The 226,771-nt window shown below is 46.4% G+C and carries 246 protein-coding genes and 4 pseudogenes (2 of these 250 cut by a window edge); 73 read left to right on the top strand and 177 right to left on the bottom strand.

The genetic code is table 11. From position 1 onward, the window contains the following. Positions 1-809, top strand: the 3' portion of a protein-coding gene (locus tag ICW23_RS08980) for an arsenic transporter (RefSeq protein WP_016937718.1). Its footprint begins 523 nt before the window's first position; the window shows 809 of its 1,332 coding nt (coding positions 524-1,332); the start codon falls outside the window, past its left edge; the stop codon is at positions 807-809. Positions 810-857: 48 nt separating this feature from the next. On the opposite strand, the gene ICW23_RS08975 is transcribed toward ICW23_RS08980, so the two are convergent. From ICW23_RS08975 to ICW23_RS08965, 3 genes are all read right to left on the bottom strand, one after another. Beyond that, positions 858-1,532: a hypothetical protein gene (locus ICW23_RS08975; RefSeq protein WP_047475828.1), complete on the bottom strand. Its 675-nt coding sequence runs from the start codon at positions 1,530-1,532 to the stop codon at positions 858-860. A gap of 41 nt (positions 1,533-1,573) precedes the next feature. After that, the gene (locus ICW23_RS08970) at positions 1,574-2,446 is read right to left on the bottom strand and encodes a spore coat protein (RefSeq protein WP_188154366.1); all 873 of its coding nucleotides are present in this window, start codon (positions 2,444-2,446) and stop codon (positions 1,574-1,576) included. Positions 2,447-2,567: 121 nt separating this feature from the next. Next, positions 2,568-3,662: a CotH kinase family protein gene (locus ICW23_RS08965; protein ID WP_188154365.1), complete on the bottom strand. Its 1,095-nt coding sequence runs from the start codon at positions 3,660-3,662 to the stop codon at positions 2,568-2,570. A 140-nt stretch (positions 3,663-3,802) separates the two neighbouring features. On the opposite strand from ICW23_RS08965, the gene ICW23_RS08960 reads away from it, so the two are divergent. The 3 genes from ICW23_RS08960 to ICW23_RS19220 all read left to right on the top strand — a co-directional run bounded on the left by ICW23_RS08960 (position 3,803) and on the right by ICW23_RS19220 (position 5,679). After that, the gene (locus tag ICW23_RS08960) at positions 3,803-4,387 is read left to right on the top strand and encodes a CotG/ExsB N-terminal domain-containing protein (RefSeq protein ID WP_188154364.1); all 585 of its coding nucleotides are present in this window, start codon (positions 3,803-3,805) and stop codon (positions 4,385-4,387) included. 172 nt (positions 4,388-4,559) lie between these two features. Next, positions 4,560-5,180, top strand: a complete 621-nt coding sequence (locus ICW23_RS08955) for a flavin reductase family protein (RefSeq protein ID WP_188154363.1) — start codon at positions 4,560-4,562, stop codon at positions 5,178-5,180. 328 nt (positions 5,181-5,508) lie between these two features. Next, positions 5,509-5,679, top strand: coding sequence for a hypothetical protein (locus tag ICW23_RS19220; protein WP_395941060.1), 171 nt, complete (start codon positions 5,509-5,511; stop codon positions 5,677-5,679). Between the two features lie 11 nt (positions 5,680-5,690). Here ICW23_RS19220 and ggt read toward each other — a convergent pair whose 3' ends face one another. After that, positions 5,691-7,268 (bottom strand): gamma-glutamyltransferase, encoded by a 1,578-nt coding sequence (ggt, locus tag ICW23_RS08945; protein WP_188154362.1) that lies wholly within the window; start codon positions 7,266-7,268, stop codon positions 5,691-5,693. A 207-nt stretch (positions 7,269-7,475) separates the two neighbouring features. Here ggt and chrS point away from each other — a divergent pair, with 207 nt between their 5' ends. Genes chrS through chrA form a run of 3 tightly spaced genes read left to right on the top strand, consistent with a single transcriptional unit; the run spans position 7,476 to position 9,089 of the window. Further along, positions 7,476-7,952: a chromate efflux transcriptional regulator ChrS gene (gene chrS / locus ICW23_RS08940; RefSeq protein ID WP_016937711.1), complete on the top strand. Its 477-nt coding sequence runs from the start codon at positions 7,476-7,478 to the stop codon at positions 7,950-7,952. A 13-nt stretch (positions 7,953-7,965) separates the two neighbouring features. Continuing rightward, complete coding sequence (chrB, locus tag ICW23_RS08935; RefSeq protein ID WP_188154361.1) at positions 7,966-8,556, top strand: chromate efflux transporter subunit ChrB; 591 nt, start codon at positions 7,966-7,968, stop codon at positions 8,554-8,556. Then, positions 8,553-9,089, top strand: a complete 537-nt coding sequence (chrA, locus tag ICW23_RS08930; protein WP_047475836.1) for a chromate efflux transporter ChrA — start codon at positions 8,553-8,555, stop codon at positions 9,087-9,089. The genes chrB and chrA overlap by 4 nt, the downstream gene beginning before the upstream one ends. A gap of 26 nt (positions 9,090-9,115) precedes the next feature. Here the strand turns inward: chrA and ICW23_RS08925 are convergent, their stop codons facing one another. Together ICW23_RS08925 and ICW23_RS08920 are read right to left on the bottom strand one after the other, a co-directional pair. Beyond that, the gene (locus ICW23_RS08925) at positions 9,116-9,337 is read right to left on the bottom strand and encodes a hypothetical protein (RefSeq protein WP_188154360.1); all 222 of its coding nucleotides are present in this window, start codon (positions 9,335-9,337) and stop codon (positions 9,116-9,118) included. Continuing rightward, entirely contained in the window at positions 9,334-9,879 is a 546-nt protein-coding gene (locus ICW23_RS08920) for a flavodoxin family protein (protein WP_188154359.1), read from the bottom strand. The genes ICW23_RS08925 and ICW23_RS08920 overlap by 4 nt, the downstream gene beginning before the upstream one ends. 122 nt (positions 9,880-10,001) lie before the next feature. Between ICW23_RS08920 and ICW23_RS08915 the strand changes: the two genes are divergently transcribed. Beyond that, positions 10,002-10,883 carry a LysR family transcriptional regulator gene (locus ICW23_RS08915; protein WP_045926388.1) on the top strand — a complete coding sequence of 294 codons (882 nt, stop codon included), beginning with the start codon at positions 10,002-10,004 and terminating at the stop codon, positions 10,881-10,883. Between the two features lie 87 nt (positions 10,884-10,970). On the opposite strand, the gene ICW23_RS08910 is transcribed toward ICW23_RS08915, so the two are convergent. From ICW23_RS08910 to ICW23_RS08845, 14 genes are all read right to left on the bottom strand, one after another. Continuing rightward, positions 10,971-11,687 (bottom strand): endonuclease V, encoded by a 717-nt coding sequence (locus tag ICW23_RS08910; RefSeq protein WP_188154358.1) that lies wholly within the window; start codon positions 11,685-11,687, stop codon positions 10,971-10,973. A gap of 113 nt (positions 11,688-11,800) precedes the next feature. Continuing rightward, positions 11,801-12,454 carry a hypothetical protein gene (locus ICW23_RS08905; protein ID WP_188154357.1) on the bottom strand — a complete coding sequence of 218 codons (654 nt, stop codon included), beginning with the start codon at positions 12,452-12,454 and terminating at the stop codon, positions 11,801-11,803. A 75-nt stretch (positions 12,455-12,529) separates the two neighbouring features. Then, complete coding sequence (locus tag ICW23_RS08900) at positions 12,530-13,081, bottom strand: hypothetical protein (RefSeq protein ID WP_099745189.1); 552 nt, start codon at positions 13,079-13,081, stop codon at positions 12,530-12,532. A gap of 29 nt (positions 13,082-13,110) precedes the next feature. Further along, on the bottom strand, positions 13,111-13,476 hold the full coding sequence (locus tag ICW23_RS08895) for a hypothetical protein (protein WP_016937702.1): 366 nt from the start codon (positions 13,474-13,476) through the stop codon (positions 13,111-13,113). A 104-nt stretch (positions 13,477-13,580) separates the two neighbouring features. Continuing rightward, the gene (locus tag ICW23_RS08890; protein WP_016937701.1) at positions 13,581-14,093 is read right to left on the bottom strand and encodes a hypothetical protein; all 513 of its coding nucleotides are present in this window, start codon (positions 14,091-14,093) and stop codon (positions 13,581-13,583) included. Between the two features lie 443 nt (positions 14,094-14,536). Further along, positions 14,537-15,088, bottom strand: a complete 552-nt coding sequence (locus ICW23_RS08885; RefSeq protein WP_016937700.1) for an SUKH-4 family immunity protein — start codon at positions 15,086-15,088, stop codon at positions 14,537-14,539. Between the two features lie 4 nt (positions 15,089-15,092). Then, complete coding sequence (locus ICW23_RS08880; protein WP_016937699.1) at positions 15,093-16,994, bottom strand: T7SS effector LXG polymorphic toxin; 1,902 nt, start codon at positions 16,992-16,994, stop codon at positions 15,093-15,095. 19 nt (positions 16,995-17,013) lie between these two features. Beyond that, entirely contained in the window at positions 17,014-17,274 is a 261-nt protein-coding gene (locus ICW23_RS08875) for a YwqI/YxiC family protein (protein WP_016937698.1), read from the bottom strand. Then, entirely contained in the window at positions 17,274-17,708 is a 435-nt protein-coding gene (locus ICW23_RS08870) for a YwqH-like family protein (RefSeq protein ID WP_188154356.1), read from the bottom strand. The genes ICW23_RS08875 and ICW23_RS08870 overlap by 1 nt, the downstream gene beginning before the upstream one ends. Before the next feature lie 306 nt (positions 17,709-18,014). Then, complete coding sequence (locus ICW23_RS08865; protein ID WP_188154355.1) at positions 18,015-19,340, bottom strand: UDP-glucose dehydrogenase family protein; 1,326 nt, start codon at positions 19,338-19,340, stop codon at positions 18,015-18,017. Positions 19,341-19,538: 198 nt separating this feature from the next. Continuing rightward, positions 19,539-20,303: a tyrosine-protein phosphatase gene (locus tag ICW23_RS08860; protein WP_188154354.1), complete on the bottom strand. Its 765-nt coding sequence runs from the start codon at positions 20,301-20,303 to the stop codon at positions 19,539-19,541. 48 nt (positions 20,304-20,351) lie between these two features. Next, positions 20,352-20,993 carry a CpsD/CapB family tyrosine-protein kinase gene (locus ICW23_RS08855; RefSeq protein ID WP_188154530.1) on the bottom strand — a complete coding sequence of 214 codons (642 nt, stop codon included), beginning with the start codon at positions 20,991-20,993 and terminating at the stop codon, positions 20,352-20,354. 34 nt (positions 20,994-21,027) lie between these two features. Continuing rightward, the gene (gene tkmA / locus ICW23_RS08850; RefSeq protein ID WP_016937692.1) at positions 21,028-21,774 is read right to left on the bottom strand and encodes a protein-tyrosine kinase activator TkmA; all 747 of its coding nucleotides are present in this window, start codon (positions 21,772-21,774) and stop codon (positions 21,028-21,030) included. Between the two features lie 215 nt (positions 21,775-21,989). Further along, on the bottom strand, positions 21,990-22,133 hold the full coding sequence (locus ICW23_RS08845; RefSeq protein ID WP_014471134.1) for a YwzD family small protein: 144 nt from the start codon (positions 22,131-22,133) through the stop codon (positions 21,990-21,992). A gap of 203 nt (positions 22,134-22,336) precedes the next feature. On the opposite strand from ICW23_RS08845, the gene ICW23_RS08840 reads away from it, so the two are divergent. After that, positions 22,337-23,947, top strand: coding sequence for an SWIM zinc finger family protein (locus tag ICW23_RS08840; protein WP_188154353.1), 1,611 nt, complete (start codon positions 22,337-22,339; stop codon positions 23,945-23,947). Further along, a complete protein-coding gene (locus ICW23_RS08835) occupies positions 23,934-26,708 on the top strand; it encodes a DEAD/DEAH box helicase (protein WP_188154352.1) in 2,775 nt (924 codons plus the stop codon). The genes ICW23_RS08840 and ICW23_RS08835 overlap by 14 nt, the downstream gene beginning before the upstream one ends. Before the next feature lie 115 nt (positions 26,709-26,823). On the opposite strand, the gene ICW23_RS08830 is transcribed toward ICW23_RS08835, so the two are convergent. From ICW23_RS08830 to ICW23_RS08815, 4 genes are all read right to left on the bottom strand, one after another. Then, positions 26,824-27,681 carry a Cof-type HAD-IIB family hydrolase gene (locus tag ICW23_RS08830; protein WP_049627556.1) on the bottom strand — a complete coding sequence of 286 codons (858 nt, stop codon included), beginning with the start codon at positions 27,679-27,681 and terminating at the stop codon, positions 26,824-26,826. Next, on the bottom strand, positions 27,678-28,460 hold the full coding sequence (locus ICW23_RS08825; protein WP_045926380.1) for a transcriptional regulator GlcR: 783 nt from the start codon (positions 28,458-28,460) through the stop codon (positions 27,678-27,680). The genes ICW23_RS08830 and ICW23_RS08825 overlap by 4 nt, the downstream gene beginning before the upstream one ends. Positions 28,461-28,670: 210 nt before the next feature. After that, on the bottom strand, positions 28,671-29,012 hold the full coding sequence (gene ssb / locus ICW23_RS08820; RefSeq protein WP_045926379.1) for a single-stranded DNA-binding protein: 342 nt from the start codon (positions 29,010-29,012) through the stop codon (positions 28,671-28,673). A 96-nt stretch (positions 29,013-29,108) separates the two neighbouring features. Continuing rightward, complete coding sequence (locus tag ICW23_RS08815) at positions 29,109-29,462, bottom strand: hypothetical protein (protein WP_060964082.1); 354 nt, start codon at positions 29,460-29,462, stop codon at positions 29,109-29,111. Positions 29,463-29,634: 172 nt separating this feature from the next. Between ICW23_RS08815 and ICW23_RS08810 the strand changes: the two genes are divergently transcribed. After that, on the top strand, positions 29,635-30,045 hold the full coding sequence (locus ICW23_RS08810; RefSeq protein ID WP_016937685.1) for a YwpF-like family protein: 411 nt from the start codon (positions 29,635-29,637) through the stop codon (positions 30,043-30,045). 46 nt (positions 30,046-30,091) lie between these two features. Here the strand turns inward: ICW23_RS08810 and mscL are convergent, their stop codons facing one another. Beyond that, entirely contained in the window at positions 30,092-30,487 is a 396-nt protein-coding gene (gene mscL / locus ICW23_RS08805) for a large conductance mechanosensitive channel protein MscL (RefSeq protein WP_049627557.1), read from the bottom strand. Positions 30,488-30,543: 56 nt separating this feature from the next. Beyond that, positions 30,544-30,969 carry a 3-hydroxyacyl-ACP dehydratase FabZ gene (gene fabZ, locus ICW23_RS08800; protein WP_003151242.1) on the bottom strand — a complete coding sequence of 142 codons (426 nt, stop codon included), beginning with the start codon at positions 30,967-30,969 and terminating at the stop codon, positions 30,544-30,546. Between the two features lie 195 nt (positions 30,970-31,164). On the opposite strand from fabZ, the gene ICW23_RS08795 reads away from it, so the two are divergent. Further along, positions 31,165-32,229 (top strand): tetratricopeptide repeat protein, encoded by a 1,065-nt coding sequence (locus tag ICW23_RS08795; RefSeq protein ID WP_064777929.1) that lies wholly within the window; start codon positions 31,165-31,167, stop codon positions 32,227-32,229. 21 nt (positions 32,230-32,250) lie between these two features. Here ICW23_RS08795 and ICW23_RS08790 read toward each other — a convergent pair whose 3' ends face one another. The 4 genes from ICW23_RS08790 to spoIIID form a co-directional block, all read right to left on the bottom strand. Beyond that, a complete protein-coding gene (locus tag ICW23_RS08790; RefSeq protein WP_029575297.1) occupies positions 32,251-33,072 on the bottom strand; it encodes a flagellar hook-basal body protein in 822 nt (273 codons plus the stop codon). Positions 33,073-33,096: 24 nt separating this feature from the next. Further along, on the bottom strand, positions 33,097-33,894 hold the full coding sequence (locus tag ICW23_RS08785) for a flagellar hook-basal body complex protein FlhO (RefSeq protein WP_047475848.1): 798 nt from the start codon (positions 33,892-33,894) through the stop codon (positions 33,097-33,099). A 159-nt stretch (positions 33,895-34,053) separates the two neighbouring features. Further along, positions 34,054-35,055 carry a cell shape-determining protein Mbl gene (gene mbl / locus ICW23_RS08780; protein WP_016937680.1) on the bottom strand — a complete coding sequence of 334 codons (1,002 nt, stop codon included), beginning with the start codon at positions 35,053-35,055 and terminating at the stop codon, positions 34,054-34,056. Positions 35,056-35,234: 179 nt separating this feature from the next. Continuing rightward, the gene (spoIIID, locus tag ICW23_RS08775; protein WP_003151236.1) at positions 35,235-35,516 is read right to left on the bottom strand and encodes a sporulation transcriptional regulator SpoIIID; all 282 of its coding nucleotides are present in this window, start codon (positions 35,514-35,516) and stop codon (positions 35,235-35,237) included. A 332-nt stretch (positions 35,517-35,848) separates the two neighbouring features. Between spoIIID and ICW23_RS08770 the strand changes: the two genes are divergently transcribed. Both ICW23_RS08770 and ICW23_RS08765 read left to right on the top strand, forming a co-directional pair. After that, a complete protein-coding gene (locus tag ICW23_RS08770; protein WP_188154351.1) occupies positions 35,849-36,262 on the top strand; it encodes a MarR family winged helix-turn-helix transcriptional regulator in 414 nt (137 codons plus the stop codon). A 24-nt stretch (positions 36,263-36,286) separates the two neighbouring features. Continuing rightward, entirely contained in the window at positions 36,287-37,483 is a 1,197-nt protein-coding gene (locus ICW23_RS08765) for an MFS transporter (RefSeq protein ID WP_045926376.1), read from the top strand. Positions 37,484-37,518: 35 nt separating this feature from the next. On the opposite strand, the gene ICW23_RS08760 is transcribed toward ICW23_RS08765, so the two are convergent. From ICW23_RS08760 to ICW23_RS08750, 3 genes are all read right to left on the bottom strand, one after another. Further along, positions 37,519-38,973, bottom strand: coding sequence for an NCS1 family nucleobase:cation symporter-1 (locus ICW23_RS08760; RefSeq protein WP_188154350.1), 1,455 nt, complete (start codon positions 38,971-38,973; stop codon positions 37,519-37,521). Between the two features lie 165 nt (positions 38,974-39,138). Then, a complete protein-coding gene (locus ICW23_RS08755; RefSeq protein WP_188154349.1) occupies positions 39,139-40,503 on the bottom strand; it encodes an MFS transporter in 1,365 nt (454 codons plus the stop codon). Further along, the gene (locus tag ICW23_RS08750; RefSeq protein ID WP_016937675.1) at positions 40,500-41,066 is read right to left on the bottom strand and encodes an isochorismatase family protein; all 567 of its coding nucleotides are present in this window, start codon (positions 41,064-41,066) and stop codon (positions 40,500-40,502) included. Before ICW23_RS08750 ends, ICW23_RS08755 begins: the two co-directional genes overlap by 4 nt. 252 nt (positions 41,067-41,318) lie before the next feature. On the opposite strand from ICW23_RS08750, the gene ICW23_RS08745 reads away from it, so the two are divergent. Beyond that, the gene (locus ICW23_RS08745) at positions 41,319-42,530 is read left to right on the top strand and encodes an ammonium transporter (RefSeq protein WP_016937674.1); all 1,212 of its coding nucleotides are present in this window, start codon (positions 41,319-41,321) and stop codon (positions 42,528-42,530) included. Positions 42,531-42,547: 17 nt separating this feature from the next. Beyond that, positions 42,548-42,898: a P-II family nitrogen regulator gene (locus ICW23_RS08740; RefSeq protein WP_003151222.1), complete on the top strand. Its 351-nt coding sequence runs from the start codon at positions 42,548-42,550 to the stop codon at positions 42,896-42,898. A gap of 54 nt (positions 42,899-42,952) precedes the next feature. On the opposite strand, the gene ftsW is transcribed toward ICW23_RS08740, so the two are convergent. Then, the gene (ftsW, locus tag ICW23_RS08735; RefSeq protein WP_045926372.1) at positions 42,953-44,107 is read right to left on the bottom strand and encodes a putative lipid II flippase FtsW; all 1,155 of its coding nucleotides are present in this window, start codon (positions 44,105-44,107) and stop codon (positions 42,953-42,955) included. Positions 44,108-44,271: 164 nt separating this feature from the next. Here ftsW and ICW23_RS08730 point away from each other — a divergent pair, with 164 nt between their 5' ends. Next, positions 44,272-44,847 carry an undecaprenyl-diphosphatase gene (locus tag ICW23_RS08730; protein WP_047475852.1) on the top strand — a complete coding sequence of 192 codons (576 nt, stop codon included), beginning with the start codon at positions 44,272-44,274 and terminating at the stop codon, positions 44,845-44,847. A gap of 246 nt (positions 44,848-45,093) precedes the next feature. Further along, positions 45,094-45,462: a hypothetical protein gene (locus tag ICW23_RS08725; protein ID WP_016937671.1), complete on the top strand. Its 369-nt coding sequence runs from the start codon at positions 45,094-45,096 to the stop codon at positions 45,460-45,462. Here the strand turns inward: ICW23_RS08725 and ICW23_RS08720 are convergent. Together ICW23_RS08720 and spoIIQ are read right to left on the bottom strand one after the other, a co-directional pair. Beyond that, a complete protein-coding gene (locus ICW23_RS08720) occupies positions 45,434-45,913 on the bottom strand; it encodes a VanZ family protein (protein WP_188154348.1) in 480 nt (159 codons plus the stop codon). The genes ICW23_RS08725 and ICW23_RS08720 overlap by 29 nt on opposite strands. A 91-nt stretch (positions 45,914-46,004) precedes the next feature. Beyond that, positions 46,005-46,874 carry a stage II sporulation protein SpoIIQ gene (gene spoIIQ, locus ICW23_RS08715; RefSeq protein ID WP_016937669.1) on the bottom strand — a complete coding sequence of 290 codons (870 nt, stop codon included), beginning with the start codon at positions 46,872-46,874 and terminating at the stop codon, positions 46,005-46,007. A 138-nt stretch (positions 46,875-47,012) separates the two neighbouring features. Here spoIIQ and ICW23_RS08710 point away from each other — a divergent pair, with 138 nt between their 5' ends. Both ICW23_RS08710 and ICW23_RS08705 read left to right on the top strand, forming a co-directional pair. Beyond that, a complete protein-coding gene (locus tag ICW23_RS08710) occupies positions 47,013-47,504 on the top strand; it encodes a GNAT family N-acetyltransferase (RefSeq protein WP_095241277.1) in 492 nt (163 codons plus the stop codon). Next, positions 47,501-47,950, top strand: a complete 450-nt coding sequence (locus ICW23_RS08705) for a DUF5362 family protein (RefSeq protein ID WP_188154347.1) — start codon at positions 47,501-47,503, stop codon at positions 47,948-47,950. Before ICW23_RS08710 ends, ICW23_RS08705 begins: the two co-directional genes overlap by 4 nt. 31 nt (positions 47,951-47,981) lie before the next feature. Here ICW23_RS08705 and ICW23_RS08700 read toward each other — a convergent pair whose 3' ends face one another. Continuing rightward, complete coding sequence (locus ICW23_RS08700) at positions 47,982-48,419, bottom strand: DUF5392 family protein (protein WP_016937666.1); 438 nt, start codon at positions 48,417-48,419, stop codon at positions 47,982-47,984. Between the two features lie 220 nt (positions 48,420-48,639). Between ICW23_RS08700 and cls (ICW23_RS08695) the strand changes: the two genes are divergently transcribed. From cls (ICW23_RS08695) to xynA, 3 genes are all read left to right on the top strand, one after another. Beyond that, the gene (gene cls / locus ICW23_RS08695; RefSeq protein WP_016937665.1) at positions 48,640-50,088 is read left to right on the top strand and encodes a cardiolipin synthase; all 1,449 of its coding nucleotides are present in this window, start codon (positions 48,640-48,642) and stop codon (positions 50,086-50,088) included. Between the two features lie 137 nt (positions 50,089-50,225). Next, the gene (locus ICW23_RS08690; protein ID WP_060964070.1) at positions 50,226-50,612 is read left to right on the top strand and encodes a DUF5362 family protein; all 387 of its coding nucleotides are present in this window, start codon (positions 50,226-50,228) and stop codon (positions 50,610-50,612) included. A gap of 399 nt (positions 50,613-51,011) precedes the next feature. Next, the gene (xynA, locus tag ICW23_RS08685; RefSeq protein ID WP_016937663.1) at positions 51,012-51,653 is read left to right on the top strand and encodes an endo-1,4-beta-xylanase XynA; all 642 of its coding nucleotides are present in this window, start codon (positions 51,012-51,014) and stop codon (positions 51,651-51,653) included. 145 nt (positions 51,654-51,798) lie between these two features. On the opposite strand, the gene ICW23_RS19100 is transcribed toward xynA, so the two are convergent. The 17 genes from ICW23_RS19100 to ICW23_RS08605 form a co-directional block, all read right to left on the bottom strand. After that, complete coding sequence (locus ICW23_RS19100) at positions 51,799-51,930, bottom strand: hypothetical protein (RefSeq protein ID WP_262481954.1); 132 nt, start codon at positions 51,928-51,930, stop codon at positions 51,799-51,801. Positions 51,931-51,951: 21 nt separating this feature from the next. Continuing rightward, positions 51,952-52,356 carry an Rrf2 family transcriptional regulator gene (locus tag ICW23_RS08680; protein ID WP_099744606.1) on the bottom strand — a complete coding sequence of 135 codons (405 nt, stop codon included), beginning with the start codon at positions 52,354-52,356 and terminating at the stop codon, positions 51,952-51,954. A gap of 140 nt (positions 52,357-52,496) precedes the next feature. Then, positions 52,497-54,206, bottom strand: coding sequence for an urease subunit alpha (gene ureC, locus ICW23_RS08675; RefSeq protein ID WP_016937661.1), 1,710 nt, complete (start codon positions 54,204-54,206; stop codon positions 52,497-52,499). Then, positions 54,203-54,577 carry an urease subunit beta gene (gene ureB / locus ICW23_RS08670; protein ID WP_016937660.1) on the bottom strand — a complete coding sequence of 125 codons (375 nt, stop codon included), beginning with the start codon at positions 54,575-54,577 and terminating at the stop codon, positions 54,203-54,205. The genes ureC and ureB overlap by 4 nt, the downstream gene beginning before the upstream one ends. Further along, the gene (gene ureA, locus ICW23_RS08665; RefSeq protein ID WP_016937659.1) at positions 54,574-54,891 is read right to left on the bottom strand and encodes an urease subunit gamma; all 318 of its coding nucleotides are present in this window, start codon (positions 54,889-54,891) and stop codon (positions 54,574-54,576) included. The genes ureB and ureA overlap by 4 nt, the downstream gene beginning before the upstream one ends. A gap of 351 nt (positions 54,892-55,242) precedes the next feature. Next, positions 55,243-55,431 carry a CsbD family protein gene (locus ICW23_RS08660; RefSeq protein ID WP_016937658.1) on the bottom strand — a complete coding sequence of 63 codons (189 nt, stop codon included), beginning with the start codon at positions 55,429-55,431 and terminating at the stop codon, positions 55,243-55,245. A gap of 73 nt (positions 55,432-55,504) precedes the next feature. Next, on the bottom strand, positions 55,505-55,984 hold the full coding sequence (locus tag ICW23_RS08655; RefSeq protein ID WP_016937657.1) for a hypothetical protein: 480 nt from the start codon (positions 55,982-55,984) through the stop codon (positions 55,505-55,507). 121 nt (positions 55,985-56,105) lie between these two features. After that, positions 56,106-57,236 carry a response regulator aspartate phosphatase gene (locus ICW23_RS08650; protein WP_016937656.1) on the bottom strand — a complete coding sequence of 377 codons (1,131 nt, stop codon included), beginning with the start codon at positions 57,234-57,236 and terminating at the stop codon, positions 56,106-56,108. Between the two features lie 189 nt (positions 57,237-57,425). After that, the gene (gene moaA, locus ICW23_RS08645; RefSeq protein ID WP_016937655.1) at positions 57,426-58,451 is read right to left on the bottom strand and encodes a GTP 3',8-cyclase MoaA; all 1,026 of its coding nucleotides are present in this window, start codon (positions 58,449-58,451) and stop codon (positions 57,426-57,428) included. 17 nt (positions 58,452-58,468) lie between these two features. Next, positions 58,469-59,257 (bottom strand): formate dehydrogenase accessory sulfurtransferase FdhD, encoded by a 789-nt coding sequence (gene fdhD / locus ICW23_RS08640; RefSeq protein WP_099744607.1) that lies wholly within the window; start codon positions 59,255-59,257, stop codon positions 58,469-58,471. Positions 59,258-59,351: 94 nt separating this feature from the next. Beyond that, positions 59,352-59,516: a hypothetical protein gene (locus ICW23_RS08635; RefSeq protein WP_007407587.1), complete on the bottom strand. Its 165-nt coding sequence runs from the start codon at positions 59,514-59,516 to the stop codon at positions 59,352-59,354. Positions 59,517-59,601: 85 nt separating this feature from the next. Then, complete coding sequence (locus ICW23_RS08630) at positions 59,602-60,282, bottom strand: VWA domain-containing protein (protein ID WP_016937653.1); 681 nt, start codon at positions 60,280-60,282, stop codon at positions 59,602-59,604. A 308-nt stretch (positions 60,283-60,590) separates the two neighbouring features. After that, the gene (locus ICW23_RS08625) at positions 60,591-61,277 is read right to left on the bottom strand and encodes a vWA domain-containing protein (RefSeq protein ID WP_045927230.1); all 687 of its coding nucleotides are present in this window, start codon (positions 61,275-61,277) and stop codon (positions 60,591-60,593) included. Positions 61,278-61,541: 264 nt separating this feature from the next. Further along, entirely contained in the window at positions 61,542-62,573 is a 1,032-nt protein-coding gene (gene spoIID, locus ICW23_RS08620) for a stage II sporulation protein D (RefSeq protein WP_188154346.1), read from the bottom strand. A 202-nt stretch (positions 62,574-62,775) separates the two neighbouring features. Further along, positions 62,776-64,086 carry a UDP-N-acetylglucosamine 1-carboxyvinyltransferase gene (gene murA, locus ICW23_RS08615; RefSeq protein WP_016937650.1) on the bottom strand — a complete coding sequence of 437 codons (1,311 nt, stop codon included), beginning with the start codon at positions 64,084-64,086 and terminating at the stop codon, positions 62,776-62,778. Positions 64,087-64,119: 33 nt separating this feature from the next. Next, positions 64,120-64,860 carry a YwmB family TATA-box binding protein gene (locus ICW23_RS08610; RefSeq protein ID WP_095241200.1) on the bottom strand — a complete coding sequence of 247 codons (741 nt, stop codon included), beginning with the start codon at positions 64,858-64,860 and terminating at the stop codon, positions 64,120-64,122. 141 nt (positions 64,861-65,001) lie between these two features. Beyond that, positions 65,002-65,232, bottom strand: coding sequence for a DUF1146 family protein (locus ICW23_RS08605; RefSeq protein WP_007614366.1), 231 nt, complete (start codon positions 65,230-65,232; stop codon positions 65,002-65,004). A 172-nt stretch (positions 65,233-65,404) separates the two neighbouring features. On the opposite strand from ICW23_RS08605, the gene ICW23_RS08600 reads away from it, so the two are divergent. Further along, positions 65,405-65,875: a hypothetical protein gene (locus tag ICW23_RS08600; RefSeq protein ID WP_045927227.1), complete on the top strand. Its 471-nt coding sequence runs from the start codon at positions 65,405-65,407 to the stop codon at positions 65,873-65,875. A 44-nt stretch (positions 65,876-65,919) separates the two neighbouring features. Here the strand turns inward: ICW23_RS08600 and ICW23_RS08595 are convergent, their stop codons facing one another. The 18 genes from ICW23_RS08595 to spoIIR form a co-directional block, all read right to left on the bottom strand. Then, positions 65,920-66,318: a F0F1 ATP synthase subunit epsilon gene (locus ICW23_RS08595; RefSeq protein ID WP_013353907.1), complete on the bottom strand. Its 399-nt coding sequence runs from the start codon at positions 66,316-66,318 to the stop codon at positions 65,920-65,922. A gap of 23 nt (positions 66,319-66,341) precedes the next feature. After that, positions 66,342-67,763, bottom strand: coding sequence for a F0F1 ATP synthase subunit beta (gene atpD / locus ICW23_RS08590; protein ID WP_016937646.1), 1,422 nt, complete (start codon positions 67,761-67,763; stop codon positions 66,342-66,344). Positions 67,764-67,788: 25 nt separating this feature from the next. Beyond that, complete coding sequence (atpG, locus tag ICW23_RS08585) at positions 67,789-68,652, bottom strand: ATP synthase F1 subunit gamma (protein WP_003151172.1); 864 nt, start codon at positions 68,650-68,652, stop codon at positions 67,789-67,791. 75 nt (positions 68,653-68,727) lie between these two features. Further along, the gene (gene atpA / locus ICW23_RS08580) at positions 68,728-70,236 is read right to left on the bottom strand and encodes a F0F1 ATP synthase subunit alpha (protein WP_016937645.1); all 1,509 of its coding nucleotides are present in this window, start codon (positions 70,234-70,236) and stop codon (positions 68,728-68,730) included. A 16-nt stretch (positions 70,237-70,252) separates the two neighbouring features. After that, positions 70,253-70,798 carry a F0F1 ATP synthase subunit delta gene (locus ICW23_RS08575; RefSeq protein ID WP_003151169.1) on the bottom strand — a complete coding sequence of 182 codons (546 nt, stop codon included), beginning with the start codon at positions 70,796-70,798 and terminating at the stop codon, positions 70,253-70,255. Further along, positions 70,795-71,307 carry a F0F1 ATP synthase subunit B gene (atpF, locus tag ICW23_RS08570; RefSeq protein WP_016937644.1) on the bottom strand — a complete coding sequence of 171 codons (513 nt, stop codon included), beginning with the start codon at positions 71,305-71,307 and terminating at the stop codon, positions 70,795-70,797. The genes ICW23_RS08575 and atpF overlap by 4 nt, the downstream gene beginning before the upstream one ends. A 141-nt stretch (positions 71,308-71,448) precedes the next feature. Next, entirely contained in the window at positions 71,449-71,661 is a 213-nt protein-coding gene (atpE, locus tag ICW23_RS08565) for a F0F1 ATP synthase subunit C (RefSeq protein WP_003151167.1), read from the bottom strand. 46 nt (positions 71,662-71,707) lie between these two features. Further along, positions 71,708-72,442, bottom strand: coding sequence for a F0F1 ATP synthase subunit A (gene atpB, locus ICW23_RS08560; RefSeq protein WP_016937643.1), 735 nt, complete (start codon positions 72,440-72,442; stop codon positions 71,708-71,710). 7 nt (positions 72,443-72,449) lie between these two features. Next, complete coding sequence (gene atpI / locus ICW23_RS08555; protein WP_013353910.1) at positions 72,450-72,833, bottom strand: ATP synthase subunit I; 384 nt, start codon at positions 72,831-72,833, stop codon at positions 72,450-72,452. 419 nt (positions 72,834-73,252) lie between these two features. Next, positions 73,253-73,882 carry a uracil phosphoribosyltransferase gene (gene upp, locus ICW23_RS08550; RefSeq protein ID WP_016937640.1) on the bottom strand — a complete coding sequence of 210 codons (630 nt, stop codon included), beginning with the start codon at positions 73,880-73,882 and terminating at the stop codon, positions 73,253-73,255. A 134-nt stretch (positions 73,883-74,016) separates the two neighbouring features. Continuing rightward, positions 74,017-75,264 (bottom strand): serine hydroxymethyltransferase, encoded by a 1,248-nt coding sequence (glyA, locus tag ICW23_RS08545; protein ID WP_016937639.1) that lies wholly within the window; start codon positions 75,262-75,264, stop codon positions 74,017-74,019. Between the two features lie 147 nt (positions 75,265-75,411). Continuing rightward, positions 75,412-75,954, bottom strand: coding sequence for a TIGR01440 family protein (locus tag ICW23_RS08540; RefSeq protein ID WP_016937638.1), 543 nt, complete (start codon positions 75,952-75,954; stop codon positions 75,412-75,414). Positions 75,955-75,967: 13 nt separating this feature from the next. Beyond that, positions 75,968-76,417 carry a ribose 5-phosphate isomerase B gene (gene rpiB, locus ICW23_RS08535; RefSeq protein WP_016937637.1) on the bottom strand — a complete coding sequence of 150 codons (450 nt, stop codon included), beginning with the start codon at positions 76,415-76,417 and terminating at the stop codon, positions 75,968-75,970. A 131-nt stretch (positions 76,418-76,548) separates the two neighbouring features. Then, entirely contained in the window at positions 76,549-77,004 is a 456-nt protein-coding gene (locus ICW23_RS08530) for a low molecular weight protein arginine phosphatase (protein ID WP_099744611.1), read from the bottom strand. 73 nt (positions 77,005-77,077) lie between these two features. Further along, positions 77,078-77,635 carry a manganese efflux pump MntP gene (locus tag ICW23_RS08525; protein ID WP_016937635.1) on the bottom strand — a complete coding sequence of 186 codons (558 nt, stop codon included), beginning with the start codon at positions 77,633-77,635 and terminating at the stop codon, positions 77,078-77,080. Positions 77,636-77,704: 69 nt separating this feature from the next. Then, positions 77,705-78,745, bottom strand: coding sequence for an L-threonylcarbamoyladenylate synthase (locus ICW23_RS08520; RefSeq protein ID WP_188154345.1), 1,041 nt, complete (start codon positions 78,743-78,745; stop codon positions 77,705-77,707). A 156-nt stretch (positions 78,746-78,901) separates the two neighbouring features. After that, positions 78,902-79,345 carry a GNAT family N-acetyltransferase gene (locus tag ICW23_RS08515; RefSeq protein WP_029575296.1) on the bottom strand — a complete coding sequence of 148 codons (444 nt, stop codon included), beginning with the start codon at positions 79,343-79,345 and terminating at the stop codon, positions 78,902-78,904. A gap of 72 nt (positions 79,346-79,417) precedes the next feature. Beyond that, on the bottom strand, positions 79,418-80,098 hold the full coding sequence (gene spoIIR / locus ICW23_RS08510) for a stage II sporulation protein R (protein ID WP_188154344.1): 681 nt from the start codon (positions 80,096-80,098) through the stop codon (positions 79,418-79,420). Positions 80,099-80,258: 160 nt separating this feature from the next. Here spoIIR and ICW23_RS08505 point away from each other — a divergent pair, with 160 nt between their 5' ends. After that, positions 80,259-80,633: a UPF0715 family protein gene (locus ICW23_RS08505; RefSeq protein WP_047475867.1), complete on the top strand. Its 375-nt coding sequence runs from the start codon at positions 80,259-80,261 to the stop codon at positions 80,631-80,633. Here ICW23_RS08505 and ICW23_RS08500 read toward each other — a convergent pair. From ICW23_RS08500 to prfA, 3 genes are all read right to left on the bottom strand, one after another. Further along, positions 80,620-80,898, bottom strand: coding sequence for a DUF5316 family protein (locus ICW23_RS08500; RefSeq protein ID WP_188154343.1), 279 nt, complete (start codon positions 80,896-80,898; stop codon positions 80,620-80,622). The two genes, ICW23_RS08505 and ICW23_RS08500, sit on opposite strands and share 14 nt — an antisense overlap. A gap of 70 nt (positions 80,899-80,968) precedes the next feature. After that, positions 80,969-81,829, bottom strand: a complete 861-nt coding sequence (gene prmC, locus ICW23_RS08495) for a peptide chain release factor N(5)-glutamine methyltransferase (RefSeq protein WP_188154342.1) — start codon at positions 81,827-81,829, stop codon at positions 80,969-80,971. A 1-nt stretch (position 81,830) separates the two neighbouring features. Further along, a complete protein-coding gene (gene prfA, locus ICW23_RS08490; RefSeq protein ID WP_029575294.1) occupies positions 81,831-82,901 on the bottom strand; it encodes a peptide chain release factor 1 in 1,071 nt (356 codons plus the stop codon). A gap of 111 nt (positions 82,902-83,012) precedes the next feature. Between prfA and gloA2 the strand changes: the two genes are divergently transcribed. Next, on the top strand, positions 83,013-83,396 hold the full coding sequence (gene gloA2 / locus ICW23_RS08485) for an SMU1112c/YaeR family gloxylase I-like metalloprotein (RefSeq protein ID WP_188154341.1): 384 nt from the start codon (positions 83,013-83,015) through the stop codon (positions 83,394-83,396). A gap of 111 nt (positions 83,397-83,507) precedes the next feature. Continuing rightward, positions 83,508-84,071: a chromosome-anchoring protein RacA gene (gene racA, locus ICW23_RS08480; RefSeq protein WP_016937626.1), complete on the top strand. Its 564-nt coding sequence runs from the start codon at positions 83,508-83,510 to the stop codon at positions 84,069-84,071. Between the two features lie 33 nt (positions 84,072-84,104). Here racA and ICW23_RS08475 read toward each other — a convergent pair whose 3' ends face one another. The 11 genes and pseudogenes from ICW23_RS08475 to spo0F form a co-directional block, all read right to left on the bottom strand. After that, on the bottom strand, positions 84,105-85,061 hold the full coding sequence (locus tag ICW23_RS08475; protein ID WP_049627577.1) for an AEC family transporter: 957 nt from the start codon (positions 85,059-85,061) through the stop codon (positions 84,105-84,107). A gap of 85 nt (positions 85,062-85,146) precedes the next feature. Next, the gene (malS, locus tag ICW23_RS08470) at positions 85,147-86,844 is read right to left on the bottom strand and encodes an oxaloacetate-decarboxylating malate dehydrogenase (RefSeq protein ID WP_016937624.1); all 1,698 of its coding nucleotides are present in this window, start codon (positions 86,842-86,844) and stop codon (positions 85,147-85,149) included. Positions 86,845-87,120: 276 nt separating this feature from the next. After that, a complete protein-coding gene (locus ICW23_RS08465; RefSeq protein WP_016937623.1) occupies positions 87,121-87,711 on the bottom strand; it encodes a thymidine kinase in 591 nt (196 codons plus the stop codon). Positions 87,712-87,794: 83 nt separating this feature from the next. Then, positions 87,795-87,995 (bottom strand): 50S ribosomal protein L31, encoded by a 201-nt coding sequence (gene rpmE / locus ICW23_RS08460; RefSeq protein ID WP_003151132.1) that lies wholly within the window; start codon positions 87,993-87,995, stop codon positions 87,795-87,797. Positions 87,996-88,117: 122 nt separating this feature from the next. Further along, positions 88,118-89,404 carry a transcription termination factor Rho gene (gene rho, locus ICW23_RS08455; protein WP_003151107.1) on the bottom strand — a complete coding sequence of 429 codons (1,287 nt, stop codon included), beginning with the start codon at positions 89,402-89,404 and terminating at the stop codon, positions 88,118-88,120. A gap of 66 nt (positions 89,405-89,470) precedes the next feature. Then, positions 89,471-89,610 (bottom strand): annotated as a pseudogene (locus ICW23_RS18945) (hypothetical protein); the annotation flags it as partial. A 201-nt stretch (positions 89,611-89,811) separates the two neighbouring features. Then, positions 89,812-90,777, bottom strand: a complete 966-nt coding sequence (gene glpX, locus ICW23_RS08450) for a class II fructose-bisphosphatase (protein WP_016937621.1) — start codon at positions 90,775-90,777, stop codon at positions 89,812-89,814. Between the two features lie 33 nt (positions 90,778-90,810). Further along, entirely contained in the window at positions 90,811-92,100 is a 1,290-nt protein-coding gene (locus ICW23_RS08445; RefSeq protein ID WP_016937620.1) for a UDP-N-acetylglucosamine 1-carboxyvinyltransferase, read from the bottom strand. A gap of 292 nt (positions 92,101-92,392) precedes the next feature. Next, positions 92,393-93,031: a fructose-6-phosphate aldolase gene (fsa, locus tag ICW23_RS08440; protein ID WP_016937619.1), complete on the bottom strand. Its 639-nt coding sequence runs from the start codon at positions 93,029-93,031 to the stop codon at positions 92,393-92,395. Positions 93,032-93,149: 118 nt separating this feature from the next. Continuing rightward, positions 93,150-94,007, bottom strand: coding sequence for a class II fructose-bisphosphate aldolase (locus tag ICW23_RS08435; protein WP_016937618.1), 858 nt, complete (start codon positions 94,005-94,007; stop codon positions 93,150-93,152). A gap of 176 nt (positions 94,008-94,183) precedes the next feature. After that, positions 94,184-94,558, bottom strand: coding sequence for a sporulation initiation phosphotransferase Spo0F (spo0F, locus tag ICW23_RS08430; RefSeq protein ID WP_095241197.1), 375 nt, complete (start codon positions 94,556-94,558; stop codon positions 94,184-94,186). A 164-nt stretch (positions 94,559-94,722) separates the two neighbouring features. On the opposite strand from spo0F, the gene ICW23_RS08425 reads away from it, so the two are divergent. Then, complete coding sequence (locus ICW23_RS08425; protein ID WP_016937616.1) at positions 94,723-95,244, top strand: DUF2529 domain-containing protein; 522 nt, start codon at positions 94,723-94,725, stop codon at positions 95,242-95,244. 47 nt (positions 95,245-95,291) lie between these two features. On the opposite strand, the gene pyrG is transcribed toward ICW23_RS08425, so the two are convergent. From pyrG to ICW23_RS08410, 3 genes are all read right to left on the bottom strand, one after another. Next, positions 95,292-96,899 (bottom strand): glutamine hydrolyzing CTP synthase, encoded by a 1,608-nt coding sequence (pyrG, locus tag ICW23_RS08420; protein WP_016937615.1) that lies wholly within the window; start codon positions 96,897-96,899, stop codon positions 95,292-95,294. 240 nt (positions 96,900-97,139) lie between these two features. Beyond that, positions 97,140-97,670 (bottom strand): DNA-directed RNA polymerase subunit delta, encoded by a 531-nt coding sequence (gene rpoE / locus ICW23_RS08415; RefSeq protein ID WP_016937614.1) that lies wholly within the window; start codon positions 97,668-97,670, stop codon positions 97,140-97,142. A gap of 227 nt (positions 97,671-97,897) precedes the next feature. Beyond that, entirely contained in the window at positions 97,898-99,973 is a 2,076-nt protein-coding gene (locus ICW23_RS08410) for a (Fe-S)-binding protein (protein WP_188154340.1), read from the bottom strand. A 138-nt stretch (positions 99,974-100,111) separates the two neighbouring features. Here ICW23_RS08410 and cls (ICW23_RS08405) point away from each other — a divergent pair, with 138 nt between their 5' ends. The 3 genes from cls (ICW23_RS08405) (at position 100,112) to ICW23_RS08395 (ending at position 102,627) form a co-directional block, all read left to right on the top strand. Further along, positions 100,112-101,311: a cardiolipin synthase gene (cls, locus tag ICW23_RS08405; protein ID WP_016937612.1), complete on the top strand. Its 1,200-nt coding sequence runs from the start codon at positions 100,112-100,114 to the stop codon at positions 101,309-101,311. 12 nt (positions 101,312-101,323) lie between these two features. Beyond that, a complete protein-coding gene (gene uvsE / locus ICW23_RS08400) occupies positions 101,324-102,286 on the top strand; it encodes a UV DNA damage repair endonuclease UvsE (RefSeq protein WP_188154339.1) in 963 nt (320 codons plus the stop codon). A gap of 68 nt (positions 102,287-102,354) precedes the next feature. Beyond that, a complete protein-coding gene (locus ICW23_RS08395; protein ID WP_188154338.1) occupies positions 102,355-102,627 on the top strand; it encodes a hypothetical protein in 273 nt (90 codons plus the stop codon). Between the two features lie 68 nt (positions 102,628-102,695). Here ICW23_RS08395 and ICW23_RS08390 read toward each other — a convergent pair whose 3' ends face one another. The 8 genes from ICW23_RS08390 to ICW23_RS08355 all read right to left on the bottom strand — a co-directional run bounded on the left by ICW23_RS08390 (position 102,696) and on the right by ICW23_RS08355 (position 113,912). Beyond that, on the bottom strand, positions 102,696-104,420 hold the full coding sequence (locus tag ICW23_RS08390; protein WP_188154337.1) for an ABC transporter ATP-binding protein: 1,725 nt from the start codon (positions 104,418-104,420) through the stop codon (positions 102,696-102,698). 80 nt (positions 104,421-104,500) lie between these two features. After that, positions 104,501-106,003 (bottom strand): cardiolipin synthase, encoded by a 1,503-nt coding sequence (cls, locus tag ICW23_RS08385; protein ID WP_016937608.1) that lies wholly within the window; start codon positions 106,001-106,003, stop codon positions 104,501-104,503. Between the two features lie 94 nt (positions 106,004-106,097). Then, entirely contained in the window at positions 106,098-106,727 is a 630-nt protein-coding gene (locus ICW23_RS08380; RefSeq protein ID WP_016937607.1) for a YitT family protein, read from the bottom strand. A gap of 138 nt (positions 106,728-106,865) precedes the next feature. Beyond that, positions 106,866-107,537 carry a respiratory nitrate reductase subunit gamma gene (narI, locus tag ICW23_RS08375; protein ID WP_188154336.1) on the bottom strand — a complete coding sequence of 224 codons (672 nt, stop codon included), beginning with the start codon at positions 107,535-107,537 and terminating at the stop codon, positions 106,866-106,868. Then, positions 107,534-108,091 (bottom strand): nitrate reductase molybdenum cofactor assembly chaperone, encoded by a 558-nt coding sequence (gene narJ / locus ICW23_RS08370; protein ID WP_188154335.1) that lies wholly within the window; start codon positions 108,089-108,091, stop codon positions 107,534-107,536. Before narJ ends, narI begins: the two co-directional genes overlap by 4 nt. A gap of 25 nt (positions 108,092-108,116) precedes the next feature. Further along, complete coding sequence (gene narH, locus ICW23_RS08365; protein ID WP_188154334.1) at positions 108,117-109,580, bottom strand: nitrate reductase subunit beta; 1,464 nt, start codon at positions 109,578-109,580, stop codon at positions 108,117-108,119. Then, entirely contained in the window at positions 109,570-113,256 is a 3,687-nt protein-coding gene (locus ICW23_RS08360; protein WP_188154333.1) for a nitrate reductase subunit alpha, read from the bottom strand. Before ICW23_RS08360 ends, narH begins: the two co-directional genes overlap by 11 nt. A gap of 179 nt (positions 113,257-113,435) precedes the next feature. Then, positions 113,436-113,912, bottom strand: coding sequence for a cyclic nucleotide-binding domain-containing protein (locus ICW23_RS08355; protein WP_099743947.1), 477 nt, complete (start codon positions 113,910-113,912; stop codon positions 113,436-113,438). Positions 113,913-114,055: 143 nt separating this feature from the next. Between ICW23_RS08355 and ICW23_RS08350 the strand changes: the two genes are divergently transcribed. Next, positions 114,056-114,775 (top strand): YwiC-like family protein, encoded by a 720-nt coding sequence (locus tag ICW23_RS08350; protein WP_188154332.1) that lies wholly within the window; start codon positions 114,056-114,058, stop codon positions 114,773-114,775. 30 nt (positions 114,776-114,805) lie between these two features. Here the strand turns inward: ICW23_RS08350 and fnr are convergent, their stop codons facing one another. The 4 genes from fnr to ICW23_RS08330 form a co-directional block, all read right to left on the bottom strand. Continuing rightward, the gene (gene fnr, locus ICW23_RS08345) at positions 114,806-115,522 is read right to left on the bottom strand and encodes a fumarate/nitrate reduction transcriptional regulator Fnr (RefSeq protein WP_016937599.1); all 717 of its coding nucleotides are present in this window, start codon (positions 115,520-115,522) and stop codon (positions 114,806-114,808) included. Between the two features lie 97 nt (positions 115,523-115,619). After that, positions 115,620-116,810: a nitrate transporter NarK gene (gene narK, locus ICW23_RS08340; protein WP_188154331.1), complete on the bottom strand. Its 1,191-nt coding sequence runs from the start codon at positions 116,808-116,810 to the stop codon at positions 115,620-115,622. A 133-nt stretch (positions 116,811-116,943) separates the two neighbouring features. Beyond that, on the bottom strand, positions 116,944-118,614 hold the full coding sequence (argS, locus tag ICW23_RS08335) for an arginine--tRNA ligase (RefSeq protein WP_016937597.1): 1,671 nt from the start codon (positions 118,612-118,614) through the stop codon (positions 116,944-116,946). Then, complete coding sequence (locus ICW23_RS08330; RefSeq protein WP_045926590.1) at positions 118,611-119,039, bottom strand: YwiB family protein; 429 nt, start codon at positions 119,037-119,039, stop codon at positions 118,611-118,613. Before ICW23_RS08330 ends, argS begins: the two co-directional genes overlap by 4 nt. 153 nt (positions 119,040-119,192) lie before the next feature. Here ICW23_RS08330 and ICW23_RS08325 point away from each other — a divergent pair. Beyond that, a pseudogene (locus ICW23_RS08325) lies at positions 119,193-119,576 on the top strand (bacteriocin biosynthesis protein AlbG); the annotation flags it as partial. 9 nt (positions 119,577-119,585) lie between these two features. On the opposite strand, the gene ICW23_RS08320 reads toward ICW23_RS08325, so the two are convergent. Further along, positions 119,586-120,962 carry a YncE family protein gene (locus ICW23_RS08320; protein WP_095241185.1) on the bottom strand — a complete coding sequence of 459 codons (1,377 nt, stop codon included), beginning with the start codon at positions 120,960-120,962 and terminating at the stop codon, positions 119,586-119,588. A 39-nt stretch (positions 120,963-121,001) separates the two neighbouring features. Then, positions 121,002-122,357 (bottom strand): YncE family protein, encoded by a 1,356-nt coding sequence (locus tag ICW23_RS08315; protein ID WP_188154330.1) that lies wholly within the window; start codon positions 122,355-122,357, stop codon positions 121,002-121,004. A 230-nt stretch (positions 122,358-122,587) separates the two neighbouring features. On the opposite strand from ICW23_RS08315, the gene ICW23_RS08310 reads away from it, so the two are divergent. Both ICW23_RS08310 and ICW23_RS08305 read left to right on the top strand, forming a co-directional pair. After that, the gene (locus tag ICW23_RS08310; RefSeq protein WP_188154329.1) at positions 122,588-123,733 is read left to right on the top strand and encodes a tetratricopeptide repeat protein; all 1,146 of its coding nucleotides are present in this window, start codon (positions 122,588-122,590) and stop codon (positions 123,731-123,733) included. Continuing rightward, positions 123,717-123,836 (top strand): PhrC/PhrF family phosphatase-inhibitory pheromone, encoded by a 120-nt coding sequence (locus ICW23_RS08305; protein WP_115996635.1) that lies wholly within the window; start codon positions 123,717-123,719, stop codon positions 123,834-123,836. Before ICW23_RS08310 ends, ICW23_RS08305 begins: the two co-directional genes overlap by 17 nt. 133 nt (positions 123,837-123,969) lie before the next feature. On the opposite strand, the gene speB is transcribed toward ICW23_RS08305, so the two are convergent. Continuing rightward, on the bottom strand, positions 123,970-124,842 hold the full coding sequence (speB, locus tag ICW23_RS08300; protein WP_016937592.1) for an agmatinase: 873 nt from the start codon (positions 124,840-124,842) through the stop codon (positions 123,970-123,972). A gap of 59 nt (positions 124,843-124,901) precedes the next feature. Beyond that, positions 124,902-125,732, bottom strand: a complete 831-nt coding sequence (gene speE, locus ICW23_RS08295) for a spermidine synthase (protein ID WP_013353957.1) — start codon at positions 125,730-125,732, stop codon at positions 124,902-124,904. A gap of 199 nt (positions 125,733-125,931) precedes the next feature. Between speE and ICW23_RS08290 the strand changes: the two genes are divergently transcribed. After that, a complete protein-coding gene (locus ICW23_RS08290; RefSeq protein ID WP_188154328.1) occupies positions 125,932-128,004 on the top strand; it encodes a transglycosylase domain-containing protein in 2,073 nt (690 codons plus the stop codon). Between the two features lie 24 nt (positions 128,005-128,028). On the opposite strand, the gene ICW23_RS08285 is transcribed toward ICW23_RS08290, so the two are convergent. The 3 genes from ICW23_RS08285 to ICW23_RS08275 form a co-directional block, all read right to left on the bottom strand. Further along, positions 128,029-128,460, bottom strand: coding sequence for a hypothetical protein (locus ICW23_RS08285; RefSeq protein WP_188154327.1), 432 nt, complete (start codon positions 128,458-128,460; stop codon positions 128,029-128,031). Positions 128,461-128,602: 142 nt separating this feature from the next. Further along, complete coding sequence (locus ICW23_RS08280; protein WP_016937589.1) at positions 128,603-129,121, bottom strand: YwhD family protein; 519 nt, start codon at positions 129,119-129,121, stop codon at positions 128,603-128,605. A gap of 12 nt (positions 129,122-129,133) precedes the next feature. Continuing rightward, a complete protein-coding gene (locus ICW23_RS08275; protein WP_003151043.1) occupies positions 129,134-129,793 on the bottom strand; it encodes a site-2 protease family protein in 660 nt (219 codons plus the stop codon). A 104-nt stretch (positions 129,794-129,897) separates the two neighbouring features. Between ICW23_RS08275 and ICW23_RS08270 the strand changes: the two genes are divergently transcribed. Beyond that, positions 129,898-130,086 carry a 2-hydroxymuconate tautomerase gene (locus ICW23_RS08270; protein WP_003151042.1) on the top strand — a complete coding sequence of 63 codons (189 nt, stop codon included), beginning with the start codon at positions 129,898-129,900 and terminating at the stop codon, positions 130,084-130,086. A 38-nt stretch (positions 130,087-130,124) separates the two neighbouring features. Here ICW23_RS08270 and ICW23_RS08265 read toward each other — a convergent pair whose 3' ends face one another. Then, the gene (locus ICW23_RS08265) at positions 130,125-130,544 is read right to left on the bottom strand and encodes a MarR family transcriptional regulator (RefSeq protein WP_003151040.1); all 420 of its coding nucleotides are present in this window, start codon (positions 130,542-130,544) and stop codon (positions 130,125-130,127) included. A 366-nt stretch (positions 130,545-130,910) separates the two neighbouring features. Here ICW23_RS08265 and ICW23_RS08260 point away from each other — a divergent pair, with 366 nt between their 5' ends. Beyond that, a complete protein-coding gene (locus ICW23_RS08260; protein WP_016937587.1) occupies positions 130,911-132,290 on the top strand; it encodes an APC family permease in 1,380 nt (459 codons plus the stop codon). A 63-nt stretch (positions 132,291-132,353) separates the two neighbouring features. Here the strand turns inward: ICW23_RS08260 and ICW23_RS08255 are convergent, their stop codons facing one another. From ICW23_RS08255 to ICW23_RS08245, 3 genes are all read right to left on the bottom strand, one after another. After that, positions 132,354-132,854 (bottom strand): YwgA family protein, encoded by a 501-nt coding sequence (locus ICW23_RS08255; RefSeq protein ID WP_007407653.1) that lies wholly within the window; start codon positions 132,852-132,854, stop codon positions 132,354-132,356. A 39-nt stretch (positions 132,855-132,893) separates the two neighbouring features. Further along, a complete protein-coding gene (locus ICW23_RS08250; protein ID WP_016937586.1) occupies positions 132,894-134,195 on the bottom strand; it encodes an HD domain-containing protein in 1,302 nt (433 codons plus the stop codon). A gap of 159 nt (positions 134,196-134,354) precedes the next feature. Beyond that, positions 134,355-134,579, bottom strand: a complete 225-nt coding sequence (locus tag ICW23_RS08245; RefSeq protein ID WP_003151034.1) for a YuzB family protein — start codon at positions 134,577-134,579, stop codon at positions 134,355-134,357. Positions 134,580-134,781: 202 nt separating this feature from the next. Between ICW23_RS08245 and ICW23_RS08240 the strand changes: the two genes are divergently transcribed. The 5 genes from ICW23_RS08240 (at position 134,782) to ICW23_RS08220 (ending at position 138,653) form a co-directional block, all read left to right on the top strand. Further along, positions 134,782-135,555: an RsfA family transcriptional regulator gene (locus ICW23_RS08240; protein ID WP_016937584.1), complete on the top strand. Its 774-nt coding sequence runs from the start codon at positions 134,782-134,784 to the stop codon at positions 135,553-135,555. A 260-nt stretch (positions 135,556-135,815) separates the two neighbouring features. Further along, a complete protein-coding gene (locus ICW23_RS08235) occupies positions 135,816-136,130 on the top strand; it encodes a PadR family transcriptional regulator (protein ID WP_188154326.1) in 315 nt (104 codons plus the stop codon). Beyond that, complete coding sequence (locus ICW23_RS08230; RefSeq protein ID WP_095241180.1) at positions 136,131-136,685, top strand: HAAS signaling domain-containing protein; 555 nt, start codon at positions 136,131-136,133, stop codon at positions 136,683-136,685. A gap of 97 nt (positions 136,686-136,782) precedes the next feature. Next, positions 136,783-137,703 (top strand): ABC transporter ATP-binding protein, encoded by a 921-nt coding sequence (locus ICW23_RS08225; RefSeq protein ID WP_188154325.1) that lies wholly within the window; start codon positions 136,783-136,785, stop codon positions 137,701-137,703. Next, positions 137,700-138,653, top strand: coding sequence for an ABC transporter permease (locus tag ICW23_RS08220; protein ID WP_188154324.1), 954 nt, complete (start codon positions 137,700-137,702; stop codon positions 138,651-138,653). The genes ICW23_RS08225 and ICW23_RS08220 overlap by 4 nt, the downstream gene beginning before the upstream one ends. Here ICW23_RS08220 and ICW23_RS08215 read toward each other — a convergent pair. From ICW23_RS08215 to cysL, 6 genes are all read right to left on the bottom strand, one after another. Then, on the bottom strand, positions 138,643-139,479 hold the full coding sequence (locus ICW23_RS08215; protein WP_188154323.1) for a hypothetical protein: 837 nt from the start codon (positions 139,477-139,479) through the stop codon (positions 138,643-138,645). The two genes, ICW23_RS08220 and ICW23_RS08215, sit on opposite strands and share 11 nt — an antisense overlap. Next, positions 139,470-140,267, bottom strand: a complete 798-nt coding sequence (locus ICW23_RS08210) for a hypothetical protein (protein WP_188154322.1) — start codon at positions 140,265-140,267, stop codon at positions 139,470-139,472. Before ICW23_RS08210 ends, ICW23_RS08215 begins: the two co-directional genes overlap by 10 nt. Then, entirely contained in the window at positions 140,236-141,159 is a 924-nt protein-coding gene (locus tag ICW23_RS08205) for a DUF6895 family protein (protein WP_016937576.1), read from the bottom strand. Before ICW23_RS08205 ends, ICW23_RS08210 begins: the two co-directional genes overlap by 32 nt. Before the next feature lie 46 nt (positions 141,160-141,205). Next, positions 141,206-141,385: a hypothetical protein gene (locus ICW23_RS08200; protein WP_016937575.1), complete on the bottom strand. Its 180-nt coding sequence runs from the start codon at positions 141,383-141,385 to the stop codon at positions 141,206-141,208. 152 nt (positions 141,386-141,537) lie between these two features. Next, positions 141,538-142,401 carry an octanoyl-[GcvH]:protein N-octanoyltransferase gene (gene lipL / locus ICW23_RS08195; RefSeq protein WP_045926605.1) on the bottom strand — a complete coding sequence of 288 codons (864 nt, stop codon included), beginning with the start codon at positions 142,399-142,401 and terminating at the stop codon, positions 141,538-141,540. Positions 142,402-142,456: 55 nt separating this feature from the next. Beyond that, on the bottom strand, positions 142,457-143,347 hold the full coding sequence (gene cysL / locus ICW23_RS08190) for a cysJI operon transcriptional regulator CysL (protein ID WP_016937573.1): 891 nt from the start codon (positions 143,345-143,347) through the stop codon (positions 142,457-142,459). A gap of 115 nt (positions 143,348-143,462) precedes the next feature. Here cysL and ICW23_RS08185 point away from each other — a divergent pair, with 115 nt between their 5' ends. Beyond that, positions 143,463-144,440 (top strand): YeiH family protein, encoded by a 978-nt coding sequence (locus ICW23_RS08185; RefSeq protein WP_188154321.1) that lies wholly within the window; start codon positions 143,463-143,465, stop codon positions 144,438-144,440. Positions 144,441-144,478: 38 nt separating this feature from the next. Here ICW23_RS08185 and pta read toward each other — a convergent pair whose 3' ends face one another. Further along, complete coding sequence (pta, locus tag ICW23_RS08180; protein WP_188154320.1) at positions 144,479-145,450, bottom strand: phosphate acetyltransferase; 972 nt, start codon at positions 145,448-145,450, stop codon at positions 144,479-144,481. A 256-nt stretch (positions 145,451-145,706) separates the two neighbouring features. On the opposite strand from pta, the gene hemQ reads away from it, so the two are divergent. From hemQ to bacG, 3 genes are all read left to right on the top strand, one after another. Next, a complete protein-coding gene (hemQ, locus tag ICW23_RS08175) occupies positions 145,707-146,468 on the top strand; it encodes a hydrogen peroxide-dependent heme synthase (protein ID WP_188154319.1) in 762 nt (253 codons plus the stop codon). Between the two features lie 144 nt (positions 146,469-146,612). Then, positions 146,613-146,810: a helix-turn-helix transcriptional regulator gene (locus ICW23_RS08170; RefSeq protein ID WP_316936460.1), complete on the top strand. Its 198-nt coding sequence runs from the start codon at positions 146,613-146,615 to the stop codon at positions 146,808-146,810. Between the two features lie 597 nt (positions 146,811-147,407). Next, positions 147,408-148,187: an NADPH-dependent reductase BacG gene (gene bacG / locus ICW23_RS08165; protein ID WP_188154318.1), complete on the top strand. Its 780-nt coding sequence runs from the start codon at positions 147,408-147,410 to the stop codon at positions 148,185-148,187. 43 nt (positions 148,188-148,230) lie between these two features. On the opposite strand, the gene ICW23_RS08160 is transcribed toward bacG, so the two are convergent. Then, a complete protein-coding gene (locus tag ICW23_RS08160) occupies positions 148,231-149,469 on the bottom strand; it encodes an MFS transporter (protein ID WP_188154317.1) in 1,239 nt (412 codons plus the stop codon). A 220-nt stretch (positions 149,470-149,689) separates the two neighbouring features. Between ICW23_RS08160 and ICW23_RS08155 the strand changes: the two genes are divergently transcribed. Continuing rightward, positions 149,690-150,892, top strand: a complete 1,203-nt coding sequence (locus tag ICW23_RS08155) for a multidrug effflux MFS transporter (protein WP_047475904.1) — start codon at positions 149,690-149,692, stop codon at positions 150,890-150,892. Positions 150,893-150,924: 32 nt separating this feature from the next. Here ICW23_RS08155 and ICW23_RS08150 read toward each other — a convergent pair whose 3' ends face one another. The 20 genes from ICW23_RS08150 to ICW23_RS08055 form a co-directional block, all read right to left on the bottom strand. Then, positions 150,925-152,343 (bottom strand): amino acid permease, encoded by a 1,419-nt coding sequence (locus ICW23_RS08150; RefSeq protein WP_047475905.1) that lies wholly within the window; start codon positions 152,341-152,343, stop codon positions 150,925-150,927. An 11-nt stretch (positions 152,344-152,354) separates the two neighbouring features. After that, positions 152,355-154,049, bottom strand: coding sequence for a M20 family metallopeptidase (locus ICW23_RS08145; RefSeq protein WP_188154316.1), 1,695 nt, complete (start codon positions 154,047-154,049; stop codon positions 152,355-152,357). 70 nt (positions 154,050-154,119) lie between these two features. Further along, positions 154,120-155,667 carry an L-glutamate gamma-semialdehyde dehydrogenase gene (pruA, locus tag ICW23_RS08140; protein WP_188154315.1) on the bottom strand — a complete coding sequence of 516 codons (1,548 nt, stop codon included), beginning with the start codon at positions 155,665-155,667 and terminating at the stop codon, positions 154,120-154,122. 182 nt (positions 155,668-155,849) lie between these two features. After that, a complete protein-coding gene (locus ICW23_RS08135) occupies positions 155,850-157,136 on the bottom strand; it encodes a Glu/Leu/Phe/Val family dehydrogenase (RefSeq protein ID WP_045925783.1) in 1,287 nt (428 codons plus the stop codon). Positions 157,137-157,368: 232 nt separating this feature from the next. Then, a complete protein-coding gene (locus ICW23_RS08130) occupies positions 157,369-158,304 on the bottom strand; it encodes a sensor histidine kinase (protein ID WP_049627599.1) in 936 nt (311 codons plus the stop codon). A gap of 1 nt (position 158,305) precedes the next feature. Continuing rightward, on the bottom strand, positions 158,306-159,004 hold the full coding sequence (locus ICW23_RS08125) for a response regulator transcription factor (RefSeq protein WP_045925782.1): 699 nt from the start codon (positions 159,002-159,004) through the stop codon (positions 158,306-158,308). Positions 159,005-159,206: 202 nt separating this feature from the next. Continuing rightward, positions 159,207-159,404: a DUF4097 family beta strand repeat-containing protein gene (locus ICW23_RS08120; RefSeq protein ID WP_395941062.1), complete on the bottom strand. Its 198-nt coding sequence runs from the start codon at positions 159,402-159,404 to the stop codon at positions 159,207-159,209. Between the two features lie 176 nt (positions 159,405-159,580). Continuing rightward, a complete protein-coding gene (locus tag ICW23_RS08115) occupies positions 159,581-160,285 on the bottom strand; it encodes an ABC transporter permease (protein WP_049627601.1) in 705 nt (234 codons plus the stop codon). Positions 160,286-160,350: 65 nt separating this feature from the next. Next, positions 160,351-161,277 (bottom strand): ABC transporter ATP-binding protein, encoded by a 927-nt coding sequence (locus ICW23_RS08110; protein ID WP_049627602.1) that lies wholly within the window; start codon positions 161,275-161,277, stop codon positions 160,351-160,353. 319 nt (positions 161,278-161,596) lie between these two features. Continuing rightward, positions 161,597-162,052: a dTDP-4-dehydrorhamnose 3,5-epimerase family protein gene (locus ICW23_RS08105; protein ID WP_029575291.1), complete on the bottom strand. Its 456-nt coding sequence runs from the start codon at positions 162,050-162,052 to the stop codon at positions 161,597-161,599. After that, positions 162,049-162,897, bottom strand: coding sequence for a dTDP-4-dehydrorhamnose reductase (rfbD, locus tag ICW23_RS08100; protein ID WP_016937552.1), 849 nt, complete (start codon positions 162,895-162,897; stop codon positions 162,049-162,051). The genes ICW23_RS08105 and rfbD overlap by 4 nt, the downstream gene beginning before the upstream one ends. 20 nt (positions 162,898-162,917) lie before the next feature. After that, complete coding sequence (rfbB, locus tag ICW23_RS08095; protein WP_016937551.1) at positions 162,918-163,865, bottom strand: dTDP-glucose 4,6-dehydratase; 948 nt, start codon at positions 163,863-163,865, stop codon at positions 162,918-162,920. A 2-nt stretch (positions 163,866-163,867) separates the two neighbouring features. After that, positions 163,868-164,605 (bottom strand): sugar phosphate nucleotidyltransferase, encoded by a 738-nt coding sequence (locus ICW23_RS08090; protein ID WP_016937550.1) that lies wholly within the window; start codon positions 164,603-164,605, stop codon positions 163,868-163,870. Between the two features lie 27 nt (positions 164,606-164,632). Continuing rightward, a complete protein-coding gene (locus tag ICW23_RS08085) occupies positions 164,633-165,637 on the bottom strand; it encodes a PseG/SpsG family protein (RefSeq protein WP_049627604.1) in 1,005 nt (334 codons plus the stop codon). A 1-nt stretch (position 165,638) separates the two neighbouring features. Further along, positions 165,639-166,379: a cytidylyltransferase domain-containing protein gene (locus ICW23_RS08080; protein ID WP_188154314.1), complete on the bottom strand. Its 741-nt coding sequence runs from the start codon at positions 166,377-166,379 to the stop codon at positions 165,639-165,641. Next, positions 166,372-167,493 carry an N-acetylneuraminate synthase family protein gene (locus ICW23_RS08075; protein ID WP_188154313.1) on the bottom strand — a complete coding sequence of 374 codons (1,122 nt, stop codon included), beginning with the start codon at positions 167,491-167,493 and terminating at the stop codon, positions 166,372-166,374. Before ICW23_RS08075 ends, ICW23_RS08080 begins: the two co-directional genes overlap by 8 nt. Continuing rightward, entirely contained in the window at positions 167,493-168,356 is an 864-nt protein-coding gene (locus tag ICW23_RS08070) for a GNAT family N-acetyltransferase (RefSeq protein WP_016937546.1), read from the bottom strand. Before ICW23_RS08070 ends, ICW23_RS08075 begins: the two co-directional genes overlap by 1 nt. Then, on the bottom strand, positions 168,357-169,526 hold the full coding sequence (locus ICW23_RS08065; protein WP_016937545.1) for a DegT/DnrJ/EryC1/StrS family aminotransferase: 1,170 nt from the start codon (positions 169,524-169,526) through the stop codon (positions 168,357-168,359). A 22-nt stretch (positions 169,527-169,548) separates the two neighbouring features. Beyond that, complete coding sequence (locus tag ICW23_RS08060; RefSeq protein ID WP_188154312.1) at positions 169,549-170,973, bottom strand: capsular polysaccharide export protein, LipB/KpsS family; 1,425 nt, start codon at positions 170,971-170,973, stop codon at positions 169,549-169,551. Between the two features lie 4 nt (positions 170,974-170,977). Further along, entirely contained in the window at positions 170,978-171,748 is a 771-nt protein-coding gene (locus ICW23_RS08055; protein ID WP_188154311.1) for a glycosyltransferase family 2 protein, read from the bottom strand. A gap of 278 nt (positions 171,749-172,026) precedes the next feature. On the opposite strand from ICW23_RS08055, the gene gerQ reads away from it, so the two are divergent. Beyond that, a complete protein-coding gene (gerQ, locus tag ICW23_RS08050) occupies positions 172,027-172,569 on the top strand; it encodes a spore coat protein GerQ (RefSeq protein WP_060963983.1) in 543 nt (180 codons plus the stop codon). A gap of 46 nt (positions 172,570-172,615) precedes the next feature. On the opposite strand, the gene ICW23_RS08045 is transcribed toward gerQ, so the two are convergent. The 8 genes from ICW23_RS08045 to ICW23_RS08010 all read right to left on the bottom strand — a co-directional run bounded on the left by ICW23_RS08045 (position 172,616) and on the right by ICW23_RS08010 (position 177,997). After that, entirely contained in the window at positions 172,616-172,987 is a 372-nt protein-coding gene (locus ICW23_RS08045; RefSeq protein ID WP_003150969.1) for a DUF423 domain-containing protein, read from the bottom strand. A 62-nt stretch (positions 172,988-173,049) separates the two neighbouring features. Beyond that, positions 173,050-174,369, bottom strand: coding sequence for a purine/pyrimidine permease (locus tag ICW23_RS08040; protein WP_188154310.1), 1,320 nt, complete (start codon positions 174,367-174,369; stop codon positions 173,050-173,052). Positions 174,370-174,387: 18 nt separating this feature from the next. Beyond that, a complete protein-coding gene (locus tag ICW23_RS08035; RefSeq protein WP_029575290.1) occupies positions 174,388-174,810 on the bottom strand; it encodes a YwdI family protein in 423 nt (140 codons plus the stop codon). Between the two features lie 58 nt (positions 174,811-174,868). Further along, positions 174,869-175,552 carry a uracil-DNA glycosylase gene (locus tag ICW23_RS08030; RefSeq protein WP_188154309.1) on the bottom strand — a complete coding sequence of 228 codons (684 nt, stop codon included), beginning with the start codon at positions 175,550-175,552 and terminating at the stop codon, positions 174,869-174,871. A 15-nt stretch (positions 175,553-175,567) separates the two neighbouring features. Continuing rightward, the gene (locus ICW23_RS08025; protein ID WP_095241165.1) at positions 175,568-176,374 is read right to left on the bottom strand and encodes a glycosyltransferase family 2 protein; all 807 of its coding nucleotides are present in this window, start codon (positions 176,372-176,374) and stop codon (positions 175,568-175,570) included. An 84-nt stretch (positions 176,375-176,458) separates the two neighbouring features. Beyond that, positions 176,459-176,986, bottom strand: a complete 528-nt coding sequence (locus ICW23_RS08020) for a hypothetical protein (RefSeq protein ID WP_188154308.1) — start codon at positions 176,984-176,986, stop codon at positions 176,459-176,461. A gap of 44 nt (positions 176,987-177,030) precedes the next feature. Next, positions 177,031-177,666 (bottom strand): permease prefix domain 1-containing protein, encoded by a 636-nt coding sequence (locus tag ICW23_RS08015; RefSeq protein ID WP_188154307.1) that lies wholly within the window; start codon positions 177,664-177,666, stop codon positions 177,031-177,033. After that, positions 177,659-177,997 (bottom strand): PadR family transcriptional regulator, encoded by a 339-nt coding sequence (locus ICW23_RS08010; protein ID WP_045925769.1) that lies wholly within the window; start codon positions 177,995-177,997, stop codon positions 177,659-177,661. The genes ICW23_RS08015 and ICW23_RS08010 overlap by 8 nt, the downstream gene beginning before the upstream one ends. Before the next feature lie 149 nt (positions 177,998-178,146). On the opposite strand from ICW23_RS08010, the gene ICW23_RS08005 reads away from it, so the two are divergent. Beyond that, a complete protein-coding gene (locus tag ICW23_RS08005) occupies positions 178,147-178,959 on the top strand; it encodes a bifunctional hydroxymethylpyrimidine kinase/phosphomethylpyrimidine kinase (RefSeq protein WP_016937537.1) in 813 nt (270 codons plus the stop codon). Between the two features lie 30 nt (positions 178,960-178,989). On the opposite strand, the gene ICW23_RS08000 is transcribed toward ICW23_RS08005, so the two are convergent. From ICW23_RS08000 to ICW23_RS07980, 5 genes are all read right to left on the bottom strand, one after another. Further along, positions 178,990-179,214 (bottom strand): hypothetical protein, encoded by a 225-nt coding sequence (locus ICW23_RS08000; protein ID WP_032864818.1) that lies wholly within the window; start codon positions 179,212-179,214, stop codon positions 178,990-178,992. Positions 179,215-179,328: 114 nt separating this feature from the next. Then, a complete protein-coding gene (locus tag ICW23_RS07995; protein WP_188154306.1) occupies positions 179,329-180,768 on the bottom strand; it encodes a sucrose-6-phosphate hydrolase in 1,440 nt (479 codons plus the stop codon). Beyond that, positions 180,765-182,147 carry a sucrose-specific PTS transporter subunit IIBC gene (locus ICW23_RS07990; protein ID WP_188154305.1) on the bottom strand — a complete coding sequence of 461 codons (1,383 nt, stop codon included), beginning with the start codon at positions 182,145-182,147 and terminating at the stop codon, positions 180,765-180,767. The genes ICW23_RS07995 and ICW23_RS07990 overlap by 4 nt, the downstream gene beginning before the upstream one ends. Positions 182,148-182,364: 217 nt before the next feature. Further along, the gene (locus ICW23_RS07985) at positions 182,365-183,195 is read right to left on the bottom strand and encodes a PRD domain-containing protein (protein WP_188154304.1); all 831 of its coding nucleotides are present in this window, start codon (positions 183,193-183,195) and stop codon (positions 182,365-182,367) included. A 23-nt stretch (positions 183,196-183,218) separates the two neighbouring features. Continuing rightward, entirely contained in the window at positions 183,219-183,533 is a 315-nt protein-coding gene (locus tag ICW23_RS07980; protein ID WP_045925764.1) for a hypothetical protein, read from the bottom strand. 523 nt (positions 183,534-184,056) lie between these two features. Between ICW23_RS07980 and ICW23_RS07975 the strand changes: the two genes are divergently transcribed. Then, positions 184,057-186,468, top strand: a complete 2,412-nt coding sequence (locus tag ICW23_RS07975; RefSeq protein ID WP_188154303.1) for a S8 family peptidase — start codon at positions 184,057-184,059, stop codon at positions 186,466-186,468. A 40-nt stretch (positions 186,469-186,508) separates the two neighbouring features. Here the strand turns inward: ICW23_RS07975 and ICW23_RS07970 are convergent, their stop codons facing one another. After that, positions 186,509-187,510, bottom strand: a complete 1,002-nt coding sequence (locus tag ICW23_RS07970) for an LLM class flavin-dependent oxidoreductase (protein WP_049627614.1) — start codon at positions 187,508-187,510, stop codon at positions 186,509-186,511. Positions 187,511-187,860: 350 nt separating this feature from the next. Between ICW23_RS07970 and ICW23_RS07965 the strand changes: the two genes are divergently transcribed. The 4 genes from ICW23_RS07965 to ICW23_RS07950 all read left to right on the top strand — a co-directional run bounded on the left by ICW23_RS07965 (position 187,861) and on the right by ICW23_RS07950 (position 190,382). Beyond that, positions 187,861-188,790: a helix-turn-helix transcriptional regulator gene (locus ICW23_RS07965; protein WP_016937529.1), complete on the top strand. Its 930-nt coding sequence runs from the start codon at positions 187,861-187,863 to the stop codon at positions 188,788-188,790. A gap of 76 nt (positions 188,791-188,866) precedes the next feature. Further along, positions 188,867-189,667, top strand: a complete 801-nt coding sequence (locus ICW23_RS07960) for an SDR family oxidoreductase (protein ID WP_045925761.1) — start codon at positions 188,867-188,869, stop codon at positions 189,665-189,667. 24 nt (positions 189,668-189,691) lie between these two features. Continuing rightward, positions 189,692-190,108 (top strand): YybH family protein, encoded by a 417-nt coding sequence (locus ICW23_RS07955; RefSeq protein ID WP_016937527.1) that lies wholly within the window; start codon positions 189,692-189,694, stop codon positions 190,106-190,108. After that, positions 190,095-190,382, top strand: coding sequence for a Dabb family protein (locus ICW23_RS07950; protein WP_016937526.1), 288 nt, complete (start codon positions 190,095-190,097; stop codon positions 190,380-190,382). The genes ICW23_RS07955 and ICW23_RS07950 overlap by 14 nt, the downstream gene beginning before the upstream one ends. 334 nt (positions 190,383-190,716) lie before the next feature. On the opposite strand, the gene nfsA is transcribed toward ICW23_RS07950, so the two are convergent. From nfsA to ICW23_RS07935, 3 genes are all read right to left on the bottom strand, one after another. Continuing rightward, positions 190,717-191,466, bottom strand: coding sequence for an oxygen-insensitive NADPH nitroreductase (gene nfsA, locus ICW23_RS07945; RefSeq protein ID WP_021494748.1), 750 nt, complete (start codon positions 191,464-191,466; stop codon positions 190,717-190,719). Positions 191,467-191,569: 103 nt separating this feature from the next. Next, positions 191,570-192,757, bottom strand: coding sequence for an FtsW/RodA/SpoVE family cell cycle protein (locus ICW23_RS07940; RefSeq protein WP_064779121.1), 1,188 nt, complete (start codon positions 192,755-192,757; stop codon positions 191,570-191,572). A 193-nt stretch (positions 192,758-192,950) separates the two neighbouring features. After that, positions 192,951-193,409, bottom strand: coding sequence for a GNAT family N-acetyltransferase (locus ICW23_RS07935; RefSeq protein ID WP_188154302.1), 459 nt, complete (start codon positions 193,407-193,409; stop codon positions 192,951-192,953). Between the two features lie 291 nt (positions 193,410-193,700). Here ICW23_RS07935 and ywcE point away from each other — a divergent pair, with 291 nt between their 5' ends. Beyond that, the gene (ywcE, locus tag ICW23_RS07930; RefSeq protein WP_016937522.1) at positions 193,701-193,961 is read left to right on the top strand and encodes a spore morphogenesis/germination protein YwcE; all 261 of its coding nucleotides are present in this window, start codon (positions 193,701-193,703) and stop codon (positions 193,959-193,961) included. Between the two features lie 43 nt (positions 193,962-194,004). Here ywcE and qoxD read toward each other — a convergent pair whose 3' ends face one another. The 4 genes from qoxD to qoxA are packed head-to-tail and all read right to left on the bottom strand — an operon-like array spanning position 194,005 to position 197,946. Next, positions 194,005-194,373 carry a cytochrome aa3 quinol oxidase subunit IV gene (gene qoxD / locus ICW23_RS07925; RefSeq protein WP_045925758.1) on the bottom strand — a complete coding sequence of 123 codons (369 nt, stop codon included), beginning with the start codon at positions 194,371-194,373 and terminating at the stop codon, positions 194,005-194,007. Position 194,374: 1 nt separating this feature from the next. Next, a complete protein-coding gene (gene qoxC, locus ICW23_RS07920; RefSeq protein ID WP_003150930.1) occupies positions 194,375-194,989 on the bottom strand; it encodes a cytochrome aa3 quinol oxidase subunit III in 615 nt (204 codons plus the stop codon). 14 nt (positions 194,990-195,003) lie between these two features. Beyond that, positions 195,004-196,953 carry a cytochrome aa3 quinol oxidase subunit I gene (qoxB, locus tag ICW23_RS07915; protein WP_016937520.1) on the bottom strand — a complete coding sequence of 650 codons (1,950 nt, stop codon included), beginning with the start codon at positions 196,951-196,953 and terminating at the stop codon, positions 195,004-195,006. A 27-nt stretch (positions 196,954-196,980) separates the two neighbouring features. Then, the gene (gene qoxA / locus ICW23_RS07910) at positions 196,981-197,946 is read right to left on the bottom strand and encodes a cytochrome aa3 quinol oxidase subunit II (protein ID WP_095241275.1); all 966 of its coding nucleotides are present in this window, start codon (positions 197,944-197,946) and stop codon (positions 196,981-196,983) included. A 504-nt stretch (positions 197,947-198,450) separates the two neighbouring features. Here qoxA and ICW23_RS07905 point away from each other — a divergent pair. Next, positions 198,451-198,696: a GlsB/YeaQ/YmgE family stress response membrane protein gene (locus ICW23_RS07905; RefSeq protein WP_014419187.1), complete on the top strand. Its 246-nt coding sequence runs from the start codon at positions 198,451-198,453 to the stop codon at positions 198,694-198,696. A gap of 16 nt (positions 198,697-198,712) precedes the next feature. On the opposite strand, the gene galT is transcribed toward ICW23_RS07905, so the two are convergent. The 4 genes from galT to ICW23_RS07885 all read right to left on the bottom strand — a co-directional run bounded on the left by galT (position 198,713) and on the right by ICW23_RS07885 (position 202,569). Then, a complete protein-coding gene (gene galT / locus ICW23_RS07900; protein ID WP_188154301.1) occupies positions 198,713-200,254 on the bottom strand; it encodes a UDP-glucose--hexose-1-phosphate uridylyltransferase in 1,542 nt (513 codons plus the stop codon). Continuing rightward, entirely contained in the window at positions 200,244-201,428 is a 1,185-nt protein-coding gene (locus tag ICW23_RS07895) for a galactokinase (protein WP_188154300.1), read from the bottom strand. Before ICW23_RS07895 ends, galT begins: the two co-directional genes overlap by 11 nt. A 51-nt stretch (positions 201,429-201,479) precedes the next feature. Then, positions 201,480-201,866 (bottom strand): GtrA family protein, encoded by a 387-nt coding sequence (locus ICW23_RS07890; RefSeq protein ID WP_032864817.1) that lies wholly within the window; start codon positions 201,864-201,866, stop codon positions 201,480-201,482. Positions 201,867-201,945: 79 nt separating this feature from the next. Beyond that, entirely contained in the window at positions 201,946-202,569 is a 624-nt protein-coding gene (locus ICW23_RS07885) for a TetR/AcrR family transcriptional regulator (protein WP_049627618.1), read from the bottom strand. Positions 202,570-202,904: 335 nt separating this feature from the next. Here ICW23_RS07885 and ICW23_RS07880 point away from each other — a divergent pair, with 335 nt between their 5' ends. The 3 genes and pseudogenes from ICW23_RS07880 (at position 202,905) to ICW23_RS07870 (ending at position 204,603) form a co-directional block, all read left to right on the top strand. After that, the gene (locus ICW23_RS07880) at positions 202,905-203,066 is read left to right on the top strand and encodes an anti-repressor SinI family protein (protein WP_016937514.1); all 162 of its coding nucleotides are present in this window, start codon (positions 202,905-202,907) and stop codon (positions 203,064-203,066) included. Positions 203,067-203,258: 192 nt separating this feature from the next. Continuing rightward, the gene (locus ICW23_RS07875) at positions 203,259-203,939 is read left to right on the top strand and encodes a class I SAM-dependent methyltransferase (RefSeq protein WP_188154299.1); all 681 of its coding nucleotides are present in this window, start codon (positions 203,259-203,261) and stop codon (positions 203,937-203,939) included. Then, positions 203,939-204,603, top strand: a pseudogene (locus tag ICW23_RS07870) (glycosyltransferase family protein). Before ICW23_RS07875 ends, ICW23_RS07870 begins: the two are co-directional and overlap by 1 nt. 22 nt (positions 204,604-204,625) lie before the next feature. Here the strand turns inward: ICW23_RS07870 and ICW23_RS07865 are convergent. The 6 genes and pseudogenes from ICW23_RS07865 to cidR form a co-directional block, all read right to left on the bottom strand. After that, positions 204,626-205,228 (bottom strand): DsbA family oxidoreductase, encoded by a 603-nt coding sequence (locus ICW23_RS07865; RefSeq protein WP_188154298.1) that lies wholly within the window; start codon positions 205,226-205,228, stop codon positions 204,626-204,628. A gap of 84 nt (positions 205,229-205,312) precedes the next feature. Then, complete coding sequence (gene efeB, locus ICW23_RS07860; protein WP_188154297.1) at positions 205,313-206,569, bottom strand: iron uptake transporter deferrochelatase/peroxidase subunit; 1,257 nt, start codon at positions 206,567-206,569, stop codon at positions 205,313-205,315. A gap of 18 nt (positions 206,570-206,587) precedes the next feature. Next, positions 206,588-206,911, bottom strand: a pseudogene (locus ICW23_RS07855) (Efem/EfeO family lipoprotein); the annotation flags it as partial. A 72-nt stretch (positions 206,912-206,983) separates the two neighbouring features. Further along, complete coding sequence (gene thiE, locus ICW23_RS07850; protein WP_099744989.1) at positions 206,984-207,658, bottom strand: thiamine phosphate synthase; 675 nt, start codon at positions 207,656-207,658, stop codon at positions 206,984-206,986. Then, positions 207,655-208,473, bottom strand: coding sequence for a hydroxyethylthiazole kinase (thiM, locus tag ICW23_RS07845; protein WP_188154296.1), 819 nt, complete (start codon positions 208,471-208,473; stop codon positions 207,655-207,657). The genes thiE and thiM overlap by 4 nt, the downstream gene beginning before the upstream one ends. 2 nt (positions 208,474-208,475) lie before the next feature. Continuing rightward, positions 208,476-209,384, bottom strand: coding sequence for a cidABC operon transcriptional activator CidR (cidR, locus tag ICW23_RS07840; protein ID WP_045925509.1), 909 nt, complete (start codon positions 209,382-209,384; stop codon positions 208,476-208,478). 106 nt (positions 209,385-209,490) lie between these two features. On the opposite strand from cidR, the gene ICW23_RS07835 reads away from it, so the two are divergent. The 5 genes from ICW23_RS07835 to ICW23_RS07815 all read left to right on the top strand — a co-directional run bounded on the left by ICW23_RS07835 (position 209,491) and on the right by ICW23_RS07815 (position 212,634). Further along, a complete protein-coding gene (locus tag ICW23_RS07835) occupies positions 209,491-209,877 on the top strand; it encodes a CidA/LrgA family holin-like protein (protein WP_016937505.1) in 387 nt (128 codons plus the stop codon). Further along, a complete protein-coding gene (locus ICW23_RS07830) occupies positions 209,859-210,539 on the top strand; it encodes a CidB/LrgB family autolysis modulator (RefSeq protein ID WP_012118753.1) in 681 nt (226 codons plus the stop codon). The genes ICW23_RS07835 and ICW23_RS07830 overlap by 19 nt, the downstream gene beginning before the upstream one ends. A 125-nt stretch (positions 210,540-210,664) precedes the next feature. Continuing rightward, a complete protein-coding gene (locus ICW23_RS07825; RefSeq protein WP_016937504.1) occupies positions 210,665-210,859 on the top strand; it encodes a YwbE family protein in 195 nt (64 codons plus the stop codon). Positions 210,860-210,986: 127 nt separating this feature from the next. After that, a complete protein-coding gene (locus tag ICW23_RS07820) occupies positions 210,987-211,745 on the top strand; it encodes a MerR family transcriptional regulator (RefSeq protein WP_188154528.1) in 759 nt (252 codons plus the stop codon). Positions 211,746-211,791: 46 nt separating this feature from the next. After that, entirely contained in the window at positions 211,792-212,634 is an 843-nt protein-coding gene (locus ICW23_RS07815; RefSeq protein ID WP_223152280.1) for a DUF2268 domain-containing putative Zn-dependent protease, read from the top strand. Between the two features lie 81 nt (positions 212,635-212,715). On the opposite strand, the gene ICW23_RS07810 is transcribed toward ICW23_RS07815, so the two are convergent. After that, positions 212,716-213,903: a class I SAM-dependent rRNA methyltransferase gene (locus tag ICW23_RS07810; RefSeq protein ID WP_188154294.1), complete on the bottom strand. Its 1,188-nt coding sequence runs from the start codon at positions 213,901-213,903 to the stop codon at positions 212,716-212,718. Positions 213,904-213,987: 84 nt separating this feature from the next. On the opposite strand from ICW23_RS07810, the gene ICW23_RS07805 reads away from it, so the two are divergent. Further along, the gene (locus ICW23_RS07805) at positions 213,988-214,371 is read left to right on the top strand and encodes a glyoxalase GlxA (RefSeq protein ID WP_032875731.1); all 384 of its coding nucleotides are present in this window, start codon (positions 213,988-213,990) and stop codon (positions 214,369-214,371) included. Positions 214,372-214,399: 28 nt separating this feature from the next. Here the strand turns inward: ICW23_RS07805 and celB are convergent, their stop codons facing one another. Continuing rightward, entirely contained in the window at positions 214,400-215,734 is a 1,335-nt protein-coding gene (celB, locus tag ICW23_RS07800; protein WP_188154293.1) for a PTS cellobiose transporter subunit IIC, read from the bottom strand. 162 nt (positions 215,735-215,896) lie between these two features. On the opposite strand from celB, the gene ICW23_RS07795 reads away from it, so the two are divergent. After that, on the top strand, positions 215,897-217,645 hold the full coding sequence (locus tag ICW23_RS07795) for a S8 family peptidase (RefSeq protein ID WP_188154292.1): 1,749 nt from the start codon (positions 215,897-215,899) through the stop codon (positions 217,643-217,645). A 53-nt stretch (positions 217,646-217,698) separates the two neighbouring features. On the opposite strand, the gene ICW23_RS07790 is transcribed toward ICW23_RS07795, so the two are convergent. From ICW23_RS07790 to ICW23_RS07780, 3 genes are all read right to left on the bottom strand, one after another. Next, entirely contained in the window at positions 217,699-218,559 is an 861-nt protein-coding gene (locus ICW23_RS07790) for a glycosyltransferase family 8 protein (protein ID WP_016937499.1), read from the bottom strand. A 278-nt stretch (positions 218,560-218,837) separates the two neighbouring features. Then, positions 218,838-219,470: a GTP pyrophosphokinase YwaC gene (gene ywaC, locus ICW23_RS07785; RefSeq protein WP_007407732.1), complete on the bottom strand. Its 633-nt coding sequence runs from the start codon at positions 219,468-219,470 to the stop codon at positions 218,838-218,840. A 122-nt stretch (positions 219,471-219,592) separates the two neighbouring features. Then, positions 219,593-220,534 (bottom strand): 1,4-dihydroxy-2-naphthoate polyprenyltransferase, encoded by a 942-nt coding sequence (locus ICW23_RS07780; protein ID WP_016937498.1) that lies wholly within the window; start codon positions 220,532-220,534, stop codon positions 219,593-219,595. 443 nt (positions 220,535-220,977) lie between these two features. On the opposite strand from ICW23_RS07780, the gene ICW23_RS07775 reads away from it, so the two are divergent. The 6 genes from ICW23_RS07775 (at position 220,978) to ICW23_RS07750 (ending at position 226,541) form a co-directional block, all read left to right on the top strand. Next, the gene (locus tag ICW23_RS07775; RefSeq protein WP_013354059.1) at positions 220,978-221,127 is read left to right on the top strand and encodes a teichoic acid D-Ala incorporation-associated protein DltX; all 150 of its coding nucleotides are present in this window, start codon (positions 220,978-220,980) and stop codon (positions 221,125-221,127) included. A gap of 15 nt (positions 221,128-221,142) precedes the next feature. Beyond that, positions 221,143-222,654: a D-alanine--poly(phosphoribitol) ligase subunit DltA gene (gene dltA, locus ICW23_RS07770; protein ID WP_064779131.1), complete on the top strand. Its 1,512-nt coding sequence runs from the start codon at positions 221,143-221,145 to the stop codon at positions 222,652-222,654. After that, a complete protein-coding gene (gene dltB / locus ICW23_RS07765) occupies positions 222,651-223,832 on the top strand; it encodes a D-alanyl-lipoteichoic acid biosynthesis protein DltB (protein WP_016937495.1) in 1,182 nt (393 codons plus the stop codon). Before dltA ends, dltB begins: the two co-directional genes overlap by 4 nt. Before the next feature lie 16 nt (positions 223,833-223,848). After that, positions 223,849-224,085 carry a D-alanine--poly(phosphoribitol) ligase subunit 2 gene (gene dltC / locus ICW23_RS07760; RefSeq protein WP_003150875.1) on the top strand — a complete coding sequence of 79 codons (237 nt, stop codon included), beginning with the start codon at positions 223,849-223,851 and terminating at the stop codon, positions 224,083-224,085. After that, positions 224,086-225,264, top strand: coding sequence for a D-alanyl-lipoteichoic acid biosynthesis protein DltD (gene dltD / locus ICW23_RS07755; RefSeq protein ID WP_188154291.1), 1,179 nt, complete (start codon positions 224,086-224,088; stop codon positions 225,262-225,264). A 185-nt stretch (positions 225,265-225,449) separates the two neighbouring features. Then, positions 225,450-226,541 carry a branched-chain amino acid aminotransferase gene (locus tag ICW23_RS07750; RefSeq protein ID WP_029575286.1) on the top strand — a complete coding sequence of 364 codons (1,092 nt, stop codon included), beginning with the start codon at positions 225,450-225,452 and terminating at the stop codon, positions 226,539-226,541. 40 nt (positions 226,542-226,581) lie between these two features. Here the strand turns inward: ICW23_RS07750 and licH are convergent, their stop codons facing one another. Then, positions 226,582-226,771, bottom strand: the 3' end of a protein-coding gene (gene licH / locus ICW23_RS07745) for a 6-phospho-beta-glucosidase LicH (protein WP_047475960.1). It continues 1,139 nt past the right edge of the window; the window shows 190 of its 1,329 coding nt (coding positions 1,140-1,329); the start codon falls outside the window, past its right edge — the gene reads right to left on this strand; its stop codon occupies positions 226,582-226,584.

Raw genomic sequence — 226,771 nt, 5'->3', positions numbered from 1 at the left:
ATATGATGTTTATCCCCGGCACGCTGGGGCTCGTGTTTATGGCCTTTCTGCTGTTTGCTGTTTTTTACCGCCGCTTGCCGAAACAGCTCCCCGATATTCCGGTTCATTTTGATTCACTGGAACACAAAAGATATCATCCGCTTCAGCCTCCGCCAGATCAGGCCCAAAACAGCCGTACGAAAATCATGTTTTGTGTTTTAGCGTTTGTATTGTTAGTGCGGGTCAGTCTGTTTGCCGCTTCATACAGCGGCATATCCGTTTCACTTGTGGCAGTCATCAGTTCAGTCATCCTGCTTGCCTGGAGATGGTTTCATTTAAAAATGAGTCCGGCAGACTTATTAAGGAAAGCGCCCTGGCATATCTTTGTTTTTGCCTTCACGATGTACATTATCATCTACGGACTGCATAATATCGGACTGACCGCATGGCTTGTTCAGTATATTGAGCCTTATGTCTCACAGAGCATTGCCCACGCGGCTTCTATTATGGGTATTGCTACATCCGTCCTCTCTAATTTGTTTAATAACCATCCTGCCCTAATGATCAGCACCTTGACATTAACTGAAATGTCAATTGACCCATTAACCGTAAAAATCATTTATTTAGCTAATATTATCGGCAGTGATATCGGATCATTGCTTCTGCCGATCGGGACATTAGCCACGCTGATCTGGATGCATATCATCAGACAGCACGGCGAAAAAGTCTCTTGGTCAGAATATATCAAAACGACCATTGTCGTTGTCCCTCTCACCGTTGTATTTACCATTACCGTTTTATATGTTTGGATCAGCTGGATATATCTTTAGCTCCGATGAAAAAAACTGCCTGCTGTATAAGAGAGGCAGTTTTATTATTTATGGGAGGTGCATGGTTTTTAAATGATTCAATTTCCAAAAGACCGTATCTCCGTCCGCATTGGTCAATTCAAGAATGTTATCTGAGACGTCCTGTAACAGCCCCACTTTATTCGGTATATCTCCTAAATCCAGAATAATCAATTTGCCGGTATATTTTTTTAATTGCTCCTCAAAATTCCGGACAAGGGGCACACTGGCGGGAACGACCGGCAGTTCTGAGCTGTTTAATGTATACGGCGTCTGCTCATCGGAATAAGGTGTCAGCCATTTTAAATGATGCATTGAGATGAAAAGCGTCTTATAAACCGGAGAGAAGAAAACAAAATAATCGTTTAAAACACTTGTTACATAGCCATGAATGGACCGGTCTCCCGTAACGAATATTTCTGTAAATCTGCCTTTTATATGCTGGAGGGTATTCCGGTAAGAAAATGAATGTTCCTGTTTTTCAGGATGCGGACTTTCTTCTCTTGTGTGCGGCCCTTTATTCTCATCGTCCGGCACAGTCAAAGTCATCCGCTGCAGATGCAGCAGCGGGATATAAAGAAACGTCCGGCCGTCATGGATCACAATGATATCATGACCGATATCCAAAAGAGTTCCTGAAAATGTTGTATTTCCCGATATCTCAATATCGACTTGTTTATCCAGAAATCTGCTTAACCCAGCCATTTCATCCTCCCCTCTCCCTCGTTTTCGGACAATCTTTCCGGTCATTTACGGCCGTGTTTCCACCGGTAATCTATTGTTCTTAATACAGTGGCGTAGCTATAAGATTCATCTTTTTCCCGTTTTGAGGATCGTACGGACTTTGATGATCTTTTCGATTTTTTAGAGGAAGTATGCTGCTCTTCATGTGATGCTTCTTCAGCGCACTCTTTCTCACCTTTATTCTCGTCTTGATTCTCGTCTTTTTTAGCCGCTCCTTTTGCCCCTGCGCTGATACTCTTGATATGAAAAGGGTAGATCCGCAGCACTTCTTTATCTTTCACAAGAGTATAGTGGCCGTCGGAATTATCCACAAGTATACCTTCAACGGCTTCAGGACCTCCGCGGTTGATGGAAACCCATTTGTGTATCAGGCGTTTAAATATGCCGTGAAAATCATCAGCCATTTCAAATTCCGGGCGCTCCTCCTCTTGGCCGTCCTCTTCTTGTTCGGCGCTGATGCTTTTGACATGGTCGGCATTAAAATAGACGATTCCGTCATCGTCCGTTTCCAGCACGAGAAAATCATCCCCTGTTTCGTGAAGCTTTCCTCTTTTCGATTCCGGACCCCCCTGATTCAATTGCACCGTGCGATTGGTCATCCTGCTGATCAAGTCTTGAAAATCATCAGCTCTCTCGCATTCTGCCGGCTCAACCGGCGATAAGGTCTCACTCGTATTTTCCGTAACGCTTTTCACGTGCTTCCATTGATAGTAAACGATTTTATTATCAACCTGAAGAGCGATATAATCCGATTGGATGTCTGCCAATCTTCCTGTCTTGGACTCCGGGCCTCCCCGATAGACAGTAATCACTTTTCCTTCCATCGCATGCAGAAAGTTGTCATCAGACCGATGCCGATTCGTATTGCGTTTCATCTATTGTCCTCCTAGTCATATTTCTCATTAATTTCAAACATAATGCATATATACGTATCCCGATTCTTTTCGGGAACTGGTTCACCAGCCTATTTGTAAAAAATCTTTCTTCCTCCCCAAATCAGATATTCCACTGCTCTAACTCGCTGCTGATGAAAGCAGACCGTTCCTTAATGTATTCGCAAATCACATCAGGCTCCCGGTCAAAGCGATCAAGCTCATCTTTTTTATAAGGGTCCTTCGCGACATGCGGCCTGATCTGCTCATACAGCGACATGACCTTCGGCTTCATATGTTCAATGGTAAACCGGGTCTGAAGCGTCTCTTCCAAAAGCCGTTTGTACGCTTTGCGGAAATACGGTTCATCCAGAAGTCTTGCGGTCAAGGTATTAAATCCTTGTATTCTGACATAATCAGCCTCCATCCGGTCACCGTGAATATCTCGTCCCCACGTCGCATCGTAATCCCACGGAATGACTTCAAAAAGTCCCGTTTCATGGCTGCGGTACAAGGCGTAATTATGAACAAACCCATCGTAGTTTGAGGTAAACACGATGCCCGCAAGCCACCGCAAATACTTATCCGCGTCCAAGTGTTTGACAATCTCCCCCTTGAACTCTGACTTCGGCACGGTATTAATTTTATAAATCATATCCTGCAGATAAAAATCGTCTTCTTTCGTTCCCGTTTTCTTTTCATAGCCAAGTTCGAGCGATGTTTTCGTGTCCCGCTCCAAATCACTGACGAGGGAGAAATTTGCATCATCATCCACCGCGTAAAAAACAGCGCCGTCAGCCAGGTTCCGTTTCGCCAGATAATATTCATCTACTGACTCCAGCTCAAGGTACACACCCTCATATTTGCCGTTGATCTGCAAGGATACGAAATTCGCCTTTGGCGACAGCGTTCCAAGCTCCGCGAAGAAATCGAGAGACAGCTTATTCCGCATCATCGACGGATCTTTGTACTCGGCGTTTAAATGTATTTCTTTAGCCCTGCGAAATGTTTTCGGCGAATAAAAAGTGACGTGATACGATTTTTTCTTAAAGTCTCTTATATGAGAGCCGCGGTACGCCAGATCAATGTCAAGGCGTTTTTGATTCACTCTCAGCACCGCGGGCACCGGATCATCATCCCAAATGTCTTTTTTCAGCTCCAACAAGTCCTTCGGGTGAATAAACAGCTGATATAAAGGCAATGCTGATTGGTCTTTCACCTGAAAACCTCCTTGTATTAATTTAGGCTGTGCTTTTTCGATAAAACTCAGCGGAACACACATACACTTTTTTTATCCATGCGTACTATGTGGTAGTAAGGATCGCATCCTTAAAACATATATCAAGAGGAGGTTTCAAAATGGGCCACTATTCCCATTCTGATATCGAAGAAGCAGTAAAGTCCGCAAGCACCGAGGGATTAAAAGATTATTTGTACCAAGAACCAAAGAGCAGTAAGAAAAGAAAGTCCCGCAAAAATAAAAAATCTCGCAGCCACAAGAAATCACGTTCTCACAAAAAATCTCGCAGCCATAAAAAATCATGCCGCTCTCACAAAAAATCTCGCAGCCATAAAAAATCACGTTCTCACAAAAAATCCCGCAGCCATAAAAAATCACGTTCTCACAAAAAATCCCGCAGCCATAAAAAATCACGTTCTCACAAAAAATCCCGCAGCCGTAAAAAATCGTGCCGTTCTCACAAAAAATCCCGCAGTCAGAAAAAATCGCGTTCTCACAAAAAATCTCGCAGTCAGAAAAAATCGCGTTCTCACAAAAAATCTCGCAGTCAGAAAAAATCGTGCCGCCGCAAGAAAAAACGCACTCAGAAAAAACCTTACCGTTCTCATAAAAAACAAAGCCATAAAAAAGACGATTACTGCACCAAAACAGAGTACTGGAAAGACGGAAATGTCTGGGTTGTAAAGAAAAACTATAAGAAGTAATCCCCCAACAACCTAATATCACTTGTAAATAGGCTGCCGGCTAAACGGAAGCCTTTTTCCTCAAACAGATATATGCCACGAAATAAGATATGCATCCGGGTTTCTTTTGTTGTGCTTCCGAATTTTCTTTCGGTATAATCAGGTCATACGAAAAAGAAAGGCGGCTGACATGATGCATATCTTACGAGCAGACGAATTGAACGCGAAAGATACCTACAAATTGCTTTCGGGCACAGTAGTTCCCCGGCCGATTGCATTTGTCACTACGCGTTCATCTATCAACGGCGCCGTAAACGCGGCGCCCTTCAGTTTTTATAACGTTGTCTCCGCAGATCCGCCGCTTCTTGCCATTTCTGTAAACCGCGCGGAGGGACAGCAGAAAGACACTGCGAGAAACATAATCGCTCATCGGGAATTCGTCGTGCATGTCAGTGATGAGTCCATCATTGAAGACATTAACAAAACGGCGGCAAGGCTTGGCCCTGATGTCAGCGAGCTTGACTTGACAGACCTTTCCGTAACAGACAGCACCTGGATCAGCGTTCCCGGTATAAAAGAAGCGAAGGTCAGGTTTGAATGTATACTCGAACGCCACCTTCCGTTCCAGAATGACGGAGGGGAAACGACGACAGATCTCATCATCGGCAGAGTCGTTTGTTTTCATTTGAATGATCAAGTATATGATGCCGATAAGGGCTACATACGGACCGATGAACTGCAGCCTGCGGCGAGGCTCGCGGGGAATGAATACGCCAGACTCGGGAAGACATTTACACTTGTCCGCCCGACCTGAAACAGGAGCCAATATAATAGAAGAAACTAGTCAAAAAGACCCCTTTTAAAAGGGGTCTTTTTTTATCTGTTGACCGTTTAACTCAGTCTAATGTCTTATAAAAGATTGAAACTTACAAGGTCCTAAACGAATGACAAGTGTTTAGGGGGCAAACGATGGATTTCATTCAGTTACTGATTTTTTCAGCCGTATTTATTTTGCTCAGCTTTATGTTTCAAGTATTTTCCGTCAAAGTTCTCCATTTGCCAAGCCTGTTAAAAAGCAGAAGCCGATAAACGGCACACATCGATTAATCGAAATCATACTGCTTATTTCAGGCATCGCAGCGGTGTCATTAATCAATGAAATGTACGTATTTGCGGGAGTTGTTTCCATGCTTTTCTGCTGCAGCGGCTTAATGGAGCGGCGGCACCGGCGGGAGAAAAAGCAATATGTGTACGATTCGTTTTACGCGGGGCTATCTGCCGCACTCGGCGTACTTATTTTTTTCATCCGTTAACGGATCATGCTCTATACCCCTGCGGCCGCACCGTCGCCGCGCGGGTCGGCCCCGCCTTGGAGAAAACCTTCGTCATCAATGACGATCGCTGCAGCATGTCCCATGATCCGGTCAAAATCGCTAACCGTCTCGACGCGGTGGCCGCTTTGCTTTAATGCTTCTCTCGTTTCACGGCTGATCCGGCTTTCGACCCTCAGCCCTTCATACGCCTCTCCCCATGTCCGCCCCCACACCCAGCGCGGCTCACTGACCGCCTGCTGCGGGTCCATGTTGTAATCAATAATGCGTGTAATCAGCGCCGTCTGAGTTTGCGGCTGGCCTTCTCCTCCCTGGGTGCCGTACAGGATGTGCGGCTTCCCTTCTTTACAGGCCATCGCCGGCATGAGGGTGTGGAAGGTCCGTTTGCCGGGTTCGAGCGTATTGACATGAGATTCATCCAGCGAAAAAAATGACCCGCGGTTTTGCAGCAGAATGCCCGTCTCCCCCGCCGTAACGGCTGACCCGAACTCAAAATAAAGGCTCTGTATAAAGGAAACGGCATTTCCTTCCGCATCTCTGACGGCGGCATAAGCAGTGTCGCTTCCGACCGGACGGCTTACCGCCGGCGCAGCCGTGTAACCGATTTCTTCCGCCAGCTGCTTTGCATATTGTTTATCAAGTAACCGATCCAGCGGAATATGAGAAAACGCCGGATCAGTCAGCACTTCATTCCGATGCTGAAAACTCTTTTTCAGCGCTTCGATCAGCAAATGATAATATTCAAAGGAGCCGTGTTCGATCTTAGAAAAATCATAGTTTTCCAATATATTAAGCGTCATTAAGCCTGTAAACCCCTGTGAATTCGGGGGAGCCTGATAGATGCGGTACCCGCGGTAATCGGAGGATACCGGGTCCGTCCACTCGCCGCGATGGGCTTTAAAGTCATCAAGCGTCAGACGGCCGCCGTTGTTTTGCAGAAATGATGTGATGCTTTGGGCGATATCCCCTTCGTAAAAAGCGCTCCTGCCTTTTTCGGCAAGCTGCTCCAAGCTGGCCGCCAGATCCTTCTGGACAAACCGCTCGCCAGGCATGGGCGCTTTTTTGTTTCTCGTAAAAATGGCTGAGGTATAAGGTGTTGAGGCTAAAAGAGCGAGATTTCGTTCTGTGTGGGCGCACTGGTCGGCGGACACCGGGAATCCGTCTGCCGCATAATCAAGGGCGGGCTTCAGCACCTCAGCGAGCGAAAGACGCCCGTACGCCGAAAGCACGGCATCCCAGCTGTCCGCCATTCCCGGAACGGTAATGGCGCTTTCTGTCCCTCGCATCGGTATCGCTTCTCTGCCTCGATACAAGTCTCTCGTCACATGTTTTCCTGAGCGGCCGCTCCCGTTGTAAGCTTTGATTCGCCCCGTTTCTTGATGGTATGTAAGCCAAAATGAATCTCCGCCAAGCCCCGTCATATGCGGATACACGACTGCCAGGCAGGCGCTGACCGCCACCGCTGCATCAAACGCGTTTCCCCCCTTTTCAAGAATGCCGGCCCCCGCCTGGGAAGCAAGATAATGCGGACTGACGACCATTTGTTTCGTTCCGATGGTAGAAGTATTCATGGCAAGCCCCTTTACAAATTTTCTCAAGTATAAAAAGCGGCACCGACGGCATCCACCTTTCTGAGAGAAAATCTCACACACTATTTTCTTTCCGATAATAAAAAATCAATATTTATTACGTAACGAAAACAATTAAAAAATTTATCCTTCATACCGTAAGATTTCATGATACAATAATGTCTACCAGATGAAGGAAGGTGAAGCCGATTGGAACATGAGTACAGCATTCCGAACCTTGTACTTGATGAAACGGATAAACATATTCTCTCGATTTTGCACGAGGAAGGGAGGATTTCCTATACAGACTTAGGAAAGCGGGTTAATCTGTCGCGTGTGGCGGTTCAGCACCGCATCCAGCATTTAATGGATGCCGGCGTAATTGAAAAATTCACCGCTGTCATCAACCCGGCGAAAATCGGCCGCCATGTGTCCGTGTTTTTTAATGTGGAAGTGGAGCCGCAGTATTTGGAGGAAACAGCGTTAAAGCTTGAAAAGGAGCCGGCCGTGACAAGCCTTTATCACATGACCGGACCGAGCAAGCTGCATATGCACGGCATTTTCGCAAATGATCAGGAGATGGAAGAGTTTTTGACAAAACGGCTTTATACGCAAAAAGGCGTCGTCAGCGTCGATTGCCAAATGCTGATTAAACGGTATAAAAGCAGAATGGGCATGAAGCTGTAAGGAGGACACGGCAATGAAAAACCCCTTTTGGGACATTACGGCGGCAATGGTGCGAACAGGCATTCTCGGATTCGGCGGCGGCCCTTCCGTGATTCCGCTGATCCGCCATGAAGCGGTCAATAAATATAAATGGATTGATGATGATGAATTCGGAGAAATATTAGCAATCGCTAATGCACTTCCCGGACCGATTGCCACGAAAATGGCCGCGTATCTGGGCTTCAAGCTGAAAGGCACGTTAGGCGCAATCTTGGCAACCCTCGCCCACATTCTGCCTACATGCCTTGCGATGGTAGGCTTGTTTGCCGCTGTAAATGTGTTAAGCCACTCAGCGGTTGTTGCCGGCATGATTGGCGCCGTCACGCCGGTTATCGCCGTCATGCTCGGCATCATGGCGTACGAGTTTGGCCAAAAAGCGCTAAAAGGTTTCGGCTGGGTCACCGGCATCCTGTTTTTTATCATCGCTTTTATCGGCCTGCAAACGCTGCAGATCAATCCCGGCTTTGTCATTATTATTTTCTTAGCATACGGCGCGTTTCATTTTAAATTAAAAGACAAAATCACAAATAAACGTTCAAAAGATAAAGGAATGTCGGCTTCATGATGATGATCTATTTATTTATGGCGTTTTTTATTGCAAATGTACTCGGATATGGCGGCGGCCCTGCGTCTATTCCGCTCATGTTTGAAGAAGTCGTCAACAGATACAGCTGGCTCTCAAACGACCAATTCTCAAACATGCTCGCCCTTGCGAACGCATTACCCGGCCCGATCGCCACTAAAATCGCCGCGTATGTAGGCTACAGCGCAGGCGGATGGCCCGGCTTCCTGATTGCGCTGATCGCAACCGTCGTACCGTCAGCGCTCGCATTGATCGTGCTGCTTCGCATCATTCAGCGCTTCCGCCAATCACCCGTCATCAAAGGCATGACGCTGTCCGTCCAGCCCGTCATCGCCGTCATGATGCTCATTCTTACATGGCAAATCGGCGCAGACGGCATCAAAGCGATCGGCTGGATTCAATCACTAGTCATTGCGGGGATTTCTCTCCTTGCCCTGACAAAATTCAAGCTGCATCCGGCCTTTCTGATTATCGCGGCATTTTTGTATGGAGGCCTTGTGGTTCCTCATATGTAGAAAAAAGCACCTGGACAGGTGCTTTTTTATTTTGGCCCGGAAATGCCGTTTGATATGACAGCTGTTTCTTCTCCTGCATCACTCTTGATGATGTGCTTGACTTGCAGCGTGGTTCCTGCCATTCTCACAGATTGCTTCAACTGAGGCGAATCGGTTTCAACCTGTATCCAAACAGGAGGCTGGACCTTCCAAAATAAAAACAATGCAAGAATCAGCATGCCAGCAATGACCGACAGCGAAAACTTCATAACGCATCGCTTCTTTTCAGTAAGCTGCTCGCAGCGTTCAGCGCCTGATGATCATGAAGAATATCACCGGGACGATTGCCTTCTCCCAGCACATAGCCTTTAAAGGGCATCCCCATAAAATGAAAAATATGTTCAAATTGCTGAATCAGCGGCAGCCCTTTTAGTTTAGGATTGTCTCCGCCCACTGCTGTTACATAGGCCTGCTTCGCTGACATTTGCTGTTTAAAATCAGGAAATCTCGGATCTCTCAACGTCTGTGACCAGCGATCAATAAACAGCTTTAATGTCCCTGACATGCCAAACCAATAAATTGGGGTGGCAAAGACGAGAATATCGCACGGCAATATCCGTTCAATAATAGAATCGCAGTCATCTTGAACAGGACGAAAGCCGCCTTGGGCGTGACGCAGATCTTCAATTGGCCGGATCCGATATTTCCGCAAATGAATGTGCTCCGCATCGAATTCTTGAACAGCTTTATCCGCAAGAATATCCGTATTTCCGCCAGACCGAGTTCCGCCATTAATAACCGCAATTTTCATGATGCATCCGCTCCTTTGTTTACGAATGATTTTCTTCATCATATAATGGATTCATCAATCAATACAGATGATTATTTCGATTATTCCAATCGATAAAATCGATTTAGAAAGGGCGAGATCAAATGGAATTGAAGCAGCTGATCACCTTTATTACCGCAGCAGAACATGTAAACTTCACCCTAACCGCCAAGATGCTTAACTATGCACAATCAAGCGTTACCTCTCAGATCAAATCACTTGAAGAAGAAATCGGGACTCCTTTATTTGAACGGCTCGGCAAGCGGCTTATCCTGACAGAAGCCGGCAAAACATTCAAATCCTATGCGGAGAAGATTATTGCGTTAACAGAAGAAGCAAAAATGGCCGCAAATCAAGTAAGAGAAACAACCGGAACCTTGAAAATCGGGGCGACGGAAAGCCAGTGCACATATCGACTTCCGCCTATCATAAAAGAATTTAAACAGGCTTTTCCGCAAGTAAAGCTCATATTCAAACCGTATATTTCCAACGAACAAGCGAAAGAACAGCTTTTACAGGGCCAGCTTGATATCACCTTCATTTTAGATGTGAACCGAACGGAAGACGCACTGCACGTTGAATCTTTGATTCAGGATGAGATCAAAATGGTAGCCGCCAATGACCATCCTTTTCCAGCAGACTCACCAGTAACATTGAAGGATCTTCAAAACGAAACCCTTCTGCTGACAGAGGACGGCTGCTCATACCGCACGCTCTTTGAGGACACTTTACAAGACGCCGGAGTCTACCCTAATAAATTAGAATTTGTCAGCATAGAAGCCATCAAACAATGCGTGATGGCCGGACTTGGAATTGGACTATTGCCTGAAATGACAGTAAAAGACGATATTGCCGAAGGACGGATGAAAGAGCTCAACTGGCAGAATGAATGCCCTGTTTTTACTCAACTGGCATGGCATAAGGACAAGTGGATGTCTGCACCATTAAAGGCTTTTATCGATTTGACGCGAAAAACATTCAAATAGAAACCTTATCCGCAAGGACGACAAGGTTTTTAATAAAGCAGACACCAGGCATACAAAAAAACACTTGGCGGCTTAGAGCCCCAAGTGTTACACGTGATTTTTCCGATAAAACGTTCGCAAGACATGTGTTTCAAGGTCAGCCAGACGGACAGGGATCGGCAGTCTGCTTTCATGATTGATCAAACTCATCGTGATCTGATAGCTGCTTTCTAAATCAATGTCATTTCCGCAAGACAAAAAGATAGGCTTCACATCCCGCCGCGTCCGCAGCGCCCGGCCATATACTTCGCCGTCAATGATAATATCTGTGTATGCGCCGACTTCATTTTCAGGCATCTCGAAATCGCAGCCTTTGATTTTGAGATAGGTTTTCGCAATCCCGATCGTCGGCTTCCCCAGAAAAAAAGCCGCATGGGTGGCAACGCCCATATGATTGTAATGCAGATACCCGTTGCCATCAAACAAGAAGACATCCGGCTCCGTCTCCAGCTTTTTCGCCGCCTCGATGATCAAAGGCAGCTCGCGAAACGCAAGAAAACCGGACACATACGGCACGCTGATTTTCCCCATACTGTGCACCTTTTCAATGACTTCTTTCGTATCAGCGTCAATGACGATGATACTGCACACCCCGTACGGTTCCCCGTCCTGCTCCCAATAAGCGAGGTCGACGCCTGCGCAGGTGTTGACGGAGTTTGGATGGATGACAGGGGATAGGTTGATTTTATGTATAAGGGATTGTTGTATTTGAATAAAATCCGCTTCATCTTTTAGATGAAAATCGTGAATTTGATGTATTTTCATTTCACTTGTTTTCCTCTCTTCGCGCCCAATCTTCCTGTGTTTCGATCTAGCGAAGACTCCTTCAGCAAATTATGCTTCATTGAAAAAAAGCAGATAGTATCATCTGCTTTTTGTTAATATTCATTTTTCATTTCTTTCATAAAAATATAATCCAATTGTGTAATTAATTCTTTAAGTTCAGTACACATCATATCTTCTAGAGGATTTTCCCAATCTTCGTTTTTTATCAGTTCAATGCCATAACTTCCAGTGGGATCCCCTTCTGGGTACCATCCTACGTCAAGCAGCAAATTTTTTGTCTTATGAGAAATCTGCAGGAGATCTTGATTAAAGTCAAATAACCAAGCATCATCATTTTCCTCTAAAGTTTTAGGATCAGTATCTTTTAATGTAATATAATCAACAGTCCAACCCGCCGGTATCTTAAGCCTTAAGAAATTGGGAACATGTTGGTTTAGCGGCTGCAAACCCTCTAAAACCCCGCTTCCCACAGTCCAGATTTGATATTCTAACTCTTCTAATAATTGTTCTATCTCATCAAAAGATTCATCTTCATAAATCTTATCTGTTTTTAAACCCGTTACTATGACATGGTATTGATCATTTTCATAAATTACCTTAATAAAGGCCTTTCGTTTTTCATTTTGCAGTATTAGTAATTCACATTTTTCTTGCATCCTTCTTTCTGAACTTAAATTGTTCAGTACTACAGACCAGCCATCACAGATTTTTAATGGCAGCAATTGAGAAATATGGTCTCTGTCCATCCAGTTTCTCCTTGTACTCCACATTGTTATACTATCTATAAATAAACTTGCCGATGACAACACGGCAAGTTTTAACTACAGCAATTCTAATACATCAGTAAACAAGGCATCTCCTAATGTTAATCTTCTGTTGAAAGGCTGGATATGTGGCAATTCACTCCACTCATACACAGTATCATAGTAATCATACAAATAACTGAGTTCAATAAATCCTTTCTCATGCATTATTTTATTAATATAGTTGGTCCCCTGAATCAATTCTAAAGATTCAGCGGTCCCAACAACCTCATAAGCCCCATCGATTAATTCATGTCTAAGGGAATAACTATAATCTAGTACATAAACAGGAACCAATTTAGATACTTTCATATTAATTTGCTGTTCTAAATGAAAACCATTTTCCCCAGAAAGATCTTGCAAATGAATATCAATTTCTCCAGAAGGATTGTTTAAATCCCTAACTTCAATTTTTTTCAAACCTTTTATTTGAGTAAATTCATCAGGTACTTTTATTTTCTCTGCGCATTTGCTCTTGTACCATTCGTCTAACTCCCTATTCACAAATAGACGATGAAGCAATTCACCGATTTCAGGGTATTCATTAATAAATCTGATTCCATGTTTCATTTGTAACTATTTCATCCATTATTATTTAACTACTTCCACCAAGTAGTTGTTACTTGTTTTAAATGATATTCAATATATAAAATCACTTTTTTATAATCATCTGATGAAAATTCTTTAATAGGATCTTCCCAATCATTATCTTTGACTAGCAAAACCAGATAGTTACCTTCAGGAGAAATGTCAGGAACCCAGCCTAAATCAAGCGTTATTGAGGATTGTTCATGATAAAGCTGCAACAAACTGTCTGTGAACAAAAACCAGGAATCATCATTCGGTTCTAAAGTTCTTGGATCTATTTCAACAAAATGATTATAATTCACTTTCCAACCTTGTGTTATTCTTAAGGGATGTATATTAGCTTTTGGAACATCTAATTTAATATGTTTTCTTTCCATGAGAACCTCTGTTTAGTAACTATTAATTTCCTAAGCTTTATTTTTTATAAGGTTCAATGCTATAACTTCCGGTTCAATCTCCTTCTGGGTACACCCCAAATAAACTAATCATTCATATCTTTAGGGGGTATAAAAGCGACTAATTGACCTTCAGGATATATACCTTTCCACCCACAAGGCCATCCGCCTGTTTTATACACTTGAAACATTTTCTCAAAAAGATTGTCTTTATTACCGTTTACCAGACGATTGATTGCACATTTATACAGATCTGACTCTACTTCTTCAGCAATATCCCAAAAATCCATAGGAATGAAATCTTCAGAATAGTTATCATCAGAATTGAAAATATTCGACAATTCTTCATCTAATGTTTTTAAGTGATCATCACTTAAAATTATACCCAATAACTGTCCGCTTTCATTTGATTTTACATCTTGCCAAACTACTTCAACTTCATCAGTATCTTGAGACCATGCTAATTGTTGCGCTATCTCAAAATCTTCTATAAGTGTAATATCAGACAAATTCCGATTATTATTCTTAAATAATTCTCCGTGCTTAATAAAGTCAATTACCTCTTCCACTAAATCGCTATATTTACCGTAACTACTCATTTATTTAACCACCTTTCCCATAATTCCTCTGTAGCCCCCTCCTCTTTGCAAAAAAGAAGGCTTTTTGTTTTACCCTCCCCTCTTTAGTTTCATACCTATAAAAAACCTGAAAAGCGTAAAACCACTCCAAGTAGGAGTTCTATAGTTTTTTAGTAACTCCAAGGTTAAGGTTTCTCTCCAGTTTTCATAAAAAGCAAAAACTAAAAAGCAGGTACAGTATAATACCTGCTTTTTACAACAAATTTATGCTCAGGAAATTTTTATTTCAAATGACGCTCCAATTATTATCCATTACATAAATTGCATAAGTTAAAGGACTATCAGTTAAACTCATACGCTAAATCCAGAAGCAATCATCTACTTTAACTATATGAGATGAAATAATATCCTTTGTTAAGACATCTTTCTCTGATCAGGTCTCAACGCATCAAAATGAAAATTCATTATTCATATAAACTTTCTATTTCAATACCCCAGAAGCTCCCTTCATTTATACAATTTGAGTCTACTCTTTTCAGTTCTTCTTTCAACCATTCAATTACATATTCAGGAATATCATTGTCGATAAAAGCATCTTCTCCATTAATTTGAATAGCTTTGTCAATCATTTCTGAGAAAAGCAGTATACTTTCTGCAAATTGATTTATTGAAGAGTTAATAAATACTTCTTTATATTCATTACCATTATCTAAATAAACAATTCTCTCGTTATTTTCTATAATACAAATTGGATCTCCGGAACCAGTAGAACCTAACAACCAATATTTTCGAAACGCTTCCGACACATCAAAGATACTTGTAATTGGTTTAAATGATGTTTGAAAAGAAGTGAAATCCAAATATGGCGGAGGGGTTTCAGGTAAACCTCCTAAAGAAATAAATTTTTTAAATTCCTCCGAAAAAGGAGTCTCTACTAAGTCATCATATGGAAACTTTAATATCGGACCATTTTTATTAACATCCCAACTTCGATTAAATTCTTCGGGTAATAACATCGTGTCACCTTCCTGATTCTTTTCTGAATGTTTCTAGTCTATTCGCAATTTGATCGTCTACCCCAGTAATTCCCCATTCTTTCTCAACATTATGAATACCACCATACCCAGGGTGAAGACTTTTAGGTAAAGCCGCGGCCTGGCCTCCTTCTCCAATATGATGATGTCTCATTGGGTCTTTTAAGTAATCTGCATACTGTGGAAAATGTTTTATAAATTGTTCATCAACAACTGGGACTCTTCCTCTTTTAATCTTAGCAGTATTTTCAACACTCCAAAACTCAGGATTACTTTTTAGCAGCGTGTTAAAAAACTTTTTCGCATTTCTCTCCCAGCCAGCAGCATTTGTCCCAGATTTCCCCTTCCCCTTAAAATTCATCTCTACTACAAGCCTAGGATCAATTAAATACTTATTATCGTAGTTTGATAGTTCTCTGCCTTTATATCCTCTAATTCGATCGTATTTTCCGTCATTATTCCATTTACCCGCCATCTTCACAATCCCAAGATCCTTAACAGCCGTCTTTTCCACATCTACACGTACTGTCGGGATTCCGAATGTGAAGCCATCCGGAGTTACAGGGCGTTCTGCGTACACGCGGACATTTGTTGGGACTTTGAATTGTTTTACTTTTTCTAGTGTCTTGTTAGCTGTTTGAACTTTTGAATGGGTTGCAAGCGGGATGCCTGTGTTTACATGTTTCGCCAATGCGCCGGCACCAACCAAACTCAACGCCGCTTCCAGCGCACCCGTTTTCCGCTTCTCCTCAGACACTTTGTTTCCGAACATATCTCTGCCTGTGACGGCTTCTGAAAAACCGTTTGAGGCGACGAGGCCGTATGCGCCCATTTCTGTCATTTTGAGAATGTCTAAGGATTTTCCGGTTTTATAGACGTCTAAAGCGTGTTCTGCGGCCATGACGGTTTTTCCGGTTTTGTAGATGGCTTTTCCGCCTTTGAAAGCGCGGCCCGCCCAGCCGACGACCGGTATGAATCCGGCGGCGGCCATCGCTCCCGCTGTGACGCGTTCGGCGGTGGAGAGTTTTTCTCCGGTCACCGGATCAACGCCTTCGGCTGCTCTTTTATAATCATAATAGCCAGTGACTTCTCCGGTAAAGTTGCAGATACCGTCCCATGTTTTCTCGTACCATGGTTTATTGGCTTCTTTTTCAGCCTTTTCCTGAAGCCGTCTTGCTTCGGCCTGCTGGGCTTTTGCATCAATATAGTCCGTTCCCTGCTTTTCTGCTTCAATGACGCTTTTGTAGATTTCATTGCTGTGGAAGGCTTTTTTGTCATAGTACATAGGGGATGCGCTTTTCCCGTTGCTGGTGGCTTGCATGAGAACGGAATATTTGCTGAGAACCGCGTTGTCCAGAGATTCTAAATTTTGATATTCAGTGGTCAGGGATTCATCAAGCTTATCGACTGCCGTGATCGTGTCACGTCTGGTTTTCTGGGCATCGCCCATCTTATCTGCGTAATCATCAAGCGTATACGTGTCGAGATGAATAATATCGCTGATGCCTGACAAGATGGAGTCGATTTCGGCTTTATGGGCGGAGACAATCTCTGAAGCTTTCAAGTCCGCGTTGGGCAGCTCATGCTCCAAAAACGAAGTCTCCACATATGAATCGCTGAGTTCTTGATCTTTAATATCACCTGAAATGCCGTTTAAAAACGCAATTTGAGCAGAAACAAGCGTCAGCCAGCTTTCGGCGATTTCCGCTTGTCCCTGAAAGAAATCCTTTATATTGTCTGCGCCTTTTCCTTTCAAAGCATCACCCAGATCAGCCATGCCTTGAAAGGCTTTTTTGAGCGCATTCAGCTGTTCTTCAAGAGCTTCGTATTGTTTCTTTCTCTTGTCTGCTTCATCCGTTAACGATTGTGATTCAAACACTTTGCTCATCGGCAAGTCCTTTCTTTCGTTATTTTACGGCGATCGCCTCGTCCTGTTCTTTCAGGGAGTCTACATTGTCTTTTACGTCCGCGATGTTCTTATGAACGGCTTGCTTATATTCGCTGATCATGGATACAAGCTTTGCCTCGCGGGAGTGGTACTTGGAGGTATAGTCAAGCTTGTTTTTCCCGTTTGAACCCGCATTCCCGATCGAAACGGCCTCCAGCGCGCTGCTGACGGATTCAAGCTGTTTCATGACGGCTCCGTATTTGAGTTTTATTTCTGTCATTAAAACCAACTCCAGCTTCTTTTGATTGATTGTATTTTGTCTCCCACGGCGTCAAGGGCTTCTTCACCAAGCGTCAGCAGGTGCTCTGCTTCTCTCGCGATGCTTCTGGCGGCAAGGAGCCCTCCTTTTTCAATTTCAAGCTGTGTCATCTTTAAGCCGATCCGATAAATATACCCGTCGTATTTGTCTGTAACGATTCTGTATGCCTCTGTATGGGCCTGATCGCGCCGCTCATCAAAATCTTCAGCGAAAGTGCCGGTCCAATGATGATCCAGGTGCGGTCTGAGGATGTCTTTGATTTCAGACATGCCCTCTTCCTGCAGAGATTCTATATCTCTCTTCGCTTCTTTTAATTTATCAATTTGGTGTTCGATCTCGCCCAGTTTATGACTGATTGTGCTGTTAATATGGCTTAATGTGCTTGAATGGCTCATCTGTTTTCACCTCGTCTTACGCAAAAAGTCGTACAAAAAGCACAGACTTTTCCATACTATATTTCCATATATTATATTTTAAAATAGACAGAAAGCAGCTTAAATAGGTTAAACGGCTTATTTTCAGCAGCCGAGGTGCTCTTTATTAACGCCAAAAGACTCATGCAATCGGCACGTTCATTCACAGACCTCCTCTATATATCCATGATAAATTCCCTAAAAAAAGGAGCCGGTTATCAATAACCGTCTCCTTTGCCGTGTATCATCATTATAAATATAATAAAGGCCGGCGCGGAGGCCGGCCTTTCAAGTGACAGAATCAGTCTGAGGCAGGACGGCTTTTCTTCCGATTGAGATATATTCCACGCCCGCCTGTTCCGCTTCTTTAAGCGAGTGGCAGTTTCTCCCGTCGAAAATAACCGGAGTTTCCATCAGCTCTTTGTAGGCTTCAAGCGGAAAATGCTTAATATCTTCCCAGTCTGTCAAAATCAGAACGGCATCAGCTCCCCTGACCGCTTCTTCTATAGACTCCCGATAGGAAACCCCGGGCGGAAGCAGCTCGGAAGCCCGGAATGAAGCGATCGGATCGTACGCTGTCATCCGGGCGTCAAGAGCCGCCAGACGATCCGCAATGACAATGGACGGCGCATCCCGCATATCATCAGTATTCGGCTTAAAAGACAGCCCTAATAACGCTATGGTTTTTCCCGTAACTCCGCCGAGCCTGTTCAGCACTTTATCAACCAGCATGGACTGCTGGTTATTGTTGACTTTAATGACGGACTTCAGCAATTCAAAATCATGCTCCACATGTCCCGCGATCTGCACGAGGGCGTTTGTATCCTTCGGAAAGCAGGACCCCCCGTAGCCGATGCCGGCTCTTAAGAATTGATTGCCGATCCGTTTATCCAATCCCATTCCGTGTGCGACTGATTCCACATCCGCACCGACTTTTTCACATATATTGGAAATTTCATTAATAAAACTGATCTTTGCCGCTAAAAAAGCGTTCGATGCATATTTGATCATCTCGGCGCTTCTGATATCCGTATGATAAACCGGAATGGCAAACGGCGCGAAAACCCGGTCAAGCGTTTCTCCCGTCTGCCGATCTTCAGTTCCGATTACGATGCGGTCGCCGTGAAAGGTATCGTGAATCGCCGAACCTTCACGGAGAAATTCCGGGTTCGAGGCGATTGAAATATTTACGTCCGATTTCAGCCGTGAATGAATAACTTCGCTGATCCTGTCATTCGTTCCCACGGGAACCGTGCTTTTTGTCACGACGATCGCATCTTTAGAAATAGATTCGGCAATCCGTTCGGCGACATTTTCAATATAGGTAAGGTTTGCGTGCCCGTCTTCTTTTTGCGGCGTTCCGACCGCTATAAAAATAACCTCTGCTTCCGCAAGCCCTTTTTCGTAGCTCGTTTCAAAGGCCAGCCGATGCCGGCCGATGTTTCGTTTCATCATATCTTCAAGGCCCGGTTCAAAGATAGGGGATATTCCCTTTCTCATCTGCTCAACCTTACGTTCGTCAATATCTATACATGTTACGTCATGGCCGATTTCTGAAAGAGACACTCCTGTCACAAGACCGACGTAGCCTGTTCCGATCACTGTTATTTTCATCGTGTTCCCCCAACCGTTTAGAAATTGCTGCTGGGCAGCTTACCGTTATTAGCATATGATCCCGGCGCCGGCAGAATGCCGGTAGCCTGCGGTCATGATAGAAAAAACGGCGCCGGCCGCTGATTATAGCATAAGCATAAAAAGATCATCTTGCAAAACAGCCGCTTATGCTTCATTTAAACGGGGTAGGGAAGATGGTTAAAAAAGACCCCAGCGCTTACGGCGGGCCACAGGCAGCGGAGGTTCCTTATAAACGGCTTTGTTTTCAACGAGAAGCGCCGCGTTTTCCGTAAGCATATAAACCAGCTCCGCCCCGGCTTCTTTTTTCAGAACACCGAGCGCCTCCTGATAATAAAAATTTCTCGACCCGAGATTATGAGCGTCAGATGCGAGAAAGTGGATCAAATTCGCTTCAATAAGCTGCAGTGAAAAGCTCTTCGCTTTCCGACCGAATGCTCCGGCAAGGCAGCCGGCCGTCACTTGGGCAGCAGCGCCTTTCTTTACAAGACTGTAAAGGACGGACGGATTTTCGCGGATTTCTCTGTTCCGCTCCGGGTGGGCGATGACAGGGACATATCCCCTCAGCTGCAATTCATAAAATAGCCGTTCGGCATAGGCCGGAACATGATCCGCCGGAAACTCCGCCAGCACATACTTTGTATGATGGAGCGGGATAAGCGGGCCGCTTTGAAGACCTGCCAGCAGATCTCCGTCTGTTCTGATTTCCTGGCCGGGCAGAACGGTGAGCGGAATGCCTTCCTTATTCAAACGTTTGTTTAACAGGCTGACCGCTTCTTTGACCGTATGCCGGTCCGTGTCATAGCGGTATTTCACGTGATGCGGCGTCGCAATGATCGTATCAATTCCCTGTCGGACCGCTTCTCTCGCCATCTCGAGGCTTTCTGTATCATCCGCCGCGCCGTCGTCTATGGAAGGAAGGATGTGACAATGGATATCTATCATATTTTAATCCCTCCTTCTTAAAAAGAATGGACCGCGCCCATTATGACATTACTGTCCATAATAGGCGTAGTCCGAGTGTTTCGTTTGTTTTTTTCCGTTCATCACGGCTCCGAGGAGCTTGCACGGGTAATAATCGAGCGCTTCTTTCGCCTTGGCCGCTTTTTCCTTGTCCGTTTTCCCGCTTGAAATCACCATAATGGCCCCGTCAGTATAGCTGCCTAATATTTTCGTATCGGCTACGGCCAAAACGGGAGGCGTGTCTAAAATCACCTTATCATAAACTGCGGATGCTTCTGACAGAAGATCTCTCATGGCCCCCGTCGATAAAAGCTCCGCCGGATTGGGCGGGATCGGCCCGCTCGTTAAAATATCGAGATTGGCTTCCTCAGCCCGCAGGACGGCTTTCTGAAACGGAATCTGTTGTAACAGCAGCGACGTTAAGCCGGTTCCGTTATCCAATTTGAAGGTGAAATGAACCGTCGGTTTGCGCAGATCCGCATCAATTAAAAGCACTTTTTTCCCCTGCTGGGCAAATACGACGGCAAGATTGGCCGCGGTAGTCGACTTTCCTTCTTCCGGACCTGCAGATGTGATTAAAAGGGACTTCACCTCCGTATCGACGGAAGAAAATTCAATGTTTGTACGGATCGTCCGATATTGTTCTGAGTTGATGGACTTCGGCTCTGACATCGTAATCACGCTTCGTTTTGCCGGCTTGTCTTTTTTACGCGTCAACTTGTCCGCCTCCCGCTTGTTTGGTTTCTGCCATCCTCAAATTTTTGGCAACGCTGTCTTTTGCGCTGATTGAAGTAACCGTTCCCAAGACCGGGATGCCGAGCAGCGATTCCAGCTGTTCCTCCGATTTGATCGTATTATCCAGATGTTCCAGCAAAAAGGCGAGACCGATTCCGCCCAAAAGTCCGGCCGCAAACGCAATCGCGATGTTCAGCTTACGGTTAGGCTCTGCCGGTGACTGGCTGTCCGCCGCTTCGGCCTTTGAAAGAATGCTGACATTATCCACATTCATGATGGCCGTGATCTTGTCCTGAAAAACGGCTGCAACCGTATTTGCCATAACGGCCGCCCGCTTTGCATCCGTATCCCGCACGGCGATCGTCACGACTTGTGAATCCTGCTCGCTGGATACCGTGATTTTCGATTCCAGCTCTTTCGAAGTCATGGACAGATTCAGCTCTTTAATCACCTCATCGAGGATGACCGGGCTTTTGATGATGACATTATACGTGTTGATTAATTGGAGGTTGGTTTGAACGTCATTGAATTGGACTTCTTTTTGATTGTTTTTGGATTGACTGACCAAAATTTGCGTTGAATTTTCATAGACCGGCGTAAGAGCGAAGAAACTGATGAGTCCGCCTGCGGCAGATGCCGCCGCGGTGATAATAAGTATAAACAGCAGACGCTTTCTCAGTATTGCGAATATTTCTTTTATGCTTGCGGATTCTCCCATATAACCTCCATATCACTTTCCGTGTATTCCTATTCCCTCCAATGAACTTTTCCAATTACGATTATACAGATTTGAACTGTCATTTCTAACCTTTTCAAATGACAATATTCGACAAAAATACACAAACACTTCTATTCGGTTTATTTTTGTAAGCGCTTTATACGCTGTTATCACAGGAACAATAAAAAATCCCGCGGTCAAGAGCCCGCGGGACTTTATGTTGCATATCCATTTTTAATATGAGAAATCAAATTCTCAAGCATTTCTTTTGTGGTCATCTCAGAGGACTGCTCACCGATGTCGTGCGCATGCATTAAAATCTTCAGAAACTCCTCTTGATCTAACTTCGTTTTCTTCATCATTCGTTTCCTTTCGGCTTCCATTAAATTGAAAACAAGATTATTATATGCTGTCGGGTGCTGTTTTGCAATCTCTAATACATCATTCGACACACTCGGGTTTTTATGTCCTTTTTTAGGAAAAACTTTTTCCGGACCATGTGTTGCGATATAATAGAGGAATTGGAATCTTTTTATTTTGTGACTCGTTAGGAGCGATAATCATGCTTCAGGATATGATTGCTAAAGAAGATGTGCTCGCAGCGGCTGAACAGCTTAAAGAACTTCTTCCTTACAATGAAGACAATGTTCAGCTGATGAAGAAAGCACTCATTTTATATCGGCAGGATTCCGTCTATCGTATACAGGTTCAAACCCCGACAGAGGTTTCCGCGTATGTGCAGGATGTTGTGCCTGTAAGGGTCACGCTGAACTTATTTTTCATGGTGAAAAGCGGCTGCGCATGCCCGTCTGAGGCGATCTGCCGCCACGTGCTGGCCGTTTTTCTTTACGTATATGCCCAATTTGAACGGGTCGGTTCCTTTACCGAGCATTGGCTGGAAAGAGAAAAGCTTGAGGAAAGCAAGGAGCTTGTCCGCCGGCAGTTTCAGGAAAAAGTGCTGCCGAATGAAGAGTCGCTGTCAAGCTGGCTCGCTTTTTTTGATTCGGAATTCTCGCTGTGGGAGGCGCGGACGCCGGCCGGAAGCCAGACGATGCAGGGGCTTTATTACGGCTATTTGTCAGCGCTCAAAAAACATGCCCCGAAAAAACCCGAGCTCAAAAGCTTATATCAGATTCATTCGGCGCTTGCCGTCTGGCTTCACATGTTTACTTTGATTGAGTCAGGCAGACTGGATGCCGAAAAAGATTATTACAGCATCAATCCATACGTTGAACAGCTGTTGGATACGATTTACTCCTCCATTGACAGACTGAAAACGTATGCCTTGTCTTTCTCGCTTGATCCCTTTTTGGACCGGACGCCTCCGGTGATCCGCAGGCTTCTGCTGAAAGAGGAGCTTTTTCAATACGAACGCCTCCGGGTATTCGGTGAAGTTTGGAGCGCGCTTTTGAACCGGCCGAAATGGGTCGCGCGTGAACAGGAGATTCTCGCACAGGAAAGCGGCCGCCGTTTTTCGCCGGAAGTACGGTTCGGACGGCTTCATTTGGCCTTTTTGCAAAAAGATGATGCAGCGGTCTTTGAAGATATGTCTCGCTTCCCTTCCGAAGCGCTGCCTTATACCTTTCAATGGCTCAGTGAGCTCACCGCCAAAAAAGACTGGAAACGGCTGAAAACATGGTACGGTCAGATCGAACCTCTTGCCGTGAACTACACGAAACTTGATAAGCCGTTTAAAGAAATGCGCGATATTATCGGAGAGCTGTTTGTGCTGCTGGCGGATTATGCGCGGCACTCACGGGATGATCAGCTGTTTGAACGGTTTGCCTCCGGCTGCCTTCCCTATACCTTTACAGAATACAGCCAGTATCTGTACGAAAAACGGCGGTATGCGGAGTGGGTGGAGATTCACAGCCTCGTCGGTTTTTCCGTCTGGGAAATCGAAAAGGACATCCTGAAGGAAATTGCCGCCAGTGATCCGGAAGCGCTCATCCCCTCCTATCACCGGGCGGCGGCCTTTTTTATCGACCAAAAAAACCGCAGCGCCTATAAAGAGGCTGCGCGCCATCTGAAAAAACTGCGGACGCTTTATAAAAAGGCAAAAAAACAGCAGGTTTGGGAGCGGTATATCAGCCAGCTGAGTGCAAGCTACAAGAGGCTGCGCGCCCTTCAAGAAGAATTGCAGAAAGGAAAGTTGATTGATGGCGAGTCTTAAGGAAATTTTCATTCATGTAGAACAAATGGAAGATTGGACATTTACGCTGTCAAGCCATGATGAGAAAGAACAGCCGCTCACGCTCAGTCAGATGAAGACTCATCTGTTCCAATGGCATGAGTCCACCTTTTACGGAACGTTTCTTGAAGACGTCAGCTTCATCGGCACCCCGGCCGTTCTGCTCAGTCCGTGGATGACCGTCGAGCTGCTCGGAAAAAACTCGTTCAATTCATTCAGCACCGTTCAGCTGACAAAGGAAACAGAACCATTAATCGAAGCGGCTTCGACGATCTACGAATTTATAGCCGACGGCGATTTTCTTCCGGATTATGACGCTTGGCAAAACGGCGTCCTGCGCTTCAAAGACCGCGAGCTTTTGCTGGAAGGCTTTACGGCAGACTGGTTCTCGGCCGCGGTTCAGGACTACATTCAGTACAATGATGACCTGCGGGAAAAATGGCAGCAGATCGAAACCCGTTCGCCGGCCGTTCATACGTTTAAAGGCTCCTTTTTGGACGAAGATGATTTTCTTGAGGGAATCGGCTGGAATGATGATCTGACGCCGTTTACCGTCGGGCTGCGATTAAACGAGCCTGATTTTGACGGTGACGACTGGAAAATCGAAATGTTTTTACGCGAGAAAAAAACCGGAGCCATCACCTTTTTCGACGGACTGAAGGGGCTGAAAAAAGCGTGGCAGGCATACAGCGGAAAAATCGCGCGTGAACAGGACCGCTTCCGCCGAACGGTTCCCTGGCTTTCATTTGATTCGGGAACGACGCTCATTTCTGAAGAAGAAGCTTGGATCTTCTTATCGGAAGCGAGTGAAACGCTTGTCGATATGGGCGTGGAGATTCTTCTTCCATCGTGGTGGCAGATTGTCCGGGAAAGCAATATGATGCTCAAAGCAAAAGTGTCATCCTCGCCGCGGGGCGAGTCCTTCGTCGGCATGAATGCCCTGCTTGATTTCAACTGGAGATTCGCCACAAACGGAATTGAGCTGACAGAGGATGAATTCAATGAGCTTGTCGCAAACAACAGACGTCTCGTCAACATCCGCGGCCAATGGGTGAAAATTGATCCGCAATTTATTAAACAGATGAAAAAACTGATGGAAAAAGCGGAATCTGAGGGTCTCCACATGTCCGACGTGCTGGCGCGCGAACTGATGGATCACGGGGAAAACGGAGCCGAGGACACGGACATCATTGACTCATCGGCATTTGCCGGGATCAAGATCGAATTATCAAAGCAGCTCAGAAGCCTGATCCGCAAACTGACGGAGGCCCGGGATCTGCCGGAGCATGAAGTCAGCGCCGCGTTTCAGGGACAGCTCCGCCCTTATCAGGTGTACGGCATGAACTGGCTTCTCTTCCTGCGGGAAAACGGCTTCGGCGCCTGTCTCGCAGATGATATGGGACTTGGAAAGACGATTCAGATGATCGCCTATTTTCTTCATGTGAAGGAAAGCGGCCGGCAAAAAGCGCCTGCCTTAATCATTGCGCCGACATCGGTGCTCGGCAACTGGCAGCGTGAGCTCCAGACCTTCGCGCCGCAGCTGAAGGCCGTGCTTCATTACGGACCCCGCCGGCCGAAGGAAGAAGCATTTGTCCCGGCCTATCAAGACGCGGATGTCGTTCTTACTTCTTACGGCCTCTCGCACGCCGATCAGGAAGAGCTTTCTTCCGTGACATGGAGCACCATCTGCCTTGATGAAGCGCAAAATATTAAAAACGCGCATACGAAGCAGTCCCGCGCGATCAGAAAGCTGAAAGGCGTCCATCATATCGCGCTGAGCGGAACACCGATGGAAAACCGCCTGACAGAGCTTTGGTCGATCTTTGATTTTATGAACAAAGGCTATCTCGGCAGCCTGACCGGCTTTCATAAACGCTATGTGCTGCCGATTGAAAAAGACCGTGACGAAAAAAGAATCAACCAGCTTCAGCAGTTAATCCGGCCGTTTTTACTGCGCCGGACAAAACGGGATGAAGAAGTGGCGCTTAATCTCCCTGACAAGCTGGAACAAAAAGAGTTTATCCCGCTCTCGGCCGAACAGGCCTCCCTTTATGAGCAGCTTGTCAAAGATACATTTGAACATATGGCTTCTCTGACCGGCATGCAGCGGAAAGCGCTGATTTTGAGCATGCTCGGCCGCTTGAAGCAAATATGCGACCATCCTGCGCTCTATTTGAAGGAAGAACAGACAGAGCTGTTAAACGGGAGATCCGTCAAACTGGAAAAGCTGCTTGACTTAATGGCGACGATCCGCGGACAAGGGGAAAGCTGCCTCATTTTCACCCAATACATTCAGATGGGCAACATGATGAAGCGCCTCTTGGAAAAAACATTCGGAGAGCCTGTTCAGTTTTTAAACGGAAGCCTGTCCAAGCAGGAACGCGATTCCCTTGTGGAACGGTTCCAGAAGAAAGAATACCCGACACTGATTTTGTCACTGAAAGCGGGCGGAACCGGTCTGAACCTGACAGCTGCCAATCACGTCATTCACTATGACAGATGGTGGAATCCGGCGGTGGAAAACCAGGCGACCGACCGCGCCTACCGAATCGGCCAGGAGCGGTTCGTCCACGTGCACAAATTAATTACGACGGGAACGATTGAAGAAAAAATTGATGCCATGCTCGAAACGAAACAAACGCTGAACGATCAGATTATCCAAAGTGAAAATTGGATTACCGAGCTGTCATCCGATGAGCTTGAAGAATTATTCACCCTCAGCGCATCGGCGCAATCACATTAAACGCAAAAAGGCCGGCTCTCTCGGAAGAGCCGGTCTTTTAAAATGCCGTCCTTACTGTTACGCCGCATTTGCCATGAATGCGTCACGCCAGTCGTGAACAGTATCGCCAAACCTTTTAAAGTAAATTCCTGATCATATGCGCAACGCCGTTTTGATCATTTGTCAATGTAACGGCGTCAGCGATCTCTTTAATGTCTTCTCTCGCATTTCCCATCGCTATGCCTTTTCCGGCCGCCTGAAGCATTGAGTAATCATTTAAGCTGTCACCGACCGCTGCGGTTTCAGCCATCGGAATGCCGAGCTTTTGCGCCAGCCGTTTAAGCGCCTGCCCTTTAGAAGCATGGCGCGACGACAGTTCAAAATTGTGATCGGCAGAGCTGACAAGGGTGAGGTCTTTCTGATCGCTGAATCGGTCCCAGCCCGCTTTCAGCTTCCGCTCATCAAACGAAAACCCGAGAATGTTGTAAAAATCCAGACGTTCTTCTTTCTCAAAGAGCTCACGGTATGATTGAATGTAAGCAAAGCCTGACTGGCTGTATTGCACAGAAGCCGCCTGCTCCAAAATAGAAAGGTCGGTTTCCGGATTGGCGCTTTTTACCCGATCCATTTCGATATCGAGCAGCTCCCTGCCGGTTTCAGGCGTATAGATGGCTTTGTTTGTAAACACCTCATAGTAATATTGATTCTCTTCAAGCCAGGATAAAATCCCCCGGGCCCTTGTTTCTTCAATCGCATCACAATGGTACAGGCTGCCGTCAGGAGCATGAATGGCGGCTCCGTTTGCGCTGATAATCCATGTTTTTATGCCGAGCGGTTCGAATATGGAGTGCACGTCAAAATGCGCGCGTCCCGTGGACACCACGATTTCAATTCCCGCTTGCCGGGCTTCCCTTAAAGCCCGCTCGTTTTCATCGCTTACTTGATGACTGCTGTTCAGCAGTGTGCCGTCCAGATCTATGGCAATCAGTTTCACATGTCCTCATCCTCTTCTTCAGAATCAGTTACAAGCAATTCTACGCCGTGCCGGTCGAGCAGATCGCAAAAATCCTGATCAGGCAGCCGATCGGTGATCAGCAGGTCAACCTCGTGCAGGTCTGCATATTGATAAAAACTCGTACGGCCAAGCTTGGAATGATCGCTCAGCGCAATCACCTGTTCCGCCTGCCGGATCATTTTACGCTTGACCATGCCGTCTTCTTCATGCGGTATCGTCAGACCGTTTTCCGAGATGCCGACAACGCCGATCAGCACCTTATCGGCGTGATAATCCCCCAGTTTTTCCACCACAGAAGCGCCGTATAAAAACCGATGTTCCTTTTGCAGCTTCCCGCCGAGCAGATGAATGTCAATTCCCTCTTTTGCAGAGAGGATATCGGCCTGATTGATCGAATTTGTAATAACAGTGCAGCCGGTGACATTTAAATGTTCGGCGCAGGCCTGCACGGTTGTGGAGGTATCCAGGATGATCCGGTCTCCTTTATGGATCAGGGAGGCGGCCAGTCTGCCGATTTTGCTTTTCTCTTCAGAAACGGTTTTCAGCCGGCCGGAATAGCCAGGCACTTCCTGATGCACAGACGGCAGAATCGCGCCGCCCCGTGTTCTGATAATGGCCCCGCGCTCTTTCAGCTTGACAAGGTCCCGTCTTGCGGTGTCTCTTGAAATATGAAGCAGCGAACATATCTGTTCAGCGGTGATCCGCCGATGCCGTTTCAAATATTCCATTATCGCAATCAGTCTTTCTTCTTGATACACGTCCTCATTCCTTTTTTCGTCACTTATCTGTAAGTAATTATAAGTTTTTATCTTAAAACATTCAATTATTTTAAGTGTTTATAAGTGAAATCACTTCTTTTTAACCATTTTTTAGACCCCGAACCAAAAAAACCAGTCTTTCGACTGGCGTATAGGAAGGGGGTATTGCGGGGCCCGCCAAAAGGCGGGAAAAAGAGGAAAAAAAGCATGTTATTCAGCCAGCGGCTCTTTCCGTTTTTGATCCATAAACCGAACGGTATCAGCCATGACCTCGGTCACATAAACTTTTACGCCGTCTGTCTTTTCATAGCTTCTCGTCTGGATTCTGCCGCTCACACCGACCAATGACCCTTTTTGGCAGTACAATGCCGTGTTTTCAGCGCTTTTTCTCCAAATGGTGCAGTTGACAAAGTCAGTTCCGGTTTCACCTGACGCGCTTTTAAAATTGCGGCTGACAGCCAAGGTAATATGAGCCACGGCAATGCCCGCTGATGTAAAACGGAGCTCCGGGTCTTTCGTCAGCCGGCCGACAAGCATCACGTGGTTAAACAAGCCGTATCCTCCTCTCTTTTCGAGGGTGGCTTCATTGTAGTACAAGAGCTCCTGAAAGCAAAAAGCGGAAAAAACCGTTATCCGTTTATGCCTCTCTTATGATTTCGCTTTTCTTTCAGATAAAAAAAACTTTTTCTTTTGACCGCTTATGTAATATGTATTTTTGAGCAGCCGCGAAAAAAGTTTCGTTTTAAGCCAGTTTTTCTCAAACATCCTGACAAACTTTCCGCCGTCCCATGCGAACCAGTAAAAACTCAGCTTTTTATCAGTCAGCGAAAGCTGAATTTTATACTGTTCCATGCGGTCTTTTGTTTCATACAAAAAGACGACATTCCCCCTTCTGTTAAGATGCACCTCGCACTCTTCCTTTTTGGATACTAAGTAGGAATGATCGTCTTCCCGCCTTAAGCCGTCTTCTATATAAATTTCCTTCAGGCGCAATTGATTCATAAGCATCTCTCCATGACTATATTCTTTTACATTATAATGAAAAAATAGAAATGATTAAATGTTGACCGCCTACAAAAATGATGAAGCATGTCTTACAGCATTTTCCCGAAAAAAGTGATATGTGTTATAATAAATGAACGAAAAAACATGGACAACAGGGGTGAAAATAGAGATGAAAACCTTTAAACTGGTTGATCTGAATGTGGAACGTTTAGATAAAGACGATCGGCCGATTGAACAGTTTCCCCTTTTAGACGGATTGATTATCAATAAAGAAGACGGTGAAAACCATTGGTTAATTGAAGCTCTGGTCCCGGCCGAACACTTTTCTTTTTTTGACATGCTGATGAAAAGCCAGAAAGAAGCGAAGGTGTTTGTAACGATTACGAAAAAAAGCAACCGTCCCGCCCAGCTGACGGGAAGCATCAAAAATATCGTCGAGCTGGAAAAGAGTATACAAGTTTTAATTTACGGTCAAATGGTGTCAAGAAATCACCCCGGATCAGAAAGCATTCTGGAGTCGCTCGTGAAAGAAGGATACTCAGGCAGCCGGCTGATTGAAGCGTTCAAACAAAAATTATAATCATGAAAAAGGCCGGACGTTAATCATCCAGCCTTTTTTTTATGCCCTAGTCATTGTGATGCGCCCGCTGTTTCAGCAGATCTCTGATTTCAGTCAGCAGTTCTGTCTGCTGATCTGTTTCTTCGGCTTCTTCCGCCTCTTCTTCAGCTTCTTTTTTACGTCTCAGCTTGCCTAATGTGCGAATCACAATAAAAATAGAAAATGAAATAATGAAGAAGTTCACAATCGTTTGTATAAAGCTTCCGTACTTGATGTGGGCGTCGCCGAATGTCACTGCCAGTCCTGAAAAATCAAGGCCGCCAAGAAGAAGACCGACAAGCGGCATAATGATATCTTCAACGAGTGACGTCACGATTTTCCCGAAAGCGCCGCCGATGACAACACCGATTGCCAGATCCATGATATTGCCCTTCATCGCAAAGCTTTTAAATTCTGACCACATTACATTCACCCCTTTCTACACGAAATGGGCTTTTTTATAAGCCCATTTGTTTATTTTTATTCTCCGAGTGCAAAGGTTAATTCGGCTTCACACACGAGCTCGCCGTCAACTTTGGCAACGCCTTTGCCGCGTCCGATCGTACCGCGTGCACGTGTAATGTCCACTTCAAGCTCCAGCTTGTCACCCGGTTTTACCTGCTTTTTGAAACGGCAGTTATCAATCCCCGCAAAAAACGCGAGTCTGCCCCTGTTTTCTTCTTTAATCAGCATCGCCACAGCTCCGACCTGCGCCAAAGCCTCTACGATTAATACGCCCGGCATAACAGGGTATTCAGGAAAATGGCCGTTAAAAAAATCTTCATTCGCCGTCACATTTTTATATCCCGCCGCCCGTTTTCCTTCTTCGACTTCCGTAATTCTGTCTACCAGAAGAAACGGATAGCGATGGGGAATAATTTCTTTAATTTGCTGAGTATCAAGCATTCTCTTGACATCTCCTTCATCGACAATAGTATGTATAGAAGGTATAAGTGGTAACCAATCTGTACATTTGGAAGTATATTATGAATCAATTTCTTTTTCAACCGCGCTATAAACTGTAACCAGCTGGCAATGAGCCTCGTCCATTAATGTGTTATGATGAATAAAGATTTTTACCCTAAGCAAAGAGGTTGGAAGATGATTGCTAAGTTTACTGAAAAACGCACGCTGGTGATGCTGAATGAGTGGTATGACGCCATGGGAAAACGCCAATTCGATCTAGCCCGTTCCCTTCACGAACAAATCAATCAGCATCTCCCCAAATTACAAAAGAATGCAAAGCTCAATCTCAGATATCAGCTGTTTTTTGCACGGTTTCAGCTGCTGTTTGAGAAAAAAGACGGCCTGAATAAACTGTTCTGTGAGCTGAAGCGGCGCAAAGATGAGATGGATCACGAATTAACTTATTATTTCCATTTTTTTAAAGGGTTATTCCATATGGTGAACGGCGCTCCGAACCGGGCTGTCTGCCGCTTTAAAGAAGCCGAACAGTACCTGCCGGCCATCCAGAACCGTATTGAAGCCGCTGAATTTTATTATAAAACAGCGGGTGCTTATTACATGATGAAGTCGCCTCCGCTTTCCATTCAATATGTCAACAAAGCGCTGAAGATCTATCAAAATGAATTCGGCTACATCAAAAAAACGCTCAGCTGCCAGCTGCTTCTCGCCGTAAATTACATAGACGAGGCACGCTATGAAGACGCTGAACAGCTCTTCAATGAATCCATAAAAATAACAGACCGCATCAATGACAATAACCTGCTGTGCCACGCTTATTACAATTTTGGTTTTTTAAAGACCGCTCAGAAAAAAGATAAAGAGGCGCTTCCTTTTTACAAAAAGGTATTGGGCAATCAGCGTTTTGAAAAGGAGTCTCCCGTTTCCTACCTTCATTGTGTATACGAAGCGGTCAGAGCACTTTTTAAAACCGGATGCTCCGCCGAAGGACAAACCGTGCTGCAGAAAGGATTATACATAGCTGACAAAGTGCAGAACAACATCATGAAACTGAAGCTGGCCGCGCTCAAAACACTGTATACCTCTCAGGAAGATCCGTACGACCGATTGCAGAAGCTCGTGCTGGAGCTGCAGAAAATTGAAGCGTGGGTGGATTTGGAAGTGCTGCTTCAGGATATTACGGATTACTACAAAAAAAAGGGCGATTTTGAGAAAGCCGCATTTTTCATCATGCGCGGCTGATCAAAACGCCCCCTTCTTTTATTATCTGACTGAGTTGATTAAGCCCAGCATTTGGTCTCCCAATGTAATCGTGCGGCTGTTCAGCTGGTAAGAACGCTGCGACACGATTAAGTCGGTCATTTCCTTAGACATATCGACATTTGAATTTTCAAGCGCCCCCTGCTCCATGCCGATCCCCTGCCGGTTTGCGCCGGTCAGCTCTTCAATCGCTGAAGCTCCCGCACCGTTTACGGAAAACAGATTATCCCCTTCCGCATGAAGCGCCTGAGGATTATTGACATTGACGATGCCGAGATTAAACGTCTGAGAACGGGTCCCTGCCTGGTCTGAAGCTGTCAGGGTTCCGGTTTTGCTGATTTTCAGCTTAGTCAGCGAGCTGTCAATTTGGATGGGCTGACCGTTCTCATCGAGGATGGGATTGCCTCCCGCCGTCATCAGCTGCAGAACCCGGTTATTTCCGCCGGCCGGCTTGAGGGTGAGTGAGCCGTCCCTTGTATACACCCGCCGTCCGTCCGCTTCTGCCTGGAGATATTGATATGGTGATGTGAACGCGATATCAAGATCACGGTCGGTTTTTTTGATGCTTCCCTGCCCTGAATCCAGCTGCGGCGTCATCATCGCTCCGGCGCCGAGACGCAGGCCGGGCGGTGTTTTCCGCATGTTCGGCGAATTTTCCTTTTTATCATCTATTTGATCATACTGCTGCCTGATCAGCTCGGAAAAGCGGGAGTCCCTCGCTTTATAGCCTGTCGTATCACTGTTTGAAAGGTTGCTGCTGACTGTATCCATCTGCTGCTGAAGCTGGTTTAAGGCTGTTGAAGCCGTCAGCATTGATCTGAGCATCATAATTGAACGTCCCCCATTTTATTACACTTTGCCGATTTCATTTGCGGCTTTATCCATGCTTTTATCGTAAGCCTGAATGACTTTCTGATTGGCTTCAAATGATCTGTATGCTTCCGTCATTTCTGTATACGTGCTTGTCACGTCCACGTTTGAAAGCTCCGAGACGCCTTGTTTTAAGGTATACGAGACTTGGGGATTCGCCGCCGCACTCGGCAGTTCAGAGCCGTCGGCCGTGCTGTATAGGTCATTGCCGTCCCGTTTCAGATTGCGCACGTCTTCTTCCATTCTGATGTCAATCTGTCCCGCCGGCCGGCCGTTTGTTGTGACCGTGCCGTTTTCTGATACGGTGAATTTTTCATTGTCGACTGTAATCGGCTGTCCGTTTGTTGATAAAACAAGGTTTCCGTTTATCGTAAGCTGATTGTTTTCATTTAATGAGAAAGTGCTGCTTTTTGAATAGCGGACGCCGCCCGCAGTCTGAACCGGATAAAACAGCTCGGCGTTTTCATTCGTTTCGGCATTCTTGGGAACTTGATTCTCCATAAGCGCGATATCCGTCGGCTGATCGGTCGTTTTCAGGCTGCCCTGCGTGAACAATGGTTTCAGCTCCTGCATGTACACGCCTGTGTTGACGGAACCGATTTTCGTTTTTTTGTCGCCTTCTATTCGGCTCAAAAGCATTTCGGGAAAGGCGCGGATTGAACCTTGATCCTCTTTGTACCCTGATGTATTCGCGTTTGCGATATTATTTGACAGCATTTCCGTTCTTCTCTGCTGTGTAATCATTGCGGACGTTGCGGTATATAATCCTTTTAACAAGTCTTCCACCTCTGAAATAGCATGATTTCCAGTTGCCTAACTGGAACATTTGTTCTATAATGAAGATCAGCATTTTTTCTTATTATCGGATTTACATTCCCTTTCGTGAAGGGTTTTACAGAAAAAACCTCATTCTTTTTCAAGAATGAGGTTTTATGATCAGCTCAGTTTGCGTTTTGGAAGCTTGTCCATGTTATCAAGCATGACGCCGGTTCCGACCGCAACACAATCCATCGGATTCTCAGCGACAAGAACAGGCACCTTCAGTTCTTCGGCAAGAAGCTGGTCAAGTCCGTTTAAAAGCGCTCCCCCGCCGGTAATGATGACGCCGCGGTCGATGATATCAGCGGACAATTCAGGCGGTGTTCTTTCAAGAACCTGCTTGGCAGCCTGCACAATGACGGCAACTGATTCACGAAGGGCTTCTTCCACTTCTTTGCTGTTTACTGTAATCGTTCTCGGCAGACCGGAAACCATGTCACGGCCGCGAATGGTGATTTCTTCATGACGTGCGTCTGGGAAAACCGTTGCGACCTTCACCTTAATATCTTCAGCGGTACGCTCACCGATCAGCAGCTTGTACTCGCGTTTGATATAATTTAAGATTTCCATGTCAAACTTGTCCCCAGCCATCTTAATAGAAGAGGAGGTGACAATATCGCCCATAGAAATAACTGCGATATCCGTCGTACCGCCTCCGATGTCAACAACCATGTTACCGCTCGGCTGGAAGATTTCCATACCTGCGCCGATAGCGGCAACTTTCGGTTCTTCTTCAAGGTACACATGCTTTCCGCCGCTTTTTTCTGCGGCTTCTTTAATCGCTTTTTGCTCAACGGACGTAATATTCGTCGGGCAGCAGATCAGCATACGCGGTTTTGAGAAAAGTCCTTTTACATTCAGTTTATTAATGAAGTGTTTCAGCATGGCTTCTGTTACTTCGAAGTCTGCGATTACGCCGTCTTTCAGCGGACGGATCGCAACAATGTTCCCAGGTGTACGTCCAACCATTCGTCTGGCTTCTTCGCCGACCGCCAGCACTTTGCCACTGTTTTTATCAAGCGCCACAACGGACGGCTCATTCAGAACAATTCCTTTTCCTTTTACATGGATCAGTACATTTGCAGTACCGAGGTCAATTCCAATATCCCTTGCAAACATCTATTTATATCCTCCTTGATATCTGTTTCACAGTAAAATATCCACATTGTGCCCTAATTATATATATTATCATAATTTATCAAAAAAAAGCTGCTGAACGAGATAAGTTCTTGACAAAATTTTGCGGATATTCGCGAAACCGCCAGGAGGAAAAAAAGGGAGCCGGCAGACGTCAGACGCTACGGCTGCTGAACGGGCTCCCCTTCTAGAATTTCATCTTTTTTGTACTTTAATTTCGTCGCCTCTCCCCCTCTTAAATGTCTGATGGATTTATGATAATCGAGTATTTCTTTTACTTCATTCGCCAAGTCAGGATTGATTTCAGGCAGGCGCTCTGTCAGATCTTTGTGTACGGTACTTTTGGAAACACCAAACTCTTTCGCAATGACACGAACGGTTTTTTTCGTCTCCACGATATACTTACCAATCTTGATTGTTCGCTCTTTGATGTAATCGTGCACACCACTCGACCTCCCCAGTTGGATGTGAGAAGTGTGAAATGAGATCCGTATTCTGTAACAGATTCACTGATGATGCAGCTTCTTTGTTGTCCGATTATATAAGAAGGTTTTTGAAATATGCCCACGATCCCTCACCTCAAACACTCTCTTTGATAGGTTTGTAACAGTGTATTAGCAATGAATTGGGAATATGCTAAAAACTCAATAAGGACAAGGGACGGATCGCAATTTTCTGCTTTTTGAACGAGGGGCTTTACATCCGCGCGATCCTGCTGTAGAATGAAACAGCGCAATTAGTTACTTAGGTAAGTTTTTTGAAAAGGAGAACGGAAATGATCCCCGTCAACAGACGCCTCATTCATCAAATCAATCAATGCGCCCGCCTGATTACGAAGAAAGCCAATGAGCGGCTGGAACCATTCGGCCTGTACTCCTCTCAATGGTCAATCCTATATTGCTTGAAAACGATCGGACCGATGACCCAAAAAGAAATCTGGTCCTATCTGAATGTGGAGGCGCCGACCGTTACCAGAACGATCAAACGCCTTGAAGAAAACGGCTGGATTCAGCGGGAACAGGGAGAAGACAAGCGGGAAAAGCTCGTCGTCTTGACGAAGGAAGCTGAATTGAAATACGACTGCATCAATCAAGAGATGCTGAAGTTCGAGGAAGACATGCTTGCGTATTTCCAAGATGGAGATAAGGAAGCTTTTTCTGAGTTTCTGAATGTGTTTTTAACGAAATAAAAAAGAAAGGGAAGTGCTGTACTTTTGAGTAAATCTGACTCGATCTGGACCAAAGATTTTATTATGGTCGTACTCGTGAATTTATTTGTCTTTGTGTTCTTTTATACATTTTTGGCCGTGCTGCCTATTTATATGATTCAGGAGCTTGGCGGCAGTGAATCGCAAGGAGGGCTTTTGATCAGCCTGTTCCTGTTATCTGCTATTATTACCCGTCCTTTTTCAGGGTCGATTATTGAACGGTTCGGCAAGAAAAGAATGACGATTGTATCTCTGGCGCTGTTCGCCCTGTCTTCTTATCTGTATTTGCCGATACACAATTTCTATCTGCTGCTCGGACTGCGTTTTTTCCAAGGCATCTGGTTCAGCATTTTAACGACGGTCACGGGTGCAATTGCCGCTGACCTTATTCCCGCCAAGCGGCGCGGCGAGGGACTCGGTTATTTCGCGATGTCTATGAACCTTGCCATGGCGATCGGTCCGTTTCTCGGGCTGAGCCTTGTGAAAGTCATTTCATTCCCGGTTTTCTTTACGATTTTCGCCGTGTTTGTTTCTTTAGGCTTGTTAATTGCTTTCATGATTCGCGTGCCGGATCAAAACAACAGCGGAACGACTGTCTTCCGTTTTTCTTTCTCCGACATGTTTGAAAAAGGTGCGCTTAAAATCGCGATTGTCGGGTTGTCCATTTCTTTCTGTTATTCAAGTGTGACTTCATATTTATCTGTTTATGCAAAGACGATCCATCTGTTGGATGTCAGCGGCTATTTCTTCGTCTGTTTCGCCGTGACGATGATGGCAGCCCGTCCTTTCACAGGAAAGCTGTTTGACAAAATCGGACCGGGAATCGTCATCTACCCGTCGATTATCGTGTTTTCCGCAGGGCTTTGCATGCTGGCAATGACAAACAGCGCCCTCATGCTTCTCTTATCAGGCGCCGTCATCGGTCTCGGCTACGGCTCTATCGTACCGTGTATGCAGACTTTGGCGATTCAGAACTCGCCCGGACACCGTTCAGGCTTCGCAACGGCTACCTTCTTCACTTTCTTTGACAGCGGGATTGCCGGCGGGTCCTATGTATTCGGCCTCTTCGTCGCTTCGGCCGGATTCCATTCGATTTATCTGGCAGCGGGGCTGTTCGTCCTGATTGCTTTACTTCTGTATGGCTGGAGCCAGAAAAAAAGAACGCCGCTTGAAGCGGACGGAAACGTTTCAATCGCAGACTGATATGACAAAAAGCCGGGGGCAGCCCCCGGCTTTTTTTATTCTGCCGCTCTTTCCCGCACCATTTGTCCCGCCGCTTTCGCATAAGGCGGATGGAAATACATAAGCACCGTATAACCGAGACATGACACAATCACACCCGCGAACCAGGAAATATCGTAGATGCCGGCGAACGCCGGGACGTACATCCCGATTAAGGAAATAAACGCGCCGAGAAAGGTCGCGGCAAAAGCCCGGTAATTATAGCCTTTGTAATAAGTGTACTGTCCGTTTTCCGAATAAAGGTCTTCAACTGAAAGCTGTCTTTTTCTGATGAGAAAATAATCAGCCATCATCACCCCGGCTACCGGTCCGAGCATCCCGCCGATGAGTCCGAGAAACGCATATACATTCGTGGCGCTCTCCATCAGCTTCCACGGTATTGTGAACAGGGCCAGAACGGCGGTCAAATACCCTCCCCTTCTGAACGTAATATATTTAGGCAGGGCATTCGCCAAGTCATAGGCCGGTGACACGATGTTTGCCGCCACGTTGACCGAGACGGCGGCGATGCAGAGTGTGATGACCGAAAGAGCGATAACGAAAGGATTATCAAACCGGGCCAAAATCTCCACCACATCCCAAATTGGTTTCCCGAATTCAACCTGTGATCCGGATGTCACTGTAATGCTTGCAAACGCAAACAGGGCAAACGTTCCCGGCAGGCCGTAAAACTGGCCGCGAATCTGTTCTTTTTGCGACGCGGCGAACCGGGTGAAGTCAGGAATATTCAGAATCAATGTCGCCCATATTCCGATAATGCCCGTTACTCCCGCCGCAAACGGCCAAAACGTTTCAGAAAAGGTATGAAATTTCCCCGGCTGCGAGTAAATCGGACCGAGCCCGCCGGCAATATCTATCGCCCACCAGACCATGCCGCCGAATACGAGATAAACAAGCGGACCCGCCCACACTTCAAATTTTTTGATCGATTCCATGCCGTGCCTCAGCACAAGCAGATGAATGCCCCAAAAGAAAATAAACGCCAGAAAGCCCGACAGATGAAGCCCGAATATATTCCAATCTCCGCCGAGGCTTCCCCAGCCCGGCCATATGTTCAGCAGCAGAATGTTTAAAGCCGTGCTTCCGGCAAATGTTTGAATTCCGAGCCACATAATGGCCGTAAACGCCCGGAGAAGCGCCGGAATGTTTGCGCCGTATATTCCGTAAGAAGCCCTGATGATGACCGGAAAGGGAAGCCCGTATTTCGTTCCGGCATGTCCGTTTAAGGCGAGAGCGGCGAATAAAATGAGTGATGCTGTCACGATAATGGCGAGCACCTGCCACGGAGAAAGGCCGATCGCAATGAGCCCGCCTACAGTCGCATAGGTCGGGATGTTATGAATGCAGCCCATCCAGATAGATGCAAAATTCACCGCTTTCCACGTCCGTTCTCCTTCTTCTAAAGGCAGTAAATCTTTGTTGCTGAGCCGATCATTCGTTGGTTTTTTCATCTTCACCCTCCTGTATGTACGGTTTCCTCACATATCATGTTAAAGAATATAACTGAAAATTCCGTAAATAACATTGGGCGCTATCGACAATTTTCGTTTTGATTTTTGAGCACATTGCACATAAAAAAAGAGACGGGAAGTACCCGTCTCTTTTTGATGCGGCTGTTAAGAGGCCTTTTTGAGAAGAACCGAAAACCGGAACGCCATCAAAAGGCTTACGGCGCCGACAATGATAAGAATCGTGCCGAGCATATGAAAATGGCCGGCGGTTATTTCTTTCCCGAAAAGAATGCCCAAAATGACGGAAGATAAAATCGAACCGAGATACCGGCAGGTCTGAAACAGGCCGGACGTTGTTCCGACCATGTCTGCTGGACTTGTTTTCAGCATGGCCGCCTGAAACGTCACATTGCCGAAGCCGTAACCGACACCCAGCACGGACAGAATCAGCCCCTTACCTATCATAGGCGCCTGAAGGAAGAAGAACGTTAACAGAACAGCCCCGATCGCGGTCAGGCAGGTTCCGGCAACAATCGGCTGAAGAACCCCTTTCTTATCTATCCATTTTCCGGTCAAAGGCGACACCAGGATGCTCATGCCTGACATAAACAGCATAATCATTCCGCTTGTCTGGACGGACAAATGCATTTCATCCTGAAAATAGCTTGGAAGTCCGAAAAAGATGCAGTAAAAGAATATATTCAGCAGAATAAATTGAATATACACCGACGATAGTTTCCGATGCGTTTTAAACAGCCTGACATCAATAAACGGCTTCTCCGTTTTCAGCTCGCGCCAGATAAACAGCCCGACAAACAAAAGCCCGAATATGCCTTCTGTATAATGGGGCTTCGTACTGAAGGACAACAAAAATGACAAAAGCAGAATAATCGCCCCGGCAAACAGGAGTATCCCGATCGTATCAAGCTGGCGGAGCACGGCTTTCAAGCCGCCGATCTCGCGCTTTTCATCTTTCGGAAACATATACATCCCGAGAAAAAAGCTGAGAATGATAAACGGCAGATTGACGAAAAAGATCGCGGGCCACCCTCCCCAAACGATCAGAAAACCGCCGAGTGTCGGACCGAGCGCCGTCATAGCTGATGCAAAGATCGACAGGACGGCAAGCGCCGACGCCTGCTTCTCCTGTATATTCGAACGGATCAACCCGACGCCGGACGGATATATCGCGCTGCTTCCGATCGATTGAAACAGTCTCATCATTAACAACGTCATGAAAGTCGGCGCAAACGGCGCGCCGACGGCCGAGACGGCAACAAGCAGAAGCCCGATCAAAAACAGCTTCTTCCTGCCGAGCATATCACCGAGCTTTCCGGTAACAGGCTGCGCCACCGCACTGGCCAGATAAAAGGACGATATCAGCCAGGACACCGTTGTAAACGACAGGTGAAATTCATGCTGAATACTGTGAAGCGCAAGAGAAATCATCGACGAGTTCAATGGGTTCAGCATCGTCCCCGAAGCCACGGCCGTTAAAAACAGAACGCGGCTTTTTTTGGAGATTGTCATTTTGTCTGTGCGATAAATTCTTCCGTCGTCCGGCTTCTGCCGATTCTCGGGAAGATAAACTTGAGTGTCGCTTCGTGCTGTTCATCGCTGAACGTCGCCATCGCGTCAGTCACGAAAACTTGCTGATACCCGAGCTGAAAAGCTTCCCGCGCCGTGCTTTCCACACCGATGTTTGTCGCAATCCCGCATAATACAATCGTGTCGATTCCCCGTCTTCTGAGCTGAAGATCCAGATCCGTGCCGAAAAACGCGCCCCACTGCCGTTTTGTCACCGTATAATCATCTTCTTTCACTCCGATTTCAGGCACAAATTCAGCCCAATCCGCCGCCGGAGCCGAATGGCCCGCCGCCCCTTCATCCGTCAGCGGCTTCAGCGCATCAGCCCCGTCATGAAAATCAACGTTCACAAAGCTGATAAAACCGCCTTTTTCCCGGAACACATCAATTAATTTTTTCGCGTTTGGCACAACGGCCCCGCTTTTATCCATTGGCACAATGCCTTTTTGTAAATCAATAAGGACCAAAGCCGTTTTTTCAAATTGCAGATTCAATGATGTTGTCATATTCAATTCCTCCTGATGCAGTTAGTGTTTCTCACCCCGATTATTTTACTCTTTCCCGGACAGGATTTCTTCTTCCGTGCTCCGATGCTCTTTTTATGGATATAAAGTCACATGACGTTCATTTGAAAAGCGACATGATGAATGCAAAAAACCATGTCAGATAACCTTACACGAAAATGTTTTATCATTCTTTTTTCTCTATAATAATGAATTAATCACAATTACATTCTGAATGAGACGGAGGAATACAACATGCAGATGGGCGATACAGTATTTATGTTCTTTTGCGCTTTACTCGTGTGGCTGATGACCCCCGGGCTGGCTTTATTTTACGGCGGAATGGTAAAAAGCAAAAATGTGCTCAGCACGGCGATGCACAGTTTTTCTTCCATTGCCATCGTATCCGTCGTTTGGGTTTTGTACGGATATTCACTTGCTTTTGCTCCCGGCAATACATGGCTTGGCGGCATTGAATGGGCGGGGCTGAAGGGAATCGGTTTTGACCCCGGAAGCTACAGTGATACGATCCCGCATTCATTGTTCATGATGTTCCAAATGACATTTGCAGTCCTGACGACGGCGATTATTTCCGGAGCATTCGCTGAACGCATGAGATTCAGTGCTTTTCTTTTATTTTCCTTTTTGTGGGTTTCCCTCGTATATACACCTGTTGCGCACTGGGTATGGGGCGGCGGCTGGATCGGCCAAATGGGCGCCCTTGATTTTGCGGGCGGAAATGTTGTTCACATCTCTTCCGGAGTTGCCGGACTCGTTCTGGCGATTGTCCTCGGGAAACGCAAGGACGGCACGGCGGCTTCTCCTCACAACTTAATTTATACGTTCTTGGGCGGGGCGCTCATTTGGTTCGGATGGTTCGGCTTCAATGTCGGCAGCGCCCTGACGCTTGACAGTATCGCGATGTTTGCTTTCATTAATACAAACACCGCAGCTGCGGCCGGAATTATCGGCTGGATTCTAATCGAATGGATGCTGAACAAGAAACCGACTATGCTGGGTGCTGTATCAGGCGCTATCGCCGGACTTGTCGCCATTACGCCGGCTGCCGGGTTCGTTACGCCGTTTTCTTCCATCGTGATCGGTTTTATCGGCGGGCTTGTCTGCTTTTGGGGCGTGTATTGGCTCAAAAAGACTTTCGGATACGATGATGCGCTTGACGCTTTCGGCCTGCATGGAATCGGCGGGACATGGGGCGGCATCGCGACCGGTTTATTCGCCACCACTTCCGTCAATGACGGCGGGGCAAACGGGCTGTTTTACGGCGATCCGGGACTGCTTTGGAAACAGATTGCGGCCATTGCGGCAACCTATGTATTTGTATTTATTGTCACTTTCGTTATCATTAAAATTGTAGGTCTGTTCATTCCCCTCCGCGCCAGTGAAGAAGAAGAATCACTCGGGCTTGATTTAACGATGCATGGGGAAAAAGCATATCAGGACTTATAAAGTGAGGAGTGACTTAGATGAGCGGTCAAATGTTCAAGGTAGAAATCGTTACGCGTCCGGCTAAGTTTGAAACATTGAAGCAGGAACTCGGTAAAATCGGAGTCACATCGCTGACTTTCTCCAACGTACACGGCTGCGGCCTTCAAAAAGCCCACACCGAACTGTACCGCGGAGTCAAAATTGAAAGCAATGTGTATGAACGGCTGAAAGTGGAAATCGTTGTCAGCAAGGTCCCCGTTGATCAAGTGGTGGAAACGGCGAAAAAAGTGCTGAAAACGGGAGAGCCCGGCGACGGCAAAATATTTGTCTATGAAATCGGAAACACGATTAATATCCGCACCGGAGAAGAAGGACCAGGAGCTTTATAAACATACAGAACGCCCGGAGACAGCATGTCCCGGGCGTTTTTTTTTCGGGCTTCATTAAAAAGAAGAAGCCTTTTTTTCATGCGGGACAGGCCGCTTATGCCGTACGGTTTGTTTTTTTGAATATGTACTGATATTGACCAGTATGCCGCACAAAAACAGCGTCATAATCAATGAAGAACCGCCGTAGCTGATAAACGGAAGCGGCACACCCGTAACCGGGAGGAGTCCGCTCATCGCTCCCAAATTCAATACAACCTGAAACATCAATTGGAACGTAATTCCGATGGCGAGAAGCTTCCCGAACGGGTCATCAGCACGCATGGCTGTTTTTACGCCGAGAAGCATTAACGCGAAATATAATCCCAACACGATCAGAACACCGAATATCCCCAGTTCTTCGCTGATCACAGCCATAATGAAGTCAGTATGCGCCTCAGGCAGGTAATTCATTTTTTCAACACTGTTCCCAAGGCCTCTTCCGAAAAATCCGCCTCCGGAAATGGCGAAATAAGATTGAATCAGCTGATAGCCGTCCCCGTTTGCGTCACCAAACGGATTGGTAAAAGAAACAAGCCGCTTCACACGATAGGAAGCGGAAAATGCGAGATAAACGACTCCCGACACCGCCGTTGCGCCGAGCACAAGCAAATGGCGCTTTTTCAAGCCGGCACATAATAAAATTGACCCGCACGCCGCCAGAATTAAGGAAGCTGTTCCTAAATCAGGCTCCGCCAATGTCAGCAGAAAAGCGGTTCCCAAAATGACTAAAGGCGGCAGAACCCCCTTCACAAATTGATGAATGTACGGCTGCTTTTTCGTGTAAATCGCAGCGAAATACAAAATCATCGCGATCTTCGCCAATTCAGACGGCTGTATGACAAGCGGCCCCGCTCCCAGCCATCTGCGGGAAAAATTCCGCTCCAGCCCGATTCCCGGTATCAATACGAGCAGCAGCAACACCAGCGATCCGACCACAAACAGCGGTACAAGCCGGGCATACCGCTTATACGGCAGACAGGCTGCAAATAAAAATAAGCATATTCCGATCAGCAAAGAGGTTCTCTGTTTATGGAAGAAATAGGATGGATCTCCGTATCGCTGAGACCCCATCACATCACTGGCGCTGTACACCATTAACAAACCGAATCCGCAAAGCAGCATGATGACAAACACAAGCGGCAGATCGGCGTTTTTCAAACGTTTCAGCAACGGACAAAACTCCTTCGGCTATTCTTTTCCCTCATACTTGACGCACAGTAATACAGTCACGTTTCATTCTGTTTACTTTTTTATAATTATTTTTAATACCAATTGTGTCTCATAGAAAAAAGCATTACACTGTTCATATAAAATAAAGATAAAAGGTGATATTTGTGAATTACGAACTGTTTAAAGCGATCAATGGTTTGTCGCACCATAGTGCCATTCTCGACTCTATCATGGTATTTATAACGGAATACGCCCTTTACGCCTACGCCCTTTTCCTGCTTGCCATGTGGCTGTTTGGAAACACAAAAGGCAGACAAAACGCTCTGTACGCAGGCTTTACCGGTATTGCAGCGCTTATCGTCAACTACATCATCACAAAAATCTATATCGAGCCGCGCCCCTTTGTCGATCATACGGTTCATACGCTGATCCCTCATGCCGCGGATGCTTCTTTTCCGAGTGACCATACGACAGGCGCTTTGGCCATTTCAATTGCGATTCTGTTCCGCAACAAAAAACTCGGCTGGCCGCTAGTAATTTTCGGCCTTTTGACCGGCTTCTCAAGAATTTGGGTCGGCCACCATTATCCGATTGATGTACTCGGAAGCATTATCGTTTCCCTCGTTGTCGGATTCCTGCTGTTCAGGTTTTCAAATGTGCTTCGTCCGATTGTCGACCTGATCGTGCGAATCTACGAAAGCATCGTTCATAAAAACAAATCGACAAACCATCATATATAAAAAAAGCCGGCGTCTTTCACAGACTGCCGGTTTTTGTATGTTTGGCGCTATGTTTTTACGGTCGCCCTGCCGCACAACTCCTTCAGCTGCAGCCAAGGCGCGTTCCGTTGTCTGCCTTGGTCACGAAAAACCCAGCATCATATCAGGAATAACAACAAGATATAAGTGAGAGAAAAACATCATTTGTTTATAATAAAAGTGATTTAAGTTTTGCATAAATATTCTAGTGGAAGGAGCTAGTTTAAAATGAGAGAAGAAAATCAATTTAAAAATGAAACCTTAGGTCAAAGAAAAAGGAGAGAGATTAGAGAAAAACAACGAGCCAGAGAGAAGTCTCCTGAAGCTATAGAGAAAAAGAAGAGATTGAAACAGGAAGAACTGTATTCGATGAATAATGTACGACAAACACTTAGCAAGAGTAGCGAAAAAACAAGAAAAAGATTCGCACAAAAAGGAAAGTATACAACAGGTACTAGTAAGGAACAAAAAAAATGGGAACAAAAAAGAAAAGATAAGTACAATCAACGAGTGTGGAAAGGATGGAGGGAAAAAGATGATGATCAAGCGGCTCCTGTTACTACATACACTATAGAAGAATTAGAGAAACTAAAATAATGACTTGCGGAAGCTGTAGTAGTGGTGTACTTCTGATTGCTTCGTAAAAATGGAGCATTCTCACTTTTTTCCTTTGTAAAACACAGAATACAGCAATGCCGAGACTGTCAATCAGCACATCACGGAGGCAGCCGTTTCTGCCGAAAAAGAGCTGGACGATTTCTGTCAGGAAGGCGGCGGCCAATGCATAGAGCACCGCCCTCTTCATGCGTCTGCGCTCCCTGAAAAACAAACAAGTGAGCACAAAAAAGGAAAACGCGTGCCCGAGCTTTTGAATCGCCGCTTCAGGTACGGTGAGCTCCGCCATATCGAACACAAAGAAACCGGATGCATCCGGATGGGGCGTGAAACGGAAGGCCATCGTCTGCGTCACAATCATATCGTGAAAGCTTTCAGTCAAAGCAGAAATGAAAATAAAGACGAGCCACCCCGCCGCCAGACATTTATTCATTCAGCATCTCCCTCGTTTTCTATTAGTATAAAGGCACATAAAGCAAAATGAAAAGCGCCTATCAGAGCTGATAGGCGCTTAAGGATCACAGTTACTTGCCTGAATCTTTCATTGAACCGTCATCTTTACCATCTGTCTTGTCTTTTGTGCCGTCTTCTTTACCGCCGGGTTTTTCCTCGGTTTCTTGTTTAGGCGTCACATCTTTTTTCTCGGAAGACTGCTGAATGGACCCTTCCGTTTCTTCTGTTACAGCGTTTTTCTCTTCAGCTGCCGCTTTTTCAATAGATGTTACCGGTTTGTCCATAAAGTTCAGCGGATTCATTGCTACGCCGTCTTTGCGGATTTCAAAGTGCACGTGATTTCCGCTTTCTTCACTGTAAAGGTTTTTTCCTGATTTTCCGATAACCTGGTTCTGCTTCACTTTGTCGCCCTGATCGACGCTGACTTCAGATAGAGACTGATAGACAGTAGACAGGCCGTCTGAGTGTTCAATTTCAACCACATATCCCAGTACCGGATCTTTAGCAGCTTTCACAACCGTACCGCTCAGAGAAGCGGAAACGTCAAATGATTTTCCGTCTTTCTCAGCTAAGTCAATTCCTTTACTTAGGCTGTACGTGTTATTATAGTTAACAAGTGCTGCTTCTTTCTCTTTTTTTGCGGCATTCGTTTCATAAAACTTTTTCACAACAGAAACATTTTCAGAATGAGCAGCCGGCATTGCGACGTTTTCCATTGACTTTCCTACTTCGACGGCATCGTCTTTGCCGCTGTCATACGCGGAGTTTCCGCCGTTATTCGTCAGATTGTCCTTCACATCATTTGAAACGGATTGATACCAAAGGACAGCTGTTAAAATGACGGCCGCACTGACTAAGTAAATTGCAGGGAATATCCAGCGTTTGCGAAAGAACCGCTGAAGTTTTTTGACTTGAGAAGTTTTCTTTTCTTCCTCTCTCATTTGTTCATCACCTCAGCAACATTCTGAACACTTTTCTGAAAATATATACACATCATAAAAAAACTTTTTTGGAAGTAGTATGTGCAGATTGCTCATAATTATGTAATGAAATGTGAAGGGAGATCCCGGAATATGAATTTGACCCTGCGCAAAGCCGTATTGGAAGATTTAGATGCGGTTGTGGCTATATACAACTCGACGATCGCCTCACGGATGGTAACGGCTGATACGGAAGAAGTGACGCCCGAAGACCGGATGGATTGGTTTTTGCGGCACACGGACAGGCGCCCGCTGATGGTCGCGGAAGATGAAAACGGAAAAGTGGCGGCCTGGATCAGCTTCGAAACGTTTTACGGCCGTCCGGCCTATGACAAAACGGCGGAGATCAGTATTTATCTGCATCAGGATTGCCGGGGCAAAGGAGCGGGAAGCTTTCTGCTGAAAGAAGCCCTTGAGATGGCTCCGAAAATCGGCATCCGTAATCTGATGGCTTTTATCTTCGGCCATAATGTGCCGAGCATTAAGCTGTTTGAAAAATTCGGTTTTACCGAATGGGGCGTATTCCCGGGTATCGCCGAAATGGACGGAAAACGATATGACTTGAACATTTTAGGGAGAGAACTGTCATGATCAGCATCGATAAAGACAAAGACGAAAACCAGCCGCTCAATAAAAAAGCCCGTTCCCTTGCCGACATCGCCAAGTGGGGAAAAATCACCGCCGTGTTTCTTATCATTACGGGCTCTCTTTCCGCTCTGTCAGCCATTGTGACGCTGCTCGGAGCCATACCGGGTGTTTTGCTCATCATTTCCGGCGTCATGCTGATGCGCTCGGCAAAAGCCGCAGCCGCCCTTCAGGGAGAATCAGAAGAAAACGCGGAAGAAAATATGCTCGAACATTACGCATCCTTTATCAAAATGCAGTTCTTTTACGCAGTATCGAGTGTGGCATTGGGCATTATCGCTTTTATTTTATTCGTCATTTTCGCTGTCATCGGAATTGTGGCTTACCACAGCACTGATACGTATGACGCGCCTGATTCATATTACTATGAGAACGACCCTGTGTTTGAATGACAAAAAGAGCTGATCGCGCGTCAGCTCTTTTTTAATACAGCATCTCTTTTTTTCGATCTTCTTCTGTTAAGAATTCAATAAAGCTTTTCATCGCAGACGGCTCCTCCGCTACCAATCGGGTATAGGCGCTTTTCCGTTCCTCGGACAGAATATTGCTTTTTCTGATTCTGTTCAGCATATACAGGCGGATCGTTTTTTGCACCTGTTTCCGCTGGTAGCCGGCTTCTTTAAAAAACGCAAGACCCAGAGCCGCAAGGAGTGCAAAAATGCCGGCCGACACGAGGGCTCCTCTCCCGGAAGGGGCCTGAATCAAAAGCGATGCCAGATGAAACAGACTAAAAGCGGCGAGCGGGAAAGCGAGAAAACGGTAAATGATGCTTTTTTTCATCAGCGGTGCGATGGCGATTTGTATTTTCTGAATTTCTTTTTTTATGAATCCCGGCAATTGTTCCGCATGTTCCAGCTTCATACCCTCTCCCCTTTGCTGTCATTTTTGTCTTCTTTTTCATATATGCTTATTCTACCGCACCCGGAACTTTCTTTGAAAGAAAACTGCATCCATCTTTGATTCCGGCTCTTTATTCTTTTAAATTGTCAATGTTATAATTTGAAATGGGAATCAGATTGCTGCACTTGTCGGAATACTAATGGGCACAGTCTTGATAAATATGATATAGCGGGGTTGCAAAGTGAGCATTTCATTTATTTTATTCGGATTTTTTTTCGTTTTAAATATACTTTTGGCCGTCATCATGATTTTCAAAGAAAGACGCGACGCCAGCGCTTCATGGGCCTGGCTCTTGGTTCTTTTTTTTATTCCCATTTTGGGGTTTATTTTATACCTGTTATTCGGCCATAACCTGAGACGCAAGCACCTGTTTCAATGGGAAGACCGTAAAAAGATCGGGATTGAAAAGCTGCTGAAGTCTCAGCTGAAAGATCTGAAGTCGAGGCAATTCCAATTTAACAACAGGGCGACCGTGGATAATAAAGATCTCATCTATATGCTTGTCATGAACAACCACGCGGTTTTTACAGAGGATAATTCGGTTGAGATTTTAACGGACGGGCGCGATAAGTTCAAACGTTTAATGCAGGACATTTCCAACGCAAAAGATCATATTCACCTTCAATACTATATTTATAAAGGTGATGAGCTGGGGAAAAAATTGCGTGACGCCTTAGTGAAAAAAGCACAGGAAGGCGTAAAGGTCAGAGTGTTATATGATGAACTCGGTTCACGATCACTCAGAAAAAAATTCTTCAAGCCGCTTCGGGACGCCGGCGGCCATGTGGAAGTCTTCTTTCCTTCCAGGCTTCGTCCGATTAATTTGCGGCTCAATTATCGGAATCACCGCAAGCTCGTGATTATTGACGGCGAAACCGGCTATGTCGGCGGCTTTAACGTCGGAGATGAATATCTCGGCCTGAATCCGAAATTCGGCTATTGGCGGGATACGCACCTCAGGCTTCAAGGTACGGCGGTACATGCCATTCAGACACGGTTTATCCTCGATTGGAACCAAGCCTCCCATCACCATACGCTCACTTACGTTCCGAATCATTTTCCGGAATGCGAGCCGAAGGGCAATGTCGGGATGCAGATTGTCACAAGCGGACCGGATTCAGAATGGGAACAAATTAAAAACGGCTATATTAAGATGATCTCAACGGCGAAACGGTCGATCCTGATTCAGACGCCTTACTTTATTCCTGACTCCAGTCTTTTAGACGCCCTCAGGATCGCCTGTCTGTCAGGCATCGACGTCAAAATCATGATCCCGAACAAACCGGATCACGCTTTCGTTTACTGGGCGACTTTATCTTACATAGGCGATCTTTTGAAAGCCGGGGCCTCGGTCTACATTTACGATAACGGCTTTATTCATGCGAAAACGATTGTCGTCGATGATGAGACGGCTTCGGTCGGTACCGCGAATATCGACGTCAGAAGCTTCAGGCTTAATTTTGAAGTCAACGCCTTTATTTATGACGTCACCATCGCGAAAAAGCTCATTTCCTCATTTAAAGAAGATCTGCTCGTCTCCAGAAAATATACGTATGAAGAATATCAGGAGCGTTCGCTGTGGATCCGCATTAAAGAATCGGTTTCAAGGCTTCTGTCGCCGATTTTGTAATTCCCGGGTGTAACCCGGGAATTTTATCATATAGAAACGGATGCACGGCAGGAAAAAAACACATTTTATATTCAAAAGAATGACCGAATAGTGTATAAATGAAAAGTGAGTATTTTTTTGTAAAGGAGTGCCATGTTTTGAAACCTGAATCAGTGAACCGTTCGCTTATTTCTATTTCGAAATGGGGAAAAGCGACAGGTATTTTATTCATTATTATGGGCGCATTTGCAGCGCTGTCGGGTGCGTTTTTCTTCTTAATCGGAGCCATTCCCGGCGTTTTGCAGATTATTGCCGGCATTTTTCTGATGCGCTCGGCAAAAGAAGCCGGACAGATGGCGGAACAGTTCAATGAACTGACAGAGGAACATATGCTGGAGAATTACGCAAAATTCGTGAAAATGCAGGGGATCTACCTCATTGTAACGATCGGCCTGTCCGTTCTCGGCATCATTCTCTTCATTGTCCTCATGACGTTCGGCATTGTTGACGGTATGTTTGATAACATTGATGCAAATACATATTAAAAATCCCGGCGCGTGAGCCCGGGATTTTTTCTTATTCGGCTTGCAGCTCCACTATTGCCCTTTAACGAGGCTGGCCATTCCTCTGCAGGTATCGGCGATTAAATCCCCTCTTACATCGAATACAAAGTAAAACATGACAGATGACTCCGTCAGATTCAGAAACAAGAATTGTGATTCTGCGAAAAAAGAGTAAGGCTATGGCGGAACAGGACCGCCCATAATGTATTTTTTAGGCCTTTGTAATTAAATTACAAATACTCATAATCTTCACTTATGCATTCGTGATATGATATTGAAGGGAGCGGTCAAAAGCTTTGGCGTTAGTCATTAAGAAGGTTTTAAATCTATACGGGTGCTGCCTCACGTCAAAGTCAGAAAAAATATTATAGGAGGTCACATATGTTTAAATTTAAAAAGAAGTTCTTAGTTGGATTAACGACAGCTTTAATGGGTATTAGCTTGTTTTCGTCAACCGCGTCTGCAGCCGGCACAGACTACTGGCAAAATTGGACTGATGGAGGCGGAATCGTAAACGCTGTCAATGGGTCTGGCGGGAATTACAGTGTTAATTGGTCCAATACCGGAAATTTCGTTGTTGGTAAAGGCTGGACGACAGGTTCCCCATTCAGAACCATAAACTATAATGCCGGAGTTTGGGCGCCGAATGGCAATGGATATTTGACTTTATATGGCTGGACGAGATCACCTCTCATCGAATATTATGTAGTGGATTCATGGGGTACTTACAGACCTACCGGAGCGTATAAAGGTACTGTAAAAAGTGATGGAGGTACATATGACATCTATACAACGACACGTTATAACGCACCTTCCATTGATGGCGATAACACTACTTTTACGCAGTACTGGAGTGTCCGTCAGACAAAGAGACCAACTGGAAGCAACGCTACAATCACTTTCAGCAATCATGTTAACGCATGGAAGAGTCATGGAATGAATCTGGGCAGTAATTGGTCTTACCAAGTCTTAGCGACAGAGGGATATCAAAGCAGCGGGAGTTCTAACGTAACAGTGTGGTAACACATCATCTTTAATCAGGGGCAGCTAACGGGCTGCTGATCGTTCCTTGAGAAATTTTAAAATCATTATGATTGTGAGTGCTAAGAGGCGACGGTCTTTTAGTTGGACTCCCGATATGGAGCCAAAACCGCAGCCTCTTGATCTTTTACGTTTGATGCATGTCTCCGATGGCTGTCATTTCATGCCTGCGTTCCTTCGCTTCTATCATAACGGCTTTTCCCGCTTTTCCGCTGTTCTTTTCCTCCTTATTCCTGTAACCATTTTTGTTACACCACAAACGGCATGAAGCCATCTCTTTTTAACAAAAGAGATGATTCATTACATCATAAAGAGATTTGTTCGCCAGTTCATTCTCCATTGCCCGCTGTACGCTTCCGAACGTCTCATCAAGCGCACGCTGAATATTTTTGCCGACCGGACAGTCCGGATTCGGATTGTCGTGAATCGCAAAAAGCTCTTCCTTATTTTGTACCGCCCTGTAAACCTCTAAGAGGGTAATCTCCGACGGATCTTTTTTCAGGCTGGCTCCCGCAACACCTGCCCGGGATGTCAGAAGACCTGCTTTTTTGAGCTGGCTGATCGTTCTCCGCACTACGACGGGATTGGTGTTTACGCTGTCCGCAATCATATCTGACGATGCCCGTTCATCCGTTGAGATCAGCGAAAGAATGTGAATGGCCACAGCAAGACGGCTGTTAATCATGTTTTTCACCACCGGTGTAACCACTATGGTTACATTTCATTTGTTTTTCAATTATTAATATACACTAAAATACGCGGCAGGATGAAATCAAGTTGACAATTGAGGTGTAAATAGGCCGGCGGAAACCGGCCGGAGAGGGATTAAAATAAGAAATAACGCTGTCCGAGCGGAACATAGCTGACAGGCTGGCATGCCAGTTCTTCACCGTCGGCGAACACCTGATAGGTTTTCGGATCGACTTGTATATTCGGCATCGCGTCATTCAGCTTCATGTCGAGCTTACTCAGCTTGCGGATATTCCGTACGGGGGAAATCATTTTTTCAAGCCCGAGCTTTTCCGGTACGCCGTTTGCGATACCGGCCTGGGACATAAATGTAATAGACGTATTGCGGTTTGCTTTCCCGTAGGATGCGTACATCTGGCGCATAAACACAGGCTCAGGCGTCGGAATGGAAGCATTCGGGTCTCCCATCTGGGCGCGGGCGATCATGCCCCCTTTGAGCACAAGTTCAGGTTTGACGCCGAAGAAAACCGGATCCCACAATACGAGGTCAGCGAGCTTTCCTTTTTCAACGGAACCGACTTCATGACTCAAGCCGTGAGTGACGGCAGGATTGATCGTGTATTTGGCGACATAGCGTTTGGCGCGCACATTATCATTGCCGCTTTCTCCTGAAAGAGCGCCCCGCTGCTTCTTCATTTTATCGGCAACCTGCCATGTCCGGATAATCACTTCTCCCACCCTGCCCATCGCCTGCGAGTCAGATGATGTCATGCTGATCGCGCCGATATCGTGCAGAATATCCTCCGCCGCGATGGTGGCCGCTCTGATGCGTGAATGACTGAACGCCACGTCTTCAGGGACTTTTGAATCTAAATGATGGCAGACCATCATCATATCAAGATGCTCGTCCATCGTGTTGACCGTATACGGAATCGTCGGCGTCGTAGAGGACGGCAGAATATTGGCGTAAGAAGCGAGTTTCATAATATCAGGTGCATGGCCTCCGCCTGCTCCCTCTATGTGATATGTATGGATAACCCGGTCGCCGATCGCATCAAGCGTATTTTCTAAAAAGCCCGCTTCATTAATCGTGTCTGTGTGGATTGCCACCTGAATATCCGCCTCATCCGCGACTTCCATGCACGCTTTAATGGCGCTTGGCGTTGATCCCCAATCTTCATGCAGCTTCAGGCCGATCGCGCCGGCTTCTGTCTGTTCAATGAGAGGCGCTTTATCAGAGGCATTCCCTTTCCCTAAAAAGCCGACATTGATCGGAAACTGCTCAGCCGCCTCCAGCATTCTCGCCATGTACCATGCGCCGGATGTACAGGTCGTCGCTTTACTTCCCGTCGCAGGGCCCGTTCCGCCGCCCAGAAGCGTGGTCACGCCTGAAGAAAGCGCGACTTCCATCTGCTGCGGGCAGATGAAGTGAATGTGCGTATCAACGCCGCCGGCCGTTACGATTTTTCCTTCGCCGGAAATGACTTCTGTTCCGGCGCCGATGACCATGTGCGGGTCCACCCCATCCATAATATCCGGGTTGCCGCTTTTCCCGACGCCGACAATCCGGCCGTCCTTCACCCCGATATCCGCCTTGACGATCCCTGTATAATCCAGGACGACGGCGTTTGTGATGACCAGGTCAAGCGCTCCGTCTTTCCCGGTGATACGGCCGTTTTGCCCCATGCCGTCCCGGATTGTTTTTCCTCCGCCAAAAATCATTTCTTCTCCGTAATTCGTGAAGTCTTTTTCGACTTCAATCCATAAATCCGTATCTCCGAGTCTGACTTTGTCTCCCGTTGTCGGTCCGAACAGTTCTGCGTATTGCTCACGTGACATTTTCATCGGATCGCTTCCTCCATCCATCCGGCTTTTTTAAGATTTGACAGAGTCTTTTCTTTTCCCCGCTCATCCATATACGTATCGGCCATGCCGTTCAGGCCTCTGACCGTTTTTCGTCCTCCGATTTCCACGAGTGTGACGGTTTTCTCTTCTCCCGGTTCAAAACGGACTGAGGTGCCTGACGGGATGTCAAGACGCATGCCGATTGCTTTCTCCCGATTGAAGGACAGTGCGCCGTTGGCTTCCGCAAAATGAAAATGCGACCCTACCTGCACTGACCGCGTTCCATGATTGGTCACTGATACTTCCAGCGTTTTTCGGCCTTCGTTAATAGTGATGGTCCCCTTTGCGACTTGAATGGCTCCCGGCTTCATGACTTCACCTCCGCTTTGATCGGCTGATGAACGGTGACAAGCTTGACCCCGTCCGGAAACGTCGCTTCCACCTGAATGCTGTCCAGCATTTCCGGAACGCCTTCCATAACGTCTTTTTCCGTCAATACGCTGCGGCCGGATTCCATCAGCTCAGCAACGCTTTTTCCGTCTCTGGCGCCTTCCATCAGGTAACAGGTCAAATATGCGGCAGCTTCAGGATAATTCAGCAGAACGCCGCGCTCTTTCCGCTGTTTTGCGAGCTCTCCCGCTGTGAAAATAAGCAATTTTTCTTGTTCAACCGGTGTCAGTTTCATCTGTATTCCCCCTTAGTGATAGTCAAACGCAATCCACATGGTCATACCGAAACGATGCAGGCGGTTACCACCCCTTTCACCTCATGAAATGTTAAGTGATAAAAAGTATTCGACGGTGAACGGCCTGATTCCTTTTGCAGAAATTCCAGATTTCTTATTTTTTTAAAACAAACGTTTAATCAAATGTGAAGAGAGATCACATTCTTTGTGAATATTATAAAGAAATTATCGTAAAATTTATAGAATATTTAAAAAGTTAGTGAATATTAACCAAACGAACTGGAATTTTTGTCATTTCTCATAACAAAAAGCCCAAAATATTTTGGGCTTTTGCTTTGTTTCGATATCAAATTAATCGTCACTGAGTTTATCTTTCGTTTCGCCGACACCCTTTTGCAGGCTGCCTTTCGCTTTGTCCTTCTTCCCTTCCGCTTTTAAGTCGGACTTGTTTGCCATGTCACCTGCTTTGTCCTTCGCTTCCCCTTTCATTTTGTTCATGCCGCCTTTTACTTTGTCTTTTAACCCGTTATCTTGACTCATATCCCTTCAGCTCCTTTTTTGTTTTGTGTACTTGTTTTCTTCCCTTTCAGCATTATCGCAAACATGTAAACTCTCAATTATTGATTTCACAGCGCTCTCCGTAGCGGAGCACTTTGTAAACGGCCAATCCGTCTGACAGCTTATTATCCCCGTGTTTGACCGGCAGAAGGGCAAAGAATACATAATACGTTGAAAAATAGACAAATTGGTAAAAAAATAAGTTTGGCTCGAGAACATCTTTCATGATCAGCAGATTTATTATAAAAATAGAAGCGAGATTAAACAGACAGCCTCCGGAATAGACGAGCGCGCTCGTCAGCCGGTTATCTATCCGCAATTCGCCGAATTGGCAAAAAGAATCTATAAAGTAGATACGCCGCACCTGAATCGGCCCCACTTTTAAAAAACGTTTCCCCATACCGATATCCAATGACGCTTTGCCTCCGAACAGCATTGCCATAAAGCTGTGGCCTGACACATGGATGACAGACACCATCGGTAAAATGATGAGAAAGGATACGAAAAACTTTATCATATCATTAAATCCGAACAACAAATCCCTCCTTTCAATCGTCCGTTTTTCCCTCTTTTGCGATTTTTCCGATTTCTTCAACGCTCAAACCTCATAATGTGCATAAAAAAATAACCATCTGCCGATCAGATGGTTAGAAAATTTATATATCGTATAAACATTGTTCTTTTTGAATGTTTTCTCTCATGTGAATCACTTTTTCATAAAAATACGCCGCTTCTTTATATTGCTCATGGGCGCTTGTGTATATGGCAGCCTCCAAGGCGAAATCTTCAATATACACATACAGCGATTTTTCATTCATATAGTCAAACACTTCATGGATTAAGTCCATATTGAGGGATTCCAGGTAAAGCGCTTGTAAAAACTTATATTTCTCTAAACTGAATCGGTCGCCGCGTTCCTTCGCGATCGTGACCCCTTTTTCATAATAAGTAAGAGCCGCTTCGTCATCACGCAGCCTGAAAAGGGTGTGTGTTAAGCTGAACAGCGCCTTCGGAAGCTGTTCAAGCTGATGTTCTTCAAAAACGGGCACCGCTTTTCTAAAATAACGGGCCGCTTCAGCCAGATCACGCTTTTCAGAATAACAATTCCCCAGATTGTAAAGCGAAGACCCGATCAGGCGGGGCTGTCCTTCAAGCAAAGAAAGGCGGAGCGCTTCGTCTAAATGCTCAAGCGCTTTGTCGTAGTTTTTGCAGTCGATATAGTTTCCTGAGATGACGAAATGGCACTGTATTCTCCGCACTCTGTAAAAATCGTGTTTCATATATGTATCCAGCGCCTGAATCCCGTGATTCATGGAGAAATGAGTCTGCTTCATGACGTAAAACACTTCAGACATCTTGAAATGGAATTCCGCCCTCTCTATATCATCCTCGACAAATGAAAGGAGTTTTTCCGCTTTCCGGTAAAAAGAAATAGCCGCAACATAGTTATTCTGATCGAACTCATACATTCCTCTGAACAAATGGAAATAATACTCGGACAGTCCCGATATGCTGTCCGTGCTTTCGATCGTCTTTTGCAGCTCGCTGTACTGAATTTGAGATTGTTCGGTGAAATCCGGCTTGACGTAATCAAGCATAATATGATGGCGGTAGCTGATCAGCTGGTAATATAACAGCAGCAGCTGGTCTTCCTCCATACGTTGTATATCCTCATCAATTTCCTCTTTCAGCTTTATGGCATCAGCCGCTTGAAACGCTAAAATGTGCTTGTACCATTTGTTGATCTTGACTCCAACTTGAGATGACGGAATCTCGTATGCGGTCATGCCCCTTTCACAACCTTTTCTAATTTCTATTGGTTATATTTTAACATATTGTATGGCTTTGGAATTGAATAACTTGATCGTCCTGCATCAAAATTCCTATCATATATTTCGGCCGGCATCGGTTTTTTTTGAACAGGCCGGAGCTTCATTTGAATAAAAAAGCCTGCCCTTGTTCGGGCAAGCCTTTATTCATCCGCCTATATACGACATTTCCACTTTCTTTTTCCCATCTGTTTTAGAAAGCGCGCGGTCAATTGAATACTGATCCGTGCGATTTCTCCAGACAGAGGCGATGGATTCCGTCAATTCGTCATCAGTCAGGCCGCCGCGCACAAGCTTCCGCACATCGAAGCCGCTAGAAGCGAACAGGCACGTAAAAAGCTCGCCCCTTGCCGACAGACGCGCTCTGTTGCAGGAGGCGCAAAATGCATCCGAGACGGAGGAAATCACGCCGATTTCGCCGGAACCGTCGAGATAGCGGAATCTGGAAGCGACCTCTCCTTTATAATTCGCTTCTATCGGCTCCGCCGGCATGTGCTGATTGATCAGATCAATGATCTCAGCCTTCGTGATGACGTCTTTTTTATTCCATTGATTTGTATTGCCGACATCCATAAATTCAATAAACCGAAGAATATGACCCTTTTCTTTAAAATAACGGGCCATCGGCAGGATGTCTTTTTCATTGACGCCCTTTTGAACAACCATATTGATTTTCACACCGAGTCCGGCTGCTTTTGCCGCTTCAATGCCCTCGAGCACCTTGTTCACCGAGACGCCGCGGCCGTTAATGGCCTTAAACCGCTCATCCTCTAAAGAATCAAGACTGACGGTCACGCGATGCAGCCCCGCCTGCTTCAGCTTTTCCGCATACACGGGAAGCAGAGAGCCGTTCGTTGTCATCGCAATATCGTTAAGCCCCGGGATGCGCGCAAGCTTTTTGATCAATTCAGGCATATCTTTTCTCATCAGCGGCTCCCCGCCCGTCAGCCTGATTTTTTCAACGCCGAAGCGGCCGACAAACAGTTTGGCAAGCCGTTCAAGCTCCTCAAATGAGAGCAGTTCCGTCTTTTGCAGAAATGGATAATCCGGTCCGAACAGTTCGGCTGGCATACAGTACGTGCATCTGAAATTGCAGCGGTCGGTTACAGAGATACGGAGATCCCTGAGCGGCCTTTCCCTTTTGTCTGACACGCGGCGCGTTTCTGTATTCATAAGCCCAAGACCCCTTTCTATTGTTCAACCCGTTCAGGATGTGTGTATACGTTAAACGATCCGTTTCTGACAAAGCCTATCGCCGTCATGTTCAGCTCTTCCGCCATTTGCAGCGCAAGCTCCGTCGGCGCCGATTTTGAAATGACAATCGACACGCCGATTTTTGCGGCTTTCAATAAAACCTCTGAGGAAATCCGTCCGCTGAAGACAATCAGCTTGTCACGGACCGGCACTCCGTTTTTCAGGCAGTTGCCGTACAGCTTATCCAGCGCATTGTGGCGCCCGATATCCGTCCTCATGAAGAGCATCTTTTCCGTATCGCACAGCGCCGCATTATGGACGCCGCCCGTTTCCTGGAATGTGCCGCTTTCGCTTTGCATCTCCTTCATGAGGCGAAGACACGTTTCAGGAGTTATGGTGATGCGGCTGACGGCGGTTTTGGCTGTTTTCACATCCTGCTGAAAGTAAAAATGGCGGCCTTTCCCGCAGCATGAACCGATCACTCTCTTCGTATAGTCTTTTTGCTCAAGCATTTCGGGATTCGTCAGCTCCACATATGCAAATCCGAGACTTTCATCTATCGTAAAACTTTTGATCTCTTTTTCAAAACGAATGACGCCTTCTGACGCGAGAAATCCGATAACGAGTTCCTCTAAGTGGTCGGGCGTGCAGACGAGCGTAACAAATTCCTGCCCGTTCACCATGACAGTCAATGGATACTCTGATACCATCCGATCTGCCGTTTTTGTTAATACCCCTTTTTCATAACGGTATATTTCTCTTACCGCCGTTGTTTTTTCATCCACTGTTTTCCCCTCCGCAGTATCCTTCTCTTTTATTCTTCCATAATCCCTGTATTTTGTCGAATTTGCGGTTTAAAAAAAGAGCCCTCTTCGGACTCTATGTTTCGTTGCGATGATGTCTGCTTAAAATGGTGAATAAAATAACGGCGGCGATAATGGCCAATATACTGACGAATATGAAGGCGGCAAGCTTCAGAAAAATTCCCATCAGTACAAAAACGACTGCCGCCAGCACTAATATAATGCCTGCTCCTTTTAACAACAGCGTTCATCTCCTTTTAGTCGTATCATTCCCGCGGTTCCGTTTTCTAAACAAAAAAGACGCCGCGCGGGCGTCCTTTTTCAGCCTATTCTTTTGCTAAATCCTTTGCAGCGTCTTCCCAAGCCTGTTTGAACTCGTCCGCGCTGTCAGCTGAGACATACGTCCCGCCTCCTGCTTCTGCCGCTTTTTCAAGGCTTTCGCTTCCTTTCATGCCGAAGTTGAAGCCGATGATATTGACGATTGTGTTGACGTTCGCTTTACGGAGCTTTTGAATTTCAGCCTGAGGATTACCGCCGCATGTTTCTTCACCGTCTGTAATCAGGTATACGACGTTTTTCCCTTTAGCGCCGGCCCGCTCAAATTCTTCGCGCGTATCAGAAAGCGCTTTTGCTATCGGTGTCCAGCCTGTCGGTTTAATTTTGCTGAGTGATTGCTCAAACGGAGTCACGGCGTACGGCTGAAGTCCGTATAACGTTTCTGTCGCATTACATGATACGGCTTTGCCGGAGTTTTTATTATTGCCCTTATGGCCGAATACCCGAAGCATCAGATTCGTGTCTTCAGGAAGAACTTTCGCAAAAGAGGTGACAGCATCTTTCGCAACATCTATTTTACGTTCTCCCCCCGTTTTTTGTATCATGCTTCCGCTTGCATCAAACAGCACAGCGACGTTGGTTTCCTCTTGCTTTTTCTCAGCCGCAAAAACAGGTGATCCGAGTGAGAGCGTCAAAAGTCCGACAATCCCCGCAGTAAACATTTTTTTCATTTCCTTCATTCCTCTCCATTTGTTTTTGCCGATGGGCCCCGGCTCTTCTCTATGCTAGTTTAGCTATTTGGAAAAAGATATAGGGCGTGATGCCTTTTGTAAGAACGGCGATATATGACCAAAAATGAACAGAATTATGCGCATCATCCTAAAAAGATTGGCTAAATGATGACAGTTTTAATGCCTTTTTCGCCCTTTTTGTAATATAAGTCCGGGATCTGATTCTTTTTACAGTTTTCTCTTCATCTCTTCATGAAAATTTTGTTAAATCAAACATAAAAAAAGGGCCGATAAACGGCACCTTTTTCTTATTCCGCTAATGATCTCGCTTCCATTGTAAAGATACGGTTCATATCCTTTTGGCTGTGAGCTTCGTAATATTTTCCTCCGCCCGCTCCGGCAATCGCATGCAGCTGGCCGTTGAAACCTTCCTTAAAGTCAAAACCGATCACGTTGACTTTAATATGATGTTTGCGTAGTTCTTTCGCCGTCTTAATAGGATCTCCTCCGCATGTCTCTTCACCGTCCGTCAACAGGTAAACGGATTTAAAGCCGAATTTATGAACACCGTTAAAAGAAGCCTTCGCATCTTCTAATGCTTTTGCAATCGGTGTCCAGCCTGTAGGCCCGATTCCGTTCAGAGAGTTGAGGAAGCTTTGTCTGTCAAACTTTTGGAACCCGTACACACCGCGAATGGCTTCACATGATTGAACTTTTCCGGAATTTTTATTATTGCCTTCCGAACCGAAAACCGTCATTCTGACTTGTGATGTAGACTTAATTCGATCCGCAAAACGGATGATTTCATCTTTTGCCATATTGTATTTAGATACGCCGTCTATCCGTTTCGCCATACTGCCGCTCGCATCAAGTAAAATGGCGGTATTGTTTCTGAATAAAAGAGTGTTCTCGTCTGCTTTCTCAGCAGCAAAAGCAGGAGATGCAGCAGTCAGCATCAATCCGAGCATAAGTATGAGTGAAAATGTTTTTTTCATTGCTTTTTCCCCTTTTCAATAGATTTACGTTCAACGCCGAACAATATTTATCGTAAATGAGATGAAAAGGGAAATAAATAGGACGGGCTTCCTCATTATTTTTGCGTACATTCACATAGAAGCGGCATTTTTATCAGTGATTTTCACCCGGTGCGCAGCCATCTGTCCGCAATTGTCAGCCTTTAGCCTTTCGTTATATGAGTCCGTTGGTTGTTTTACCGTTTATGGAATAGTTTTCCGAAAAAAAGACGCTGATGACAGCGTCTACTTTTTCGCCATATATTTGTTTAAAAATGAAGCGGCCTCGGAAATGTTCACTCCCTGATAGTAATGCTTGACGATGTCCGCCACCGATTTTCCCTGCTCCGCCATGTAATTGGCTCCGTACTGGCTCATACCCACGCCATGGCCGAACCCCTTTGTCGTAATGGTGATGCTGCTCCCGTTTCGTTTCCATTCAAAGTCGGCAGACCGGAGTCCGAGTTTTTCCCGGATGTCTCTGCCCTTCAGCTTCTTGCCGTTTATGACGGCCGTCGCCACTTGATGCCCCGGTGTTCTGGCCGTAATCTGCCCCACCGTGCTTTGTCCTGAAAGCTGCACGCCGAGCTTCTGCTGAAACTCAGACACACTGAAGGTCTGGGTGGCGAGATATTTCGGCGATTTCTTATCCCAAGGGCTTTTCACACTCTTTAAATAAGGAATAGCGCTTGTCCAATAGGCTTCCGCATTTTCCGTATAGCCGTTGCTTGTAGAGAAAAAAGATGCCTCAATCGGTTTGTTGTCATACGTTAAAATCTTTCCTTGGGTGCCGGCCACCGCGTTTGTGATTTTCTTAAGGTTTTGTGCGTACTCAGAACCCCATTCTTTTTTCAGCTGGCTCTTGCTTTGATAGACTTGGAACATCTGTGTGTCATCCACCAGCGATCCTTTAGGCGCCTGAACGGCTGAGTCAGCGACCATCAGTCTGACGATGAATGTCCGGGCAGCGAGCGCCTGGGCTTTTAAGGCCTCCGGTTTAAAGTCAACGGGCATTTCGGAAGCTACAACTCCGGTCACGTACTCTTCAAGCGGAATGTTCTCTACAGAATGTTTGGATGTCCGATAAACCGGAATGGATACAGGTGATTCTTTCAATGTTTCTGCTCCTTTTGTCTCTCGTATGGTGTGTGCTGTTTTGTGTCCGGGCTCTTTATTCGCGGCCGCTCCTTTTTCTGCCTGAAACGGAAGAACGAGAATGGTGGGAACAAGAAGAATAAGTACACACAGCCCGGATAGTAGAAATACAATGGGTTTCATATATCAGCTGCCTCCTGCTTGGGATTCGACTCTACTTCATCTTATGGGCAGGGACAAGCTAATATGACTTCCTTTTGGACAGAATCTTTATTCGATTTTTCACGCCAAAAACGTATTCTTTTTTGAAAATCAGAGCATAATAATGATGATAAACCCTATAAAAAAAACAGTATGCCAGATTGACATACTGTTTTTATAACCTTTATGCGTTTAAGTCAGTAACGGCTTCTTTGCTTTCTTGTTCAGCGGCCGTTTCATCAACAACACGCTCAATGTCAGCGCCGAGAGCCGCAAGTTTTTTATGGAAATCCACATAACCGCGATCCAAGTGCTTCAGTTCCGTAACGCGTGTATGACCTTCAGCCACTAATCCCGCAAGAATCAGCGCCGCGCCCGCACGCAGGTCCGTAGCGGCAACTTCTGCGCCTTGCAGCTGTACAGGACCGTTAATGATCACAGAACGTCCTTCAATTTTAATGTCGCCATTCATCCGGCGGAATTCTTCAGCATGCATAAAACGGTTTTCAAACACAGTTTCAGTAATCATGCTTGTTCCGCTCGCACGGAGAAGGAGCGCCATCATTTGCGACTGCATATCAGTCGGGAATCCGGGGTGAGGCATCGTTTTGATGTCGATCGGCTTCAGCTGGGCAGGGCCGATGACACGAAGGCCTTCTCCTTCATCCGTAATTTTGACTCCCATTTCTTCCATCTTCGCAATTAAAGACGTAAGATGCTCAGGAACGGCACCTTTTACTAATACATTTCCTTCCGTAATAGCCGCAGCCACCATGAAAGTACCCGCTTCAATACGGTCAGGAATGATGTTGTGTCTGACGCCGCGAAGCTTCTCGACACCTTCAATTTTAATGGTGCCTGTGCCGGCTCCGCGGATTTTTCCGCCCATTGCATTGATATAGTTCGCTAAGTCAACGATTTCAGGCTCTTTTGCCACGTTTTCAAGCGTTGTTGTTCCTTCAGCTAATGCAGCTGCCATAATCAAGTTTTCTGTCGCACCCACACTTGGGAAATCTAAATAGATTTTTGCGCCCTGCAGACGGCCTTCCACTTCCGCTTCAATAAAGCCGTTGCCTACTTTGATTTTTGCACCCATTGCTTCAAAGCCTTTTAAATGCTGGTCAATCGGTCTTGAACCGATAGCGCAGCCGCCCGGAAGCGCTACTCTTGAATGACCCGTACGGGCTAATAGAGGGCCCATTACAAGCACTGACGCGCGCATTTTACGCACATATTCAAAAGGTGCTTCTGTTTCTAAAGCGTAAGAAGCGTTTACCGTAACTTCATTATTCTCAAAATGCACATCTGCTCCTAAATGACGCAACACTTCATTAATTGTATATACATCGGAGAGCGTAGGTACATCACATATTACGCTTTTTTCTTCACTTGCTAATAAAGATGCAGCGATAACAGGCAAAACGGCATTTTTTGCTCCTTCAACTTTCACTGTGCCGTTTAACTTCTGACCGCCGCGGACGATGATTTTTTCCAAGGTATTCCCCTCCGCGTCCCTATATTCTCTATATTAATATTCAGTTGTCACGATTGGTGTGCCAACCGTAACGGTATGTTTTTCGCCCATTCCCGCACTTCTAAGCGCAATTTGCACATTCATCTTATGTTTAGATGTCATGATGTAATCTGTCCACTTATATGTAAATGCAGAAACAGAAACGAAATGAGGCTCAACTACATGTTCAACTGGACTTGCTTCAAATTCTTTCATGAGCTGTTCTGCTTTTTTTTGCAAAACAATACTCATATTATCATTTAAATGACCCTTTAGACAAGTAAAAATAAATACTTTATTTTGAAATATGTCATGTGCCTGCCGTTCAAACTGTTCATATGTATCATTCCAGTTTTCCGGTTGCTCCGGGCTCATTTGCTCATATAATAAATACGAAGTTGGGTTCTGGTTTTTGAGGGTAGTGACGAGCTGCAGTTTAAAAGTTGTATGATTTTTTTTGTCAGAATACGTGCCGACAGCCTTTACAATCTTATCTTCTTGAGCGGTTTCCCACTGATATTGCGGATTCTGCGTCTTCAGTTCTTTCACCTTGTCATCAAATTCACTCAGTGACAGGTTCAGATTTTCTTTCGCATGAAGCGTCCACTCATCTACAGTGACATGCTGCCGCTCCATTCCTTCGGCAATCTGGGCAAGCGGAGACAGCTCACTTGCATGAATGGAATGAAATACCGCAATTAAGGCGCTTAAAAAAACAAAAATCAAGATGATACGGCCTGCTCTTTTTTTCTTCATATCGATCTCTCCCCCTTACTCCCATTTTTGCCGGAGCCGGGGAAAGCGATACATGGAAAACTTCGTCAAAACTCGCCAAACGGGTGAAGAAAAATTGGTTTCTCCCCCAGCGATTCCCTTCATTTCAACTGACGAAACACCTTAAAACAAGTATGGAAGCTGCTTCGAATAGGTAAGATAATCTAAAAAGAAGTCAGCGACTGCCGTTCCGATCGCAATGGTAAGAAGAATAATCAGCAGCCTTGCCTGCACTATTTTTCCTTTTCGGATCAGCGGATCAAAGTTGACGGCCTGTAGCGCCCACCATGTCACCGCAATGCATACCAGATGAACCAGAATGCTGATTGCGGCCTGCTGCCCCAATACATTCACACATTCCATCTCCTTTCATTTTTTCCGCCCCTCATATCCTCTCTTATTATATAAGAAGAAAAGAGAAAGATGATCATTTTCACAGCAGAATTTTTATCCAAAATTAGGGGCAATCTCCGCTTAAATGTCCGTTCTCCCGCATGGTATACTTTTTTGGAAAGGAGATGGGAATATGAATCATTCCTTTTTTCATCCGGAAAAGCAGTATGGAGAATCACTGCCCGTATTTGACCACGAGTGGGAAGCGATAGCATTCTACTATGATTATAGACAGTCTCAAACAGAGGAACTGAAAGAATTATGTCAGTTTTTCAACATTTCTCTTGATTATTCACACGGAAGCCTGAAGAAATTAGAAGCTCTCTACTTCCGCAGCATAAAAGAGCTGCTATTGGCGGACTGGAATCTGCCGATTGACGAATTTGAGAAAATGCTCAGTGTGTATGTCATTGATTGCGCCATCAGACACCATGACGATGCCGAATGGATCGTTAAACCATATCCGTATACGGACGGCGCCTATACGACGGGCGTGCGAAGAGGAAACAAAACGTGGCACACTGACAACTGCTGTGAACATTTATATCTGCAAAAAGAAGAGGATCATCCGCTTATCGGCGTCTATGAATCTCTTATGCGTTAATATAGAAAAAGAATCCTTCTCAGACAGCCGAGAAGGATTCTTTTTTAGTTTCCTGCAACATCCAATCTGTTTACAGCCCGCTGTAACGCAAGCTCAGCCCGACGAATGTCAGTATCATCTGATCGTTTGTTCAAACGGTCTTCCGCCCGCTTTTTCGCAGCAAGGGCGCGCTCTTTATCAATGCTGTCCGCAGTTTCAGCGGCTTGTGCAAGGATAGTGACCTGATCAGGGCGGACTTCTAAAAATCCGCCGCTGACAGCCGCCAAGTCAGTCTGTCCGTCTTTTTTTAGGCGGACAGCGCCGATTTTAAGCGGAGCCACGGTCGGAATATGGCCCGGCAAGATACCGAGATCACCGCTCTCGGCTCTTACGCTTACCATTTCAATATCAGCATCATATACTGGGCCGTCGGGAGTAACGATATTGACTTTAACGGTCTTCATGCTTTTACCCTCCTAGGACCAGATTAAACTTCTACACCCATCTCTTTTGCATTCTCAATGACTTCTTCAATGCGTCCCACAAGACGGAATGCATCTTCCGGAAGATGGTCATATTTACCGGAAAGGATTTCTTTAAAGCCTTTAACTGTTTCTTTAACAGGCACGTAAGAACCCTTTTGTCCCGTAAACTGCTCAGCTACGTGGAAGTTTTGAGAAAGGAAGAACTGGATACGGCGTGCGCGGTGAACGACAAGCTTGTCTTCTTCACCCAATTCATCCATACCGAGAATTGCGATAATATCCTGCAGTTCTTTGTAACGCTGAAGCGTTGACTGAACTTCACGCGCCACCGCATAATGCTCTTCTCCGACAATTTCCGGAGCAAGCGCGCGGGAAGTGGAAGCCAGCGGATCAACCGCAGGGTAGATACCCATCTCAGTTAATTTACGCTCAAGGTTAGTCGTTGCGTCCAAGTGAGCGAACGTCGTCGCCGGAGCCGGGTCAGTATAGTCATCGGCAGGCACGTAGATCGCCTGGATAGATGTAACTGAACCAACGTTTGTAGACGTAATACGCTCTTGAAGCTGACCCATTTCTGTCGCAAGCGTCGGCTGATAACCAACCGCAGAAGGCATACGGCCGAGAAGCGCGGAAACCTCTGAACCCGCTTGTGTGAAACGGAAAATGTTATCGATAAAGAACAGTACGTCCTGTCCTTGTTTATCACGGAAATGCTCAGCCATTGTAAGACCAGTCAGTGCTACACGCATACGTGCGCCCGGCGGCTCGTTCATTTGTCCGAAGACCATGGCTGTTTTCTTGATAACGCCTGAATCGCTCATTTCGTAGAAAAGGTCGTTCCCTTCACGAGTACGCTCTCCTACACCGGCGAATACGGAAATACCGCCGTGCTCTTGCGCGATGTTGTTGATTAATTCCTGGATTAATACGGTTTTACCTACACCGGCACCGCCGAACAATCCGATTTTACCGCCCTTGATGTAAGGAGCGAGCAGGTCAACGACCTTAATTCCCGTTTCAAGAATTTCAACCTCAGTTGAAAGCTGATCGAATGAAGGAGCTGATCTGTGGATCGGGTCCTTTTGAGCATCCGCAGGCAGCGGCTCATTTAAATCAATTTTATCTCCCAGTACGTTAAATACGCGTCCGAGAGTCACATCACCGACAGGAACGGAAATCGGAGCACCTGTATCAACTGCTTCCATTCCGCGCTGAATTCCGTCCGTAGATGCCATGGCAATTGTACGGACTGTATCATCGCCTAAATGAAGAGCAACCTCTAGCGTTAGATCGATGCCTACTTCATTTTCGCCTGTAGCTGGCTGTGAAACTTTAATCGCATTATAAATCGCAGGCAAGTGGCCGTCCTCGAAACGTACGTCGACAACCGGTCCAAGCACCTGACTTACGCGTCCTTTCTTCATCGCTATCCCTCCTGACAAAATCTTTCTATTCTAAAGCGGCTGCACCGCCGACAATTTCGGTAATTTCTTGTGTAATCGCCGCTTGACGCGCGCGGTTATATGAAAGCGAAAGTGAATCAATGAGTTCTTTCGCATTATCAGTCGCATTTTTCATCGCTGTCATTCTCGCAGCGTGTTCACTTGCTTTACTGTCAAGAAGCGCGCCGTAAATTAAGCTTTCCGCATATTGAGGAAGCAGCACTTCGAGCACCTCTTCTTCATCCGGTTCGAACTCGTAAGAAGCCGTGCGCTTCCCGCCGCTCGTTCCGAAATCCGTTAAAGGCAGCACTTTTTTCTCCGTCACTTCCTGTGAAATCGCACTGACGAAATGGTTATACACCAAATGCAGTTCATCAAAAGCGCCGTCGATAAACATTTGAACCGTCTGACGGGTCAAATCCTTAATCTGAGCAAAAGTGACCTCGTCGCCAAGCCCCACTAACTCAGACAAAATCGGCATTTCCCGTTTTTTGAAGAAATCGCGGCCGACTCTGCCGATTGCAATCACCGTGTATTCATCTTTAGACTGATGGCGTTCTTGAATGGTGCGGTAAGCGTTTCGCAAAACCGAACTGTTAAACGCACCCGCAAGCCCGCGGTCAGACGTAATGACGAGATACGCCGTCTTTTTCACTTCTCTTGAGACAAGCATCGGGTGTTTCGCGTTTTTCGCGCCTTTTCCGACGTTAAACACAACCTCCTGGATCTTATCCATATACGGAGCAAATGACTTCGCGTTGGTTTCCGCACGGTTCAGCTTCGCAGCGGATACCATCTGCATGGCTTTTGTAATCTGGCTTGTTTTTTTCGTTGACGTGATCCTTGACTTAATATCGCGTAATGAGGCCAAAGATTTCACCACCTTTATTCTTCATTTGCGTAAAAAGAGAGAAAAAGAGAACCTTTTTCTCTCATCTTCTAAGGGTTAGTTGCTTGGTGCAAATGTGCGTTTGAAGCCTTCGATTGCAGCTTTGAAGTCTTCATCAGCAGGAAGGTTTCCTGTTTTCGCAATGCCGTCAAGCAGATCTTTATGGTTTTGATCAAGGTACATGTAGTACTCTTCTTCAAAACGTCTGATATCCGCAACCGGAATATCATCAAGATATCCTTTTGTCAGCGCATAAAGAATGGCTACCTGTTTTTCAACCGGAAGCGGCTTATTCAAGTCTTGTTTCAGCACTTCAACTGTACGCGCACCGCGGTTCAGTTTCGCCTGAGTCGCCTGGTCAAGATCAGATCCGAATTGGGCGAATGCTTCAAGTTCACGGTATGAAGCAAGGTCAAGACGCAATGTTCCCGCTACCTTCTTCATCGCTTTGATTTGGGCTGATCCGCCGACACGGGATACGGATAATCCGGCATTGATCGCAGGACGCACGCCTGAGAAGAATAAGTCGGATTGAAGGAAAATCTGTCCGTCAGTAATGGAAATGACGTTTGTCGGGATATAAGCGGAGATATCTCCTGCTTGTGTTTCGACGAACGGCAGCGCCGTAATTGATCCTGCGCCTTTAGCGTCACTCAGCTTGGCTGCGCGCTCAAGCAGACGGGAGTGAAGATAGAATACATCCCCAGGGAATGCTTCACGGCCCGGCGGACGGCGAAGAAGCAATGACAGCTCACGGTAAGCGGCCGCTTGTTTGGATAAATCATCATATACGACGAGAACGTGCTTGCCGTTGTACATGAATTCTTCACCCATTGTCACCCCTGCATACGGTGCAAGGTAAAGAAGCGGAGCCGGCTGTGAAGCAGACGCCGTCACAACAATCGTGTAATCAAGCGCGCCATGCTTACGAAGTGTTTCCACCACGCCGCGTACTGTAGATTCTTTTTGACCGATCGCTACATACACACAGATCATGTCTTGGTCTTTTTGGTTTAAGATTGTATCAATCGCAACAGATGTTTTACCTGTCTGACGGTCCCCGATAATCAGCTCACGCTGTCCGCGGCCGATCGGAATTAACGCGTCGATCGCTTTGATACCCGTTTGCAGCGGCTCATGTACCGATTTACGGTCCATTACGCCTGGTGCCTGGCTTTCGATCGGGCGGGTTTTGCTTGTCAGAATCGGGCCCATTCCGTCTACCGGCTGTCCGAGCGGGTTGACAATACGTCCGATTAATTCTTCACCTACAGGAACTTCCATGATGCGGCCCGTTCTTTTGACCTCATCACCTTCACGGATATCTCTGTAAGGTCCTAAGATAACGATACCTACGTTGGATTCTTCAAGGTTTTGAGCCATACCCAAAACGCCGTTTGAAAACTCAACAAGTTCACCGGCCATACAATTGTCAAGGCCGTGCACACGCGCAATACCGTCTCCGACTTGGATGACTGTACCTACGTCATGAACTTCAATTTCAGATTGGTAATTTTGAATTTGCTGCTTTATCAGCGTGCTAATCTCTTCAGCTTTGATGCTCACTTAGGTTTCACCCCTTCTATCGATTTCCTCCGGCAAGTTGACGTTCCATGCGCTCAAGCTTTCCGCTCACGCTTCCGTCATAAATCCGGTTTCCAATGCGGACTTTAATGCCGCCTATTAAATCCGTCTGCACTTCATTTCTGATTCTGAGCGAAGCGATTCCGGCTTTTTTTGCAAACACTTGAGATAATGATAACATTTCCGCTTCTGACAGCGGTTTTACTGAATAAACAACCGCATCCTCTGTCTGACGGGCCTGATTGGCAAGTTTGATAAACTCGTCTGTGAGATCAGGCACAATCGAAGACCGGCGGCGGTCAATCAGAAGAAAAATCGTATGCAGCACAGACTCAGACAGTGCGCCGAACGATTGCTGAATCAGCTCTTTTTTCTTAGCAGCCGATACCTTCGGATGGCTTAACACTTCCTGTAATCCGGCTTCGTTCCGGAAAACTTCTTTTAGTACGGTAAGCTCTTCTTCGATTTCATTGATTTGAGAAGTCTCAACGGCAATGTCGAAAAGCGCTGACGCGTATCGTTTAGAGACAGCAGATCCACTCATCGGCTCTCTCCTACCTCTTTAAGATAGTCCTGAATCAGTTTCTCCTGGGCTTGTTCATCAAGCTCTTTTTCGATCACTTTCGAAGCGATTAAGACAGAAAGTGATGCGACTTGCTCGCGAAGTGCGGAAACCGCTTGTTCTTTTTCTTTGACAATTTCGGTTCTCGCCGCTTCTTTTAATCTTTCAGACTCGGCGCGCGCAGCCTGGATAATATCTTCCTTCTGCTTTTCACCCAGTTTTTTCGCATTTTCAATGAGTGATTGTGATTCCTGTTTCGCTTCTTTTAAAAGAACGCGCTGCTCTTCAATCAGCTTCTGCGCTTCTTTATTTCTTTCTTCAGCGGACGTAATTTCGCCGGTGATATGATCTTCACGCTGTTTCATTATATTTAATAGCGGTCCAAGAGCGAATTTCTTGAGAAGCGCTAATAAAACTAACATAGCTAACAATTGGAATAGGATATCTCCGCCGTTAAACGACAGTCCTAATTCAAGAGGTAATTGAGACATCTACTACGGCAACTCCCTTCTGCAGGTTTTCTCTGCTGATAAAAGCCGTTTCAAGACGGCCTGCTTATCAGACATAAAGCAATGGCGAAGGTTCTCTTAGAGTGATCTTCGCCATTTTTAGTTCATATAAGGCTTTTATGCTTAGCCAAAGAACGCTAAGAACGCGATAACGACAGCGATAATTGGAAGGGCCTCAACCAATGCGATACCCATGAACATAAGAGTTCTAAGTTCTTTTCCTGCTTCCGGCTGACGGGCAATTCCCTCTACCGTACGTGAAACAATCAAACCGTTACCAATACCTGCACCAAGTGCACCTAAACCGATTGCAATCGCAGCTGCTATTAAATTCATGAAAAAGTTCCTCCTTTAAAATGTTATCCGAATTGGATATATGATTTTAATGATCATGACTGATTTTGTGTGACATGTACACCATCGTCAGCATCGTAAAGATAAATGCCTGGATGGTACCGATGAACAAGCTGAACGCCTGCCATGCAAGCATCGGAATAATGGCTCCGACTGTGCCGACCAAACCGAGAAAGAAACTGTTTGAGTAGAAATTCGTCGCCAGATTTGCAAGAAGGCCAAGAAGAATTTCCCCGGCGAAAATGTTACCGTAAAGACGAAGTCCGAGTGTCAGCGTATTCGCAAACTCCTCAATGATCTTCATCGGGAACATAAGCGGAACCGGTCTGAGGTAATCCTTAGAATATTCCTTCAAACCTTTCATCTTCACGCCGTAATAGTGTGTTAATGACACGACCATAACGGCTAGAGTCAGAGTAATAGCCGGATCAGCCGTCGGTGATTTCCACCAAAGCTCGTGTCCGACCGTTACAGAAAACGGCAGCCCCAGCATATTTGATACAAATATGTACATCAGCAAGGTTACACCAAGCGCCAAGAAGTTAGCCCCTGTCTTTAAATCCATTGTACTGCCTATAATATTGCGGACAAAATCAACAATCCATTCCATGAAGTTCTGGGCTTTTCCCGGACGGATGGACAGCGTTCTCGTAGTAAGAATCGCAATCAGCAGCACAATCACACTTGCCACAGTAATCATCAGAATGTTTGTCAGATTAAAAGTAAGACCATACAAATCAATAGTTCTGTAATCGTGATTCAATGGGTTTTCACCTCTCTTCCATTGATGAACGTTTGAGCTGAATAATGGAATCTATCATAATGACGGGATAAATTGTCATTAATCCAATAATCACACTTGCCACACTGACTTTGTCGGGATATTTAAAGGCGATAGCCATCGCAAGTATCGCATTGCACCAACGCGCTGCGCTCCCGAGTGATCGTATGGACTTTCCTTTCGCTACGGCCTTGTCAAAAGCATTCATTCTTCTGGTCAAGAGCCACAGATTAAACAAACTGAAAACAGTTCCCAAAAAGAGGCCTAGAAAAACAGTTTTATACGCCGTAAGACCATATCCCAGCAAATAGATTGCCAAGATCACAAATACATATCTCCGTTGTCTGCTGAATGTAAGATTGGGATCGTCCATCAACTATCTGTCTCCTGATGAAAAAGTAATATAATTCCTGGATACGGCATACATGCGGTTAACCCTTTGCAGAAGGCCTTTTTTGTCCCGCAAAAAAACGGCCTGTTCGAAAAAACCACTCATCCTCCTGATGCGGGATGCTGTTTCATTCGCTTAGATAAATCCTCATATAACGGGTTTTTTTGGAGGATTTAAAATGAGGATGGATACTAGAAATGAAAGGAATGAAAACCTTCTCATAATACCCTCGTTTAGCATACAATAGCCCCTAACATGTGTCAATCTGTTTAAAGTTAAAAAACTTTTTATACCGGAAGCATACACAGAATGTTCACAAATTCACCTATAAATGTATGAACTCTCCCCTTTCAGCAAAAATTTGGATAAAAAAAGAAAACCTCTGAATGAGGTTTTCCGATTTATTTTGTTCCGTACAGTCTGTCACCCGCGTCACCGAGACCCGGAACGATATAGCCTTTTTCATTCAGCTTTTCATCCAGGGCCGCGATGTAAATATCAACGTCTGAATGGTGTTTCTGCAGCTCTTCCACGCCTTCAGGAGCCGCTACGAGACACATGAAACGAATGTTTCTCGCCCCGCGTTTTTTCAGGCTGTTTATTGCTTCAACCGCAGAGCCTCCCGTTGCAAGCATCGGGTCCACGACAATAAAATCACGTTCTTCCACATCAGAAGGAAGCTTAACATAGTATTCCACCGGTTTTAAGGTTTCCGGATCACGGTATAATCCGACATGTCCCACTTTGGCCGCAGGGATTAATTTCAGCATGCCGTCAACCATTCCGAGACCCGCTCTCAGGATCGGCACGATACCGAGTTTCTTCCCTGAAATCACTTTGGATGTGGCTGTTTGAACAGGTGTTTTCACTTCCACTTCTTTAAGAGGAAGATCACGTGTAATTTCAAACGCCATCAGTGATGCAACTTCGTCCACAAGGTCTCTGAAATCCTTTGTGCCTGTATTTTCATTCCGAATATATGTCAGCTTATGCTGGATTAAAGGATGATCAAATACGTAAACCTTTCCCATACTGTGTTCAGCTCCTTTTTTGTTGTCCGAGTAACTTTTTCACACTTCTATTGATTCTACAGAAAAAGACAAACAGTTTCAAGAAAATCATAAAAAAACCCGCCGGATTAGGCTTCCGGCGGATTTCTTCCTTATTAATAGTCCAGTTCTTTATATAAAGGAAACTTTTCAGTCAAGGCAGATACACGCTGTCTTGCTTCTTCAAGCTTTGCTTTGTCTTCATGATTTTTCAGCGCAAGGCCGATGATGGCGCCGACTTCTTCAAGTGCGTCACCGTCAAATCCGCGGCTTGTCACAGCTGCCGTACCGAGACGGATTCCGCTTGTGACAAACGGTTTTTCCGGATCATAAGGGATCGCGTTTTTATTAGATGTAATGCCGATTTCATCAAGAACATGTTCAGCGACTTTTCCGGTCAGACCGAGAGAACGGAGGTCGACAAGCACGAGGTGGTTATCCGTTCCGCCTGATACGAGCTGAATGCCCTCTTTGGTCAGAGATTCAGCAAGACGCTTCGCGTTCGAGATGACGTTTTGCGCATATGTTTTGAAATCTTCTTCAAGCACTTCCCCGAAAGAAACGGCTTTGGCCGCGATGACATGCATAAGCGGTCCGCCTTGGATGCCCGGAAAAATGGATTTATCAATCTTTTTGCCGAACTCTTCACGGCAAAGGATCATTCCTCCGCGCGGTCCGCGAAGTGTTTTGTGAGTCGTTGTCGTTACAAAGTCAGCGTAAGGAACCGGATTCGGATGAAGGCCGGCCGCGACAAGACCCGCGATGTGCGCCATGTCGACCATGAAGTAAGCGCCGACTTCATCAGCGATTTCGCGGAATTTTTTAAAGTCGATCGTGCGGGGATACGCGCTTGCTCCGGCAACGATCAGTTTCGGCTTATGCGCCAGCGCTTTTTCACGAACATCTTCATAATCTATATATTGCGTGTCTTTATCGACACCGTATTCAACAAAGTTGTATTGAACGCCGCTGAAATTAACCGGGCTTCCGTGTGTTAAGTGGCCGCCGTGGGAGAGGTTCATCCCGAGCACCGTGTCGCCGTGCTCTAAAATCGTGAAGTAAACAGCCATGTTCGCCTGAGCGCCTGAGTGCGGCTGAACGTTTACATGCTCAGCTCCGAAAATCTCTTTCGCGCGGTCGCGGGCGATGTCCTCGACGACATCAACGTGCTCACAGCCGCCGTAGTAGCGTTTGCCGGGGTAGCCTTCAGCATATTTGTTTGTTAAAACAGAGCCTTGCGCTTCCATTACCGCTTCCGTCACGAAGTTTTCAGAAGCAATTAATTCGATATTAGTCTGTTGACGCTTACGCTCATTTTTAATGGCGTTAAACACTTGTTGATCTTGTGCAGGTAAATGTTTCATCAGCGAAATCCTCTCCTATCCGTTTCCTGTTCTTTATTTTTACCACCCTTATTGTACATGGTTTTTCAGGTGAATGTAACAGCTTATTTAAAAAAAACACAATATTTAATTGGAAAACACGAACATTATATAGGAAAAGCATTTTCATCATTCGCATTCATAAACGGCGCGAATTCCGCCGATCAGCTTCGGCCTTGTCCGGGCCATCGTCACATGCGCTTCTCCGAGCTCACGGCTTGATATCCGGACAGGGACGGCAACGGGTTTTAAATGCATGCCGATGAACGTATCACCGATGTCAATTCCGGCGTCAGCCTGAATCGATTCAGCGAGCACGGGAGATTGCATTTGCCGGTATGCATATGAAGCCATCGCTCCGCCCGCTTTCGGGACGGGGACGGCTGAAACGATGGGGAGCCTGAACCGCTCGGCCGTTTCCGCCTCAATGACAAGCGCCCTGTTTAAATGCTCGCAGCATTGAAAAGCAAGATGAACACCCGTTTTTTCCTTGAACCGGGCAAGTCCGCCGTAAATCAATTCAGCCCAATCGCCGCTCCCCGCGGTGCCGATCCGGCTTCCGGCGGCTTCACTCGTACTGCACCCGATGACCAGCAGACTGCCGTCCTTAAGTTCGGCCTGCTCTTGAAATTCAGTCAGCATGTCCGTCCATTTTCGCTTCATCTCTTCCATTGTCCAGCACCTCTTACAGATTTTTTTCTTCGTAATCTGCGATTTTGCCGATCCGCCGTTCGTGGCGGCCGCCCGTAAATTCAGTCGTCAGCCAGATTTTTGCGATTTCGCGCGCCAGACCCGGGCCGATGACGCGTTCCCCCATCGCAAGAACATTCGTATCATTGTGTTCCCGCGTCGCTTTTGCGCTGAAGGTGTCATGCGCAAGCGCACAGCGTATTCCTTTTACCTTGTTTGCGGAAATGCTCATGCCGATGCCTGTGCCGCAAATTAAAATTCCCCTGTCAACTTCACCGTTCACCACTTTTTCCGCTACCGGAAAAGCGTAGTCAGAATAATCAACAGAACCGCTGCCGCATTCACAGCCCATATCAATGTATTCAATCTGCAATTCATCCAGCAGACTTTTGATTTCTTCGCGGATATGGACGCCGCCGTGATCTGACGCAATAGCTACTTTCATTCATTTACCTCCTAGGTGTGGCTGGGCGAAGACAGCCCAGTGTGCTTGTCCTTTTTTACGAAATCCGTTGATTTTATTCTACTCTTTCATATTCGTTTTGCAAATGACCTGTTTGCAGATTTTCTGACAGATTACTTGCTTTTTCCGTCAAGCAATTGGTCAGCCAAAAGGGTCAGCAGTTCCTCCAGTTCGTCCCGCGTCCTTTTATAAACATCAAGCGGACCGCCGAACGGGTCAGAAATATCGCCGTTTTTTCCCGTTACGTATTCTTTAATGGTAAATACTTTACCATGACTGTTTCGATATCGGCTTTTGATCAGCTGTTTATGCTGTTCGGTCATCGTCAGCACCAGATCGGCCGTCTCGATATGTTCTTCCGTTAAGGGAGATGAACTGTGATTGAGAGCGATCCGTTTTTCAAACAGCGCTTCCACGGCATGAGCCGACGCTTTTCCGTTCGGGGACGCGAATACTCCGGCAGAGCTTGCGCTGACGTCCAGCCCTTTCGTTACTGCAATGGATTTAAAAAGAGCCTCAGCCATGGGACTGCGGCACGTATTGCCTGTACAAACAAAGATTATTTTCATATCCGTCACCTCTTACTGCCTATTATAAATGAAGAAAAAAGAAACGGCATCTTCGTTTCTTTTTTACTCAGCCCTATATCGGTAAAAGCAGTTTCAGCCCGAATCCGATCAAAATGGCTCCGCCGAGGGCTTCGCTGTAGGAGCCGAGCCATGATTGCACCTTTCTTCCGGCCAAGAGCCCCGCCCATGTTAAAACGGTGCTGAAGATTCCGAACAGCGCAACGGCCAGCATCGGGTTGGAGCCGTTCATCCCGAGGCTGAGCCCGACAGAAAAACTGTCAAGACTGACACCGACCGCGAATAAGAACAGTCCCGAGCCTGCCGGAGATATGAGCGGCCCGTCCGATTGTTTAAACGAGGCGATGATCATTTGCACTCCTAAAATGAAAAGAAGAGACCCGCCGATGTAAACGGCAAGCATCCCCAGAAAACCGGACAGCAGATGCCCGGCCGCCATTCCTGCCAGCGGCATGATGACATGAAACAGCCCGATGACAATTCCTATATGAAAGATTTGTTTTTTCTTCAGCTGAATCATTCCCATTCCGAGCCCGACGGAAAAAGCATCCGTCCCCAAAGCAAATGCCATGATGCTTAAGGAGACAAGCTCCCCGATGAATAGATTCGACATGAAATAAAAAACCCCCTTGGACGTGCCCGCTTGTTTAGCTTATGCATGTCCGATAAGGGGTAGAACAAGTTAATGGATAACGGTGCCGCCCGCAGCCTTCATCAGCCTGTTCATAATGGCGAGTCCCACTCCGGTGTCCGGAAAGGATTCAGAAATAATCATATCCACTTTTGCATCATCAAAGCTGCGGAGCGCATCGTACAAGGCGGACGCCACTGTTTCAAGGTCGGCGCGCCGGCCGCATACCTTAATAAAATCAGCCTCGTACCTATCGGCATTCTCCTCTGTTGTCAGAATGCCGATCCGTTTTCCCCGGCTTTTATATTCGTCAGCCAGCTCTTGAATTCTCAGGGCACCGCCGTCGGCAATAGCCATCGGCGCAGAAGGCGCATAGTGTGTATATTTCATACCGGGAGAAATAGGAACCTCATCTTCTTCGGTCAGCCCTTTATCCACAAGAACCGGACCGGCTGCGGATTCAATCTGTTCTTTTGTCACGCCGCCCGGACGAAGCAGCACGGGCTGTTTCCCCGCACAGGACAGAACGGTTGATTCCACTCCGATCCCGGTCGCTCCGCCGTCCACAATGCCGGCAATGCGGCCGTTTAAATCATGAGCCACATGCTCGGCCTTGGTCGGGCTCGGTTTTCCTGATAAATTGGCGCTCGGCGCTGCGATCGGCAGTCCGGCCGAACTGATGAGGGCTAACGCCACCGGATGATCAGGCATTCTGACCGCTACCGTATCAAGTCCCGCGGTGACACGGGGGGACAGCACGCCGGGCTTACACGGTAAGACCAGAGTCAGCGCGCCCGGCCAAAAAAGCGTCATGAGCTTTTTCGCCGTTTCAGGAATATGGCTGATAAAACGATCAAGCTGGCTGATGTCAGATATGTGCACAATCAGCGGATTGTCGCTCGGCCTTCCTTTCGCCTCATAAATTTTCGTTACAGCTTCCGTATTTTCAGCGTTAGCGCCCAGTCCGTAAACGGTTTCTGTCGGAAAAGCCACAACTTCATTCTGCCGGAGCAATTCCGCGGCTTGTGTAATCTGGGGATCGGTTGTGGATAATTTTGCGGAAGAATCCACAAACCATCTTCTTGTTTTCATGTATAACCAAACTCCTTATTTTAAAGCGGTAAAACTTTATTTTCTCTCATGTATTCCTTTTGAAAGTATAAAAGATGTCCTTTAATAAAACAAGTGTTATCCACAAACTGTGGACAACACTTTTCGATAAGTGGATAACTTTGTGCATAAGTGAGGTTATGCAGAGGTTTTCACCATCAAAAACGAACCTTCTGTGCATAACGAATTGCGGAAATGCTCGGACGTATACAGTTCATCAGGCACATCGGCGCATTCTTCAAATCCCATCACACTCAGAAATTCAGCAGATGAGGGCTGATTGGCGACTAAGTAGACATCTTGAATTTCATGTTTTTTGCACAGCACATCCATACTTTGAAACAGCGTAACGATATGGCTTTGGTTCAGCCTGTCCGACATAACGAGTGAACGGAGAAGCCCTTTTCCGCCGCTGAATTTTTCGATCCCGAGACAGGCGGCAATCTCTTTCTCACTGTCCTCCAGCATGATAAACCGGCTGATCTGCTGATCGATTTCCGCATGTGCCGTATCAGCCTTTTTCAAAAAGGCCTCCAGCGCCTCCGTATCTTGATCTCTTGCCACTCTCAGCTGATAAAACATATATTTCCCCTCCGTTTCGATCAACTCTTTCTTCCAATCTATGAATCGAATCCGGATTTATGCCTTTTTGCTTCAGGAAAACAGATCTGAAATCCAATCGACGAGGAAAAACTTCACTTCGGTATCATCGTCATCTTTATTTTCTTTCTTTGCTTTATCAGCTTTCGCTTTGACGTCATCCATCACTTTTTCTGTCTGTTTTTTCGTTTCTTCCTGCTTCTGTCCGCCGTCTTCCTGATCTTTCACCGCTTCACCGTTTGAAAAATCAAGGAAGCATAGCGGCGGAAACAAGACGCACCACCAGTTGGCGCCCTCGCCATTGCCGAGGGTAATTAAAATCGCTTCATATTTTCCGGCCGGATAGACCATATTGCCGTAAAGCTTTGTCGGAAACGAAATTTTATTGAATTCAACTGAAACGGATTGATGCGCACCTTTTTCTTTCATTGTTTGTTTGGCGATTTCTTTAATTTCAGGAAGCTTTGAACGGATGAGCCGCCGCGCTTCTTCAATAGAAGTGATATCTTTCACCCAGCCTGTGATTTCCTTGTTTACAGCATCTCTGATCTGGCGCTTGAGCTTTTGATCCTCATCGTTATCACTGTTGGCTAAGATCCGAAGCCGTATCGCTTCATCCGGTATGACAACGGGCTCATTGGCTGACGCCCGCGCCGTTTCTTCTTTCGTCAAGCCCGCAAGCGCTCCTGATAATAAAAGAAAAATATATATGCAGATCATCATTGTCTGTTTCATCGGTCCCCACCGTTCCTCTCCGTGCTTTTTTATCTAGTCTCATTATGGACATGACCGAAAAGGTTTAAACCGGCGGGAAGAAAAAAATCTAGCAAGCTGATAATCTGCATTGACAGATTCAGAATATGGTACGATATTATTTTGATAGGAGGGTTTTCAGATGAAATATAATTACACCGTGCTGCTGTCGGCGGCATGCATGTCTGTCATTTATTCTATTTTGTATGTTCATCAATTTATTATCGCGGCTTTCATTTCGATGGCATTTTATTTTTTGTTTCCCTATTTGATTTTTGCGCTGCCGCTTCAATACTTTTTGAATAAAAAGCCGAAGAGATTTCATCCGCTTTATTTCCTTTATTATTTAGGAACGTCATTTGTCGCAAACGGGATCATCTTCGGTCTGTTGCAGCCGTCAGGCCAATCTCTGTTTTCTAATTCGGCCTTTTATATTTTTGCGGTTTTAACAGCCGCCGTCTATTGGGTGTGGGATTCCGTATTGCTGCAAAGACAAAGTCCGGCTACAGAAGCGTAATCAGCAGACAGACGGCTGAAGGCAGAGCGGCGCAAAAGAAAACGGCTGCCATCTTCAAACGGGCGTGCCGGCCTTCTTTTGTTTCAGAATGATAATTGGCCCGCTGATCCGCTCCGCTTACAGCCAACCCGGAAACAATGATCGCTGTGATGATAAGAACGGCCGTAACGGCACCGAAAATGCCGTCAAAGCCAAACGGCAGAACAAACCCCGCCGCATAAGCTGCGGCGGCCAGTATACATCCGAAAGCAAATGCTTTTTTCAAGGCGGATACCCCTTTCATTTTCTTTCCATTGTAACAAAAGCCTGCCGTGTGCGTCACCGGCAGGCTTTTTTCATGATGTGATGACCGCGGATACGGTTCTGTCTTTTCCATTGATGTCCTTTATGACTTCCACTTCCGCATTCGGAAAGGAATGACGGAACAGGTCTTTCACGGCTTTTCCCTGATTATATCCGATTTCAAAGACGACAAGCGCTTTATCTTTCATCACGAGCGGAAGCTCCTCCATAAACCGCTTGTAGAATTTTAAACCGTCTCCGCCGTCCGTAAGAGCATGAAGCGGCTCATGAAAACGGACGATATCGGATAACTCCGCCATCTCTTCTTCAGAAATATACGGCGGGTTGGACACAATAATATCCGCTTTTATTCCTGATGAAATAAAAGGAGTCAACAGATCTCCCTGCAAAAAGCGGACGTCCGCTCCGAGGTTTTGCGCATTTCTTTCCGCCACCTGAAGCGCTTCTTTTGAAATGTCCGAAGCCGATACTGAAAAATGTCCGCATTCAAGTGCAAGCGTCACCGCAATGGCTCCGCTCCCCGTTCCGATATCAATTATATTCAGGCGTTCTCCCTCAGAAAACACCCGCTTCTGTCTGTCCAGCAGATGAAAGACGACTTCTTCCGTTTCCGGACGCGGAATGAGAACATCGTCATTCACAAAGAATTCCCTGCCATAAAACTGTTCTTTCCCGATAATATATTGAATCGGAACGCCTTCTTTATGCATTTCCACATGCCGTCTGAAACGGTATAGCTCATCCTCGCCGACAGGCTCCTGCAGACTTGCGAGAAGCTTGCTCCGATCCATTCCGGTATCATTTAACAGCAGCAGCTCGGCCGCGTTTTTTTCTCTTCCCGCTTCGGTTAAATAAGAAGAAGCCCAGCTTAGGGCTTCAAAAACGGTCTTCATCTTAATTTTCCGCCTGCTGGAGCTTGCTTGACTGGTCTTCTACGATTAACGCTTCAACCACTTCATCAAGCTTTCCTTCAAGGATTTGGTCCAGCTTTTGAATCGTCAGTCCGATGCGGTGATCCGTCACACGGTTTTGCGGGAAATTGTATGTGCGGATACGTTCAGAACGGTCGCCTGAACCGACGGCTGATTTGCGTGTCTGATCATATTCAGCCTGGGCTTCCTGCTGGAATTTGTCATAGATTCTGGCGCGGAGCACCTTCATCGCTTTTTCTTTGTTTTTAATCTGAGATTTTTCATCCTGACAGGATACGACGACACCCGTAGGCAAATGCGTCAGGCGTACGGCCGACATTGTCGTGTTTACGCTCTGTCCGCCCGGTCCGCTTGATGCGAATGTATCGACGCGGATATCCTTTTCATGGATGTCCACTTCTACTTCTTCCGCTTCCGGAAGACACGCCACCGTCGCCGTAGACGTATGAATGCGGCCGCCTGATTCCGTTTCCGGCACCCGCTGCACGCGGTGCGCCCCATTCTCATACTTCAGCTTGGAGTACGCGCCTTTTCCCGTAATCATAAAGATGATTTCCTTGTAACCGCCCGTTCCGGTCACGTTTGCTTCCATGACTTCGGTCTTCCAGCCTTGGATTTCGGCATAACGGGAGTACATTCTATAGAGATTTCCCGCAAACAGCGCGGCTTCTTCTCCGCCCGCTGCGCCGCGGATCTCCATGATTACGTTTTTGTCATCGTTCGGGTCTTTCGGGATGAGGAGCACTTTCAAACGCTCTGATAAGGTTTCGGTCTCTCCCTGCAGCTCGGAGATTTCTTCCTTCACCATTTCTCTCATATCGGCATCAAGCTTATCCTCAAGCATTGCTTTCGCATCGGCAAGCTGTTCTGATGCGTCTCTGTATTGTCTATAGACTTCAACAGTTTCCTGTATATCAGATTGCTCTTTGGAATATTCTCTAAGCTTTTTCGGATCGTTGACCACTTCCGGATCACTTAAAAGCTCATTTAATTTTTCGTATCGTTGTTCAATTGACTGTAAACGGTCTAACACGGTCTTCACCTCTGTTTTCCTGTGCGTAACATTCTCATTATAGTATAGGGCTTATCACCAGTCAAAAGCAATCGGCCTCTGCTATACTGAAACAAAAAAGGAGGAGCGGATATGCTGAAATCCATCCACCATATAGCAATCATATGCTCTGATTATGAAAAGTCGAAAGCTTTTTACACGGAAACGCTCGGTTTCGGCATTATAAAAGAAACATACCGAAAGGAGCGCGGGTCTTATAAACTCGATCTGGCGCTGGACGGCACATATGTGATTGAATTGTTTTCCTTTCCCGATCCGCCCGAGCGGCCGACCCGTCCTGAAGCAGCAGGTCTCCGGCACCTCGCCTTCACTGTTAACGATCTTGAAGCTGACATCAGGGAGTTAAAGGAAAAGGGCATCGACACAGAACCGGTCAGAACCGATCCGCTGACAGGGAAACGCTTTACCTTTTTCTTCGATCCCGACAAGCTTCCGCTAGAATTGTATGAAGCGTAACGTTTTTTGAAGAAATGTTGCTTTCTTTGGCGAATTCCTTCTTGTTTTGTCTAACATGAAGGGAACGCCGCATCATGGTCGAATACCTAGCTGAAAAGGAGGTATGTGATCATGAATACAAACATGGCCGCGAAAGAACTCGGTGTCTCCGCAAAAACGGTGCAAAGGTGGGTCAAGCAGCTGAATCTTCCGGCTGAACGGAATGAGCTCGGGCATTATTCCTTTACGCCTGAGGACCTTGATGTACTGAAATCGGTCAAACGGCAAATTTCTGAAGGCACTGCTCTGCTGGACGTGCAAGTGCCCCGGCAGCCGAAAAAACGGACGGGCTTTATTTTGCAGCGGCCGAAAACCAGCGGCGGCGCCGAACAAAGGTTGGCAGAGCTGGAACGTAAACTGGATATTCTCACGAAAGAGAAACAGGACGGGAACCAACTGCTATCAAGAATAGCTGAGCTGGAACGCCAGCTCAAACAAAAGGCGGATGAAGGTGTGTCTTATCAGCTTCTACAGCACAGACGGGAAATCGACGACCTCAATGCCGAATTGCAGACATTGGCCTCCCGCATCCAGGAACTTGCCCAGACAGCTCCCCTCTCAGAAACAGCCGCTTCTTCAGAACATAAGAAACCCAGAAAAAAAACGAGATTTTCGCCTTTTAAATTTCAATTCTAATTAAAAAAGCTCCCTGAAGCAGGGAGCTTTTCATTATGCAGTCAGCGCAATGATGATCGGCAGTGAGATTAGAGATAAAATCGCACTGATCACGAACGCAGACGCAGTTTCTTCCTCTTGTTTTTCGAAACGTGTGGCAATCATCGCCGCTACCGCAGATCCAGGGAATGCAACAAGCAATACCGCTTTTGTGATCTGGTCAGCCGGAAGTCCGACTGCAAGAGCGATCAAGTACATCAATGCAGGCTGAACGGCAACTTTTAACAAAGCGATACCGAAAGCCGGCACACTGAGCTTGATGTTGCGGATACCGACAGTTACACCGACGGCGAAGAGCGCAACACCTGATGTTGTGCTTCCGAGCTGCTCAAGCATTTTATCGCCGAGCTCAGGAAGACTTACACCGAACAGCACAAGGATGATACTGATAAGCGGTGCAGCCGCAAGCGGTTCAGAAAGACCGTGAAGAATAGACTTACCAGTCATTTTCCAGAAATTCTCATTTTCACTGTCTTGCTTCTTAGATGACTCACCGACAGTAGCGATAATGATCGCAATCGGATCAAGCATGGCGTTAACCACGATACCCGTTACGGCAATAGGAATCGCTACTTCGTTTGCGCCGAATAAGCTTCCGAGTACAGGAATACCCATAAATGCAAATGTCGGCTGTGCTGAGTTTAAAGAAAATACAGATGAGTTCGTTAAATCATACTTAAAGATGAATTTACAAACCAGCAGAATGACGATATAGAATCCGACGATCCCGATGATCAAAGCGATCATTAAAGGAATCTGTGTTAAAAACGCACTTCTTGAAGTGGTTAAAATACTGGCGATAAAATGCGCCGGAAGCGCGTACTTCGTAACTAAGGTGCTTACCCCTTTTGCTGACTTCGCGTCATAACTTCCGAAGCGACCTGCGAACCAACCCAGCACGATCACGAAAAAGATCGGTGCCAGGAGGATTAAAATATCTAAGAAGCTCAAAATATTCTCCTCCAAATCCTTAATGTCCGTATACTTTAGCCTTTATATAAAAGCTTTCCCTCGGACTGTAAAATTAATCGTAAAATTATTTAGCTACAACTTGTTTGTATTGCGGTTTCCACATTGCATCAAGAACGGCTTGTTCTACATTTTCAGGAATGCGGTTTGCCACGCCTTCTTTAATTGCAGTTTCTGCTACGGCGATCGCAACTTTAATTGAAACTTCTTGTAAGTCGCTCATGCTCGGCAGAAGACCTGCACCCGGTGTTTCAAAATCAACGCTTTCTGCGATTGCGTCAGCAGTTGCCGCAAACATTGCAGGAGTAATCACTTTCGCTTCTACAACGATTGAACCGAGGCCAAGTCCAGGGAACGCGAATGCGTTGTTAGATTGTCCGATTTCATGAGAAACGCCATTGTACTCAACATTGTCAAACGGGCTTCCTGTTGCCACAAGAACTTTACCGTCAGTCCATTTGAAAAGATCGCTAGGAACGGCTTCAGCAAGCGGTGTCGGGTTAGACATCGGCATGATGACCGGACGCTCAACATGTTTTGCCATTTCTTTTACGATTTCTTCACTGAATGCGCCGCTTTGGCCTGAAGTACCGATTAAGATCGTCGGTTTTGCTTGACGGATCACTTCAATGAAAGGAATTTGTCCATTTTCATCGCGTTTCCAATCTTTAATTTCTTCAGCTGTGCGCAGGTACGGCTCTTGGAAATCAAGAATGTTTTCCATACCTTCAACTAACAGGCCTCTGTAGTCCATTGTGTAGAATGCTTTGTTGGCTTCTTCTTCAGAAAGACCGGCAAGCACCATAGTGTCGCGGATTTGGTCAGCGATTCCGATTCCGGCAGATCCCGCACCGAAGACAACCACACGCTGATCTTTAATAGAAGCACCTGTTTTCTTCATAGCTGCAAGCACACCTGCAAGCGTAATCGCACCAGTACCTTGAATATCATCGTTGAAAGTAAGAATTTCATGATTGTATTTCTTCATGATATTGCGCGCGTTTTTGTTTCCAAGGTCTTCCCAGTGAAGAAGAGCTTTAGGGAAATATTTAAGCGCAGCTTTTACATAAGCGTCAATGAAAGCTTCGTAACGTTCGCCTTGGATACGTTCATGGCGGTTACCGATGTATAAAGGATCGTTCAGAAGTTTTTCATTGTTCGTACCGACGTCAAGAACGACAGGAATAACACGGCTTGGATCAATACCGGCAGCGGCTGTGTATACAGCTAATTTACCGATGGCGATGTTAATTCCGCCTACACCCCAGTCACCGATTCCGAGGATGCTTTCTGAGTCTGTCGCAACGATCAGATCAATATCGCCGGCAGTGGCATGAAGGTTTTCAAATGCTTCTTCAATGCCTTCCACATTGTCGATAGAAAGGTAAATCCCTTGAGGTCTTCTGTACTCATGGCTGTATTCTTGAATCGCTTCACCTACAGTCGGTGTGTAAACAACCGGCAGCATTTCGCGAAGATGGTTTTGAAGCAATTTAAAGAAAAGAACTTCGTTACGGTTTTGCAAATCATTCAAATATACGTTTTGGCGAAGGCGGTCCGGCTGAGCCTGAAACTGCTCGTATGCGCGTTTAGCCTGTTCATCAAGAGACAGAATTGTCGGAGGAAGCAGCCCGTCTAATCCAAGGCTTTTTCTTTCCTCTGCTGAAAACGCAACGCCTTTATTTAAAGTAGGGATAGATAGAACTTCTTTTCCTCTTAAAGTAGTTTCTAAGTTGCCTTCCTTCGTTACTTTAATATTATTCAAGAAAATCTCCTTCTTTCTTCAAATAGTTAACAAAGTTAAGTAATTACCCAATTTGGTTAATGTGATCGCGATCTGCTATATCTTTTTTTGACAATTATTCGAACAATGTCTCATAACTATTTACATTACTTAGTCATTTTATGCCTGTAAAAATGAAAATTCAAGAGATGAAAATTACTTAATTTTTTCATACTCTTTTTTAAGTTATTTAACTACAATATTTGAAAAAACGTCAAAAAAACACCGGAAGTTTTACCGATGTTTTCATGAAAAGGATTATTTATCAGTCTGTTTTTTCGGCACTTCGTGATGATGCCTGCATCTCGCTTCGTATGACTCTGATGCGCCGACTAAAATGACCGGGTCATCATAGGAAGCGGGCTTCCCGTCAATTAAACGCTGCGTACGGCTTGCCGGCGACCCGCAGACAGAGCATACCGCCTGCAGCTTCGTTACCGATTCGGCAACCGCCATCAGATTCGGCACAACGCCGAACGGCTCTCCGCGGAAATCCATATCAAGTCCGGCCGCGATGACACGATAGCCTTTATCGGCAAGCCGGGATAAGTCGTCAATGATCGATTCGCCGAAAAACTGCACTTCATCTACCGCGATGACGTCCGTGCTTTCACTGATATGATCCCATATTTCAGCCGAAGACGAGATGACGTGGCTTGTCATGGATGTGCCGTTGTGGGAAACGACGGCTTCCTCACTGTAGCGATTATCAATGGCAGGTTTGAATACCTTAACCTCCTGCTTCGCATATGTCGCTCTTTTCACTCTGCGGATCAGCTCTTCTGATTTCCCAGAGAACATGCTGCCGCATATCAGCTCAAGCCATCCGCTTTGCTTCATTATGTACATAGGCTATCCGCTCCCCTTTTTTCCTGTTTATAGACATAAAAAACAGGCAAGAAGCAATTCTTGCCTGCCTGTAAAATCTATTATTACTTAAGACCGTATTTTTTGTTAAAGCGATCAACACGACCATCAGCAGAAGCGAATTTTTGACGTCCAGTGTAGAATGGGTGGCATTCAGAGCAAATCTCAACGCGTACCTCTTCTTTTACTGAGCCTGTTTCAAATTCATTTCCGCAAGCGCATTTAACTGTTGCTTTTTTGAAATTAGGATGAATTCCTGCTTTCATTGTATCCATCTCCTTCCGCCCTGAATCCCATGTGGAAACAGAGTTATTATTCCGGAGCGAATCCGGAACGCATATGAGAGAATTATATCAGTCATTTACTGCATTTGCAAATACATTTTTTATCAGCGGCGGGCTGATGATGACAGGTTCGCCTGCTTCCATTCTTGGTTGATCAGATCGAAGAATTCCTGATTTGTTTTCGTTTTTTTCATTTTTCTCATAAACTTCTCTGCGAAGTCCGGAGAATCAGACATCGACTTGCGGATCGCCCATAAACGGTCAAGATGCTCTTTCGGCACGAGCAGCTCTTCCTTCCGTGTACCGGAGCGGCGGATATCGATCGCCGGGAAAATCCGTCTTTCCGCAAGAGAACGGTCAAGGTGAAGCTCCATGTTGCCCGTTCCTTTAAATTCTTCATAGATGACGTCATCCATCCGGGAGCCCGTGTCTACGAGTGCCGTCGCTAAAATGGTCAGGCTGCCGCCCTCTTCAATGTTTCTCGCGGCACCGAAAAAGCGCTTCGGACGATGGAATGCAGCCGGGTCAATACCGCCGGAAAGCGTACGTCCGCTTGGCGGGATAACGAGGTTGTAGGCGCGTGCCAGGCGGGTAATGCTGTCCATCAGGATGATAACGTCTTTTTTGTGTTCAACGAGACGCATCGCCCGTTCAAGCACAAGCTCCGCTACCTTGATGTGATTTTCCGGCACTTCATCAAACGTGGAGCTGACGACATCGCCCGCTACGGAACGTTCGATATCCGTTACTTCTTCCGGTCTTTCATCAATTAAGAGCACGATCAATTCAGCGTCAGGCTGATTTGTCGTAATGCTGTTAGCGATTTCTTTTAACAGCATGGTTTTACCGGCTTTCGGCGGCGCCACGATCAGACCGCGCTGGCCGAAACCGACAGGAGCCATCATATCGAGAATTCGTGTAGAGAGATAATTCGGTTTCGTCTCAAGCACCATTTGGCGGTCGGGATAAAGCGGAGTCAGCGCAGGAAAATGAACGCGCTCCTTCGCGGATTCCGGATCATCGCCATTTACCGCTTCAACGTGCAAAAGTCCGTAATAGCGTTCGTTCTCTTTCGGCGGGCGCACCTTGCCGGAAACTTTGTCACCGTTTCTTAAATCAAAGCGGCGGATCTGGGAAGCAGAAATGTAGATGTCTTCTGAGCTTGGCGAGTAATTAATCGGTCTGAGGAAGCCGAACCCTTCCGATTGGATGATTTCGAGCACACCTTCCATAAACAGAAGATCCTCCTGCTCGGCGTTGGCTTTCAGTATGGCAAAGATTAATTCTTTTTTGGTCAGTTTGCTGTAATAGGAGATTTTATAATGTCTTGCCAGTTCGTACAGTTCTTTTAATTTCATATTTTCCAAAGAGGAAATAGATACGTCTTTCATAAAAAACACCACGCTTTTCATAGTCAATGTATTGCTGTTTTCATTCAAATCGGCTGCTTTGCATGATTCCGCCAAAGCACATTCTTTTATAAAACATTCAGGAACTTCTATCGGTAACACTTCCACCCATGATCGGCGCTTTTTTTAAAAAGGATTGTCTTAATGAGTTTTGAAGGAAGCGAGGACAAAAACTTGAGAAGATCAATATTTATATCGTCTATATGCGGTAGAATTTGAAAATTTCCCAGTACTCAAAAGAAGGAATGACACAGAAAAATCGCAGCACTCTTTATTTTTACCTCATTTTAAAAAATTATTCAACTTAAATAATGCTTTGACATATAAATGATAGGGTTGACTCTTTTTTGCAAAAGAAAAGCGGGACGGAAAGTCCCGCTTTTCTCTATTTATGGCCGGATCACAAGATTTGGTTTTTTCTTCAGGCTGTGTCTTCCGTCAACGAATCGGACCGTTCCTGATTTCGCCCGGATAACCAGACTTTCGGTCGTGCCGACTGTGCCTTTGAACTGAACGCCTTTCAAAAGCTCTCCGTCCGTTACGCCCGTTGCCGCAAAAATGGCGTCGTCCCCCCTCACAAGGTCCTCCATCCGGAGCACTTTGGAGACATCGAGGCCCATCCGCTCACAGCGGGCTTGCTCTTCCGCACTTTGCGGCAGAAGCCTGCCGATGATTTCACCGCCGAGCGCTTTTAACGCAACGGCAGACAGCACGCCTTCAGGTGCCCCTCCTGAGCCGAAGAGAATGTCTACGCCCGTATGGTCAAAGGCCGTATTGATGGCGCCCGCGACATCACCGTCGTTGATCAGTTTGATTCTGGCGCCGGCCTCACGCAATTCAGAGATGATTCTTTCATGTCTGTCGCGATATAAAATGGTTGCCACGACATCTTCAATGTCTTTATTTTTCGCTTTCGCAACAGCTTTTAAGTTATCAATGACAGGAGCTTCGATATCGATGCAGCCTACCGCTTCAGGTCCAACCGCAATTTTTTCCATATACATATCAGGAGCGTTCAGCAGTGTTCCATGGTCAGCGACCGCGATCACCGTCAGCGCATTCCAGCCGCCGCTGGCTACGATGTTAGTGCCTTCAAGAGGATCGACGGCGACATCGACGCGGGGGCCGTATCCGTTTCCGAGCTTTTCGCCGATGTAAAGCATCGGCGCTTCGTCCATCTCGCCTTCCCCGATAACGACCGTTCCTTTCATCGGCACCGTGTCAAACACGTCACGCATGGCGCTTGTCGCCGCATCATCGGCTTCATCCTTTTTCCCGCGGCCCATCCATCTGGCAGATGCTAAAGCCGCCGCTTCAGTAACCCGAACCAATTCCATTGATAAGCTTCTTTCCATTTCAACACGATCTCCTCTCAAAAGTCCGCATTTCTATGAATTTTGGAGCTGTTCTATCTCTTCGTCCGTCAGCCTCTGCCGCCAGATTGTGGCGCCCAGACCTTCGAGTTTTTTCTCAAGATTGCTGTAGCCGCGGTCCAAATGCTCAAGACCGGTAATTTCCGTTACGCCGTCGGCCATCAGCCCTGCTACGACCAGACAAGCGCCTGCACGCAGATCGCTCGCCTTTACTTTTGCGCCCTGCAGCTCGGCCGGACCGGTGATAATCGCCGACCTGCCTTCCACTTTCATGTTGGCCCCCATCCGTCTCAGCTCATCAATATGCTTAAATCTGGCCGAGTAGATGGTGTCAGTCACGACACTCGTGCCGCCCGCTCTCGTTAACAGAGAGGTCATCGGCTGCTGAAGGTCAGTCGGGAATCCCGGGTAAACAAGCGTTTTTACGTCGACCGGTTTTATCTGCTTCTGCCCGCCGAGCATAAGAAGCTGGTCGTCACTCGTCTCGATGTGAAAACCCATTTCCCTGAGCTTCGCCGTCAAAGACTCCAGGTGGGTCGGTATGACATTATCAATAATGACTTCTTTCCCCATCGCCGCGCCGGCGATCATAAAGGTGCCCGCCTCAATTCTGTCCGGTATGATGGTATGTCTGCACCCGTGCAGCTCTTTCACGCCGTCGATTCTGATCACATTGGTTCCCGCGCCTTTTATCTTTGCGCCCATGCTGGTGAGCAGTGTGGCAACATCAATAATCTCAGGTTCCTTGGCGGCGTTTTCTATCACGGTTTTTCCTTCAGCGAGCACAGCGGCAAGCATGATATTGATCGTCGCCCCGACGCTGACGACATCTAAATAAATCCGTGCGCCTCTCAGCCTTTCGGCGCGCAGATAAATCGCGCCTTGTTCATTGGTGACTTCAGCCCCAAGCGCCTCAAACCCTTTTATATGCTGGTCAATCGGCCGAGGCCCGAGATGGCACCCGCCCGGCAGTCCGATGACCGCCTGTTTGAAGCGGCCGAGCATCGCGCCCATTAAATAATAAGAAGCACGGAGTTTTTTCACTTTGCCGTTGGGAAGCGGCATGCTGATCATCGGTGAAGGGTCCACGACCATTTCTCCTTTTTCAAAATGGACGTTTCCGCCGATTTCTTTCAGCAGGTCACGCAGCGTTTCAATATCTGAGATCTCCGGAAGCCCTTCGATCGTTACTTCGGAATTTGCCAGAATGGTTGCGGGTATCAATGCGACGGCGCTGTTTTTCGCACCGCTGATATGTACGGTTCCGTTTAACGGATCGCCGCCGGCAATATTCAACTTTTCCATGATAGTCTCCTTCCATAAGAAGATAGCTGCGGAGCATAAATAAAATGGCATTTTATTCTGTCTCTGCAAATAAAGCTCTTGTCCAAAATGTAGCCAATTCGAAGAGAAAGAATACAAGGACATTATAAAATAACAGGAAGAAAATAGCGAAGCTTTACGGGGCATTTTTTACACAGGATGCACAGAGACCCGCCGGGTTCACATTCCGGGGAACTTTGATATGAAGGCCCGCCGTCAAACAGGAAATAGGGTGCGGCAAACGGATGCAACCGGTTTGCCGCCCATTACACCCTTATTTATTCCAGTCTGCCAAAAATTGCTCAATGCCTTTATCCGTTAACGGATGTTTTGTCAGCTGGTGAATGACTTTCAGCGGCATCGTACCGATATGTGCACCGCGCAAAGCCGCTTCAGTCACGTGCTGCGCATGACGGATGGAAGCTGCGATGATTTGTGTATCAATGTCATGAAGGTCAAAAATCTGTCTTACTTCTGAAATCAGGTCAAGGCCGTTATGGCCGATATCATCCAGGCGGCCTAAGAACGGAGATACATAAGTCGCTCCGGCTCTTGCGGCTAAAAGCGCCTGGTTGGCGCTGAAGATGAGCGTTACGTTTGTTTTTATGTTCAGGTCGCTCAGCGCTTTTACGGCTTTTAACCCTTCAGACGTCATCGGGATTTTCACCGTGATATTCGGCGCGATTTTCGCAAGTTCTTTACCTTCTTCAATCATTTCTTCAGCATTCAGGGAAATGACTTCTGCGCTTACTGATCCGCTCACGACTTCCGTAATTTCACGAAGTCTGTCATGGAAAGTCACGTCAGCTTCTTTTGCTACTAAACTAGGGTTTGTCGTCACTCCGGCAAGAACGCCAAGTTCGTAAGCTTCTTTAATCTCGTCAATGTTTGCTGTATCAATGAAAAATAACATAAGGAAAGCCTCCCCAGTAATAAGTTTTCAGAACTGTAAAACATGATTGCGCTTTCTAAAGGTAAGACATAAAACCGCCTGGCAATGCTGTCAGGCGGTTTATGGATGTTACACCGGATTAAGCTTGGTTTGAAGAACCGAACTCACGCATTTTACCGATAACCGTTTCTTTGATCGCTTCACGAGCAGGTCCAAGATATTTACGAGGATCGTATTCGTCCGGCTTAGCTGCCAATGTTTCGCGGACAGCTTTTGCAGAAGAAATTTGGTTTTCAGTGTTTACGTTGATTTTAGCCGTACCAAGTGAGATTGATTTTTTAATGTCGGCAGTCGGAATTCCTGTACCGCCGTGAAGTACTAACGGAAGGCCGGTTGATTTGCCGATGTCTTCCATTTCTTTGAAACCGAGGTTCGGTTCGCCTTTGTAAGGGCCGTGAACAGAACCTAATGCAGGTGCAAGGCAGTCGATGCCAGTGCGCTCTACAAGTTCTTGACACTCTTTAGGGTCAGCATAGATTACGCCTTCAGCGATAACGTCATCTTCCTGTCCGCCGACAGTTCCGAGCTCAGCTTCAACTGAAACGCCGTGGAAATGAGCAAGCTCAACCACTTTAGATGTAGTTGCTACGTTTTCCTCAAACGGATGGTGAGATGCGTCGATCATTACAGAAGTGAAGCCTGCATGAATCGCTTTCGCACAAGATTCAAAGCTTGAACCGTGGTCTAAGTGAATGGCAACAGGTACTGTCACTTTGTATTCTTCCATAAGAGCTTTAACCATGGCAACGACTGTTTTGAAGCCGCCCATGTAGCGTCCCGCGCCTTCTGAAACACCTAGAATAACCGGGGATTTTTCCTCTTCTGCTGCTTGTAAAATAGCTTGAGTGAACTCAAGGTTATTTAGGTTAAATTGTCCAACAGCATATCCTTTTTCTTTAGCTGTATTCAACATTTCCGTCATTGAAACTAAAGGCATGTCGAAAGTCCTCCTTATGTAGCCTGATTTGCTTCTTCTCGAAAAAAGCTTTCCACCCTATAGCATGACCATAAAAACCTGTCATATGTAAAACAACAGATCGCTTTTTCTCCATCTCTAGGATACCAACTTTTCGACAAATCGGCAACACAATGACATAATTGTTTCTAATTTTATTAATTCGATTTTAGAGGTAAATACTTTTTCACCGCGTCTCTGATCTCGTCAATGTCGAAAGGTTTTGCAAAATGAGTCAGCGCTCCGAGCTCTTTTGATTCCTTAATCATATCGAGTTCTCCGTAAGCGGTCATAATAATGACGCGGATGGAGCCGTCGATCATTTTCATGCGTTTGAGAATTTCGATTCCGTCCATGCCGGGGATTTTCATATCTAAAAGCACAAGATCCGGCCGTTCTTTCGTTACGATGTCCAGCGCCTGTATGCCGTTGGCGGCCTGAAACGTCTGGTACCCTTCTTTATGAAACACTTCATTGAGCAATATACGTATACCGTATTGGTCATCTACGATTAAAATCTTTTCATTCATCATTTTACACCCCAATATTATCATTTTCGTCAAAAGGAAGCAGTTGTTAATGTATTCTGTTTGATTTTCACATTTCCTTTAATTATAATAGTCTACTTTCCGACATTTTCTGAGCATTTTCTCTTTTGTTGTATACTGTTCTTGTAAGTGTAAAGGAGGTTTCACTCATGTTAAAGATCTTTACGACGCAGCTTGCAGGCATTTTTTCCCGCATTCAGGATAAGGAATCTGAAGCAATAGAAGACGGCGCGCGGCTGCTGGCTCAGGCTGCCGTCAGCGGCCATTCCATCTATTTATACGGCGCAAATGAGATGCAGGGCATTTTGTGCGAGGCGGAACTCGGTTCTGAACCGCTGCCTTCGGTCAAGGCGTTTCCGGATACAGCTGATTCGATTACAGAAAGCGACAGGGTGCTGATGTTCTGTTCAGGCCCGGGTACGGCTGAAGAACAGGCGCTGGCAAAAAAGCTTTATGAAAAAGGGATCGGCCTTGTGTGCGTGTCTCCCGTCATCAAGGATCAAACCGGGATTGAGGCATTTTGTGATGTTCATATTGACAGCAAATTAAAAATGCCGCTTCTGCCCGATGAAGACGGAACAAGATACGGCTTTCCTTCATTAATGACAGGCCTGTATGTCTATCACGCACTGTCCTTTACATTAAAGGAAATGGTGCAGGAATATGACTGATGAAGAAAAAAGACTTGCCGCTTTTAACGGAGGCAAGTCTTTTTTTATTACTTCTGTTCGGCAGCTTGTACGGAAGCGCCGATAAAGTCTTTGAATAAAGGCTGAGGTCTTGTCGGTCTTGATTTGAACTCAGGGTGGAATTGGCAAGCGACATACCAAGGATGGTCTTTCAGCTCGATAATTTCCACAAGGCGGCCGTCAGGGCTTGTACCTGAGAACACAAAACCGTTCTCTTCCATTTGCTGTCTGTATTCATTGTTGAATTCATAACGGTGGCGGTGGCGTTCGTATACCACTTCATCCGCATATGCTTCGAAAGCTTTCGTGTCTTCCTGAAGCTTACAAGGGTACAGACCGAGACGAAGCGTTCCTCCGAGATCCTCGACATCTTTTTGTTCAGGAAGAAGGTCAATGATCGGATAAGGAGTGGACGGATCGATCTCCGCAGAGTGAGCCCCTTCCAGACCTAATACGTTTCGTGCATATTCAATGGATGCAATCTGCATACCGAGGCAAATGCCGAAGAACGGAATTTTATTTTCACGCGCGTACTTGGCGGCGATGATTTTCCCTTCTACACCGCGGTCTCCGAAACCGCCGGGCACGATGATTCCGTCTGTGCCGTCAGTCAGCTCTTGAATATTGCTTTCCGTCACTTCTTCGGCGTTAATCCATTTGATCTTCACATCAGCGTCAAACGCATAGCCCGCGTGGCGCAGTGATTCAACGACTGAAATGTAAGCATCTTGAAGCTCGACGTATTTTCCGACGAGACTGATTGTAATGGTTTTAGACAAGTTTTTCACTCTTGTGACAAGGTCTTTCCATTCCGTCATATCCGGATCTTTGCACTCTAATTTCATATGATCGCAGACAAGCTTATCGAGTCCCTGCTCCTGAAGGTTAAGCGGGATGGAGTAAAGGTTGTCCGCATCTTCACATTCAATAACCGCTTTCGTGTCAATATCGCAGAAGAGCGCGATTTTATCTTTCATATCTTGAGAAATCGGCATTTCTGTGCGCACGACGATGATATTAGGCTGAATGCCGAGGCTTCTCAGCTCTTTTACGCTGTGCTGCGTCGGTTTTGTTTTCAGCTCGCCCGCCGCTTTGATGTACGGAACAAGCGTACAGTGAATGTACATTACGTTTTCATGGCCGATGTCGCTTTTCATTTGACGGATGGCTTCAAGGAACGGAAGGGATTCGATATCTCCCACGGTTCCGCCGATCTCAGTAATGACTACATCTGCATTTGTTTCTTTGCCGGCGCGGTAAACGCGGTCTTTCAGTTCATTTGTGATATGCGGAATGACCTGAACCGTTCCACCGAGGTAGTCCCCGCGGCGTTCTTTCTTCAATACAGCAGAGTAGATTTTACCGGTCGTCACATTGCTGAATCTGTTCAGATTAATGTCAATGAAACGCTCGTAGTGCCCTAAGTCAAGGTCAGTCTCAGCGCCGTCATCGGTTACGAACACCTCACCGTGCTGGTACGGGCTCATCGTTCCCGGGTCAACGTTGATATAAGGGTCAAATTTTTGGATGGTGACGCTCATGCCTCTGTTTTTCAACAGGCGGCCCAGTGATGCTGCCACAATTCCTTTTCCGAGTGAAGATACAACTCCCCCGGTTACAAAAATATATTTCGTCATTTCGTTTGCTCCTCTCTTCGGTCTGCGCTACATTCTTTAAAATGTGCCGTTTTATAGAAAATCATTTCACTAAAAACAAATGATGTATAAAAGAATTTGGGAGATGAAAATAAGAAAGCTCCCTTTCAATTTCTTGAAAGGGAGCGTAGCACTCTTATGAATTCTCTTCTTTTTGAAGAGCCCAAAATACATACTACATAGTTCGACAATGAAAGTCAAGATCGTTTTGCTGCTATGAAATCAGCGTTTTTGATCCTCGTCTTCATCCTCATCATCTTCCTCATCTTCTTCAAGCATATCCTCTTCGATCTCAAGATCGTCGTCATCTTCTTCATCGTCGATATCTTCGTCGTCAAAGCTGTCTGCTTCAAGATCAATATCTTCTTCCAATTCATCGAGATCGATGTCATCTTCATCAACTTCCTCGAATTCGTCAAGATCAAGATCTTCCTCAACGGCTTTTTTCGCTTTTTTCTTTTTCGCTTTTACAGTCGGCTGTGTTTCTTCGTCCAGCTGATCGTACGGATACCAGCTGCGAAGCCCCCAAGTCTGATCTGACAGAGCAATAAAGCGGCCGTCAATGTTGAGGTCGGTATAAAATTGGGCGATGCGGTCACCCAGTTCCTCTTTCGTAACACCGAGCAAGGAAGTAATTTCATTCAGCAGCTCCTGGAACGGAACCGGTTTTTTATGTTCTGAGAAAATTTCGTGAGCGATTTCAACTAAAGCCATCTGCTTCAGCTGTTCCTGAGAATATTGTTTGATACTCAAGGTCGGACACTCCCTTTCTATTACTTATATGTATCTGTTTCTATCCTATAATAAGAACGATTTTGTATTGTTTTGTTCATAAACCATACCTCTCATTATAAACAAATTAAAACAGAATATGCTACCCTTAACAGTGTAATTTAAGAAATTTTAGAGGCGTCCCTTCATAATTCGGCCGATGTGCGAAAACAAAGCCGCCGGCATATGCGCGGGCGGCCTGCTTCTCTCTATGAAGACTCTTGTTTTTCCGTACCGAATACAGACATGGCGAGCAATTCACTGACATCATAAGTGCCGATCGCGTCTTCGGCTTCTTTCGCTTTTGTACCGTCACCGAGCATGGTCAGGCAGTAAGGGCAGCCGGAGCTGATGACCGTCGGGCTGACAGAAAGCGCCTGCTCAGTCCGGGCCGTGTTGATTCTCACTCCCGTTTCTTCTTCCATCCACATGAGGCCTCCCCCGGCGCCGCAGCACATTCCGTTTTCGCGGCTGCGCTCCATTTCCTTCAATTGAACGCCCGGGATGGCTTTTAAGATCGCTCTCGGCGGCTCATACACTTCATTGTATCTGCCTAAATAGCATGAGTCATGGAAGGTGATCGTTTCATTCACCGGATGAAGCGGTTTTAGTTTCCCCTGCGACACCAGCTCGGCTAATAATTCAGTATGATGATAGACTTCAGCCTGGAATCCGAAATCCGGATATTCATTTTTGAACATATTATAGGCGTGCGGGTCAATCGTGACGATTTTTTTGATTCCGTGTTTTTCAAATTCGCCGATGTTGTGTTCCGCCAGCTCTTGGAACAGAAACTCGTTGCCTAAACGGCGCGGCGTATCGCCTGAGTTTTTTTCTTTATTGCCGAGTATCGCAAAGGATACGCCCGCTTCATTGAGCAGTTTTGCAAATGAGACGGCGATCTTTTGGCTTCTGTTGTCATAAGAACCCATTGAACCGACCCAAAACAAATAATCAAACTCTTTCTCTTGTTTTTTCATTTCTTTCACTGTCGGAATCTCTGTATCCGTCTGCTCCCGCCAGTTTTCCCGCTCTTTCCGGTTTAAGCCCCACGGGTTTCCCTGTCTTTCAATGCTTGTCATGGCCCGCTGCGCATCGCTGTCCATCTTCCCTTCCGTAAGCACAAGATAGCGGCGCAGATCGATAATTTTATCAACGTGTTCATTCATGACCGGACATTGATCTTCACAGTTGCGGCATGTGGTGCACGCCCAGATTTCCTCTTCCGTAATGACCTCGCCGATTAAGCTCGGGTTGTAGTCAATGGCTGCCGCCGCGAGCTGATTCGCCTTCGTATGCTGAAAAACGGGCGCGGGCACCCACGGAGATTTTGATGTCACGGCAGCGCCCTTTTCCGTCAGGTGGTCTCTCAGCTTTAAGATGAGATCCATCGGTGAAAGCATTTTGCCCGTACCGGAAGCAGGACACATATTTGTACAGCGGCCGCATTCGACGCAGGCATAAAGATCGACAAGCTGGGAGCGGCGGAAGTCTTCAATCTTTCCGACACCGTAGCTTTCTTTCGTTTCATCGGTGAAATCAATTTTTTCCAGTTTCCCTTTTGAATCCAGCCTGCTGAGGAACACATTCGCCGGACCCGCAATTAAGTGTGCATGCTTTGACTGCGGCACGTACACTAAAAAGCTGAGCAAAAACAACAGATGAAGCCACCATGAAACATAAAACACGGCGGCTGCGGCCGGTGCTGAAAGACCGCCGAGCACAAACGCAATGGAGGAAGCGATCGGCTCCGTCCAGGACAAAGAATGATCGTGCCATAAAAGGTTCATGGCGTTCCCGAGAAGCACCGTCACCATCAGTCCGCCGATGAACAGCAGGACAAGCCCCGCTTTAAACCCGCGTTTCAGTCTGACGAGTTTTTCAATGTAGCGCCGGTAAAACGCCCAAACCACAGCGATTAAAATAAGAAACGTGACGATTTCCTGAAAAAAGGTAAAGGCCGGATAAAGCGGGCCGAACGGCAAATGCCGGTCGGGAAGCAGCCCTTTCAGAATAAAATCAATTGCGCCGAACTGAACGAGTATAAATCCGTAAAAAAACAGAACGTGGATGATTCCGCTTTTTTTATCTTTCAGCAATTTTTTCTGTCCGAACACATTCACCCATATCATTTGCAGACGTTCTTTCAGGCGTTTATCAAATTCTTCCCTTTGGCCGAGCTTAATATAAGCGATCCTCGTTCTGATCAGGTAAATGAATAAATAAACGGCGTAAGCGGTTACAGCTAAGAACAGCAGCGCGTTTACCATGAGAAAAGCGTTCATCTTGTCTCCCCCTTTGTTCTGATTCCCCTCTGCATTGTCATATCTTTACTTTATCATAAATAATGAATGAGTGTTCAGTCAATAATTAAATTCGCATTCTCAGGGCACACTACGGATACTTCGGAAAGGAGCGTCGGTATGAAGGTCTTTATTGTGTTGCTTATCATTTTTATCATTTTAATCGCACTTATGCTGTTTGATATGCTGCTCGGCCGGGCGGCGTACAAAAAACAGGCGTATGAGCCCGTTTTTGACCCGAAAAAGAGTGATATCAGACTCATTCACTGCGGCGGCGAGCTGGTGCAGCAAATGACGGCCGATATCCGCCAAGCCGTCTCTTCTATTCATATGATGTTTTTTATTATGAAGAACGACCAAGTCTGCCTTGATATGTTTCATTTATTGAAAGAAAAGGCGCAGGCCGGCGTCTCCGTATATCTGCTGCTTGATTGGGCGGGCAGCCGCCAAGTGAAAAAGCCTTCTATTCAAACGATGAAAAAAGCCGGCGTTCACGTTCATTTTCTGAACAAACCCGGATTTCCATTTCTTTTTTTCAGGCTGCAAAAACGGAATCACCGGAAAGTAACCGTCATTGACGGCAAAATCGGCTATGTAGGCGGATTCAACATCGCGGAAGAGTATCTCGGCAAAAAAGCGAAGTTCGGAAACTGGGAGGATTATCATCTGCGGATGACCGGCGAAGGCACGGCGGATCTCCAGACTCTTTTTTTAAGCGACCTGAAACGAAACACCGGAAAAACACCCGAGTCACCCGAGGTTTATCCGCCGTTGCCGGAAGGGAATATCTCTCATAGGACATATGCGTCGGACGGTTTTTCGCTTGAATCGCATTATGAAAACTGCATCCTTAAGGCGGAGAAAAAAATCATAATCGGCACGCCTTATTATGTACCGAGCAAAAGGCTTCAAGCAGCGCTTATTGCAGCCTGCCGAAAAGGCGTCAAAGTCACTTTGATCGTGCCGATGAAGTCAGACCATCCGCTCGTTCGGGAAACAGCGTTTACCTATTATCCCGAGCTTTTGAAAGCAGGCTGTCTCATCTACCGGTATTATCAAGGCTTTTATCACGTCAAAGCCTTCATTATAGACGACCGCATCAGCATTATCGGTACGCCGAACTTTGATAAACGGAGCCTGTTCTTGAATGAAGAAGTGAATGTCATCATTAACGATGAGGCCTTTACGGAAGAAGTGCTCTCAACCATAAAGCAGGACATCGAAAAATCCGAGCTTCTCACATTAGAAAAAGTGAAACAGCGCTCCGTCAGACAGCTTCCTGCAGAATGGCTGGGAAAAGCCATATCTTATTTTTTATAAAGGAGAAACCATATGCTGTTCAGATTCGGTTTCGTTTCAAACGCCATGTGCCTTTGGGACGCATCCCCCGCCAAAACCTTAACATATGCGCGCTATACAAAACTTTCACCCGGCGAGCGGAAAGAAGCCCTGCTTTCTGTGACGAAAGCAAATCTTACCAATACGCTGCGCACCCTCCACTATGCGGTCGGACACGGCATCCCTTTGTACAGGTTCTCAAGCTCGATTGTGCCGCTCGCCACGCACCCGGATGTACTGTGGGATTTTGTCACGCCGTTTCGCCAGGAGTTCCGTGAGATCGGCGGGCTGGTCAGAAAATATGATCTCAGAACGAGCTTTCACCCGAACCAATTCACCCTTTTCACAAGCCCGAAACGGGACATTACCGCTAATGCGGTCAAGGATATGGCCTATCATTATGACATGCTGGACGCCATGGGCATCGCGGACTGCTCCGTCATTAACATTCATATCGGAGGCGCTTATGGCGACAAACAAAGCGCGCTTGACCGTTTCGGCATGAATCTGAAAGAACTCCCCGATGTCATCAAACAGCGGATGACTTTAGAAAACGATGATAAAACGTATACATCTGAAGAAACACTCAGTGTATGTGAACAAGAGGGCATTCCGTTTGTGTTTGATTATCATCATTTTTACGCCAATCCGACCGATGACGCTGATTTAGATGACATTCTCCCGCGGATGATGAAAACGTGGCAGCGGATCGGCTTAAAGCCGAAGGTCCACCTCTCCTCGCCAAAATCAGAATCAGCCGTGCGCAGTCATGCGGACTATGTGGATGCGAATTTTATTCTGCCGGTGCTGGAGCGGTTCAGACAATGGGAGACGGATATCGACTTTATGATTGAAGCGAAAGAGAAAGACCGGGCGCTGCTTCGGCTCGTCGAAGAATTAAGCGCTATCCGCGGAGTCAAACGCCTGGCGGGAGGCGTGCTGAGGTGGAAAGCATAACCAGGTTTATCACCGGTTTATATGGGGAATTTCCGAAATAACAGATCATCAGACGGAGGAGAAAACATATGAAAAATATAACATCTTTGAAAATAGCCGCTAAGAAGTTCACTTTACGAAACATGCTTCAGCTTTATCAGCTTTGCAACACGGGAGGCCACGAGCTGTATATCTACTCTAAAAAAACGATGTGCAAAATCAAAGACATCATCGAACTGGAAACGTTCAGAATGGCGCATAAAGAACAAGAATATTTAATTGTAGTGGAAGGAAAGAAAGCGGTGCAGCTCATTGACCGTTTCAAACATATCATCGAACCTGCGCATAAAGAAGCCCATTAAATACGGACTACATAAAAAAGGATAGACAGGAGGCGCCTCGGCCCCCGTTCGTCTATCCTTTTTCTATATTAATGAATCAGTTCGCCGAATTGCGCCTGATGGAGTCTTTGGTACATGCCGCCGGATGCCAGAAGTTCCTTGTGGTGCCCTTGTTCGGCGATGCCTTCTTTCGTGACGACGACGATCCGGTCCGCATCCTTAACCGTAGCCAGCCGATGGGCGATTACAAGTGTCGTGCGGCCTTCAGAAAGTTCCTGCAGAGACTTTTGAATGGCGGCTTCCGTCTCTGTATCGAGAGCCGATGTAGCCTCATCCAAAATTAAGATCGGCGGGTTTTTCAAAAACATTCTGGCGATGGAAAGCCGCTGCTTCTGTCCGCCTGACAGCTTCACTCCGCGTTCGCCGATCACCGTGTCTAAACCGGCAGGATACCCGTTTACCAAATCCTCTAAATGCGCCTGGCGGACGGCCTGCCAGATTTCTTCCTCGGACGCGTCCAGCCGTCCGTAAGCAATGTTTTCCCGCAATGTGCCGGAAAACAGAAAGACATCCTGCTGGACGACGCCGATTTGTCCGCGCAGAGATGACAGCGTCATGTCTTTAATATCAATTCCGTCTATGGAAATCGCGCCTTCAGACGGTTCATAAAAACGCGGCAGCAGACTTGTCAGCGTTGATTTCCCCGCTCCCGAAGGCCCGACAAATGCAACCGTCTCCCCCGCTTGAATGGACAAATTAATACCGGACAGCAACGGATTGTTTTCTTCATAGCCGAATGACACATGATCATAGCGGATATTCCCTTTTAAACCCGACACATGTTTCGCATTCGGGGCATCCTTGATGTCAGGCTCCGTTTCCAGAATTTCCATAAAGCTTTTAAAACCGGCAATGCCTCGCGGGTACATCTCAATAATCGCGTTGATTTTATCAATCGGACGGAAGAGAACGTTTGTCAACAGCACGAAAGCGACGAATTCCCCGTAGGATAATGATCCGCGGATGACAAACCATGTGCCGCACAACAGGACGAACAGCGTGACGAATCTTGTCAGCATGTAACTGATTGAGCCGTTTTTCGCCATGATTTTATATGACGTCAGCTTTGTTTTGCGGAAACGCTGATTGTTCACGTCAAACCGCTGCTGTTCAAACGCTTCATTACTGAAAGCCTGGACAAGGCGGATGCCGCCGATATTGTTTTCGACCCTCGCGCTGAAATCCCCGACGTCTTTGTTCAGTTTTGTAAATGCAGAGGTCATTTTTTTATTGAAATATAAAGCGAGCCAAATGACGACCGGCATGATGATAAACGTCAACAGCGCGAGCTGCCAGTTAATGAACAGCATGACGCCGAACGCGCCCAAAATCGTCATGATGGCGATAAACAGATCTTCGGGCCCGTGGTGGGCGGTTTCTCCGATATACATCAAATCATTGGTGAGCTTGGACATTAAACTGCCCGTTTTATTGTTATCGTAAAATTTGAAGGAAAGCTTTTGCAGATGGTCAAAAAGCTTTTTCCGCATATCGGTTTCAATGTTAATGCCGAGCATATGGCCCCAATACGTCACAACATACTGAAGTGCCGAGCTGAGGGCGTAGACCCCGAATAAAGCAGCGGAAGTCAAAATAATCAGACTCCAATCCCGGCCCGGGAGCAATGTATCGATAAAGTAATTGACAATCAGAGGAAAACTCAGCTCCATCAATCCGCCGGCAATGGCAGAAAAGAAGTCGAGAAAAAACAGCTTTTTGTACGGTTTATAATAAGAAAAAAATTGTCGCAGCACGATTCCGTCCTCCTTGTGCCTCGTTCCTAATGATAATATTTCTCAATTATACTATACACAAGGAGTTTTAAAAGCGTTTTTTATAAAACGCCGGAAAATAACCGCGCGAAGGATTCCTTCGTTCTTTCCCATAATGTGCGCTTATAGAAACGGACGGGGCTGATTTTCTCAGACTCTCTCATATCCTCCAGATAATGCGCTTCAAGATCTTTGATCGCCTTTTGATCTGTAAAAAAGACATTGACCTCAAAGTTCAGCTGAAAGCTTCTCATATCCATATTCGCCGTCCCGACAGAAGCGAGGTTTCCGTCAGTGATGAGCACCTTTTGATGCATAAAGCCTTTTTGATAGGAGTAGACTTCGATTCCTTCGCGAAGAAGCTCGGGGAAATACGATCTCGTCGCGTACTGGGTTAAAAACCCGTCATTGGTTTCCGGCACCATAACACGCACCTGGACGCCTCTGGCAGCTGCCTCCTTTAACGCTGTGCGGATCGGCTCATTCGGTACGAAATAAGGCGTCGCAATCCATACAGACGATTCGGCTGCCGCAATCATGGCATAATACAGGTCGCTCATCCGCTCCTTCATATCAGGGCCTGTCGGAACGACTTGATAGATGCCGCCGCTTTCTGCAGGGACCGGGCGGCTGTATGCTTTCTGATCAATAAGCACCTCATCCGAAACGTATTCCCAATCAAGCATAAAAATGCTGTGGAGCGTCTGAACAATTTCTCCTTCGACTTTCATATGGGTGTCACGCCAAAAACCGACATTTCGGTCTTTGCTGATATATTCCTTGCCGACATTCAGACCGCCGACAAAACCGGTTTTCCCGTCAACGATCACGATCTTACGGTGATTTCGGAAATTGAATTTCTGGTTGAAAAAGCCGTATTTCAGCGGCAGAAACGGGACGATATTCACACCCGCATGTTTCAGTTTTTTAATGTCTTTTCCGGCCAGCTTCAAGCTGCCGGCCGCGTCGAACAAAAACCGCACTTCCACACCTTCACGGGCTTTTTCCATCATAATCTCCATCATCTTGTGCCCGAGCATGTCTGATTTGAACATGTAATACTCAATATGTATAAATGACGTTGCCGCCCGAAGCGCCTCAAACAGCTCAGGGAATGTTTCATCCCCGTTTTTGAGCACCGTCAGCCTGCTTTTTGTATTGATATTCATATGGGCCGCTTTGATTGAATACTGAAAGAAACGTTTTTGATTTCCTTTCAATCCGGACAAGTCGGGAGTTTGCTCCATATCAAATATCGTCCTCAGCTTTTCCCGGTTATATGTCCGTTTCGACCTGAACAGCTTGCCTTTTTCATAAAGCTGGCCGGAAAAAAGGTAAAATAAGTACCCGGCGATCGGAAAAAAGACAAGAATGTGAATCCATAACAGCGTGTGCTGCGAGGTGCGGTTTTCTAGGATTAACGAATAAATGCTGAACAAAATAATGCTTGCATAGCAAAGCAATCCGCCGTAAAACTCAAGCCTGGAAACCGGAAAAAACCATATGACATATGCTCCGATAAGCATCATATATAAAAAGCAAAATTCCAGTCTCCTTTTCAGCATCCCGACTCTCCCCCATCTGATCCGATATCTCTGTATACCCTCTGTTTTCCGGCCTGTAAACATATGAAAAGCCTCTCCGAACGAGCGGAAAGGCTTACGATGAGGCTTCCTGTGATTGCCCCGTCGTGAGGTTATGAAGCAAAACCGGCTTGAGGGAGCTGCTGTTTTTGATTTTATTTTTAAAAATGCCGATGATCAGGCCCGTGACCGCAATCGACACTAAGGAGAAGATCCCTCTCAGCAATCCGACAGAGAAAATGCCGGCCAGCACTACGCCAAAATCGAAGAGGAAATTAACCGCACCCGGATTCCATCCGCAGCGCTTTTGCAGAAATAAAGCGAGGATATTGGCCCCGCCGAGCGATGCCTGATGGTAAAACATGAGCGACAGGCCGAACCCGATCAGCGATCCGCCGCAAATCGCCCCGGCAAGCGGTGAAACAGAGAACGGCGGCAGCCAGTGATCTGCGCCTGTAAACATAGTCAGCACTGTGACGGCAAAAACGGTAGATAGAGTGAATTTAATGCCCATTCTGATGAGGGAAAATACATAAAACGGGATATTAATCAGAAAGAAGATAACGGCAAACGAGGGTTGAAACAAATATGACAAGCTTAGTGACAGTCCGGCCGTGCCGCCGGTTAATATATGAGAATGTCTGAGTGTCAGGATGCCGGCGCTTGTCATGAGACAAGCAGCTACAATGAAGAAAACCCGCTTCATTCTTCACTCTCCTTTTTTGCATGTTATTTCACATCAAACATAACAGGAATCCCGGCCGCCCAGCCATTACATTGGCAGAAAATATCTTATATTTTTATTTTTTTCATCATAAAAATCCCCCTCTTGCAAGGGGGATTTTCATGAGCGTTTCCGATAAACAACATAGCTGCGGGTCAAATACTTGAGCGGCAGGCTGAACACATGAACCAATCTTGTAAACGGCCAGAGGATAAAAACAACATACCCAATGATGATATGAAACTTAAACCATAGCGGGACACTCTCCATCAAAGAAGCGTCAGGCCGGAACAAAACGATTTCCCTGAACCACGGCCCGACTGTCGCCCTGTAATCAAAGCCTTTCGAATCAATGTTGAGAAACGTGGCCGCAACGCCTGACAGCATCATGAACAGAAGCAGGATGAGCGTAAGGATATCCGATGGCGAGCTGGTTTTGCGGATTCTTTTGTCAAACAGCCTTCTGTACGTCAGGATCACTAGTCCGGTACATGCCGCAATCCCTGCCGGCAGTCCCGCGCCAATCGCTATTTTGTGATACATATGCTCTGAAATGCCAAGTGCAGTATACACGCCTTCCGGAATCAGAATTCCCATGACATGTCCGCCGACAACGCACAGCAGCCCCCAGTGAAAAAGTGTGCTGCCCGCCGCGAGTTTTTTCTTTTCTAACAGCTCGCTTGATTTCGCCGTCCAGCCAAACTGGTCATGCTGATAGCGGTAAATATGCCCGCCGATAAAGATCGTCAATACAATATACGGCATAACCCCCCACAGGATCCGCTCGCTCATGCCTGAACAGCCCCTTCTTCAATGCATTCACGCACGCCGAGAGTGTCCAGCGCGGCCAGCAGGGCATGCAAGAGCCCGGCGTATATGCTGTCATTTTTTTCGAGGCGGGATGCCAGCTCCCTCACATTGGACAGATATTTCTCAAACACGCTTCTCGCCGCTTCAGTCTCCGCAGCCGCCGCAAATTCCAGCATCAGCGGCAGGTAATCAGGCAGTTCTTTCTCTGTCGGCAGGAAACCGGATTGCTGGTATGCGTTCTTCAGCTGCAGCAGTTCAATCCCGCGCTCCCTTTGCTCGCCTGAGTTAAAGTAGGTGACGTACATATTCGTTTTTTTCCCGAAATCGAACGTATAGACATAGTGTTCAATCAGCGCTTCCGGAGAAAATCCGGCTGCCGCCTCTAAAAAGTGCAGCAGCTTCTCTCTGATTTTCCGGCTGCTGATTTCAACAATAAGAGACTTCCAATCAGGAAGCTCGGCTCTCCATTCTTCATCAGGATAAGAAAGAAGACAGGAAAGAGCAGAAAACGTAATTTGCCGGTCCATGGTGTTCATCTTGTTCCACCTCATTTATCAAAAGTTAGAAACAAGAGCCTGGGCCGCCTGAAAATGATAAGCCGCAGCTCCCTTGTTCAGCGTATAAATCAGACACTTCTTCCCGATGGCTGCTTGGAATCACAAAGCGGTCATCATATTTGGCGATCGCCAGCAGCCGATACATGTCTTTAATTTGCTGTTCTGTTAAGCCGACACTGGAGATCAGTGCCGGGTCGATGGATTTATTCGTCTGGACTGCTCTCATATATTGGCGCATGACAGACATTTTCTTTAACGTGGACCGAATATGATCTGTATCCCCCGCCGTTAACAGCTGCGCCAAATACTCTATTGGAATTCTCATTTGGTCGATAGCCGGGAAAATAGCTTCCGCGGATTGCCCGCTGCCTTTTCCTTCAAAGAGATTCATAATCGGGCTCAGCGGCGGAATGTACCAAACCATCGGCAGTGTGCGGTACTCTGGATGAAGCGGCAGCGCAATCTTCCAATCGATGATCATTTTATAGATTGGCGATTGCTGCGCGGCCTCTATCCATTCAGCCGGGATGCCTTGTTCTTTTGCCAGTTTGGCAACCTCAGGATCATTCGGATCAAGAAAAACGTCCAATTGGGAATGGTAGAGATCCTTTTCATTTTCAACAGATGCCGCTTCCTCGACTTTGTCCGCGTCATACAGCATGACACCGAGATAGCGGATTCTGCCGACACATGTCTCGGAGCAGATGGTCGGCAGCCCCGCCTCTAAGCGCGGGAAGCAGAGTGTGCATTTTTCCGCTTTGTTCGTTTGCCAGTTAAAATAGACTTTTTTATAAGGACACGATGACACGCAATATCTCCATGAACGGCACGCGTTTTGATCCACGAGCACAATGCCATCTTCTTCGCGTTTGTACATGGCGCCGGACGGACAGGATGACACGCATGCCGGATTGATGCAGTGTTCGCAAATACGCGGCAGGTACATCATAAAGACCTCATCGAACTCCGTTTTGATCGATTCCTCCATTTTTTGAACGTTTGGATCTTCAAGCCCTGTAATGTGGCCGCCCGCGAGATCATCCTCCCAGTTCGGGCCCCATTCGATATTCATGAAATCCCCCGTCAGTGACGATTTCGGCCGTGCCACCGGCTGGTGTTTTTTCTGCGGACTGTTTGTTAATGTTTCATAATCATAGTTCCAAGGTTCATAGTAATCATCAATTGTCGGCTGATTCGGATTATAGAAAAGGCCTGCAAGCCGGTTTGTTTTCGGGCCGGATTTCAGTTCAAGCTTCCCTTTTTTCAATGTCCAGCCGCCTTTATATTTGCCCTGGTCCTCCCATTGCTTCGGGTAGCCGATGCCCGGCTTTGTTTCTACATTATTGAAGTACATATATTCCGCACCGGAACGGTTTGTCCACGTGTTTTTGCAGGTGACGCTGCATGTGTGGCAGCCGATACATTTATCCAAGTTCATGACCATCCCGATTTGCGCTTTAATCTTCAAGCCAATCGACCTCCTTTAGCTTGCGGATGACGACATTCAGGTCGCGCTGGTTCCCCGTCGGGCCGTAATAGTTAAAGCCGTAGCTGAGCTGGGCGTAGCCCCCGATCATCTGTGTCGGCTTGACGTGAATCCTTGTCGGGCTGTTATGGGTGCCGCCGCGGTTATTTGTCAGTTTTGTGCCGGGCACGTTGATATGGCGGTCCTGGGCATGGTGCATAAACGCCATTCCTTTAGGAATCCGGTGAGACAAAACCGCCCTCGCGACGACAACGCCGTTTCGGTTAAAGCATTCAATCCAATCGTTGTCTTTGATATCCGTATCCGCGGCGTCATCTTTATTCATCCACACGGTCGGCCCGCCGCGGAACAGCGTCAGCATCGGCAGGGAATCAAAATACATGCTGTGGACGGACCATTTATTATGCGGCGTCAAGTAATTAAGGACGATTTCTTTGCCCTCTTGGTCAGGCCGTTTGCTTAGAAACGGGCGATGCTGGAGGATCGGTTTAAATGTCGCCATCGTTTCACCGAATTCCATCATCAGTTCATGATCGACATAATAAGATTGTCTGCCGGTCAGTGTCCGCCACGGAATTAATTTTTCTACATTCGTCGTAAACGGCGAGTACCTGCGTCCCCCTTTTTCTGAGCCGGTAAAGGCCGGAGAGGTGATGACCGTTTTCGGCTGGGCTGTAATTTGTTCGAACGTAAAGCATTCTTCCTCCCGTTCTTCCGCCAGGTCTTTCAGCTCCAGATTTGTGATGTTTTCAAGTGATTCCCATGCTTTTACGGCGACTTTTCCATTGGAGGTGGACGACAGGGTTAAAATCGCTTCCGCCGCCTGCTTCGCTTCACTTATATTCGGACATCCCTTTGCGACGCTGTCCGAGGTGATTTCTCCAAGTCTCTTTTTGAGTGATTCATATTCATCGGCTATCGACCAGCTCATGCCTTTTGTGCCGCTCGGTTTTAAAGCCGTATGAGGCCCGAGCGCGGTCATTTTATGAAAAATATGCTTGTAATCCCGATCAACAACATGGATGTTCGGCATTGTTTTTCCCGGCATGGCTTCACATTCACCCCTGCTCCAGTCATTGATTTTGCCGAACGGCTGGGCCAGCTCCTGCATCGTGTCGTGGAGGAGCGGCGTTGCAACCACTTCTTTCACCGGCTCCATCTCGACTTCTTCCGCCAGATCGGAAACTGCTTTTGACAGTGCCTTGAAAATATCCCAGTCTGACTTCGATTCCCACGGAGCCGAGATCGCCGGAGCAAAAGGATGGATGAACGGATGCATATCCGTGCTGCTGAGATCGTGTTTTTCATACCATGTCGCCGCCGGCAGCACGATATCGGAATACAACGCCGTACCCGCCATTCGAAAATCAAGATTGATTAATAAGTCGAGCTTACCTTCCGGCGCCTGCTCCCGCCATTTAATTTCTTCAGGGCGGATGCTGTCGCTGTCGTCATTCATCAAACCGTTCGTCGTTCCCAGCAGATGCTTGAGAAAATATTCATGCCCTTTTCCTGAGCTTGAGATCAGATTGGCCCGCCATACGAAGAGATTCCTTGGGAAATTGGCTTCATTGTCTGGATCTTCAATCGCAAATTTCAGTTTTTTGTTTTGAAGCTGCGAGGCGACGTACGCACCAACGTCTTCAGGTGTCTCCGCCCCCGCTTTTTCAGCCTCTTTGTATAGGTCAATGCCGTTTTTATCGAAAGTCGGGTAGGACGGCAGCCACCCTAATCGCGCCGCCAGCACATTGTAATCGGCGTGATGCTTGTAGCGGGATGAAGAAGCGATCGGTGAAGCCAAGTCACTGATCGGCTGGTCTTCGTAACGCCACTGGTCTGTCGCAAAGTAGAAAAATGAGGTGCCGTTTTGCAGCTTAGGCACGCCTTCCCAGTCCTTTGCATTTGCGATCGTTTGCCACCCTTCAGCAGGACGGAGCTTTTCCTGACCGACATAATGAGCCCAGCCTCCGCCGTTTACGCCTTGTGCGCCTACCAATAAAACAAGATTTAACACCGCGCGGTAGATTGTGTCGGAATTGAACCAGTGGTTAATCCCCGCTCCGACGATAATCATGGACCGGCCGTCTGTATCAATCGCATTTTGAGCAAACTCCCTGGCAATCTGTATAACGGCTTCTCTTTTAATTCCTGTGATCTGTTCCTGCCAGGCAGGTGTAAACGGACGAGGATCATCATAGGATACAGCTGATTGTCCGCCGATACTCCGGTTCACGCCGTAATTGGCCAATATCAAGTCAAACACGGTCGTGACACACACCTCTTCGCCGTTCAGGTCCAATTTTTTAATAGGAAGATCCCGCTTGAGCACTTTGTTTCCGTCATTTGAAAAATACGGAATGCGCACCGAGCCGATTTCGTCCTCCATTCCAAGCACAGAGAGTCGGGGTTCAATCGGTTCCCCGGTGTCTTCATCGATCATATGCAGGTTCCATTTCTGCCGTCCGTCCCAGCGGGAACCCATTGTTCCTTGCGGTATGGCAAGAGCGCCTGTCTGATCATTCCAGACCGCAGGCTTCCATTGATCATGCTTTGTCTGCCGCCCGATGTCCTTCGCATGCAGAAACCGGCCCGCTGTGTATACACCGTTTTCTTTTGACAGAGTGACGAGGAATGGAAAATCCGTGTATTGCTTCGCATACTTGATAAACCGCTCCGTCTCTTGATTTACGTAAAATTCCTGCAAAATGACATGCCCCATAGCCATCGCAAGCGCCCCGTCAGTCCCTTGGCGGATACTGAGCCAGTCATCGGCGAACTTTGAGGATTCGGCAAAATCCGGACTGATTGAAATAACCTTAGCGCCTTTATAGCGGGCTTCCGCCAAAAAATGTGCGTCAGGCGTTCTCGTTAACGGAACGTTGGAACCCCATGTGATGATATAGCCGGAATTGTACCAATCACTGCTTTCCGGAACGTCCGTCTGGTCGCCCCAAATTTGCGGGGACGCCGGCGGAAGATCCGCATACCAGTCATAGAAACTGAGCATAGGGCCGCCGATTAAAGACATGAATCGTGAGCCTGACGCGTGGCTGATCATGGACATTGCCGGGATCGGTGAAAAGCCGACATTCCGGTCAGGCCCGTATTTCATGACTGTATACAGCAGAGAGGCTGAAATCAGCTTCAGCACCTCGGACCATTCAGCGCGCACAAACCCGCCTTTTCCTCTTGCCTGTTTATAGGACTTCGCTTTTTCAGGATTTTCAACGATTGATTTCCAAGCATCAAGCGGATTTTGATGCGCCTGCAGTGCTTCCCGCCACAAATTGACCAGCACACCGCGCACGTACGGATATTTCACACGGAGCGGGCTGTAGATGTACCACGAAAAACTGGCGCCCCGCGGACAGCCTCTCGGTTCGAAATCAGGCATATCCGGGCCTGTTGATGGATAATTCAAGTTTTGTCCTTCCCACGTGACAATTCCGTTTTTCACATAAATATTCCAGCTGCAAGAACCCGTGCAGTTGACGCCGTGGGTGGAGCGAACGACTTTGTCGTACTGCCATCTGTTTCTGTATACATTCTCCCAATCACGATCTTCGCTAGTGGTTTGGCTATGTTTATTTGAATGATGTTCGATAGGAGAAAAATAGTTTAATCTCCTGAACAGCGGACTCATTTTCTTTTTCTTCATGATCGTTCACTCCTTCCGAGTCAGGTGATGCTACGTACACTATAAACAGAGAGAGCGCATTTCCTTGTGAACTATGTCACACACTCTGCTTTTTTCACAAAACGTTCACACAAAGGAGCAGGAAAGACGGCGGCGTTCATGGCAGGACGTTTTCTTTCAAAGAAAAAAACCGGTCCTATTTAAGAACCGGGTTCAGCGTTTTCATCGCGTGATGTATGCAGATACCTCAAAAACAACTGATAGGAACAAAAGACATTTTGCTGAAGCATCGCCAAAAAATTCATTTGCAGCCGCGGATGGTAAGACATCATCTGCTTAAAAATGGAATATGGAATATGTAGTGCCAGAATGTCCGGTGAGGCATTGACTGAGATAAAAGGCGATAAAGAATGCCCGCCTTTTTCATCAATCGGAAACACATCGCCTTTTTCCCACAGCGCAACGGTTTGCGATCCTTCAGGCAGCCTGCTGTCCTTAAAACGGATACTGCCTTTTAATACAATATAAACGGATTGTGAATGAAGAAAGGATGGAGACTGATCAGATGAGCCGCTGATAAACGTCCCGTTTTTCAGCAAAGTTTCGACAATGGACAGGGGCACTTCGTTAAACATAGGAAGTTGTTTCAGAAATAATAAGTAGTCACACTGATTCATAGGAAAGCCTCCTGTGCTGATGATAGCTTTAGTGTAGCCCGATTGAGCCTGTGCGGCAGTGATGTATTTCACAGCTTGTATGATGAATATCACTTATCAGGAGGATGCCTGCATGTATAATGACATACAAAAGGAGGATTTCGATGAAGGTGATGATTCCGAATCAGCACGGCGCATGGGCGATGCTGCTGATTCCGTTCTTACTCGGCACAGTCAAAGGAGGCCCGGTTTTTTGGCATATTCCGCTCTTTCTGGGCTGGCTTTTCCTTTATTTAACGGTTTATCCCGTTTCGCTTGCCTTGAAAAAGAAACGGCTCAAACCCTATCAAAAGTGGATATATATTTACGGTTTTCCGGCATGCTGCTTTTTGATCATTTCTATCTATCATAAACCGCAGCTCGTCTGGGTCGGCCTTTCTTTATTGCCGCTGTTTCTTATCCATATGCATTATGCCCGCCGAAAAAACGAACGGGCACTCGTGAATGATATGGCGGGAGTTTTGTTCTTTTGTTCAGGCGGGCTTGCGAGCTGCTGGCTTGGGACGGGTACCCTTGACGGCTGGGCTTGGTTTATTCTCTCTCAATCTGCTTTATTTTTTATCGGAAGTTCCTTTTATGTGAAGTCGGTCATCCGGGAGAGAAAAAACAGAACATTTGCGTACTGGTCATGGGGATATCATTTGCTGCTCCCTTTTTTATCGTGTCTTCTCGGAGCAGGCTGGGCATTTCTCGCTTTTATCCCCAGCAGTTTGCGGGCGTGGTTTTTTCACGGGAGAAATTGGCCCGCGAAAACGATCGGCATTCTGGAAATTGCAAATGCCGGCTTCTTTTTCGCCGTCATGTGTATATGTATCACAAATTGAAAAACAAGGACACCGGCTGTCCTTGTTTTTTCAGTCAATATTGCAGATCTCAAGCGGACAGTTTTCACACTCGATCTCACACCGTAAATAGTCCCGCTTGTGCAAAATAATTTTTCCGGTTTCGTCTATCGAAATAACCCCTTGTTTGCGCAGATCTCCCAGCATGCGGTTGACACTTTCCCGTGCCGCCGCACAAAACTTTGCCAAATCCTGATTTGTCAGCACAATGTTAATCAGAATCCCGTCGCTTCGTTCCACCCCGTAGCTGTTTGACAGACGGATAAGGGTGGAATAGAGCGCCCCTTTTTTGCCGTGAAGAAGCAGATCCCTGATCTTAGACTGGATTTTTCGCAGATGGGTGCTCATCCATTTCATAAATTCAAACGTCAAATTACCGTTTTGAATCAATTCCTTTTCCAGCTTGTTTTTATTAATGACGAGCACCTCGCCGTCCTCTAACACTTTTGCACTGAGCATATACCTCGGCTCTTCTGTGAACAGTGTCAGTTCCCCGACGATATCGTGTTTCTGGCAGATTCTAAGTGTCAGGTCTTTTCCGTCAGACGTCAGCTTGCCAATTTCAATGAGCCCCGATTGAATCAGATAAAGCTCTTCTGCATCCATTCCTTCTTGAAACAAATAGGTGTGTTTTTTCATTTTCTTTTTCGTGCTGATTGATTCCAGCAATTCATGCAGTTCACGGGAAAGAAGTTCTTTATCAGATTTTCGGACAGAGAGAATATTCATGAGCTCACCTCGAAGAAAGTCACGTTGCGTATATATATTGTAACGTGACTTGATTTGCACTCACCCAGAAAAAACTAACAATCTTGTGAATGGATCATTATGAATTGAGGCTCTGACTGTTTCTCTCCGTATGTGTTTTCATTCTTTCCTGCCAATACAGCCAGATCACAAGGACAAAGCTGGCTAACGCAACCTCTGAAAGCGCCATGAACCCGATCGCGTATTGGCCCGTTGCCTGAAATACACTTGCCAGAATCAGCGGAGGGAAAAAACCGCCCAGCCCTCCCATAGCAGACACAATACCGTTGGCAATCCCCGCCTGCTTCGAAAAATAGAAAGGCACCAGTTTAAATACCGTCCCGTTTCCAATCCCTGAGCAGACTGCCACCGTCAGTGATCCGAACGCATAGAGGCCGATCGCCGGCGAGAAAGACAGCATAACGCCTGACAGCGTAAGCCCTGCGAAAACGAACATCAAAATGCGGAGCGGGTTCATTTTATCGGCAAGAAATCCTCCCGCTGGCCTGAGCAGCGTAGAGACCGCAATAAAGCCGGCCGTCCGCAGCCCTGCATCCGCGGGGCTCAGCCTGAAATGCTCAACCAAAAAGTTCGGCAGATAGATGGTAAAGGCGACAAAAGCGCCAAACGTAATAAAATAAAACATGCTCAAAAACCACAGCACATGATTTCGGTAAACGGCTTTGATTTGGGTTTTTACGGAAACTTTGGCCTTCTTCTCATGCCGGTCGCCGAACAAAACGTGCAGTAATGCGAAAACAGCCAGCAAAACGAGATACATCTGCACGGTTGCTCTCCATCCCGCGGCCTGAGCGATAACCGGCGCCGCAAAAGTGGTAATGGCGGTTCCGATGTTTCCGGCACCGTAAATCCCATTGACGGCACCGTGCTTTTCTTTCGGATAATATTTCGGAAGCGACGTCACTCCGATGGAGAATACCGCCCCTCCGATCCCTAAGAAAAAGCCGCCCGCGATTAAATCAAACAGAGAATCCGCCATACTGATCCAAAACACGGGAAACAAAAGCAGGATGAAGCTGATCATGAACATCAGCCTCGCGCCGTACCTGTTCGTTAAATACCCTAAAGGAATGCGGAGAAGCGATCCTAGAATAACGGGAATCGCCGTCACCAATGAAATCTCGCCTTTGGTTAAATGAATATCTGATGTCATTTGGGAAATGAGCGATGAAATCAGCACCCACACCATAAACCCCGCCACTAAGCTTAATGACTGCAACGATAATTGAATATGTTGACGATTGATCATTCGGCTTGCCCCTTTCACTGATTCAATATCAGTCTTATCATACAAAAACTCGGTGCGCGGGATTGTGAAGAACATCACACGTTTTATATACAAAAAAAAGACAAAGCCCGAAGACTCTGTCCTATCATAATGATTACATTTTTTCCGGAGCCGATACGCCGATCAGCTGAAGCGCGTTGTTCAGCGTAATTTGCGTCGCCTTCATTAAAGAAAGGCGCGCGCGGCTCTTCTCTTCATTTTCCGGATCGATGACTTTCTCCGCGTTGTAGAAACTGTGCAGAGCGGAAGCCAGATCATAAATATAATTTGTGACACGGTGCGGGATTCGCTTTTCCGCCGCTTCTGCCACTGCCTCAGGGAAGCCGCCGATCGTTTTCAGCAGGTCATATTCTTTTTCTGATTGAATATGGCTGAAATCAAGATCCGCCGCCGGTTTAAGTCCCTGCTCCTCCCCTTGGCGAAGCATGCTGCAAATACGGGCATGTGCGTATTGCGCGTAATACACAGGGTTTTCGTTAGATGTCGATACGGCAAGGTCCAAGTCAAAATCCATATGCGTATCAGCGCTGCGCATCGCGAAGAAATAACGGACTGCGTCAAGGCCGACCTCTTCAATCAGATCACGCATCGTGACGGCTTTCCCCGTACGTTTGCTCATCTTCATTTTTTCGCCGTCTTTATATAAATGAACGAGCTGAATGATTTCAACTTCCAATGTTCCTTTTTCGTAACCGAGCGCTTCAATTGCCGCTTTCATACGCGGAATATAGCCGTGGTGATCCGCGCCCCATACATTGATGAGCTTGTCGAATCCGCGGTCAAGTTTGTCTTTATGGTATGCGATATCCGGCAGCAGATAAGTGTATGAGCCGTCTTTTTTGATCAGCACGCGGTCTTTGTCGTCGCCGAACGTTGTGGAACGGAACCATGTCGCACCGTCCTCTTCGTATACATGGCCCTTTTCGCGAAGCGCCTCGAGCGCCTGATCAATTTTTCCGTTTTCGTACAGTGACGTTTCAGAATACCATACGTCAAACGGCACGCGGAAATTCTCCAGGTCGGAGCGGAGTTTATCAAGCTCGTACTTTAAGCCGTATTCCCGGAAAAATGCCCGGCGTTCGCTCTCCTCTTCATGGACGAAGCGGTCGCCGAAATCTTCGGCTAGCTTTTTCCCGATAGCGATAATATCTTCCCCGCGGTAGCCGTCTTCCGGCATCGGTTTTTCGAGACCGAGCGCTTCAAAATAACGGACTTCAACGGAAAGCGCCAGATTGTTAATCTGGTTGCCCGCATCATTAATATAGTATTCGCGGCTCACATCATAGCCCGCTTTAGAAAGCACGCTGCACAGCGCGTCACCTACCGCCGCGCCGCGCGCATGGCCTAAGTGAAGATCTCCCGTCGGGTTGGCGGACACGAATTCAACCTGAATCTTTTCGCCCTGTCCGACGTTTGTCTCACCGTAATGTTCACCCGCTTCAAGCACGGACGGGATCAGTTTTGTTAAGTAGCTGTTGTTCATGTAAAAGTTGATAAAGCCCGGTCCCGCAATATCCATTTTTTCAATGGAAGCCTTTCCTTTATCAAATGACGCCACGATCTCCTCGGCGATTTGGCGCGGCGCTTTTTTTGCGATTCTCGCCAGCTGCATCGCCATGTTTGTGGAATAATCACCGTGTGTTTTGTCTTTCGGTGTTTCTAACAGTACGCTTGGAATCTGGCTTTCTTCCGCCAGGCCCGCTTTCAGAACGGCCGCTTTGATTTCTTCCTTCAGCACGTCCTTCATTTGTTCCGCAATGTTCATGCGTGAGTTCCTCCCTCATACGTGATCGTCATATTATGTAAATGCTGCTGCTCGTCTCCGACATGCATGTCATATGCGATGCTGATTCGGCCTTTTTCTTCACCGAGATCAGATTGAATCGATTTTGTGCTTGTTTCCAGCTCAAGCTCACCAAATGACATTTTATATTTCGCAATTGTGGAAGCTCCCGGTATGAAACGCTGATTCATTTTAACAGCGCCTGACCTCATGATCAGGACTTCGCCTTCGCTCACCTTCACAATCGTTTTTACTTTGCCTAGGTCGTGTTCTTCATAATAAGATAGATACACTTTTTGTTGTTTTACATAGTAAAATCCGGTAGTACGGAATTCGATGACTTCCTCATTTCCGTCATCCTCGATCACAGACTTCACATGGAGTGTTATCGGTGTCTCTTGCTTCATTTTGACACGTCCTTTTCATCATTCCACTTTGACTTGAATAGTATAATCATTCAGCTTGTAAACTTCAACTGCTTCTATCTTACCATCATTGCTCATTAGATTTGAAGATAAACCTCATAAAAAGCGGTTCCTTATAAGAAGAGAAAATCATATCACTATGTCACCCAATCCGTGAAAAACATGACAGCAGCTTTTCAGAAACTCACACAGTCTCATCAAAGCTGCTGCGACTTCCGGCAACATAGATTGTGCAGCAGCTATGCCAACGATGTCAAAGCGCTGCGTGTTCAAAATTGTCAAAGCCGTCCCTTTCCGCTTTCACACGCCCCTTGCCGTATTAATGGGACTCGCAGTGTTACTGATTTAGTATTTTATGCGGACGTACTTGCGGGAGCGCTGACAGAAGCAGGGGTTTGGCGGATGCTCAGTTTCATCATAAGTGAACTGCTGTTTTTGATCATTCTGGCTGCCATCCAGCAGATCTGCTCATTTATTTATAAACGATTGTCTTATCGCAGCTCTGCTTCTCTCAACCTGAGAAATAAGCTACATTGCAATCGCAGACGGACCCGCGCCAACCGGGATCACCGTCACAGCTGTATAATCGCTCGTGCGGTACACGGTCACGGTATTGTCGTCGGGCTGTGCTGCATAAATGTACTGATTATCAGGTGTTACGGCGAGATCAGAAGCGCCGGGGAGAGACACGTTTGCAATGATCCTCTGTCTAGCCGTATTAACTACGTATAAGTTATTAATGAGGAACGGTTCACTATATGGCTCTAGAAAATAAGCCCTAGTGCTATCGCGAGAAAATACAATCGTCCTCAGAGTTTCAAATAAACGGTTGAAGTCGCCTCCCCTGCTTAATGGTGACAAACTGATCTCCGTTACACCTTTCGGCAGCAGCTCACCATTCAACACATACGCAAAATTTCCAGCGTAAGGAGTGGCAATTAAACTGGGAAATTCAAATGTATCTATGATACTTTCTACCAACTGCCCAGTATTTACATCATATTTATCAACCGACCAACTGCTTCCATTAGCGGTATAGACATACTGTCCATTCGGATCAAGAGCAAAGTCTAAAGCGCCGGGTATCGGAATGACATCAATGACCGATTGAGAGGCCATGTTGATCATATATATAGATCCGGCGGCCATCACGTACGCGAACTCATCTGTTGAATCAAATTCAACCTTTCTCGGCCCTTCTCCAACAGTAATGGTATTTATGATGGTTAATGTTTTATTATCTAGCACTGAGACAAGGTTGGTATTCCCATGGAGGACAAACGTGAAAGCTTTATCAAAAGTAACGCCTAGATGAGTTGGCACGTCAGAAAAAGGGATTGTTTTTACAACAGTGTTTAAATCTGCATCAATAACCGAAACCGTGCTGTCTCCTGAATTGGCTGTAAACACATACGATTGAGGGTCTGGCGATGGCGGTAAAACAAGTGTCCCGGTCACCGTAAGCGGACTGCCGTAGAAAGGCGGTACAACGAGAAGATCTTCCACTGTTATTTGACTGAAATCAGGACAGCGGCCAGACTGCGCTGCATAATAAACGACTTGATCAATCTCTTCAGTATGAATCACAGAAACAGACCCGTCCCCTTGTCCATATTGATTTCGTACAGGCGACACACTGACAAGAAGCGTAACTGTACCTTTTACTCTCACGGCATATCGAACACCGATATCTTCTGGTTCCGGCCCAGTCTGGATTAAGCAAGGCTCACTGATACATAATAAATGAGCAGTACTCCATGTAACCGCCGCAGCTGCTTCGGCAGAATCAATAGTGAACCCCTCGGGAATGTCAATCGGCACTTGAAACGGCGCTTCTCTGCTAATTTCCTCATCACAAAAACAGAAACAATTTTCCTGTAAAGCAGAAAGATCATTCTTTTTCATGAATTCACGTCCTTTTAGAAATGTACAGCATGCAGTTGGTTAAATCACAATATCTCCCGGTGAAACCCCAAGAGATATCACAGTTTCCACAGAATAATCATCCGTGTTGTAAACAGTGATGTTCTGCTCTAAAAAATGAGCAGCATACAGAAATTCGCCATTCGGAGTAAACGCAAAGTCTCTTGCCGATTGCGGAACATTTCCTATAACGCCTGCACCATTCGGACTGACAGCATATAAATTGCCAGTGAAGCTGTCATGTAAATACACCCCTGATCCACTCGTAAACATTACATATTGGCCATCAGGCTCCAGCTCTTGGGTAATGCTGACCGTAAACGTATTTAAGTCAATAACCGTCAAATAATTGAACAAGAATTCTTGTTCTAAGACATACGCATACCGCTCCGGCCAATTTGTTTCTATGGATGATACGATAAGCTCTCGTTCAATCGTTCCTGTGACTTCACCGGTGAATAGGTCCACTTTTTGCACTGAACCAAAATCAAGAACATAGGCGAATAACCCATTGGGATCAATTGCAAAATCAAACCCTTCCACAGGAATCGACCTATCCACAGTTAACGTATCAATTCCAATCACATAAATCGCAGTATCGCCGAGAACATAAGCAAACTCATGATTTGGGATACATTTTATCGATCTAGGCGGCTGATCCAGCAGTATGGATGCTGTCACTGTTAAAGTGTCATAATCGATGACAGAAATCACATTATTGTCGAAGTGCAAAACAAACACAGCGCTTTTATCCGGAGTTATTTCAATACCTGTCGGCCGGTACGGAAGAGCAATCGTTGTCACAACAGTATGAGTGTTTGTATCAATCACAGAAACTGATTGATCATTTGGATTCGCTGTAAACGCATAAACGGGTTCCGGCTCAGGAACAAGCACAATCGTGCCCGTCACCGATAAAGGACTGCCATAGAATGGCGGAACGACAACAAGGTTCTCGATCGTAATGTCACTGACATCCGGGCAATCATCGGGTTCATCAGAATAATAGACGACTTGGTCAATCTCTGCATTGCGGATGACAGAAACAGACCCGTCCCCTTGTCCATATTGATTTCGCACTGGTGAGACACTGACGAGAAGCGTAACAGTTCCCTGCAGGCGCACTGCGAATTGAATACCGATTTCATCAGGCTCAGGCCCCGTCTCAATGAAACAGCGTTCAATGACACAAGAAAGGCTGTCTGCATTCCACGTCACGTTTGCAACAGCTTCAGCCGGATCAACGACAAACCCCTCAGGCAATTCAATCGGCGCTTGAAACATCGCTTCACGGCTTGCTTCTTCCTCGCAAAAACATAAACATTCTTCCTGTGCGGCTCCTGCTTTTTCTTTAAAGGAAAGCTTGTTATTTCTCATATCTTCACTTCCTTTTCAGACATACACTGCTCACGCAGATACAACAGAATATGGAAGATGCATTTGTTTGCTTGTACAAATTGTCGGGGATCATAGCGGATTTTTGAAATGATATCCGCAGACATGCGGTTTTAACGAAAGAAAACATTGCGGTTTTTTTGCGCTATCCTTCCGAATGAAAATGATAAAATATGTCATATACATAACGTGGAAGGGAGGGATTCGGAATAGTGGCGAGTGTTGTATCGTCTTCAGCGGTTGGAGAAAAAATCAACGAATGGTATATGTATATTCGAAGGTTCAGCATCCCGGACGCCGAGTACTTGCGGAGAGAAATCAAAGAAGAGCTTGCAAGCCTGGAAGATGACCAGGATCTTCATCTGTACTATTCTCTCATGGAATTCCGCCACAATCTGATGCTCGAATACCTCGAACCGCTGGAATCGCAGCGGATAGAAGAACAGCCGAGACTATCGGATCTGCTCGCGGATATTGATAAAAAGCAGGCCCGGCTGACCGGACGCCTTGATTATTATTTTAATTTTTTCCGGGGGATGTATGAGCTGGAATGCCGTGAGTATCTTTCAGCCATTCAGTTTTTTAAGAAAGCTGAAAGCAAATTGACGTACGTTACAGATCAGATAGAAAAAGCGGAATTTTACTTTAAGATGTCAGAAGTCTATTACTATATGAAACAAACTTATGTTTCAATGGACTATGCGCGGCAAGCTTATTTAATTTATAAAAATGGGGATAATTATAGCATTAGGTTGACTCAGTGCCATTCTTTGTTTGGCGCTAATTATCTTGATGTAAAGCAATATGATCATGCAATATCCCACTTTCAAAAAGCATATACGATGGCTGAACTGGATCAGCAGCCTCAATTAATGGGGAGAACACTTTTTAACATCGCTTTATGCTACAATAATCAAAACAATAAAGATGAAGCCATTCCTCATTTAAAAGAAGCCATAGCTGTTTTTGAAAAAGCTCAAATGAGTCATTCACTTCCGCAGCCCTACTTCTTACTTACACAGATTTATTTTAAGTTAGAAAATATAGATAACGCGTACGATTATCATAAAAAAGGTATCTCAATATGTAAGGAAATAGATGATATAATTTACGAGGAAAAGTTTAAATTTTTGGAATATTTGTATATGCCGGATCCAAGAGATACGTTAATAAACGATTGTCTGCATTTTCTTGAAAGTAAATTGATGTATGCTGATATTGAGGAATTAGCCCTTGATGTAGCTAAATATTATTACACAAAAGAAGAATATAAAAAAGCTTCTGTATACTTTTTAAAAGTTGAAGAAGCCAGACAGCAGATCGAAGGAGGAGTGAATTTATATGAAATTGAAGTATAAATTACTTATAGTCTGTTTTGCTGTGAGTACGCTATTAGTATCAGCAGGAATAACGAATAGTTTAACTCCTCATTATTATATATCTGAACGTGCAATGATCTGAATTTATAATGAAAGATTTCACTTTAGGTTTGCGGTGACAATTCCCTTGAGTTTTTTTATTCAAGAGATAGATTCTATTACAAAAACCCGGAACAAAGGCTTCTTCTGCCCTATTATTCCGGGTTTTTTTCTTTCTACTTCACAAACCCAAGCAGCATTTCACGAATCATCTTGCTTGCCGTGTTTGCGGTTTGTTCTGAGTGGTCATAGACCGGTGCGACTTCTACGAGGTCAGCGCCTTTTACGTTGACTTCTGAGCGCGCGATTTCATGAATGGAGGCGAGCAATTCCTTAGACGTGATGCCTCCTGCATCAACCGTGCCCGTTCCCGGCGCATGAGCGGGGTCAAGAACGTCGATATCGATGGTGACGTAAACAGGACGTCCCGCGAGCTGCGGCAGCACTTTTTTCAGCGGCTCAAGCACTTCAAACTTAGAAATGTGCATGCCGTTTTCCTTCGCCCATTCAAATTCTTCCTTCATTCCGGAACGGATGCCGAATGAAAATACATTCTGCGGCCCGATGAGCTCGGCCGCTTTGCGGATCGGAGTAGAGTGGGAAAGCGGTTCGCCTTCATAATCCGTGCGCAGGTCAGTGTGCGCGTCAAAATGAATGATGGCAAGGTCCGGAAACTTTTTATACATAGCTTTTATGACAGGCCATGACACAAGGTGCTCCCCTCCCATGCCGAGCGGGAACTTTCCTTTTTCTAAGATGCTGTCCACATATTCCTCAATCATATCAAGGCTTCTTTGCGGATTGCCGAACGGAAGCGGAATGTCGCCGGCGTCAAAGAAATTCAAATCAGCCAGATCACGGTCGAGATACGGGCTGTATTCTTCAAGACCGATAGACACCTCGCGAATTCTGTTTGGGCCAAAGCGTGAGCCCGGGCGATAACTGACCGTCCAATCCATCGGCATGCCGTAAAGGATGGCGTCCGCCTCTTTCCAGTCGGGACGGCTTGCGATAAATACTTTTCCTGAATAAGCTTCATCAAATCTCATCTATAATACCCTCGCTTTCCTGTAAAAAAGCGCAAGATTCGCTCCTGCGCCATACATTTTTATTTGATTAAGTCGCTCACAAATTTCGGAAGAACAAATGCCGCTTTGTGAAGCTCTTTCGTGTAATACTTCGTATCGATGTCGAAGAAACGGCTGTCCTCCACTTCAAGCGGATCGTACTTTTTAGAACCGATTGTAAATGTCCACAGACCGCTTGGGTACGTCGGGATATTTGCCGTATACAGGCGGGTGATCGGGAAGATTTCTTTCACGTCACGCTGTACGTTTGTAATCAGTTCCGGCGTAAACCACGGGTTGTCCGTCTGCGCGACGAAGATGCCGTCTTCTTTTAACGCCTTGGAAATTCCGGCATAGAAGCCTTTTGAGAACAGATTGACGGCCGGTCCGACCGGCTCTGTTGAATCAACCATGATGACGTCATACTCATTTTCTGATTTTGCGATGTGCATGAAGCCGTCATCGACTCTTACGTCGACGCGCGGGTCATCAAGTTTGCCCGCAATGGACGGAAGAAATTTTTTAGAGTATTCAATGACCTTGCCGTCAATGTCGACAAGCGTCGCTTTTTTTACGCCCGGGTGCTTCAAAATCTCTCTGATGACACCGCCGTCTCCGCCGCCCACAACGAGGACGTTTTCCGGATTCGGGTGCGTAAATAAGGGTACGTGCGCAACCATTTCATGATAAACGAATTCGTCTTTTTCAGAAGTCATGACCATTCCGTCTAAGAACAGCATGTTTCCGAATTCTTCTGTCTCTACCATTTCCAGATGCTGAAATTCAGTCTGTTCAGTATGTAATGTTTGCTTCACCTTTAATGTAATGCCGAAATTCTTCGTCTGCTTCTCCGTATACCAAAGCTCGCTCAATTGTCATCTCCCTTTCAAGGCTTATTTCATTTATTGTAAGCGTCTGTTTCGCTTTTATTCCGGTTAAAATCTCATTTTCACCTAAGGAAAAAGTATAGAGGATGGAGGGGAAAAAGTAAAGAAGTGTCCGGTTTGATATGTTTAAAAAACCCCCTTTTTTCACATAATAATAGAATCATGAAAAAGGGGGTTCCCAAAAGTGGATAAAGTATCTGGAAAACAGCTCAGAATCACGCTCAAAATCATCCGCGCCTGCATCTTTCTGACACTGATCGGCGGAATGCTGGCCGGTGTCTGCTTCACATCCGTTCTTCTTGCAGCGAAATGGCAGGGCGCCCCCTCCGTCCGGGTCCCTCAGTCTACGATTCTTTATGCAAATGACGGCTCAAAGCTGGGAGAGACCGATTTCGGTGAAAAACGCTATTGGGTCCGGTTAAAAGATATTAATCCGGTGGCGGTGCAGGCCGCCATTGCGGTAGAGGATCAAAACTTTTACAGCCACCACGGATTTGATTACCGGCGGATGGCCGCTGCCGCGCTTGCTGACATAAAAGCAATGGCCAAGGTTCAGGGCGCCAGCACCATCACCCAGCAATACGCAAGAAACCTCTATCTTGAGCATGATAAGACATGGAAACGAAAATGGAATGAAGCATTTTATACGATCCGCCTTGAACAGAACTATTCTAAAAACGAGATTTTAGAAGGTTATGTAAATACGATATATTACGGCCACGGCGCATACGGAATTGAAGCCGCCTCCCGCCTGTATTTCGGCAAACACGCCAAAGATCTGAACGATGCGGAAGCCGTGCTTTTGGCAGGCATACCGAAAGGCCCGTCCGGCTATTCGCCTTATGTCAGTGAAAAGAAGGCCAAACAGCGCCAGGAAACGATTCTCCGATTGATGACCGAACAGAAAATGATCTCAAAAGAAAAGGCGGAAAAACTCAAGAAAACACCGCTTGCCTATCAGCCGCTGAAAAACAGAACCGCGGCAAAAACAGCGCCTTATTTTTACGATGATGCGATGAAAGAACTCGAGAAAAAGCTCGGGATGACGCGCGAACAGCTGACAACGAGCGGGCTGCGTGTTTATACAACGCTTGATAAGCGCATGCAGCGGATCGCAGAAAACACTGTGGCACATACGATCCGTACCGGCTCTGACATTCAGGTCGGCTTTTCCGCGATTGATCCGGCAACAGGGCGCGTACTTGCGCTGATCGGCGGACGTGATTACGAAAAAAGCCCGTTTGACCGGGCGACACAGGCGAAACGCCAGCCGGCTTCCACGATCAAGCCGCTTTTATACTACAAAGCGATTCAAAGCGGCTTTACTCCGGTCACGCTGATGAAAAGCGAAGAAACAGAGTTTCAGATTGACGATAATGGAGATACTTATTCTCCAAGCAATTACAACGGCTACTACGCCAATAAACCGATTACGCTGCTTCAGGCGCTTGCGTTATCAGACAACATCTATGCCGTGAAGACCCACCTCTTTCTCGGCATGAATAAGCTCGTGTCGGCGGCAAAGGAATTCGGCATCAGCGAACATTTAAAGCCCCTTCCGTCTCTGGCGCTCGGAACTGAACCCGTGCGCCCGATTGAAATGGTCAATGCCTACGCGATGCTCGCAAACGGGGGGAAACAAATCACCCCTTCCTTTATCACAAAAGTAACGGATACTGCCGGCAATATCTTGTATGAACAGCCGCGCAGACATCAGCAGGCGCTCGATAAAAAAGCCGCATTTGTGACGGCGAGCATGATGACGGGCATGTTTGATCAGGATTTAAACGGCTATACTTCCGTCACAGGGCGCACCATTTCAGACAGGCTGACCCGGACGTACGGCGGGAAATCAGGCACCACAAGCGCAGACAGCTGGATGATCGGCTTTAATCCCGCTCTTGCCGCCGGTGTTTGGACAGGCTATGACAAAAGCAGCACGATTGATTCCGTAGAGGAAAAAAGCTATGCAAAGACGATTTGGGCGGACTTTATGGAGAAGGCGCTCGAAGGAGAACCGGAAATAGCGCTTAAACCGCCGAAGGGCGTCACGGGCGTCTATATCGATCCCGCATCCGGCTACACTTCCGGACCCGGATGCGCCGCAAAGCATTATACGTATTTCATCGCAGGCACTGAGCCCGCGGATGTGTGCTATGGACCGGAACCGTCTAAAAAAGAAAAGGAACACGCTCCCGCCCGCAAGGAACCTCCGCGCAGAAAGTGGTGGGATAAGTGGCTCGGCAAAAAAGACTAAGCCCGGTGCATCGTGCGCCGGGCTTTACTCCGCTTCTTCCTCAAGCACCCACGGGAGCAAGAGTGAAAAGTCGAGATGGATAATAGGATCGGGAAAATCCTTCGGTATAAAAAATGTTGTACTCGGCAAAGAAAATGAAAAGCGGATATCTCCCGCTCTCTCAATATGATACTCCGGACAGCCTTCCCTAAGCCTGCCGACAATCGGATAACTGCCCGCATAATGATGCAGGCCGTTTTCCTTTCCATGCTCCCCCAAGTCGTGACAGACAGCCGGACGAATCCCAAACTGTGTAAACAGCCTTGTTTTCTCAGCGGGAAGGAGATTCATCGCCTCGGAAAAGTTCCGGCAGCTCCCGCAATCGCAAGGTTCAGCCCATGATTTTTCATATTGTTTTCTCGTTTCCGCCGCATCTGCTTCAATGACCCAAGGTCCGATTTCAAATACGGTGAACATGATGAAACCTCCGCTCAACATGAAAAACCCCGAGTCTTGGTTCGGCTCGGGACTTTCCATGTCCTGATTCTGTATCAACAGTTTACTCAGTAAAAATGTAAAATAGTGCAAATATTTATAAAGTTCACAAAAAGTTCACAAATTATTTTTCTTCCGGAAGCAGACCCGTCTTCAATTCATCAGATGAACGGTCCCATAGCCCTTGGTCATGCTTCTGAAGAAATTCAGCAAGCACCTGCTTTGAGCTGTCATCCATTTTATCCACGATAATGCGGCGCTTCATTGATTTATCCATTAAATTCACATGCTCCGGCAATGACTTATAACCTCTGCGGATACTTCTGTCCACAGTCATTTCACAAGCCGTCACACCCGCGTAATAAGGGCCTTCTTCTTTTCTGTCAATGGTGACCCACACGAGCCAGTACGGTTTGCCGTTCGGCACTTCATCCTTGTTCGGCAGGAATTTGATCCCTTTTTCTACGACACTGCGGGCGTGCATGGCGCCGATATCGACGAAGGCTTCCTTCTCTTCCACATCGACAAATACCGGAGAAATATTGTCAAGGCTCAGCGATCCGGCGCCGAAACCGCCATGTCCGTCGGTCGGATCACTTTTAATGATATTAAATCCGATTGTTTTTTTCTTTTTTTCTTCCATGAAAATACCCTCCTACAAAAGCGGTTGAAATATAATGGCAAAAACCTTGAGAATCCAGTCTCTTCCCTCGCTTAACAGCGGCCACACGACATAGGAGCCGACCGGTGTCACAAACAGCACGAGAAACACGATGATCCCGTAGCTCTCAAATTGAGTCATTTTCGCGCGCACCCGCGGCGGCACGAGATCCTCAATAATCCGGTAGCCGTCAAGCGGAGGAAGCGGCAGCAGGTTGAATAAACAAAGCGCGAGATTCAGCTGAATCCATATAGAGAAAAAGCGGTCAAGCCCCATGCTGAATGCCGAAAGCAGCTCCATTCCGTAAGCATGCATCAACACTAGCAAAAAGAAACCGATAAAGGCAAGAAGCAGGTTGCTTACAGGCCCGGCGACGGAAACCAGCACCCCGGCCAGCCGCGGTCTTTTAAAGGCGCGGCGGTTCACCGGCACCGGACGGGCCCAGCCGAAACCTGCGACCAAAATAAGAATGGTTCCGAAAACATCAAGATGTTTAATCGGATTGAGCGTTAATCTTCCCTGTCTCGCCGCTGTATCATCACCGAACCGATACGCGACATACGCGTGCGCCAGTTCATGCATCGTAAATGCCACGATCAGCGTAATGACGACATAGGGCATAAGCTCCAGCGGATAATATAAAAATCTGTCCAAATGTAAAAATCCCCTTTTTTTAAAATGCAAGATTGTCCTTCATTCAGTATACTATAAGTGATCTCTCTTCCAAAGAGAGGAAACAATAAAGGAGGATCAGCACCATGCCGCTCGTAACCGTTAAAATGCTTGAAGGCCGCACAGATGAACAAAAACGGAATCTGGTTGAAAAAGTAACAGAAGCCGTCAAAGAAACGACAGGCGCAGCCGAAGAAAAGATCATTGTCATGATTGAAGAAATGAGAAAGGATCATTACGCCGTCGCCGGCAAACGGATCAGCGATACGGAGTAATCCTTGATAAAGGCCGGCAATGCTGTACGCAGGCCGGCTTATTTCACAACCTTTTCAACCAGGCTGAAAAAGATTTTCTTTTCTTCCTCTGTCAATGCTTCGAACAGTTCGTCAATCAGCAGCTGCCGGTTTTCAATCATTTGCATGGCCGCCATTTTCCCCGATTCGGAAAGCGTCATCCATACCGTGCGGCGGTCTTCGTTGTTTCTCGACCTTTCCACGAACCCTTCTTTTTCTAAATGATTGAGAGCGGTTGTCGTGGCGGAAGGTGATAATGTAACCTCCTGCAATATATCTTTAATCGTACACGTGCCGTGCCGGTAAATAATCCTCAGAATAAATCCTCTGATATTATTGATACTCTTCGGAATTGTCGCCTCATCAAGCTTTTTCGTGCTCTTTAAATACTTTGTAAGAGCGTAATCCAGTACATTTGCTTGCAAGTTATCGTGCTTCATGCAGAAACTCCCCATTTCAAGATGCATCCATCATCATTTGTTAGTTTTTTATTACATTTTACTGATACCTTACGGAGAAAGTCAAAATTCCGGCCGGAATGCCCGCAACTTTTATCCTGCCTTGTCCAGACTTTTGTCTCCCTCTTTTTTACCATATCCTTTTATGCAATGCTGGTTTTATAGACACGATTCAGGTAAAATCATAAAGGTGGCTGATCTGATCGGATGCGGCAGACAATATGATTGGAAAAGAAACGAAACAGACAGGGAAACAGAACACAGGATTGTTGATTACACAGAAGATGTGACACGGGTAAAAGCCAAAGAGCTCCTCTTGGTTTTTGCTTTCGGATGGAGGGATGCGTGTTGCGGAATATCCTACAAAAAAAAGACATCACCCAGCTGCTTGAACAAAGCAGAAACAGGCAGACTGCCAAAACGATGGGTGGATTTGATTTAACATTACTGGGCATCGGCGCCGTCATCGGGACGGGTGTCATGGTCCTTACAGGCATTACGGCCGCGAAAAACGCCGGGCCTTCCGTTATCTTTTCTTTTATCATTGCAGCCGTTGTCTGCAGCCTTGCAGCATTATGTTACGCCGAAATCGCTTCTGTTCTCCCGGTTTACGGAAGTGCTTATATTTACTCTTACACGACGATGGGAGAAATTATCGGCCATTTAATGGGCTGGACGCTCTTATCCGTTTATATGGTGACGGCATCCGCGGTCGCAAGCGGCTGGTCAAGTTATTTCAATAATCTGTTAGCCGAAATCGGCATGCCTTTGCCGGACAGTCTGCTGCACGTGCCGAGCCAGGGAGGCATCGTCAACCTTCCTGCCATCATCATTACTCTATTAATTGCGGTCGTTCTGTCACGCGGCTCCAAAGAGAGCAAAACATTTAATAATATAATGGTTCTCGTAAAAATCGGAATTGTTTTGCTGTTTATCATCACAGGCAGCTTTTTTGTAAAGCCGGGCAATTGGCATCCTTTTATGCCTTTTGGAATGAAAGGCGTCATCACAGGGGCTTCTGCCGTCTTTTTTGCGTTTCTCGGGTTTGACGCGATTTCCGCTTCGGCTGAAGAGGTCAAAAAACCGCAGCGCAACCTGCCGATCGGCATTATCGGTTCACTGGTGATCTGTACATTAGTATACGTCATTGTCTGTCTCGTCATGACGGGGATGGTTCCGTATACACAGCTAAATGTGCCGGAAGCCATGTCTTATGTATTGCAGACTGTCGGACAAAATGCGGTGGCGGGCGTTATCGCTGCCGGAGCGGTGATCGGGCTGATGGCCGTCATTCTCGCGCATACGTATGCAGCGACCCGCATATCCTTGGCGATGGCAAGAGACGGAATGCTGCCGAAAGTCTTTACCATTGTCGGAAAGAAATCGGGAGCGCCGATCTTTAATACGTGGCTGATCGGACTGATCAGTGCATGCATTGCGGGTTTTGTTGATCTGAAAGAACTGTCGGATCTCTCAAACATCGGCGCATTGCTGACATTCGCCATGGTCAGTCTGTCCGTGCTGATTCTGCGCCGCACTCATAAGGATCTGCCTCGGGGATTTAAAGTGCCTTTCGTTCCCGTACTGCCGATTTTGGCCATTATCTGCTGTTTGTTTTTAATGGTCAATCTGCCGCTGAAAACGTGGCTTTATTTTGCCGCCTGGCTGATCATCGGCGTGATCGTTTACTTTTTATATTCGTACAAGCACAGCAAATTGAGACAATAAACAAAACCAGGCCCGCATGTTGCGGCCTGGTTTTTACATAAAAAAAGACGAAAGCCATCGCCTTTAACAAATGTGTTTCAGCTCTTCTATGTAGTGAAGCGCCTCATCATATTCTTCATCTGTATATTTCTGCTTGCTCTTGATCGTAAACACTTTCTCTTTCTTTTCCTCAGCTTCAAGGCCGTCAAAATACAAAATCGTAGACACCAGCTCCAGAAACCGGGATGAGCGGCTGTTGACGCTGTCGATGTACTTCTTCATATCCGGCATCGTCAGCTCCGCGTGATGTAAAAACTCAGCGCCCGTCTCCGTCAGCGAATACCGGTATTGAAAGTAGCCGCCCTTTTTTTCCTTCACCTCATCCAGAAACCCAAGATTGCACAGCTCTTCAATTCGAAGCGTCAGTTCTTCGGAATACGGGCCGTAAAAATGAAAATCATATTTTTCGTAGAAAGGATACTGCATTTTCTTTGCGATATAAATGATTTTCTGCAGCTTTTTCCGCCCGATGATTTCTCCAGAATCCGAGAACACTTTCATCAGTTTTGCATGTTCTTTCAACAAATTCCCGACATCTCCTTTTCCTTCTTTACCAAAATCCTTTTATGTCAGTCCCAGCAGCTGCCGGATTTTTAATTTCGCTTCAGGGTTTTCTGAATCGTCAAAAATGAGGTCCATCGGATAGTACAGCTTATGATCCGTCCGCAGTTTTCCCGAAATGGATTCGACAATGGCGGACTGCCTGGACAGCTCTTTGATCTGGCCGTTCTGCGTTAACAGATGAATCGGCAGACGCTCCTCCTCTTCACCCGGACGGTAAAAATCATACGGCAGATCCGATGAAGAATCGACCACCAAATAATAATTGGGATCAATTCCCGCCTCTTTAAACAGAGCAGTCAGTTCAAAATAAGCCGACATTTCCTCATTCGGGTTAAATTCGGCATACTGAAACAGCTGGCGGTTAATAAAGCGGCGGCACAAGTCGGACAGAATCTGATCCTCTTCATCCTCCCAAGCCTGGAAATAATATAAAATGATAGCTTCATCTAACTTCAGATAATCCTCAAGCGTCAGCTTCCCTTCAAAGATGGAATAAAAATGAACGGGAGCATGCGTGAAGATATACCCTTCTTCATGGAGCTGCTTCGCACGGTGGAGGATTTTCGTCAAAATGACTTCAGCGCTTCTCGTCACGGGATGAAAATACACCTGCCAATACATTTGATAGCGGCTCATAATATAGTCTTCGACGGCGTGCATGCCGCTTTGCTTAATGACGATCTGGTCCTCACGCGGACGCATCACCCTTAAAATCCGTTCCATATCAAAATGTCCGTAGCTGACGCCCGTATAGTACGCGTCCCGCTGAAGATAATCCATCCGGTCGGCGTCAATCTGGCTCGAAATCAGGCTGACCACCTGTTTGTTTCTGTATGTTTTAGCAATGACTTCTGCAACATCCTGCGGAAATCCGGGACCCGCCTTTCTGAGAACCTGATTCACCTCGGTATCGCCGAGAATAATTTCTCTCGTAAAGTCTTCATGATCCAGATGAAAAACCTTTTCAAAGGAATGCGAAAACGGCCCATGTCCCAAATCGTGCAAAAGCGCGGCGCTGAGACAGAGTTCGCGTTCATTGTCATCCCATTCAGGGCGCCCTTTAAAAACATCGTCAACCATTCTTCTGACAATCTCATAGACGCCGAGAGAATGGTTAAAACGGCTGTGTTCCGCGCCGTGAAACGTCAAATACGTCGTACCGAGCTGTTTGATCCGGCGCAGCCGCTGAAATTCACGGGTGCCGATCAAATCCCAGATCAGCTTGTCCCGCACATGAACATAGCGGTGAACGGGATCTTTAAACACTTTTTCTTCTGATAATTTTCCATTTGGATACGCCATCGTCATTCCCTCTTTTTTTTAGCCGTGATTCTATTATATCGGCTCAGTCTTTTGAAAACATCCTTGAATTTGTCCGGCGTTTTGTTCCACTTTTTCCGAAACTGATTTTTTTGAAGCAAAAAAGCCTGACCCATCGGGCGAGGCTGTCGAAACACACATTTACTTTTTGATCTTCTTTTTCACTTTCTCAATCAGCTCGTCCTCAGTCGGCGCCGACAGCGGGCGGTTGTTTACGAAAGCAAACGATTTTTTGCGTCCGGGCCCGCAATATGACTGACAGCCGACCTCCACTTTTGCATCCGGGTCAGCTTCTTTTAAACGCGGCAGCAATGTTTTAATATTGGTGGCTTGGCAATCATCACACACTCGGAATTCATTAGCCATGATGTACGCTTCCCTTCATTCAATGTTCCTCTATGTTAAATCTTAATTTTAAAAACGAAAAAAATCACATCACATCTCATTGTACAAGGATTCATCTTATCCTGCAAGGCTCTGCGTATCTCTCATTCTTTCAGCCAATTTGTATAAATATTTTCCAATCTGGACATTCTAATACCATCAAAGATATTGGGGGTTGAGAACATTGACAAAACAAAGACAGGACGCCTGGTCAGAAGAAAACGACCTGCTGCTTGCGGAAACCGTGCTCCGTCACGTTCGGGAAGGAAGCACGCAGCTGAACGCCTTTGAAGAGGTAGGCGATAAGTTAAACAGAACGTCGGCAGCGTGCGGATTCAGATGGAATGCCGTCGTCCGCCATCAATACGAAAAAGCGCTTCAGCTCGCCAAAAAACAGCGGAAACAGCGGATGCGCGCGCTCGGAAACGGACAGCCGGCCAAGAAGAAACTATTATATCAGCCGCCTGCTCCGGAAGCGGATATCATGCAGGAAACCGCAGCCGAAGAGACGGTTCAAGCAGAAGCGCCTAAAGAAGACCGGCAAGCCGTCATGTCCGGCGAACATATGCCTTATGTCGATGAAAGCTTCAAGGAAGAGTTAGCTAGTTTATCACATTTGCTGGCGCCTCAGCAGCCGAGCCAAAAGGCGGAGCTCACAATGGCAGACGTCATTCAATTTCTGCAGAGCTATGAAGGCAGCGGAAAGCAAACTTCCGCCCTGCAAATGGAAAATGACCGTTTAAAACGGGAAAACAAAGAATTGCAGTCTAAAACCGAGCAGCTGGAAGCGGCCGTCGAAAAGCTTGAAAAAGACCAAAAAACCATTCAGGAAGACTACGAAACCTTGGTTAAAATTATGAACAGAGCCAGAAAACTAGTTTTATTTGAAGAAGACGAACACGCCTCCCCGTCCTTCAAAATGGACCGGAACGGCAATTTAGAAAAAATGGCCGAATAAGGGAAAAACCCCCTTTCCTTGTCATGGAAAAGGGGTTTTTGCCATTTGTCAATGACGTACAACCTGATCTATATTAATGTAAACATTGTTCAAGAGATCTTCTTCCCGCAGGGCCTGCATAACTCGGTTCCCGCCCGTACATAAGCATAAAGATTCAATTCCTCACCCCAAATGGTTCTTGGGAATTATTGCTTGATTTACTACTGTGCAATACACTGTATAGAGAATACAATTATTAGATATGATGGGAATGATAGTAAATGAGTAGCCAATTACGAAAAGGAGCGTTGGAACTTTGTGTGTTATCCCTGCTTCTTTATGAAGATTTATATGGTTATGAATTAATCAAGATAATAAGTGAAACGTTCCCTGTATCGGAGGGCACCATCTACCCCATATTACGAAGACTCACAAAAAATAACTATTTAAAAACGTATACAGCAGCTTCAGATCAAGGCCCGTCACGCAAATATTACAAAGTAACAGAAGAAGGCGCCTTTTATCATCGAACATTAAAATCGGAATGGCTTGACCTGTCCGAAAAAGTGAACAGCATCATTAAGGAGGGAAAATGAATGTGTAAAGACCAATATTTAAAACATCTCCGGCGGGAAATAAAAGATCTGCCGGAATTTGAGCAAAAAGAGATACTCGCGGATATCAGCGAAATATTTGACGTGGGCGGGGCTGAAGGAAAAAGCGATGAACAAATCGCCGGCAATTTAGGTAATCCAAAAACACTTGCGCGCACTCTAAAAGCGGATATTTTCATCAATAATGCCCAGGAGCAGAAGACATGGCGCTCCTTTTTCAAGGCATTCGGCCTGCTGCTGGGTATGGGCATGTTCAACTTCATGTTTATGCTGACACCGTTTCTTTTTGCCTCTGTTACGGTGTTAAGTTTGATGGCGATCGGCCTTATGCTGATGACCGGATCATTCTTTCTCCTCGTAAAAGTGCCGATTGTAACAGCCATCTTTAACGGATGTATTGTCCTCGGAGCCGGTATGGCAGTGTTTATGGCCGGATTTGATCTTTCGAAACTGATATTCCGCATCTTTTTGCGCTATTTCAAATGGAATGTCAGCGTTGTAAGGAGGGAAACCATTGAATCGCAAAATGTGGTATAGCATTGCTCTCATTTTAATCGCAGCCGGTCTGATCGGAAGCATGTTCTTCGGTTTTGACGGCTTTTATCCTAATTCATAAGGAAGGTGTGCAAATATTATGACTGAACCGGCCCTGATATTGAAAAATGTTTCTAAAACCATCAATCATACTCCGATTGTACAGTCAATTTCTTTCGATGTGAGAAAAGGTGAGATTTTCGGCCTTCTCGGACCGAACGGCTCGGGGAAAACCACTATTTTCAGAATGATCGTACAGCTTATTAAAAAAACGGAAGGAACCATTTCGTTCAGGGGCAGACCGGACAGCGACTTTGAATATTTTATGAATCATATCGGGGTTATCATCGAAGGCCCGGACATGTATCCGAATATGACCGCTTTGCAAAACCTGAAATATTTCACCAGACTGCGGAGCACCTCGCTGAAAACGGATGACCTCATGAATATCCTTGCAAAAGTCGGATTAGAGCAGGCTGCCCGTAAAAAAGTGAAACATTTCTCATTGGGTATGAAACAGCGCTTGGGGCTCGCTTATTCTCTTCTTCACAATCCCGGGTTATTAATTCTGGATGAACCGATGAATGGCCTCGATCCTAAAGGAATGAGAGAATTGCGCACCATTCTTTCTGATTTAGCGAAGCAAGGGGTTTCTATTTTATTATCAAGCCATTTATTATCTGAAATGGAGGAAATTTGCGACAGAGTTGCCTATATCAAAAAGGGCCGGATTTTAGGAATTGAAGAAATGAAGAAAAGAAATGACCCTGCCCAGAAAAAGCTGTTTACCATCACGGTCAATCACTCTGAAAGGGCGAAAGAAATTTTGGAACAGGAAGGTATTCTTCAAGTAAAGCAAAAAGACAGCCGCATCATTGAATTGGAAGCGGAAGAAGATACCATCCCGTATGTCATTAAATCTTTGGCAGAGAAAGAGATTCTGATTTCCCGCGTTTCTGCAAGAACTCTGTCGTTAGAAGAAAAATACATGATGATTACAGATCAGGAGGACGCGGTATGAGCATATTTCATCTGGCGCAGAACGAATTCATAAAAATAACCCGAAAAAAAAGCACGCTTTTATCTCTTTTTTTCCTGTTTCTCATCGTTTTGCTGGCCGGCCTTATTATGAATCATGAGTTAGATGCTTCCTCGGATAACAATTGGAAGGAACGGCTTCTCGCCGAAAAAAAACAGGAAGAAATTGATAAACCGGCTGAAACGACAGGCGTTTATTATTCTGCTGATGTTAAGAATAAAGACTATTATTTAGAGCATAACATCAACCCCTATGAATGGAGCGGCTGGAGGTTTTTCGGCACGGTTACTTCAAACGGACTTGAGATTTTCGTAAGCTTAACCGCGATTTTAACCGTCTGCGGGGTTGTTTCTAAAGAGTTTGCCCTTGGGACGATTAAGTTTATCGCCACAAGCCCGAACCGAAGATGGCGGATCTTAGCATCAAAATTTCTCGCGTCCCTTCTGTTTACCGGTATGGTTTATTTGTTTTACTGTGTGAGCTGTTTGCTGATCGGCGGCGTGTTATTCGGTTTTTCCAATGCTTCATATCCGCTCGTCTATACTCATTTAAATGACAGTCTGTATACCATCAGTTCCTTAAAAGCATCCGGGATCATCCTTCTTTTGCGTTTCATTTCAATTATAAGTATTGTCACCATCGCGTTCACTTTGTCAGTATTGTTCAAAAGTCAGGCTCTCTCCCTTTGCTTATCCGTTTTACTGCTGTTTGCCGGCAGTATATTGGGCGGGACAGATTTGCTTGCTCAATTTACGTGGTATAAATTCACACTATTTCCGCATTTAAATCTCGTTGCTTATGTAAATAAAAACGCGGGTGATGCAATTTCAACGTTAAACATTCCCTATTCCGTGACGGTTATAGCGATCTACTTTCTTATTTGTTTATTGATTTCTTTTTCCGTCTTTCAAAAGAGAGACATTACAGCATAGACAGAGAGGCGGCGGCATAATGAGCGGACGGCAGAAAATATTGACGGTCCAGCAATTTGCCGCTGACCTTTCCTTGATCCATCGCTAATGGATTCAAATAACCGAAGCTCCCGCTGCTTCGCTGCTGAAAGCGTAGAAATTCCCGCCCTTCCTGTATAAAAAGAGCGTCATCGAATCGAAGAAATTTCATAATGGCTGTGTATTTCGCAACGGCATCAATGTGATACTTTCTGCACTCGGCTAACATTAAACCTGAGAAAGCAAAGTCCGATGTTTTGTACCATTTTGTGAGAAAAGGCTGTAATTCTTTCATTTGCAAATAAGAGACGGCATAAAGGGCATCCGCCTGTTCTTCCTGCATGCCGCCCGGTGCCGTGAGCAAATCGGCCTCCCGTTTCATTGCGGTTTCTAAGAAAACGATCAGCTCTTCCGGGGTCACCGCCCCAAAATAAGCTGCTAACACCATGAGGATCATAGAGGCGGGCTCTGATTTCAGTTCCTCTTGTAAACCGCGGACCATTTGTTCATGTCCGTTATGAAAAAAAATGCTTTTTGCGGCATCCATCCTGCGGTAAACATGATACGCATACGCGAACAGGACGGGGTGGCATTCATGCGTTTTTTCTCCGAAATAACGGTCTAGGAATAGAATAACTTCTTCTGTATCCTTTCTGCTTTCAAAATGATGACATGCCGCTAAACCGCAAAACAGGTGCATAAGGTCATCAGCTTCCATTTCTTCCGGCTGCAGCTGAAGGTTCTTCCAAAAACCCAGCAGCCATTCTTCTGTTTTTTTTATATTAAAATGTCCCTTTACTATCTGCATGTTCCACACTCCAGATTCAGAATCTCAATCGCCGGCAGAAGAGCCGGAGCACAATGAATGGATGGATTCCCGTTATTTATGTAATGAAGGGCTGCTTGACAGCCATAAAAAAAAGGATCAATACACGATTGGATCAATAACATAGTGCAAAGCTGTTTCATTTTTCGGCTGCTGAGACAAAACACAAGCCATTTTTGAATGGAAGCCTTCAAGCCGGGATGAAGCTGATGCTCCCCCTTATTCAAATGAAGAAGACAGTACTCAATAAACTCAAGCTCGTTTTCAGCTGTTCTTTTCCATGCGTCGCGGAGCAAAGGCTGAAACATCGAATTTTTGTAAAAACGGACTTTTTCCTGATCAAATGGCATTTCCAGTTCGTTCAGCAAACCGACTAATTCGGCGTATTTAAAATAAGGCCATTCTTTTTTTATAAGATATCCGTTTTGCAATCCATGACGTATGATCTGATCATCCGCTTGCAATCCCTGCTTCTTTTTATAAGTTTTTGATGTTAAATAGATATGAATCAATTCATTGACTATGGCCGTATTACAGTGAAACAGATCCTCCCAGCATGACTTATCAACGAAGGCTGCCGCAATCCTTTCAATATGTTCTTTTAGAGCCGAAGAATGGCTCGTCTTCCTGTAGTATTTGCAGAAGCCGGCAAACAGCTGAATGCTCTTCATATCCGGAAGCGATTGTTCAGCAAAAGATAATAAAAATTGATCTGTCTCTTCAGCTAATCTGTTCAAGTTAATCGTTCCTTTCTGCTCTAAGACAAGCATGCGCGGCACCCGCGGCGACGAGTGTTGTATGGTAGCAGTGTTTAAACACATCTTCTCTTTGCTGTTCACCTTTCAAACCGGGTTTATGTTGATAGGTGATGCTCGGGATATTCCCTTCTTTCATTCGGCCCTGAAATATTTTATTCCAGGCTGCCTCATAGAGCGGTTTATGATTTTCTTTTTCCATGTCGATATGTAAAAAAGAGCTGCACATCAATAATTCACTGGTAATATCTAAATTCTCAAGACATATATAAATCCCGAGAAATTTCAGGACCTTTTCTTTTAAGGAAGGCAGATGATACTCTTTATCTGTAAGCGAAGAACATCCCATATCTGTTATATAAAAAATCGTATGAGTTATACTGTACGCATCATGGTCAGTCATATATGTATTTGGGATATTTTGACCGGCTGCCGTGTAGCAATATAAATCAGAAAAATCCGGCATTTCTAAATTTACGCCTGCTCTTTGCAGACTGTACTTCAGATCCATTTTTCGAAAAGGAATTTTAGCAAGGCTTTCATCAAAACGAGACGCCGTGAATTTTTCCAGCTCCCATATCACTGAAGCCCGTGTCGGGTGATCAGTTAAGACAAGAAATTCACCTGCAATAGCCAATCCGGCAAGGCCGTCCGGATCAAAATGAATAAATTCTTCAAGCTGATCATTACGGAGCCTTTCTGTAATAAATTCCGTTAAAACAGCAACTTCCTTATCATCTGCCTGATTTCTAATCAGGTAATTGGTAAGAAAAATAAGCTCTATAAATGTTTTAAGCCGCCATCTGAAATCGTTCGCTACTTTATGATTCATATCAAAATAATGGATATTCTCAACAATCCATGACAGTGCTCCCCGCTTAATTTCTCTTATATACTCCTGTGTCAAACTCTCACCGCCTTTTCTAAGATGCGTAGGTTCCAAACGGATGAATCTAATTCTGAACGGCTAAATCATTGAAATTCAAATTCGGGTTTTGATTGTCTTCTTGGCTCGGTACTACAAGCACCCAGCCGCTCCAAGCAAAGCTATTGCCTGATTGCTCCGCATCTCCGGCTAACAAATGTGTCGGGATCGTGATTCTTTTTTCCTCTTTTATTTTTTTAAAATTCATATCTCCATCTCCTCTAGTTTATAGAATTATTTGGAACCTACAACAATATATTAATCAAATAAGGGATAAATTGTAAACTAGTTTTAGAATAACGATTCTTTTTTCACTATAACTAATTAGTATATAATTACTAAAAATAAAAAAGCCCGGACCTAGTCCAAGCTTTCCTGCGTACCGAACACCTTCTCATTCCGTTCCAGCATTCGGGTCAGATTTTTTTCAAATACCATTTCTTCTTCCGGCGATAATCCGGCTGCATACAGGCGGCCGCTGCGTTCCTTCAGTTCGGTTAAAAGTGACAGCATTAAGTCCTGCACGGTAATGTCCGTTTGCAGCAATTCGCTTAAGGAAGCCATCGTTTCAGGCCGGATGTCGGGGTACACGCCTTTTGTGTCATTGCTTTTGTCTTTTAAAGCGGCTTGATAGAAACGTCTGATCAGATCGGCGCGTTCGCTTCCGCTTTTATCAGCGCAGAGGTAAATCTGAACTGCGGTTCCGCCCCGCAGGCGCCTTTGTGAGATTCCCGCGAATTTCCGCCCGCCGATGCTGAGATCATAGCTGCCCGGACAATACGATCCTTTAATTTCATATGCTTCAATTTCAGCATTGTACGAACGCAGCATCCGCCGCACCAGCTCCGTCATCGCCTCGTAGCCTCTGTCGATGTCGATGCCTTTTTTCTCGTCTTCAAAAATAAGCGAGATATTCAATACGCCTTCATCAAGAACGACCGCGAGGCCTCCTGAATTGCGGACAATTACACGATAGCCTTCGTCCTCCAGCAATTTCACGCCGTCCTCTAAAAACGGCAGGCGTGTGTCCTGAATGCCGAGCACGATCGTCCGGTGGTGCACCCAAGAGCGTGCTGTCGCAGGCGATTCCCCTTTGCCTACGGAGGCGCACAGCGTATCATCCATTGCGAATGACTGCTTCGCATCAAAATAAGGACCGAGGCTGGATTGGTCAATGATTCTCCAGCTCGGCTGCATCAATAAATCAATCGGTTGCTTTCCCATCTATATTAAATCCCTTTCGTCATAGGCTCTCCATGCATTTATTATATCATTCCGCTTAAGATGATTGAAATTGACTTTTCAAAAGAGCGATGAAGATTTCTTTGTTTTTTGTGTTCTCCATAATGGAAGATTGAATGATAGACAGTTTCCGTTTTAAGGAAAACCCTTTGATCTGAAGCACGGAAATGCTGCCGTGAAGCAGATCCTTTTGCAGTACGCTTTTTGACAGAACGGAAAGACCCATTCCGCTGATCACAGCTTCCTTGACGCCCTGGTTGCTGCTGATCGTCATCATGGATTTCGGCCGCAGTCCGTTTGAATGCAGGACATGATCCAAATACTCCCTCGTCCCCGAACCCTTCTCCCTCGTCACCCACGCTTGATTTTGCAAGTCGGTCACCGGGATGTTTTTTCTGCCGGCGAGCGGGTGTCCGTTAGGTGCGGCAATGCATAATTCATCCTCCATGAACGGCTGAATGTCGAGCTCGTTTTTCCCCGTATGTCCTTCTATTAATCCGATATCGGCTTGAAGCATCCGAACCGCTTCGCTGACCTCCTCCGTGTTCCCGATCATGACATCAAGGTTCAGTTCGGGATACTCGTCATGAAGCTTTGCAAGAAGCGGCGGCAGAATATATTCGCCGATGGTAAAGCTCGCGGCGATTTTGAGCTTCCCTTTGACATAATGATGATGGGCGTAAATTTCGGTTTTCGCCTGCTCGTACAAGAAGACCATTTGCTTGGCGCGCTGATAGAGAATGTCCCCCGTCGGCGTAGTCGTAAAGTGCTTCGGGGAGCGGTTCAGCAAGGCGGTTTGGAATTCTTTCTCCAGATTTTTAATGTGAAGGCTGACGCTCGGCTGAGAAATCATCAGCTTCTGCGCCGCTTTTGTAAAGTTTTTTTCTTCGACGACGGCAATGAATGTTTTCAATTCCCCATAATACAAAAAGCATCGCCCCTTATCATTATTTTTTCTAATCGTTTAGATCATATGAATATATTTTACTAATGATTAAGACCGCAGTAAAGTGGAGTTATCAACCTAATGGGAAGTGACTGAGATGAAGATAGTAAAGGGTGTTTCAGTTACCGCAGGAATTGCGTTTGCGGCTTTCTATGCCAGCCGTCTGCCGTTTTTAAATTTGCTCGGAATGCTTGTCCTCGCGATGCTGATCGGAATGGTCTGGCGCGCCGTTTTCGGACAGCAGGCGGCATTGGAGCCGGGGATTCGATTCTCAAGCAAATACTTGCTGAAAGCCGGCATTATCCTGCTTGGCATGAGACTGAACTTGACGGATATCTATCATGCCGGCTGGCACGTATTTGCAATTGCCGTCTGCTGTATGATGGTTGCGGGTGCGGTCGTATACGGACTGTCCCGGCTGTTCCGCATTGATCAGACACTCAGCATGTTAACAGCCTGCGGCACAGCGATCTGCGGGGCGGCTGCCATTGCCGCGATCGCGCCGCAGATCAGGTCAAACGAAAATGCGACAGCCATCAGTGCAGCCGCCGTTTCGTTATTAGGAACCGTTTTTACTGTTGTATATTCTCTTTCTTATCATGTATTGGGCTTTTCTCCTGCTGCTTACGGCGCCTTTTGCGGGGCAACGCTTCATGAGGTGGCGCATGCGGCGGCGGCCGGAAGCGCCGGAGGAAAAGCAGCCGTCGAGATGGCGGTGATCGTCAAGCTGACGCGGGTCGCGCTGCTCGTCCCGGCCGCATTCATGCTTGGAATGCGGGCGCGCCGCGGCGGGAAATCAGAGACGGTCTCTGCTTTTTCACTGCCGATCCCTTGGTTTATCTTCGGATTTCTCGGAATGAGCGCCATCCACACATCAGGCATCATTTCCGCCGCGCATTCCGCGTTTCTTGTTCAAGTGTCCTATGTTTTAATCGGCATGGCAATGGCGGGTCTCGGTTTGAACGTTCATATATCGGCGTTTCGTCATAATGGCTGGCGGGCGCTCGCGGCTGGCTTGATCGGCTCTCTCTGTTTATCGCTGTTCGGCTGGGCCGCAGTGGCTTTCTTTCTATAAAAAAAGCCGGCCTTCTTAAAAGGCCGGCTTTTTCCGGATTACAGCGCTTGAGCAGCCGTAATTAACGCAAGATTGTAGACGTCTTCCGCATTACATCCTCTGGAAAGATCGTTTACAGGCATATTTAATCCTTGCAGAATCGGTCCGACCGCTTCAAAGCCGCCTAAACGCTGAGCAATTTTGTAGCCGATGTTTCCTGCTTCAAGGCTTGGGAATACAAATACATTCGCGTCTCCTTTAATGTCGGAGTCCGGCGCTTTCTTCTCCGCAACAGCCGGCACAAATGCAGCGTCAAATTGGAATTCGCCGTCAAGCGTAAGCTCAGGCGCTTTTTCCTTCGCAATTTTCACCGCTTCTGCCACTTTTTCCGTCTCATCAGATTTTGCCGATCCTTTTGTAGAGAAGCTCAGCATGGCAACGCGCGGGTCAATATCAAACATTTGAGCCGTATTGGCGCTTTCAATGGCGATTTCGGCAAGGTCCTGGCTGTCAGGGGCAATGTTGATCGCGCAATCAGCAAACACATATTGCTCGTCACCGCGGGCCATGATGAAGACGCCTGATGTTTTTTTCACGCCTTCTTTTGTTTTGATGATTTGCAGTGCAGGGCGCACCGTATCGGCAGTAGAATGTGCAGCTCCGCTGACAAGTCCGCCCGCGAGACCTTTGTACACAAGCATCGTGCCGAAATAGTTTTCGTCTAACAAAGCTTTGCGCGCCTGTTCTTCCGTCGCTTTGCCTTTGCGGCGTTCTACGAAAGCCTGAACGAGTTCTTCCATGCCTTCATATGTATGCGGGTCAAAAATGTCAACGCCGTCAAGTGTAAGATTTAATTCTTTCGCTTTTGCTTGAATGTCTTCTTTATTGCCGACTACGATCGGCTTTAATACCTTGTTGACCGCCAAATTGTTGACCGCAACCAGGATACGTTCGTCCAACCCCTCAGGAAATACGATTTTCACATCTTTTCCTGCTACTTTTTCTTGTACTTTTGTAAATAAATCTGCCACGATATACCCTCCTCTATGTTGACAAAAAACGCTTACTTTTACAGCATACTCTTCTTCCAGCTAAATTCAAATAACCAACTTCTATTATAGCGCTTTCAATAAGAAATCTTATTTTTCTAACTAATTTAACTGACGGGTAGTTTACGGCTTAGTTTCTGATACAAGGGGTGGGATTATTCAAGGTTTCTCCACAGCCGAAACGGTTAAACTGTGATATAGTGAAGGCATCAATGAAAAGATATAGGAGTGAAGATACATGAGTGAGCAAAAAACGAACGAGGCCGCACAAACGCTTGACGGCTGGTATGCGCTTCACGATTTCCGCACAATGGACTGGACGTCATGGAAGCAGTTATCCAGCGATGAGCGCCTGTCGATTATACACGAATTTACGGGACTGCTTGAAAAATGGGGCGTCGCCCAAAAAGAAGGCAAAGGCTCGCAAACCATCTACAGCATCGTCGGACAGAAAGCTGATTTTATGCTGATGATTCTTCGCCCGACAATGGAAGAGCTGAACGAAATCGAGCTTGAATTTAATAAATCAAAGCTTGCTGAATTTACAATCCCGGCTTATTCTTACGTGTCCGTGGTAGAGCTGAGCAACTATCTGGCAAGCGGAGAAGGCGATCCGTATGAAAATCCGCATGTCCGCGCCCGCCTGTATCCTGAGCTGCCGGAAGCGAAATATGTCTGCTTCTATCCGATGGATAAGAGAAGAAGCGGAAATGACAACTGGTACATGCTTTCTATGGATGAACGCAGAAACCTGATGAGAAGCCACGGCTTAATCGGACGGAGCTACGCAGGCAAAGTCAAACAGATTATCACGGGATCTGTCGGTTTTGACGATTATGAATGGGGCGTCACGCTCTTCAGTGATGATGTGCTTCAGTTCAAAAAGCTTGTCTATGAAATGCGTTTTGACGAGGTCAGCGCGCGCTACGGCGAATTCGGCTCATTCTTTGTCGGAAACCGACTGTCTCTCGACACGCTTCCGAAGTTTTTGCACGTGTAATAAGTTGTTAAAGCCTGATTTTAAAAATCAGGCTTTTTTTCAAAAAACCATTTACAAAATATTGAATTCTTTGTAAAGTTTACTTTACGTAAAGCGAACTTTACTTGCCGAGCAATTGTTGCATCGAAATGAGGTGAAATATGTGTGAAAAATCGGTTAAAAGAAATGAGACAGAGGCATTCTTATTCACAAGAAACTTTAGCCTTGAAATTAAAAGTGTCCAGACAAACGATCATTTCAATTGAGAATGGGAAATATAATCCCTCGCTGCCTTTAGCTTTGAAAATAGCAAAGATTTTCAGAGAAAGTGTAGAGAATATATTTTTGTTAGAGGAGGATTAGAAATGAAGAGAAACTTTTTTTTAATATCATTTGTTTTTTTTATTATCGTCTCAGGAGCTTTCATCATACTATCAATCTTTACACAAACAAAACTGCCCTCAATCACTTTTTCTACGTTAACTCTTTCAATCATAAGCTATGTTCTTTGGTCAACCTTCGCATCCTTATCGCCAAAAAAAGATGAACGGATAAAGTTTATAATCCAGAAGAGCCTGGCTCATACTGGCATGCTGACTTTCATTTATCTTTTTATCTTCTTGACTATATTTTATTTTAGATTAATCAACCTGGACAAAGAACAAATTTTACTCCTATTTTCCTCGTTAGTTATAAGTACAGCGTTTTTATCAATCCTCATTCTGAATAAGAAATACTAGCAATCAGCTTTTAATAATTAGAAATCTTCATTATCATTCCACCTCGAGACCAAGCATTAAAATCTTTCCTATTAAATTGATATTCAATTGCTCATTGATCGAACACCCACCCGCCTGTCCGGCGGTTTTTTATTTATCAGAATTTAATTAATATTTGCTGTTTTTATTATTTTTTTTTACGATGTTAAGGAAATTCCATTTTGTAAAGGGGTGCAGACAGTTGTCAAAACGAACCGCATTTATTATGGGCGCCAGTCAGGGGATCGGCAAAGCGATCGCTTTGAAACTGGCGGACAATAGCTTTCATACCGTCATTAATTCACGGGTTCCCGAAAATATTGAATCGGTAAAAGAGGAGATCCTCGCTAAGCATCCGGACGCGGGCGTCACCGTTCTGGCCGGGGATATGTCGGACCAGAAGACGAGAACCGACATTTTTGAAGACATCAGATCAAAATGCGGACGGCTTGATGTTTTGATCAACAACATTCCCGGCGGTGCGCCGGATACCTTTGAAAACTGCGATATAGAGGATATGACAAATACCTTTACGAATAAAACGATCGCCTATATCGACTCTATGAAAACGGCCGCAGCGATCATGAAGCAGCACGAATCCGGCAGAATCATTAATATCGTCGGAAACCTATGGAAAGAACCCGGCGCCGACATGTTCACCAACAGCATGATGAACGCCGCTTTAATTAATGCCAGCAAAAATATCGCCATTCAGCTTGCGCCTTTTCACATCACTGTCAACTGTCTGAATCCCGGCTTTATCGCCACGAAGCGTTATCACCAATTTGTGCAGAACATGATGAAGAAAAACGGAATTTCCGAAGCGGAAGCGGAAGCACGGATTGCCTCGGACGTTCCGATGAAGCGTGTCGGAACCGCCGAAGAAACCGCGGCGCTGGCTGCCTTTCTCGCCTCGGAAGAAGCTTCTTATATTACGGGACAGCAGGTATCGGCCGACGGCGGAAGCATGAAAAGCATATAAAAAAACATCCCGCTGTCAGCGGGGTGTTTCTTATAAACTTTATTTACCGATACAATGATTGATCGGCCCTATACTCATAACTGCCATATCTTCTGTAAGCAAAAACGCTGAGGACAAAGCCGATGAGGGTGACGGCCGCACAGATAAACCCGACAGCTGCATATCCGTATCCGACATAGACCGGACCCATGACAGCCGAGCCCAAGGTCACGGCCAAATTGGACGCCAGACTGTAAAATGCCATGATTTTGCCGCGGCGGCTATGTGAGCAATCGCTTAAAATGGTGCTGAGCAAGGTCACCGTCAGGCTTTGCATCAAGCCCCAGATGAATAACCCGATGACCAAAATCGGCATTGATGACGGCGCATAGGCGAGGCAGGCAAGCCATATGCTGATCACGGCCAATGCCGCGATCAAAGAGCGCATTTTCCCCGCCTTGTCTGCGATTTTCCCCGTGAACACGCTCATGGAAAAACCGATTCCGTACACCATGATCATCAGCCCGGAAGCGGTATTTCCCCCCGGCAGCACGCGGTGAAGATATGTGCCGAGAAAGGAATACATGCCGTAAAAACCGATCATGTTGCAGAAGGTGATCGTGAGGTATACAGGGACACGGGGCACCTTCAGCGCATCCCGGAAGGTGCCTGCCTGCCGTACGCTTTCCTCTTCTGTTTTGTTCCCGTCCGCCGTGCTACGGCGCGCCTCAATGAAAATGAGCGAAGCAACGAGGACAGACATCAGGGCGAAAATCCAAAACGTCCACCGCCAATTCAAAACGCCGCCGATAAAAGAACCGATGGGGACGCCGAAAATCAAAGCGAGCGACCAGCTTGAAACGATCAGACCCATCACCTTGCCGCGGTACGCATAAGGCACACGGTCGCCGACGACTGCATATGCTGTCGGCACAAACGCCCCCGCCGCAAGTCCGGAAAGCGCTCTGCCCAGAAAGAAGAAAAAGAGATTGGGCGCCAGCGCGCAGATCACCGTTCCGGCCGTAAAGATAAGCAGCCCCGCCATCAGACTGAGTTCCCGGGAATATTTATCGCCAAGGGGAACAAGAAGCGGTGCGCCGATAAAAATCATTACTCCGTAAATACTGATGGAAAGCGCCAGCACACTGATATCCGAGCTGAAAGCCCGCGCTAAATCCGGGAGCAGCGGGGATATCACCAGCTCTTCAGAACCCGCGGCAAATACGCCTAATGTCAAAGCAAGCGCGAGACAGACCGGAAATCGGCGTTTCATTTCAATGTGATCGGTTTGTTTGCTGTTCATGCTCTTTGAACACCTCCTCCGTAAAACTTTTCTATCTTTTGTTATTTCATAGTTTAGCATCCTTATTTTCCATTTTACATTTCATTCGAAAAAGAATTATGTTTTTTTATTTACATTCAGATTTTAAATAATCTATTTATTTTATATTCGATAAACGATATAAAATATGCCTTCCGGTTATGCTATAGTGATAGAATCATTTGTTAAGGTGGGTCATGGAATGAATAACGCTGGTTCAAAGGCCGCCCGCGCAAGCCTCGGGATGGTATTGATTCTCGGGACGCTCGCTTCATTCGGGCCGCTTTCGCTCGATATGTATCTGCCCGCTTTGCCTGAAGTGGCGGCCGATCTCCATACAACAGCGTCCCTTGCGCAGCTGAGCCTGACGTTTTGTCTTTTGGGGCTGGCGGTCGGCCAAATCGTTGTCGGGCCGCTCAGTGATATGATCGGGCGCCGGAAACCGCTGATTCTGTCATTGCTGCTTTATACGCTGGCATCTTTATTATGCGCCTTCAGCCCTTCTGTTTCGTTTTTAATTGTCATGAGGTTTATTCAAGGATTCACAGGAGCGGCCGGCATTGTCATCGCACGGGCTTCCGCGCGCGATATGTATTCCGGAAAAGAATTGACGGCTTTTTTCTCATTGCTGATGCTCGTCAATGGGGCGGCGCCGATTTTAGCGCCGATTACAGGGGGATTTATCCTTCAGTTTGCCGGCTGGAAAATCGTATTTATCGTGCTGGCGGTGATCGGCTGTATCATTTTTGCAGCCGTGCTTACGGCATTGCCTGAATCACTCCCGCCGGAAAGGCGGACAAGCGGCGGACTCCGGGAGACGCTGATGACGTTTCGCGGCCTGCTCGGTGACAGGATGTTTATGGGATTTGCGCTCAGCCAGGCATTTGTGATGACCGGCATGTTCGCATATATTGCCGGGTCGCCGTTTGTGCTGCAAAATATCTACGGCGTATCGGCGCAAATGTTCAGCCTGCTGTTTGCCGTAAACGGCGCGGGAATCATATGCGCCACCCAAATGACGGGACGGATGGCCAAAACACATGATGAACGGAAGCTGTTTGTCTCCGGATTGGTCATTGCCGTCATCGGGAGCGTCGCTTTGCTTTTATCGCTTGCTTTCGGTTTGAGTCTGACGGCGGTCTGCATTTCTTTATTTATTATTGTTTCTTCTGTCGGGATCGTCACGACGACAGGGTTTTCTTTGGCTATGCAGAAACAGGAGAAAGGCGCGGGAAGCGCAGCGGCTCTTCTCGGACTCCTGCCCTTTATCGGCGGCGCGCTTGCCGCTCCCCTGGTCGGTATTGCCGGAGAAGAAAACGCCTGGCCGATGGCTGTCAGCATTTTCGGTTTTCAGCTCTTTGCCGTTCTTTCCTACGTGCTGTCGGCAAAACGAAAAACAAAGTAAAGCCCGCCGCTTTTTACGGAGGGCTTTTTTTCTTATCCTGCTGCGCCTTTTTCCGAAGAAGCCGGCTCACGTTTCAGGCGTTTTTTGATACCGAAGTGGTAATACGCGTAACAGATGATCATCAACGGGACGCCGCAGTACAGGCCGATACGCTGGTCCGGAATAAAAATGAGACTGATTAAGATAAGACCGTAAACTGAAAATCCGAGGATAGGCACGATCGGATAAAGAGGCGTTTTAAATGCCAGGTCTTTCAGATTTCCTCCCTCAGCCAGAAAGCGTCTCCGGAAAACGAATTGTGAAGCGCAGATTGACATCCACGCGACGACGGTAATCATACCCGAGATGGAAATGAGCCACACGTACACCGTTTCAGCCGCGACTACACTTGTCAGCAGCGATAAACCTGAGATGGCGATGGTGATGAACAAGGCTTTCAGAGGCACGCCTTTTTTCGTCAGTTTTGTTAAGGAAGCGGGGCCCATTTTACTTTTTGATAGAGACCACATCATTCTGGACGAAGCGTACAGCCCGGAGTTCGCCACCGACAGCATGGCGGTCAAAATGACAAAGTTCATGATGTCAGCCGCATAGGGTACGCCGATTTTATCCAGCACAGCGACAAACGGGCTTTCGATGACCCCTGCCGTTTGGTACGGCAAAATGGACACGAGAACAAACATCGCCAGCACGAAGAAAAACAGCGTGCGCCATATGACGTTTCGGATTGAGCGGGGAAGCGTCTTTTCCGGATTTTCGCTTTCTCCCGAGGCGATTCCGACCAGTTCGGTTCCTTGGAATGAAAAATTCACCATGACAAGCGTAAACAGCACGGCCTGAGCCCCGTTCGGGAAAAGCCCTTTGTCCGTCGTAAAGTTTGACAGATACGGCGCCGTCTGCCCGCCGTTAAAACCGACAAAGCCGAATACGGCAGCGCAGCCGAGAATAATAAATAATACAATAGCCATAACCTTAACGCTGGAAAACCAAAATTCCATTTCCGCAAAACTCCGTGCCGACAGCGCATTAATGGAGAAAATGACGACGCCGAATACAAGGCACCACACCCAAATCGGAATGGCCGGAAACCACCGCTGCATTAAAATCCCCGCCGACGTCAGCTCAAGCCCCACTGTATTGGCCCAGCTGAATGCGTACATCCACCCGATCGTAAAACCAGTAGACGGCCCGAGAAACTTTGCCGCATACGCCTGAAATGATCCTGCGACCGGCATGGCGACTGCAAGCTCCCCCAAACAAAGCATCACCAGATACATTAAGAATCCGCCGATCACATAAGCCAATATCGCGCCGATCGGTCCAGCTTCACTGATCGTAAAACCGGAGCCCATAAACAGCCCCGTCCCGATCACGCCGCCGAGTGCGATCATAAACAAATGCCGGCCCTTCATCGTGCGCTGCAATTCATTTTGATTGGTATCTCCCTGCATATACATCCCCCTTATTCCGTTATGTCAGCCTTTTGTGCGATGTCTAATCGATAGCTGTGCAAAAGGTGCAGCGTCGTCTGCTGAATGAGTTTCGGCAGAACATGGAATGTGTACGGTTTATACACCCGTTCCGTCCATTTATGGCCATCCTTGCCGTATACCCCCATATTGACTGACGGAATATTTAATTCCCTTATTTCTTTAAAAGGAATCGTCCCGATGACATCCCAGCCCGGAAAATTATCGGTAAAGGCGGCGACCTCCGCGTCTGTTTCATGCAGCGATAAAAAGCTTCCGTCCGCTAAATAAGGAAAAAACTTTTTAAAGATGAATGTTTCCCCCGTTGACGCCGCTGTTTTATCGACGGCTTCTTGAATGACATGCTGCAAAAGCCGGTCCCGCGTGCTCTCTTTCTTCAGATAATTGTGCGGAAGGTAAGGCGGCGCATAAAAAATAATAACCTTGGCGCCCTGCTCAGGATCCAGTTTTTGCAGTTCCTCGACGGCTTTAAAGCATCTCATCCGCAGTTCAAGATGTTCATATGTTTTAAATGCCTGCTCTATACACTGCGCAGGGTCGATGCCGCGGCTTCTCAGCCTTTTCAAGTAATCTTCCAGACTGTACACTTGAACGTTCCATGTGATGTCTTTTTTCGGGAGGCTCGTTCTCTCACAGTATTCGTCATAATAATCAGATAATTTTTGTTCTGTCTCTTTACAGGCTTCCTCAGCCACGGCAGTCAGCTGATCCATGACTTCTTTGGCGGTTTTTTCGTAAATAAAGTAATTAAAATAGACATGGCTGCTGACGGCGGTCTGCACGTTATACGCTTCCTTGTTATCACGCTGGTAGAGGCAGGTCGGCGGCAGCACAAGCTCACCTTCAATGTTTTCCGTCATATGAATATTGTTGTGGATTCTTCTGGTGATTTCTGAGGCGATCAAATTCGGGTCAATGCCGGACAGTGTATCACCGACATGCACTTCCCGCCCGTAAATCGCAAAGCAAGGCAAAAGCTTTCCTGCCGCGCCCGTGTAGATATACCTTGTCGTGTCACCTTCATACAGCGGGGTGATGAAGTCGTTATTAATCGCTGCTAAATATCGAAGCTGCTTTTCTCGTTTCAGCCGTTTTAATTCAGAAATGCTCGTTAAAATGCCGGAATGCTGGCTTTCTTCATCCGGGTTTGCCATGAACAGAATATGGCCCGGCAGCTGATCGCGCCGTTCAGAAAAGTGAAGCAGATTGGTGAGATGAACGGCAATACCGCTCTGCATATCAACAGAACCCCTTCCGAACATCCACTCGCCTGAGCGGGCGTCCCGCTGCACATCCCGATCAAATTCATAGCTTGAGAAATACGCCGCGAGACGGTCGGAATCAAAAGCGATATCTTTTAAAGGGCCGAAGTCTTCTATGCCGACCGTATCAAGATGAGCGTGATAAATGACCGTATTCAGGCTGTCACCGTTTCCTTCAATAAACGCGAAGATATTCTTGCGGCCGTAAGGGTCCTCAGGAATCGCCTGCTCCCACACATGTGACGGGTTCTCCTGGAAGTAGGGAAAGCTCTTGATCATATCTTTGATATAGTCAGCTTTTTTTCCTTCTCCCAATGTGCCGTTGATGCTGTTTAACGCCACCAGTGATTTCGTAATGGCTTCTATTTTCTCCTCCGGAAGCATCTTGCTGAGCTGCTGATACATATTCCATCCTCCTTACCCTCATATAGAGAAAATAGCGCGACTCTTTTTTCATCGCGCTATTTCCGAAAGATTAATAGGCTTCAGACGTTGTTTTTGCCTGCATATGAAGAATCAGATAGTCAGGTCCCCCGGCTTTTGAATCCGTTCCTGACATATTGAAGCCGCCGAACGGCTGGTATCCGACAATCGCCCCGGTACAGCCGCGGTTGAAGTACAGATTTCCGACGTGAAAATCTTCGCGGGCGCGTTCAATGTGCGCGCGGGTTTTCGATAACAGTGCACCTGTCAGTCCGTAATCCGTATTATTGGCGATCTCAAGCATATGGTCGAAATCCCGGGCTTTTGAGATCGCGACGACCGGCCCGAAAATTTCCTCCTGCATCAGGCGGGCGTTTTCATCAACATCCGCAAAAATGGTCGGCTGAATAAAGTATCCTTTCGAATCATCACCTTCGCCTCCCGTCAGAAGCTTTCCTTCTGTTTTGCCGATTTCGATATACTTCATGACTTTATTATAAGACGCTTCATGGATGACAGGCCCCATGTATGTATCAAAATCTTCCGGACTTCCGACAGTGAGTGACTTCGTTAAAGCGACGGCTTTTTCGACAACTTCATCATAGACGTCCTGATGAATCACCGCACGGGAACCGGCTGAACATTTTTGGCCTGAAAATCCGAAGGCGGAATACACGATTGAGGAAGCGGCAAGATCAAGATCAGCATCTCTGTCTACAAGCACCGTATCTTTTCCGCCCATTTCGGCGATGACCCGTTTCAGCCATTTTTGGCCCGGCTGCACTTTTGCGGCTCGTTCATAAATGCGGCATCCGACCGCGCGGGAGCCTGTAAACGACACAAATCTCGTTTTCGGATGCTCAACCAGGTAGTCGCCGATTTCTCCTCCGTCGCCCGGTATGAATTGGAGCACGCCGTCCGGCAGGCCCGCTTCCTTCATCACTTCAACGAATTTCGCTGCTACGACAGGCGCCGCATCCGCCGGTTTCAGCAGTATCGTGTTGCCTGTTACGATGGCTGCTGCCGCCGTTCCGGCCATGATCGCAAGCGGGAAGTTGAATGGAGAAATGACGATCCCCACCCCAAGCGGCTCATAATGATACTGATTATATTCTCCGTCACGGCTCTTTACAGGGGAACCGTCTTTCAGCTTCAGCATCTGACGGGCATAATACTCTAAAAAGTCAATTGCTTCCGCCGTATCCGCATCCGCTTCCTTCCATGGTTTTCCGGCTTCTTTCACTAGATACGCGGAGAATTCATGCTTTCTTCTTCGGATGATTGCCGCCGCTTTAAACAGCACATTCGCGCGGTGTTCCGGCCGTACTTTTTTCCATGTTTGAAATGTCTGCAGCGCAGCCTGCATGGCCTTTTCCGCATGTTCTTTTCCGGCCGCCGATACAGAGCCGATTACTTCCTTTTTATCAGCCGGATTGACGGAAATGATCTTTTTATCCGTCTCAATCGCTTCACCGTTGATGATAAGCGGATAATGCTTGCCGAGCTGTGAATTCACATAAGCCAGCGCTTCTTGAAACGATTGTTTATTTGTCTCTTCCTGAAAATTTGTAAATGGTTCGTGTGCGTATGAAACTGTCATTAGAATTCCTCCTGTATTTTGTAATGTGTGCTCACGCTTTATGAAGATGCAAGAAGCATACCAGCATAACAATTAGCCGAAAGCAGACGAAGCTTGTCTGAATCTGTCGGCTGCATTCAGTAATGCAAAGAAATTTTGCGATCTCCTATATAAAAGACGCAAAATATTTTTGCAGATCACCCTTATACCCAGCCGCGGAATCGGGCCGCTTCAGCCGATTTTCTGATGCCTGTCATATAGGCGGCTAAACGCATATCGACTTTGTGGGTATGCGCTGTCTGATAAATGGATTCGAACGAATTCACCATGACGCTGCGCAGTTTACCGGCGACTTCCTCCTCAGACCAGTAAAAGCCTTGATTATTTTGCACCCATTCAAAATAAGATACCGTCACGCCGCCGGCGCTTGCCAAAATATCCGGCACGAGAAGCACGCCTCTTTCATTCAGAATTTTCGTGGCGTCTATCGTTGTCGGCCCGTTCGCCGCTTCCACAATGATTGAGGCTTTAATGTGATGGGCGTTTTCAGCTGTAATCTGATTGGAGATTGCGGCCGGCACGAGAATATCACAGTCCTTTTCCAGCAGCTCCCGGTTCGTTATGACATCAGAGAAGAGATTCGTCACCGTGCCGAAGCTGTCCCTCTTATCCAGCAAGTAATTAACGTCAAGGCCCTCAGGATCATACAAAGCGCCATGGGCGTCTGAGATGCCGATCACCTTGGCGCCGGCGTCATGCATAAATTTAGCGAGAAAGCTCCCCGCATTTCCGAACCCTTGAATGATGATGCGCGCATTTTCCAATGGAATCCCTTTTTTCTTAACGGCTTCCTCAATACAAATCGTGACGCCTTGCGCGGTCGCCGTTTCCCGCCCTTGTGAACCGCCGAGAACGATCGGCTTTCCCGTAATAAATCCCGGTGAATCAAATTCTCTCAGGCGGCTGTATTCGTCCATCATCCAAGCCATAATCTGCGAGTTGGTATATACGTCGGGAGCCGGAATATCCTTTGTCGGACCGACAATCTGGCTGATCGCCCGCACATATCCGCGGCTCAGCCGTTCCAGTTCACCGAAAGACATTGTCCGCGGATCACAAATGATGCCGCCTTTTCCGCCCCCGTAAGGAAGGTTTGTGATGCCGCATTTTAAGGTCATCCAGATGGAAAGCGCCTTGACCTCTTCCTCACTGACTTCCGGGTGAAACCGCACGCCCCCTTTTGTCGGGCCGACAGCGTCATTGTGCTGCGAGCGGTAGCCCGTGAAAACCTGTACTGATCCATTGTCCATTTTGACAGGGATGCGGACAGTCAAAAGCCGCATCGGCTCTTTCATCAGGTCATACATATTGTCAGGATAGCCCAGTTTGCGCAGGGCCTCTTTTATGATCGATTGTGTTGACAGGAACAAATCAAGAACTTCTTTTTCTTCGTCTTTCTGATTGCTTTTAGAAAGCGGGTTGGCTGACATGTTTTATCACCTCATCGTATTTTACGTGTAAGCTTCAATTACCGGCAGAACAAATTGTAAGCGTTTTTACACCAAGACCCATCAGTCCCTTTCACATAGTCGTTACGTCCCTTTTTATATGCAAGATTCATGCCAGCCTTTTGCGCATAAAAAAAGAGACTGTTGTCAGCCTCTCAGATTAAAAAGAAAGGAAGATTTGAAGACGTATACAGAAGAAACATTATTGCTTTTATTAAAATCTAATACGTCTTAAACGTACAGAAAACGTTGTTTCTTTGAAGGGGACACTATTTAGAGATATACTTCCTTCCATTTGCTCTACTAATCTCTTAGTAATTGTCAGCCCCAATCCGCTTCCCTGATAATTGGTGTTTCTCGAGTCCTCTAATGTGTACATTCGTTCAAAGACACGGTCTTTATGCATTTCATTTATCCCTTTTCCTTTATCTGATATTTCTACAAAAACATCATGATCAGTTATTCTGATCTTTAAACCCACCATCTTACCATCAGAACCATATTGAATTGCATTCGTAATTAAATTATTTAGAACCCTCTCAATTGCATCTTCATCTCCGCTAACAAATACAGGATCATCGGGTATATCAATCACTACTTCAAATTCTTTGCTTATTAAAATTTCGTAGTAATCCAAAATTATTTTTCGGCTGACTTCACATATATCAATTCGTGAAGAATTTAATTTTTTATCTCCTGACTCTAATTTTACAAGTTCAAAAAAACGGTTTATTAACGCTAATACCTCGACCGTTTTTAAATTAACTGTTTTTAGTAAACTCATAATCTTTTCCGAAGTCAGACTTTTATCGTTATTTATAATTTCAATATAACCTAGTATAACTGTTAAAGGCGTCTTTAAATCGTGTGAAATATTTGATAACATTTTTCGCATGGACAGTTCAATACTATTGTAGTTCCCTTTGATCTTTTGATTATGGTCTAAAAGACGGTTTATTTGAATTAACAAGGATTTTATATATTTATCATCCGTGTTAATCAATAATCTTTCGCCTGTCTCTTCATTAACAACTTTTCGAAGTTTATTTCTAATATATTTAATCTCAGTCCTTAGATGTAATCGGCTTCGGAAAAGAAATATATTTACTGCTGCAGAGGATATGAATAAAATAACCAACATATAAAACAATTTAAAAATCTCCCAACTTATAACCGATTCCCCACAAAGTTTTTATGTACATTGGATGAGATGGATCGTCCTCAATTTTCTCTCTAAGCCGTCTAATATGAACATTAATTACATTCTCATCTCCATGATACTCATCTTCCCATACGGATTTATAAAGTTGAGCCTTAGTATATACTTGTGAAGGATTAGAAATAAAGAGTTTTAAAATATTAAATTCTTTTGCCGTGAGATTAATCTTTTCATTGAATTTTTTAACAGAAAAGCCATGCAGGTCAACACTCAAATCACCTATTTTAATGATTTTTTCTTCCTTTGGAGACAGGGAGCTCTTATAGTGTCTTTCTCTTCTAATAGTTGCTTTAATTCTGGCTAATACTTCCAGCATAGAAAAAGGTTTAGAAATATAATCATCAGCTCCGAGGCCGAGACCAAGTGCCTTATCTACATCTTCATCTTTTGCAGACATGATAAGAACTGGAATCATGCTTTTAGAACGAATCATTCTTAAACATTCCATACCATCTATCTTCGGAAGCATTAAATCCAATAATATAACCTCAAACTTTTGTGTGTTCAATATGTCTAAAGCTTCTTCACCGTCAAAAGCTGCTGTTACTTCAAACCCTTCTTTTGTTAAACTTTCGCTTACCATATCGCTTATGAATTGGTCGTCTTCTACAATTAATATTTTGTAACCCAAGCTTTCCGCTCCTTAAATATAAAACTGATATTCTTATTTCACTGTTTATTTCAATCAATATACAGATAATTAATCTCATTATAATTCTTTTTTATCCAAAAGGAGATAAATACTCCAAAACATTTTAAATACAAACAAATAAGACAACCATTCTTCAATAGCGGGAATTGTTGTCTTGTGTTTTTCTCTTTTTATCTAACCTTTATCGAACCCTAAATAGACTTACTTTATTACTTCCCGCGCCAATTTCACCTTTTTTCAGTTTTACGCCATCATCTAGATCAAGCGTTACATCAGAATTACTCTGAGCAAAAACAGCAAGTGAAGTTGGCGCTTTTTTATAAGATACACCTATATCTCCTGATTTCGTATTTACTGATAAAGATTTTCCTTCTGTTATGTCCTTGATTGAAACCGTCCCATCTATAGAAGAAACCTTTACATTAGAACTACTTGGTTATTTCAATATTGTTCATACCTGAATCGGGAACATTAATATAGATTGTGCCGCCCTGTTTTCTAAAAGTAATTCCTTGACATTGCTATAATTTTCTTCAATGTGTAATTTCTCCTCATTTACACTAAATCTTTTTGTTCTATTTTACGGTAAGAAAGATAACCCACTAAAAGACCAAATAAACAAAGTACAATTGGAATGATAATAAATTGACTTAAACTGACTGTTTCTCCTCCGTCGGAAACTGTTGCATTGATAAAGAACCCGATTATGAAAGCCCAAGTGATTGCAGCAGCAGTTGATTTTTTTCTCATGCCAAAAAATAAAGGAATCAGACTCACTCCTCCCATCATAAAAGCGGTGAGAAGAGTCGATGGCATAGCGGAAATAACTTCACTCATTTCAACAGGCTTCTCGAATAAATATAAGTGCGGACTCACGAAGAGAATTAACAAGTTAATAACAAAAGTAGCAATAACAATACTTACAAAGCAGAATAGGAAGACAATAGATAGTTTAGCTTGCATTAATTTTTTTCTTTGTAAAGGATAAGTAAACAGCAATTGTATTGTTTTATTTTTATATTCATCAATAACTAAACGGGATAAAATCACAGCAGAAAAACTAATAAATACAATTCTAATAAGAATATTAGTTAGAGATATAAAATCTGCATAATCACGAAACATAAGTTCATTTTCATTTTTAGATTCCCATCCCATAAGAGCCGCTAAGGCAAAGATGATTAATATCCAAAGTGCCACCCATTTAAAATACTGTGATAAGTGATGTTTTTTGTACTCTAATTTCATAAGTTTTAACATGCTAATAGCCTCCAGCAGAAGAATTTAAGACAATGCAAATAAGGTGCATAACACAGACGGGCAATCTATCTAGTGTGTATTCCCTCCCCATTCATAGAATTTAAGAAGTATTCTTCTAAAGAACTGTGTTTTTTATTTATACTTTCTATACCAATGTCATTCAGAATAAGTACTTTAGAGATTTCTTGTTGTGTAACTGCTGTTTCATAGATACGAATTAATTGTTGATCAATCATTTTAAAATTTCTTATCCCCAGATTTTGCTCTAAAATATATAATGCTTTTTTTATGTTTTGGACTTGTACCTCTATATACTCTGTTTGTTTTCCGTTTATACTCTTCATAGAAACTTCTTTTATTAACTTGCCATTCTGTATGATACCAATAGTATCTGACATTTGTTCCATTTCGGCTAAAATGTGACTGGAGACTAATAATGTAATTCCATATTCTCTGCAAAGTAACTTAAAGAGATCCCTCAACTCTTTTATACCTATTGGATCCAGGCCATTAATTGGCTCGTCTAAAATGAGAAGTTCTGGTCTTGTAGAAATAGCTCTGGCTATTCCTAACCTTTGTTTCATTCCTAAAGAAAACTCTTTCACTTTTTTATTATCAATATTATGTAACTTTACAAGCTCGATAGCGTGGTCAATGGATTTTTTATCGTAATAGCCCATATATTCACAATGGAAATCTAAATTTTCTTTAGCAGTGAGGTTGTCATAGAAAATGGGATATTCAATAATGGTGCCCATTCTTTTTAAAACTTCAAATGACGTATCTGTTAATTTCTCACCGAAAATTTCGATTTCACCACTTGTAGGCTTGATTAAATTTGTAATCATTTTCATAATGGTTGTTTTACCTGCCCCATTGGGACCCAAGAATCCATAAATCTCCCCTTTTTTCACGTGCATATTAACTCCGGAAACAACTTCTTTTCCTTTAAATGATTTTGTAAGCTGACTCGTTTTTAAGATGTATGTCATTCGCTTTCCCCTTTCCCTATATACTCCTACTATATAAAGGAAAGTTCTCTTTTCTCTTAAGCAAATATTACTTTTTTCTTAAGATTTTCAAATCCTATCCCCATTCTATAAATCATTTTTTGTTTTTTTAGGATGCATGATGTCCATAAGAGAAGAAAGGGAGGATCTCTTAAATTTCAGGTCCCTAACTGACCGCCATTTTCCAAGACATTTTTGATGAAATTGTTCTTCAGGCCAGCAATCATGATATAGCGGGCGGTCGTATCTTATTCACCGGCAAACACAAAAACGAAGACATCCGCTGTCTTCGTCTTCTGCGCTACCGGTGAGCCGTCTGCCAGTCAAATCCGATGGTTTCGTCGTTCCATGGGATTCTTTTTTCATCCGGCTGATCCGGATTGTAGGACATTGTCGTGAAATAAATAATGGTCAGCGGCGTTTCTCCCAGCACTCTGTACCCGTGCGCGACACCTTTGGGAATGAGAAGCAGCATCGGATTGTCTTCTCCCATGTAGTAGACATCCGTTTCTCCCTTGGTTGCTGACTCTTCGCGAAGGTCATGCAGCACGACCTGGGCGTGGCCCGTCGGGAAAAACCACAGGTCATCCTGTTTCTCGTGATAGTGAAATGCTTTAATGACGCCGGGATAGCTTTTGGACCAGGAAGCCTGCCCGAATCGCTCCAAGAGATGTTCATCGTCGCGGACGAGTTCTGAAAAGAAACCCCGGTCGTCACTGTGTTTGGTCAGCTTTTTGATTTTTACGCCTTCGATCACTTGCATTGCCCCTCCCTTTGTAAATAATCACGCAGCGCATCCCGCCAGTGCCTCATGCCGAGCCCCTGCCGTTCGATCGACTCAAGGCTTAACACCGAGTAAGCGGGACGCGGCGTCTCATTTCCGTATTCCTCCGTCGTCACGGGCAGCACGGCGGCGTTCCTGCCGCTTTCTTCAAAAATGGCCTTGGCGAATTCATACCAGCTGCACACTCCGCTGTTTGCGGCGTGGTACGTGCCCGGCGGCCTGTCAAACAGACCGATCACCGTTTCGGCTAAATCCTTTGTATACGTCGGCGAGCCGACTTGGTCATTGACGACACGCACTTGTTTATGTGTATCCGCAAGCTTCAGCATTGTATTGACAAAGTTATGCCCGCCGCTGCCGTACACCCACGATGTTCTGATAATGGTATGATTTTTTCCCGTTAACCGGATCAGTTCTTCACCGAGTTTTTTGCTTTTTCCGTAAATCGTGCCGGGGTCTGCGGGATCATCCGTCCGATAAGGCCGTGTTCCTTTGCCGCTGAAAACGTAATCGGTACTGATGTGAATGAATCTCGCTCCGGTGTTTTCAGCCTCAAGCGCGGCATAATAAGCGCCGATTCCGTTTATTAAATACGCTTTGTCGAGCTCCGTTTCACATTTGTCAACGGAGGTGTATGCCGCCGTATTGACGACGATATCCGGCTTGTAATGGCTGAATGAGTGCCGCACCGAACGCTGGTCGGATATATTCATCATCGCTTTTGTCAGGGCGATCACCTCATACCCTTCCCGCTTCAGCAGGCGGCATAATTCCCGCCCCAGCTGGCCGGCAGCTCCGGTTACTAATACCTTCGTCAATCGGATCCCCTTCTTTCCGATCAGTCTTGGCTGTCTGTATACCAGCGAATGGTTCTTCTCATTCCTTCTTCAAATGTGACCTGCTGCCGCCAGCCCAGCTCATTTTTCAGCTTTGAGGCATTGATGGCGTAACGGCGGTCATGCCCTTTTCTATCTTCGACATGAACAAACCGCTCCTCCACTCCGAGCTCCTTCATGATAAATGCAGCCAGATCTTTATTCGTCCGTTCATTTCCGCCGCCGATATTATAAATGTCACCGAGCGTTCCGTTTTCCAGCACGAGCTTAATGGCGCGGCAATGATCCTCGGCAAACAGCCAGTCTCTGATCTGCATCCCGTCGCCGTACAGCGGAACCGGCGTACCGTTTACGGCGTGCCTGATAATGGTCGGAATCATTTTCTCGTGATGCTGGTAAGGCCCGTAATTGTTGCTGCATCTCGTGATGATCGCAGGGAGCTTATGGGTTTTCACATAAGACATGACGAGCAGGTCTGAGCCCGCCTTGCTTGCGGAATACGGATTGTTTGGAGAAAGCGGCGTCGTCTCTGTGAAAGCGGGATCATCCGGCCCCAAATCTCCGTACACCTCGTCTGTGGAAATGTGAATCAGCCTGCCGGCCTTGCCCTGTAACACCGCGTCCGCCAGTCTGTATGTGCCCATCACATTTGTTGTGATAAACGGCTCTGCCTGATTAATGCTTCTGTCTACATGGGATTCAGCCGCAAAATGAATGACAGCGTCATACATTTGGGAAAAGGCTTTATCAATGTCTTCTTTTTTGGAGATGTCACCTTTGATAAAACGGAAACGGCCGTGCTTTTTTAAGGCTTCTATTTCAAGCGGCCTGCTTGCATACGTGAGATTATCCAGGACGGTAATCTGCGCGTCCGTTTCTTTCAGCATCATGTTTGTAAAGGTAAGGCCGATAAATCCTGCGCCGCCTGTAATTAAATATGATTTTGGCATGATTAATGTTCCTGTCCTTTCTGTATTGCCTGCTGCGCCAGGCTTCCGGCGAGATAGAGCGATTCATGCGTGCCTGCATCCACCCACCAGCCCGTTAACACATCATACGTCAGCTCGCTGTGTTCAATGTATAAATTATTGACATCGGTAATTTCCAGTTCGCCGCGTTTTGATGGAGAAATTTGTTCAATATAAGAAAACACTTCTGCGTCGTACATGTAAATCCCTGTGACACATAAGCTGGTCGGCGGATGCTCCGGCTTTTCAATGATCGACTTGATCCGTTTGTTTTCTTCATCAATTTCGGCGATGCCGAAGCGCTCCGGATCGTCAACTTCTTTCAGCAGCACTTTTGCCCCTTTTCCCTGCTGTGCGAAACGTTCCGTATAAGGTTTTAATGAATCTTCGAAAATATTATCTCCTAACAGCAGGACGAAGGGGTCGCGTCCGGTGAACCGCTTTGCGTACGATAAACCGTCCGAAATCCCTGATGCGGCGGGCTGAACCTGGTATGTGATCGACACGCCGAGCTCTTCTCCGGTTTCAAGAAGCTTATGAAATTGCGGAATATACTCTTTTTGCGTAATCAGCAATATATCCGTAATTCCCGCTTCTTCCAGCTTCATGATCGACCAGTAAATCATCGGGTACGGACCGACAGGGAGTAAATGCTTATTAACCGCTTTCGTCAGCGGCATAAGGCGCGAGCCAGTACCTCCGGCTAAGATAACACCTTTCACATGAACACTTCCTTACGTGTGGTTTTATCACAAATCATAAAGAATCGCCGCCGCCCGTTTGATGCCTCTCCCGTCAACCAGCGGCGTTCCGTTCTGATGAAGCCCGAGCCGTCTCGGATAATCAGCAGCCAGCTCAGACATATGCCGAGCGAGCACGTCCGCCGGGGTGTGTTCTCCCAGGCCGAGATGAACGGCGGCGCCCCGTGCGGCGAATTTTTCAGCCGTCACGGTTTGATGCGCCACTTGAGAAAGAACGATGCAGGGCACACCCGTACAAATGGTTTCATATAAAGTGATGCCGCCGGACACGACGGCCATATCAGCCCTCGTAAGAAGTGCGGCCATGTCATTTGTCTGCCTTACCATCTCGGCATAAGGCATTTGCGCGATAAGCGTGCGCACGTCATCAGCGTGAGCCGCAGCTCCGCCCATGACAATAATCACTTGTTTTCGATGAATATCCGGAATCCGGCGGCATGCTTCTATCACTTTAAAGACAAGCTTCTTCGGATCGCTTCCTCCTAAAGAAACCAAAATGGTCCGGCATTCTTTTCTCAGCTGATAGTGCTGTTTGGCTTTTTCAAATTCCGGATGAAGAATGATATATTCCGGGCCTTCATATATAACGGCTCTGCCCATTTTCATTGTCCGGCTTTTCAGCCCGCCATATATGCCGTTTATGACGGCATCACATAAATGAATGACATGCTCCCGCTTTTCTTCAAATAAGACGATGCGTGCCGATGAATGCCGTCTGATTTCTTCAAGCCAGTCAGAAGGCATATCAAGCACGTCGAATATGAGCATGTCAGGAGCCTGCCTGTTTATTTCCCGGACAATAAATTCCTTCTGTCCCTTGTCAGGCTTGATGATCACTTCCCATTGATCAGCAGACAGGTATGAAGAAGCCTCTTTATTGGTGTAAAACGTGATTGAGCATTTATTCAAAATGGCGCCGGCAAGCAGCTTCATCCTGACGGCGTGGCCCATACCGATTTCACGGCCCCCGTCTGCGAATATCAAAACCCGCATCCTAATCAGCCTCTTTTTGCCGGATCATTTGATTAATGGCCCTGAGTTCAGGATCGTTATTCAGCAGATGAATCAATTCTTTTGCCGGAATATCAGGGTGCGAGCCTGCTTTTTCGTATAGCTCGCGGGCCAGCCTGTAGTCCTCTTCGGTATCGACGGTCAGCCGCAAATGAGGAGCCCGGAGTTCCTGCGGGGGTTCGGGAAAAAGCAGCCGGTACCTCTCAGGAGATTCTCTAATTAAAAGCGTGACATGCTCCTGATATTTGTCTGCCAGCGTTTTGTCGGCATTGATCTCCGTTAGGAGGCGCGCGTTAACCGCCTCGCCGCCGATGCCGAGCGCCGTACCGCTGATATACGTGTAGTCTGCATGCTGGTCTGAATGCGATTGAATCAGAACATCAAGCAGCGAAGGGTCGACAAACGGGTTATCCCCAGTCAGTCTGACTGCGATGGCCGGTTTTACTTGTTCAATGACTTGCGCAAACCGATCAAGCACGCGCTGTTCGCTGCCCCGGTGCACCCGGTAGTGCTTACTGAGGCAGTGCGCGTACAGAATGTCGTCGGTCTTGCTGTCGGACGTGGCCACAATCAAATTATCCCGCGCTTGATCATAATACGCGCTTTGCCGAACCCTTTTGACAATCATATCGAGGATGGTATACCCGCCGATCGGTTTCAGCACTTTGCCGGGAAGACGCCCGCTCCCCATCCGCGCCTGAATGATGAACAAAATGTCAGTCATCATAAGAGCTGCCTTTCGTCAAAAGGTCATCCCAAGTGATACCCGTGTCGGCGGGGATATCCCTGACCGCACGCGCCCCGTCAATTAAAAGCTCAAAATACCTCGGGTGAAGCCCCTGCGGTTTTTGGCCGGGACGAAGGACGGCAAGATTATCCGCCGTAAAACATTCCCCTTTTTGAATCAGCGCTGTTGAAAAAATGCCTCTGTAAGCGAATTTTCTGATATCCCCTTCAATCGGTGTCGTGGTCTTATGGGAGCTTCCCGACAGCATTTTCGGCACCGGAGCGTGATGCCCCTGCCGCAGCTCTTGTTCAACTGACCGGATCGCCGCAACCATTTCTTTTAATTCATCCGGGTTGAGGGCGAAGGAGTGATCAGCGCCGGGCAGATTTTTGTCGATCGTAAAATGCTTTTCAATCAGTTTCGCTCCGAGCCTGACAGCCGCGCACGGGACGTCATACGGATGCGCGCTGTGGTCAGAAAAACCGATCACAGCATCAGGAAAAGCGGCGGCAAGCATGGGAATGACGCTCAGATTGCTGTGTTCAGGCGGAGCGGGATATTTCGCCACACAGTGCATGATTGCAATTTCTTTGTTCCCCTCGCCGGTAATGGTTTGATAAGCCTCCTGAATATCTGAAATATCAGCGCCGGCAGTTGAAAAGATAATCGGGGTCTTCAGCCCCGCCACATATTTCAATAACGGCAGATGATTCAGCTCGTAGGAGGCGATTTTAAAGGCGGGCGGGGAAGTCGCATAGAGTAAGTCGGCAGAGCCTTCGTCACATACCGTGCTTAAAAACAGCATGCCTTTTTTCTTACAATATTCAAGCAGCGGTTCGATCCATTCAGCGGGCATTTCCATTGATTGCACGAGTGAAAAAATAGAGACGTCTTTTCCCGCAGCGGTTTTGTATAGACCGGGGTCTTTCTGATACATTTTGTCAGCCTGAAACATTTGGAACTTGACCGCGTCCGCGCCGGCCTCACTGGCCGCATCTATCAATTCAAACGCCTGGTTCAGCTTTCCGTCATGATTAATTCCGGCTTCGGCGATAATGAAAACGGGCGAATCTCCGCCGATTGACTTCGATCCGATTTTGCATGATGCCATCAGTCCGCCCCCTTCCCGGGCCACACATGATAGTAATAATAAGATGCATCCGCTTTAAAGCCCATTCGTTCATACAAACGGATGGCTCTTACATTGTGGAGCTGCGTGCCCGCTGATACAGTCTTATGCTGAAAGCGCAGTGATTGTTCAATAATGCGCGCCGCTAAATGGTATCCCGCTCCTTTTCCTTCAAATCCCGGCTTTACCGCCATCAGATCAAGGACGAATTCATCGCCTTTAGAAAGCCCCTGCACAAAGCCCACGGTCTCTCCCTTATATTTGGCGGCGAATTGTAACGAAGCCCTGCCTTCCGCGTTATTCCGCGCCCACTCTTCAAACAGGCGGTTTGCACTTTCATAGCTGAGATGGGGGTCCTGGTAATACCTGCTTTTTGTAAAGGCATCTCGGGCCAGCCGGCTGATCGCTTCCGCGTCGCCGGGACCGGCTTCTGCAATCTCAAATGGCGGCGTGCTGTTAAATACACGCACCGGGCTGACGAGTTTGAACAGACTCCCGACAAAACAAGCATTTGGAAGCTGCTGCACGACCTGCATCGCGCCGACATCCTCAGCCGGTATTTTAATAAATATAAAATCAGTGCCGTCCGCCCGCCTTGACGCGTAAAATTCCTGAAACAGCCTTTTGAGCTGACCGGTGCTGTTTGCGGCTGCAAGCTTCACATTGATGATTTTTTTTTGGAACAATTGACTTTCCCACGAAGAGCTCTCATATAAAATCACGCCTTGAAGGCTGTTTTCTTCCAATAAACAGAGTGACGACTCATAGGCCTCCGGCTGAATGCCCTTCTGTTGCAGAAAAGCTTGAATCACATCCTGTGCAAGATTTCTCTTCAGTCTGTACACCTAATCAGCCCCTTTGATGATATCCGTAACTGCCGCAATGACGTATTCAACGTCATCATCTGTCATTGACGGATAAAGAGGGAGTGATACGGTGCGGTGATAATACGCGGCCGCGGCCGGAAAATCAGTTTCCTTATATCCGTACGTTTTTTGATAATACGGATGAAACGGAACCGGAATAAAATGAACGCTTGTGCCGATGTTATATTGATCTTTTAAAGCGGAAATCAGATCGTTCCGGCTGATCCCGGTTTCCTGCTCCTCTATTTGAAGAACATACAAATGCCATGCATGCCGCCCGTCATCACTGACATATGGGACGGTCAGCCCTTTCATGTCCCTGAAAGCGTCCTGGTAGCGGCTTGCAATTTCAGCCCTTCTTTGCTGCATGCTGTCAATCCGTTTCAGCTGGTGAAGCCCAAGCGCTGCCTGAAGGTCAAACATATTCATTTTATAGCCGGGCGCTTCGACCTCGTAATACCAGCTTCCGTTTGAAGAATAGCGGTTCCACGCGCCTTTGCTCATCCCGTGAAGGCTGAGCACCCTGATCTGATCGGCAAGCCCGTCATCATCGGTCGTCAGCATGCCGCCTTCACCGGTTGCCAGGTTCTTTGTCGCGTAGAAACTGAATGCCGTCGCGTCTCCGATTGATCCGACCATTTTCTGTTTATACGTGGTGTACACGGCATGTGCGGCATCCTCTAAGACAAACAGCTGATGCTTTTTAGCGATGGCCAGAATCCGATCCATATCACACGACTGGCCGGCGAAATGAACGGGCACAATCGCCTTTGTCCGCGGGGTGACGGCCGCCTCAATGTTCTCAGGGTCCGCATTCAGCGTAAGCGGGTCAATATCAACAAACACCGGAACGGCGCCTGTGTGCACGATGGTATTGGCTGTTGAACTGAACGTCACGGCAGACGTGATGACCTCGTCGCCGGGACCGATTCCTTTCGCTTTCAATGCCAAAAACAAAGCGGCGGTACATGAGTTCAGGGCGATCGCGTGCTTTGCTCCCGTCCAGGCGGCAAAAGCTTTTTCAAACGCCTCCACTTTCGGTCCCTTTGAAAGCCAGCCCGTTTCTAGCGTATCAATAACCTCCTGAATTTCGTCCTTCCCGATCATGGGCAATGAATAGGGAAGAAAAGCTGATCTTTTTTGCACCATTTTCTTTGCGCTCCTATCGTTTTTATGAAGAGTCAGCCTTTCTGAAGCCGACTCCGGTTTTTTCCTGAAGCACCTGACATAAAGCCGCAAGCGAATCCTGAACCGGGTAGTTCGCCGCGATAAAAGCCCGGCGCGCCTGTTCCGCCTTTTGATATGCTGCGGGGCTTTCGCATACCCGGATTAATTCCTGAGCCAGTGCCTGCGGGTCCTCAAAGGCAAATTCCCCGAGTGAATGATAATAAGGGTATTGGCGGGTTCCCGCTGATTTTCCGATCAGCACGGGTTTTTGAAACAGCATCGCTTCAAGACCGACCGTTGATGTCTGTGTCACCGCGGCGTCAACATACGGGAGAATATCGTAAAGCCCCATTTCTTTCTTGATGATTTTGCCGGCTTTGTATTTCCGCAGCACCTGATTGTAAGCATCCAGCTTGTTTTTGCCGATTTCCCACGGATGCGGTTTAATAATGAGCTGCATGTTCTTATGCTTGACAAGTTCATCAAGCACCCTCGTGTAAAAGTCATCAGAGAACGGCTGCGTGGCGATCAGCACCGTCCGCTGCGACGGGAGAAAGGAAAGCTTGCGGTAAAACGTGTCTTTATCTATCGGTTCTCTTGAGAAGATCTCATCGAAGCGGGGATGCCCCGTGATGATGATTTGTTCATCCCTGCAGCCCTTCGCTTTATACCACTCCGCTTCATAAGCCCCGAATACAGCCTGATAGTCCGTAAACACGGGCAGAAACGCTTCATCTCCCATGAGCGCTCCGTGCTGAAGACAGATGCTGACGGCGTTTTTTTTCGCACACATCAGCGCCAGCACACGGCTGTAAATATCCTCTGTTGTGCCGACCACAACGGCGGAAATGGGCTCAGCCGTAAACAAACTATCAAGCGCATCAATCGCTTCAATAAATAAAGGAATATCTTTATATAATCGCTCCTGAAATTCTCTGTTTCCGAAAGCGGGATGGCTGTGCAGCTCTTTCAGAATGGCATGGGCTTTTTCAATATAGGGGACGGGGTTCCCTTTTTGGCCCATTCCTGCCAATTCCAATTTGCAGATAACGGGAAGCCCGTGATGGTCAGGCAGACTCCATCTGGCCAGTACCGCTGTTTTTGCCGGATCAAACTGCCGGTAATTTTCCTCGGTGAACCGAAGATGGTCGAAATGCAGAATGAGTTTTCCATTTACCGGTTTCTCACCTGTTTTCTTAATGGATTGCTTCTTTTGATCAAAATAAGACTGAATATCGGCTTCAGGAATATGCCGGTCGGCGGAACCGAAAAGCTCTGGGTTCTGTTCCATGCTCTCACGAAGCGCCGGGCTGATATATTGATAAAAATTACTGATCAACGCGAGCGGAATGTCTTTGTAGCGAAGTGACTGAAAAAGGTCAATATACTGCCGGTACAGCACCCAATAGTTCGCTAAGTATGCCGACAAGCCCTCACCCCTTTCCAAGCTTTTTTAATGATTCCCTCAGCTCCCGGCACGTGGCCTGCTGCGGAAGGCTGCTCACAAACTCATTTTTTTCCGCCGCGAAAAGCTGATAATGAATGGATTGATCGGTAATATAATTGATATCAAGCTCCTCAGAAATCGGGTGAAACGGATAAAAATGATTCACCCTCCAGAAGAAACGGGCATCACCGATGCGGTAAAACGCGGGGCTTTCATCCCAATAGGAACCGAATGCCGATTTGACCTGTTCCAACACGGAAAACCGATGCATGACTGAGCAATGGTCAATGGCACACGGCGCATTCCATACGATCCGGTCGGCGAGCCTGGCCGTTTCCTTCACCGTCTCCTTCTGCTGATTCAGATGATAGGTTTTGGAACTTGAATACACAACGGCTTTTTCCGGATCGGCATCAAGCTCTTTCACCATTTTCTCAAGCCGGTCCGGCACATATGTGTTGTCGTCGGTCGCATACGTCACATACTCGCCCTCCGCCACTTCTATTGCCTGATTAATCAAGGCGGCGTAGCGTGTTTTTTCCGTCCTTTCTTTGACGCCCGATACATCGCTTTGATAAAACCGGACGCGGGGATCGGTGAGAAAAGGGCGTATTTCCGCCAATGTCGCTTCATTTGAGTTGTCATCCATAATAAAAAGCTCAAAGTCTGTAAACGTCTGGGACAGAATACTTTTAATAGAGCGGGCCACATAGTCACTTTTGTTATAGCTCGTCATGATCACTGACACTTTAGGCAACTCGTCACCCCCTTTACGTACCTGAAACTACCGCTATCATATGTTTCTTATGTCAAAGATGCGCTAGGATTACAGACTATTGTGTGAAAAGTCAGCTTTTCTTCACACAAAAAAGCCGGCTTTGATGGCCGGACTAAAGGAAGCGTGTTTCTTTTTTTGCATAAATCTTTCTATGGGCTCATATGGTGGAATAGATAAAAACGGCAGCCGATTTAAGGCTGTCTGATACTTGTCAGGAGGTTCCAGCACCAAGAGGTTTTCATCAAAGGAGGAACAATATGAAACCGAAAAAGAATCAATATCAGCAAATGCAGGGGATGGGGATGGGAATGGATATGCAGGGATACCAGCCGCAGCTCGGGCCTAATCCTTATCCGCAGCCTCAGGGCCAAGGATCACAGATGATGCCGATGCAGCAGCAAATGCCAATGCCAATGCAGCAAAGCCAGCAGGGCTTCGGCGGAGGGTTCTCCGGCCAGCCGCAGCAGCAGGGCGGCGGGTTTCAGATCCCGTCGGGTCCATCATCATCACAAAGCGTTCCCGGCATGCTGCCGATTGAAGAATCATACATTGAAAATATTCTGCGGTTGAACCGGGGCAAAACGGCGACGATTTATATGACATTTGAAAACAGCAAAGAATGGAATTCAAAGATTTTCCGCGGTGTGATTGAGGCGGCGGGGCGTGACCATATCATTATCAGCGACCCGAAAACGGGCACCCGCTATCTGCTTTTGACCATTTACCTTGATTACATCACGTTTGATGAAGAAATTGCTTATACTTACCCGTTCTCCATGTCTTCCTATTCTCCGAGATAAAGCAAAAAGCCAATCGCTCACTTGGCAGAGGATTGGCTTTTTTTCTTTATAAATATTTGACGGCTGCGACGATAATCATAATCCATGAAATAATAAACGCCACGCCGCCGAGCGGTGTAATCGCTCCGAGAATGGAAATCTGAGTCACGCTCAATACGTACAGGCTTCCTGAAAACAGAACGATGCCCGCAAACATCAGCCAGCCTGCAACCGAAACGCTGCCTGCGCCGGAGAGCTTCTCGGCCAAAAAGGCGACAGCCAGAAGGCCGAGCGCGTGATACATATGATATTGCACGCCTGTGTGCCATACCTGCAGATATTTATCGGGGATTTTCCCTTCAAGCCCGTGTGCGCCGAAAGCGCCCAGCGCCACTGCCAATAAGGCGTTAATCGCGCCCAGAATAATAAACACTTTCATCTATTTTCTCCCGCCTTTTCGTTAAAGTTTCCATTTCAATCATAACCCAACATCGGCAAAATTCAACGTCCGTCCTCCGATGACACGAGATTGTCGGATTTTTTCCTTTTGATAAGCTGGGTTCGGTCAATCGCGATCGCCAGCAGCGTCCCCAGCACAAGGCCGTTGCTTAAGAGCGAAATCAGGATCGGGTGCATCCCTGATAATGCGCTCTCCGGAACAAACATCACCCCGACTCCCGTCAGAAGCGCCAGACCGATGATGGAACGGATTCGTTTTTGCTCCGCTTTCTCATAAGAGTCAAACTCTGTAAAGGCAAGACCCGCCATTGTTGAGAAAACGACGAAGTTTACCGCAAAGCCGACCGGTGAGGGCAGACTCGCAAACGCATTCATAAATAATGGGATCATACTGATGATGATGACAAATACACTGCCCAAAAGAAACGGCTTTTTCGAAGGAAGCTTCGTCGTCTCAATAAAACCGGCCGCCCCTGAGATCGGCACAGGCGCAATGCCTCCCGAAAGTCCGCTTAAAAGGTGGCTGATCGAGGCCGCAAACCCGGCCGGACGCTCACGCCGCTTCCCCACGGTGCCGCCGAATTTTTTCACAGCCGCTTCAACAACTCTGATGCTCGCGAGCATATTGACAATCAAAAGCACTGTAATGAAGAGTGACGTAATGATCAGCCCGCTGTCGAACGCAGGCTTTCCAAACGGAAAGAGAGTCGGAAGCTGAATCATGCGGTCCGGTATTTGAATCGGTCTGGCAGCGCCGAAGACAGCAAACAAGAGCCAGCCGCCGGCAAGCGAAAGAAGAATCGCATACTGCCTTAAAAAAGTAACATTTGATCGGGACATGATGAACATCGCAGCCGTCACAACCATGGCGAGCCCGAAGACAAGACCGTCGACGCTGTTTTTTAAATAGCCGATGCCCAAAAGGCCTTTCACAATCGGCTGACTCAGCTGCATGACCAAAAGCAGCAGATACACGCCCGTCACTACCGGTGTAAACAATACAGCCAGCCGTTCAATCACTTTAAAAAGGCTGAACAAAAAGAAAAAGACAGCGCTTAATAACAGCGCCCCCTGCAACGCCCGCAGCGTCTCGCCGAATGTCGCAAACACCGTGCCCGTCAATCCGCCATAAATCGTGTATACGCCCCACCATAAGCCTGCCGGACTTTCATTAATCGGCAGACGATGGCCTTGAAGACATTGGATAACCGCAGCGACGCCAAGCACAAAAAATGTGCTCTGAATCAATACAGCAGAATCAGCATGGTTCAAGTGAAATGATTGTGCGATGGCGACAGGAACCACAATTGCAGCCGCAATCATGAATGCCGTCCATTGCAACCCCCCGAGTATCAGTTTCAAATCAATCAACCTCTCCTGTTAAAAATCGAAAATGGAATCCCCGTTTCCGTCTTCCTCACGTTCGTCTTTCGCTTTTTTCTGATATTGGCTCAGCCCGGCGCTGCCCATCATTTTTTCAAGCAGAAGCGGGTCTGTCGAAGGTGACGCGGAAGGCTTCGGCACCGCTTTCGGAATCGGATTCTGCACAGGCGCCTGAGCGGTATCCGTCTGGGTGCCGAGCACGACGTCACACAAAGAGCGGATGGCGGCCGCGTGCATTTTGACATCCTCGGCGCGGGATGCCGTTTTCGCCTGCCTCAGTTCTTCTTCCATCTTCTGAATCAAAGCAGAGATATGTATGTTCATGAGTAAATCCTCCAGCAGTAATTTGTCTTCTTCCTGCATTTTATCAAATTTCTGAACCAATCGCAGAATTGAGTTTGTTATTTTTTCTGACAACATATCGCCCGGAACGTCAAAAAAGACGCTTCCGCCGGGCGGAAGCGCCTCAAAACACCATTTATTGCGGCAAGTCGGGAATGCACCAGTCGATCGGCTGTTCCCCCATTTTTTCAAGGGCGGCGTTTGTCCGGGAAAACGGTCTGCTCCCGAAAAAACCGTTCCTTGCCGAAAACGGGCTCGGATGAGTCGATTCGATAATAATGTGTTTCGATGTGTCAATACGCTCTTTTTTCATCTGTGCGTGACGTCCCCACAAGATAAAGACGATCGGCTTTTCTCTTTCATTCACCACATCAATGATGCGGTCAGTGAGCCGCTCCCACCCCTTGCCTTTGTGGGAATTGGCTTGGCCGCGGCGAACCGTAAGCACTGTGTTTAACAAAAGCACTCCCTGCTCCGCCCAGCTGACAAGCGATCCGTGATTCGGTACGGGACAGCCGATATCATCCTGAAGCTCTATGAAAATATTTTTCAAAGACGGCGGCTGTCTGACGCCGGGCTGAACGGAAAAACTAAGCCCGTGCGCCTGTCCGGGCCCGTGATACGGATCCTGCCCGAGAATGACCGCTTTTACATTCTCATAGGACGTATAATGCAAGGCATTAAAAATATCATGGCTGTCAGGATACACCGTTTGGCTGCGGTATTCTTGTTTCAGCATCTCTCTCAGCTCTTGATAATACGGTTTGTCGAATTCATCTTTCAGCTGATTCCACCAGCTGTCCTTTAAAAGCTGTTTCAAACTGTCCGTCCCCCCTTATGAAGTGTGCAGTCTTGAATAGACGGGCTTTCCGTCCCACACAATGTCCGTCGGCGCCTCCCGCCTCTTCATGTCCGGCTCTTCAAGAAGAACCGCGAAATTTTTCGTCGGGAGCTCCCCAAGCCCGTGCTTTTCGCTTAGCCGGTCTAAGTACTGCTTCCGTTTTGCGCCGAGGTCCGCAGACTGATTGCCGCCTCCCTCAAAAAACGCATATATGACGCTCGCGCAAGGAACACGCTTCACACGGTGCTGTTTCGCAGCGCGCAAATAAAAATCCCAGTCCCAGTAATTATGGACATCCGGATCAAAATATCCTAACGCGTCATGCAGAGAACGCCTGTACATGCTGCCTGACGGGACATACGTGGAAAACACCCGCATATCCTCATAATCGGCCGTATAGGCGAATGGCTTTCGTGAAACCGGAAATCTCGTGTTGTCCCGTTCTTCAAATGACACAATTTCCGCATCAGAATGAACCAAGTCAGCATCAACGAGCTCAGCCGCCATTCTTTCCAAATGGCCAGGCGTAATGAAATCATCATCATCGCACAGCATGATACAATCACCTGACGCTTTTTTCACACCGGCGTTCCGCGCTTCCACATGTCCGGCATTCTGTTCTAAATCAATAATCTGAATCGGCAGATCGCTGTACAGCTTCTTCGCCTCCTCGACTGATTCCCCGGCATCATTTACGATGATTACTTCATAAGGCTTTACGGTCTGATTGGAAATCGACTCCAGCAGCTCACATAAAGCCGGAATCCGATTATACGTGACTATGACAATTGATATATTCATGATCCGCTCCTTCTGCTTTTTCTCATGTTCTATTAAAACATAAAGCGGCGGAGAGATCAGGGGGGATTTTTGATTTCAGCCCATTCAGAAACAAATCATGGTCATGCCCGCCAGCAAAACCAGAATGATCAGAAGATCTCCCCAAACAACGCAAAGCGCCTTGGCATTAAGTCTGCCCGCCTCCATGACATTCCAAAGTTTTGATTGATAAACAGGCACCAACACCATCGCATAGCACGTGCACAAACAGACAAAAGCCGGCGGGACAAGCGCGCATCCCTCCTCCTGCCAGTCATGAATCAGTTCCGGTATACTCACCCCGCTGTCAATGTACAAGTATAATACCCCGGCCAGCGGAATGAGAGAACTGATCTGAAGCTCAAAAAGTTTCACTTTCCACTCACGTGCAAATGAAACAGCCCAAAGCCATCCCAGCGCATAAAATAAGAGAAGGAACAAAATCCCGAAAACAGCAAAAAAAGCGTCTTGCAGCGTGTTCATTACCATAATAAAAAGACTCACAATAGGCAATACGAGAAGCAAGCTGAAAACGGTAAATACGGTAACGGCTATTTGTGCACACGCGCCGTATATCCACGAACCCAGTCTCATTTCATCACTCCTATATAGAATTTCTATGTATATAGTGAAAAAAATCAGGCAAGTCTCTGCCTGCCTGCGTAAAAACCCAATTTTCCGCAAAACGGAAAACAGACCGTCACAATAGCGCATACTGCCGCAAAGCCCGGTGTGACCGCCGAAGGAAACAGCTCCGCCGGAACGAGGTTGAATAAAAAGATGAACATAAAACATAGATTCGGCACCATTGATGCCCATACCGTCCGTTCAGTGAGCTTTCTGCCGCCGGGCCCAAACTCTTTACCAGCCTGGTAGCCGATTTGGAACCAATACAGCACATATCCGATCATGATCAGCCATAATGACACGGAAATCCCTCTCCAAAGCGCGTCAACAGCCGGATGAAGCCTCCACGCGTGCATCATTGTAATCACCGCTCCCATCACAAAAAGACCGCAGTTGCAGAACAGATGAAAAAGCATGAAAGTCCGCGCGGGGACCGCTGAAGCTTTTTGAAAAGCAGAGATAATTTCAGACGGAGTCCCTACTTCCCGCAAAATAAGCTCCATCGCTTCGCTTTCGGTTTTTCCTTTTTCCAGGTGATCACAAAAGCTATGATGAATATGGCTCTCAAGTTCTTTTAACAATTCACGGCTTCCGGTCTGGCCTTCAAGCCCTTTTTTGATTTCCTGTACATAAAGGTCTTTATCCATTCTGCCCGCCCCGCTTCAGCATACGGTCCATCAGAGCAGAAAACAGACTCCATTCCTTCGTCCGTTCGGCAAGAATATTTCTTCCTTCATCGGTAATCCGGTAATATTTTCGGTCCGGTCCTTTAGTCTGCTTTTCCCAATAAGAAGAGATATAGCTTTGGCGTTCCAGCTTATGAAGCGAAGGATACAGCGTACCTTCCTTCAATTGCAGTTCATTCCCGCTCCTTCTCTCCATTTCTTTCACAAGTTCATACCCGTACATCGGCCGTTCATCCAGCAGCGTCAGCACGAGGATGACCGTGCTTCCCTTTACAAGCTCCCTGTTGAACATTTATTTTTTCACCCTTACCTAGTAATCTTATGTAGGTATTGTACGCACATCCCCTGCTGCTGTCAAATCATTCCTCTAAGCCTTTCGTATTGTGATCGGGAGAAAATCTAACTATAATGAGGTATAAAACACTGATGGAGGCCATTGATATGTCAATGCACAAAGCACTTACTATTGCCGGTTCTGATTCCAGCGGCGGCGCGGGAATTCAGGCCGATTTAAAAACATTTCAAGAAAAAAACGTATACGGAATGACGGCTTTGACCGTTATCGTAGCGATGGACCCGGAAAACAGCTGGGATCATCAAGTATTTCCGATCGATGCCGACACGATCCGCGCACAGCTTGCGACGATCGTTGACGGAATCGGCGTAGACGCCATGAAAACGGGAATGCTTCCTACCGTGGAGATCATTGAGCTTGCGGCGAAAACGATTAAAGAAAAACAGCTGAAAAATGTCGTTATCGATCCGGTCATGGTCTGCAAAGGAGCGAACGAAGTGCTGTATCCGGAGCACGCCGAAGCGCTGCGCACCCAATTGGCCCCGCTGGCAACCGTCATCACGCCAAACCTGTTCGAAGCAAGCCAGCTGAGCGGCATGGATGAATTAAAAACGGTGGAAGACATGAAAGAAGCGGCCAAGAAAATTCACGAACTCGGCGCGAAATATGTATTAATTACAGGCGGAGGAAAGCTGAAACATGAAAAAGCGGTCGACGTGCTGTATGACGGGGAAACCGCGGAAGTATTAGAAAGCGAAATGATTGATACGCCTTACACGCACGGAGCCGGATGCACATTCTCCGCCGCCGTTACGGCAGAATTGGCCAAAGGCGCTGAAGTGAAGGAAGCCATCTACGCGGCAAAAGAATTTATCACCGCAGCCATCAAAGAGTCCTTCCCGCTGAACCAATACATCGGACCGACTAAACATTCGGCGATGCGTCTTAGCGGTAAATAAAATAAATATCCCCCTCATCACCGAGGGGGATTATTTCATTTTTTTCGCAGATGAACGTAAAAACATCTCAATCGATTGCACAAACAGCGCATATTCCTTCATCTGTTCATATGTATGACTCAGCCGATCACTCCATTCGTTGTGCGGCTCGGCTCTCCTGAGCATGCGTTTCAGCTGAAGCAATACTTCTTTATATTCTTCCCGCTTATCTTCCACTTGCTCTGCGGCTTTGATAAGTAAACATTTCGGCGTCATCTTCTGATTATTCAAAACTGAGAAAACAACTCCTTTTATTCCTGAAAATAGTAGTCTTTCGTTGAAGATTAGCACAGATGGCATAGGTTTCACATAAGAAAAAAGAACGATTTTCTACAAAAGTGTCCAAATAGAGGCAGTTATTTCCGTTCTTCCTCTCGATGTAACCGTTACCTCATCATTTCCCGGGAAAGGAAAATATCTGGCGCTGAATACCTCTTCTCCGTCATTTAAAAACAATTCGATGGAGGATGCATCCAAAAAGAGCTGGACGGAACGCACCTCACTGATGGCGCAGCTTCTCGTTTCTTTTTCTTCTCCGCTGAAAGCAGTGCGCTCCAGCACGGCAAGCCCCTCTTCCTGATGAAATATAAACCGGGCCGCGCCCCGAATAGAGATTTCAAAACCCGATTCATGAGTCATGTCTTCCAGCAGCACTTCAGCCCGGGACGCCTCTTTCACCGGGAGGGTTTCTGAAGAACGATTCAATTGAAGACGGCGCTTTTGCTCATCCGTGCGGCGTAATTTCATTTCCTGAAGCGGACGCTGTATGATTCTGCCGTTTGACAGTGAAAGCTCTCTCGGCATCGTCAAGCAGTGAACCCAGTGATACGCATGTGTCGGATGTTTGTCCTCCTGCTGATCGGGGACACCCATCCACGCGAACAGAATCCTCCGTCCCTTATCGTCTTCCAGCGTCTGCGCCGCGTAAAAATCAAATCCCCTGTCAAGCTCCGTGAATTCACCGTGCTTAAACTCAAGCGGCTCTGTATCCAGTCTGCCGAGGAAATAGCCCGCCTGATGGCTGTTATGATATTTTATCCCGTCAGCGTCAAGCCCCTGCGGACATACAAGCAGCACGTCGGTTCCGTCCAACGAAAACAAGTCCGGGCATTCCCACATATAGCCGAATGACCCGAGACCGCCGCAATCCGCCCCCGCAATCGCACCGAGAAACGTCCAATCCGTCAAGTTCTCTGATGTGAACAGCACAGCGCTTCCGGTGAGATTTTCTGTCTGCGCGCCGAGCACCATGTAATACGTCCCGTCCTTCTTCCAAACCTTCGGATCACGGAAATGAGCGGTATAGCCTTCCGGGAGACGCGCAACGACTCCTTTTTTTTCAAACATTTTTCCGTCTTCGGATACAGCGAGGCATTGATATGTTTCACGATTGCCTTCTCCGTCACGGACATTGCCTGTGTACAACAGGCAGAGCCGGCCGTCTTTTTCAATGGCGCTTCCGGAATAACAGCCGTTCTTGTCATACCATTCGCCCGGCGCAAGCGCGATTTCTTCCTCTTTCCACTCAACAAAATCCTTCGTCGTCACATGCGCCCAAAATTTCGCGCCATGCCCCGTATGAAATGGCTGCCATTGAAAAAACAAGTGATACTCGCCGTTCCATTGGATCACGCCGTTCGGATCATTTAAAAGCCCGACCGGCGGCATAATATGATAGTTCTGGCGATACGGATCTGATGCAGCGGTTTCTCGGCGCTTCTTTTTTGCTTCCTCAGCCTGCATGCGCAGCTCTTGATCCAGTGTACTCATTTGGCGGCCTCCTTTTCTTTAGCTCCCATAATGTAAGCGGCAATAAACGCCGTCACAGAGGCGATGCCCATTCCGATGAGATAGTTTATGAGATTTCCTAAACCGAGCGGTGCCGTGATGGCAATCATCGGAATTCCGCTCAGACCGTAGGCATTGGCGGCGACACCGGTCACCACGACATAGGCGCCTCCCAGCGCTCCGCCGATCATTCCCGCGATAAACGGCTTACGGTATCTTAGGTTCACTCCGAAAATGACGGGCTCGGTTACGCCGAGAAAAGCGGAAAACGCGGCAGGCAGAGCGATTTCTTTCATTTTCACTTTTTTCGTCAGGAAAAATACAGCCAGTCCCGCCGCGCCCTGGGCGACATTCGCCATCGACCAGATCGGAAGGATATAGTTTCTGCCCAAATCAGCGATGAGGCCGGCCTCAATCGCATGAAAGCTGTGATGCACACCGGTAAGCACAATAAGCGGGTAAGCCCCTCCGAAAAGAAGTCCTGCAACAATGCCCGCATGATCATACACATACATCAACGAGACGGTAATGCCTGATCCGATCGCCCTGCCAAGCGGACCGATTGCGATAAAGGTGATAAATCCGGTCACCATCACCGTGACAAACGGCGTGATCAATAAATCTAAAGCGTGAGGCACGATTTTCCTCGTGCCTTTTTCCACCTTGCTCATAATATAAACGGCTAACAGTACGGGGATGACCGTTCCTTGGTAGCCGAGAAGCGCAATGTGGAAGCCGAAGAGTTCCATAAAATCAGGCGCTGAATCCGCAAGCCCCCACGGATTCAAAAGCGCCGGATGAATCATAATTCCGCCGAGCACCGCCCCGAGATAGGGATTTCCGCCAAATTCCTTTGCAGCGCTGAACCCGATGAATATAGGCAGAAAGAGAAAAGCCGCGCTTGAAAACATGTTGAGAAGAATAAACAGCGGAGATTGTTCAGACACCCAATGAAAGGCCTTCATCATGCCGAGCAGTCCCATTAACAGACCGCTTGCCACGATAGCCGGAATGATGGGAACGAATATGTTAGACAGTGTTTTCGCCAATCTTGCGGCCGGGTTCAGCTTTTTTTTCGCTGCGTCCTGATGGGTCTCGCGATCTTCCCGCTCCAAATCGGCTTCTTTTGAAAAAGCGTCATACACTTTATTCACAAGGCCGGTGCCGAATATAATCTGATATTGTCCCGAGCTGCTGAAAGCTCCTTTTACGCCCTCTATTTCTTCAATGCCGGCCCGGCTGATCTTCTGTTCATCCTGAATGACAAGCCTGAGCCGCGTCGCGCAATGTGTCGCGCTGATGACGTTTGATTCCCCTCCGATATGGTTGATAAGCTGTTTTGCCGTTTTTTGATAATCCAATACGTTTCCCCCTTTCCAAAATCAAATAAGACCTAAAATTCGCCAACGAAAAAGGTAAGCATGATCCCTTTTTCATGTACGCAAATTTTAGGTCTTGCCTGCATAACCAGTCACAATCCCGCCGAATTCAGTTTTATAATGCGCTATCATTTTATTTCATGACAGCGCTTTCGTCAATATATTTTCAAAAAAAAGTCTGTTTCTCCAAACAGACACGTTATTCCGGGGTTTTTTGAAGACGCTGGACATGCAGCGTAATATAGCCGGCCTCGGATTCCGGCAGTTCCAAATCATATTCATTTTTTAAAAACGCCGCCAGTTCAAGCGCACACCGATAAGCAAACGGATACTTTTTTTGGATGAAATAAAGCATCTCCTCGTCCATGGAGTGAAGAGCTTCATTTGAATCCAACCGGCTGACCGCATACCGCAAGTGCGTGACGAGGCGCTGATAGGAAATACTGTCTTCATCAACCTTCTGTTCAAAAAAGGATTCGATCTTTTCGATCATTTCTTTGATCATGGTTGTATGCTTCATCGCCGAATACATGCTTTTGGCATCCGCCTTGGCAGTGTGGATATGAAGCGCGATATACCCCGCCTCATCGTCAGGCAATGATATACCGAGGGTTCGTTTCACGTGTTCGACCGCCCAACGGCCGATTTCATATTCTTTTTTATAGAGCGCCTTAATTTCATGAAGCAATCGGTTATGCACCTGAAAGCCGTTTTGAATCCTTTCGATCGCAAAGGATAAATGGTCCGCCAGCGCAATGTGGATATGATCGCTCAAAGGCGCCGCAAGCTCTCCCTCCGCATGGCTGATGATATCCTCAGCCGCTTCTATATGCTCTTCGGGAAGCGTTTCTAACACTTGTTTGAACTTTTCATTTTCGTCGTGCACGACAAATATTTTTTCAATTTTATGTCTTTGAATCACATCATTTTTTCTCTTTTGAAAAGCGATTCCGGGACCCATTACGATCTTTTCCCGTCCGTCTTCTTTTATTAACGCCGCATTGTTATTTAATACTTTGTCTATTCTCAAGAGGTTCGCTCCCGTTCATATGTTTAGTGGGATTGTACCCTCTTTTTCATATGATGTAAAGGCACCGGACCTGCGCGCTCCCGTTTCGGCAATTCTTTGAGGACCGGCACCCACCGGTTTTTATCCAGCCTGCCGCAGGCCGATTTCGTCTCATCGGTCAAGTCCGCCGATCGGACTCGGCTCACAAACGAAAATGCCCCAGCCGTCCGTTTCGCTTTCTTATGATAGACAGCTTGGTTTCCATACACAGCGGCTAATTGATATCTTCCGTTACCCGGCGCCATCCAGTTCATCAGAAAGACCATCCACACCCGTAAAGATACCAGCAAACGTTTCATTGCAAATCATCCCTCCGCTTCTTTTTGACAGACAGCTTGTTCGCAGGCCTGTTTTCTCTCCGCTTTAACGGAAAAGGCGGCCGATCCTTCTCCGCTAAAAACTAGCGGGTCTAGCAACCCTATGACTCTATGATAGACGCGGCCGGGCGAATTGTTTGTCACAATATGAGTGAAAAAACAAACTAGTTTTCAGAAGTTTTGTTGAAAGCTGATGGAAATGACCTGAAAAATGGAGAAGCGGTTAAAAAAGTTATACACACTTTATCCCTTGGTTAAGCACAGCTTAAACACAAGTGATATCCACATATCCACAAACACGATCTATATTTTGTATAGGAACATTCGTTCCCAACAATATATATACACAAATTTATTCAGTTATGCACAGGATTCTGTGTATAACTCCCTCCTTATTCACAGACCAATTTCCAGAAATGAGTCCTATGTCACAAGGAATATTTTGAATTTTCGAGAAATATATACTAGATTTCTAATTTAGATAAAGAAAAAGGGGGCAACACGATTGAAAAAAGGAATCATCCGTTATCTTCTTCCGGCTTTTGTCTTATCCTTTACCTTATCCACAAGTTCACAGGCGGCGCCGGCTTCAAAATCTCAGGCACCTGATCTTGAGAAGGCAGAGGTGTTCGGTGACATTGATATGACCACCGGCAAACAAATGACGGTCATCGTAGAGCTGAAGGAAAAGTCACTGGCGGAAGCAAAGGAACTCGGTAAAACACAATCAAAAAGCAAGCTGAAAAGCGAACGCGCAAAAGTAAAAAACAAAGCGCTCAAAACCATTAAACACGGAAAGATCAACAGGGAATATGAGCAAGTGTTTTCCGGTTTCTCCATGAAACTCCCAGCCAATGAAATCCCGAAACTGCTGAGTGATCAGGATGTCAAAGCGGTTTATCCGAATGTCACCTATCATACCGATCAGCTGAAAGATAAAGACATCACCCTTGCTAAAGATGCCGTGTCTCCGCAGATGGATGACAGCGCGCCTTATATCGGGGCAAATGACGCGTGGAAGCTCGGCTATACGGGGAAAGGCGTCAAAGTTGCCATTATTGATACGGGCGTCGAATATAAACACCCTGACTTAAAGAAAAATTTCGGACAATATAAAGGATATGATTTTGTGGATAACGATTACGATCCTGAAGAAACGCCGTCCGGTGATCCGAGAGGCGCGGCGACTGACCACGGAACTCACGTCGCGGGCACAGTAGCCGCAAACGGAACGATTAAAGGCATCGCGCCTGATGCAACGCTCCTTGCCTACCGTGTGCTCGGTCCCGGCGGAAGCGGAACAACTGAGAACGTCATCGCCGGCATCGAACGCGCCGTACAGGACGGAGCAAATGTCATGAACCTCTCGCTCGGCAATTCTGTGAATAACCCGGACTGGGCGACAAGCACGGCGCTTGACTGGGCGATGTCAGAAGGCGTCACGGCCGTTACATCAAACGGAAACAGCGGGCCGAACAATTGGACCGTCGGCTCTCCGGGAACGTCCAGAGAAGCCATCTCCGTCGGAGCGACACAGCTGCCGCTGAATGAATACGCCGTCTCCTTCGGTTCTTATTCCTCAGCGAAAGTGATGGGCTATAACAAAGAAGATGACATAAAAGCACTGAATAAAAAAGAAACAGAGCTCATAGAAGCGGGTATCGGCGAGCAAAAGGATTTTGAAGGAAAAGATCTGAAAGGAAAAGTCGCGGTCGTCAAACGTGGCAGCATCGCCTTTGTGGATAAAGCCGACAACGCCAAAAAAGCGGGCGCGATCGGTATGGTTGTGTATAACAATGCCCCGGGAGAAATTGAAGCCAACGTACCGGGCATGTCCGTGCCGACCATTAAGCTTTCATCAGAAGACGGCGAACAGCTCGTCAGCCAATTAAAAGCGGGCAGCACAAAAGCGACATTCCATTTATCGGTGGCTAAATCGCTCACTGAACAAATGGCAGACTTCTCGTCTCGCGGTCCTGTTATGGACACATGGATGATTAAACCGGATGTCTCAGCTCCCGGCGTAAACATCGTCAGCACCATTCCGACGCATGATCCGGCCAACCCGTACGGCTACGGATCGAAGCAGGGAACGAGCATGGCCTCCCCGCACGTAGCCGGCGCAGCTGCCGTCATCAAGCAGGCCAAACCGAAATGGAGTCCGGAACAAATAAAAGCCGCTCTCATGAATACGGCAGAAACCTTAACGGACGCGGACGGTGATGTATACCCGCATAATGCGCAAGGTGCCGGAAGCATCAGAATCATGAAGGCAATTAAAGCAGACTCCCTTGTCGCCCCGGGAAGTTATTCTTACGGAACGTTTATGAAAGACAAAGGCAATGAAACGAAAAAAGAAACCTTTACGGTTGAAAACCAATCGTCCATCAGAAAATCATATCAGCTCGAGTACTCTTTCAACGGCACGGGCATTACCGTTTCGGGCACAGACCGGGCCGTGATCCCCGCTCATCAAACCGGAAAGTTCAATGCGAAGGTAAAGGTCAATGCCAAAAAAGTAAAGGCAGGGACCTATGAGGGAACAGTCACAGTGCGTGAAGGCGGAAAAACAGTCGCAAAAGTGCCGACGCTGCTGATTGTAAAAGAGCCGGACTATCCGCGGGTAACGTCAATCGACGTGCAGGACGGCACAACTCAGGGAACCTACCAAATTGAAACCTATCTTCCGGCGGGAGCCGAAGAGCTTGCCTTCCTTGTATATGACAGCAATCTTGACTTTGTCGGCCAAGCCGGCATCTACAAAAAGCAGGATAAAGGCTATCAATATTTCAACTGGAACGGCAAAGTCAACAGTGACACCGCACTGCCGGCAGGAGAATATTACATGCTGGCCTATGCCGCGAACAAAGGGAAATCAAGCCAGGTGCTGACTGAAAAACCTTTTATCATTGAATAACCAAACAACCCTGCTGAAGCATCAGCAGGGTTTCTTTCTGTCATTCGGCAAAGGCTTCGCGAAGCAGCCGGTACGACTGAAGTTTATCTTCAAAATGATGAGTAATGGTCACAGCCATCACTTCTTCCGTTCCGTATGCTTTACTGAGAGCCAGAATCTGTTCTTTCACTTGCTGCTTTGTTCCGATGATCATTCGATTCCGATTATCGGCAATTCGTCTTTGTTCATACGGTGTATACGTATTGCCGCGGACGGTTTCGTAAGACGGTACGCCGTGAAGCGGAATCCCCTGTTCACCCGCAAGAAGCGTATAATCCATGACGGCCGCGAGTTCCTCCGCTTTCTCTTCAGTGTCCGCGCACAGTACAAATACCGCCACGGCCGTTTTTGGTTCTTTTCCTAATACAGAAGGTTTAAATCGGCGCTTATATTGTGCCGTCGTGCTTTCTCCGCCTTCTCCATTAATAAAATGGGCAAACATATAGCCCGCTCCCGTTTCTGCGCTCAGAAGCGCGCTTTCCCCCGAAGAACCGAGAAGCCAGACTTCCGGCGCCGTCTTAATGAGTGGTGATGCCGTCAGATTCGGAAAACGGTGATTTTCGTCGGCAGCATCATGCAAATACATCGCCAGCTCACGAATCTGCTGCGGGTATTGATCAGCATTCCGCTTCCCGCCGTCATTCAGCGCCCATGACGCGATCGGCATTCCGCCCGGCGCCCGTCCCAATCCGAGATCGATTCTGTCCGGCGTCAAACCTTCAAGCACGCGGAAATTCTCCGCCACCTTATATGCGCTGTAATGCGGAAGCATGACACCGCCCGAGCCTACACGGATTCTGTTCGTTTTCGCCGCAATATGACTGATCAGCACTTCAGGGCTTGAACCCGCCAACCGCTCTGAAAAATGATGCTCTGACACCCAAAACCTCTTATATCCGAGTTTCTCCGCCTCCTGCGCGAGCCTCACTGTATCCCGCAGCGCACTCTCTGCAGTACTCCCTTCTGATACAGGAGATTGGTCTAATATACTTAATGAAATCATCACTGTCACCTCCTCAACATCGTACCACTGCTAAGCCGATCATATGAAGTCTGGCGACTTTCTTCGTCATCTTGGTTTGTTATTACGATGATTTAGCTTCCTCGCGACCTCACAAATGCCAAACGGACTGCCTTTATCTTTAACCTCTAGGAATACTGCAATACCACCTGATTGCTTCTTTTGTTTCCATTACAAGCGATATCGGCATGCTGGCTGTGTGTCCGTAGACGAGTGGCCCGGAACTTCAGCCATGTTAACATTTACAAAGAGGGAGATTTTAAGAAATTATCTTAACCTGACATCTTGTTGTCAAGTTTTAATGGATATACTAAAAACCCAGAGGTGAGTGGATGCAAATCAGCAGATTATTTCAAGTGATTTATATTTTATTGGAAAATGGAACCGTTACGGCACCAGAGCTGGCTGAGCGATTTGAGGTGTCTGTCAGAACGATCTATAGGGATGTTGAGGCTTTAAGCCAAGCTGGAATTCCGATTTATACCGTACAAGGGAAAGGGGGCGGCATTTCCCTTTCCGACAGGTTTGTTCTGAACAAATCTATGCTTACCGACAAGGAGCAGGATGAGATCCTTTTTGCTCTCCAAAGCTTAGCCGCTGCCCAATACCCTGATTCCAATGCGATTTTTGAGAAATTGAGCAGCCTTTTCAGGAAAAACAGCATCAACTGGATTGAAGTGGATTTTTCCTCATGGGGAAGCGGGCAAAAACAAAAAGAGCTGTTTGTACTTCTGAAACAGGCAATCTTGGAGCAGAAATTGATTTCATTTACCTATTTGAGTGCTGCCGGAGAACAAAAAAGCCGGAGAGCCGCGCCAATGAAACTGCTTTTTAAAGATAGAGCGTGGTACATTGAAGCCTTCAGTTTCGAAAAAAACGCTTTAAGAACCTTTAAAATTAACAGAATGTCGAATGTTCGACTTTTAAACGGAGAGGAGATGGGACTTCACCTTCAGCATGGCTGGTCGGAGCCTTCCGTGACTTCTTCTGCAGAAGAATCGGTTAAAAAACCGCAGAGAATCCCTCTGGTATTAAAAATAGACCAAGCGGGAGCCTATCGAATCGTGGATGAGTTTAAAGAAGAGGACATTTTAAAACTGGAAGACGGGTCTTTCCGGGTCACTTCAGAGATTCCTCCCGGTGAATGGCTTTATCACTATCTACTTTCCTTTGGAGATTTACTGGAAGTCATTGAGCCGGCATCTGTCAGACTTGAAATGAAAAACCGCACTGCCAGAATGGCCGAAAAATATTTGAGGTAACTGGACACGATGCTGTCAGGTTCTGTTGATTAAACTAGCCTTGTACTCAACATTTGAAGGAGGATTCAGCAGAACGATGGAAAACAGTCCGTACTTATTAAATATGAGCAAAGAATTTGCAGGTAAACGGGTCCTAGTGACCGGCGGAACACGTGGAATCGGCAGAGCCATCGTCAAACGTCTGCATGCGGCAGGAGCTGAAGTTATAGCTACGGCAAGATCATTACCCGAGGCATTGCCTGAAGGCGCAGGGTTTATTCAGGCCGATGTCTGCCTTCCGGAAGGCGCAGATCATATCATTAAGGAAACAATTCATAAATTCGGCGGTCTGGATATTTTGATTAATAATGTCGGAGGTTCCTCCAGTAGCACGGCAGGGGCTTTAGCTTTAACAGACGGGGATTGGCAAACAGCGTTTAACGCAAACCTGTTTTCTTCCGTCCGCCTCGATCGCGGATTTCTGCCTTACATGGTCAAGCAGCAAAGCGGAGTGATTGTCCATATATCATCTATACAACGAAAGCTGCCGGGCAACATGACCATGCCTTATTCGGCTGCCAAAGCTGCTCTAGTTAACTACAGTAAAAACCTGGCGACCCAATTCGGTCCTGAGGGGATAAGAATCAACGCACTAGCACCGGGGTTTACCGAAACAGAAGCAGCTGAACAGTTAATTGAGAGAATGGCTAAACAAGCCGGAACCGACTATCTAGCCGCCCGTCAGCAGTTAATGGACGAGCTTGGCGGCATTCCCCTCGGCCGTCCGGCTCAACCTGAGGAGGTTGCCGAGCTTGCCGCATTCCTTGCGTCAAGCAGAGCCTCTTATGTAACGGGTTGTGAATATGTTATTGACGGCGGAACCATCCGCACCGTTTAACGAAATGACAAAGGAGTTGATTTTATGGAGCCTAGTGCTCTTCCGCAAGTTATACAAGATTTTATAGCCGCTTCCAATAAACCCGATCCGGATGCCTATATCAACTGTTTTTCGGAGGATGCTTTGATTTTTGATGAAGGTAAAGTGTGGGCAGGCAAATCCGCTATAAGAAAATGGAGTGACGAACATCATTTTGATGCAAACGTAACGCTTGACCTACAAAGGCATAGACAGGATAAGGCGGAAATCACGGCGGTTTTTAAGGTTGACGGCGATTTTGACAAAACCAGCCTGCCGAACCCTCTCTATTTGGATTTTTATTTTCAGATTCATAACCACAAGATTAAGCAGCTTGCGATCCAACTTTCTAAAGGACCCGAACAAACAGAAACGCTAATCCAGGTAAGAAACCAGGAGGAACATAAAAATGATAGTAAATAACGTGCTGCTGAAGCTGAAGGACATGAGCCCAGAGCATATCAAGCAAGTTCAAACCGTTCTGCTGGGCATGAAGGGAAAAATAGACGTTCTTCTCGATGTTCAGGTTGAAGCTAACATTCGCCCTGCCCCTTCAGGATATGATTTGATTCTGATCACTAAGTTTGCTTCCTTGGGGGATATGGAAGAGTACCTTACACACCCGGTTCATCAAGACATCGCTAAGTTTATTAGCACGGTTCTGGAGACGCAGGCGTCCGTTTGCTATGAATTATAATAAGACGATGAGGAATGACTGCCAATTAAGTAACTTTACTTATATACAGAGATCAGCCGTATTCATGTTATTCTCTGTTTTAGAACTTCGGATCAAAGATGTGCTAAGGCAAACAGAGCAGCTCTGTTGTGTATTGAATGTAGTCTCGATTATTTATGAAATATGCCGTTCCTGAAAGTATGCTTCCGAGACGTATCAAAAAGACGAAAGTTCAAAACCCGGAACGGCAACTCATCAAATTTTGGAACTGTACATAATCGCAGATGTTCCATTTTGTCGAAATATGTTACACGTGAAACATAAAAAAACCTCTCCCGTCAGGAGAGGTTTTTTCTTAATTTTTTTGAAAGCCTTTATCTTTTACATATTGATTTAAATACGTTCTCGGTTTTTGTTTCATGAACTGCAGAATTTGATCAGACCATGTTTCAACCCGCTTGCCGTTTGTCCGTTTATCATAATAATCGGAGATGGTTTCATCATATTCCTTCATATAACTGCGGAAGTTTTCTTCATTCGTATCGTACGTGTTTTCATGATATACGGCTTGTTTCGGCAAACGCGGCTTTTGACCTGACGGATGAGCCGGGTGGCCGACTACCAGACCGAACAGCGGCAGCACATGGTCAGGTGTACCGAGCACTTCCGTCACCTGATCAAGTTCATTCCGAATGCCTCCGATGTAACAAATGCCAAGGCCCATTGATTCTGCGGCAACACTTACGTTTTGTGCAGCAAGTGCGGCATCAATGACGCTGACCATAAACATTTCCGTATTCTCAAGAAGCTCTGTAATGTTTTCGCCTTTTTCTTCAGCAAGTTTTTTATGGCGGTACAAATCAGCGCAAAACACAAATAAGTGCCCGTTATTTTCGACGTAAGGCTGGTTTCCGGCCAGTGCCGCCAGCTTCCGCTTTTTCTCCTTATCGGTTACGCCGATGATGGAGTAAGCCTGCACGTAACTGGATGTTGACGCCGCCTGGGCGCTTTTCACTAATGTATCTATCTCTTCTGCTGTCAGCAGCTCGTCAGTAAATGATCGGATCGACCGATGATTAAGTATAGTTTCGATGGTATTGTTCATATAAAAAGCCTCCTTCTCTATATATCATATCCCAAAGCGAATTATGTCAAAAGCAAAATGCTCTGAACAAAAAAAGACAGCCCGAAAAACGAGCCGTCTGACATTATGAATTGAACAAATAACTTTTATATTTCGTCAGCTGCACACTTGCGTTATATACAATCCCGAAGCTGATCAATGTAGATAGCACCGAGCTCCCTCCATAGCTGACAAACAGCAGCGGAATTCCGGTAACCGGCATAATGCCGATATTCATCCCGATGTTCTGGAAGGTGTGAATCACGATAAGTGCAGTAAATCCTACGCAAAAGAACGCGCCGAATCGGTTAAAGGCATGCAGACGGTCAATCAGCACCACAAGCCTGTAAATTAAAAAGAAAAACATGACAACCGCAATGGCACAGCCTAAAAACCCAAAACTTTCACCCAAAATCGCAAAGATAAAGTCGGTCTGTCCTTCAGGCACGTACACTTTCAGATTATGAACGCCGTTTCCGGTAATACCGCCCGACCCGATCGCCATAACGGCCTGATCCACCTGCCAGCTTTTGTCACTCTCTGCCTGTGTCGTAGCCGCACTGGAATCAGACATCCACGATGTAATCCGGTTAATTTGATAGTCCGCAATGCCGATTGAATTCGCCACATGGGGAAATTCAATTACGAGCGCTAAGAAAAGGGCGATAACAAGTGCGGCTGATCCGCCGATAATAGTGATCAGCTTCCAGTTCACACCCGACATAAACACCATCACCATAACGATAAACAGACAGATCGCTCCCGTTCCGGCATCCTGCAAAACGATCAGGCCGATCGGAATCACTGTCCATGCCGCAATTTTCAAAAGCAGATTCACATCTTCCCGAAGTGATCTTTGATCTTTCGGGCTTGCCTTCGATATAATGGACGCGACCATCATCATAATTCCTATTTTCGTAAACTCAGATGGCTGGAGGGTAAAGCTTCCGATTTTAAACCAGCTTTTTGCCCCGTTCTTAATCGGGGCGATGGATTCCGGTGCGACACGCAAAAGAAGCAGTGACAGCACGCCGGCAATTAATACGTACAGACTCAGTTTTTCAAGCTGCTCTAAATCAAAATACATAATACCGACCATGAGACCGGCTCCGATGACATAAAAGACGATCTGTCTCATCCAGGCATCACTTCCATACTGCCCGAACTGTCCGGCCGCATAAATCGCCGCAACACTAATTATTAAAAACACACCAAATATAAAAATCAAATCCCCCTGATAATAGGGATTTTGCTGTTTCTTATATCGACTCATTCTATCCCGCCTTACATTTTCATCGGAAGTCACTATTGTTTATTATACATGAACACTGTTCAAGAAAACATGATGAGGTTGTTTCTTTTTACGGTTTGGGGACTACACGACATATGACGTGTCAGAAAAGGAAATGTTTCGGTCATGGTGAAACTTTTCCGATAAAAAACCCCTTCTCGTCAGAAAAGGGGTTTCATCTCATGTTTAATGTCATAAACAAACTGTTCGGATCCTCATTGTAGTCTGCAAACGGTCCACAATATTGAAACCCGGTTTTTTCATACAGGCGTCTGGCGGGGAGAAAAGCATCCATCGAACCGGTTTCCAAGCTGATCCGCTGATAGCCTCTCCGCTTTGCTTCTTCAATTATATGGTGAAGGATTCGTTTTGCCGCACCTTTTCTGACATGCTGCGGAGAGGTTTTCATTGATTTCACCTCACCGTGCCGGCTGTTCAGCTCCTTTAAGGCTCCGCAGCCGAGCAGGACGCCGTCTTCCCTCGCACTCCAAAACGTCACGTCAGGCTGGCGCAGGCGGTCCGCATTGAGCGCGTGTATACTTTCCGGGGGAGAATGCAGGGTCATGCTCCTCAGATGCGCCTGCAAAAGCGCAATGACATCCGGCGCTGTTACATCTTCTTTCCTTACGTGCACTTCAACCACCCTTGCTGTGCATATTTTCTTTGACCATAGCAAAGGTTCACAGCCTGCGCCACTCCATTGTACGGAAATGTGACAGGGTGTTTGACCTTTCCGGTTTCTTGTACCTATCCAAAAATGAGGCAATAGTTGCAATACATTTCTCGAAAAAGCGGTATCAAAAATTGGAAAACATGGTATAATAATTGTAACAAAATGTTCAAAAAACGACCACAAAACAGACACATTTTATTCTCTGTATTTCATTTTGGAAACGTTGCCATAAAATGAAAGGAGACATGTAAGATGGACATGTTTTTTGCTTATTTACTGGTCGCAAGCGCAACACCCCTCTTTATCTGGCTGGATAACAAAAAAGTGGCCCTCTCGGCCATACCGCCAATCATTTTAATGTGGGTTTTCTTCTACTTTTACGCAACCAGCAGTCTATCCCCTCTCGGCCACACACTCATGATTATCCTGTTTGCCGTCAACGTCATCGTTGCCCATATCGCCGCCTTTATCATTTACGGTCTTCCGCACCTGCGCCGGAGAAGAAGCCGATAAAGGCACAAAAAACCCTCTTCGCCTGAACGAAGAGGGTTTCTTTTTATTCCTGATGTTCGGAATGTTGTTTCGCACCGCCTGGAGGGTTTCCATCCATATGGTCACCGTGTTGGTAGTGCGCCGCAAAGATCCAGATGGAACCAAGGATGATGACAATCGCTCCGAAAAATCCGAAGAGCGTGTTTCCGACTTGGATTCCGCCGTTTTCGCTTTCTGTCATGTGCATGAACATGAGAAGCTGCAGGCCGGCTTGAATAAATGCGAATCCGAAAATGATCCAAAGTTTTGCTGATGAGCTTAAATCTGTATATACCGCAACCCAAAGGGCCAGCAGGGTCAGAATAATAGACAACGCAAAACCTACGATATGCTTCCACGGAAAGTGGCTGTGTTCAGCAGATTTGTTTGCCATATTATAGTCCCCCCAATCCGATGAGATAGACGCCTGTAAAGATGAAAATCCAAACAACGTCTAAGAAGTGCCAATATAAACTTGAGATAAAGATTTTTGAAGACGTCTGCGGCGTTAATCCGCGTTTCTTCAATTGCAGTAAGATGCCGGCAATCCAGAAGATACCGATCGTTACGTGCGTTCCGTGCGTTCCCAGAAGGACGAAGAATCCAGACCAGAAAGCACTTGTACCGAGAGATGCTCCTTCATGTACATAGTGGATGAACTCATTAAGCTCACATCCGACGAAGCCCGCGCCGAGAAGAAGCGTAATGATCGTCCAAATGACGACGCCTTTTAAACTTCCGCGACGCATTTCATGAACAGCGATCCCGCAGGTGAAACTGCTGATCAGAAGCAGGAATGTCATGATCATGACAAGCTTAACTTCAAATAATTCAGCCGGTAAGACCCCTCCTGCTGTTCTTCTTTGAAGAACGAAGAAGGTTGCAAATAGTGTTGAGAACAACACAATCTCTGCCCCTAAAAAGATCCAAAACCCGAGAATATTGAGTCTGCCGGTTTCAGATTGATATTCCATAGGCGCGTTAGAATTGCCATGTTCTGCATGTTCCATAAATCACGCCTCCTTTATTCGGAAATCTTTCTTTCCGTCTCTTTTATTTCCTCAACAGGTATATAGTAGCCGTTGTCATATTCAAATGAACGAAGCACCATGCAAAGCAGAATGCCGATCAAGCCGACAATGCCCATCCAGAACCATTCAAATACAAGTCCGAAGCCTGCAAAACCGAACGCGACTGACATAATAAGCGGTCTGCCGGAGTTGTGCGGCATATGGATTTTTTTGAATTTGCTTTCCGGATGAATATCCGTTTTGTCTTCTTTCAATTGCAGGTACGCATCTTGAGATTTCACTTCAGGAAGCACCGCAAAGTTGTAGTGCGGCGGAATCGCAGATGAAGTCGCCCACTCAAGCGTACGTCCCACGCCCCATGAATCTCCGCTGATCTCGCGAGTAGAGTAGCGGAAGCTGTAGTAGATGTTGTAGCAAAGGATTAAGAATCCGACACCCATCATGAAGGCTCCGACAGTTGAAATAAAGTTTAATGTAGTCCATCCGTCATTCGGTCCGTAAGTATAAATACGGCGAGGCATACCTTGCAGCCCCAGGAAGTATTGAGGGAAGAAACATACATTAAATCCGATCATAAAGATCCAGAAGAACCATTTTCCGATTCTTTCGTTCAGCTTGTGGCCGAACATTTTCGGATACCAGAAAATAAATCCTGCGAAACAAGCAAATACCGTACCCGCGATCAGCACATAGTGGAAGTGAGATACAAGGAAGTACGTATTATGGTATTGATAATCCGCTGCAGCCATCGCGAGCATAACCCCTGTTACCCCGCCGACAACGAAGTTCGGGATGAACGCAAGCGCCCACAGCATCGGTGTTGTAAAACTGATTCGGCCTTTATACATCGTAAAGAGCCAGTTAAAGATTTTAACCCCGGTCGGAACCGAAATCGCCATCGTTGTAATCGAGAAGAAAGAGTTAACAGACGCACTGTTCCCCATTGTGAAGAAGTGGTGAGTCCATACAAGGAAACTCAGGACGGAAATGGCGATAATAGAGCCGACCATCGCTTTGTAACCGAATAACTGCTTTCTTGCAAAAGCTGAAATAATTTCAGAGAAAATACCGAATGCCGGTAAGATAACGATATAAACTTCAGGGTGTCCCCAAATCCAGAATAAGTTAGCCCAAAGCATCGGCATACCGCCGGCTTCCAGCGTGAAGAAGTGAGCGCCGAACAAACGGTCAAATGATAAGAGCGCCAATGCCACTGTCAGAACAGGGAAGGCGAATACGATAATAACCATTGTAATCAGCGTCGTCCATGTGAACATCGGCATACGCATCAGCGTCATGCCTTTCGTACGCATTTTCAGGATTGTCACCATAAAGTTGATACCCGTCATCAGCGTACCGATACCGGCAATCTGAAGACCGAGCAGGTAGAAGTTCTCACCAGGCCCAGGGCTCATGTCGTTGCTTGCCAGCGGCATGTAACTCGTCCAGCCTGCGTTCGGAGAACCCCCGATAACGAAAGAAATATTGAATAGCATCGCACCTACGAAGAACGTCCAGAAACTCAGGTTGTTCAAGTACGGGAATGCTACGTCGCGCGCACCGATCTGCAAAGGTACGACAACGTTGATCAGACCGATTAAAAACGGCATCGCCATGAAGATAATCATGATCGTACCGTGAGTCGTAAAGATCTCATTATAGTGGTTTGAGTCTAAAAAATTGTTATTAGGAAGCGCTAACTGGGCACGCATCATCAAGCCGTCTACCCCGCCGCGGAACAGCATGATAACAGCAGAGATAATGTACATGATTCCAAGCTTCTTATGGTCTACGGACGTAAGCCATTCAGACCAGAGCCACTTCCACTTTTTGAAGTATGTGAGTACAACGATGATAGCAATAGTGGAAAGCGCAATGGAAACTTGTGCGCCCAGAATTAATGGGTCACCTGTTACAAAAAATTCATCCCATCTCAATTTCATTCGGGCTTCCTCCTTTCTTGTTCAATTTCAATCTTGTTTATCGTCGGATACTTTAAATTCGTTTTTCTTTACATTTTCCCACGGATCTGTTTTAGAGTGCGGTGATACGGCTTTGTAGCCAAGGCGTTTGCGCGCCTCCATCGCATATTCGGCATCTTGGCCGTGGTCAACGTATTTTAAGTGTGTAGAAGAGAACGTTAATTTACCGACATTCTCCGGAAGCATCAGTTCATCATACTTCTCTTTCGTCAGCTTTGGAGAATTGCTCTGGGCCTTTTTCACCCAGCTGTTAAAGTCTTTTTGCGTAACGGCTTTTACGTTGAATTTCTGGTCGGCAAAGTGTTCGCCGGTGAAGTTCGCGTTGCGGCCTTCATATGTTCCCACTTTGTCAGCCTGTAAGTATTGATCCATCAGCATTCCCGCCATCGCGTATTTTTGTCCCCCAAGCTGAGGAATCCATAGCGACGCCATTGAATCTGCTGAAGAAATTTTAAATAATACCGGACGGTCTACAGGAATGTTCAGGTAATTTACCGTCTCAATATCCTGCTCAGGGTAGCTGAATACCCATTTCCAGTCTACCGAAGTAGCATAAACGACAAGCGGTTCTTTATCCTTAGTCGCTTCAGGCGCTTTTTCTAACGAATATATCGTCTGTACGGTAGGCACAGAAAGTGCAATGACAATTAAAATTGGGATCACTGTCCAGACTACTTCTAAGAACGTGTTGCCGTGCATCTCAGGCTTGTAATTTCCGCTGTCTTTGCCTTTGCGGTCGCGGTATTTCACTAAAATGATTGTAAATAGTACGAATACGACGCCGACAATGAACAGCATAAATCCGATTGACAAGAGAATCAGATCTTTTTGCTGGTCTGCTACAGGTCCTTTCGGATCTAACACGGAAATGTCGCTGCATCCGCCCAGTACGAAAACAACAGCCAACATCGCTAATAAAAGTAACGGTTTAAATGCTCTGAACAAGAAGATCACCATCCTTCCTATTGATGTAGTGAATCTGAAATGTACTTTCTCAAAATCTTTTCTCTATCTACCTTGTTATGCTATCAAAATCTGCCCTTATTAGCTTTATTTTTTTCTAAAGTTCATCTTTTTTTCGCCCTAATGTCACAAAATCGTCAAAAAATGCATGAACTTTTTTCACTTGCGTAAATCAAACATAAAAAGTTTTAGATCATTTAGCATATATAGAGAAAAAAGATAGTGAGAATGAATAATACCAAATAAAGGTTTACCACAATAAAAAACGCGGGTCAACAAAAAGTTTCATTTTGTTAACCATTCCATAAAGAGAAAATATTTTTCCCTTTGCTCTCACCTTTTCACACGGTTACCATTTTAACGCAACGCATAGGGAAAAAAAAGACCGGAACGCGCCTTGATATGTTCATTATAAAAAACACATTCCTATGTTTAATATAGACAAAACGAAGGAATCATATAGGCATAAATAATAAAAAATAGGAAGTGATATTTATGAGTTTTATCGTATCTCTGATTGTTGCCATTATTATCGGCTGGATCGGAAGTTTATTTGTAAAAGGAAGTATGCCCGGGGGGATTATCGGGTCAATGATCGCAGGTCTGATCGGCGCATGGATCGGGCACGGCCTGCTCGGCACATGGGGCCCGCACCTTGCCGGCTTTGCCATCATTCCGGCAATCATCGGAGCGGCGATCGTGGTATTCTTATTCAGTCTGATCGCCAGAAGCAGAGGATAAAAAAAAGCCTCGTCCCTTAAGGGATGAGGCTTTTTTCAGGCAGAGCGTGCAAATGGCCGATAAACCGCCGGAAAGCCGCTCTGCCTTCTTCTGTCTGTTTAAAGACGCCGGCATGCTCCAATATCCGCGCAAAGACATGGCCGATTTCTTCTTTTAGAATCTGTTCCGCGTTTTCTTTCGTTACCTTCCGCTTATGCAGCACGCTGAGCGCCCAATCTTTATGCTTGGCCGCAGAAGGATCGGTCGTTAAGGCCGCATCCGGGTCCGGTGAGCACAGCGCTTCAGCCGTGCGTTTCATCTCTTGTTCAAGACGCCCCGGCAGAATCGCCAGCCCCATCACCTCAATCAGTCCGATATTTTCTTTTTTCAGATGATGAACTTCCTGATGGGGATGAAAAATTCCCAGCGGATGTTCATCAGAGGTGCGGTTATTTCTGAGGACGAGATCTAATTCGAATAAACCGTTTCTCCGCCGGGCTATCGGCGTAATTGTATTGTGCGGTGTTTCTCCTGAATAAGCGAGGATATCCGCCGCTTCATCGGTATAGCCGCGCCATGCCCGCAGGATGGTGTCCGCCGCGTCAGATAGCTCAGATGCGCTCTCGCTTTGCAGACGGATGACCGACATCGGCCACTTCACAATGCCCATCTTCGTCTTCGGATAATCAGGCAGCCTGTAACGGCTTTCTGTCTCCGCCTGCGCCATGGGAAATTCATGATCGCCGCCCTGAAAATGATCGTGGCTTAAAATACTGCCGCCGACAATCGGCAAATCAGCATTGGAACCGAGAAAATAATGAGGGTACTGGCTGACGAACGCCAGCAGCCTGTCAAACGTTTTTTTGCTGATCTTCATCGGTTCGTGCCGGTCTTTCAATACGATGCAATGCTCCCGGTAATACACATACGGAGAAAATTGCAGAAACCACTGCTCCTCGCCGAGAATCACCGGAATGACGCGAAGGTTTTGACGGGCGGGGTGATCCGGCCTCCCTTCGTACCCGACGTTTTCTTTACAGAGAACACATCTCGGATACTCGGATTGAGGCTGCTCTTTGGCATCGGCAATTGCTTTCGGATCTTTTTCAGGTTTTGAAAGGTTGATCGTGATATCCAGCTTTCCGTAAGCCGTCTCAGCCGTCCACCCGATATTCCGCTGAATTCTGTCCGAACGGATATAATACACATCCTCTGAAAATCGGTAAAATGCCTTTGTCGCCTGCTCCGGCCCGTGCACCGCCTTTGTTTCTTCAAAGCGCCGGACAATCTCAGACGGCTGCGGGGCAAAGCAGCCCATGATCTTCGCGCTCAGCAGATCGCGATATGTGTCTGTATCGGCTGCAATCCGGCCTGTTGCTGCCGCCCATTCGTAAATCGGGGCAAGTATGTCCGGCAGAGATGCCTCCGATTCATTTTCCGTCCGTGCTGATGGCCCAGGATGGGTGATATGCAAAGTTTCATATAAACGGTTTCTTGTATATTCAATATCAAGAAAGGAAATCAGCTCTTTTTGCAGTCCGTACCGGATTAAACGTTCCACATGCCGCTCAATCGCCATCGTCATCCCCCTTTAGTTCTCTCGCTCCGGCTCCGATGTCCGCCGTATAAAAATCGGCCTTTCCCCCGGTCTGTTCCTCATAGCGGGCTCCTGCCGTTTCAATAAAATCTGAAACCGCATCATCCTTGACGATACTGATCGTACAGCCTCCGAAACCGGCTCCCGTCATCCTTGACCCGACAACCCCCTCGTGGCGCCAGGCCGCTTCAGCCAGTGTGTCCAGCTCAAAACTTGTCACCTCGTAATCATCGCGTAACGAGAGATGCGAATCCCTCATTAATTCACCGATATGATGAAGCTGATTGTTACTGAACATGCCGGCCGCCTTTTTGGTGCGGTGATTTTCATAGACGGCGTGTTTCGCCCGGCGTCTGTTCACTTCATTCTGAATCAGCTCCGCATGCGAATCAAAAGCGGAGGGAGACAGCTCCCCCAGCGACTGAATGGAAAGGTGCTTCTGAAGATCATAAAGCGCTTCCCGGCACTCCTTGAGCCTCGTATTATAGCCTGAGTCTGCAAGCGTCCGTTTTTTATTGGTATTCGCAATCACGATCGACAGTCCCGACATCCCGAGTCTAATATATTCAAAGGCGAGCGTTCCGCAATTCAGCAGGATCGCATGATCTTTCTTTCCCATCCCGACGGCGAATTGATCCATAATGCCGCAGCTGACGCCGATAAAGGAATTTTCCGCCGCTTGAGCCAGTTTCACCAAATCGGGCATATCTGCATCAAGCTCATGACATTCCTTGAAAATGACCGCTGTGACAAGTTCAATAGAAGCTGATGATGACAGCCCTGCGCCGTTCGGGATATTTCCCCAGAATACAATATCGAAGCCGTGCGGAAGGGAAAAACCGCTGCGGAGGCATTCCGCCATGACCCCTTTCGGATAATTGGCCCACCCGTCCTCTTTCTGATAGCGGATATCATCGAGACTGCATTCTTTTATGCCTGCTTCCTTAAGATTGTGAGAGTACATTCTGACGAGCCTGTCCCCTCTTTCTCTGACGGCTGCATATGTACCGATCGTCAGCGCGCACGGAAAGACGCAGCCCCCGTTATAATCTGTGTGCTCCCCGATAAGATTCACTCTGCCGGGCGCAAAGAAAAGACGCAGGCCTTCCGATTCCCCGAATACATCCGCAAACGCTTTCTTTATTTTGTGTTTCATACGCATCCCCTTTCACCGTTACTCTTTCCCCCCAGGCGCGGAAAGAAACCGTTATGACACGCCCCCTTCTTTCGCTTTTCTGAAAACAATCCACTTGCTGGCAGCATAGTTGACGACTACGATGATGACGTTATCGGCGATTTTCGCCAACGTTTCGTTCATGTGAAATTGACTGACCAAAAGAATCATCATCGCGAGATCTATGCCGAGAGACAAAACCCGCACGCTGAAAAAGGCAGTCAATTCTTTCATCAGACTCCGCATCCCCGCGGTTTTTTGCTGAAATACATACAGTTTATTCGTGACATATGCAAATAGAACGGACAGAACCCAAGCGGCGACGGTCGCCGCCTTGTAATCCATCTCAAATACCGCTGTCAGAATGTAAAAACTGACGATGTTCACGATCGTCGTGAACACACCCATAATGATATACATCATAATTTCTCTGTAACGCATGGCAGTTCCTCGCTTTCTGAAAAACTTTTCTAAACCTTTTGTCAAATCAAGAAGAACGTTACCCTGATTTTCTGCCGCTGACAAAAACATAGAACGCGTCAAACATGCTGCGGAAAGTAACCGGCCTTCCCAGCACATTGGATTGCTTAATCATCCCGTCGATGAGCGCGCACATCATGTTAGCGGTATGCTCGGTATCTATATGGTCTTCTATTAAATTTCTCGATTTGAGCCAATTTATGTACATGGTGCTTTCTTCTATCCATAACTTATACAGGCGGATATACGCCTCATATTCACTGACGACTTTGTAAGTAGGCATATGAACGGCAAAAGACACCACATTCCAGGCAGGCTTGCTGTTTACAAACCGCATCAACAGGCTTGCTGCGCTTGCCGCGGCTTCACAAAGCGTCAACGGCCGCGCTGTTTGCTTTTCTAATTCGTCGAGATAGCCCGTGATGATCCTTTTTTTAATCTGACGCCTGTCTAACAAATGCTTCAGAAAATCTTCCTTGCTTTCAAAATGAACGTAAAACGCGCCTTTGCTGAAACCCGCCGCTTTACTGATGTCATCGATTGAGACTGAATCGTAAGCTCTGTCAATCAGAAGATGAAGGCCTGCGTCAATAAAACTTTCAAATGTTTCTTCTCTCTTAATTTGAAATTTGTTTTTTTTCATTTTTTACCCCAGCTGTTTGATCATTCACTTTATCTTACACCGAATCATTCTTTTGCGGTATTTTTTATACAAAAAGAATATGCTAGTCGACGATCAAAGGGTAAATGTTAATAGGTCATATGATTTATTTTTATTTACATACTATCCAGTCAGTATTTATTTGTTTATTATTATACGTAAGAATTCTTGAAGGATTTTGGTTATTTCAGTCATTTTTTTAGGGAATAGGTAGGTGAATTCATCTTCAATTTGGGATTACCGGCCAACTATGTGTGATATTTGTTACACATTGGCTGCTGTAGCTGGGCAAATCATTTTTTCAATTGGAGGTTCTTATGAAAACTCATGTAATGAAGAATATAGATCAAGATTGGCAATTGTTAATTCAAGAGGCTAGAATCATGGGTTTGCACATTGACGATGTAAGGCGATTCTTAAATACTGAAAAAGCGGTGAAGAAAAAAACACCAATGAAAAACACCATCCGCCAGCAGTAAGATTTACAGGCGGATCCTTTCACCCGAGTTTTCAAAGGAACACTGCCATCTTAAGAGGGGAATCAGAGTACAAAACCGTGAACGGACAACCATTCCCGCCCCATTCCGCTACCTGAACAGCCAAACATGGTGATATGAGATCCCCCCGCTGCATATCTTGTGTATTATGCCCATTTATGAGGTGATACACGGATGGATACGAATCCCTATTATGATGAAAAACAACAGAGCTACTACGAAGGCCTGAATCCTTATTTATTAAACAAAATAGACAAAAACTGGCGGACAGTGCTCGATGTCGGCTGCGGCACGGGCAATTTAGGCGCGGCGATTGAAGACCGCGGAATAACGGTTTACGGCATTGAAGCGTCTCCCGAAGCAGCAAAAAAGGCGGAAAGTAAATTGAGCCATGTGCTTTGCGGCGACATTGAATCCGCCATTCTTCCGTACGAATCAGAACAATTCGATTGTATGCTGTTCGGAGACGTTCTGGAGCATCTTGTCGACCCGTGGTCAGTGCTGAAAAAGCTTCGCCCGTATGTAAAAAAAGACGGTACGGTGCTTGCATGCATACCGAATGTCGGCCACATCTCAGTGGTGCTGGAGCTTTTAGCCGGCAAATGGACTTACAGGGATGCCGGGTTAATGGATCAGACCCACCTGCGTTTTTTTACCCGGGAAGAAACTCTTTCATTATTTAAAGCTGCAGGCTATGAGGTGAAACGCATTGAGGCGATCCGCGTTGATCATCCCTCTTATCACCGGGCCATCGCCTCATTGCACGAAGTATGCGTACAGCTTGGCATAAGACATGATTTTCTGACAGAAGCATCGGCCTATCAATACGTGATTGAGGCCGAGAGGAGCATGTAATGGATGCACATTCATTTCTGTTTGTCATTTGCGTGAATGACGAGTCGCTCTACTCCCGATGCAAAAACCATATTCTGAAGCTTACCGTTCCCCTCTCACATTCCGTTGATATCATGCCGATATACGATTCAGAAAGCATGGCCTCCTCCTACAACAAAGCGCTGTAACACCCTTCCAAAATATAAAATGTATCTGCATCGGGATACATTTATCATTCATCAGCATTTCCTGCGAGACATGCTTCATATCTTTCAATCTCATCGTGAGCTCGGTCTTCTCGGTGTCGCGGGCTGCAAAACGCTTCCGCCGAACGGCATTTGGCGGGAAAGCGGGCAGCGGATGGGGAAAGCGCAGGAATGCTTACCATCCGCTTGAATTCGAGAACGGTGATGAAGACGGACTGTTTATGCCCGCTGACGCCATTGACGGATTGTTAATGGCCTCTCAATATGACATGGAGTGGCAGGAGGATTTGTTTCGGGGCTTTCATTTTTATGACACATCACAGTCGCTCGAATTTCAAAAACACGGCTATCAAGTCGGCGTCGCCTGCCAGAAAGACCCTTGGTGCTTTCATTTTTGCGGTGACTCCTTTGACGCCGCGGCGTATGAAGCGGACAGACAAATATTTGTCCAACACTATATAGGAAAGCCCTCTTGCTGATGCAAAGAGGGCTTTTTACGGATTAACGTTTATTCAATTCCTGTTCAATAATTTGTTCAAAAGTTTCCTTTCCCGCAACGCCCGGGATTCTTTCATCGCCGATGATAAACGTCGGCACTGCCGTAATGCCGGCTTCCTCATAGGCATGGCGGAGCGCTTCCCGCTGCATGTCCCTGTACGCTCTTGTCTCAAGCGCCTCTTTGAACGCGACGCCGTCAAGTCCGGCTTCTTCCGCGAGCTTTGTCAGCACGTCTATGTCACCGATATTTTGTTCTTCCTGAAAGAATGCCTGAAAAACGCGTGTATGGTATTCGCTTTCTTTCCCATGTTCCTTCGCAAAATGAAAACCTTCAAACGCCAAATCCGTATAGGGATGCGGTGATACGCGTGGGAATGTCATCTCAACGCCTAAAGACTGTGCCATCGGTTCAATTGAATTTTTCCACATCTGCCGCTTTGCGGGATCATTTACCGGATCAAGTTTCGGTGAGGGACTCGGACGCAATTCAAACGGCATCCATTCCACCTGTACGTCCTTGTCCTTGATTGCTTCTTCAAACGCCGCTTTGCCGACAAAGCAAAACGGACATACATAATCAGTATATACTTTAATCTGCAGTGTCATTGTATGTCTCCTTTCCTTTTTATTTTATGTTGTAACAAAAATAGTTACAAGAGTTTTTTAAAAACACCTTCCATATGGAAGGTGTCACGATTCCAGCAGCTTCTGGGCGATATATTCTCCTTTTTTACAGCCTCCGGGACAGGCGAATAAAGAAGAGCCGATCGTTTGTGTGTATTCATTCAGCGCATCCTTTGCCGCCAAAGCTTTCAGCATCGGGACAAATTGGCGGTCCGGGTCTTTTTGAAAGCTGATAAACAGCAGGCCTGCGTCAACATAGCCCGTCTTCGGATCGATTCCGTCCGTATAAGAAAACGCTCGCCGCAGAATCTGTCTGCCGGTTGATTTCGCCACGCTGACATGAGAGTCGGCGGGAATTTGATTCAGCTTGACGGGATCAGTCTCCTTTTTTTGTCCGAAAGGAGCGCCCGAGCTTTTCACTCGCCCAAACGTGTCCTCTTGTTCCTTCAAGGATGAACGGTCCCATATTTCTAAAAACATTTTAATTTTCCTAAACGCCATGTACGTGCCGCCCGTCATCCAGTCCAGCTCCCCTGATTGAACCCAAACGATTGAATTCATCAGATTTTCATCCTTTGTGCTTTGGTTGCCGGTGCCGTCTTTGAATCCGAAAAGATTGCGCGGGGTTTCGCCGTTTTTCCCGCCGCTTAAGAAACCTTTATTGAGAAAACGGACTTCACACACGCCGACAGCCTGTTTAATCAGATTGCGCACCGCGTGGAACGCCGTTTGTTCATTATCCGCACAGACCTGAATGACGATATCACCGCCGCCTTGTTTCTGATCGAGCTTGTCGTTAGGCATCGGCGGAATGTCAGCGAGGTGCTTCGGTTTTTTATCCTTCAGCCCAAAGCGGTCCTTCCCGTCTTTTTCAAAAAATCCGGCGCCGAAGCCGAAGGTAACGGTTAAATTCGCCGGTGCCAGATCCTGCGACTCACCGGTATCCTGCGGAGGCATATATTTATTTTTTTGCTCGCCTGACAAAGCGGCGCCTGAGGTCAGCAGCTGCGTCAGACTGGTCCAATTTCTGAAGAGGGAGATGACATCAGCTTTGTCGCTTGACTTGACATCAAGCGCCGCAAAATACACATACGTCTGATGCGCCGTTGTGATTCCCGCTTGGTGCTTCCCGTAAAAAGGAACGATTTGATCATTATCACTTTTTCCTTCACTCTTCTTTGAAGCGGTGGCCGCCGGTTTGAAGAGCGGAGCGAGTCCTCCGAGGCCGCTCGCTCCCACAGCGACGGCGGCGCCCGCTACGGCGCCCCACTTCAGGACATCCCGTCTGTGGATCTGTTTTTCCTTGTTTAGTTCATCGCTCATGCTGTGTCATAACTCCTTTTAAAGCACATCGGCAATCTTCGACATGGTTTCAGAAAGGGCCGTCAGCTTCGTGCTTATCTCTCTGATTTGATCTTTACTTAATTTATCATAAGGCGTATACGAATGATCGCCTGTTTTGTATTTCGACATCAAAACTTCAAATTCGCTGAATTCCGTATCAAGTTTTTCCGTGACGCCGGAATGATCTTTCACAAGCGCGCTTTTCACTGTTTCATAGACGGCTTTTGAGCCTTCGACGTTGGCGGTAATTGGTTCAGGCGTCACTTTGAGAGAAGCAATAGAGCCTTCAAATGCTTCGGTCGATATTGCAAGCTGATCGCTCTGTTCTTGACATACGGCTTATATTCTCCAAGTCCGTCACTGCCTTTTTGCGCACACAGAAAAAGGGCCGCCCTATCGGGACAGCCCTGCTTTGGAGCGCCGAATTTCCTCTGAAAACTTCCGCGCCGCCTCTTTTGGATCATCGGCTTGGCTGATGGCGCTGATCATGCTGACGCCGTCTGCTCCCGCTTTAATGACGAGCGCCGCATTCGCCGCCGTAATGCCGCCGATTCCCACAATCGGAATCGTGATGCCCTGACGCCGCACTTCTTCAATCAATGTAACGCCCTGCACAGCTTCAGCATCTTTTTTCGTTTCGGTCGGATAGACCGGTCCCATTCCGACGTAATCGGCTCCGGCAGCTTCCGCCCGCTTCACCTCGGAGACATTATGTGCTGATACACCGAGAATCATATCACCGATTGCCGCTCTCGTTTCTGCAGCGTCTGCATCATCCTGGCCGATATGCACTCCGTCCGCCTTAAGGCGCAAGGCCAATTCAACATCATCATTAATGATGAAAGGAATGCCGGCCTGTCTGCAGACATCCTGCACCTGCTTTGCAAACTGGACACGTTCCTCCCCTGTTAAAGAACCGCTCCCCTTTTCCCGAAATTGAAAAAGCGTAGCGCCGCCCTCTATGGCTTTTTTCACCACAGACACGGGGTCTGCGTCAGTATTATTTGATCCCATAATAAAATAAACCGATAACATATCCTTCATCATTTCCCGAGAAATACGCGTCATTTTTCTGTCACCCTTTCAATTGCAGCAAGCTCGGCCGCTTCTTGTTCTGAAATGCTTGCCAGCTTGTTTAAAAGCTCAATCTGGAAACTGCCCGGGCCCTTATGAGACGTGTCTAAAGCGGCAAGCTGAGCGGCGCTACCGTATACAGAAACGGCTGAAACCGCCGCTTGCAGAACATCCTGGCCCGCTGCGCAGAACGCTCCGATTACAGACGTCAGCAGGCATCCCGCCCCCGTCACCTTCGTCAGCAGTTTATCACCGTTATGAACGGCGTATGTGTCGGTGCCGTCAGAGATGATGTCAGTTTTTCCGGTAATCGCAATGACTGTTTTCAGCCCGCTTGCAGCCGTCTTGGCGAGCTGAAGCGTATCTCCTCCGCCTTCCCCAGCATCCACGCCTTTTATCTTCCAATCGGATGCGCCGGCAATATTGGCGATTTCCGCGGCATTTCCGCGAATGACGGACAAGCGGACCTCCTGTATGATTTTGCGGGCTGATGCCGTCCGAAACGGCGTGGCGCCGGCGCCTACCGGATCAAAAATGACCGGAACGCCGTTTTCGTTGGCTGATTTTCCCGCGGCGATCATAGCTTCAACCGATGCCGAGCTGAGGGTGCCTATATTCAGGACGAGCGCTCCGGCGATTTTCGCCATGTCGGCGGCCTCCTCAATTGCATAAGCCATAACGGGTGATGCGCCGAGCGCGAGCAGGCCGTTAGCGGAGAAGTTCGTGACGACGTTATTGGTGATACTGTGAACGAGCGGGCATTGCTCCCGCACTTTACTCAAGTGTTGAGCTGCGGTTTGTGCATCCATGCTTAATCATCCTTTTTTCTCTTTTTCGGATTCCACAAATACGATTTTGTATGTTCCAGCCAGGCTCTGGCGGCAAAGGACATGTAGCGGTCCTTCCGCCAAATGATGGCTAAATGCCACGGAATGACCGGGTGAACGAGCGGAATGGTTTTGACTTTCTCAGGATCAAGGCCGCGGCAGATTCTTTCCGGCAGCAGGCCGATGCCGAGATTGGCCGATACCATTTCGCTGATAAAGTCCCACTGTGACGTTTCATAAATGACGTGCGGCCTGAACCCGGCTTTCACACATTCCGTCATAATTCGATTGTGAAGGACAAAATCCTCCCTGAAAAAGATGAACGGCTCTTCTTTCAATTCGTGAAGACTGCATTCTTTCTCGTCCGCAAGCCGATGTGACGGATGGACGACGAGCATGAGGGTTTCCTTTACGATTGTAAACGTATGAAAAATCTCTTCATTCGCGGGAAGCACGACGACCCCGATATCAAGCGAGCCGTCCTCCACACCTTGCTGCACTTTAATAGAGCCGTCTTCTACGAGCTGAAACGTCACATCGGGATATGTGACGCGGAAGTCACCGAGCACTCTCGGGAAAAAGCCCGACCCGATCATCGGCGGCAATCCGATGCGGACGTGCCCTTTCTTTACCTCCATAATATCATTCAGCTCTGATGTCAGGTTTTGGAATGACTTTGTGATTTCCTGCGCCTGCACATACATGCTCTGTCCGGCATCAGTCAGTTCAACCTGCCGGCCATTGCGGTAAAACAGCTTGATGCCGAGCTCCGTCTCCAGATTTTTAATCATTTTTGAAATTGTCGGCTGTGAAACATACAGTGACTGCGAAGCCTTCGTAAAACTTTTCAAACGGGCCACTTCCAAGAAGTATGTTAAGTGCCGGATGTCCATTTCATCTCATCCTTTCTATAGACAAAAGGAATACATATTATTCTTTATATATATTTTACCTATAGCAAAACCTTATGTACAATATAAATATAAGGGAGGCATCATTATGAAAAAATTGTTGCTTACCGTTATTCAAATCGCTCTGCTGTTTATATTTGCGCGTCTGATCAATTGGGTCACGGCGGCTCTTCATATAAATATTCCCGGCAGTATAATCGGGATTGTGATTCTTTTCACATTGTTGCATTTCAAGATTATCAAGCTTGAATGGATCGAGCTTGGCGCAGCATGGCTCCTCGGTGAGCTGCTGTTGTTTTTCATCCCGTCTGCCGTCGGAGTGATTGAATACGGAGATATTATGTCTAAATTCGGTGTAAGCATTTTACTTGTCGTCATCATCAGCACATTTGTCGTGATGGTTTCAACAGGTACGCTTACACAGCTGATAGCAAAAAGAAAGGAGAAAAAACAAACGTGTTCATCGGAATCATAAGTTTATTCTTAACTGTCTTAGTGTATTTGGGCGCGAAAAAACTCTACATTCGTTTTCCGCGGGTGTATACGTCGCCGCTTCTGATTACGCCCGCTGTTTTGGTCGTACTGCTGCTTCTTGTCAATGTCCCGTATCAGACATACAATCTCGGCGGCGGACTGCTGACCGATATGCTTCAGCCGGCAACAGTGGCGTTCGCCATCCCGCTTTATAAATATTTCCCGATTTTAAAGAAATACGCCGTGGAAATTATTTTGAACGTAGCGGTCGGTTCATGTATCGCCATTCTGTCAACGGCCTTTATCGCAAAATGGTTCCATCTCGGCAGCAGCTTAGTCGACAGTCTCGTGCCGCGATCAGTGACGACGCCGATTGCCATGAACGTATCAGAAATGATCGGCGGGATGCCGGCCGTTACAGCGGTTTTCGTCATTTTAACGGCTTTATTGGGAACGATCATCGGGCCGATGGTCATCCGCTATTTCCGCATTGATAACGAAATTGCCCGGGGCGTGCTGCTCGGAACAAGCGCGCACGGAGCGGGAACATCTAAAGCATTTGAGCTCAGCTCCGTTTCAGGTACGATCTCAAGCGTGTCCATGATTCTCGCCGCGATTATGACGCTGTGCGCGGCCCCGATTTTGCTTTCGTTTATGTCATAAAAGACTGCTCCTGACAGAGCGGTCTTTTTTATTTACCAGAGATCAATCAGCCTGTCCTTCATAAAAAGACGAAAACACGATATGATAAGACATGAAATGAAAAGACTGAAGAACGGATGTGTCATATGAACGGCCAGCAGCGAAACAGCATCAGAAAAGGGCTTGAAGTCGATATCGTCTTGAAAGCCGATCAGCGTTCAGGAAAACTGACAAGAGGAATCGTGAAAGATATTTTGACGAACTCAAGCTTCCACCCGCGAGGCATTAAGGTTCGCCTGGAGGACGGGCGAATCGGCCGGGTCCAGCAGATTATTGAATAGAAAAAAAGCCGGGGCTGCGTGCCCGGCTTTTTTTGTTGTGATAGCTAAATCGAAAAATCCATAACTAACTATTGACTCTTACGCCGCGTAATACTTTAGAGTAGCAATAGAGGAGGCGGAAAAAGTGATGGATATGAAAGTAAAAGAAGTAGCTGAACTGATTGGAGTAAGCATCCGTACTCTCCATCATTACGATCAGATTGGATTATTGACTCCTAAAACTACCGATTCCGGTTATCGGCTTTATTCAGAAGAACACCTTGAACAGCTTCAACAGATATTATTTTTCAAGGAGCTCGATTTCTCCCTGAAAGAAATTAAAGAAATCATTAATAGTCCTTCATTTAACCGAAGAGAGGCTTTAATCTTACAAAAGAAAATGTTGATGGAGAAACGAAATCGAGTCGACAAGATGATTGATACCATTGATAAATCAATCAAACACATGATGGGAGAAATCTGCATGACAAACAAAGAGAGATTTGAGGGAATTCACTTTAAATATAATCTTTATGAACAAGAAGCTCGCAAACGGTGGGGGGATGAACCTGTCGATAAGGTGAATATAAGATTGAAAAGCATGACTGATGGTGAACAAAAAGATTTATCTGATAAGTGGACTGCAATGTTCAATAAATTTGCATTGCTCATTAACCAATCCCCCAACTCTCCGAAAGTACAAATAGCTGTAAAAGAATGGTTTGATTTTTTAAATGATAATTTTGGTGAATATTCTTTTGATGCCTTTTATGGATTAGGTCAACTCTATGTTGAAGATAAACGCTTTACTAAGAACATCGATCAGTATGGTGAAGGATTGGCGAAGCTCATGAGTGACGCAATTAAAATCTATATAGATAATCAAAAAAAGGGTGATACCAATTAAAATCATTATAGAGGATACAATCGGGCAATACGAAAAGTTATTTTCAATGATTGAAAATAGAGAAGATTATTATCGATACTCAATGATGAAACCCTTCGAAGACATGTGGAAGAAGATTAATGTCCCCTTAAAGTCAAAACACCCTAACGGATATGATGTAATAATGGCTGCAAATATGCTGGGCTACCTAAGCATATCGGACACGGAAAACGGAAAAAAAGCATTAGAGAGCCTGAAAGAAATTCAAGCTCCTCAAATTGCATATGATGCCTTAACTCATTGTGTTGAATTCCTCAAAGAAAGCAACTTAAAAATAAACGCTGATGAAATAAGGTTCGGAATGTATCTGGCTAATCCAAAAAAACTTGAATTACATAAAGGATATTGCGGATTTGGAGGAATTCCGGGATTTATTCAAGTTAGTATTTTTCCCAATACTTATAATATACCGAGACTGCCTGCTGTAATCGCACATGAATTTCATCATAATATTCGTTTTTCGTATTTCAATTGGGATTATGGGAACGTAACGGTTGGTGATTACTTAATTATAGAGGGGTTGGCAGAATCGTTTGCCAAAGAACTTTACGGAGAAGCTCTGTTAGGTCCTTGGGTTACTTCTTTTGAAAAAGAAGACTTAGAATACTCAAAAGAAATCATCAAAGACTCATTAAATATGAAAGGATTTGCTGAGGTCAGCAGTTACATGTTTGGTGACATCTTTGCAGTCCAACAAGGTTATCAGCCTGTCGGCTTATCACCGTTTGCAGGCTATGCGGTTGGCTACCAAGCAGTGCAATCCTTCATGAAGGCCAACAATGTGGGAATTAGAGAAGCCACTTTACTTAATACAGATGAGATACTGCATAATAGCGGACTGTTTCTTTAACAACCTGTTTTATTTTCAACCAATTTAAAGCGATGAAGGAAGGTTTTCTTTCCCCCTCTTTCATCGCTTTAAACGATAATCCTATTTTTTCCGTAAGAAAACAACTTTCAAATAGTTCCCTTCTTTAAACGCGGGAATCGTTTTGAAATCTTCCGGAAGCGTATATTCTTCCAAAATGTCGTAACGCTCGTTTTTTTCTTTAAAGGCGGTCTCTATAAAGCCTTTAAATTTCTTCATATTGAAGGCACTGCTGTTTGTCGATGCAACGATGATGCCGTTTTTTGCGGTGATGGCGATCGTTTCCTTCAGCAGGTTTTTATAATCTTTCGCCGCGCTGAACGTCCGTTTTTTTGTACGGGCGAAAGAAGGCGGGTCAAGGATGATGAGGTCAAACGCCAGCCCTTTTTTCTCCGCATAGCCGAAGTATTTGAAAACATCCATGACTTTAATATCATGTGCTTCGTAATCAATTCCGTTGGCGCTGAACTGTTCAATCGTTTTTGCAAGACTACGGTTGGCGACATCGACACTGGTCGTTTTTTCAGCTCCTCCAAGCGCCGCCGCAACCGAAAATGCCCCCGTATAAGAGAACGTATTCAGCACCCGTCTGCCGTTTGCATACTTGTCCCGAATCGCTTTGCGTACATGACGCTGGTCTAAGAAAATGCCCGTCATCGCCCCGTCGTTTAAATCCACCGCATACTGTATGCCGTTTTCTTGGACAATGATTGGAAAGTCTCCTCTTTCACCTTTGACAAAATCGTCGTCTTCCACGTACTGTCCGGCGGTATCAAACCGTTTCTTTTCGTAGATCGCCTTATAAGAAAGCTCCAGCCCGTCAATCGCCTCAATCAAACTGTCCTTATATGCATAAATGCCTTTGCTGTACCACTGAATCAGCAGATAACCGTCATAGACATCAATCGTGACGCCGCCGATGCCGTCGCCCTCACCGTTGAACAGACGGAACGCCGTCGTATCGGGCGCCTTAAACAGATGGGCTCTTGCTTCAGCCGCTTTTTTCAGCTTGTCCAAAAAGAAACGTCCGTCGATTTGTTCGTCTCTCGCACGGGACAGCACCCAGCCGACTCCTTTATTCTGCAAACCGTAATAGCCTTTCCCGATAAATTCGCCCTTCTCGGATGTCACATCAAAAAGATCGCCCTCTGTTAAGTGAGCCGAGCTTCCGGACAGAGCGTCTTTTTCAATCAGGGGGAATCCTTTTTTCAGCTTTCCGGCAAATGTATCTTTCACTGTAAGTAGCTTCATTGTGCATTCCTCTTTCGTTTTGCTTTCTCTTATCGTACCATAAAACATGCATTGTCCCGAAAAATTCAAAACAGGGGGAAAACCATGACAGCCAAAAGAATCGACCATACAGGCATTATGGTCAAAGATATTGAAACATCCATTGCTTTTTACCAAGACGTTCTCGGTATGCAGTTAAAGGATCGTATCACTCATACGAACGGCATTATTGAACTTGCCTTTCTCGGCTTTCAGGAAGGGCCTGAGACGGAGATTGAGCTGATTCAAGGCTACAGCAGCGAGCTTCCCGCAGAAGGAAAAGTGCATCATATCGCTTTATTAACTGAAGATATCGCGGCGGAATTCACGCATGCAAAGCGTCAGGGCGCCGTATTTATCGATGAAGAAATCACGACGCTTCCGAACGGGTACCGCTACTTTTACATTGAAGGACCTGACGGCGAATGGATCGAATTTTTCCAGCGTTAAAAAAAACGGGCAGAAGCGCCCGTTTTTTTTATATTTCTTCTGTGACGTTTTGTTCTGCTGCCCGTTCCTCTCTCCATTTTTGAAGATCCCACATTCTGAAAAACGGATAATAAATGATAAATGTAATCAGGAGGTTGATCAGCTGCATGACCGAACCGGAGATTTTCCCGCCCGTCGCCAGATAACCGGAAATCAGCGGCGGCATCGTCCACGGCACGGCGATTCCCGCCGGTTTTGCCACCATTCCCGTGCTCATCCCGATGTACGTCGCCGTAATGGTCAAGAGCGGTGCGATGATAAAAGGCACGATTAACAGCGGATTCATGACGAGCGGCATCCCGAAAATAATCGGCTCGTTAATGTTAAAGATCGCGGGTCCGATGCCGAGTCGGCCGAGCTGTTTCATCTGTTTGCTTCTGGAGCGCACAAGCATGGTCAGCACAAGGGCAAGCGTTGCGCCGCTTCCGCCGACATTGATCCATATTTGAAAGAACTGTGTCGTAAAAATGCTCGGCAGCGCTTCTCCCGCCTGAAAAGCCAAACGGTTGGCGTCCATCGCCCCGTACCAGATCGGCGACATGACGCCGCCGATAATGGACGCGCCGTGTATGCCGCACGACCAAAGCAGCATTTGCACGAATTCGGCGATAAGACTTCCGCCGAGACTCCCGCCCAAAATAGACAGCGGGGTGCCCAGCAGATCGCCTACGACATTGTGGAGGCTTTTAAAAGGAGTTATTTCAATAAACAGACGGGCCAGCCATACGAGCGTAATAATAATGAAACCGGGGATGAGCGCGACGAACGATTTGCTGACCGCAGGCGGCACTCCGTCAGGCATCTTAATGACGATATTTCTTTGTATGATAAACCGGTACACTTCCGTAGACAGCATTGCAATGATCATTGCGACAAACAGACCTTTGCTTCCGAGCAGCGAAATCGGAATGCCGCCTCCCACCATAATCTCCGTTGCCGAGCCGTCAGGAATAAACGGAATCTGATACGGTGTCGCTAATAAAAAGGCAGCAAGAGCAATGGCTCCCGACGACAGGGCATCCACCTCATAGCTTTCCGCAAGCCGGTAAGCAATCCCAAAGGCCGCGACAAGCGCCATAATGTCAAAGGACGCATTCACGGGATACCCGAGCTTTTCAACCCAATTTTCACCGAAAAGACCCGCCATAAAATCGGCATAACCGGGAATCGGAAGACTCGTCAGAATCAGAAAAACCGATCCGATGATAATAAGCGGCATAGTCAAAATAATGCCGTCCCGCAAAGCCCTTAAGTGCCTTTGGCCGGCGACTTTTCCGGCGACAGGCATGATTTTTTCTTCCATGACCCGATTAAACGTACTCATTTATCAAAAAACCCCCTTTTTGAGTTCATTGCGCAGATGTCTTAAAGCATTTTCTCCATCATATTTTGGAAACGCTTACATTTGCATACAGAAATTTTCCTTATCCCTTAGGAAAAAAAGAATTCCGCACTGCCGATATATAAAGAAAAAGGGGGAATCACAATGTATCACACCCTGAAACCGATCATGGCCGCGGCCTTGTGCGTCACCCTGTTCGCAGCCGCGGCACCCGCTCACGCCGAGACGCAGGACCGGGACGTTATCGTGGTCTACAAAAATAATAACGGCAAGGAGTCCGCCATAGACAGCGGAGCGGATGTAGAACAGACCTATCAGCATCTTCCCGCAGTCGCCGTGTCGGCTGATTCGGAAACGGTGAAAGACCTGAAACATGATCCTGACATTTTATATGTTGAAGACAATGTATCCTTTCAGGCAGCAGGCGGTTCTGATATCCACCCGTTAACAGCGGCATCAAGCAGCAGTTACACGCTGCCGCAATGGGATATAGAGCCCACTCAGGTCAAGCAGGCCTGGAAAGAAGGCTTGACGGGAAAAAAGGTGAAAGTGGCTGTCATTGACAGCGGCATTTACCCTCACGATGACCTTTCCATTGCGGGAGGCTATTCCGCAGTCAGCTATACATCTTCATACAAAGATGACAACGGGCACGGTACGCATGTCGCCGGCATCATTGCCGCCAAACATGACGGATACGGCATTGACGGCATCGCGCCGGATGTCCGGTTATATGCGGTTAAAGCATTGGACAGAAAAGGTGCGGGAGATCTCAAAAGCCTTCTTAAAGCGATCGACTGGTCCATCGCCAACAAAATGGATATCATCAATATGAGTCTCGGAACTAACGCAGACAGCAAAATTCTTCACGACGCCGTCGACAAAGCATACAAAAAAGGCATTATGATCGTAGCCGCCGCAGGAAACGACGGCAACAAAAAACCCGTCAATTATCCGGGCGCCTACAGCAGCGTAACGGCAGTCTCAGCGTCAACCGAAAAAAACGGGCTTGCGGCTTTTTCCACGACCGGAAAACAAATTGAATTTACCGCACCCGGCACCAATATTACGAGCACGTACCTGAATCAAATGTACGCCGTGGCTGACGGCACATCTCAAGCCGCGCCGCACGTCACCGGAATGCTCGCGCTGCTCAAGCAAAAATATCCGGAAGAAACAAATACACAGCTCCGGCAGCAGATGCAGCAAAACATCAAAGATCTGGGCGCTCCCGGACGTGACAGCCAATTCGGATACGGGCTGGTGCAATATCACGCAAAGCAAAAGAGCTTTGCCGAACGGGCCGTAATAAAAGCGGAAAAAACGAAAAAGCAGGCAGATATCAATCAAGCAAAAACAGCAGTCAGCAAGCTTTCCAAGTCAAAGGGAAAAACCGCCCTCGAGTCCCGAATCAATAAAGTTCAGACAGCAAGAAATGTGACGGACGCCAAAGACAAAGTCCGGACTGCCGAAAAACAAAAGAAAAAAACCGCCGTTAATGCGGCACAAAGCGCCATCCGGAAATTACCGGCCGGATCAGAGAAAAAAGGGCTGCAAAAGCGGCTTGACGCTGTCAATTCAGGCCTTTTGAAAACAGCTGGGGCCAGCGTCAGACAGGCCGAAAAAAAGACCTCTGAGGCCAACGCCGCAAAAGCCAAAAAAGCAGTGAGCGAGCTTCAGCCGGGAAAAGAAAAAACCGCTCTGGAAAAACGGCTTGACCGGATAAAAGAGAAACTCAACCGGAAGCAGGCAAGGGACAAAGTGAAAACGGCCGAAAAAACCAAAACGAAAAAGGCAAAAGCAGCGGCCCAAACGGCGGTCAGCCGGCTGAAGCCGTCTGCCGAAAAGACCAGCCTGCAAAAACGCGTGCGCGCAATTCGGGTGAAACATTAAAAAAACGCTTATGAGCCGCATCATGGCTTCATAAGCGTTTTTCTCCCATCTGCCTATTGATTCATGGCCGGGCGATCGATCGTGTTCCATTTCGTAAAGGACATATATCGGAAATAATGATCACGGTACGGGTGCGCGGTGCCTGTATTCCAAGGCTTGTCTCCGCCGCAGAAATGGACGATGGCCGGTTCGGCCCGTGTTTCTCTGTAACGTATACGGTCGATCAGTTCAGGAGGCGTTTTCTCATTCATGATAATATGCGTCTGCGCGTTCCAGCGCGGATGCAGTTCATGCCATTGATCATATAAGACCGCGTTAAGCGCGTCCTGATCATGAAACACGAGAAAATCCTCCGAACTGTTTTCATTGATAAAATCAATCACTTTTTTGGAAATATTCTGTTTTCTCCAAGGTTCAAAATCTATAATCATAATGCCGGAATTGAAATACTTGGCCGTGTCGCTGATATTCATTTTTTTCAGTCTTTCATGCTGTCCGGCATCTTCTACTGCCGCAACTATTGCCGGGGAAATATCCAAATCCCATAAAACCGAAATATCTTCCATCACAATTGCATCGCAATCAATGTAAATCATCCGCTTTACGGATTCATCCTTAATTAAATCAGGAATGGAAATGCGGTAATAAGCCGCTTTTGTAATGTGGCTGCTTTCGACCGCATGTTTGTATTGATCAGCATCCACTTCTAAAAATTCAAGCGGCGTTCCGAATGACATCGCAGTCTGTTCAAGCTTGTCCTTGTTTTCGGCAGTAATTCCGCCGTCGATCACATATAATTTGGCATTCCTTGTTTTATCCATATTCATCAATAAAGAAGCGAACATCCCACCCAAATGACGAGCATAATTATCATCGGCACATGATACGATATGCATTGTTTCATTCTTTCCCACTGATATTCATCTCCCTTTTTGTTGTATCATTTTCTTTCCCTTTTTTTCAAAAGTAAACCTCGATCTCACACATTTTTTCTGCGGGAATGTGCTGTTGACGAGTTGATATCTTTCTTCTTTGTTTGGAGTGAGGAAAGAAAATGATCTTAGCGGCGAGGTCTATGTGAACGGCGGCAAGCCCATCAAGGCCGACAGCGAAAAACGGTGAGCGTCATTGGATAAACAAACAGCCGGACCGCTTTTATTTGCAGTCCGGCTGTTTATGATGCGCCAATCGGTTAATCGACTTCTTTCTTAATCCCAAGCATCTTTTCGTCTAAATAATGGGCGATGTCCGCCGCTTCCTTCAGCTCGTCAGTCAGATGCTTCGGGACTTCGTTATTCAATTTGTAATAAATTTTATGCTCAAGACTCGCCCAAAAATCCATGGCGATGGTGCGGATTTGGATTTCCGCCTTCACATATTCCACCCGATTCGTCAAATAGACGGGAATCTCAATAATCAAATGCAGGCTGCGGTAGCCGTTCGGCTTCGGATGTTTGATATAATCCTTCACCTTCACGATCTTCAGGTCCTTATGCTGTTTCAAAACCTCAGCGACATTATAAATATCTGATATAAAAGAACAGATGATCCTGACACCTGCGATATCATGAATATGCTCTTTCATTTCTTGCGTCGTCACATCGCAGCCTTTGCGCATCAGTTTATTGACGATACTCTCGAAACTTTTCACGCGTGATTTTGTATGCTCGATCGGGTTATGCCCGTGAATCAGATTATATTCCTGACTGATGATAGAAAACTTCGTATCCAGCTCATCTAAAGCGAATTTATAAACTAATAATTCATTTTTCCAATCTTCCATGACCGTTTTTAAATCATCCATATGGGCTGTTGACAAGTCCATTTTTTCATCTCCTTGCTTTGCTGTCCACATATCAGACGGTTCGGTCGGCAGTCAGGTTCTTTACAAAATCGTGAAGATTATGTCATAAAAAAAAAGCAAATGCCCTTATGGCATTTGCCTTGTCATTTGATCAGGAAATAATTGATCAGGAGTCCGATGGAAAGCAGGAATCCGAAGAATGTATTGGTTTGCGCCGTTGATTTCATCGCAATAATCATGTTCATCGGCATTTCGTTTTTCACGAAGCCTTTCACGGCCTGAACGGGTTTCGGCACGCTCAAAAAGACCAGGAACAGCCACGGGCTTGTATATCCCATGATAACAAGACCGACGATCCAGATGTAGGCGATAGCAAAGGACGCGGCCAGTATCATGACGGCTCCCCTATGCCCCATCAAAATCGCCAGCGTTTTACGTCCGCCCTTTTTATCTTCTTCAATATCACGGATATTATTGGACAGGTTAATCGCGCCGACCAAGATGGCGATCGGGATGGAAATCAAAATGCTCTGTTCATTAATTCCGCCAGTCTGAATGAAGAAAGAAATAAGGACAAACACAGAGCCCATGCAAATGCCGGAGAACAGTTCACCGAACGGTGTATACGCAATCGGCAGCGGGCCGCCCGTATACAGGTAGCCGATCAGCATGCCGGCAAGGCCGATTGCCGCAAGCCACCAGCTGCTGCTCATGCAGATATAAACACCGAGCACGAGGGCAATCGCATAAGAGCCGAGCGCCAGCTGCAGAATCGTTTTCGGCTTCATGCCGTGGCGGACGATCGCTCCGCCGATACCGACAGAATCCTCCGTATCTAAACCGCGTTTAAAATCGTAATATTCATTGAATAAGTTCGTGGCGATCTGGATCCAAAGGCAGGAAAACAGCATGGCCAAAAACAGCAGGAAATCAACCTTTACGTAAAACATCGCCAATACGGTGCCGAGAAGTACGGGCACAAACGATGCCGTCAATGTATGAGGGCGGGTTAACTGCCATAAAATGCGGCCCATGCTTTCTTTTTCAGGCGTCTTTTGGCTGCCTCCCATATTGTTTTGATTCATTTTCCTCTTCCTTTCTATTAAAAGGCTTTCACAGTCAGCCGATAACAGTAGTGTTGAATTGGGGTTTTTATGTTTTCTGCTACCTTATCTATCATAATAATTTCTTCCCCATTTCACAAGATGCGGCGCTCCGTCAGCTTTGCTGCCGAAAACGGCTTTCCGCCCTTCCCCATTGGGGTTCGGCACAAGCCTGCGTAAGAAAAAGCCGCCGAAATTTTTTTACCTCATTTATATTTACGATAAGTTAAAAATCCCGCCTGAACATGCGCTTTTTTAGTATGATCATTTGCCAATTTATACATGCGTATTTTCCATCCTTTTGTTTCTCATTCATTTTTAAGGAAATTTTAAGCTTAGGATATTAGACATATTTTGAAACTTTTTGTTAATCTAATCGTCATATACTGGTGTAATTATTGAATACGCGGGGAAGGAATTTTAACATGATGCAAAAATTAAAACGTGCTTATGAAAATACATTGGTTAAATGGACGTTTCATACGGGCTTTTATTTTCTGATATTAGTATTGCTCTTTTGGATGTATGGATTTCATACAGCCAATACCGGCACTTATATTTACAACGATTTCTAATCGGGGAGGATAACTATGAAACTACTTGATGCTATAAAAACATATGCAGACGCCAAGCCTCAGGCCGAAGCGTTTCGTTCCTTAGATCATTCCCTCACTTACGGGGAATTATGGGATTTGTCGGAGCGGGTTGCGTCCGGCATTCAACAACATACAGCTGACGGTTCGAAAACACCTGTCCTGGTTTACGGACATATGGAGCCGAATATGATCGTTTCTTTCTTAGGAAGCGTCAAAGCGGGCCGCCCTTACATCCCTGTCGATGTGTCCATTCCGGCAGAGCGGATCGTCAAAATCATTGAAAGCTCAGGCGCAGAGCTGCTCATCAGCGTATCGGGCGATGCAGTCGATACGGGGAGCAATCTGATTAAAACCGTTACACCCGAAGAGCTTGCAGCTGACGGAGATGCAGACCTCAGCCGTGAGAACTGGGTAAAAGATCAGGACACGTTTTACATTATTTACACGTCCGGCAGCACGGGAAATCCGAAGGGCGTGCAGATATCAGCTGATAACCTGCAAAGCTTCACAGACTGGATCTGCAGGGATTTTCCTGTGGGCGAAGGCAAGACATTCTTAAACCAAGCTCCGTTTTCTTTTGATTTATCTGTCATGGACATTTTCCCGTCGCTTCAAACGGGAGGTACGCTGCACTGTGTAACGAAAGACAAAATCAATAAACCGAAAGTACTATTTGAAGAGCTGGAGAAATCCAAATTGAACGTCTGGACATCGACGCCGTCTTTCGTTCAAATGTGTCTGATGGATCCCGGCTTTACGCAGGAACTCCTGCCTGACGCAGAAGTATTTATGTTTTGCGGAGAAGCGCTTCCGGCTGCCGTGGCACAGGAACTGTTAAACCGTTTTCCGAAGGCCCGCGTATTCAATACATACGGCCCGACTGAAACAACGGTTGCCGTCACCTCCGTTGAAATCACGCAGCAGGTCATCGATGAAAATGAATCTCTGCCCGTCGGATTTGCAAAACCTGATATGAATATCTTCATCATGGATGAAAACGGGAATAAGCTTCCGGACGGAGAAAAAGGGGAAATCATCATTGCCGGCCCGAGCGTAAGCAAAGGGTATCTCGGCGAGCCGTCTCTGACGGAAAAAGCGTTTTTCTCTGTTGACGGACAGTGGGCATATCATACGGGTGATGCCGGTTATGCTCAAGAAGGTCAGATTTTCTGCCAAGGACGCCTGGATTTCCAGATAAAGCTTCACGGCTACCGAATGGAGCTTGAGGAAATCGAAGTGCATGTAAGGCAGTCTCAATATGTACGCTCAGCGGTTGTCATCCCGTATCAGCCTAACGGACCTGTCGAATATCTAATTGCCGCCATCGTGCCTGAAAAACATGATTTCGAAAAAGAATTCCAGCTGACAAGCGCTATTAAGAAAGAGCTGGCCGCTTCGCTTCCGGCTTACATGATTCCGAGAAAATTCATTTATCAGGATCACATTCAAATGACTGCGAACGGAAAAATCGACCGTAAACGCATTGGCGAAGAGGTTCTTGTATGACGCCTTACAGCTCGTTTTTCTTTTTTATCTTACTTGGAATCCTTCTCTTGCCGACGATTATTTTAGGGCTGAACGGCAAGAGATTCCAAGGATACAACATGTTTATATCCATCATCGTATTGGCTTTGATTTTCTCGCATGATCTGCACGGCGTCATTGCACTATGTATCTTTACGCTGTGGCAGGTGCTGTTAATCAGGGGGTATCTCGCTTACAGACTGAAAGCCAACAGCGGCTTTGTCTTCAGCATGGCCGTGATCGCGTCCATTTTACCCCTGTTTTTATCGAAATTATGGCCGTTTTTCTTTCCGCCGGTGCCTCATCATCCGGTTCATAACCTGATCAGTTTCTTAGGAATTTCTTATTTGACATTTAAAGGCGTCCAGCTGATCATGGAAACGAGAGACGGGCTGATTAAAGAAAAAATGCCGCTTCACCGCCTTTTGTACTTTATTATGTTTTTCCCGACCATTTCTTCCGGTCCGATCGACAGATACCGCAGATTTGCCAAGGACGAACAGAAAGTATGGACAAAGGGAGAATACGCTGATTTACTGTATACCGGCATTCATAAAATTTTTATCGGTTTCTTGTACAAATTCATTATCGGATATGCGATTAACACGTATTTCATTATGAATCTGTCTCATATCACCCACAGCAAACTGTGGAGCAATGTGCTGTACATGTACGGATACAGCTTGTACCTGTTTTTCGACTTTGCGGGCTACACGATGTTTGCCGTCGGTGTCAGCTACATTATGGGTATCAAATCTCCGGAAAACTTTAATAAGCCGTTTATCAGCAGAAACATTAAAGACTTCTGGAACCGCTGGCACATGTCCTTATCCTTTTGGTTCAGAGACTACGTATTTATGCGCTTTGTTTTCTGGATGACAAAGAAAAAATGGATAAAGAACCGGATGGCCGTCTCGAACATCGGGTATTTCCTGCTGTTCATGCTGATGGGCGTCTGGCACGGGCTCGCCCTGCAATATATTGTGTACGGCCTGTACCATGCCGTGTTAATGACGGGGTATAACTTTTTTGAGAAATGGAATAAGAAATACAAGTGGCTGCCCGCCAATCGTTTTACGGCGTTTTTAGCCATCGTCATCACATTCCATTTCGTATGTTTCGGATTTTATATTTTCTCAGGAAAACCATTTCATCACTAAAGGAGATTGAAAACACATGGAATTTAAACAGGAAGTATTAGACGTATTAGCTGAAGTTTGTCAGGAGGACGCTGTGAAAGAAAATCCTGATATTGAAATCTTTGAAGAAGGACTGCTTGATTCTTTCGGAACTGTAGAGCTGCTTGTTGCCATTGAAAACCGCTTCGGCATTACAGTGCCGATCACTGAGTTTGACCGTGACGAGTGGAATACGCCAAACAACATTGTAAACAAACTGACTGAGTTGAAGTAAATGAAAAAGCGTTTCTTTGGACCAATTATTTTAGCGTGTGTCCTGTTTGTCGGAGCTATCGCAGTTCCGGCTTCATGGCTTACGCGCTTCATTCCTGAAAAACGTGTCGAAGAGTCGGCAGCGGCCTTAAACCCGAATATGTTCCAAGGGCTCTATCTGCAAAACAAAATGTTCGAAGACTCGAAGTATCTGCCGATTTTCGGTTCTTCCGAGCTTTCAAGATTAGATGAGTTTCACCCGTCCAACTATTTTCAAGTGAACAACCAAGGCTTTACGCCTTATCTTGTCGGAAAAGGCGGGGATCAATCCCTGATACACGCCGTAAACTTTGCGGCGCATTACCAGCAGCTGAAAGGAAAAAAACTGGTATTCATTGTTTCTCCTCAATGGTTTATTAAAAAAGGTTCTGATGAACAGCACTTTGCACCGAATTTTTCATCACTTCAGGCATTGGATTTAGCATTTAATGACCAGATTGATCCCGCGGTCAAAAAGAACATGATGAAACGCATGCTTCGTTTTAAAGTCGTTCAGCATGATGCCGTCCTTTCTGAATTGTACAAAGGAATGGTCAACGGCCAATCATGGAAAGTGAAAACGGTCATGCCGGCCGCCAAGGCTTACTATTCTCTGCTTGAGAAAAAAGATCTTTATTATTCAATGGGAGAAACCAAGGGTCCTGAGCGGACGATCTCTGAAAACCTAAAAGGAAAATCGTGGTCAGAGTTAAAAACAGCCGCCGCGCAATTAGGAAAACGGAGTTCCAAGTCCAATCCTTTCTATATCGATGACACTTCTTATAAAAAAATTAAGCCGAAGTTAAAGAGAGTGAAAGGAATCAACAAAGGAAGAACATACGCCAAATCAGTCGAATATCACGACTTTGAGGATATGCTGGACATTCTGAAAGATGCCGGCGCTGAACCGATGTTCGTGGTTATTCCGGTCAACGGAAAATGGTATGACTACACCGGCTTCCCGAAAAAAGGCCGGACTGATTACTACAAAAAAGTCACAAAGCAAATTAAAGCGAAGGGCTTTCAGGTTGCCGACTTATCCGGGCACGAATATGATCCGTACTTTATGAAAGACACCATCCATATCGCCTGGAAGGGCTGGGTGTACGTCGATAAAGCGATGGAGCAGTTTTACAAAACCGGCAAAGTGACGGTTCACTGAGCACGGTGATGACCGAATACAGAAAAAACGAACACGCAGGGGGGGATTTTTTCCCCTGCTTTTTGTGTGATTTGATTTTTTCACAAATTTGAGGAAAACTATTGCGAATATTTGTTGAAGGTATACAATAGAATATAAATTATTTTCAAATAAGTTTGACAATAACACCAATAGGGAGACAGAACATTATGAAACAAGACATTCGTGTTGAATTGACTTCAGCCAAAAAACCTAAACCGGACCCCCATAACCTTGCGTTCGGCCGAATTTTCACCGACCATATGTTTGTTATGGATTACGATGCGGATCAAGGCTGGTACGATCCGAGAATTATCCCTTATCAGCCCTTCTCAATGGATCCTGCGGCTATGGTTTATCATTACGGCCAAACCGTTTTTGAAGGGCTTAAAGCGTATGTAACGAAGGATCAGGAGGTGCTTCTGTTCAGACCGGAGAAAAATATGGAGCGCCTGAATCAGTCAAATGACCGCCTTTGCATCCCGCTCATTGATGAAGAGCTTGTTCTTGAAGGCCTGAAACAGCTCGTAGCCATCGACAAAGACTGGATTCCGAAAGCGGAAGGCACTTCCCTTTATATCCGTCCGTTTATCATTGCGACCGAGCCTTTCCTCGGTGTAGCGGCATCCCATACGTACAAGCTATTTATCATTCTGTCGCCGGTCGGCTCTTATTACAAAGAGGGCATTAAACCGGTGAAGATCGCCGTGGAAAACGAGTTCGTGCGCGCCGTCAAAGGCGGTACGGGAAACGCGAAAACGGCCGGCAACTACGCTTCAAGCCTGAAGGCGCAGCAGGTTGCGGAGGAGAAGGGCTTTTCCCAGGTGCTATGGCTTGACGGCATTGAGAAAAAATACATCGAAGAAGTCGGCAGCATGAACATCTTTTTCAAAATCAGCGGCGAAATTGTGACGCCGGAGCTGAACGGAAGCATTCTTGAAGGAATTACGAGAAATTCCGTCATCACCCTGCTCAAACATTGGGGATTGACTGTGTCTGAGCGGAAAATTTCGATCGATGAAGTCATTCAGGCGCATCGTGACGGCCGATTGGAAGAAACGTTCGGAACCGGTACGGCGGCGGTCATTTCTCCGGTCGGCGAACTGATCTGGAATGATGAAAGTCTTGTCATCGGCAGCGGTGAAACCGGAGAGATCTCGAAGAAACTGTATGATACCATTACAGGCATTCAAAAAGGCGCAGAAGCCGACGTGTTCGGCTGGACGACGGAAGTCGCCTCATTAAGCGAATCAAAATAAACAAAAAACCCGGAATCGCTTCCGGGTTTTTTTGGTGCTTTTATGCTTCAATTGACTTAAAGAAATGAGGCAGGTGTTCCTTGTGCGCTTCAAGCATTTCATCCAAAATGGCCTTTGCCACGGAGTCTGACGGGACGAGAGGATTGATCGTCATCGCAAGGAGCGCCGTTTGATAATCTCCCGTGACGGCTGCTTCAGCGGCCACGCGTTCAAATGATTTGATTTGCTGG

It is taken from the genome of Bacillus sp. 1021 (assembly GCF_014534735.1).
Classification (GTDB): domain Bacteria; phylum Bacillota; class Bacilli; order Bacillales; family Bacillaceae; genus Bacillus; species Bacillus siamensis.
This window is presented reverse-complemented; position numbering and strand designations above follow the sequence as displayed.

What these genes read in the sequence shown, in the direction of transcription:
- ICW23_RS08975 (WP_047475828.1), bottom strand. Translation starts at nt 1,532, where the DNA reads ATGGCTGGGTTAAGCAGATTTCTGGATAAACAAGTCGATATTGAGATA.
- ICW23_RS08970 (WP_188154366.1), bottom strand. Translation starts at nt 2,446, where the DNA reads ATGAAACGCAATACGAATCGGCATCGGTCTGATGACAACTTTCTGCAT.
- ICW23_RS08960 (WP_188154364.1), top strand. Translation starts at nt 3,803, where the DNA reads ATGGGCCACTATTCCCATTCTGATATCGAAGAAGCAGTAAAGTCCGCA.
- ICW23_RS08955 (WP_188154363.1), top strand. Translation starts at nt 4,560, where the DNA reads ATGCATATCTTACGAGCAGACGAATTGAACGCGAAAGATACCTACAAA.
- ggt (WP_188154362.1), bottom strand. Translation starts at nt 7,268, where the DNA reads ATGAATACTTCTACCATCGGAACGAAACAAATGGTCGTCAGTCCGCAT.
- chrB (WP_188154361.1), top strand. Translation starts at nt 7,966, where the DNA reads ATGAAAAACCCCTTTTGGGACATTACGGCGGCAATGGTGCGAACAGGC.
- chrA (WP_047475836.1), top strand. Translation starts at nt 8,553, where the DNA reads ATGATGATGATCTATTTATTTATGGCGTTTTTTATTGCAAATGTACTC.
- ICW23_RS08925 (WP_188154360.1), bottom strand. Translation starts at nt 9,337, where the DNA reads ATGAAGTTTTCGCTGTCGGTCATTGCTGGCATGCTGATTCTTGCATTG.
- ICW23_RS08920 (WP_188154359.1), bottom strand. Translation starts at nt 9,879, where the DNA reads ATGAAAATTGCGGTTATTAATGGCGGAACTCGGTCTGGCGGAAATACG.
- ICW23_RS08915 (WP_045926388.1), top strand. Translation starts at nt 10,002, where the DNA reads ATGGAATTGAAGCAGCTGATCACCTTTATTACCGCAGCAGAACATGTA.
- ICW23_RS08910 (WP_188154358.1), bottom strand. Translation starts at nt 11,687, where the DNA reads ATGAAAATACATCAAATTCACGATTTTCATCTAAAAGATGAAGCGGAT.
- ICW23_RS08905 (WP_188154357.1), bottom strand. Translation starts at nt 12,454, where the DNA reads ATGGACAGAGACCATATTTCTCAATTGCTGCCATTAAAAATCTGTGAT.
- ICW23_RS08900 (WP_099745189.1), bottom strand. Translation starts at nt 13,081, where the DNA reads ATGAAACATGGAATCAGATTTATTAATGAATACCCTGAAATCGGTGAA.
- ICW23_RS08895 (WP_016937702.1), bottom strand. Translation starts at nt 13,476, where the DNA reads ATGGAAAGAAAACATATTAAATTAGATGTTCCAAAAGCTAATATACAT.
- ICW23_RS08890 (WP_016937701.1), bottom strand. Translation starts at nt 14,093, where the DNA reads ATGAGTAGTTACGGTAAATATAGCGATTTAGTGGAAGAGGTAATTGAC.
- ICW23_RS08885 (WP_016937700.1), bottom strand. Translation starts at nt 15,088, where the DNA reads ATGTTATTACCCGAAGAATTTAATCGAAGTTGGGATGTTAATAAAAAT.
- ICW23_RS08880 (WP_016937699.1), bottom strand. Translation starts at nt 16,994, where the DNA reads ATGAGCAAAGTGTTTGAATCACAATCGTTAACGGATGAAGCAGACAAG.
- ICW23_RS08875 (WP_016937698.1), bottom strand. Translation starts at nt 17,274, where the DNA reads ATGACAGAAATAAAACTCAAATACGGAGCCGTCATGAAACAGCTTGAA.
- ICW23_RS08870 (WP_188154356.1), bottom strand. Translation starts at nt 17,708, where the DNA reads ATGAGCCATTCAAGCACATTAAGCCATATTAACAGCACAATCAGTCAT.
- ICW23_RS08865 (WP_188154355.1), bottom strand. Translation starts at nt 19,340, where the DNA reads ATGAAAATAACAGTGATCGGAACAGGCTACGTCGGTCTTGTGACAGGA.
- ICW23_RS08860 (WP_188154354.1), bottom strand. Translation starts at nt 20,303, where the DNA reads ATGATAGATATCCATTGTCACATCCTTCCTTCCATAGACGACGGCGCG.
- ICW23_RS08855 (WP_188154530.1), bottom strand. Translation starts at nt 20,993, where the DNA reads ATGTCAGAGCCGAAGTCCATCAACTCAGAACAATATCGGACGATCCGT.
- tkmA (WP_016937692.1), bottom strand. Translation starts at nt 21,774, where the DNA reads ATGGGAGAATCCGCAAGCATAAAAGAAATATTCGCAATACTGAGAAAG.
- ICW23_RS08845 (WP_014471134.1), bottom strand. Translation starts at nt 22,133, where the DNA reads ATGAAGAAAACGAAGTTAGATCAAGAGGAGTTTCTGAAGATTTTAATG.
- ICW23_RS08840 (WP_188154353.1), top strand. Translation starts at nt 22,337, where the DNA reads ATGCTTCAGGATATGATTGCTAAAGAAGATGTGCTCGCAGCGGCTGAA.
- ICW23_RS08835 (WP_188154352.1), top strand. Translation starts at nt 23,934, where the DNA reads ATGGCGAGTCTTAAGGAAATTTTCATTCATGTAGAACAAATGGAAGAT.
- ICW23_RS08815 (WP_060964082.1), bottom strand. Translation starts at nt 29,462, where the DNA reads ATGAATCAATTGCGCCTGAAGGAAATTTATATAGAAGACGGCTTAAGG.
- ICW23_RS08810 (WP_016937685.1), top strand. Translation starts at nt 29,635, where the DNA reads ATGAAAACCTTTAAACTGGTTGATCTGAATGTGGAACGTTTAGATAAA.
- mscL (WP_049627557.1), bottom strand. Translation starts at nt 30,487, where the DNA reads ATGTGGTCAGAATTTAAAAGCTTTGCGATGAAGGGCAATATCATGGAT.
- fabZ (WP_003151242.1), bottom strand. Translation starts at nt 30,969, where the DNA reads ATGCTTGATACTCAGCAAATTAAAGAAATTATTCCCCATCGCTATCCG.
- ICW23_RS08795 (WP_064777929.1), top strand. Translation starts at nt 31,165, where the DNA reads ATGATTGCTAAGTTTACTGAAAAACGCACGCTGGTGATGCTGAATGAG.
- ICW23_RS08790 (WP_029575297.1), bottom strand. Translation starts at nt 33,072, where the DNA reads ATGCTCAGATCAATGCTGACGGCTTCAACAGCCTTAAACCAGCTTCAG.
- mbl (WP_016937680.1), bottom strand. Translation starts at nt 35,055, where the DNA reads ATGTTTGCAAGGGATATTGGAATTGACCTCGGTACTGCAAATGTACTG.
- ICW23_RS08770 (WP_188154351.1), top strand. Translation starts at nt 35,849, where the DNA reads ATGATCCCCGTCAACAGACGCCTCATTCATCAAATCAATCAATGCGCC.
- ICW23_RS08760 (WP_188154350.1), bottom strand. Translation starts at nt 38,973, where the DNA reads ATGAAAAAACCAACGAATGATCGGCTCAGCAACAAAGATTTACTGCCT.
- ICW23_RS08755 (WP_188154349.1), bottom strand. Translation starts at nt 40,503, where the DNA reads ATGACAATCTCCAAAAAAAGCCGCGTTCTGTTTTTAACGGCCGTGGCT.
- ICW23_RS08750 (WP_016937675.1), bottom strand. Translation starts at nt 41,066, where the DNA reads ATGACAACATCATTGAATCTGCAATTTGAAAAAACGGCTTTGGTCCTT.
- ICW23_RS08745 (WP_016937674.1), top strand. Translation starts at nt 41,319, where the DNA reads ATGCAGATGGGCGATACAGTATTTATGTTCTTTTGCGCTTTACTCGTG.
- ICW23_RS08740 (WP_003151222.1), top strand. Translation starts at nt 42,548, where the DNA reads ATGAGCGGTCAAATGTTCAAGGTAGAAATCGTTACGCGTCCGGCTAAG.
- ICW23_RS08725 (WP_016937671.1), top strand. Translation starts at nt 45,094, where the DNA reads ATGAGAGAAGAAAATCAATTTAAAAATGAAACCTTAGGTCAAAGAAAA.
- ICW23_RS08720 (WP_188154348.1), bottom strand. Translation starts at nt 45,913, where the DNA reads ATGAATAAATGTCTGGCGGCGGGGTGGCTCGTCTTTATTTTCATTTCT.
- spoIIQ (WP_016937669.1), bottom strand. Translation starts at nt 46,874, where the DNA reads ATGAGAGAGGAAGAAAAGAAAACTTCTCAAGTCAAAAAACTTCAGCGG.
- ICW23_RS08705 (WP_188154347.1), top strand. Translation starts at nt 47,501, where the DNA reads ATGATCAGCATCGATAAAGACAAAGACGAAAACCAGCCGCTCAATAAA.
- ICW23_RS08700 (WP_016937666.1), bottom strand. Translation starts at nt 48,419, where the DNA reads ATGAAGCTGGAACATGCGGAACAATTGCCGGGATTCATAAAAAAAGAA.
- xynA (WP_016937663.1), top strand. Translation starts at nt 51,012, where the DNA reads ATGTTTAAATTTAAAAAGAAGTTCTTAGTTGGATTAACGACAGCTTTA.
- ICW23_RS08680 (WP_099744606.1), bottom strand. Translation starts at nt 52,356, where the DNA reads ATGATTAACAGCCGTCTTGCTGTGGCCATTCACATTCTTTCGCTGATC.
- ureC (WP_016937661.1), bottom strand. Translation starts at nt 54,206, where the DNA reads ATGAAAATGTCACGTGAGCAATACGCAGAACTGTTCGGACCGACAACG.
- ureB (WP_016937660.1), bottom strand. Translation starts at nt 54,577, where the DNA reads ATGAAGCCGGGAGCCATTCAAGTCGCAAAGGGGACCATCACTATTAAC.
- ureA (WP_016937659.1), bottom strand. Translation starts at nt 54,891, where the DNA reads ATGAAACTGACACCGGTTGAACAAGAAAAATTGCTTATTTTCACAGCG.
- ICW23_RS08660 (WP_016937658.1), bottom strand. Translation starts at nt 55,431, where the DNA reads ATGAGTCAAGATAACGGGTTAAAAGACAAAGTAAAAGGCGGCATGAAC.
- ICW23_RS08650 (WP_016937656.1), bottom strand. Translation starts at nt 57,236, where the DNA reads ATGACCGCATACGAGATTCCGTCATCTCAAGTTGGAGTCAAGATCAAC.
- moaA (WP_016937655.1), bottom strand. Translation starts at nt 58,451, where the DNA reads ATGAATACAGAAACGCGCCGCGTGTCAGACAAAAGGGAAAGGCCGCTC.
- ICW23_RS08630 (WP_016937653.1), bottom strand. Translation starts at nt 60,282, where the DNA reads ATGAAAAAAATGTTTACTGCGGGGATTGTCGGACTTTTGACGCTCTCA.
- ICW23_RS08625 (WP_045927230.1), bottom strand. Translation starts at nt 61,277, where the DNA reads ATGAAAAAAACATTTTCACTCATACTTATGCTCGGATTGATGCTGACT.
- spoIID (WP_188154346.1), bottom strand. Translation starts at nt 62,573, where the DNA reads ATGAAACCCATTGTATTTCTACTATCCGGGCTGTGTGTACTTATTCTT.
- ICW23_RS08610 (WP_095241200.1), bottom strand. Translation starts at nt 64,860, where the DNA reads ATGAAGAAAAAAAGAGCAGGCCGTATCATCTTGATTTTTGTTTTTTTA.
- ICW23_RS08600 (WP_045927227.1), top strand. Translation starts at nt 65,405, where the DNA reads ATGAATCATTCCTTTTTTCATCCGGAAAAGCAGTATGGAGAATCACTG.
- ICW23_RS08595 (WP_013353907.1), bottom strand. Translation starts at nt 66,318, where the DNA reads ATGAAGACCGTTAAAGTCAATATCGTTACTCCCGACGGCCCAGTATAT.
- atpD (WP_016937646.1), bottom strand. Translation starts at nt 67,763, where the DNA reads ATGAAGAAAGGACGCGTAAGTCAGGTGCTTGGACCGGTTGTCGACGTA.
- ICW23_RS08575 (WP_003151169.1), bottom strand. Translation starts at nt 70,798, where the DNA reads ATGAGTGGATCTGCTGTCTCTAAACGATACGCGTCAGCGCTTTTCGAC.
- atpF (WP_016937644.1), bottom strand. Translation starts at nt 71,307, where the DNA reads ATGTCTCAATTACCTCTTGAATTAGGACTGTCGTTTAACGGCGGAGAT.
- atpE (WP_003151167.1), bottom strand. Translation starts at nt 71,661, where the DNA reads ATGAATTTAATAGCAGCTGCGATTGCAATCGGTTTAGGTGCACTTGGT.
- atpI (WP_013353910.1), bottom strand. Translation starts at nt 72,833, where the DNA reads ATGGACGATCCCAATCTTACATTCAGCAGACAACGGAGATATGTATTT.
- upp (WP_016937640.1), bottom strand. Translation starts at nt 73,882, where the DNA reads ATGGGAAAGGTTTACGTATTTGATCATCCTTTAATCCAGCATAAGCTG.
- glyA (WP_016937639.1), bottom strand. Translation starts at nt 75,264, where the DNA reads ATGAAACATTTACCTGCACAAGATCAACAAGTGTTTAACGCCATTAAA.
- ICW23_RS08540 (WP_016937638.1), bottom strand. Translation starts at nt 75,954, where the DNA reads ATGGAAGAGATGAAGCGAAAATGGACGGACATGCTGACTGAATTTCAA.
- rpiB (WP_016937637.1), bottom strand. Translation starts at nt 76,417, where the DNA reads ATGAAAGTAGCTATTGCGTCAGATCACGGCGGCGTCCATATCCGCGAA.
- ICW23_RS08530 (WP_099744611.1), bottom strand. Translation starts at nt 77,004, where the DNA reads ATGAAAATAATCTTTGTTTGTACAGGCAATACGTGCCGCAGTCCCATG.
- ICW23_RS08525 (WP_016937635.1), bottom strand. Translation starts at nt 77,635, where the DNA reads ATGTCGAATCTATTCATCGGGGAGCTTGTCTCCTTAAGCATCATGGCA.
- ICW23_RS08520 (WP_188154345.1), bottom strand. Translation starts at nt 78,745, where the DNA reads ATGAAAACAAGAAGATGGTTTGTGGATTCTTCCGCAAAATTATCCACA.
- ICW23_RS08515 (WP_029575296.1), bottom strand. Translation starts at nt 79,345, where the DNA reads ATGTTTTATCAGCTGAGAGTGGCAAGAGATCAAGATACGGAGGCGCTG.
- spoIIR (WP_188154344.1), bottom strand. Translation starts at nt 80,098, where the DNA reads ATGAAACAGACAATGATGATCTGCATATATATTTTTCTTTTATTATCA.
- ICW23_RS08505 (WP_047475867.1), top strand. Translation starts at nt 80,259, where the DNA reads ATGAAATATAATTACACCGTGCTGCTGTCGGCGGCATGCATGTCTGTC.
- prmC (WP_188154342.1), bottom strand. Translation starts at nt 81,829, where the DNA reads ATGAAGACCGTTTTTGAAGCCCTAAGCTGGGCTTCTTCTTATTTAACC.
- gloA2 (WP_188154341.1), top strand. Translation starts at nt 83,013, where the DNA reads ATGCTGAAATCCATCCACCATATAGCAATCATATGCTCTGATTATGAA.
- racA (WP_016937626.1), top strand. Translation starts at nt 83,508, where the DNA reads ATGAATACAAACATGGCCGCGAAAGAACTCGGTGTCTCCGCAAAAACG.
- ICW23_RS08465 (WP_016937623.1), bottom strand. Translation starts at nt 87,711, where the DNA reads ATGTACATAATGAAGCAAAGCGGATGGCTTGAGCTGATATGCGGCAGC.
- rpmE (WP_003151132.1), bottom strand. Translation starts at nt 87,995, where the DNA reads ATGAAAGCAGGAATTCATCCTAATTTCAAAAAAGCAACAGTTAAATGC.
- rho (WP_003151107.1), bottom strand. Translation starts at nt 89,404, where the DNA reads ATGAAAGACGTATCTATTTCCTCTTTGGAAAATATGAAATTAAAAGAA.
- glpX (WP_016937621.1), bottom strand. Translation starts at nt 90,777, where the DNA reads ATGGAAAGAAGCTTATCAATGGAATTGGTTCGGGTTACTGAAGCGGCG.
- ICW23_RS08445 (WP_016937620.1), bottom strand. Translation starts at nt 92,100, where the DNA reads ATGGAAAAGTTGAATATTGCCGGCGGCGATCCGTTAAACGGAACCGTA.
- fsa (WP_016937619.1), bottom strand. Translation starts at nt 93,031, where the DNA reads ATGTTATTTTTCATTGATACAGCAAACATTGACGAGATTAAAGAAGCT.
- ICW23_RS08435 (WP_016937618.1), bottom strand. Translation starts at nt 94,007, where the DNA reads ATGCCTTTAGTTTCAATGACGGAAATGTTGAATACAGCTAAAGAAAAA.
- spo0F (WP_095241197.1), bottom strand. Translation starts at nt 94,558, where the DNA reads ATGATGAATGAAAAGATTTTAATCGTAGATGACCAATACGGTATACGT.
- ICW23_RS08425 (WP_016937616.1), top strand. Translation starts at nt 94,723, where the DNA reads ATGTTAAAGATCTTTACGACGCAGCTTGCAGGCATTTTTTCCCGCATT.
- pyrG (WP_016937615.1), bottom strand. Translation starts at nt 96,899, where the DNA reads ATGACGAAATATATTTTTGTAACCGGGGGAGTTGTATCTTCACTCGGA.
- ICW23_RS08410 (WP_188154340.1), bottom strand. Translation starts at nt 99,973, where the DNA reads ATGAACGCTTTTCTCATGGTAAACGCGCTGCTGTTCTTAGCTGTAACC.
- cls (WP_016937612.1), top strand. Translation starts at nt 100,112, where the DNA reads ATGAAGGTCTTTATTGTGTTGCTTATCATTTTTATCATTTTAATCGCA.
- uvsE (WP_188154339.1), top strand. Translation starts at nt 101,324, where the DNA reads ATGCTGTTCAGATTCGGTTTCGTTTCAAACGCCATGTGCCTTTGGGAC.
- ICW23_RS08395 (WP_188154338.1), top strand. Translation starts at nt 102,355, where the DNA reads ATGAAAAATATAACATCTTTGAAAATAGCCGCTAAGAAGTTCACTTTA.
- cls (WP_016937608.1), bottom strand. Translation starts at nt 106,003, where the DNA reads ATGCTGAAAAGGAGACTGGAATTTTGCTTTTTATATATGATGCTTATC.
- ICW23_RS08380 (WP_016937607.1), bottom strand. Translation starts at nt 106,727, where the DNA reads ATGAAGCGGGTTTTCTTCATTGTAGCTGCTTGTCTCATGACAAGCGCC.
- narI (WP_188154336.1), bottom strand. Translation starts at nt 107,537, where the DNA reads ATGAGCGAGCGGATCCTGTGGGGGGTTATGCCGTATATTGTATTGACG.
- narJ (WP_188154335.1), bottom strand. Translation starts at nt 108,091, where the DNA reads ATGAACACCATGGACCGGCAAATTACGTTTTCTGCTCTTTCCTGTCTT.
- ICW23_RS08360 (WP_188154333.1), bottom strand. Translation starts at nt 113,256, where the DNA reads ATGAAGAAAAAGAAAATGAGTCCGCTGTTCAGGAGATTAAACTATTTT.
- ICW23_RS08355 (WP_099743947.1), bottom strand. Translation starts at nt 113,912, where the DNA reads ATGAATCAGTGTGACTACTTATTATTTCTGAAACAACTTCCTATGTTT.
- ICW23_RS08350 (WP_188154332.1), top strand. Translation starts at nt 114,056, where the DNA reads ATGAAGGTGATGATTCCGAATCAGCACGGCGCATGGGCGATGCTGCTG.
- fnr (WP_016937599.1), bottom strand. Translation starts at nt 115,522, where the DNA reads ATGAATATTCTCTCTGTCCGAAAATCTGATAAAGAACTTCTTTCCCGT.
- narK (WP_188154331.1), bottom strand. Translation starts at nt 116,810, where the DNA reads ATGATCAATCGTCAACATATTCAATTATCGTTGCAGTCATTAAGCTTA.
- argS (WP_016937597.1), bottom strand. Translation starts at nt 118,614, where the DNA reads ATGAACATTGCGGAACAAATGAAGGACGTGCTGAAGGAAGAAATCAAA.
- ICW23_RS08330 (WP_045926590.1), bottom strand. Translation starts at nt 119,039, where the DNA reads ATGAAGCAAGAGACACCGATAACACTCCATGTGAAGTCTGTGATCGAG.
- ICW23_RS08320 (WP_095241185.1), bottom strand. Translation starts at nt 120,962, where the DNA reads ATGAAAAAGAATGATCTTTCTGCTTTACAGGAAAATTGTTTCTGTTTT.
- ICW23_RS08315 (WP_188154330.1), bottom strand. Translation starts at nt 122,357, where the DNA reads ATGAGAAATAACAAGCTTTCCTTTAAAGAAAAAGCAGGAGCCGCACAG.
- ICW23_RS08305 (WP_115996635.1), top strand. Translation starts at nt 123,717, where the DNA reads ATGAAATTGAAGTATAAATTACTTATAGTCTGTTTTGCTGTGAGTACG.
- speB (WP_016937592.1), bottom strand. Translation starts at nt 124,842, where the DNA reads ATGAGATTTGATGAAGCTTATTCAGGAAAAGTATTTATCGCAAGCCGT.
- ICW23_RS08285 (WP_188154327.1), bottom strand. Translation starts at nt 128,460, where the DNA reads ATGTTCACCGTATTTGAAATCGGACCTTGGGTCATTGAAGCAGATGCG.
- ICW23_RS08280 (WP_016937589.1), bottom strand. Translation starts at nt 129,121, where the DNA reads ATGGAAGAAAAAAAGAAAAAAACAATCGGATTTAATATCATTAAAAGT.
- ICW23_RS08270 (WP_003151042.1), top strand. Translation starts at nt 129,898, where the DNA reads ATGCCGCTCGTAACCGTTAAAATGCTTGAAGGCCGCACAGATGAACAA.
- ICW23_RS08265 (WP_003151040.1), bottom strand. Translation starts at nt 130,544, where the DNA reads ATGAAGCACGATAACTTGCAAGCAAATGTACTGGATTACGCTCTTACA.
- ICW23_RS08250 (WP_016937586.1), bottom strand. Translation starts at nt 134,195, where the DNA reads ATGGCGTATCCAAATGGAAAATTATCAGAAGAAAAAGTGTTTAAAGAT.
- ICW23_RS08245 (WP_003151034.1), bottom strand. Translation starts at nt 134,579, where the DNA reads ATGGCTAATGAATTCCGAGTGTGTGATGATTGCCAAGCCACCAATATT.
- ICW23_RS08235 (WP_188154326.1), top strand. Translation starts at nt 135,816, where the DNA reads ATGAGTAGCCAATTACGAAAAGGAGCGTTGGAACTTTGTGTGTTATCC.
- ICW23_RS08230 (WP_095241180.1), top strand. Translation starts at nt 136,131, where the DNA reads ATGTGTAAAGACCAATATTTAAAACATCTCCGGCGGGAAATAAAAGAT.
- ICW23_RS08225 (WP_188154325.1), top strand. Translation starts at nt 136,783, where the DNA reads ATGACTGAACCGGCCCTGATATTGAAAAATGTTTCTAAAACCATCAAT.
- ICW23_RS08220 (WP_188154324.1), top strand. Translation starts at nt 137,700, where the DNA reads ATGAGCATATTTCATCTGGCGCAGAACGAATTCATAAAAATAACCCGA.
- ICW23_RS08215 (WP_188154323.1), bottom strand. Translation starts at nt 139,479, where the DNA reads ATGCAGATAGTAAAGGGACATTTTAATATAAAAAAAACAGAAGAATGG.
- ICW23_RS08210 (WP_188154322.1), bottom strand. Translation starts at nt 140,267, where the DNA reads ATGCTTGTCTTAGAGCAGAAAGGAACGATTAACTTGAACAGATTAGCT.
- ICW23_RS08200 (WP_016937575.1), bottom strand. Translation starts at nt 141,385, where the DNA reads ATGAATTTTAAAAAAATAAAAGAGGAAAAAAGAATCACGATCCCGACA.
- lipL (WP_045926605.1), bottom strand. Translation starts at nt 142,401, where the DNA reads ATGGGAAAGCAACCGATTGATTTATTGATGCAGCCGAGCTGGAGAATC.
- ICW23_RS08185 (WP_188154321.1), top strand. Translation starts at nt 143,463, where the DNA reads ATGAAGATAGTAAAGGGTGTTTCAGTTACCGCAGGAATTGCGTTTGCG.
- hemQ (WP_188154319.1), top strand. Translation starts at nt 145,707, where the DNA reads ATGAGTGAGCAAAAAACGAACGAGGCCGCACAAACGCTTGACGGCTGG.
- ICW23_RS08160 (WP_188154317.1), bottom strand. Translation starts at nt 149,469, where the DNA reads ATGAACAGCAAACAAACCGATCACATTGAAATGAAACGCCGATTTCCG.
- ICW23_RS08155 (WP_047475904.1), top strand. Translation starts at nt 149,690, where the DNA reads ATGAATAACGCTGGTTCAAAGGCCGCCCGCGCAAGCCTCGGGATGGTA.
- ICW23_RS08150 (WP_047475905.1), bottom strand. Translation starts at nt 152,343, where the DNA reads ATGCAGGGAGATACCAATCAAAATGAATTGCAGCGCACGATGAAGGGC.
- ICW23_RS08145 (WP_188154316.1), bottom strand. Translation starts at nt 154,049, where the DNA reads ATGTATCAGCAGCTCAGCAAGATGCTTCCGGAGGAGAAAATAGAAGCC.
- pruA (WP_188154315.1), bottom strand. Translation starts at nt 155,667, where the DNA reads ATGACAGTTTCATACGCACACGAACCATTTACAAATTTTCAGGAAGAG.
- ICW23_RS08135 (WP_045925783.1), bottom strand. Translation starts at nt 157,136, where the DNA reads ATGTCAGCCAACCCGCTTTCTAAAAGCAATCAGAAAGACGAAGAAAAA.
- ICW23_RS08115 (WP_049627601.1), bottom strand. Translation starts at nt 160,285, where the DNA reads ATGTTAAAACTTATGAAATTAGAGTACAAAAAACATCACTTATCACAG.
- ICW23_RS08110 (WP_049627602.1), bottom strand. Translation starts at nt 161,277, where the DNA reads ATGACATACATCTTAAAAACGAGTCAGCTTACAAAATCATTTAAAGGA.
- rfbB (WP_016937551.1), bottom strand. Translation starts at nt 163,865, where the DNA reads ATGCCAAAATCATATTTAATTACAGGCGGCGCAGGATTTATCGGCCTT.
- ICW23_RS08085 (WP_049627604.1), bottom strand. Translation starts at nt 165,637, where the DNA reads ATGCGGGTTTTGATATTCGCAGACGGGGGCCGTGAAATCGGTATGGGC.
- ICW23_RS08080 (WP_188154314.1), bottom strand. Translation starts at nt 166,379, where the DNA reads ATGACTGACATTTTGTTCATCATTCAGGCGCGGATGGGGAGCGGGCGT.
- ICW23_RS08075 (WP_188154313.1), bottom strand. Translation starts at nt 167,493, where the DNA reads ATGGCATCATGCAAAATCGGATCGAAGTCAATCGGCGGAGATTCGCCC.
- ICW23_RS08065 (WP_016937545.1), bottom strand. Translation starts at nt 169,526, where the DNA reads ATGGTGCAAAAAAGATCAGCTTTTCTTCCCTATTCATTGCCCATGATC.
- gerQ (WP_060963983.1), top strand. Translation starts at nt 172,027, where the DNA reads ATGAAACCGAAAAAGAATCAATATCAGCAAATGCAGGGGATGGGGATG.
- ICW23_RS08045 (WP_003150969.1), bottom strand. Translation starts at nt 172,987, where the DNA reads ATGAAAGTGTTTATTATTCTGGGCGCGATTAACGCCTTATTGGCAGTG.
- ICW23_RS08035 (WP_029575290.1), bottom strand. Translation starts at nt 174,810, where the DNA reads ATGTTGTCAGAAAAAATAACAAACTCAATTCTGCGATTGGTTCAGAAA.
- ICW23_RS08025 (WP_095241165.1), bottom strand. Translation starts at nt 176,374, where the DNA reads ATGAATATATCAATTGTCATAGTCACGTATAATCGGATTCCGGCTTTA.
- ICW23_RS08020 (WP_188154308.1), bottom strand. Translation starts at nt 176,986, where the DNA reads ATGAGACTGGGTTCGTGGATATACGGCGCGTGTGCACAAATAGCCGTT.
- ICW23_RS08015 (WP_188154307.1), bottom strand. Translation starts at nt 177,666, where the DNA reads ATGGATAAAGACCTTTATGTACAGGAAATCAAAAAAGGGCTTGAAGGC.
- ICW23_RS08010 (WP_045925769.1), bottom strand. Translation starts at nt 177,997, where the DNA reads ATGTTCAACAGGGAGCTTGTAAAGGGAAGCACGGTCATCCTCGTGCTG.
- ICW23_RS08005 (WP_016937537.1), top strand. Translation starts at nt 178,147, where the DNA reads ATGTCAATGCACAAAGCACTTACTATTGCCGGTTCTGATTCCAGCGGC.
- ICW23_RS08000 (WP_032864818.1), bottom strand. Translation starts at nt 179,214, where the DNA reads ATGACGCCGAAATGTTTACTTATCAAAGCCGCAGAGCAAGTGGAAGAT.
- ICW23_RS07995 (WP_188154306.1), bottom strand. Translation starts at nt 180,768, where the DNA reads ATGAGTACACTGGATCAAGAGCTGCGCATGCAGGCTGAGGAAGCAAAA.
- ICW23_RS07980 (WP_045925764.1), bottom strand. Translation starts at nt 183,533, where the DNA reads ATGAAACGTTTGCTGGTATCTTTACGGGTGTGGATGGTCTTTCTGATG.
- ICW23_RS07970 (WP_049627614.1), bottom strand. Translation starts at nt 187,510, where the DNA reads ATGATTTCATTAAGTATATTAGACCAATCTCCTGTATCAGAAGGGAGT.
- ICW23_RS07965 (WP_016937529.1), top strand. Translation starts at nt 187,861, where the DNA reads ATGCAAATCAGCAGATTATTTCAAGTGATTTATATTTTATTGGAAAAT.
- ICW23_RS07960 (WP_045925761.1), top strand. Translation starts at nt 188,867, where the DNA reads ATGGAAAACAGTCCGTACTTATTAAATATGAGCAAAGAATTTGCAGGT.
- ICW23_RS07955 (WP_016937527.1), top strand. Translation starts at nt 189,692, where the DNA reads ATGGAGCCTAGTGCTCTTCCGCAAGTTATACAAGATTTTATAGCCGCT.
- ICW23_RS07950 (WP_016937526.1), top strand. Translation starts at nt 190,095, where the DNA reads ATGATAGTAAATAACGTGCTGCTGAAGCTGAAGGACATGAGCCCAGAG.
- nfsA (WP_021494748.1), bottom strand. Translation starts at nt 191,466, where the DNA reads ATGAACAATACCATCGAAACTATACTTAATCATCGGTCGATCCGATCA.
- ICW23_RS07940 (WP_064779121.1), bottom strand. Translation starts at nt 192,757, where the DNA reads ATGAGTCGATATAAGAAACAGCAAAATCCCTATTATCAGGGGGATTTG.
- ywcE (WP_016937522.1), top strand. Translation starts at nt 193,701, where the DNA reads ATGGACATGTTTTTTGCTTATTTACTGGTCGCAAGCGCAACACCCCTC.
- qoxD (WP_045925758.1), bottom strand. Translation starts at nt 194,373, where the DNA reads ATGGCAAACAAATCTGCTGAACACAGCCACTTTCCGTGGAAGCATATC.
- qoxC (WP_003150930.1), bottom strand. Translation starts at nt 194,989, where the DNA reads ATGGAACATGCAGAACATGGCAATTCTAACGCGCCTATGGAATATCAA.
- qoxB (WP_016937520.1), bottom strand. Translation starts at nt 196,953, where the DNA reads ATGAAATTGAGATGGGATGAATTTTTTGTAACAGGTGACCCATTAATT.
- ICW23_RS07905 (WP_014419187.1), top strand. Translation starts at nt 198,451, where the DNA reads ATGAGTTTTATCGTATCTCTGATTGTTGCCATTATTATCGGCTGGATC.
- galT (WP_188154301.1), bottom strand. Translation starts at nt 200,254, where the DNA reads ATGGCGATTGAGCGGCATGTGGAACGTTTAATCCGGTACGGACTGCAA.
- ICW23_RS07895 (WP_188154300.1), bottom strand. Translation starts at nt 201,428, where the DNA reads ATGAAACACAAAATAAAGAAAGCGTTTGCGGATGTATTCGGGGAATCG.
- ICW23_RS07890 (WP_032864817.1), bottom strand. Translation starts at nt 201,866, where the DNA reads ATGTATATCATTATGGGTGTGTTCACGACGATCGTGAACATCGTCAGT.
- ICW23_RS07885 (WP_049627618.1), bottom strand. Translation starts at nt 202,569, where the DNA reads ATGAAAAAAAACAAATTTCAAATTAAGAGAGAAGAAACATTTGAAAGT.
- ICW23_RS07880 (WP_016937514.1), top strand. Translation starts at nt 202,905, where the DNA reads ATGAAAACTCATGTAATGAAGAATATAGATCAAGATTGGCAATTGTTA.
- ICW23_RS07875 (WP_188154299.1), top strand. Translation starts at nt 203,259, where the DNA reads ATGGATACGAATCCCTATTATGATGAAAAACAACAGAGCTACTACGAA.
- ICW23_RS07865 (WP_188154298.1), bottom strand. Translation starts at nt 205,228, where the DNA reads ATGACACTGCAGATTAAAGTATATACTGATTATGTATGTCCGTTTTGC.
- efeB (WP_188154297.1), bottom strand. Translation starts at nt 206,569, where the DNA reads ATGAGCGATGAACTAAACAAGGAAAAACAGATCCACAGACGGGATGTC.
- thiE (WP_099744989.1), bottom strand. Translation starts at nt 207,658, where the DNA reads ATGACGCGTATTTCTCGGGAAATGATGAAGGATATGTTATCGGTTTAT.
- thiM (WP_188154296.1), bottom strand. Translation starts at nt 208,473, where the DNA reads ATGGATGCACAAACCGCAGCTCAACACTTGAGTAAAGTGCGGGAGCAA.
- cidR (WP_045925509.1), bottom strand. Translation starts at nt 209,384, where the DNA reads ATGGACATCCGGCACTTAACATACTTCTTGGAAGTGGCCCGTTTGAAA.
- ICW23_RS07835 (WP_016937505.1), top strand. Translation starts at nt 209,491, where the DNA reads ATGAAAAAATTGTTGCTTACCGTTATTCAAATCGCTCTGCTGTTTATA.
- ICW23_RS07825 (WP_016937504.1), top strand. Translation starts at nt 210,665, where the DNA reads ATGAACGGCCAGCAGCGAAACAGCATCAGAAAAGGGCTTGAAGTCGAT.
- ICW23_RS07820 (WP_188154528.1), top strand. Translation starts at nt 210,987, where the DNA reads ATGGATATGAAAGTAAAAGAAGTAGCTGAACTGATTGGAGTAAGCATC.
- ICW23_RS07815 (WP_223152280.1), top strand. Translation starts at nt 211,792, where the DNA reads ATGATTGAAAATAGAGAAGATTATTATCGATACTCAATGATGAAACCC.
- ICW23_RS07810 (WP_188154294.1), bottom strand. Translation starts at nt 213,903, where the DNA reads ATGAAGCTACTTACAGTGAAAGATACATTTGCCGGAAAGCTGAAAAAA.
- ICW23_RS07805 (WP_032875731.1), top strand. Translation starts at nt 213,988, where the DNA reads ATGACAGCCAAAAGAATCGACCATACAGGCATTATGGTCAAAGATATT.
- celB (WP_188154293.1), bottom strand. Translation starts at nt 215,734, where the DNA reads ATGAGTACGTTTAATCGGGTCATGGAAGAAAAAATCATGCCTGTCGCC.
- ICW23_RS07795 (WP_188154292.1), top strand. Translation starts at nt 215,897, where the DNA reads ATGTATCACACCCTGAAACCGATCATGGCCGCGGCCTTGTGCGTCACC.
- ywaC (WP_007407732.1), bottom strand. Translation starts at nt 219,470, where the DNA reads ATGGACTTGTCAACAGCCCATATGGATGATTTAAAAACGGTCATGGAA.
- ICW23_RS07780 (WP_016937498.1), bottom strand. Translation starts at nt 220,534, where the DNA reads ATGAATCAAAACAATATGGGAGGCAGCCAAAAGACGCCTGAAAAAGAA.
- ICW23_RS07775 (WP_013354059.1), top strand. Translation starts at nt 220,978, where the DNA reads ATGATGCAAAAATTAAAACGTGCTTATGAAAATACATTGGTTAAATGG.
- dltA (WP_064779131.1), top strand. Translation starts at nt 221,143, where the DNA reads ATGAAACTACTTGATGCTATAAAAACATATGCAGACGCCAAGCCTCAG.
- dltB (WP_016937495.1), top strand. Translation starts at nt 222,651, where the DNA reads ATGACGCCTTACAGCTCGTTTTTCTTTTTTATCTTACTTGGAATCCTT.
- dltC (WP_003150875.1), top strand. Translation starts at nt 223,849, where the DNA reads ATGGAATTTAAACAGGAAGTATTAGACGTATTAGCTGAAGTTTGTCAG.
- dltD (WP_188154291.1), top strand. Translation starts at nt 224,086, where the DNA reads ATGAAAAAGCGTTTCTTTGGACCAATTATTTTAGCGTGTGTCCTGTTT.